The organism is Streptomyces sp. NPDC030838, assembly GCF_055572035.1.
In genome coordinates this window covers 99397-327778 of record NZ_JBVIED010000009.1, presented here as the reverse complement: position 1 = coordinate 327778, position 228382 = coordinate 99397, and the positions used below count along the sequence as shown (strand labels likewise).

Sequence of the window (228382 nt, the reverse complement as noted above, 5' to 3'; positions counted from 1 at the left end):
CGCCCGCGCACCCCAAGGACCAGTTCCACTCTTCCCGGCCTACAAAGAATCTTGAAAGATTCCGTGGGGTCCCGGCGAGGGCCGCACGTACAAGTGGTCGTCTACCGAGTGACCGCCCCGGTGTTTTGCGGGCGCGACGTGGGCGACAACCGGAAGGGGAAAGCGATGCAGGGCGACGACGAGATCGCGGACGGGCAATCCGCGGCCGCTCCCGCCCGGGACCTACAACCTTCCGTTCAGCCCCACGCAAGAAAAGCCCGCCAGCAGGAGATCATCGACCGACGGTTCGCCGACCAGCGGATGGTCCAGCTGCTGGCCGAGGACGGCTTCGCCGGCCCGCGTTACGCGCGGTTCGAGGAGGAACTGGCCCGGTACGGAATCTCGGTGCTGCGCGGCTGGATGTATTCCGGGTACGTGTTCCAGCTCGTCGCTGAGAAGGGTTTCAGTCTCAACCCCGATGAGCGGGAGCTCGCAGAGTTGGTCCGTGACAGCGATCTGCGGGAGGCACTGGCGACGATGACCGTGGCTCGCACGCTGCCCCGGTTCCGCAAGGATGCCCTGGAGGGCGGCGGGTGGAGAGCAGCTGGCGGCGCCACCATAACGACGTACTTCATGGGCGCATGCCTCTACGAATTCCCCAACGAGTACCGCCGACATCGCAGCAGCGAGGAGAGATGGCGCCGCGGCAGGGACCGAAGCGAGGCAACAACTGAGACCAGTACGGACGGTGTCACCACGGTGGTCCTGGGCAAGCTGCGGGTCCTTGACCACCTCAGCGACATCGACGACCCGCGGAAGCGGGCAGCGGTTGCCCTGACCCTCGACGGCTACACGCACCAAGAGATCGCGGAGATCCTGGATACGTCGGTCCGCTCCGTCGAGGGACTGGTTCACCGGTGGAGAACGAAAGCCAAGCAGGCGGAAGAAGGTGACCAGCATGCATAACCAGGATGACGCGGCCGCGCGTCGGCTGGCCCCCACCGACGATCCCGCACTGTTCGCCTTCGAAGAACTGATGGAACAGTCATCCCTGGGCACCGAAGGCGCCCGGCAGCTCCGCGAGCGCACCCCGCGTGCTTGGCGCCCGCACCTGGAGCTCAAGTCGCTCCTGGGGGCGTGGGCGCTGTCCATGTGCTCCTACGAGGAGACAACGGCCGTCGACGAGCATCTCGGCACGTGCGAGGAGTGCGCGGACGAGGCGCTGCGGCTGCGCGACGCGGTCGGCCTGCTGCGGCACCTGGAGGAGCCACCACTCGATCCGATGCTGCGCAACCGGGTTCTGGAGGGCTGCCTCGGCCGGCGGCCCGCGCGGATTCCGGTGCCCGAGTGGGCCGCTCCGTACGATGCCGAGACGGCGCGGCTGGATGCGCTGCTGCAGCACATTGGCGAGTCGCAGTGGCATACGCCAGTGCACCTGCGTTGGTTCGCGAACGACGGGCCGGAGAGCCGTGAGACGACGGTTGCTGGGGTCCTCGAGCATCTGATGGTGGTTGACACGCTGGTGGCGCGCGCGCTGCCCAACATGGATGGCGAGGCGTCCCAGGCGGGGCCGTCGGAGCTGACAGAGGAATACTGGCGTGCTTCACCCCGTCCGTCTGCCGGCGAAGTACGGACACTGTGGCGTGGGCAGACCCAGGCGCTCGTCGGCAGGGTGTCGTTCGCCGACCGTAGGGTGGCCGAGCTGCCAGTGTCGTACGACGGCTTCGACCTGCCGCTGCGCGACGCCATGCTCGACCGCGCCTTCGAGTGCTGGGTGCACGCGGAGGACATCGCGGGCGCCGTGGATTACCCGTACGAGCCGCCCTCCCCACGCCACCTGCATCAGATGATCGACCTGTGGGCGCGGCGCCTCCCGACGGCGCTGGCGGCGCGCCGTCGCGCCGGGCTCGTAAGCCCGCCCAGCCGCCCGGTCGCCGCGGGTGCGCGGGAGCGCAGCGTACGGCTGGAGGTCGAGGGGGCTGGAGGTGGTGAGTGGTTCATCGCCCTCGACTCCCCGAAAGCGGTCGGCTCAGCCGAGCATGAGGTGGCCCACATCGCACTGAACAACCTCGATTTCTGCCAGCTGGTCGCGGGCCATGTCTCCCCCGGAGAAGCAGCGGCGGGCCAGAGTGGCGATCGCGAGGCCATCAAGGAAGTGCTGTTCGCGACGGCATCTCTGAGCCGGATGTAGGTGCTGCGCCACGGACTGCAGAACCACGGCGTCACGGATCACCACCGAAGAAGCCCTGAGCGCCTGACCGCTGCGCGTGAGATCTTCTCCCCCTCCTGACCTTGTCGGGACACTGCATCACCCGCGGGGAGAACTCCCGGCGGGTCTGCGGAAGGAGCCGAAGACGGCCCGCTACGGCCGCGTCGACCTGCTCTGCATCGACGGACTCACCTGCGGCCGTCAGGGCCAACCTGCCACCCGACAAGCGGCCCCTGCCCGGCGCTGATCCGCAAGCCCGGTGCCCTGCCCGGCGCCACCGCCCTCGGCCAGGCCCGGGCCGCCGGCCGGTTCACCCCCATGCACGACGCCTGGACCAAGACCTTTACCGACCCCAGACTCTGCGCGGCCATCGTCGACCGCCTCACCTTCGGTGGCAACATCATCGAGACCGGCACCGACTCCTACCGCCTCGCCACCACCCGAGCCCGAGCCGAACAGCAAGCAGTCGTCTGACTGCCTCATTTTCGAAAAGAGCAGTCGTGAGGTGGCCCAGATGGGGGGTGTCACACGGTGAGGGCGCCCCCGACGAAGGTGCGTTCTGGCGGTGACGCCACGAGTTCGACCATCGTGCCGGCGCGGAGGTCATCGCCGACGACGCGCGTGACCGCGTCGGTGAGCACGGTACCAAGGCGCGCCGTGATCTGGGCAGCGTCGGGGCGGTCGAAGACGCCAGCGCGAACACCCAAGACCACCGAGGCGTTTGTGTCCACGGCCTTGCCACCTTGCGCGAAACGGCCTGCGGGGACTCCGGCCAGGCGGATGGTCACGAGGTCGCGGGCCCATTCGCCATAGACGTCGACAATAGCGTCGGTCAGTGCGGCGACGAGCATGGGTTCGTTGCCGGTCAGCCTGTTCTCTGGAAGGTGGACGGTCAGATGCGGCATAGTGGGCCTCGTTCCCTTTGAATCCAAAGCCTTTGTTTTTAAAAGTATCTGGAAGAGGTCGCTGATGTCCACGGAATCGGACGGTCCAGCCGTCGATGAGGCCGTCCGTACCCTGCTGCTGCTCATGCCACGGCTCGTCGGCCGGGCCAAGCGCCTGCCCATCCCTCCGGCCCTCCAGGGCCTGGACCTGGCACCGCGACATCTCGCGCTGCTGGCCCACCTGGAGTACGACGGTCCCACCAGCATCAACGAGCTGGCCGCCCGGCTGGAGGTGGCCCCGACGACCGTCAGCCTCATGGTCAGCGAGCTGTCACGGCCGGGCGTCCTGCAGCGCACTGCCGATCCCGCCGACCGCCGCCGCCGCATCATCGCCATCGCCCCCGCCTACGCCGCACCAATCAGCGAGTGGCTTTCTGGCAGCGCCTCTGCCTGGGAATGCGTCATGAGCGGTCTCGACCCCGCGGAACGCGCCACAGTCATCACCGCCCTGCACGCCTACGAGGCCGCCCTGGAGCAGACGGCCGACCAGCATCGGAACGCGCAGCCGCGTTAGCGGGCTTGGCGAAGTCGGCATAGCGCGGCCTGCGGCCACAGCCGCTCTCGCTTCTCACCAACATCTTCCCGCCTCAAGATCACTGACCGTTGCCCGAACCACCCGACAAACGTTGCTGCTTTTCGCCAACGAAGCCAGCACGGCAGCCGCCCGGCTCGGACCGGCGACTGCCGCCGCGCGCGTGGTTGGCACCCGCGAGGGCCTCCAGCTCTCCGTGCTGATGACGATGACCACCCCGCCACCCCCCACCGAACCGACGACGCGCAGCAAGGCGCCGACCACCGTCAACCCGGCAACGCGCCCGGACCGCCCAGGCACCATCACCCGGCAGGCGCAGGTGACGGTCACGGCGACGGTCACCGTGGTTGAGGCGCTCAGGCGTCGGGGCTTCGGATCGGGCAGCGGGCGGCTGACCCGTGCCCGGTGCGGAAGCGGGAGAGCCAGGTGCCGCCGGCCTTCTGCTCCTCACGGGGCCACGCTATGCCTGCGGGCCGTCCTGCCAGCCATCCGCGTCGGTGTAGCGCGAATCAGGGACTTGCAACACCAGTCGAGGGGGTGGGGGCGTCCCTTCACGCCGGATTTCCGGGACAACGGGCCTCTGTTCGAGTTCAGCCTGGTCCGTAACCGAGATGGAGCGCAGCCAGTCGCGGCAGATGTCGGCGCATCTGCCGAGCATCGCCGAAGTCGAACGGCTCGCCCATGCCCTCGTTGTCCTCCTCTTCGGTCGAGGTACAAGCGCCGGCGTAGGCCTCCCATGCCTCCCAGAAGGCATCCGAGTCACCGGTCAGTCGCTCATATGCCCTGGACGCGACGAAGTTGAAGTAGTCGAAGATTACGTCCTGGTCTCCGGCAGCTGCTGCGGTACGTACAGCAGGGTGATCGGCGAGGGCGTCTGGGCAGGCAGCTGCCCGTTCGTACCACTCACGTCCGAGCGCCACCAGACCCGCCGTGAAGTCGCTGAACCGGTCATCGGAGCAGCCCCCGCCGATAAGAAAGGCGGCTGCCCATACGTCCCAGCGGTAGACCGCGTCGCGCAGACGGGAAAAGCAATGCTCGAAGGCGAGGACCTCTTCCGCGGGTACGGCCGATAGATGATCGACGACGGCGACGCCGAGCGGCTTGTCACTGTCCTTCGCGGTGTCGACCACGCGCCAGAACGCTTCGGTGTCCATGGCGGGCAGTCTGCCAGGGCGCTACGACAGCCTCCTTTGCACGGGCCTGGAGGCTAAAACTCAAGCTGAGCGCCGCTTCAATCATGGGCATCCCCGGTGACCCACCGTATGGCGCAAGAAGAGGAACTGCGCAGCATCACAGTCGGTCTCTCGGCGGCAGCTCAGAGGCCTGTCCCAGGAAGGTTCTAAGGCGGTCCCGCGTGGCGTGCGAACGGTACGCAGGACCGCCAGGCCCCGCCGTCTTGTCCGAGCTGGGCAATCCGCACCGTATCTGCCACGCATAAAAGACGCATGTTCTCCGCTACGGACGGGTGACCACCGTTCACCACGACGCGCCCGTCACCACCTGGTGCCGGGTTTCCGAGGAACTCGGGGGCCTGCTCGCCACGCACGCCACCCGGACCACCGTCACCTACCTCAGCCCGGCCCAGCCCCGGACCTCGCCTGAACCGTAGGCATGAACGGCCTGTCCCCGCGGGAATACCGGAACAGCGCGCCCATGAACGGGCGTATGGGGGGTGGCCAGTTGGATGGGGAGGGAGCGGACTCATGCGGGCGACCGTGCTAGACGTGGTACGGGAAGTCGTCGAGCGACACGCGCCGGACGAACGGCAGTTGGTCGAGGACCTTGCGGTCCTGGACTACGGCCTGGTGGTACGGCGGATGCGGCAGGCGTCCTCCGGCCGACGCGGCGACCCCCTGGGCTTCGGCCTCGACGACATCGCGACCATGGTCACGCCCTTGGTGCTGATGGTGGTCGACGAGGCATGCCGGGCCGCCGTGGCGGACGCGACCGGCCGGCTGATGAACCGGGCCACCTCGGCCCTCGGGCGGTTACGCCCCTCCGCCCGCCGCCAGATCACCCCGCCCGAGGTGCCCGACCTCGACCGGGGCCAACTGGCGTCCGTACGGCGGCGGGTGCGTGAGGAGGCCATCCGGCGCGGCCTCTCCGACGCCGACGCGGACGCCCTCGCCGACAGTGTGGTCGCGCGACTGGCCCTGGCGGGGACGGAGGAGCCGGGGAGTGACGGGAGCGACGGGGCCTCGGGGGCTTCGGGGGACGCGCCGAGCATGCAGCCTGATCAGGCCGATCAGGCCGGTCAACCTGGACAGCCCGGTCCGCCCGGTCCGCCCGGTCAGTCCGGTCAGTCCGGTCAGTCCGATCAACCTGGCCAGCCGGGCAGCGATGACGCTCCCCGGGAGGACGGGGCGGGCCGGTGACCGGGGTCACGGAGGCGGCTACGCCCCGCCCGGCCCCCGTCCCCCCGGCCCCGGACCCGGGCGCGCTGCCCGCCGGAACCACTCTGCGCTTCCTCGTCCTGGTCGTCGCGATGGCGGCGGCCACGGTCGACATGCTTCGCGGCCTCCTGCGGCCGTTCCCCGCCCAGGATGTCGCGTTCCTGTGCGAGTTCGCCGCGGGGTACGACCCGGCGGGCAACGTGACCGAGAACGCGGCGCGGAGCATCGCGCAGGCGGAGGCGATCAAGGAGTGCGCCGAGGGTGCCTCCGTGACGCCGGAGTGGTACGGCCCGGTCGGCAGCCTCGTCGTCCTGCTGGTGGCCGGGGCGCTGTATCTGCTGCTACCGCGCTGGAAGCGGAGGCGGCGCGGGTTGGTGCCGCTGCACGAGCGGGACCCTCGGGGCGAGGTCCGGGCCGACGTCGCCCGGCTGGCGGGGATCGCCGGCGTGCGCGCCCTGCCCGACCTCGTGGTGGACATCGCCGACTTCGACCGCGCCGCGGTGGTCTTCGGCCGGGCCGGCCGGCGCACCCTCTGCCTCTACAACGGCCTGCTGCAAGTCCGCCGCTCCGACCCGGCCGCCTTCGAGGCCGTGGTCCTGCACGAACTGGCCCATCTGCGCCACCGGGACGTGGACATCGCCTACGCCGTGACGGCGCTCTGGCGGGCCTTCCTCGCGCTGGCCGTGATCCCGTACACCCTGCTCGTCGGGGGGAGCCTCGTCGCGGCGCAGTTCTTCGGCTGGTTCATGGCCGCCGACGCCGTCTTCTGGCCCGCCGCCCGCCCGTTCATGCTCAGGGAGATCGGGACGGCGGCGTTCCTGTTCCTGCTGGTCGTCCTTGCCCGCGCCGACACGCTGCGGCACCGGGAGCTGTACGCCGACCTGGGTGCGGTGGCCCTGGGCGCCGACCTCAGGATCTGGCGGGACCGGGCCGAGGGGGCGGCGTCGCGGAAGCGCACGGCGCGGAACGTCTCGGTTCTGTGGGGCAGTCACCCGTCCTGGGAGGAGCGGTGGCGCGTGCTGCGGGATCCGGCGGGCCTGTTCGCTCTGGCGGACGTCCCGTTGTTCCTGCTCGGCGCGGTCACCCTGGTCACCGGGAACACCCTGAGTCTCGCATGGGACGATCGTCCGGCCTCCTGGATCGTCGGGTCCCTCGCGGCGGCCTTGCTGACGGTCTCGGTGTGGCGCGCGGCCCTGTACGCCGTCCACCGGGGCACCTCCGGACCGACGGGCCTGCGGGCGGGGCTCGCGCTCGGACTCGGCCTGGTGTGCGGGGAGTTGCTGTCCGGGTTGACCATCGGTGCCGACTGGCGGCCGGCTCACCTGGAACCGCTGCTCTTTCCGCTCCTCGGCGCCGTGGTCTACGTCTGCTGGGTGGCCCAGTGCGCCCGGCTGCGCCTGCGGGACACCCCGGGCACCTCGCTCGCGTTACGCCGGGCGGTGCTCGTCGCGGCCCTCGCGGGGTCGGTGGTGGCGGCGGCCGGCCTCGGCTGGTGGCTGGGCGAGGGCCAGTTATGGATGAGTGGGGACGTTTACCAGGCGGGCGGTCTGCGGGAGAAACTCCGCGAGGCCATCCCCGGGCCCTGGGACCAGGAGCGGTACGCGACGGCCCTGCCCTGGATCGCCACCGTGCTCATGAGCGCGAGCGTCGCGGGCGCGACACCCGTGATCGCCGCCGGTGGACTGGTGCTGTGGGTGTATCCGGCGGTCCTGCTGCTCAGGCGGCCCCGGGCGACGGGACTGCGGTCCTCGGTCCTCGCGGGGCTTGCCGGGGGTGTGTTCGGTATCGCCGCGGTGGCGGTGGCGATGGCGTACGTCCACTCCTGGCGCCCGCCCCTGCACGAGCGCGAACTCGCGTTCGGGATGGTCTCCCTGTGGTGGCGGTCGGTCGCCCTGTGGACCGGCGTGGCCGTGACGGCGGCCGTCGTCGCCGCGACCGCCCGCACCCACCGGCTGCCCCGCGCCCTGGCCGCCGCGGGAATCGCCCAAGTCGTGGCCATGGCCGGTCAGTTCACGCTCCAGGCCACCGACGGCTGCATCGGCCCGCTGCGCGTCATGGCCGACTCCTGCCACTGGCTGCCCAGCGCTTCCTGGGCGCTGTCCGAGCCGCTGGCCCAGACGCTGACACCGGCGATGTTCGGCGCCGCCCTCGCCGCGACGGCCCTGGCCCAACTGCCCCGCACCGAACGGCCGTCAGCGCCCGCCGCCACCGTACGGGGGTCCTGGCCGACCTGGATCGCCGTGGGCACCGTGGGCACCGTGGCCGCCTTGGCCATCGCCTCCGCCGTCGTCGCCGAGCGGTCCGTGTCGTCGGGCGACGGCGGTACGGCCCTGGCAGTCCCCCACCGGCCCCCGTCTGCCGACACCGACGAGAAGGTGCGCAGCTTCCAGTTGCTGGCCTGGTTCAAGGCGAGTGGCCAGGCCGACATCGTGGCCCTGTCCTCCCGCTACTCGGACCTCGAGGAGTGGTTCAAGGAGTCGACGAACGCCGAGACTGGTGCCTTCGACGGCGACGCCCTGCGCCCCGTGTGCAGCGGCCTCACCCGCGACACGGCCACCGCCCGGCGCCATCTGGGCGTACCCGACCCCGACCTGGGCCGGGAGTGGTCCGTCCTGCTGACCAAGAGCCGGGACGCGGCCCGCGAGTGCACAGCAGTCCTCAGCTCGGAGGCGGACGACGTGGAACGCAACACCGAGATGCTGGAACAGCTCTTCGCCGCCCACGCTCACGCGGTGAAGACGCTGACGCCACTGGTGGACCGGGTCAGTGCCGCGCTGGAACAGTGGCCGCAGTGGAAGGCCGACTGACCGTCATATCACTGGGGCCCGCGTTGTCCGTCCGGTCGGCCTGGCTGGAGAAGTTGTTCAGGAAGACGTCGTACCGGCCGTCGGGGCGCTCGCCGAGGGTGGCGCCGTCCTTCCAGATGCCGTTCTCCTGCCACCACTGGGAGCCGGCCGGGTCACCCTGGTTCTGGTGGATGTTGTGCATGCCGAAGTCGCCTTCGGCGTCGTCGGTGAACGGCTCCCCGAACACGAGGACGCGCCGCCCGGTCTTGAAGGAGCCGAGCTCTTCGGGAAGGTCGCGCCAGGGCGAGCAAGTGCGGTACTTCCACGCGATGGCCTCGAGTGTTCGGCGGTGATCGGCCCACCGCCTCCCACGGACCGGATCGGCCAGGCTGACCATCGCCGGACGCGCCCGGCCTCTCGACGACCTCACCCTGAAGCTCCTGACGGACTGGCTGGACCACCGGCGACGCCGGTGGCCGAGCACCGCCAACCTCCACCTGCTGATCAACAACCAGACCGCCAACACGACCGGCCGGGCCAGCAACCACTGGATCAGTGCTCCGATGCGAGGACAGGACGCTACCTTGGAGCGGCTTCGCGTTGACCGGCAACTCGAAGAAGCCCTGACCCACGGGCCTGACCCACTCCATCTCGCGGAGGTCTTCGGGCTCGACGAGAAGACCGCGATGCGCTACGCGGACTCCGCACGAGCCCTGCTGGAACAGGCCGCCGAGTCGGGGTTCAGCCGAGATACGCGGCAAGGGGGCAATGAGTAGATCCTTATGCGGCTTTACGCGTGGTCAGCACAGTGACGCCGCAGTAAATGCGTACATCTCGCTTCCTGGAAGCCGGAACGGTCCGCCGCAGGTCGCGACGACCACGGCCAGGGCTCCGTCACAGTAAATCCGGTATTTACTACGGTAGTTGGGAATACGTCTCCGCGACCGCCCAACTGTCCGAATGCGGGTCTGCTGTGAGGGCTTGAGGGGAGGAGACTGTCAGTGCGCGACGCCGACCAGGCCTGGCACCAGCATGTTTGCCTGGGTCATGCCCCCAGGTCCTCCGTCACGGGCAGGCACTCGGCGAGCAGGTCGACGACGTCGCGCCAGGCTCGCTGTGCGTGCTGTGGGTGGTAGCCGACGCCGGGGACCACGGGGTGGTCGACCGGCGGGTGGTGGAAGGCGTGCAAGGCTCCGCCGTAGACCGTGAGGCGCCAGTCGACGCCCGCGGCCTGCATCTCAGCGGTGAACGCGTTCCGTTGCGCGGGCGGCATGATCGGGTCTTCCGACCCGACCCCGGCCCACACCGGGCAGCGAATGCGCGCCGCCTCGCCCGGTCGGCCCGTGGTCAGTGCGTTGACTGTCCCGATCGCGCGCAGGTTGACGCCATCGCGCCCGAGTTCCAGCCCGACGGCGCCCCCGGTTCCGCAGCCGACGGCGGCGATCCGGTCGGGGTCGGTCCTCGGTTCGGCGCGCAACACGTCGAGCGCCGCATGGCCGATCCCCCGCATCCGGTCGGGATCAGCGAGCAGTGGCATGCAACGGGCCAGCATCTCCTCGGGGTCACCCAAATAGCGCCCGCCATGAAGGTCGAAGGCCAGCGCTACGTAACCCAGCTCGGCGAGAGCATCGGCCCGGCGGCGCTCGACGTCGCTGAGCCCCATGCCCTCTGGTCCGAGCAACACCGCGGGCCGGCGGTCGACACCGGCCGGGAGCGCGAGGTGCCCGATCATCGTCAAACCGTCGGCCGGGTACTCGACCGTACGCGTCGTAATCGCCGTCATGAGACTGGACTGTAGTGATCGTCGAGCCCGGCCCGGCCGGTGTTCTGCCGCTGGCAGAACAGCGTAGGTGTCCCTCTGAAATACGGGACGGGCCCGGCGCTCAGGACTTCAAGATCATCCCGTTGCCCCTTTGGCGCGCATCTCGGTCACACCCCGAGTCCGGCCCAGCGGGTTGACCACGAACCCGCGGGCCCAACCGCCAGAATCAGGAGATCCACCCGTGCGTTCGCGGTGAACAACCTTCAGTTTCTCTGAACCCACGGACCTCTCCGGCCTCGGGGAACATCGGAACAGCGGTTATCGATGAGATTGATCATGGTGCTGAGCTGAGGGTTCTCGCCGTCCAGCGTGGGCCTTGGCGCTCGACGGCGACGAAAACGGCGCGCTGCTGTTTGGCCTGCCGGTAGGCCGTGTTGAAGGCGTCCGTGCCGGTCGCGTCCGGGACCAGGTCGGCGGGGCAGGGGATCGGCAGCGGTTCCATGAAGCATGTTCCCGTTCGGTGGCAGGCGCTGTGCGTCAAGACCCGGAGCGTGTCCTTCTCGGCTGGGAGGCGTTGGGGTCGGTGACGCGTGCACTGGTACGGACGCCCCCACGTCGGGCCGGTGCAGTCCGCGGCCCCCGATTCCGCGCTCTGGCGTCGGGGTCGCGTCAGCCCTGGTCTCCCCCCTCGGGACCGGGGCTTCGTGCTGCCGGGCGCCTTGCGTGCGCCCCGGCCTGGGGTGGTGGACTGGTGGGGCTGCCGGAGCGGTGGGCCCAACCACGGTGTGCCGGTCCGGCACCCCGGGGCGCGGCGCCGTACGGCGCCGGCGGGCTCCTTGGGGGTGCGGTGCGGGTGGCGGTGGGGGCCGTGCCCGCACCGCGCGGTCAGCGGCCGGGCCAGGGGTAGCGGCGGGCGAGGATCGTCCACTCCTCGTCCGGCCGGCCGGGCACGGCCCGGCCAGCGTGGGCGCGGGCCTGGTCGGCGTCTAGGAGCAGGGCGAACTCGCGGAAGGCGATGTCCATGACCGCGTCGGGGGTGGCCCGCTGGCCTTCGGCTGCGCGGCGGGTGGCGAGCATGGGAGGCGCCGCGGGCCAGGATCTTCTCGCGCTCGGTGTCGTCGAGGGTGTCGTCGTTGAGCGCGGCCAGGACCTGCCGCCACAGCGTCACCGCTCGCTCCCATCCGTGCGCGCGGGCACCGCGGCGACCGGCTCCTCGGTGCCCGCGTCGGTGTCGTCGTCCTCGCCCGGCGCGGGCCGGCGGCCGAAGGCACAGTCCTGCCCGGGAAGGGCACCGAGCATGGGGGCGTCCTTGGCTCGGTGCGGTGCGTAGATCATGCGCTCATGCTCCCCGCCAACTGCCCCGGGATGCTCCCGGCGCTCTGGAGCGCGGCGAAGTCGGCGTGCGCCTGCTCGACGGCCTCCGGGTACGCCTGCCGCTTCTCGTACTCGGCCAGAGCCCGGTAGATGCTCGACAGGCTGGGGCTGTGCCCCTTGCGCTTGCTGGCGGGGATGATCAGGTCGGGCTGGGTCTGCTCGACCGTCTCGCCGTTCGCGCGGCGGCGCAGCACGGTGTGGAGCATGTCGTCGGTAATGACCGGGGGCCGGCCGCGATGCTTGCCCTTGCGGGCCGCGGTGTCGAGTCCCTCCAAGGTGGACTCGCGGATGTTCTCCCGCTCGGTCTCCGCCATCGCGGCGAAGAAGGCGAACAGCAGCCGTCCGTGCCCGGTGGGGTCGTAGATCCCGGCCCCAGGCGCTTCATGCGACTCGAATTAGAGTCAGGCGAGAGCCTTCAGAAATCCCACAGGGGAAGAACCCGGGCCCCGGATCATCCGGTTCAGCCGCGGCGAAGACGCTGACTCGCCCAAGTGTCACAGAATGCCAGCTGCCGACACTTGGGCGAGTCAGCGCAACCCGCCAGCCGACGGGAGCAGGCCGCCGCTGACGGACGGTGCTCAGACCGCATGGACGGCCGACCGCATCAGTGCTGAACGGAGAGGAGGTCGTCCGTGGCGCCGGACGAGGCAGAATCCGGCCCGCTCGCCTCCATGCAACCTTCCAAACATGCCAAAATGCCTATCAGTTGGACTGGGAGACCGACCATCGCAGTATGCTCGAGGCCAAACCCAGGGATCAGGTCAGCCTGAGGTGCTCGCCCCCTGGAAGTCGCTGGTGCCCCAGATGTCGTTACCGTCCTTACGGGCGTAGCCGGCGAAGACGAGCACGTCGTTCTCCTCCATCTGGGACGAGAACCCGCAGTACTGCCAGCCGACGTCGGCGCCGCCGTTGTTGTAGCACCAGAACGTGTCACCCGCCTGCGCGGTCTCTGCCCACGTGTAGATGCCAGCGCCGTCCGCCTTGGTGTCCTTGATCCAGAACTTGTCCCCGTAGTGAGCGAAGCACGCCCTACCGACGGGGTCGCCCGAGTGGCGGATGGTCACGCACCAGGCGTCGTTCGGCGGGGACGACGAGGTGACGGTGGCGGTCTTGGAGTAGCTCGCGGCGTTCGCCGGCGTAGTGGAGAGCACAGCCATACCCAGTGCGGCCACCGGCACCAGGAACAGGGATACCTTACGGTTCATGCGCGTCCTTTCGGATCCGTCGCCTTGGCGCAGTTTTCATCTAGGTGCAGCGCACATTAGGGCCGCAGCGGCCTCAAACAAACCTCGAATCTTCGAGGTTGCTGTGACGGTGGCTGTTCAGGTATTGCGTCCCAGGCCTCAAGGCCGCCCACGACATGCCGTTACTCACAGAACGTTACTGATCGGTGGATATGACACAGCTTCGCAGCGTTCCATGACCCAGGGCGACTACTCACAGTGGAATTCCAACGGGTCGCTGTCACCCACTCGGCGTTCGTCAGATCACCCCGCCCCATGCGGAGAACGACGAGCCAATAAGCCGACAGTCACATGATCCGCCCGACGGGACCTTTCTAATACTCCAGCCGTAGATCGTGATCTCTATGGTGAGGGGCGTCGAGGCGGCAGGTGTCCAGCGTGGATCATCTCGCCCGAGATCGCCCATGCCTTCGCGGGCGTCGGCTCCTTCTCCGTCTACCCGAGTTCACCGCGACGGAGGGCGTCCCTTATCTCGCTGAGCTTCGCGGTCGTTGCCGGGGTCCGCTCCTGTGCTTGTTCAGCGAGTCGGAGGGCATCGTCGATCTCGCTGAGCTTCCTGGAGGACAGGACGGCCGCCCGCTCTATCAGGTCGTCCCGGGACACGGTGGTCAGCCACGTGCACGGGGTGAAGCCTGGACGCGGGAACGCGAGCCGCAGCACGCCTTCGAGCGGCAGCCCTTCACCGGCGCCGACCGTCACTTCGATGCCCAGACCGCTGATGTCGAGGCCCGCCGGAGCGACGACCTGCATCACCTGGAACCCGGACGCGTCGTCTCCTGACAGCAGTACGACCAACCTCCGCTCGTCGAACTGGACCCACCAGACTTCGCCACGTTGCACAAGCCCTCCGATACACAGGACGACAGGACGCTGCGCGACCTGACGCGGTGTGGAGACGGTGCGGCCACCGTTGATCATCGGTGTGTGAAGACAAACGATCATGCGGTGGCCGCAGGTCACAGCGTAGACCCTGCCTGCTGGCAGGAGGCGTTCGAGGGCCTGATGAGCCGGATAGCGGGACGCTTCACACGGGTCGAATCCCGACGCCGGGCACGGAAGTTGGTACTCGGCCTGTTGTCGGACCTGCCGCGCAAGAACTGCTGGACCATCGCCGAGTGGGCCGGGGACAGGACCCCGGACGGCATGCAGCACCTGCTCGGGAGGGCGAAGTGGGATGCCGACCAGGTCCGCGACGAGGTGGGTGACTACGTGGTGGAGCATCTGCACGACGACGAGGCGGTGCTGGTGGTCGACGAGACCGGCGACGTGAAGAAAGGCACCGACACCGTTGGAGTCCAGCGGCAGTACACCGGCACCGCGGGCAGGATCGAGAACGCCCAGGTCGCCGTCTACCTGGTCTACGCCGGCCGCCGCGGGCACGCCGCAGTGGACCGGGAACTCTATGTTCCGCGTTCCTGGACCTCCGATCCCGACCGCTGCCCGACCGCCGGCCTCGGTGACAATACGGAGTTCGCGACCAGGCCGGAGCTGGCCGCTCGCATGGTCACCCGATTCCTCGACGCCGGCCATCGGGCCGCCTGGGTCGCGGGAGACGAGGTCTACCGCGGCAACCCGAGGCTGCGCACCGCGCTGGAGGAACGCGGCACCGGCTACGTCCTCGCGGTGGCCTGCTCGCACGAAGTCACCACAGGCGCCGGGAGGTTTCGCGCCGACATGTTGGCCAGGAAGGTGCCCAAGAGGGCCTGGCAAAAGCTGTCCGCAGGGGCCGGAGCCAAGGGCCACCGCTTCTACGACTGGGCCGTCATCGACCTCACCGATCCCCGGCCCGGGAGCCGGCAGCTGCTGATCCGCCGCAACCGCAGCACCGGCGAACGTGCCTACTACCGCTGCTACTCGCCTGCCGCAGTGCCGCTGACCACCCTGGTGCGCGTCGCTGGATCAAGGGTGGCGGGTCGAGGAGTTTTTCCAGTCCGGCAAGGGCCTGGCGGCCCTGGACGAGCACCAGGTCCGCCGCTACCCGTCCTGGTCCCGCTGGGTCACCCTGGCCATGCTCGCGCATGCCTTCCTCGCTGTCCTCCGCGCGAACGAACACGAGGGTCATCCCTCGCCCGACGAGCTGATACCGCTCACTTGTGACGAGATCCAACGACTGTTCATCACGCTCGTCAACCGGACCGTCTTTGACCCTGTCCACCGACTTCGCTGGTCCGTCTGGCGACGCCGCCACCAGGCCCGAATCCCAGACCAGCCACTACCGGAGTCAAGCCGCTCAAGCATGAAGATCACGATCTACGGCTGGAGTACTAGGACATCGACGCCTTCCTGGCCGACGCCCTGCACGACGGCCCGGTCATCTGCGACCCGCACCGCCCCCGCTACTACGCCCTGGTCCCGGGCAGCGTCACCACCACCTGGCGGGAGGCCGTGAACGAGTGGCGAGCCACCGTCGAGGTCGACTTCCTCGGCTGTGACGCCTGCCTCGGCGTCCCCCCACTGAGCGCCGACGAGACCGGCCTGGCGGTGCCCCCCCACTGGTCCGTCCCCCCGCCGTCCGCAGGCGTCCTCTGTACGCCGCTGAGCGTGGCCCGCCTGATCGCGGCCAGCCGATACAGGCTCGCGCAGTCGGCACTCGACCCCTCGCCAGCCAACCCGTCCCTCACCTCCCGCTCCCGGTGGCGCCGCCGCGCCGTCGCGAGCGGGACAGACGCCGAAGCCCGAGTAGCCGTAGCCGGAAAAACCGGTTCGAGTCCCGTCACTCACCGTCCGGAGGTCACGTCCGCCCCCCGAGCATCTCCCTCAGCAGTGAGGCATCCTGCCGTCGTATGGGACGGCGCATCCCGGGCATTCGGACAGCAGAATATCTTCTCCTCCCCGAGGAGGGACGAACATGCTGGCGATCATCTCCGCGATCCTCTTCTTCATCGCCTTCATCATCGGTGCGGCGGACATCGGGACCAACGACCTCTTCAGCGCCACCAACCTCATGCTGCTCGGCCTCACCCTGCTGGCCCTTCACCTCGCGGGCCTGGGCGCAGGGTGGTCGGCCTTCGGCCGCAGGCGCTGACCGGGCGGCGGCGCCGTCGGACCGCCGAACCTCTACCCGAGCGTGAGCATCGCCTCGGCGACCTCGCCGACCGCCGCATCGGGGATCGCGGTGGCGGCTTCCTCGAGGACGAGCAGTCGTGCCCGGGGGATCTCGCGCGCGATCGCCCCGCCGTTGCCGACGGGGAAGAACCGGTTGCGGCGGCCGTGGACGACGAGGGTGGGGACCTCGATCTCGGGCAGGCGCTCGCGCCAGCGGGGTGTGCAGTCGAGCCTGGAAAACACCATGCCCATCTGGTTGGCCATCTGGACCGGTGGTGCGGTACCGGGCGTGCGGTCCCAAATGCGCGCAGCGATCGCGCGCGCGGCGACAGGGTCGTCGCCGAAGATCTCCGCGCTGCCGGCGGCGAACTCCGCCACCGCCTCGCGGTCGGTCCAATCGGGCATCGGACGCGCGAACAGCCGGCTCATCGTCGCCTGGTCATGGTCGGGGAGGTCATCGTCGGGCGGGCCAGGGGCGACCGCGCGGGTGCCGACCAGGGTGAGCGCCGAGAACGCGCCCGGATGGTCGAGCACGGCCACCTGGGCGACCATCCCGCCGACGCCGATCCCCGCGAGGTGCGCGGGCCCGCCGCCGAGCGCGTCGGCAAGGGCTGCCGCGTCGGCGGCGAGGTCGCGCAGGGTGTAGGCGGGCGCCTGCGGATCCGTCGTCGTCGACGCCCCGCTGTCGCGCAGGTCGTAGCGCACCACACGGCGCCCGCCGGCGGCGAGGCGCTCGCACAGCGCGTCGGGCCAGGAGAGCATCGTCGTCCCGCCCGCGAGCAGGACGAGTGGCGCGTCGTCGTCACCGAACGACTCGATGCCCAAGGCGATCTCATTGGCGTTGACAGTGGTCATCGGATCACCGGCAGACGTCGTAGGTCAGGTGCGTCGCGGTCGATGTCGAGATCACGCTCCGCTGCACCAGCGTGCGCAGCGCTCCGCCGGTGAACAGTGGTGTCCCGGAGCCCAGCACGACGGGCGCGAGGTGCAGCGTCAGCGCGTCGACCAGCCCGGCGTCGAGCGCCGAGCGGATCGTGGCGCCGCCGCCCATGAGGATGACGTCGAGGTCCTTGCCGCTGTCCGACGACGCCGCCTCGGCTCGCTCGCGGGCGGCGGTGACGGCGTCGGGCAGACCGGTGGTGACGAACGTCCAGTCGAGGTCGGTTGTCCGCACCGACTCCGGCGGCGAGCTCGTCACGACGACGAAGGCGGGCTTGCCGACCTCGCCGGCGCCGTAGCCGGACGTGTCGTCCCAGCCTTTCGGCCCGTCGACCACGTCGAAGAGGCGGCGGCCGAGGACGACGGCGCCCGAGCGGGCGGTCGCCTCGCGCAGAACCCGGCGGTCGTCGGGGTCGTCGGAGAAAGCCCACGTGTGCAGGGCCTCGCCGCCGATACCCAGGCCGTTGTCCGGGCCGGGGTCGGGTCCGGTGACGAAGCCGTCGAGAGAGACCGAGATGTCGGCGATGATGCGAGTCATGCCAGGGCAGACTTGATCCGCCGCCCAAACTCATCGCTCACGCACGAAGCGTGTGCTGGACGCGACGGGCGCCGCCCGGTGGCCTGGTGATGGAGGCCAAGAGTGGCGGCTTTCGTGCCCTCCTCTTCGCCCGGCCCGGCGAGGTGATGGTGCAGTCCCGGCAGGGTGCGGACCTGACGCCGGCGTTCCCGGGCATCGCCGCGGCGGCTGCCGGGCTCAACCTGGTCCTGGACGGCGAGCTGGTCGTGCCCGCCCACGGGCGGCTGGACTACGGGGAGCTTTGCGGTGGCCCGCCTCTGTCAACCCCAACCTGCTGGTCAGCCAGAAGACCGCGGTCGACCCGAGCACCCGGCCGTCATCATCGGCCTTCTGAGCCGGGGGCCTTCCCCGCGGGCTGACACTGAGCCGTCTGCGCCAGGACCGCATCCTCAACGAGGTGGCCGAAAGGGCCGATCCACTCCGACTGATGCGCTTGTTCGGCATCACCGAGCAGAGGCCATGCGCTACGTCACCGCCGCCCACCCCGAGCGCACAGCCAAGCTGCCCAAGTGAACTCAGATGTCAGGGCCCTCTTCGGCTCGCGGCCGGGTGGCACCGCAGCGACCACCTGCCCCCCGTAGGGGCAGGTGGCTACGCCTACAAGGGATCAGCGTGGCCCCCGATGTTGATCCGCGCCGTCAGGCCCAGCCCGGCACCAGCACCGCGTTCTGTCCCCCGAAGCCGAAGGACGACGACATGGCCGTCTCCATCGTGCTGACCTGGCGCGGCTGCCGCTGGACGACGTCGACTTCGTATCCGGGGTCCTGACTGGTCAGATTGGCCGTGGGCGGAAGGCTCCGGTGCTCCGGGGCGAGCACCGTCACCGCCGCCTCGACGGCCCCGGCCGCGCCCAGACTGTGCCCGAGGACGCCTTTTGGTGCGGTGATGGGTGGCGGTGCTCCGTCGAACAGCCGTAGCAGCGCCCGCGCTTCGGCGGCGTCCCCGGCCCGATTGGCGGTGCCGTGCGCCATTGACATGGTCCACGTCGGCGGGTGAGCACCCGGCGTCGGCAAGAGCGGCGCGCATGGCCTGCTCCGCCCCCGCCCCCTCCGGGTGTGGTGTGACCGGGTGGTGGGCGTCGGCGCTGGCGCCATGGCCGAGCAGCCGGGCCCGGTTGTGCGCCCCGCGCCGTGCGGCGTGCTCCGGCGCTTCCAGGACGAGCACGGCGGCGGCCTCGGACAGGACCAGCCCGTCGCGCCCGGTGTCGAAGGGGCGGCATGCCTCTTCGGGACATCCGGTGTGGCGTGAGAGGGCCTGCATCTGCGCGAAGCAGGTGGCCGTCATCCTGGACAGGCCCGACTCGCTGCCGCCGGCGAGGACGACGTCGCAGGTGCCGGCGGCCACGAGGTCGCGGGCCAGACCCAGAGCGGTGGCGCCGGAGGCACAGGCGGTGGAGACGGTGAAGTTGGGACCCCGGGCGCCGAGGTCGAGGGCGACCTGGGCCCCCCGGCCGCCATGTTGGGGACGCTGCGCGGCAGGGCCATGGGGGAGACGTGGGTGGGCCGGCCCTCGCCGAGGCGGGTGAACTCCCGGAGGTAGGTGTGGAGGTTGTTGCTTCCCACGCCCAGGACCACGCCGACGCGGGTGCAGTCCCAGGTGTCGGGATCGAGCTTGGCATCGGTCACGGCATGGCGAGCGGCGACGACGGCCATCTGGGCAAACCGGTCCAGCCGCCGGGCAAGGGGTCGCCCCAGCTTGGCGAACGCGTCGAAGTCGGGCACGCGGCAGCCGATGTCGACGGGAAGTCCGACCAGCTCCGGGTCCCGCCGGGCCAGGCCCCGTTCAGCGAGCCAAGGTGCCGCCCGGCAACGACAGTCCCGCGGGCGCCCGGGGCTCCAGACGTCATTTCTGGGGGTCGTGGCGTTCCTCGCCGGTCCGAGGGTGCTCCGCGGGGATCAGATGCGCCTGATGGGTTCCGGTGTCGATGAGGATCTGTGCGGCCTGGGTGGCGTTGTCGGCCCGGACGGCCCTGGCCATCGCGGCACGGGCGGCGTCGGGTGTCGCGTGGGGCGGGACCACAAGAAGGGAGAAGTAGTCCCGGTCGCCCCGAGTGATCAGGACGGTGTCGTCACCGACCGGGAAGGAGTCGATATGGACGACCCGGTCGTCAATGACCAGGCGCGTGGGAAGTTCGTCCCATGCGGTGGCGTCAAGGCCGACACGCGTGATGGGGCCGAGGTGCCCGGCCAGCACGTGGATGAGGTCGGGCAGCTCGGCGCCGATGTCGCGGGACCGTGGCCACCACGCGCCGTCGAGGTTGCCTTCCCGGGCTTGTGTCGTCTCCAGCCTCAGAAGAACCGTCCCGGGTTTCGCGGCCCGATGGATCGCGTCGGGCAGGAGCCCGGGCGTCCGAGGGATGTCGGATTCGGTCATGGTGCGTCCGCCTGTCTGCGGGATTCGGTTTCGCCGCCGAACGCGGCACCTCCTCCTCTCACCGTATGTCGTGCGCTGCCGCACCGGCTGCGCGCCGGCGGTGCCGGACTCGTTGCCTCTCGGTGAAATGCCTGCTCACGAGCGCGTCCCGGGGCCTGGGAGCGGCGTAGAGTGAAAGGACCGGGAGTACTTCGCACACCGGCCACCATGTCGGTGCCGTTCCCGGTGAACGACAACGCCGGCCTCCCGGACGAGGCCCGGGGACAGGTCCGCGTGATGACCGTGACCATCGAACCTACGATCATCAAAGAGCAGCTGGCTTCGGCGTCGGCCCGGTTGTCCCTGGCCCCGACCGGCCCGGTTCCAGGTCTCCTGGACGGTGCCTGGTGGCCCCGCTCCCGTGATCTCCTCCAGGAGATACCCACGCTCACGGACGTGCTGGACGCGTGCTGGGGCCGGATCACCCGCGTCACCGTGAACCCGGCCCACTGGCCCGTCATCCCCCGTAAGGTCCCCGTCACGGGGCACACGGTGCATGTCGGCTGGTTCGCCGACGAGCAGGACCCGAACAAAGTGATCCTCCTCTCCTACACGGTGGGCCGCCTGGACCTGCTGGTGATCCCTCCGGAGACGGAGCCGTCCGCCGCTGCCCGGCTGATGGCAGCGGCAGCCGTTCCGGAAGGCATCCGCACCGCCAGCGGTCTGATGGCCCATGAGGCCATGGCCCACGACGCGGCAGACACTCGGAACCGGGAAGAGGAATGGGAGACCGACGGCGGAGCCGCGACCGGGATCCTGGATTCCGCCGTGAAGAGGTGAGGACGTGGAGGCAGCCGTCACCGTCGGCGTGATCATTTTTGTGATCATCGTGGGAATGGTCCTGATCCACCGGCTCAACGCGCAGCATACGCAAAGGATCAGGGCGTTCCGCTACAGCGATGCCCTTCCGGGAGTCGGTCGGCGGAACCGGAGGAGTCCACGTGCGGCCGCACCGCTCAAGGCTCCTCCTGCCGACGCCACACGCCGCGAGGATCGCGAGGGGAACGGCTGAGACACAGACCCGCTTCCAGCTCGGGGCGGGCATGGGCGACGTCACACCCACCGTCACGTCGCCCGGTGTACGTCGTCCTGAAGGAGCAAGGGGTCACCATGAAGTCACCGGAACTGCCGTCGGCCGGGCACGCGGAGGTTCGTATCGTCGCTGCGGACCCGGAGGCGGCTCGCCATGTCGCGGAGATTATCCGCCGTTGCTTCGCCGCCACGGAAGCACGCAGCTACCCCGCAGGCGCTGACGGCGGAACACGCCTCCACCTCACCGTGGACACCACGCGCATGACGGAGCCGGTGCGCTCCTGGCTGTCGACCAGCCAGTCCTCCCGGGATGATCAAACACATCCGGACGAAATCTGAGGAGACTGCCCTCAGCGAGGGAAAGAGGGTTCCGCCCCAGACCTACGGATTTCCGGCCGTGCCGGCACGAGAGGCAGGCGGCCATGGCGACACTGCACGAGCGGCGGCACTACCGCGAGGCGATCATGAAGACCCTGTACGAGGCCATCGAGGGCAATCGTCTCCTCGGCCTCACGGGGGCACGGCTGCGTGAGGAGCTTTCCATGCCCGAGGAGGACCTGGCCGCCGCCTGCACGTACCTGGCGGCCGAGGGCCTGGTCCAGGTCGACTGGGCGAGAGGAAACACCCCCGCGATGGTCACACTGACGCACAAGGGCATCCGGGTTATGGAATCCGAGGAGGAGGACGGTGACTGACACGGCTCAGGCCGCCCTCAGGCTCCGGTCGGTCACATGACGGCCATGTCCACCCATATGACCGAAATGGCCTCCCGGGCATACGCTGGTGAGTGGGCCGGTGCACTCTCACGTGCAACGACCCGGAAGGGCGGCCCCGGTGTGTACACGCCGGGGCCGTTGCGTCACCGGCACATGCCACGGGGAGCGGATGTGATCCACTCGGCCGATCTCCACGAGTGACGCAGCTGCGATGTCGGGGACCCGAACGGCCGGGAGATGACCGCGCCGCCCGTGTGGACGGCGCACAACAACTGGCCCGCCGCTGACGCCAGGAGGCTGACGTGGTGCTGTTTCTTTTGCTGCTCGTCGTGGCGGCTGCGCTCGGCGTCATCGGGGCGCTCGGCAGCGACACGCTCCACCTGCCGATCATCGGGGTGATGGTGCTCATCGCCGACCTGGTCTTCCTCAGAACGCGAAGGGGGCGCGGCCGCAGGTCCCGCGTCCGGTAGGGCAGTCCGATCGGCCACCCGAACAGCCCTTCCGTTTGGAAGGGGCACGACAGGCCGCTTTACCCCTCGGAACGATGGTGACCGAAGATGACAGATACGGGACTGCGGAACCGGCCCGAGTCCCCGCGCGCGGGATCGTTGGGCGAGCGCGGTAGGAAAAGTGCGGGGGTTTCGCACGGAAGCGATCCGGGGTCGCGGGGCCGTACAACGATCGCCGACGGTGTGGTGGCGAAGATCGCCGGGATGGCGGCCCGGGATGTGCCGGGCGTCCATGCGATGGGCGGTGGGTTCGCCCGTGGCATGGGGGCCATGCGTGAACGTATGCCCGGTGCCGGCGGGAAGTCCGTCACCAGCGGGGTGAAAGTCGAGGTCGGCGAGGTACAGACCGCGGTCGACCTGGAGATCGTCGTCGAGTACGGCGTCTCCATCATCGAGGTCGCGGGCGACGTAAGGGAGAACGTGATCGCCGCCATCGAGCGGATGACCGGTCTGGAAGTCGTCGAGGTCAACATCGCGGTCGGCGATGTGCATGTGTCCGGCGAGGACGAGGAACAACCGGAGCGGCGGCTGGAGTAATCGCTTGCCGCAGCCAAGCCGAGCAAGGAGCCCGCGATGGGGATGGCCGCGGTTGGCCTGTTCATCGGGGATGGCGCTGTTTCGCCGGACACTTCGCCGGCTCCGGCGCGTTCTTGCTGGTGGAGGTCCTGCCATCCTGGGGACGGATCGCTCATCCATCAACCCCCGCCACTGGCCATTCTTTCCGGCAAGATCTTCGTCAACGGCCATGCAGTGAAGGTCGGTTGGTTCATGTCGGAGCAGGAGCCGGCCCGAATCCTGATGCTGTCCTTCATAGCGGCGCCGACACCTCCTGGTGCTGCGCCGCGGAAGTTCCGCCCATGGCCATCGGCTCGTTGACCGGGAATGGTGCTTGACGCTGATGATCGGCGTGTGCTGGAGGCACGGGTACGGGCTGATACCACGCCGCAGCGCGATGCCCGCCAGGCTCACATAGTCCTGCTCGCGGCCGGTGGCTGTCCGGCCTGGCGGATAGCGGAGATCGTCCGGGTAGATGTCTCGACGGTGGTGCGATGGCGGGACCGGTTCGCCCGGGAGGGAATGGCCGGACTGAAAGACCGGCCCCGCTCGGGCCGGCCGCCGGTCTATGGGCTGCAGGTGAGGCTGCGGGTCGTGGCGGCGGCCACCAGCACGCCGCCGCACCCCTATGACGGCTGGTCGCATCGGCTGATCGCCGATCATCTGGCGGACACGGGCATCTCCGCCTCCAGGTCGGACGCATCCTGGCCGAGCTGCAGCTCAAGCCGCACCGGGTCCGAGGCTGGCTGACCCGGCCCGCCGACCCGCAGTTCTTCGCCAAGGCGGCCGAGGTATGCGCCCTCTACCGCAACTGCCCGCCGGGCTCAATGGTGCTGTCAGTGGACGAGAAGACCGCGATGGCCGCCCGCTCGCGCAAGCAGCCCGGCCGGCCGCCGGGCCCGGGACGGGTGCGGCGGCGGGAGTTCGAGTACATCCGCCACGGCATCGTCTCGGTCACCGTCGCGCTGGACGTGCACACCAGTCAGGTGGTCATGGAGGAGCTGAAGCGCAACGACTCCGCGCACTTCATCCGGTTCCTGGCCCGGCTTCAGCGGTGCATTCCAGCCGGGCTGATGATCCATCTGATCCTGGACAACGGCTCCTCGCACACCTCCAAGGCCACCCTGGCCTGGCTGAAGCGGCACCCGCGGATCGTGCCGCACTACACCCCCAAGCACGCCTCCTGGCTGAACCAGGTGGAGATCTTCTTCTCCCTGCTGGCCCGCGCCGTACTGCGTCACGGCGACTTCTCCTCCCGCACCGACCTGCTTGAGAAGGTCAGCGACTTCGCCATCGCCCACAACGAGACGGCTTGTCCGTTCCGTTGGAACTACGACGGTCGACCCCGCCAGACCGGGGACGAGCCCGCCGCCGCGAAGGAAGAGTGCCATGCCCGCTGACTCCGTTCCGTCCTGCAGATCAAGGTCACCCTGGCCGACATCCACCCGCCGATCTGGCGGCGGCTGCAGGTCCCGGCCGACCTCAAACTCGCCCGTCTGCACCTGGCGATCCAGACCGCGATGGGCTGGGAGAACTACCACATGCACCTCTTCACCACCCCGGCCGGCGACTACGGGCTACGCGACAGCGAACCCGGTCACCGCGACGAGCGGAAGGCCCCGCTGGATACGGTCGCTCCCACCGCCGGCGACACGATCAGCTACACCTATGACTTCGGCGACGACTGGGTCCACCACATCGAGGTGGAGAAGGTCCTGTCCACCGCGCCAGGTACCACCTACCGCGCTGCCTGACCGGCCGTCGAGCCTGCCCACCCGAGGACCGCGGCGGCCCTTGGGGCTACGTGGACTACATCGCCGCGATCACCGACCCCCAGCACGAGCAGCACGAAGAACTCCTCGACTGGATCGGCGGCACCTTCGATCCCGACCACCTCGACATCAACGCCATCAACAAGCACCTCACCGTCCGAGAGCCATCGGCGGAACTTGTGCGGTGCAGCAACTAGGGTACGGCGTATGAGCCAGACTCCCGTCGACCCCGTCGCGCACAACCGCCTCGCCTGGGACCGCGAGGTGGAGAAGGGCAACGAGTGGTCACGCCCGGTCGGCCCCGAGGTGATCGCGAAGGCGCGGGCCGGCCAGTGGTCCATCGTCCTGATCGGGTACGAGCCGGTCGACCCGACCTGGTTCCCGCCGGAGATCGCCGGTCGCGACGTGCTCTGCCTCGCCTCCGGCGGCGGGCAGCAGGGTCCGGTGCTGGCCGCGGCGGGCGCGCGGGTGACCGTCTTCGACAACTCGCCCCGCCAGCTGGCGCAGGACGAGATGGTCGCGGCGCGGGAGGGGCTCGTCCTACGCACCGTGCTCGGCGACGCGCGCGACCTGAGCCCGTTCCCGGACGCCTCGTTCGACCTTGTCGTCCACCCGGTCTCCAACCTGTTCATCCCGGAGCTGGCGCCGGTCTGGCGCGAGTGCCACCGCGTGCTGCGCCCCGGCGGGACGCTGCTGTCCGGCTTCCTCAACCCGGACGTCTACCTCTTCGACGCCGAGTCCTTGGAGGCGCGCGGCGAGCTGGTGGTGCGCCACCGCCTGCCCTACAGCGACCTCACTCACCTGGAGCCTGCCGAGCGGGAACGGCTGTGGGGCCTCGATGCGCCGGTGGAGTACAGCCACACGCTCACCGAGCAGATCGGCGGGCAGATCGCGGCGGGCTTCGCCATCACCGGCTTCGCCGAGGCGCCGCACCACTCGGAGGCCACCGCCGGCTGGCTCTCCGGCTACTTCGCCACGAAAGCGGTCAAGGCTGGCGCCGGTCACTGACCCTCCACCGGCCGGGCCAGGTCAGCAGTGAGGCCGGCGGGCGGCTGGGTCAGGTGGGCAACGACCCTGCTGATACACAAACCGGGAACACCCTGGCCTCGGCAACCCCGCGTCGCTCATCGTGCTGGCAACCGTGGGGCACCTGCACCACGCATGACCGCCTCGACATCGACGCCATCAACAAACACCTCACCGCCCGATAGCCATCGGCGGAACTTGTGCGGTGCAGCACTAGGGCGTGTATCGAGTCGTGATCAATCTGCGGGATTTGCCTTCGCGGCGGGGCCTGATCCGTAGTTCGTTTTGCGTGACGCGAGTGCAACTGACAGATGCGGAGTGGGATTTCATCGGCCCGTACCTACCGATCGGCGAGTACGGGCCGTACCCCGAGCGGCTGCGGCAGCAGTTCGAGGGTGTGATCTGACGGTTCAGGACAGGCGGGCAGTGGCGGGAGATGCCGCAGGAGTTCGGTGCCTGGTCGACCGTTTCCAACCGCTTCCGGCAGTGGCGTGACGCGGGTGTTCGAGGCCCTGATGGAAGGGCTGATCGCGGAGGCTACGAGGCGGGGCGAGGTGGACCTGTCGCTGGTCAGCATCGACTCCACCACCGCGCGGGCCCACCACGACGCCGCCGGGATGCACCTGGACCAGGACGTCATCACCGCGCTCGAGGAGGCTGCCGCCGAGGAAGGGAAGGTCGGGTCAAAGGGGGCAGCCGCGAAGAACAAAGCGGGCAGGACGCCGAAGCCGATCCCGAGCGGGACGAGCGACGACGCATCCGGCGTCGGCAAAAGCGCCGACTGAAGGCCGCCCTCCTCGGACGTTCCAGGGGCGGGCAGACCAGCAAGGTCCACCTCGCCGTCGACCGCAAGTGCCGCCCGCTGGCGTTCGTCCTGACCGCTGGACAAGCCGCTGACAGCCCGCAGTTCATCCCAGTGCTGGGAAGGATCCGCGTCCGCGGTCCTGTCGGCCGGCCCCGCACCCGGCCGGACGCGGTCGCCGGGGACAAGACCTACTCGTCCCGCGGCAACCGGGCCCACCTGCGCAAACGCCATATCAAGGCAGTCATCCGGGAGAAGTCGGACCAGGCCGCCAACCGGAAGAGGAGGGGCTCCAGGGGCGGCCGGCCCGTCAGCCACGACGCCGACCTCTATAAGGAGAGGAACGTGGTCGAGCGCCTGCTCAACAAGCTCAAGTCCTGGCGGGGCATCGCCACCCGATACGACAAGGCCCCGGACAGCTACCTCGCCGGACTGCACCTGCGCGCCTCGATGATCTGGATCAAAGACCTCACCCGAGGCACCCCTTGATCACAGCCCTGTCGCGCCCTAAGGGCGGACGTAAGGCCGAGTCATGACCTCCATGTTGTGACCGTCCGGGTCGTCGAAGTAAGCGCCGCGACCACCGAACAGACGGTTGATCTGGCCGGGTTCGGTGTGGCTGGGGTCGGCGTAGTAGGTGACCCCGACCACCTCCAGACGGGTGATAACGGCGTCGAACTGCTCGTCAGGGACGAGGAAGGCGTAGTGCTGCGACTGGATCGGCTCGTCCCTCTTCTCGTAGTAGTCGAGCGTCACGCCGTTGCCAAGGTCGACGGGCAGGAACGGCCCAAACGGGGCGCCGACCTTCAAGCCCAGGACCGCGGCGAGGAACTCGGCAGACAGGTGCCGGTCGCTTGCGTAGATGGCAATGTGGTTCAGCTGGACGCCGGCCGCCGACAGCTCGGATTCTTGCGGGTACTGCTGGTCATAGGACATCAGTGGTGTGTCTCCGGTCTTGGGATCCGCTGGAATGGGGCGCCGCATGCGGGCGCCGGGAGCTAAGACGCGGAGAAGGGGGCGGGCCTCTTGCCCGCCTCGTGCTCACGCCGAGGCCGGGAACCTCACTCGTGCGTGGCCCATGGCCGACCCGGCAGTCACCCGACCGAGCTTAGTGACCTTCACAGGCGGGGGCAACATCGTTTCTTGGCCGTGCCCGGTCGCGGATCGAGCCGCCGTTGCGTCATGGCGGGTCGTCGCGGGTCTGCTGATCACGACTCGCTACGCGCCCTAGAAGAGCTGGCCAAGGACCCCCTGCCAGGTACTGACAGCCTGAGCGAGTTGGGACGACGTGCCGGCGGCGGTGGTGATCGCGGCCATGGCCGCTCTGCCGCGGCTGAGTGCGCGGGGCCCGTCCGGTGCGGCCGCCGCGTCGGCGACGTCGGCGACGTTGTCGAGGAGCTGGGCGCGCAGGTCCTCAGCGAGCTCAGGATCCTGCTCGATGGCCTCAGCCAGCGCACGGATGGCGTCCGCGGCGTCGGTCTGCCCGCGGTCGGCGACGGCCTGGATAGTCGCGCCGAGGCTGGTGACCGTGTCGGCTACGGAGACGTGGCTGTTGTGCACTTCTCCGATCGCGCCGATGTTGCGTGCGTGGATGGTGATCGGGTCGCGTCGCTTGCCTTGCCCGGAGTCCTCCGCGTACTTGGGCATGAGCTCCAGCACCTCCGCAAGGTAGTTGACCGCGATCGCAATATAGGCTGCATAGATCCGCGGATGAATCCTGACGGCAATCTCCCGATACATCGCTGATAAGACGCGATCGCTGCCGTTGACCGTCCCGCCGACCAGGAGTTCCGCATGCTTGATCCCCACTGGGGCGCGAGGAACATTGAGATTGAATTTCCCTCGTCCCGAAAGCGCAACGTTGAATCGGGTGAGGACGTCAGTTGTCAGGAATCCGCTGAAAGAATCCGCGAAGTTATCGTACAACGCGCATCCTGGCGGGAAATGGTTACTACCGCGCGCCAATGGGACCGACCCGGGCCAGCCGCCGTCCTTGGCCGCCTGGTACTGCTTGACGCCCTCGTCTATGAGCGTGGTGAGCCGCTCGGCGACCGTCTCCGCCACCGCATCCTCGCGGAGTCGGGCGAACGTGGGCGGATGCTGTGCAGGAAGCAAGGGTAGAGCTGGAGTTGACCTCGTCAGGCGGTCCGCTAGCGCGAGGAGACTCTCGTGGAGTTCACCGAGGATTGGCCTTAGCTCTCTCTCCGATGCGTCCCACAGCGTCCTGTTCGTCCGGCCCCCACCGGGCTTGTATCCCTTCCCTTTTCCCGCGTTCGCCCTCTCGAACCGATCCGTCGCCTCAATCGCCGGTCGGAGCGCTTCGCGGATGCCGAAGAAGTTCCCCCCGGTATCACCACGGAAGAACCCCTCGAGGATGCCCTCAGCAGCCTGGGCCCAGGAGCCGTACGAGTGGGGAGCTGCACCAATGCGGTTAATGAGGTCTGCCGCTTCCCTCGTCGATCTTCGCAGTCTTCCCCCTTCCAGGAGCAGGGATACGGCGTCTGCGTGGGTGCGCGCCTGCTTGGCGATTTGTGATCCAAGTTCCGAGACTGCCTCCCTGAGCTCCTGGCGTGCGGCGTCGGGATCGGGTAACCGAGTGTGGCCCATGTGGTCATCATGGCCCCGCGAAGCCTGACACGGCAACGAGCCCTGGGCGTCGGCAAACGATCGTTTGACGACATGCATCGCACGCGTCCAATGAACCCGGACATTCCGGGACTCCGGTCCGGCACCGATCCAATCGGATGACGGAGCAGCTGGGCTTCGCGTGGGAAATGCCGGATGCCTGCCCGTCGTCGCACGCGGGGCTTGTGCGGAACGAGAGGCAGCAGGTGGGGCCGGTCTCTTCCTCGCCGACGCGGCCGTCGCAGGCCTTCGCCGCTTCGATCTCTGCAGCGATCGCGGCGACCATGTCCTCGGGGAGGGGCTCGCTGGCCGCCTCATCCGGTCGCTCCCATAGTTCCTGGGCATCCATAACAGAAGTCATATTTCAGGGCGTTTAGTCGGGATTGCAACGAAACGGTGTTGGCTCGTGGACAGGGCGCACCACTCATACAAGAGCTCGGCGTTGCGTAGGACGGGCCGAGGCGTGCGCTTCGTTTGGCGTACGCCCGGCCGGCTGTGTCAGCGGAGTCGGGGGTGTGCTCGGCGTCGGGCCTGGTGGGTCGTGGGGTTGTCTGGGCTGATGAGGTGGTGAGCGGGTATCACGCTGGCGGGTCCGATGGCCGTATGAGAGTTGATCTGGCAGTGGCGGCCGATGGCGACACCGGGGCCGATGGTGATGGCGGTGCCGGTCTGTGTGTGGTCCCCGATGACAGCGCCGAAGCGTGGTGTGCGGCAGCGGTAGAGGCCGTCGGGCAGGCGGAGGATCACATCGCGGTCGGGGCGGGTCATGTCGCGGGTGAGGTGGATCGCGGCGACGGGGACGTTCGCTGAGAGGTGGACGCTGGTCCCGAGCAGGGTGCGGTTGATGCCGATGCGGTGCCCCAGCACGCTCCGCGGGCCGATGTAGGCGTTGGTGACCTCGCAGTTGAAGCCGACTGAGGCGTCCGCGCCGATGACGGTGTGGCCGCGGACGGTGGTGAACTCCCAGACCTTGGCTCCGGGCCCGATGATCACGTCGTCGCCGATGATCGCCGTGGGATGGATCCGGGCGGTCGGATGGATGCGATGCTCGACCTGGGCGAGGGCCTGTGCGTGCAGGTCGGTCCAGTGGGCCAACCACCAGGCCAAGTCGCGCAGGTCGAGGTCGGCGTATGCGGTGCCCGCCAGGTCGGCGTCGGCGGGTGCGCTGAGGTAGTCCCCCAAGCGCAGGAGTCGGACGTCGGGCATGGGTGTTCCTCCTGAACGGTGTGGCCGGGACGGGAGCTGGGGATCGCTAGGCTGCGGCCGTCGGAAAGTCGATGGGAGTTCACCTGTGAGTCACCCGCGTTTGGGAGTTGCCGTCCTGACCATGGGCAACCGGCCGGCCGAGCTGGCGGCGCTGCTGGAGTCGGTGGCCCGGCAGGATCTGCCCGCGGCACGGGTGGTGGTGGTCGGCAACGGCACGCCGCTCCCGGAGCTGCCGGCCGGGGTGGACGGGGTGGAACTCGAGGAGAACCTGGGGGTCTCCGGCGGGCGGAACGCGGCGATCGAGCATCTGCGCTCGTGCGGCGACGTCGATGTGGTGGTCGACCTGGACGACGACGGGCTGCTGGTCGACACGGACGTCTTCACGAAGGTGGCCGCGATGTACGCGGCGGACGACCGGCTGGGGGTCGTGTCGTTCCGGATCGCGGACGAGCACGGCCACACCCAGCGCCGGCATGTGCCGAGGCTGCGAGCGAAGGACCCGATGCGCGGCGGGGAGGTGACGACCTTCCTGGGCGGTGGGCACGCGCTGTCGATGTCCATGCTGAATCAGGTGGGCGACTGGCCGCAGGAGTTCTTCTTCGCGCATGAGGAGACCGATCTGGCGTGGCGGGCCCTGGATGCGGGCTGGCGGGTGGTGTACGAGCCGTCGCTGCTGCTGCAGCACCCCAGGACGTCCCCGGCCCGGCACGCGGTGTACTACCGGATGACGGCCCGCAACCGGGTGTGGCTGGCCAAGCGGCATCTGCCCGCGCTGCTGGTCCCCGCCTATCTGGGGGTGTGGACCGTTCTGACGCTGCTGCGGACCCGGTCGCGTGACGGGCTGCGGGCCTGGACGGGCGGCTTCTGGGAGGGCGTGCGCACGTCCGCCGGGCGCCGTCTGCCGATGCGGTGGGCGACCGTGGCCCGCATGACCCGTCTGGGCCGTCCCCCGGTGATCTAGACCGGCTTGGCCGCGGCGTCTTCGCGCAGCCACTGCGGGAGGGCGGCGGGGGTTGCGCGCAGCCAGCGCACGTACCGGGCGATGCCGTCCTCCAGCGAGATACCGGGCCGCCATCCCAGCACCCGCTCCATATGGGTGGTGCTGGCGCAGCCGCCGAGCGGGTCGCCGGGCGGCATCGGCGTCTCCCGCACGGGGGTGCCGGGGTAGTGGCCGGCGATGAGGTCGGCCACGCGGCGGATGGTGGTGGGCCGGCCGGTGCCGATGTTCACGATCTCGCCGTCGGCGGCCGGGCAGGCCAGAGCGTGCAGGGTGCCGTCGGCGATGTCGTCGACGTGGACCAGGTCCCGCACCTGGTGGCCGCCGCCGTTGAGTTGCAGGGGCAGGCCGAGCGCGGCCCGTGCCGCGAACCAGGCCACCACCCACGAGTGACTGCCCGGCTTGATGACCTGTGGTTCACCGTAGACGGAGAAGTAGCGCACCACCGTGTGGGAGGTGCCCACCGCGCCGAGCTGGAGCGCGGTCTGCACTTCTCCGAACGCCTTGGTGTTCGTATACGGACAGCGGGCGCAGCGGGGCGTGTTCGGCGAAGCGGGGAACGGTGCGGCCGTAGACGGCCTGCAGCAGTTCGCGGACCGTGCGGTGTTCGTCGTCGGGCCGGGCCCAGTCGTCGGGGTCGCCGTTGCCGTACACGGAGGCGGAGGAGACGAACACCAGGCGCTGCAGCCGGTTTGAGGCCGCCGCCGCGGTGAGCACGGTCTGGGTGCCGGTGATGTTGTGGTCGATGGCGTCCTGCGGCTGCCGGGTGCAGGCTGCGACATCCGCGAGGGCGGCCGCGTGGATGACGTAGTCGGCTCGGCGCATCACCCGCTGCACGAGGCCGGCGTCGCGCACGTCGCCGGTGATCACCTCTGGGCTGTCGGCGTCGATGCCGAACAGGGAGCGGTAGACGCTGGGCGGATAGGCGTCCAGGGAGCACAGCGCGAAGGGTGTGGCGCCAAGAGCCCGCAGGCCACGCACTATTCGTGAACCGATCAGACCGGCCCCGCCGGTGACGAGGACCGTCGCTCCGTGCAGGCGCGGCAGAGCAGAGGGCGGCGAGGACGGGGAAGCAGGCTGTGGATGCTGATGGCTCATGTGCGTGCCCCTTCGTGCCAGAACGCGGACCGGGAGACGGCTGCGCAGCCTGCTGTCGACGATGAGCGCACGCGGCGGGCAACAGCAGAGGTCCCCCAGGGGTCCCGTTCTGGCCACTTCGTCGCGGACCGTTGCCGGACGGTGACACGATGGCGGAGTGGATGACCGGGCTCCTCACCCCCTGGCCCTCGCCCGCCGGGCCCGCGGCATGTCGCAGAAGACCCTGGCGGCCCGGGTGCGGGCCGCTGCCGCCCGCCGCGGCCTGCGCTCGGGCACGGACACCTCCCGCGCGCGCAAAATGGGAGCGCGGAGTCCGCCCGGACGACGACTCCCAGATCTACATCGCCGAAGCCTTCGGCCTGCCCGCCGACATCGTCGACGGCCCGTGGCCCGGCTGGCTGCCCCTGACCGACACCGGCGTCGTCCCCTTCGGCCCCCACGCCACCGTGCCCGCCCTGAGAGAGGCCCTGCGACCCGTGGACCGCCGCACCTTCCTCACCATCTCCGCCACCGCCCTGACCGCACTCACCGCCGACTGGGCCACCGCCCACATCCCGCCCGCCTTAGCCCTCACACCACCGGACCCGGTCGACGGCGACCTGGTCGGCACCCTCCAGGCCGCCACCCAGCACCTCACCTCAGCCGACCCCCGCCACCACGCCCACACCACCCGCCTCCTCCACGCCCACCTGACCACCGTCACCGATCTCCTCGACAACGGCCGCCACTCCCCACCCACACGCGGCCGCCTGCACACCCTCGCAGCAGACATCGCCCAGACCCTCGCCTGGCGCCGCTTCGACACCGGCGACCACACCCACGCCGCCCAGTACTGGATCGCCGCCCTCCACAACAGCCGCGCCACCGGCGACACCGACCGCGGCGCCGGCCTCATCAGCGACCTCGCCTACCAAGCCGCCTGGCAGAACAACCACGCCCTCGCCCAGGACCTCCTCACCCACGCACTCACCCGCGCCACCCACCCAGCCGCCCGCAGCCTCCTCCAACTCCGCCTGGCCCGCACCCACGCCGCCCGCCAAGAGCAGCGCCCCGCACTGCGCGCTCTCGCGGCAGCCGAGAAGCATCTGAGCCAAGCCCGCGACGACCGGCCCGCCTGGTGCGCGTGGCTGTCCGACGCCGACCTCGCCGTGGACACCGGCCAGGCCCTCCTCGACCTCGGCGACACCACCCGGGCCCACCAGCTCATCACCGACGGCGAACGCCTGCTGCCCGCGGCCCGGGACAAAACCCGCAGCGTCTTCCTCGCCTACCGGGCCGCCAGTTACCTCGACCTCAAAGAGCCCGAACCCGCCGCGGCCGCCGCCACCCAGTCGCTTCTGCTGGCACGCCGCACCGGAGCACCCCGCTGCGTCCGCCTCGTCGACGACCTCCTCCCCCGCTTCCACTCCTTCCCGACCGCCCCAGGCGTGCCGGAACTCCTGCACCTTGCCGCCGCTTGGCACCGAGCATCTGCCTGAAGCCAGGCGCACCGGGGGTTGCTCCGGCTTCGGGGAACAACGGAACAGTCATTAGCGCTAAGCAGTTGATCTTGAGCGGCCCCGGGGATCAATGGAACCGTCGTTGGCGCTGAGATTGATCAAGACCGTCGCCGGTCCTTGACGCGCCTAGGATGGCGAGAGTGAGGGCACGAACCAGTGACATCGAGAAGGCGGCCGGTGTGCTGCGCGCCGGGGGCCTGGTGGCCCTCCCGACCGAGACCGTCTACGGACTGGGCGCCAACGCCGAGGACCCCGCCGCCATCTCGCGTATCTTCCAGGTCAAGGGGCGCCCGCCCTCGCACCCGCTGATCGTCCACATCGGCGGCGCGGAGCACCTGGACGACTGGGTCCAGGAGGTACCCGCGACGGCCCGCCTGCTGGCCGAACGCTTCTGGCCGGGGCCACTCACGATGGTCCTGCGGCGCGGTCGCCGGGTGCCCCTGGAAGCGACCGGTGGCTTGGAGACGGTGGCCGTGCGTGTGCCCGACCACCCCGTGGCACTCGCGCTGCTGTCGGCCTTCGGTGGCGGTGTCACGGCCCCGTCCGCCAACCGCTTCGGCTCGGTGAGCCCCACGACCGCGGACGACGTCCGTGCCGAGCTCGGCGACGCCGTCGACTTCGTGCTGGACGGCGGCCCCTGTGAGGTCGGTGTCGAGTCGACCATCGTCGACGCCACCGGCGAGATCCCGACCATCCTGCGGCCCGGCGGGGTGACGCGCGAGGACCTCGAAGCGGTGCTGGGGCGCCCGCTCGCGGTCCCCTCGACCAGCCCCATCCGGGTGCCGGGCCAGCATCCGTCGCACTACGCGCCTCGTGCTCGGGTCGTCCTGGTCGAGCCGGAGAAGGTCGTCGCCGAGGCGGAGCTGGCACAGGAACTGGGGCACCGGGTCGGCGTCTTTCTTCCTGCCGCCTTCGCCGACGCTGAGGTGAAGGCGCACGCGGTGGTGCAGGTCCCCGGTTCGATGGCCGCCTACGCGCGCGGGCTGTACGGGTTCCTGCGCGAGCTCGACCGGCAAGGGTGCGACCTCATCGTCGCATCACTGCCGGCGGAGGAGGGGCTGGGACTGGCGATCGCCAACCGGCTCCGCCGCGCCGCGGGGCCCCGGACCACCGTGTGACCAGCGCCGACGCCGCGCCCTTACCGCTCCCGGGTGCGAGGGCCGGGCGGATTCGCGGCGGATTCGGCTGAGCTTCCGCCGGTCTGGCAGGCCGGGCACAGCTCGTGCCGCCCGTCGTCGGTGACGACCGTTCCCCATCCCGGCACACCTCGCAGCCCGCGGCCCGCGCCAGGTCGGCGCGGGGGGGGTGCTGGGCACGTGGTCGGCTCCGTTAGCCATCGGGCGGTGCCCTTCGGGGGGTGATCGAGCGGTGAACCCGGTGGGTTTCCCCCTCCACGTATACGGGCCTCCTCCGACCCGGGCAAATCACGTAGGGGCAGCCACGGGCGGGATGGTCAGGACGCGGCAGGGACCGCCGCATCGAGGCCGCGAGAGGCGACGAGCTGTGCACTGCCGTCGGCCAGCCGGTAGGACAGCCCCACCACACCGAGGCGGCCGGCGGCCACCCGCTCGGCCAGGACGCGGGAGCGTTCGAGCAGCAGGTCCACGGTGTGCTCGATGTGCTCGGCCAGGATCTCGTCGGCCTGGTCGCGTCCGGCGGCGCGGGCTGCCAGCACGCTCGGGGTCACCCGTTCGACAACGTCACGGACGAAGCCGCCGGGCACCCTGCCACCGTCGGCTGCGGCGCGGGCGGCTGCGATGGCCCCGCACGAGTCGTGGCCGAGCACGACGACGAGCGGGGCGTCGAGCACGCTCACGCCGTACTCGACGGAACCGAGGACCTCTGCACCGGCGACATGTCCCGCGGTGCGCACCACGAACAGGTCGCCCAGGCCGCGGTCGAAGATGATCTCGGCGGCCAGCCGGGAGTCGGAGCACCCGAACAGCACCGCGAAGGGCTGCTGGGACGGTGCGATCTCGGTGCGGCGTATGGCGTCCTGGTTCGGGTGCTCGGGGGTGCCTGAGACGAAGCGCTGGTTACCGGCCATGAGCAGGTCGAAGGCGTCGCGGGGCGTCGGGCTTTGGATCTCGGTCATGGCGGCAGCCTACGAGTCGGCACCAGCCGTCGCACCGCCTGGGCCCGCCGGAGCTCACCAGGTCGGGCCCCACCGACGGCCTTGCATCACCTGCAGGCGCCGGGCGAGGGCGGCCTTGGTACGGAACCGTAGCGCGCGACGGTGCTGCCCCTCTGGATGCGCGTAGCGGATGGGTTTGCCGAGGCTGCGGGCGTATGCGATCTCGCTGCGGGTGCTGACGCCGATGCAGCCGTTGGCTGACGACGAGGACTTCGTCAGCGAGGGCGATCTTGCTGACATGCAGCGCGTCGTCGTCGCCGGGCAGGCCGACTCGCCCGCAGCCGCCAGAGCTTTGCCGCCCTGGGCCAGAACGAGTCGGGGCCCCTGGCTCTTCCCTGGCGGCCGGGCCGGCCAGCACATGAGCGCCAGCCATGCCTCAAGGTTCTTTGGCTCCACGAGGAGAACAAGGCGACGCGGGCCTGGCTGATGGTGTACTCGCCGTATGGCCCCCTAAACACACCAAGGCCCGTACTTCCCGCGCGGTGTGCGTCGCGGGAAGTACGGGCCTTGGTGTCAGGCCGCCCAGGTTGCGGGCGCGCCGAGGTCGGGGTTGGGGAGGCTGGCGGTGGCCGCCGGTGCGGCGGGGTGCCGCATGGAGCCCGCCCAACGGCCCTCACCGGCCCCGGCGGCTCACCGGCAGCGCGGTCAGCAGCGTTCGTAGCTGCCCCCGCCCGCCAGGTGGTCGTCGTAGATCCACCCGTAGTAGCGGCGCTCGTTGACGCTCTTGAAGGACACGTACGTCCAGGTGTGGCCGTAGTCGTTCGACACGTAGCAGTCGATGTCGACGAAGTACCCGCCCTGAAGCGTGATGACAGGGGCGCACTCGCCGTAGGGCCCCTTGCGGATGGGCGCCGTCCTGCCGTCGTCCTTGACCTCGTCGTAGCTCTCGAACGTGCCCTCGTTCTGCCACCCGCTGCAGGTGACGGCGGACGTGGAGGCGGACGCGGGCGCGACGGCAAGGCCGGCGCCGAGAACGGCGGCCGCGGTGGCACCGAGAACGGAACGTCGCCATCTCATTTGTTTTCCCCTCGTTTCCCCTGGTCGGGTGTGGTCTTGAACCGGCCTAACCGGCCTGCGGACGACGTGTCGCTACGTGTCGTCCGTGACCCACGTGCTGCACACCGCGGCGGGCATGGTGCAGACGCGCAGGGTGATCTTGCTGTTCTCGCGCATGTCGTAGTTGCAGGTCGTTCCCCCCGTGGCGGCGCCCACCGAGCACTCACCCTCGCGGCCGTAGTTCGTGTACCACTCCACGTAGCTGTAGGAGCCCTCGTAGTGCTCCACCCAGACCTTGTCCCCGTAGCTGATGAACCCGCCCTCGGCGTAGCCGTTGTAGACGATCGAGTCGGCGTGCGCGGGAACGGCCGTCGCCAGAACGGCGGCGCTCGCTCCCGCGACCGCGGTCATGAGCGTGCGCCCTCGCCAGTCCCTCATGTTCACTTCCTCCCTCCGGAATTGCCTCGTGCTCCGCCCCTGTGATGGCCGGACGGACAGACCGTCGACCGCCGGCAACAGCCGGCAGGTCATGACTCAGCGGCACTGGACCCAGAGTTGGTAACCCCCGCTCACCCTGGGGCACATCCAGCTCGTACGCCCCGGGACCTCTGGCGCGGCGCCGGCCGCCTCACGGCTGCCCGGTCGCCGTGAGAGAAGATGCTCCGTTCGCCGGACGAGTACAAGATCCGCCGCTTGTCCCGGACAGGGCCCGGGCTGTCCGGCCTGGTCAGGTCCTTGTCCGGGTTTCTGTCCGGACACCGGATGGGCGGCGTGAGCCACCCGAACCACCCCGTCGCTCAGAAGCGGGTCGAGTGGCCACGGATCAGGCGTCAGAGCGAGGACGACTCCCGAAGATTGATCACGACTCGATGCGTGCCCTAACTGGGGCCGGATGAAGTCGCCTTGCGGGGCCGGCCGTCGCTCGCCGGGCGTCGACGCACAGGTGAACGCGATCTGTCGCCGACCCCCGGGCGGATGGCGCCCCGCCCAGCTCACCAGGTCTTACCGGCCTGCTCCCGGATCGTGCGGTTGATCCGGTTGAAGAAGTTGGTCATCGCGACCTCCAGGATGATCGCGGACAGCTGCTCCTCACTGAAGTGGTCGGCGACGGCGTCCCAGATCTCGTCGGTCACCCCCGCCGCACCGTCCTGAATCCGGGTGGCGGCCTCGGTCAGCGCAAGCGCCGCCCGCTCCTCATCGGTGAAGAAGGGCGTCTCGCGCCACGCGACCACGTTGTGCAGCCGCTCCTCCGTCTCACCGGCCTTCTTCGCCGCCTCGATCGAGGCGTAGACGCACGGGCTGCAGCCGTTGATCTGGCTGGCCCGCAGGTGGACCAGCGACAGCAGGCGCTGGTCCACGCCCCCGGCGGCAATCGCCTTGTAGAGGTGCTGGATCGCAGTGCCCAGGTCCGGGTTCATCGCGCCCTTCATACGTGCTTCCATCGGCTGTGCTCCTTCATCGGTTACCTGCGCCCGTCCGGGCCCGTCATCCCCATGACGGAGCGAAACCGAGGAAGGTAACAACATGTCCGACACCAGCCCGACGCACCCGATGGCCGAGGCGTTCGAGGCCCAGCGCGACCGGCTGCGCGCGGTCGCCCACCGCATGCTCGGATCGCATGCCGACGCCGAAGACGTGGTCCAGGAGGCATGGCTGCGGCTCTCCCGCCAGGACACCGCGACCATCCACAACCTCGCCGGCTGGCTGACCACGGTGGTCGGCCGGATCAGCCTCGACGTCCTGCGATCGCGTCAGTCCCACCCTCAGGCGTCCTACGACGACCGGCTGCCCGAGCTTGTAGTGACGGTCGACGACGGTCCTGAACCGGAGGACGACGTGGTGCTCGCCGACTCGGTCGGGCTCGCGCTCCTCGTTGTCCTGGAGTCGCTCGGGCCGAGTGAGCGGCTGGCGTTCGTGCTGCACGATCTGTTCGCGGTGCCGTTCGACGAGATCGGCCAGATCCTCGGCAAGTCCACCAACGCCACCAAGATGCTCGCGAGCCGCGCCCGCAGGAAGGTGCAGGCGAGGGAATCGCCGACGGCCGTCGGACGGGAGCAGCGAGAGGTGGTCCAAGCCTTCCTGGCGGCAGCTCGCCGCGGCGACTTCGAAGGGCTGCTGCGCGTGCTCGACCCCGAGGTGAGGCTGACCGTCGACACCCCCGACGGCGTGATCATCACCCTGGGCGCCACCCAGGTCGCCGCCGGCGCGCAGCTGTCCGCCGACGCAGCCGCGCGGGGGCGGGCGGTTCTTGTCAACGGCCTTCCCGGTATCGTGTCGTGGCGCGAGGACGGCTCCCCGCTCTCGGTCATCGCATTCACCGTCGTCGACGGCCGGATCGCCAGCATCGCTGTCGTCGTCGACCCGGCAAGGCTCGCGTCGATGGACCTGCCGGATCCTCGGTGAGTCACTGCTGAGGCAGTCGCCTTGACGGGGTTGCCCCTCGCCGACCTCGCAAGATCAGCGATAGAGCCCGCTTCATTCCTTGTCCGCGACGACTACTGCTGGTCCGAGGACCCGGCTAAGAGGTCGTTGCATTTGGTGGCATCGGTAGCCTGCAGCCATGGAGTTTATGGCCGAGACGGTGTGCCGGGTCTGCGGACTGGACGTGGGCGATGTGCGCTTCGATGAGTTCGGCTGCTCGCTCCACGTCGTCTGTGACTGTTGCGGGACAGAGTCGGGATATGGCGACGAGAAGGTGAACCAGGTACGTCATCTGCGCCGAAGCTGGCTCGACCGTGGGGCTCAATGGCACCGGCCGAAGTCTCGGCCTCTCACCTGGCCCCTGCACCAGCAGCTGGCTGGCATACCGTCGCAGTGGCTCTGACTCAGGCCTGGCTTCGTAGGTGAAAACGGACACCGTCTGTATCCGAGTTTGGGACACCACTTGTCGATCACAGAGCCCCGAAAATGTCGGTGAGAAGTAACACCACTGCGAAGTGGACGGAGCCGGCTTATTCGGCGGGTTCGGCGATCAGCGCCGTACCGATCTTGCGGAAGCCGAGTCGGGCGTAGACCCGCGCAACGTCGTCGTCACTTGCCGACAGGAAGACGGTTGCCGCACCCCGCGATCGGGCGTCGGCCACCAGTGCCGCGGTGACCGCGAGTGCGAGACCGCGACGGCGAGCTGCGGGGAGTGTTCCGACGCCGACGATCTCGCTGACTCCTGCGAGTGGTTGGTGTTGGCCTGCGGACAGCGCTGATCCATGCTCGACAGCTGCGGCGACCGCCGTCAGACCTGCCCGGATACGCACGATCGTGCGTTCCACCGATCCGTCGGCGACGCGGGCGTCGATCGCTTCCGCCAGTTGTGGTGCTCCCGCGTGACCAACGTGGGTTCCAGGCTCGGCGAAGGCGAGGTGAGGAACGGCCAGGGCGCTGGGCAGTATCGGATCGTCCGCACCTACGATTCGCACGGATATGTTGCCGGACAACTCCTCCAATGGAGTTGCGGGAGTACCGGGATCGAGCGCCATCAGCGGATGTTCGTGGACCACGAGTCCCGACTCCTCGACTGCTGCCCGCAGCGTGGGCGTGATCTCCGCGACCCATTCGAAACTCTCCGGGATCCCCAGCTCCCGCTGGCGGGCACGGACCTTCTGCACGTCGGTGGCCTCCAGCGGTCCGCTCCATCCCCGTGCGGGACGTGCGTAGAACGGCCAGCCCTGGCCCTCCCGCACGAACAGGGTCAGCGGCCCGTGGTCCTCAACTCGGGCGCCGTGGCGCGGGACCGCGTCGTAGTACTCCTCGAGCCGGTCCAGCAATGCCCGCTCAGGATGATCGTCAAAATCAGCAGAAGTCACGCTGGGCATCCAAGCAACAGGGCACCAGCGACGCCACTTCATTTCAAACCGTCTGCGGGGGTTCTCGGCCGGATACCGCTGCCGAGATCGTTAACCGGTGGCGTCCTGAGCAGCGGCCCGGGCCTGGGTAAGAGCCAGGCGGTAGGATTCGGTGCCGGTCCGGATGAGGTTGCCGCCGAAGGTGAGCCGGTCGACGATGGCCGCGCAGAGCCGGGGGTCGGTGAAGGCTTTGGTCCAGCCGCTGAAACTCTCGTTCGAGGCAATGGCGACGCTGTTCTTCTCCTCGCGCTCGGTCAGCACTTGGAACAGCAGCTCAGCGCCCCTGCGGTCCAGCTCCATATAGCCCAGCTCGTCGATGCAGAGAAGATCGACTCGGCCGTAGCAGGCGATGGTCTTGGTCAGCACCTTCTCGTCCGCAGCCTCGACCAGCTCGTTGACGAGTTTGGTGGCGAGTGTGTAGCGGACCCGGTAGCCGGCCATCGCGGCTTCGGTGCCCAGCGCGATCAGCAGGTGCGACTTTCACTCGATGGTCATCACCGTGCCCACCGCCGACGACGACCAGGCGCTGTACTCCTTCATCCTTGAGCGCGCCGACGAGGACTGGGCGGCCACCATGGACAACCCCACCATGGACGGCGACGCCATCGCCCGCTTCCGCCGAATCTCGAACTCCAACAAGCTTGCGGTCACGGGCGCTACCGCGTACGTCCTGGACCTCTTGAAGCAAGGCGACGTCGAGCAGGCCGCTCTTGCCTGGGACCACCTGACTGCCGCGCGCGAGGAGTGGAGGGAACACCCCGACTACCTCCCTGTCTGGGAGAACGCACAGCGCGCGGAGATTCGCCAGCGGCTCGGGAGCTGACTCGGTGAAGGACGAAGAGGTGGAGGTCGTCGACGCAGAGCTGGTGGACGACCTCCATCTGCCCGCACTCCACCAGGCCGCCGCCGTGCCCGCGCGGCCCGCCATCGACCGGCACACCAACCTCCGCCCTGGAGCACTCCCCACTCTCCAACGCCCCCAGTACTCCGAGCGGGACTTCTATGTCTCCGAAGAGACCGCCCGCCGCATGGACGAGGTCTCGGCGCTGAGGAACACCGACCGCAACTACCGCTCCCAACGCGGCATGTTCCAGCGCTGGTGCAACGAGATGGGCCGCGTTGCCCTCCCCTGCACCACCGCCACCTACGTCGAGTACATCGCCAGCCTCATCGCCCGCGGCTACTCCCCGAACACCATCAAGGCCCACAAGTCCGCGATCCGCTCCTGGCAACCCGAAGACGCCAAGCCCGGCACCGCCGTGGTCAACGGAATGATCAAGGAGTACGCCAAGGAGTGGAGCAAGCGGAACCAGGTGAAGAAGGCGCCGGCCATCACCGACGCGATGTTCCGGGCCATGGTCGCCTCCTGCGACACCCGCCACCCCATCGGTATCCGCGACCGCTGCGCCCTTGTCCTACATCTTCGCCCAGGTCGACGTCGAAGACGACGGCGTGGCCGTCTGGGTCGCCAATGTCCAAGAACGATCAGGAGGCCCGCGGCGAGGAGTCGTTCATCCCGGCCGTACCCGACGACCTCCTGATCTGCCCGGTCGATGCCACACGCGCGTGGTGCAACATGCTCCACCGGCTCGGCGTCCGCGAAGGAGCTTTCTTCCGCGCCCTCACCTCCGCTGGCACTCTTCAGAACCGGGGTGGATGCGGCTGCTTATCGGCAAGCGCGTCATGCCGAGCGCCAGGACCAAGCCCACTCCCGCCAGGACGCGGACCGCCAGGCCCGGCTGGTCGCATGGCACCGCTGGGGCGGTCACCGCCGGCATGGGCGGCGGCACGAGGGCCGAGCTGCGCCCGGAGTCGGTGAGGAGCCCCGCCTGCGTCAGCTGCTCGACGGTGGCGGTGACGATTCGCTCGACGTCGCCGGGAACGCCCTCCGCCCGCATCTGCTTGATCAGCTCCGGCACGGTGCCGGACAGGGTCGCCGACCAGATCCGCTCCGTGGCCGTGTTCATCCACTGCCATGTGCCGTCGGCCGTGTTCAGTGCGACCACGGCGCCGTCGCCGAGGCTGGCCCGGTGGACGCCGGGCGGTACGAGCAGCGTCACCAGACACCTCCCTCCGGGACGAGCTGGGCCATCGTGCGGGCGAGCCACCAGGAGATGATGAAGAACGCCTCCAGCGCGGGCAGCGGCGGCCGGCCGACGCCCGCGGTCGCCGCGTCCAGCGCCGTGTGCACAGCCGCGGCGTCGATCAGCCCGCAGGAGACGAGCACCCGCCGGATCACCACCTGGATCATGCAGAGCCCGGAGAGCCTGACCGACAGCCAGCGCGATCAGCTTGACCGCATTCTGGATGCCTGCCCCGACCTGGCCACCGCCCGTGACCTCGCCCACGAGTTCAGCACTATCGCCCGCGAACGCCGAGGCCATAACCCCACCCGCTGGATGACCCGCGCCCTCGACCAGGGGCCACAGCCGCTCCAGGGCTTCGCCGCCTTCCTCCAAAACGACTGGGACGCCGTCGTCAACGGCCTCACGCTGTCCAGGAGCTCCGGCGCCGTCGAAGGCCAGGTCACACGCATCAAGCTCATCAAACGCCGGTCAAACGGGCGAGCATCCTTCGCTCTCCTACGCACGCTGGTCCTCGCCCAGCCGCCGTGAGCGTCAGAACGGCGGAACGCACTCGCGATCGTCGACCGCCTCGGTTACCGGAGGGCCTGCGGGCGGCCAGGCGCCGGGAATGACTTCAACTGCACGTTGGACATCAGCCGCCGCCCTGCCGGTGACAACCAGATCCATCCCCTCCAAGCCGGGCTCCAGGCAGAGCAGCAAGCCAGCGGCAGAGAACCAGCGAACGGGCGGTCCCATGGGCTCGAACCACGCCGGATACGGCGGCAAAGCAACCTGCGCGAACTGCTCCTCCAGACAGGCAACCGCCTCGGGCGTTGCCTGACAGGTCCGGCCCTCGGTCCAATTGGCCGTGGCGGCTTCGCTCAGGACGGTTTCCACACAGGCCAGCGACAAGCGGTCGAGGAAGTCGAGTCGGCCGGAACCGGGCACGCGATCACCGAATAGGGCGACCGGCGGATCCTCACGGGAAAGATCGGCCAGGGCCACACCCCACCCGGCGCAACCCTGGTTCTCGCTGCGGAACACCAGCAGTTCGCCGGAAGGGTCGAGCAGCAGCTCGTCCGGCTCCAGCAACGGATTCTGCTGCGCAACCAGGTCACGCCGTCGACCGAACAACGCATACGCCTCCCTGAGAGCCACCGGCAGACGCAACCCGAGACGCTCCTCAGCTCGCTGCACATCAGCCGATGTGAACCCGTCAGTCGGCGACACCGGGGTGGACCAGGCAGCAGCAAAGCCTTGGATGAATGCCCATGCATCCGCCCGATCCGGGCATCGGCCAGCCAGTGCCCCAGCTATGTCGAACCTGTCAGCCATGGCGCTGACCCTACGCGGCGGCCCTCGGCGCCGGACGGCACGGTGACCGTCACGAAATGTCCGCCACAGCCTTAAAAGCGGCCGGAGTCGCTCCTCGCCTCGCTTGGTTGGTCCTTGAAGCGAGTGGGGAGGGTGGGGAGCGAAGAAAAGGTCTTGATCGCATGCGGTTAGGCTCGGGCCATGACCGGTAATTGGCGGATGGACCGGATCGGGGCTGCTCTGCGGGGCGAGAATCCGACCGTGCTGCGGCGGCTTGAGTCTGGCTTCGCGGTGATCGGCGACATTCAGTTCCTGCCCGGGTACTCAGTTCTCCTCGCGGACGAGCCGGGTGTTCAACGGCTGTCTGACCTGCCGAGGGCCAAGCGGCTGGCGTTTCTGTCCGACATGGACAAACTCGGAGAAGCGGTTGAGCGGGCCTGTCGGCGGCTGGACCCCGATTTCCGCCGGGTCAACCTGGAGATCCTCGGCAACACGGACCCGTACCTGCATGCCCATGTCTGGCCGCGGTTCGAGTGGGAGCCGGCCGAGCTGGTGGGCAAGCCGGTGTGGCTGTATCCGCGTGATCGGTGGAGTGACGAGCAGTTCAAGCTCGGCCCGCAGCACGATGTGCTGCGGGATGCCATCGGCAGCGAACTGGACCGGTTGCGTTCGATGGCCTGACGGTGTGGGCCCGCCGGCCGTCAGGTCGGCGGGCCCGGTGATCAGTGACGGTCAGTGGGCCTCACGGGTCCTTCGCAGCGGAACAACGTGCACCCTTGCCCCCGCCGCGCTCGTTCCCCCCAACCACTTGGCAGCGCCAGGAGGCCGAGAGCAGCAAGTCGGCCTTAAGCGGGGCGCGGTCACGGCCCCAGAACAAGCCCTACCTTGGCGAGGCGCTGCGCCCGCGGCGCGTACCGCCGTGACCACGGCAGGGGCGGGCGGCCTACTGTGTGAGGCGTACTGCCAGCCATCCGACCGGCAAGGAGCAGCAGGCCGTGAACGTCGAGATTGACCCGCTTGTACGCGACACCGCCTCCCGGTTAGGGGCCGGCGTTCCCTACGCGCTGAAGGTCCTGGCTGGCCAGCTGGCCGACGACCCGGACATGGGCCGACCCTCGAATCTGCCCGGCATCCTCACCGTGACGGTCGACGGTGACCTGTTCGAGGACTGCCCCGACCTGTCCGTCGGCTACATCCGCGAGCCGGACCGGATCGAGATCCGGTACGTGAACCCGAGTTTCGATGAACTCGTCGCCGCTCTCGGTCTCGACTTCGGTGAGCCAGGCGTCGGCCAGTGGCGCGCCGATGGCACCCAAGTGCGCTCCGTCGGTGGCGGGATAGGCGGCGGTGAGGATGTCGTCGATCGCGGCCGGCTGGCGGGCGTCGGGCGGGGCGGTGATCCCGTAGCCGCGGTGGTGGGCATGAAGGCAGCTCGAACGGCCACGGACACGCCCATCCACAGGTTCGCCGGCCACTGGAGCTGGTCGGCGACTTGCCGCAGACGTCGCGTCCGCTTCGTCAGCACCTGGTAGGTGTGCTGCGGGGTCTCAGCGATCACGTCGAAGACGCGGCGCACGTAGAGTCAGCCACTCAGCGCTGAGCCGCATCAACAGCCCATTTGGAGGGGCTGCCCGGCACGCTGACAGCGCTTGTGGTTCTTCATGCGGCCGATCACGTGCTCGACGCGCCCGGATCTTGCGGTGGGCGGCGTTGTCCTCTTGCCCAACCGACGCCCACGTCAGCCGCTGCGCACGGTCTCGGCCTCCGTGGTCGACGGACACAGCACCCGCGGGGCCGACAGGATGACCACGGCATCAGGCCCGGCGTGGCCCGCGCGGTGCCATGGGGACGGGCCGGAGCCCCGCAGGGGTTCCGGCCCGCCCTGTCTTCCCAGGAGGGTGCCGCGTCAGGCGTCAGCGGAAGCGGACCCGCACGCTGTCGCGTGCCGTCTCGGTGCCGCGTTCCACCAGACGTACGACGATGGTGCGGTGGCCGACGCCGTAGGAGGACGTGGTCAGCCGCAACGACCAGTGGGCAAGACCCTCGGCGGGACGCCAGGCGGCCGGGTCCAGGGGAGCGTTGCGGCTGACGACCTGCCACTCGACGCGGGCGTCCGCGACGACCCGGAAGCTCGTCCGTGTGGCCTGTGACGGGGTGCCGTCCCGCATCGCGCGGGCGTACAGCACGTGGTCGCCCACGGCGAGACGCCCGGCATCGACACGCCAGGTGCCGGTGGCCTCGTCAAGCTCCGCGGAGAGGGGGGAGGCGAAGTCGGTGTCGTCCACGGACACCTGCACCCGGCGGGTTTCCGGACGGCCGCCGATCCCCTCGGGGTCGGTGCCGGCGTCGGGGAAGGTGAACCGGCCGCCGGCCACGATCGTCTCCCCCTCGCGAACTTCGCCGCCGTCCGAGGGTGCCTCGATCGTGGCACCGGAGTCGACGCCGGAGGGCGGCAGCGCTGCCGGATCGACCGTGAGCCTCGTGGCGTGGTCGCCCTCATATCCCACCGCGAGCAACGCGGTGGTATCGGAGAGCAGTTGGAGGGTCAGCTGCTCCCCGGTGAAGGCGTGCCGGGCGGTCTCGAACTCGAGGGTGATTTTCGTCCAGATGCCGGTGACCGGCTGGGTCGTGGCCTTGCCGCGGCCGATCTCCCGGTCGGTGGCGAGCAGGACGACGGACGGGCCCACCAGGGCCGCCGGGGCCCGGGTCCGCACATACAGCTCGGCCCGCACCCGCGATCCCGCGGCCAGCGGTCCGTCCAGGGTGTCGGTCGACGGGTGAGCGGCCGTCGGCAAATACGGCGCCACGGAGGACAGGGTGTCGCCGACAGCGCAGCCGTCCGCGTCGCCCGCCCGGTCCGTGCGGTCCATGGTCCGCTCGCCCGCACAGTCGGGCCCCTGGTGCAGGTAGTAGCTGAACGACCTTTCCGAGGACGGAGCTTGGTGCTCACCCGCCTGCTGGGCGGCGAGGGTCCTGCGCAGGACGCCCAGCGTGCCGTCGAGCGTCGCCACGTCGTCGAGGCCCGCCGAGACGCCGCTCGGCAGCGGGGCGGGGTCCTCGGTTCCGTCCCCGTCCCGGTCGTAACCGCCCCAGATGCTGTCCCGTATGGCCCGGTCGGCGGCGAAGAAGTCGTCTTCGACGGGGCGTTCGGGCAGCAGGGCCCGGCCGAGCAGGACGTCCGTGGCACGGCGCGCGGTCTCGGGGGTGGCGGCGCCGTACCCCTCGAAGAGGACGTTGCCGGCCGTGTGCGGTGAGGCGAGCGGCCAGCCCGCGGACGGCAGGCTGTCCTCGCCGAGCGGGAAGGCGTTCTTCAGGACGGCCTCGCGCAGCTCACCCCGGGTGAGCCTGCCGTCCTTCAGGTACACGCTCTCGTCTAGCGCGGCGCCCTCGGCGACGACCTGGCCGCTCTTCTGCCCGGCCCGTCCGTCACCGATCGCCTCGCGCACCCGCTGCAGCGTCGTACCGAAAACACCGGCCGTGTACGGCGTCGCGGCCGAGGTGCCGCTGAACTGGTCCTGGCACAGCACACCGGTGTGGCAGGCCGAGGGCAGGCTTCCGATGCCCCAGGACGACAGGTGCACGGGGATGCCGTCGCCGACGACGGCCCTCTGGTCGTCGCGGCGCAGCGCGCCCACGGTGATGTTCCAGTCGGGTCCGGTCTGGTCCGAGTGCCAGGTGCTGACGGGCACGTCGAAGGCGTTGCCGACGCCGTTGCCCGCGGCGAAGAGGACGGTCTGGCCGCGCTCGACGGCCTCCTTGGTGACTTCCTCGCCGCTGAGCACGGGGCCGACGGGGGCGCCTCCCACGTACCCGAAGGAGTGCGAGGTGATGTCGGCCCAGGGGTACCTGGTGGCCACGGTCTCGTCGAGTCCCTCGACCATCACCAGCAGGCAGGTGGGGCAGTAGCCGTAGCGGTTGCCGGCCGAGACGGAGGCGGAGCCGGTGCCGTGGCCGTGGTCGTCGAGGACCGGATGCGCGCCGTCGACGCTCGACGAGTACGCCCCGATGATCTTCGTGCCGGGGATCCAGTGGAGTTGCCCGCCCTTGACCCGCTCGCCGGTCCACAGGTCCTTGTCCTCCTCGGGCAGATAACCCTTGCCGAGGGTGACGGGGATCGCGGGGGCGGAGGCCGGGTAGCCAGGGATGTATTCGGAGGGGTGCCGGGTGAAGTTCTTCGTCAGCGCCAGTACGTCCGGGTCGGGGTAGGTGCGGGCGGAGAACTCCAGGTGGTACGGGTTGATGCCGGTGTCGGCGATGCCGATGACGGTGACCGGCGGAGCCGCGTCCAGCCGGTCGGCAGCGCCGACGAGCACGGAGGTGGTCTCGCGCCGTTCCAGGCCCCGGGCGTCGGTCGCCTTGAGGGTGACGAGGTGCCGGCCGTCGGGCAGTTCCGGGGTGACGGTGGTGCCCGTACCGTCGTCGAAGCGGCCGTCACCGTCCAGGTCCCAGGCCGCCTCCACGGGGTCCGCGCCGCCGGTGGCCGTGCCGCTGAGCCGTTGCTCGGCGCCCGTCTCGAACTTGTACGGGCCCCCGGCCCTCACCTCGGGCCGCGGGTCGGCGGTGACCTTGCGGGCGACGACCCGCGCGGTCACGTCGGCCGCGACAGTGGCCCATTTGACGGCTACGACCTTCCAACTGCCCTCGACCGGCTCGGCCACGGACGTCTTCTCCGGATGCCCGGCCGATTCCGACTGCGCCACCACCTTCCCTGACGGGTCGGTGACGCGCAGGTCGTAGTCCTGCTCCGGCGTCGTCCAGGACAGGGTGACGTCCAGGGAGCGTACGCCGGACGGCACCTCGAAGGGGAATTCGACGCTCTGGTCGGCGGGGAAGACGCCGGGCGTCGGATCGTTCCTCGTCTCGTCGAGCAGTCCGCTGCTCGTCTCCTCGCCCACGACAGCCTTGACGGTGTCACTGGTGACGGAGCCCGCGGCATCGGTGACGGTGAGCCGGATGTCGTACGTGCCCGGGGCCAGCCCTGTCGTGTCGAAGGCGGGGCTCGCCGAGTCCGCCCCGGTGAGCGTGCCGTGCTCGGCGGTCCAGGCCCAGGTGTAGGGAGCGGTACCGCCGAAGGCGCTGCCCAGGAGCAGCGCCTTGTCACCTGCGACGACGAAGGGGCTGTCTCCCGCGTCGGCGTGCAGCGGCGTGGGATCGGCGGGCGGTTGCGGGGCACCGATACGGGCGGTGCCTGCCACGTCCACCATGCCGCTCACCGGCTGCCTGACCGTGCCGTCGCCGGTGACCGGCTGGCCGCCGACGGAGGAAACCGTGACGTCCGGGCCCTCCGCCGCACTGGCGGCCGTGAGAGGCGGCAGCGAGAGGGACAGGGCGAGTGAGGTGACGGCGGCCAGGCGCCGCAAGCGTATGCGGCCGCGTCTCATCAGCTCCGGCTCCACTTCTGCGCGCAGGTCTTCAGGTCGGCCTTGACGCGCTGGCCGCGGTCGACGACGACGGGCACGCGTTGCAGGACCTGCCCGTCCTTCTCACAGGTGAGTGTCCAGTTCTCGACGAGTCCGCTGACGTCCTCGGTGGTGACGTCGTAGAGGGAGGCGGTGAGCTCCCAGCTCGGCGCGGCGGAAGCCCAGTTCTCCACACGCAGCACGTAGTCGCCCTGCGCGGGCGAGTCGAGCAGCACGCGCTCCTTCTCACCGACGGAACCGGTGGACCTCCCGACCTCGGTCAGGCTGCCGTCCGCGTTCCTGCGCAGCACGTACAGGTCGAGATCGTCCGGCGTGGGCCAGTCGAGCCTCACCTCCAGGAGATCGGCGGCCCGGTCGACGGTGAACTCCCGCTCTGTGGGCTGCGCGGGCAACGTCGTGCCGGTGGAGGTCTCCCGCTTCAGCGGCTCGGAGCCGATCACCCGGATCTGACGCGCCTTGACGACGGGCCGGGTGGAGGGATTGACGTGCCAGGTGAAGCCACCGTCCGCCCCGACGGTCATCGTCGTATCCAGGGTGTCCGCGACGACGCCGGCCCAGGTGGGCGTGGCGAAGGTCTTCTTCAGCCGCAGCGTTGCTCCGGCGGGCGCCTTGCCGATGATGACCGAGTGCGCCCCCGGGTCGACGGCGTTCTCCAGCGCGAGCAGGAACGCCTCGCGGTTGCCCTTGCCCGCGTACGCGCCCGCGCCGAGGTATTCGTCGACGACCTCCGGGAACGGCGGGTGGAACTCATCGGGCCCGATCTCGAAGGTGTAGCCGTAGCCGCCGGTCGCGTTGTACGACCAGTCCTCGGTCGTTCCGGTCGTGTCGTACAGCTGCCAGCTGTGCTGGCTGGCGTAGCCGTTCTGCGCGGCCATCCGGTCACCGAGTTCCTTCATCGCGGCCTCGTCCGGCGGGTCGCCGAGGGGCAGCCCGTCGGGACCGGTGGTGTCGGGCGCGACGCCGTTCGGCCGCAGCACCAGATTCGAGAAGGTGTGATTGGTGATGAGCCCGGTGACCTGCCGCCCGCTGATCAGCTCGCGGACGTTCCGCGTCTCCGGCTCGGAGAAGGGCGCTGCTCCGCGGTAGGTGGCCTGCACCGGCTCGGCCGCCGCGCCCGGACCGCCCCAGAAGCCGCCGTAGTTGCGGTTGAGGTCGACGCCCGCGCCGAAGCCGCCGGGGCTGCTCGCCAGGGCACACTCTTTCGCGAGCGGGGCCAGGCCGTCGGCCATGCGGCAGTTCTTGCGCTTGTACGCGTTCCCGGGTGTGGCCAGGATGGACCCGGTGCCGCCCTCGTCGAGACTGCGCAAGTCGACCAACTGCCCGTCGTGGAACGACTTCTCGAAGCCGTCGACGTTGACCACCGGCACGACGAGCACCCGTGCCTTCTTCAGCAGAGAGGTGATGCGCTCGTCTCTGCCGTAGCCGCGTACCAGGTCGAAGGCGAACTCCATGGCGTGCTCGCCGGAGGGCCATTCACGGGCGTGGTGCAGCCCCATCATCAGGAAGACGGGCCGGCCGTCCTCGGGGGCGTCCACGGTATGCGCGATCTCCACCGCGTACACGGGCTTGCCCTCGAGGCTCTTGTGCGGAAGCGTGAACTTCCTGACGAGCCCGGCGTGTTCCTCGGCGAGGCGGTCCATGTCGGCGTTGTAGTCGGCGAGCCCGCGGTAGCCGTCCCGCCCGGAGGGCAGTGGGGAGGTCGCGGTGGTGGCGGCGTAGGCCCGGTTCGCCGCGTTGACGTCGGACTCGCGTCGCACGAGGTCCGGTATTCGAACGTCCCACTCGAAACCTGCACCCGCCAGCGCGAGGGCGTCGTCCGCACGGTGCAGGACGACCTCGACATAGTCGTGTCCAGCGTGCTCGGTCAGGTCGAGACCGAGCGCGACGAGGCGGTCCTTGTCGGCGCGCGTGGGAGTGCTCACTGTCGCCAGCTGCGGGCGGAAGCCCTCCGCCGCCGCCGCGGCCGGTGCGGGCGCGGTGGGCGCCGCCCCACCACCGACCACGGCAGCGGTCACCACCACGGCGCAGGAGATCAGTCTGTTTCTGCGAGATCGATGGGATGCGCCAACCACATGAACTCCTACTCGCCAGGAGACACGCCGGGTGTCCCGGACGCGCCTGGTGGGCGGCCGGTTCACCGGGCGTGGCCCGATCATGTGGGGGTGGCGGACAGAACCTACCCCTCCGGATACAGCCCGTACACAGGTTCGCGTGAACAGAAAGCCGGGATCTCGGCGCGCCGAGCGCGGCGGTCGCGACTGCACCCGGCTGACGGTTGACGGTCCGACCACGTTGCGGGTCGACTAGGGCCTGTCCGATGGGTCAGGCCCTAGTTGCGGGTGCCGGTCGGCGGGTGTCTCCTGAAGTTGCGAGAGGCTGTCCACACGGCTCCTGTGCAGTGCCGCGAGAACATACAGGACAGGTGGGGGCTCCAGTTACTGTGCGTATCCGATCAGTGACCGACTCAAAGTCGATCACGGTGATGAATGACAACGGAAGTCCAGGGCAGACGGATTTCCAGATCGAGCTCACCGAACAGGTGAGATGATGGCCATGAACATCACGGTGACACAGACCAACCCACTCTCCCTGACAATCCCGCACGTCGTGAACAATCCCGTGATCAAACCGGCGATGCAGGGTGATTTCCTCGAAGAGATACAACTGACCGCGACAATTCATGAATTCCTGTTCAAGGTCACCAAGGACAACCACGTGTTCTGGGTGGGTGTCGCGGTACCGTTCGGCACCACCGACTTCTCCCGGATCCAGGTCTTCTTCCACCCGACAGTCGTCCAGGGGCCACCGCCGGATCCCCCCGTCGTCCATGCCAAGGATGCTGACTACCCCACCTTCACCGGCGGCTGGGCCGGCAGCCTGCAGCGGTACATCGCGCTCCAGGGCGGCCAGTTGGCGTCCGTCCGGCGCGTTCCGCTGCTGGTCCCGTTCACGACCATGGCCGCACTTGGCGCCGACCGTGCGCAGAACATGTTCGCCATCGACCCAGTCGCGACCCTCAGCAATATCACGAAGGCTATTCAGGACTCGTTCGTCCCGTTCCTCCCGCCGCCGAACCTTACGGACGTCGGCGTCACCTCGTTCAGCTCCGGCATCAAGGCCATGCGGAAGTTCATCGACGCGATGAAACCCTCGGGGCTCATACGCGAAGTCATCGACTTCGACAGCCCCTTCATCCTCACCGAACCCGCGGAGCTGACCCCCTCCCCCGGCGCGGTGTCCAGCTGTTACACCCAGCGGTTCCGGCAAAACCCGCCAGCAGGCTACCGGTTCCTGCCGGCCAACAGCTTCTCGCAAGTGCCGAGCTTCCCCAAACCCAATGCAGGCGAGCACGCGCACGCCTGTATCGGCTTCATGATGTACCACACCGCCATGATCACCAGCAGCATCACCGCGTAGTCGGATACCCCGATACCCCACTAGGGCGTGTCCGAGGGGGCAACCACTTTGCATAGCTATTGATCCGGGACGCCGTGGAGAACCGGGCCACGTCCGAATTCACCATCCCCCGTCCACGGGACACAGCTGCTGAGGTTCTCCCCCCACCCCTATGGGCCGTCCGAGCCGCTTATGCCTCGGCGCTCTCCATGACCGTCGGGTTCATCCGGCTCCACGCGATCTGGGTGCTGGGTATTCCCCTCTGGGCGGACAAGCAAAAGTTCCGGGAGTGGTACGCGGTTGGCGGCGGGCCATGCCTTTTCGTACTCAGCGGCCTGGCCCTGCTGGCGGGCAGCCTGGCGTTGAGCTTGGTCCGGCCGTGGGGTCTGGAGTTCCCGAGCTGGGCCGGGCGCAGAGTTCCGCGCCGGACGCTGACCGCCACAGCCTTCGCGGTCTCGGCCTTCCTCCTCCTGTGCACCGTCTGGGCCGCTGCGCAGACGATCAACGACTTCAACGACGACGGCGTTTTCATCCCCTGGATCGTCGTCTACGGAATCCCGCAGTTCGTGTGGGGCAACGGCCCATCCATCGCCGCACACTCCTACCGCCACTGCACATCACCTGGGCACTAAGTTCTGCCCGGGGAGTCATGAGCGTAGCCAGAGGCGAAGGGCTGCGACGGTCACCGTGATCGTGCGCTCGACTTCGTTGCGACGCTTGTAGATCGCCCTTCGAAGTCTGTGGGTCGGCCGCCCGCGCTGCCACGGCGTCGGCGGTTGGCCCGCTGGTCCTTGCGCTCGGGAATGGTGTGCCTGATCTGCCGACGCCGCAGGTACCTACGATTCTGGCGGGACGAGTACGGCCGGACGCGGGACACGGATGCGTTCGAGGACCGGGATCAGTTGTGGAGCGTCACCCCACTGGCCTGGTGTGATGACGAACGCGAGCGGACGACGGCCGCCTTCACCTGCCAGATGGATCTTGCAGGTCAGCCCACCACGGGAGCGGCCCAGAGCCTCATCCGAACGATGCTGAACAGGCTGGCCGCGTCTCCCCGGGATACGCGGCTCACAGGCACGGGCACCGGCGGCGTGCTGATGGGCGCGGCAGGAAGTCGAGTCCACGCTGACCATGCTCCAGTCGATCCGCCCTTCAGCGTCGGCATCGGCCTGGACAGCCCGCAGGATCCTCTCCCATGCGCCGTCCGCTGACCACCTGCGATGCCTGTCATGCACGGTCTTCCAATTCCCGAATCGTGCTGGCAAATCGCGCGACGGGACCCCGGTTCGCTGCCGGAAGAGAATGCCGTTAATCACCCCGATGGTTCTTCCAACGCCCGCCGCGTCCCACGTTCTTCGGCAAGTGCCGCTCTAGCCGAGCCCGCTCCCGCTCCCGCTCCCGCTCCCGCTCCCGCTCCCGCTCCGACAGATCACCCCGCTCCACACCGGCTGAAACGACCTGCTCACCGGTTTGGTCACCCGACCCATCGGACACTGCTCGGTCAACTTGGCCAGCCGGACCTCGAGTTGCTTCCCCTCCCCCGGAACGAGCCGCACCCAACTCGATTTCCGTGGACGGCGCTTCCAAGGCGGCACCTTCACCCGGTACGAGGAGGCGGTGCGGGCCGAACAGGAAGCCACCGAGAGGAATGTCCGCAACGCGGAGCAGGAACCGAAGCGGGAGAGGCTGGGGACGCAGCAGGCCCGCGAGCGCGCCGAACGCCGGCAGAGCAACGCCCCCGCCATCTGAAGAACGCGGGTCTGCCCCGGATCTTCGCCGGCTACACGAAGAATCACCCTGAACCTGCCGGACATCCATGCGCCCGCCGGACGCAACCTGTCCCAGGGCGAGCAACTCCGCGTCCGCCTCGGGGACAAGGACGTCTTCGCCGACCAAGGCGTCGACCTGACGATCCGGGGCCCGGAGCGCATCGCTCCGACCGATCCCAACGGTGCCGGCAGCACTCTGCTGCGCCTGCTGGGCGGCGACCTGACACCACACGGCGGCGAGATCAAGCGGGCTGACGTCCGTTCGCCTACCTCTCGCAGCGCCTCGACCTGCTGGACCCGGGCCGTACGGTCGCCGAGAACTTCGCCAGCCACGCCCCGCAGCGGCCGGAGCCGAGCGGATGAACCTGCTCGTCCGCTTCCTCTTCCGGCCGGCCGGACGCTGAACGCTGAACGCCGAGTGAATGGCGATCTCTCGGGCAGCGTGCAAGCCTTGTACAAGGGACCGGGAAGTCCGCCGGAACCCGGAAGTCCGCGGGAAACCGGAACCGCGGGACGGACTCCCCATGGGAGGTCAGAGCCATGGCGGCCGTCGAACCCAAGGTTGTCCACGGGATGCTGGTGCTGGGGGAGGAAACCCCGTATCTGTCGCACCTGCCCATGTTCATGTTCCCTCATGACGTTCAGGCCCTGCTCGAAGTCACCTTCGACAACGAGGCACATGACGCGCACCAGGTCTACGTCGAGGATCGCCGGACGACCGGGACGGACGTCTACACGCTGAGCCCGGAACGGTTCCGCCTCTCGGATCTCGCCGGTGCCGGGGGACAGCCCGGGCTCACCTCGTTCACCGGGACCCTGTTCCGCGGCCACTTCGAGCGCGGCGGCACCGAGATCGTCAACCCGATCACGGTGACGGTCCGACGCCTCGTCCATTTCCGGCGCTTCGATCACCACGCCGAGCGCCCTCCGGCGCTCACCTACGTGGCCTTCGGCAAGGGCAGTGAGCTGTTCCTCGCGCACCTGATCAACCTGCCCCCGGACTTCGACCAGGCCATCGCGGTCCGGCAGTTCCGCACCGTGTCGGGCGTTCCACTCACCGACGATCTGCTGGGCAAGGCCCCACAGCTCAAGATAGTCGGGAGGTCCGACCGCGCGGAAGACAGACTGCGGGAGGGCGAGCAGGTGGCTGCGAGCTTTCTGGATGGCGGATCAGGCGGCGTCGACCTGCGGTTCTCGATGGGGCGGGAGTTCTACGAGGAGGAGGGGGAGCTGGCCGCAGGCCACGCCGTCCATGACCACTGATCGTTTCCGGGAGGGGGCACGGCCGCCGGCCGGTGAGTTGCGGCATACCGGCCACGATGCGACTCTGGAATGTGTAGACGGTGACGGCGACCCCAAAGGGCACGCCCATTCGAAGGGCCCGTACCTGGAAGGCCCCCCCCGCAGAGCGTACGCACATCTCTCGTCTCTCGCCCTCTTCCGGCACGGCGTTCGAAGGGGCGGCACACGCACAGTCGGCTGCCGGTGCCCCTGGGAGATGACCCATCATGGCGACCGAATTCTTCACCGAGGTCGTTGACGACTCCAACACCGCTCATGGGCAGGTGTCCCTGGTCGTCGATACGAGTGACACGCCCTGGCTCGCATACACCACGCCGTCCGGCGACGTCATGCTGGCCAGGAGGGGCGAGACGGAGTGGCAGCACGAGCGGCTGCCCACGGAACCGGCGGCGCTCGACGCCTACCGGATCGGTCTCGGGATCGACAGCGCGCTCAACCCGCATGTCGCCTACCAGAGCAGGGCCACCGATCACCTGATCTACGGGGTGAAGGGGGCCCAGTGGAGTTTCGAGGAGGTTCCCACCTCCGCCGGGCTCTTCCCCGACCGAATCCGGTTTGCCTCCATGACGGTCAATCTGGGTGTCTTCAGCGAGCCCCCGTTCAAGAACAGGCCGCACTTCGCCTACCAGTCCGGCCTCTCGCTCTGGCACGCGACCAAGGCACCACCGAAGACGGATCCGAGCAAGCCTCCGACGTGGAGGAAGAACGTCCATATGGTCGATTCGACGAATACGGCGGAGAAGGGGTGGTTCCCGGCGCTGACCTTCGATCGCCGTGACGAGACATTGCGGATCGCCTACTGCGACGACCTCACGCCGGCAGGGCAGCCCGACAGGAGACTGCGTGTGGCGACGATGATTCCGGGAACCGACTTCCCCGGTCAGCCGGACAGTTGGAGCGTTCAGGTCCTGCACGGCGGGCAGGTCTCCGCGGAGTGTCCGGCGATGGAGCACTCCATCACCGGGGAGAGCGTCGTCTCGTACTTCGAGAGCCGCGGGCGCACCCTCAACGTCTGTATCTTCGGCAACTTTCCCGAGTCGCCGGCTATCGAGGTGGTCACCGCCGACGTGGACGGCGACAGCCGGCACTCGGCCTGCGGCGTGGGACCGCCGGCGCAGATCTGTGTCGTTCATGGCTCCGGCGGCCGGCTGAGGTTCGCGAGGCGTACCGGCATCGGAACCTTCGACATCGAGGACGTGGAGGCCGGCGGCGCTTGGAGCGACCTGCGGTTCGACAGTGTGGGAACCGCCCATGTCGCGCACATCGCGGCGGGAACGCTGCGGTACGGCGTGGCGGACACGAGCAGCTGACGGCATGACATGCCTGACACCTGACGACATGGTTCCAGCGCGGGCACGCGGAGGGGCCGCCAGGGTGGACCGGTGCCGGGCGGTCCGCCTTGAAGCGGGTGATGACCTGTGGCAGCGCAGACCTTTCTGATCGTGCGGAGCGACGACTTCGTGGTCCTCGCCGTACGGTGGTCGGGGTTCGAGATCCGTGGTCAGGGGCCCTCCGCGCTTCCGCTGCTGGTGGCGTCGGACGACCGGGCGACCGTGACCGTGGGTCTTCCGCCGCAGGCGGTCCTGGAGCAGACGACGGTCTCCGGCTTCGACACGGCCGGTCTCGTGCACAGCGACTCGCGTCTGGCCGGCTCCGGGGAGCTGGAGTTCAGGGTTCCGGCGGGAACCGTGATCGAGTTGAGCGCGGCGGGGATCCTCGAGGCGCTCGCCGACCGCGCCCGTCTCGAGCCGACCTCGGGCATCGAGATGCCCTGGGGACTCACCGTCGTTCCGCTGGCCCGGACGCCGGGCGCCGAGGTGGTGGCCGAGCACACGGACCAGCCTGTCGTCGCCGCATCAGGCACGGTCGCTCTGTGGTCCATGATGCTGCGGGCGAGTGACGCGACACCGGGCGACGCCGGCCTGACGATCCGGCCCACACTCGTCACGGAGAAGAGCGGCATCCTCGCCGGTGGCCTCTTCCAGCCGCCTCCGCTGGAGGTGTGGCGGCAGAGCATCGTGACGTCCAGCCAGACCTTCTCGCTGCCGCGGGCCACCCGTTTCGAACTGACCGCACTGGGCGGCTCGCTCTCGGCCGCCGCGAAGTGGCCGACCGACTCGTGGTCCCACGAGATGGTTCTCGGACGTGACCAGAAGGTGGATGTCGCCACGCAGGGAACCCTGTGGCCCTTCGGCTTCGGCGCGGTCTACCAGGACTACACCACGCGGCAGTTCCTTCCCGTGAACAATCCCCAGGCACTCGGCTGCGTCGCGGGACTCCTGAGGAGACGGACTCTGGTGATCAGCCAGCCGCTCCTCACCGGGACCCGCACGCCGACCTTCCCGTTCGACCAGGTGGAGATCCTCGGGCGGGAATTCCCCCTCAGCACTGCGGCGGAACCGCAGGACCCGCACATGTTCATTCCCGGAGGACCCCTGACCCCCGTGCAGTTCCCGGTCCGCTGCCGCTCCGGGAACACGGACATCGAGTTCGTCCTGCCGCTGATCTTCTTCAGCGGCCCCAATCCGGCTCCCTCCCCGGCCGTGCTGGCCCAGTGGCAGCCCCATGCCACGGCCCGCATACCGGGCACCAGCCTCGACATGGTCGGCGCGGGCACCAGGCCCGGAGACGTCCTGGAGGTGCACACGCTCACGTTCGGCGCCCGGAACGACGGCGCGGGCCCGCATCCGGACGTCGTGAAGTTCGATGCCGTACTGCCCGCCCTGCGGGCCCTGCTCCCCGGAACAACGCTGGATCAGCCGCAGACCTTGCGGTACGCGCCTCAACTGCGCGGTCTGTCTGGGCCGTTGACGGAGACCGAGCGTGCTGCCGCCGTCCCCGACGTCCCCTTCCACTTCGAGGCACCGTCCGGTGTCCCGGTCAGCTTCGCCAAGAACGCCGACCGCTCGGGAGGCCTGGTGGCGCCCCGGTTCAACGCCGACGGGGTCTCCCGCGAACTCGGGCCCGTGCCGACCGGCGTGCTGCCGGGCGCCCCGGATTTCGAGGCCGCGCTGAACAAGGCGTTCAACGGCGCCACCCTGTTCGGCTTCCCCCTCGCCTCCCTCATCGAAGCCGCGCTCCAGCCGAAACCGCCCAGCATCGTTCAGACGCGGGTGAACGACGTGCTGGTCACGGAGATGAGGTGGGAGCGGGTGCGGCTGAAGGCGCACAGCGCCTTCCGGGCCAGGGAGACCGGGCCGCCGCCCGAACTGGACCTGTTCGCCGGCTACGCGCCGGCCACCCCGGGCACCGGCACGCCCGGCGCACTGGAGCCCATGACCACCTGTGCCTTGAGGAACTTCGCCCTGGCCCTCCCGCCGCCGCCGCTGCCGCTGCTGCTGAAGCTGTCCTTCGACGCAGTGACGTTCACCCGCACCGCCGGCCGCACACCGGCCGTCGCCGTCGACGGACTGAAGATCAAGTTCGCGGGTCCGCTGAAGCTGCTGCAGGAGCTGCAGTCGCAACTGGAGAAGCTCATCGGGGTGCGCGGACCGACCAGCGGTGTGTCGACGACGGGCGTCACCGTCGGCTACGAGGTCGGCATTCCGAAGGCCGCGGCGGGCCTGTTCGTGCTGCAGAACGTGACCGGGCGGGTGCGGGTGACCGTTCCCTTCGTCGAGAAGCCGGTGACCGTGGCGCTCGGGTTCGCCAGCCGTGAGCACCCCTTCGCCCTCTCGGTCGCCGCCTTCGGCGGCGGCGGGTACGCCGACGTCGAGATCGCGGGTGACAACGAACCGAGACTGGAGATCTCCCTGCAGTTCGGCGCGATGCTGGCCGTCGACTTCGTGGTCGCCAAGGCCGAGGTGCACGCCCTGGGAGGGGTGCGCTTCCAGCGCCGGCCGGACGGTCATGTGGAGCTGGAGGCGTTCATCCGGATCGGCGGCAGCGTGGAGCTGCTCGGCCTGGTGACCGTCGCCGTCGAGCTGCGGGTCTCGCTCACCTACCTGGACGACCCGCCGAGGCTCTTCGGCCGTGCGACCGTCGTGATCGAACTGGACCTGACGCTGTACTCGGAGACGGTGACCGTCGACAGCGGAACCTTCGAACTCATCGGGGGCAGCGCTCCCGCCCGGGGCCTGCGGGGCCTCACGGTCGCCGAACGTGACGACGCGGGCTTCGAGGCGTGGCAACGATACCGGAAGGCGTTCGCGTCATGAGTGACATGCTGTGGATCCCGGTGCCGGGCGGCTTCGAGGACGGCGGCCGGCTGCTGCGCGTGCTTGTCGTGCCACGACTCGACGGCGGGACTCCGGCCGGACACGGGATGGCCCAGTGGCCGCCCGCTGCCCTCACCGTGGGCACCGTACGGGTCGAACTGTTCGCCCCGGGCTCGGCCCCGCCGGCGCCCCCCGCCAGGCAGCTCGACCTCGCACCCCGCCTGCACGCCCAACCCGGCGTCTGGCAACGCCTCGTGGCAGACCTGCCCGTGGAGAGCGCCGGCAGCCGGCCGCCCGGGCAGGCCGACGACCCGCTCACCGTGCACGCCACCTCCAAGGACGCGGACGAGGTGGCGCGCACCTTCCGCGATGCGTCCAGGGCCGAGGTCAGCTCCCAACTCGGCGCAAAATCACCGGACTTCGCCGACAAGGCGCGTGACGCACTCGAACGTGGCCACTGGCTCCGCCCGGACGAGCCGACCCCCGGCACCACCACTCCCGGCCCGCCGCCGGACCGGCCGGGCTTCGGCCGGACCCTGTCGCTGCTGCGTGAACACCCCGCGGTGCTGCGGGCATTGGGCCTGATCTTCGAGCTCCCGCTCGGTCCGGGCGGCGTCGGCGACCCGTCGGCGGGAACGGTGCGGGTGCTGTGGCCCGGCCGCCCCGCCGCACTGCCGGAGATCGTGTCCCCCCGCACGGCGTTCGGCGGCGACTTCCGTCCGGCCACCACTGACCGGGTGGACGGGGGCATGGTCACCCTCGACCAACGGGACCGGAGCGGGAGCCCGCGCTGGCAGGTCGCGACCGTGGACGTGGACGTGGCCGCCCAGCGCATGCGCGAAGCCGCCCGCGCGCTCGCCGCGCGCCCCGACGAGCCGCCCGCCCTGCCCGCCCTGCGCTCGGACGGGCTGCAACTGGTGCTGCGCGGCAGGGGCGAGGACATGACGGAACGGCGCGAGAGAGGAGCGCGCAACCGAGGCGCGGAGCCGGACGTGCTCACCGCTGACGACCTGGTCCTCGGCTACCGCGTCGACGTCCTGCCCGAACTCGGCGGGGACGAATGGTTCTCGCTGCACCGGCGCAGGGCCACCTACCGGGCCCACGAGCGACTCCCCGACGGTGCCCTGTCCGACGACTTCACCGTCATCGGCACGGACGGGGAAGCGGGTCCGCCCGAGGAGGGCCACCTCAAGGCCAACGCCGCGATCCACGACCGCAGCGGCCTGCACGCCGACGAGATCGTGGCCGGCTGGCGAGGCTGGAGCCTGGCCGTGCCCCGACCGTCGTTCGACGGTACGCCCCCGCCGTCACCGCCCCCGGCACCCGGCATGAACCTCAGCATGTCCTTCGAGGCGGAGGAGGGCACGCTGCCCCGGCTGCGCTTCGGACGCCACTACTCCCTGCGGGCACGGGTGGCGGACGTCGCGGGCGGCGGGCTCGCGCCCGACGACCCGGCGGCCGACCGGCACACGACGGCCCCCGAGTTCTACGGACGCTACGAGCCGTTGTGCGCCCCCGAGATCTCGTACCCCGAGGGGACGGACCCGGCCCGCCCCGCCCCCGGGGAGTCGGTCGAACACGTGGTCATGCGCAGCGACCCCCTGATGGGACTCGACGTCCAGGAATTCGCAGCGCAGACGAACCACGCCCTCAACGACGAGCGGATGCTGCGCCCACCCGGCAGCACCCTCGCCGTCGCCGAGCAGCACGGGATGCTCGACCTCGGCACGCCCGATGCGGACCGTGTGACCTGGGAATGGGTCGGCCGCGCACTCGCCGCCGGGGACCCGGAGACGCCCGAAGGCGCCCGGCTGCTGCCCGACCCGGCCGCGGGCGGGATCGTGGCGGCGCGTACCGACCCGGGCGCCCCCATGCCGACGAGGGCCTGGGACGAGGAGTGGCCCGACCTCGCGGCCAAGACGCTACGGCTGACGACCCCGTCCGCCGGACGCCCCGTAGTGGGCTGGGAGGGCGAGCGGCTGGTGGTCCGCCTCGCACCGGCGGAACGGATCACGCTCGACCTGTCGACGTTCCCCCGCGAGGACATCGTCGACGACTTCGCCCTGCACGTCGCCGACCCCCCGGAGAACTCGGTGAAGGCCCTCCGCCAGGGCCGCCACCCGATGGTCACGCCCGCCCGCACCCTCACCCTGGTGCACGCCGTCCAGCACCCGCTCAGGCCTCCGGACACCGCCCTGACCGTCGTCCGCGACCCGAACTCGACGGTCGCTGGCTTCGTGCCGCAGTCCGACGTGTACGACCCGAGGAGCACGGCCCAACTGGAGGTCACCGCGAGCTGGCCGGACCAGTTGGACGACGAGCCGCACCAGGTCACCGACGTGCCCGTCGACACCCTCGCCGTCGCCGAGGACGGACCGGCACGCCCGCCGACCCTGTTCCGGCAGGAGTTCGGCGACACCCGCCACCGCACGGTGACCTACACGCTCCGGGCCGTCAGCCGCTTCCGCGACTACTTCCGCGACTCCGGGAGCCCCGACGACTTCGTCGTGACGAGACAACTGCCACCGGTCGTCGTGCGCAGCACCGCCCGCCCCGCACCCCCGGTGGTCCTCTTCACCCGTCCCGCGTTCCAGTGGAAGCGGACCGGGGACCTCGACGCGGTCACCCATGTACTCGTCCACGAGCGTCTCGGCAACCGCGTACGGGTGGCCCTTGCGCGGCCGTGGCACAGCACGGGCGCCGGTGAACTGCTGGCCGTGGTCGTACGCCCGGACGAGGAGGCCACCACGGAGGCGCTCGCACCCTTCGTCACCCAGGCGGGTCTCGACCCCCTCTATCCCTCCAAGGGCATCCGCATGGGCGCGCCGTTCGCCCGCCACATCACCGGCGCCGCCGGACCGGAGCAGCGACTGCGGCTCGACGAGGCCGGCAGGGACGTGGTGGTCGTACCGCACCAGCCGGAGTACCACCCCGACAGTGAGTGCTGGCTGTGCGACGTGGCCTTCACCGGGGCGGACAACACGTCCTTCAACTGCTCCCTCGTACGGCTCGCCGTCGCCCGGTACCAGCCGGACAGCCTCGACGGCCTCTCGCTGTCCCCGGTGGTAGGCACCGATCTGGTGCCCCTCCTCCCCGATCGGACGCTGCGCGTGACGCGCAAGGCCGACCGCGAGTACGAGGTCAAGCTGACCGGAACCGTCTCACCCGCCCCCGCCGTCAACAGGGTGGACATGATCCTGGAGCGCTGCACCCAGCCGGGCGGCGTCCCCGCCGACAAGGTGGACCTCGTCGGATTCGAGACGGTGACCGGCGTACCGGCTTGGCAGCGCCAGGGCTTTCCGCGCTCGCCGGAACCCAAGCGTGTCGGTCTCTCGCCCATCCTCAAGGAGTGGAAGTCGGAGTACTTCCTACCGCCGGACGCCGGCCCGTTCCGGGTACGGGTCCGCGAGGTGGAGTTCCTCCCCAACAAGGAACCCCGTCCCGGGGCGTTCCTGAAGTCGGGGACACCGGGGGAGGTAACGGAACGGACCGTGTTCACGGACACGGTGCTGTTGCCGGGGCCGTGATGCCGTTGTTCGTCATCGGTCAGCTCGGTCAGCTGGCGTCACCGGTCAGCCGGCAAGGAACTCCCACCCGAATTCCTCCATGAACCCGTCGTGCATCATGTCGCCGAGCGACGGTACGCCCCAGCCCATCAGTTTCTTGGACTCAATGAGGCTCAGGCCGGTGCCGGCGATGGAATTCGCCCCGGCGACCGCGGCGGCATGCGCCGACGCCCAGGCCTCCAGGGTCCCGTTCGCCGCCGCTGCGGCGGTGGCGAAGGAGGAGGCGAGGGTGCCACGCGCCGGCAGACTGTCGCTGAGTGTGGCGATGGCCGGCGCGTTCGCACGGGTGAGGAAGGCGTCGTCGATCCCGCTGCGGATCACACGGGCGAGCACCAGGGCGGTGAGTGCCGCCTGTCTCGGCTTCAGGTTGATCAGTCCGGCGGCGGGTACGTCGGCGCGGAGCTTGCCACCGTCGCGGGGTGTGCCACCGGGCTCGGTGACCTCGTAGGTGGTGATGTCGACGGCCGGGTTGGCGGCCCTGACCGCGTTGAGCATGCGCCAGGTGTTGCGGGGCGACGCGGTGGGCGGTACGGAGACGCCGGGCGGATTGGGCGGCGGTGCCGTGCCGCTCGGCAGCGGCGGTTCGTCTCCCCAGTACAGGGCGTCGAAGAAGATGAGTCGCTTGATGCTGCCGAGGTTGATGAACGCATTGTTGACCGTGCCGTTGACGCCCCGATAACCGGTGCTGTACCCGGCGACGGTGTCGATGGTCACCGTGCCCGTGAAGGTGGGCAGGGCAGCGGTGAGCAGCTCTCGGACCATGCTGTTGGTGATGCCGACTCCCCAGGCCTGGTTGGAGGTGCTCGAGTCGGCCTCGACTCCCGGTACGTAGACGAGGAGACGGTCCGAGCGGCCCTCGAAATAGGTGCGCAGGCCGTGGCGGTTGTACTCGTCGAACGCGCCGAACAGGAGAGACGCCTTGAGGTTCGCACCGGGTGTCAGACCGTGCACCAGCGCGGCCGGCGGAACGAAGAGCAGGTACTCGTGTTGCTTCCCCCGGTTGGAGGCCAGCATGTGGCTTTCCGGCTGTGGCCGCGGTACGGCCACCGTGGTTGAAGGGTCGAGCGGATTGCGCAGGTTCTTGACCACCGTCAGCGGTTGTGTGAAGGGGCTGGTGAATCTGCTGAAGTGCACGCCGCGCGGATGGGAGACCAAGGTGATCGGTGCCCACTCGTCCTTGAAGAACGCGTCCACGCGGGTGTCTCGCGGTGACGGCATGGTCGGCTCCCTGGTACGACCTGATCAGCCAGGTGCTCCTCCACCCCTCGGGAGAGGCCGCTGAGGATGGGGAATCAAGAGGACTCTGCGCGCTTCCACCAATTCCAGTGTGGCGCGCAAGGCTTGTGAGGGGCAACCGGAGGCGCTCTGTGGCGCATTCGGGTCAAATGCCCGCTCTGGCAGGCGTCGTGGTCTGCTCACTCGGTTCGTTCGCCGTGCAGAGCCTGACCGAGCGCCGAAAGCGGCCGATCACGCATCTGGATGCCCCTCGGTGACCTGGGCCTGGGGCCGGGCGGCGCGGTGCTGCCCGAGGACCCGCAGAAGCGGCTACGCGAGTACCAGTGGGAGGCCGCCCGGGAGGAAGCGGAGCGGCGCCGGGAGAGCGAAGCCCGCTCCACGCCCGCCGGGTCCGCGAGTCCCGCGAACGTGCGGCGCGGGCGTACCAGGACGCACCACCGCCTGCGCCCCGGCTGCCGATGCCGGCGGGCGGCCGACACGTGCCGGCGCGCCGACCACGAGAGCGCGCTGACCGCCTTTGCCGCGCGGGAATCGGCCGAGCGGATCCGGGACGAACGCCGCCCCAGCGCCCACCGCCGGCTCGTGGTCGATAAGAGGCCGAGGCCGAGGCGGAAGCCGTCCACGACACCGTGCTGCGCAGTTCCCGCGGACACCAGACCGCCCAGGCCGCCGCCGACGCCAGCCGCCGCACCGCCGAGTACCTGCTGCGCCAGACGGTCAGCCAGTTACAGGCCGTTCGTGCCCGAGCGGCGGCCGGTCGGCCTGCCAGGCGGTGACGGTGAGCAGCTGGCGAGGCGTCAGTTCACGGCATTGACCTGGTCGTCGATTCCACTGGCGTGGGGGTCCGAGCGGGTGCCAACCGCCACGAGCCTGGCTGGCGGCGAGGACGCGCGGCGAGAGCCGGCCGCACGTACGCTCCGGGTCGTCTCTCAAGCATCACCGTCTGGGTAACGCCGAATACACCAGTGTTCAATCATTTGGGTGTGGGCGACCTGTCGGCCTTTCGTCAGGGCCGCCTGCGGGTGCGCCCGCCCGTGAGTGGCGGTATATTACAAGTACTTGATTCATTGAGATGGCCGAGATCCGCCGCCGTCCCGTGAGCGCTCTCGGTCTTTCGACGTATCGAATCCGAGCACCCCGCCGGATCCATCCATGGGAGCGGATCATGACGCGAGCGGTCGAGGAACTACGGCAGATTCCGTTCGACATCCTCATCGGATCGCCTCTCAAGGCAGCGATCGAAGCACAGGGTCTGGCCGCTAAGACCACTATCGACTTCATCGAAAAGGTCGGGTTCATCCCGCCGGATCCGGACGCGGATCCCTTCTTCGTCGACGAGACGAAGGACGCCACCGGCGGAACCGTCCGTAATGTGACATTCAAGTACACCAAGCGTGACCAGGACGGAGTGGACCGGGAGATCGAGGTCACCGTCCCCATCCTCTCCATCGTCCCCATCCCGTATCTGCGGATCGACGAGATGACGATCGACTTCACCGCCAAGCTGACGGACGCCGTCGAGAGCACGGTGAAAAGCGGATTCAAGCTCGATTCCGAAGTGAAGGGGACCTACAAGGCCTTCTGGTCTCCGATCCGTCTGGACTTCCGTACTGCCGTCTCGTACCAGAACTCGCGGGAGGCGGCATCCCGCTACGCCCGCGAGTACCAGATGAAGGTGAATGTGCGGGCGATACAGGACGATGTGCCGGCCGGGCTGGAGCGCATCCTCGACCTGCTGGAGCAGAGCATCCGAGAAGAGCCCGTACCCGTAGCGCCGCCGCCATGACGCGTCCAGTGACCGAGGACGTCTCACTCGCCGCCGTCGTGCTGGGGCTACTCGACGACATCTGCCTGCGCCTGCCACGAGATGTCGCCGAGAACGCGCAGGGAGCAGAGCTCCACCCCGTGTGGCTGAGGCTCTCCGTGCCGTACACATCGACTACCGGTCCCCTGCCCGACCCGGACGCGCCGCTGACAGTGCGTCAGGCTCGGACCTTTCTCGCCGCTCATGACCGGCCCGTCCGGCTCGACACGGCCTCGCTGCTCGCCGTGCCCACGGATGCCCGCAGCCGGCTCGACCTACAGATCGCCCTGACCGCAGACGAAAGGACCCGCTGATGGCCGACCTCACCGATGTGTTGGGGGCCATACTCCGGGACATCGCCCGGGCCAGGGTGGTCAGCGACCTGTTCTCCCGCGACATCAGCAAGGAGTACGCTGCCGATCCCGTCCTGGGGGCCTTTCCGGTACCTCGTGCGGACATACGGCAGGCGTCGGTGGGGCTCGCCTTCGCAGTCGCAGCCGTCACCCCCAAGGCGGCACGACGCGAGGACGTGGTCGAGTCCCTCCCCAGAACCCTCGGCGCCGCCTTCGTCGAGAGGCTCCTCGGTGACCTGGTCGAGCCCGCGGGCCTCGACGGGGATGCCGTTCAGGCCGCTCTCGTGGAGGCGGTGGGTGCGGCTGTCAGTGGCGATCCGGAGGCTTTGGAGCAAGCACTGGGTGGGAACCCTGGACCTCTGACACAGCGCTTGACCAAGGCGGCGGCAGAGGTCCTGCTCGCGGATGAGGATGTGCGCCAGGCGCTGACCAGAGAGCGGTCACTCACCGAGGTGCGGGAGAAGATCGCTGCTGCCGCCACCGAATGCGCCGCCGGGCTCGGTACGGCTGCCGCGACGGTCTCGGCACGCGGGACCGCAGGCGCCGTCGACGTGTCCGTCACCCTGCGTGAACTGCTGGACGCGCCCGAGACGGTGCTCTCCCGGATCGAGCTCATCACGGAGATCCGCAACTACACATGGGTCGACGTCGGCGACGGGGAGCGGTCCGACCGCCGATTGCAGCCGGAGTGACCAGCCCCGGCACTCGACTGATGGCGGAGGTGCCTTATGGCCGATGGAAGAGGGAATCTGCGGGCGCTGCCGCTCGACGAGCTCATCGGAGCGGCGCTGTCCGCGGTGGTCCGCGCGGACACCCACGCCGCCCGCGCCACTTTGGACTTCATCGAACAGGTCGGGTTCGTGCGCTCGCCCGATGACGCCACCGCCGGCCGGCTGCGCATGGCCACGTTCGGCTACCGGAAGCGTAACGAGAACGGTGAACTGGCCGACTTCACTGCGCACATACCCGTTCTCTCCCTGCTGGCGATCCCGGCCATGGAAGTCGAGGACGCCCGGATCGCCTTCCGGGCCGCCATCGTCGAGACGGCGGCGAAAGGCAAGCAGCCGCTGGTCCCGCCCGACACAGGCTCGACGCCGCTGGTCGACCTGCTCCGCAGCCGGCAGATCGATCTGGTCGCGCGCCCCGCGTCGACCACCGGGCCGCACGGCCGCGAAGTGCGTGGCCCCTACCACCTGGACGTACAGCTGACGCTGAAGCAGGCGGACATCGGCGTGGGGCTGGAGAAGATCCTCAGCCTCATGGACCAGGCCATCGACGACACGACGGCCGACAAGCCGCCGAGGGGGTAGTGCCATGCCGAGATCGCACGGGTCGGCCCGCAGACGTCAACGGGGACACGTTCCTCCGCACGCCCGCAGTATTGCTGGTCACCCCCGTTCGCCCCGCCCGCCCGGCGAGGAGACTGCGCCTGCCGAGGTGCACGACACCATGGCGCGCTCGCTCGCGGCGACGTGCGAGGGCCTGGACCGGCTGCGCGGAGCGCTCTACGCGTCGGGATTCGCGGAGGCGGTGGATCCGTACCGGCGCATGCGCCAGGTTCTTCTCCAGCAGCGGAAGTGGGCGCTGGCGCACGACTGTCGCGACCTCGAACCGTACTGGCAGAACCTGGGAGCGACAGCACGCGCGATCCGCGGTGTGCTGACCGAGTTCAGCGCGGCGCTCGATGGTCTCGACCGTATCGACGAGATGGGCGGAGACGGGTCGTGACGTCCTTTCTGCTGTTCAACTTCGGTACGTTCCACGAAACGAACCGATTCAAAAAACGGGCGTTGGACGGAGCCCTGGTCGGCCAGGACCTGATGGACACCTTCCCGCCCCACGGACTCCTGGGGTCGGATGGCCTACGCCGCTCTAAGGCCGCGGGGGCGACCACGACCTCGTTCCACGGCCTGACGCTGGACACTTGGAAGAGCAGCATCGGTACCGGAGCAGCGCGCAGAAAATACTCGGACGCCTTCCAGGCGTGGATGCGTGACGTAGTGGGCGGTGCGCCGGACGTCGTATACCTCGCCGGGCATCAGAGCGGGCAGCGCATGTGGTGGCAGGACGAGGATCCGAACTGGGTAGCCGACTTCACGGACCTCGGTAAGGTCAGTTTTCAGGAGTACAACCATGCGGCAGACACCCGCTCCGAACAGGTGAGTGTCGACACGGCGCCCTTCAAGAAGCAGTGCAAGCTCGTCTTCGGTTTCGGCTGCAACATCTGCGCGGGCGGCAATCTGAGCCACTATCAAGAGTACTTCCACAACGGCTCGAAGAAGCCAGTGTTCCTCGGCTGGAACGGGAATATACGCATCCCGAGAACGGATTGGCCTTCGATCAACAAGGCGTTCTTCGACGCCTTGGACGCTCACGCGTCGGCCAAGGGCTCCGGCGCACCGGCCACTGACCGGATCGACTGGTTCTACGGCTCGAAACAGGCCGAGCTGATCAGCGCATGGGGGACGGCAGTGGCGTCCTATCGCGGCCACACTCAGAAGCGGCTCTGGGAGACCGCTCGTGCCGTCGCGAGCAACGGCGATGTGTTCAAGTTCAGCTTCGACAAGAAGACCAAAACGGTGGTGCCCATACCCGAGTGATATTCAGGGAGCTTTCGGTCAGGTCGAGAACCGTGGTGGTCGATGCCTTCCGAAAGCCCTGAAGAAGCGGGCGCATCGGCCGGCTGCCGGGGACTACGGTCGTGGCGTCGATCTTCAGCGCGGCCTGGGAACGTGGACCGGGGTGCGGCCCACCCTGACCGCCGGGACCTTCCTGCTGCTCGCCCCGCTTGTGGTCCTCGCCTGCTCCCCGCTGCGCATTACGGCTGTCCCGCATCGGCAGAGCCTCCGCGTTGGTGCCCGGAACGAACCCGGCCAGTGGGAGATGGCAGGCTTGTGGGGTGCTGATTGAGGGATATGACGGCGGCCCGCTGGTTGCCGGGGAGCCACTGGTGGCCCGTCCGGGCCTTTGGTCGAACCACTTGTGGGGCCCGTGTTGTCGTGATGCGGGTGCTGAGCCGGAGTGGTTCGGCGATGACGGGGCTGATGTCGATGCCATGTCCGAGGTGCTCATGGATCCCGAGCGGTGGCCGGTGTTCCGGGTGCCGGTTGAGGGCGGGTACGGGGTCGTGGTGGTCTACCGCAACCTTGTCGGCGACTACGGAGTCGACTACCTGCTCACCCATCCGAGCTGGAGCAGTGCCCAGCAAATTGCCAGCTGGGAAGGGGACTTGGTGGGTGGCACACTGACGTGGCGTGAACTAATCCGCATCGTCGACAGTCCGAGCCCCGTAGCTGAGGGGATCGAGGACCCAGCTGCCCGCCTCCTGCTGTTGCTTCCCCTGCTTACCGAGCATGCCCTACCGGACGAGGCAACGGCGACGCTCAGCGCCGCTCTGATTGCGGTAGGAGCTCCGCAGGACACCGCCCCGATCACGGCACAGCATCTGCTCGAGCACTCAGCGGGGAGCGCATGGCACGACCCCACGTGGGGCTCGCCGCTCAGTGGCAGCTCAGGCCCTCCCAGCCCTACTGGAAGCGGAGTCCTGGCGCGCCTGGGTATCACCTGACGGCAGACGATCCGTTCCTCCTCGCTTCACACGCTTCAAGAGCCGGCCCGTCTGGACTGACGGGTCCGCCGAGACCGACCATGCCCAGGGCAGTGGAGCCGAGTGGAATGATCACGGTGTGGCCGGTGTGATCACGGCGTCGGAAACGTCCTGGACAGCACCGTTCTCGGGACCCGCGTGTTGGCGCACCAACCTGACGCTTCGACAGCTCGCCCCGCTGTTCGGGATCTCCAAGTCGGCAGCCGGCCGCATCATCGGCCGCCTCGGGCCGCGTCTCGCGCTCCAGCCGCGCAAGCGGTTCCGCAAGGGCACGGTCCTCACCGTGGATGGCACCCTGGTGCCCAAGCGCGACCACAGCATCGCCGAGCAGTCCAAGAACCACCGGTACTCCACCAACCACCAGGTCGTCATCGATGCCGACAGCCGCCTCGTCGTCGCTATCGGGAAGCCGCCGCCCGGCAACCGCAACGACTGCAAGGCGTGGGAGGAATCGGGCGCGAAGGCTGCCGTCGGGAAGACCACCACGATCGCCGACGGCGGCTACCGGGGCACGGGCCTGGTCATCCCACACCGTCGCCACCGCGGCCAAGCGGAACTCCCGGCCTGGAAAAAGGCACACAATCGCTCGCACCGGCAGGTCCGTGCCCACGTCGAGCACGTCTTCGCCCGGATGAAGGGCTTTCCCAGAGATCAAACGGGCGATGCCGCGCGACCGGGCTTGACGCTCAGGCCACGACAGCAACAGCGAGTCAGCGCTCTGAGACCCTGATCACCTGGGCCGCCATCACCCTCATGACCCGCCGCCTGGCTCGGAAGGGGGGGCCACCCCCAGCTGGCCAAGGAAACCCGCATCGGCCACGAGTGCCTGACAGGCGTGGTCACCGTTCCCTGGCCAAGCGGATCCCCGCAGTTCGTGCCTCCGTCTGCTCTCTAGGCGGAGGCGGCGGCCACGAAGAACGGGATGGCGATGAGGAGGCGGTCGGCCTCGGCGCGTCGGCGCTGTTCGGCGAGCCACTCATCGGCCTGGTCACGGCCGACGGCGCCGCTCGTGCAGGCCGGCTCCGCGAGCCTGGTGAGCAGCGACAGCATCGCGGGATCGGTGAACACGCTGGTGTGCACCTCGACGGTGACGTCGTTGAAGCCGCCGTCCAGGAGCAGGTTGCGGTACTGGCGGCCGGCGCGGGGCGTGCCCAGGAGGTCGGCGCGGGCGTGCACGATCGTGCGGGTGAGCGCCGCGTCATCAGAGTCGACCATGATGGTGTCCCAGTCCTGCCCTACCAGGACGATCCTGCCGCCCGGGCAGAGGACGCGCCGCGCTTCCGCCACCGCGCGCCCCGGCTCCTGAAGTACGTGGAAGACCTTGTCGGCACGGTAGCCGCGCACGCTTCCGTCGGCGAACGGCAGATCCTCCGCCCCCGCCTCCCAGAACTCGGCCCCCGACCACCGTTCCCGGGCCGCGGCCAGCATCCACGGATCGGGATCCACGCCCACCGCGTGGACACCACGCTCGGCCAGCTCGGCGACGGCGCGTCCGGCACCGCAGCCGACGTCCACGACAGTCGAGCTCGGGACGAGAGACAGCAGTTCGTAGGAGCGGGCCCGCAGCAGGCTGGCGCTCGGCATCTGGTCCGCCGCGTCGAGGACGGCGAGCAGGGCCTCGGTGTCGCGGTGCTTTTCCACCGCTTCCTGGTTCTTGGACATGGACGCCAGGCTGCGACTTAATGTCAACATGAAGTCAAGCGGAGACAACGGCGCGAGCACGATGAGCATCGGCGTTCTTGCGGCACGGTTCGGTCTCGCCACTCACGTCCTGCGGCATTGGGAGTCGATGGGCCTGCTGCACCCCGTACGGGACGCAGGCGGACGCCGCCGCTACGGCGCGGACGACCTCACCCGCGTGGCGACGATCCTCATATTCAAGGAGGCCGGCCTCAGCCTGGACACCATCAGGAGCCTGTCTGGCACCGTCGAGCGCGCTACCCGGCACGAGATCCTGCGTGCTGAGGCCGAAGAGCTCCGATCGAGAATTGCCGCGGCCCGGGCCTCATTGGAGCTCATCGAAGGCGGCCTGAACTGCGAGTACGACGACGTCACCCAGTGCCCGAACTACCGGCGGCTCATCGCTGAGCAGGTCGGCTCTCACATGCCGGCGCACGGGCGAGCGCGAGGCGGAAAGCCGCCTGCTTCGCGGGGCGATCGAGCACGACCCGGCCCGGGCCGGGCGAGGAGCGTACAGGACTGACCGACGACGAGTCGCAGCCGCCTGAGTTCACTCATGACAGTAACTACGGCACTGACACTCGCCGAGGATCAGAAATCTTCGTTGTCAGCCCGCCCGGGGCCGGCCGATCGCCTCGTGGGACGGGATCCCCCTTTTCGCGCCCCGGCCGCGTGCTGGTGAGCCCGCACGGGTCGTGGAGTCCACGCACACGATCGTCCAGTCCACGGCACCGACGGCGTCGGAATGCTGCTGGACGTGGGCCAGGAGCTGGTCCCAGGTGCCGTCGGCCGACCAGCGGCGGAAGCGCTCGTACACCGTCTTCCACGGCCCGCAACGTCCGGGCAGGTCCCGCCAGGCCGCCCCGGTGGACAGCTTCCACAAGATCCCGTTGACCACCTGACGGCGATCCCGCACAGCCTGCCCATCCGCGGCGGCGCCAGCAGCGGCCCGATCGCGCCGGTCCGCTCGTGCTCGGCATACAGCAGCCGCGCGAGGTTCATCTCGACGGCGGGTTCGCCCGGGTGCGGGAGCGCGACGGCGTCGCGGGCCAGGGAGACGGCTTCGACGAGCAGGCCGGGGTCGTGGGCCAGTTGGTAGAGCTTGTGGAGGTTCATGGCCAGGTTGGTCAGGTAGACGACCCGGACGACTTCGCCTACAAGCCGCTGCACAGCCGCTGGCACACCGTCCTGCAGGGCGGACTCGCCCCGGAGACCATCGGCGACGTCATCACCCGGCTCGGCGCGTGGGGCGAGCTGTCCTTCCGGCCCACCGGGCACTCCGCCCGCCGCGCCGGACACGACCGCAACACGATCAGCGCGCGCAGGGCGGCTGGGCCGCCAACAGCAAGGCGATGGGGGGCTACTTCCGGGGACACCTGCACGCTGGTGTCCGTCGAGGACTGGTGTGGCGGTCAGATCCTGGCCCCGGTGGACACCGGCATCATCGAGTCGGTTACCTGTGCAAGTTCAGCGATTCCGTGAGCAATTCCAGGGGTTATGAGCACCGGATGAGCGCTTCTGGGTGATCACGAACACTAGTCACGGCCGGTAGTTGCCAGGCGAGCGTGTCCGACGGCTCTCCCCCGCGCTGTCCCGCCAGGTCGCGATCAGGGCCAGCACCCCAAGTACGATCAGTCCTGGCGCGCCGGATACGGGATAGAGAATCTGCAGCGGCACACCGATGGCGAGCAGATACCAGCCCAGCTGTGCCGGGAGCCTGCCGGTGTCACGGACGATGCGCCCGCTTAGGGTGCCCAGGGCGAGGAGGCCGAACCCAGCGAGGAAGAACCACATCTCGTACTCGCGCTGCGGTTTTCCGGGGACAGCGTTCCAGAATCCGTCACGGGCGATGTCGCCGAAGGTGCTGGAGGCGATCAAAGCGACCGCGAAGTGCACTGCTGTCAGTCCGATCACCAGTCGGGGAATCAACCGGGTCATTGTCAACTTCCTCGATTCTTACGGCCTTTGAGTTTCCTGATGGCGTGGCGCCGGTCTTTTCGGGGAGGTCCCGGGTGCAGATGGCGAGGTAAGCCGTCAGCCCTCGAGCGTTAGACCCAGCGGGGAGTACAGCGCCAGGTCCCAGCGGGTGAAATCGGTCGGCCGACGGATCGGACGGGAGGGGACCAGACCTGCCACACCTCGCAGCAGCACACAGGCAACGCCCCCATATGCCGTGGCGTACCAAACGATGAGGCCCACCTGCGGAACCAACTCTGCCTGAGCCGCGGGTGCATGGGCTGCCGCCCCGGGCGCAGCCGCTACCACGGCCGTCAACTCCGGGGTGAGCAGATCAGCTTCGGCGACCCGACGACTGTGCGAGCGAAGCCGGCACGGTCGGCCAGCGGCCAGGGAGAGAAGGTCCAGATCCCGTGCAGCACCCCGGCCACACCGAAGCCGATCGCGGCCGTCCCACCAGCGAGTTTCGTCAGCGTCACGCTGCCTCCCCCCAATCCGTCCATACACCCCTGTATGGACGACCATACAGTACTGTACGGGCATGGCGAGAAGGCACCTCACACCCCAGGACTGGTCGACCGCCGCGCTGCATGCGATGGCACACGGCGGAGTCGCCGCTGTGTCGGTCAACGCACTCGCGGGCGAGCTGGGGACGACCCGGGGCAGCTTTTACTGGCACTTCAAGGATCGCGATGCACTGTTGACGGCCGCGCTGGAAGTGTGGGAAGAGGACAACACCACTGCCCTGATCTCAGAGTTGGCCGACATCACCGACCCCCGGCAGCGACTGACGGTCCTGTTCACCACCGCGCTGGGGCCGCAGGACATCAACGGCCTGGAGCCCGCGATCGTCGCCCACGCCGATCACCCCGCCGTCGCCCCGATCCTGCGCCGGGTCACCGACCGGCGGATCGCCTACCTCACCGACCTCTACACCGACCTGGGCCTGCCCCCCGCCCCAGCCCGGCGTCAGGCGGTCGCAACGTACGCCGCTTACCTCGGATGGCTCGAACTGCGCCGTTCTGCCAGCGACATCGTGCCCGAAGTCGCCACCACCGGCACCACCGCCACCGCCGCGCTGGAGCACCTGATCACCGAGCTAGCCCGATCCGGCGGGCACCAGGCGAAGCCAGAGTAGAGGACTCCACCACCCCCATACAGCCAGGCCGGTCACCCGTCCGGATCCTCCGTCTGCCGTCCGCTGTGGCTGACCGCCTTCACCGACGTGATCACCGGCGATGCCGCGATGGCAAAGACTGTTCGTGATCAGCCAACGTGACCTGCGCTCATTGAGCGCGGATTTCGGTGTTTCCGCAGCAAACAGTGCTCACGGATTCGCGGACCCTACAACCGGTGTAGCATCCGCGATTCGGTGAGCACTGCCGGCAGATCGCCGGGTGTCGTCAGCTTTCGCAGTTGATGGCGGTGTCGTTGCCCGGTCCGCCGTCGCAGGCGTCCGTTCCGGCGCCGCCGTCGAGGAAGTCGTTGTTGGGACCGCCCCGGAGGGTATCGCCCCCGCCGCCGCCGAAGATCCGGTCCACGCCGCCCACGGTGTTGATCGGGCCGTCGGGGCCGACGTTGTCGCCGGTGAGCGTATCGTTGCCGCCGCGCCCGGAGATGACGTCGTTCCCAGCGGTCAGCCCGGTGGGGTCGCCGACGCCACTGTCGCCGATGATCTCGATCTCGTCACCGCTTCCACCGGTGATCCGGTCGTTGCCGGAGCCGGTCGCGGTGCCTTGGGAGGCCGAGTGGTCTCCGACGGCGAGGAGGGCGCCGTCCAAGCCCAGGTCGATGATGTCGTCTCCGCCCCTGCCGCTGGCGTTCCCGGCGAAGGAAACACTGTCACCCGTCACGTCACCGAACTGGCCGGGGCCTTCCAGGAGCACGTCATCCCCGGCACCGTCGGCCGTGAAGAAGCCGAGCGAGTCACCGATGAGGCCGTCGTCACCGTCACCGCCGTGAAGACGGTCGTTCGCTCCACCGGTCACGTTGTCGCCTCGGCTGTCGCCGAGCATGGTGTCGTTGCCGGTCCCGCCGTATCCGGTGTCCGGAGACGCCCCTGTGGCCGTGCCCTGGACTGCCCAGTTGTCCCCCGTGATGCCGTCGTCGCCCGGGCCGCCGAGCAGCCGGTCGCTTCCGGTGGGAGCCGTCGCGTTTCCCGTCGGAGCGAAGGTGTCGCCGGTCAGGCCGTCGTCGCCGTCGCCGCCGTCGACCGCATCGTTGCCGGGGCCTCCGATGAGGCGGTCGTTTCCGTCCAGGCCGCAGATCAGGTCGTTTCCGCCCCTGCCGTCGAGCGTGTCCGCTCCTGAGGTGCCGATGATCACGTCCGACCCGGCGGTTCCGGTGGTGCTTCCGGGCTGCGTCGCCGGGCGGCCGAAGCACGTCGGCTGCGCAGCGCTCGCCCCCGCAGCTCCGAGAAAGACCATGGCAGCCGCCGCGAAGACGCTCGCCGAGACCGCCAGCGCGGTGCGTCTTCGCGGCCGCGTCCCCGACCGGCCCCGGCCCTCGCCGTCGTGCACCCATTGCTCCCTCATCGTCGTCACCCATCGATCCCTTGTCGGCCGGACTGTTGCTACGACTCATTACCGGACTGACAAGGCGATCCGTGGGCGCGGCGGCGACTCCGCCCGAAGGGACCACCGGCCTCACCCGATGCAGCGCCCCCGACGGGGGTCCCGTCGCTGGTCCCCCGGCAATGCCGGTTCGCTCGTACTCAACCATCTGAGCCAGTGCTCACCGATCGCGGATTCCGGCGATTCCGGCGATTCCGCAGGACGCGCTGCCAGCGAAGCCGCGGATCCCACAACCAGGGGGCCGGCAACAGCGGCTCCAGCACGGACCACTGCTCGTCAGAAAGATCCCCTCGCCCCACACCGAGTACTACGGCGCCGTCAGCGAAAACGGCGACCGCATCGACGACCCCTCCGAGGACGCGCTGTTCATGCTGATCAGCGGCCTCAACGACTCCGACAACACTTCGTGGTCATCCAACCCGAGGAAGACGACCCCGTGTGGTTCGGCTCAGTGGCCGTCCTGGACGGAAGCGGCTACGAGATCGTCAGCCGCGACACCATCCGCGACGAGCACGACGTCACCACCTCGACCAGCATCAACGACATCGCCCGCGACATCACCATCTGGTTGGCCACCCGCACCTTCCCCGGACAGCCAACCAGCCGGATCACCGACTTCCAAGGCACGGCCTAGGCGTCCGGTACAGCTCCCGGCACGCCGGTGCGCCCCGGCCTGGACGTGCGGGGCACGCCACCTGACTGCGTATCAGCCAGCTGCGGGCTTCCTGGCCCGCCCCGAACGGCGGGACGTCGTCCACGGCGACGTCCAGGCGCAGCCGGGCGAAGCGCACTGGGTGCCGCCACGCGCCCCGTTCCAGCGCCGTGTCCACCAGGATCTCCGCCACCGGCACCGGCTCGACCAAGACCACGTCCAGCGGCGTCCGCGACCCCCAAGAGGTGGTGAACCGCACGCCCTCCCACGGATGCCGGGGCGCCGCCGGCGTCAGCCGCTCGGCCAGGTCGCGCGCGGTGTCGGGCCGTGGAGGCGTGGTCCGGCCGACCGGTCGTAGCGTGCCCGCCTCGTCGAAGCGGCCCAGTACGAGCGTCTGCGGCCGCTGCACGGTGCCGGTGATCGCGCCGATCACCGCCTCGGTGGTGTCGCGGCGGTTCGGCGCACCTTGTAGAGCGCGCGGGCACCCGGCAGGTACCGCTGCCCGGTGCCCCAGATCACGAGGTCTCCGCACAGCCCCTCGTGATCTACCCACCCGACGCGGAGGACTGCCAGGTGGGGGGCGAACAGCGAGATCCTCGGCCGTGCGTACTGTCTCCCAGACGTCGCCGCGTTCCTGCGCCGAGCAGGCCTGGACGAGGCGGACGAGGGCCTGGGTGCGCTTCTCCGGCCTGATGGAGTGGCGCGGCGCAGCCCGGACCTCTCCATGACGGTGGCGAAGGCACCGGGCCTCGCCGCTCCCACGGGAGGCCTCTCGGGCCAGGCTGATCACAGGCGTTACCCGACGCCCAGTCACCGCCACGAAACCGTTGTGGACAGTGGCTCCAGTCTCAGAGCGAGCTCAATCGGAGGGCGGGACCGGGGACCGCAGGCCGAGCCACTGCTCAGCGTCCCAGGCCCGGAACCGCTCTACTTCGGTGAACCCCAGCTTCGCCGCGAGGCGCATCGAGCCGACGTTGGCGGTCTGGGTGGCGAGCACCACCGGCTCACCGGGGCGGACGCTTTCGAACCAGTCAAGTGCCGCCGCGCACGATTCGGCGGCATACCCGAATCCCCACGCCCGTGGCAGGAACAGGTAGCCGAGTTCGGCCTTCCCCGCGGCAGCCGGGCGATGGTGCTCCGGCGCTCTCCTGAGCAGGATCTGGCCGATCATCGCCCCGTCGAGATCCACGACGAAGCTCCCGGGCCACCGCTCGGGCACCTCGGGCAACTCGCGCTCAAGCTCGTCACGCGGGCGGGGTCCACCGAGGTAGGTGTGCACATCTGGCGACGCCAGCAGCTCGATGAACGCCACACGGTCCCGGGCCTCGGGCTCACGGAGCACGAGCCTCTCGGTCCTGATCGGTGCAGGCGGCCAGGCAACGGGTCCGAGATCAGTCATGTCGGCCAGCCAATCAGCAGGCTCAGCAGTGATCAAGACCCGGCAGTCTGAATTGAGGTTGCGTAGGCGCAGGCTTGGTTGGACCTTGCTCCACCCTCTCTTCGTCAACCTTCCTGGATCCGGGCGTGCACATGCATGTCGTGCCAGCCGTCGGCATGGAGCAGTGCCCGACGCCGTACGCCTTCCAGGGGCGAAGCCGGTCTTCTCAGCGATGCGGCAGGATGCGACGTTCGCCGTGGAGTGGCCGAGTTCGAGTCGGTTGAAGCCGACCTCTTCCAGTGCCCAGCTCGTCACTCGAGCCACTGCCCGGGAACAGACGCCCTTGCCGCGGGCCCCGGGGCAGTCCAGTAGGAGACTTCTGCTTGGCCGCCGACCATGATGATCGACTGGAGGGAGATCCGTCCGAGGAGCCTGTCGTCGCCGACACCGACCACGGCCCAGTGGCAGGCGGTCACGCTCTCCCAGGCGCCGCGCCACTGCTCGATCCACTCTCCGGCTTCCTCTTCGGAGTCCGCCCTGCGCAGGTGCCAGTGCTGGATTCTCGGGTCCTGGAACACGCACGCGACAGCGGCTGCGCTAGTAGGCAACCAGGGCCGCAGCAGCACGTCGCCGTCGATGGGCAGCGTCGGCTGAGTAGAGGTGTTGAGCTTGCCTGGAGGCATGACGGCGGTGACCAGCAGTGCTGTGCATCGCGATGCAGTGCACTCCGGCACGATGCGATGCACCTGCGAGGGCAGTGCGGACATCGTCGGTGCGCACCGCCGCATCGGGTCACTCATCGGCTGGCTTCTCGACCCTGGTGCGGCCCGGGCTGAGGGCGGTACCCCCGCTGGTCGTCCTCGCGCACCGGGTGTGGTCCCACCGCGTCCGCGGTCGGTGATGGGCCGATCACCGCAGAACCTTGGAGGCCATCGCATGGAAGTACCGGACCTGCTCGCCCTGGCGGGACCTGCCCGACGAGCTCGGCTCGTTCCAGACCGCCCACAAAAGGCTGATCAGATGGGCCGTGGACGGCACCTGGGAACGCATCCTCGCCACGGTCCTGGCAGCGGCCGAGGGCACTGACGACATCGGCTGGACCGTATCGGTGGACTCCACCGTCTGCAGAGCCCACCAGCACGCCGCCGGAGCCAGGAAAAGGGGGCTCCAGGCGGGGCCGAACCCGGCGACCACGCGCTCGGACGCTCTCGCGGCGGCCTGAGCACGAAGGTTCATCTCGCCAGCGACAGCCATGCACGGCCTTTGGCTCTTCGCGTCACCGCTGGCCAGGCGGGCGACGCCCCGGCCTTCGAGACCGTCATGGCTGGCATCCGTGTTCCGCGAAGCGGACCCGGAAGACCCAGGACCCGACCGGATGCCGTCCTGGCAGACCGCGCGTACTCGTTCCGCGCGATCCGAAATCACCTCCGTCGACGCGGAATCCGCGCTGTCATCCCCCCAGCCGTCCGACCAGATCCGCCACGGCCTGCGGCGAGGCCGTGCCGGCGGTCGCCCACCCGCTTTCGGCGCCGAGGCGTACAAGCGGCGCAACGCGGTCGAGCAATGCATCAACCGGCTCAAGCAGTGGCGCGGGCTGGCCATGCGAACGGACAAGCTCGCCATCGCCTACCAGGCCTCACTCCACCTCGCCGCCATCCTCATCTGGGCACGGCGATAGCCACTCAGCGATCGACCACCCAACGTGCGTTCGTCGGCCAGGATCCCGTGCCAACGATCTGCTTCACGAGCCTGAATGCCTCACGAATGGGGACGGTGTCCTCATCCCGGTACTCGTCGTCCTGGCCATTGAAGAGGACGAACCCGGCGCTCGCCCCCTGAGCCCCGGGGTCCACCGCATGCTCGCCGGGATCGCCCTCCTCTTCGAGCAGCATCACCATCGCACGCTCGGTATTCGTCACGAAGGCCAGCAACCGTCCGGACGAACTGGTCAGCCACGTCTCAAGCTGGCCGCTGTCGATCCTCGACCGAAGGGCCTCCAGCACCATCTCGGACGACACAGAGACAGGGCTGTCGTCATTGATCACCCAGGACTCGATCACGAGCACGACGATCTCACGGACGGATCCAAGAGACACCTAGGCCACCTTGCCCTCGCCGACCAGCTCCGTCCCGCTCCACCGCCGCGTCCAGCCATCCCCCAGCCGCAGATGGCCCCGCAGCGCAGCATCGCCGTCGTACGCAGCGACCAACTGCTCCAGCCCGCACCGATCCGACCGGATCACAGCCCTCGCCGAAGTGCTCACACACCCAGGGCAGCACCTCCGCTGTACCGGCGGAGCGGAACACCGGACTTGACCGCAACCAGACGCCCCGGTGATCACTCGGCGACGTGACGTTGCGGGGTGGTCAGCCAAAGGGAAGAAGCACCACCCAAGGTCGGGCAGTTCCCGGGATGCCAGGATGTCTTTCACCCAGCCCCTCGACCGTTCAGCCGACGTGGTGAGCCCGTGGCGCTGTCAGCCAGCACGGACGGACCTGGCACACGGCTTGTCAGGCTGTGCCTTGGTGTATCCCTTCCTTGCTCTTTGGCCTCAGCCAGCTTCAGCTGAGAACCGCAGCCTTCTTCAACTGGCGTCGGCGCTACGTTGATTGCGCGTCCTTGCCGGTGGGCCGTGTGCTGGGGGACGGTGAGCGAACCACTTCAGGTGATGGGGGACCACACACCTCTCAGCTCCTCTCGCACGACGTACCGGCGACTCGCGGATCCACCGCGTGCGCGTCGCGACAGCTCGCGATGGTCGCGGTCGCTGTCGAGAGGAGGTGGCCGATGTGCCGATCCCCGGAGCCGGACGACCCAGGCACGGACGCGGAGGGCGATGAGCACTCCTCAGCCGGGCTTGGAACGCCCAGGAGGTGGCATCCGCGGGATGGGAGCTCGTGGTGGACTGGATTGCGAGCTGTGCTTCTCGTAGTGGACACAGTGGCGGTCCTGAAGCAGCACGAGGCCCTCGCCCAATGGGCGAGGGCTCTCATCGCGGTTGGTGACATGATCGTCGACGCCGGCAAGCACGAGCGGTCATGAAACCAGGGGGGCCTGATCGTCGAAGGCGGTCAGGCCCTCTGCAACCAGGAGAACATGGACCGCGGACCCCAACCAAGGGTCGCTCTCCTAATTGCACCCAACACCGCGTCACAAAAGCAGGTTTCGTGTCATGCTCGCGGTCTGTCCGAAGAGGAGCCGTGTCATGGGGAAGGTAGAGGGTCAGTGCCGGGAGTGCGGTGGACCTCTGCCACCCGCTTCGGATACCGGTCGGCCACGCCAGTATTGCTCCGGCGTCTGCAGATCGGCCGCTCGGCGGTCCCGTAAACGGCAGAAGGAGTCTGAGAGCACCGCCGCTTCGCGACAGTGCTCGACGGACATCGCCGGCCGCCGATGCGACCGGAACGCACGGCACACCGTGACGGTGCAGGGCACCGAAAGCCAGGTCTGCGCCGAGTGCCTCGACATGACCATCTCGTTCCTGATCAAGAGCGGCGTGCCCGCATCGTCAGTGGAGGTTCGCCTCCTGCCCGACGAAGTGGACGAGCGCGAGGTTGACGACGGGCCGATGGCGGTGGCCCCGGCGCCGACCACCGCCGTCCGCCGGGCACGCATTCTCCTCATCGAAGATGATCCGCACGTCGCCCAGGCTATGACGGGAGTCCTGACCGCGCACCGCTACACCGTCAGCCATGAGGCATCTGGGTCTGCCGGCCTGCGTACGGCATATGCCCAACGGCCTGACTTGATACTGCTGGATCTCGGGCTCCCGGACATGGACGGCTACGAGATCCTGACCCGGCTTCGGGCCGTCAGCGACGTACCCGTCATCGTTGTGACAGCGCGTGATGACGTCCGGTCACGCCTGCAGGGCCTGAACCAGGGAGCGGACGATTACCTCGTGAAGCCCTACCACATTGCCGAACTCCTGGCTCGCATGGAGAGAGTGCTACACCGACGCACATCACCGGAACAGTGGGCGGAAGGCGTCTACGACGACGGCTTGGTACGGATCGACTCCCACACCTTCGAGATCAGCGTGGCCGATGTCCCGCTGAAACTGACGCCGACAGAGTTCCGCGTACTCGACCTGCTCGTGCGCAACGCGGGCGTCGTCCAGTCATTTCGCAAACTGCTCGCACGAGCTTGGGACGACCCCAACGGGCGGGACACCGAAAAGGTCAAGTTCACCATTTCACGCCTCCGAAGGAAACTGGACTCCACCGCTGCCGGCAGCGCATCGATCGTGTCGGCCCGAGGTATCGGCTACCTCTACCGAGCACCAGGGCCATCAACGGCGGACATCCCTGCACCACCCGGCTCTCCATCATCCCGGCCAGGCTACGGACACGCGGGCAATGTGCTCAGCATCCTGCAATCGCGGAACCCCGACAGTGACAGTGACAGTGACAAGACGGTCCTGATTCTGGGCGCCCTGCGCATCGAGCTGCTCACCCGGCAGGTCAGCCTGGGCGGCTCGGCCGTCGAACTCTCCCGCAAAGAGTTCGATCTACTCGCCCTGCTCGCCCAGCAACCAGGCGTCGTCATCCGTCGGGAACAGATCATCAGCGAGTGCTGGCCCACCGGTTGGCACGGGACCGAACGCGTCCTGGAGATATACGTCGCGTCCCTGCGCGCCAAGCTGGGCATGCCGGCCCTGATCGAGACCGTGCGTGGTGTCGGCTACCGTCTCGTCGCCCCGCCCGCATAGGAGAAGCGGTCGTTCCCTGGATCCCCCACACCACAGCAGTTCCCTCGGACGATGCGGACATATCCGCTCCGTCACCGTCCTATTGCAACGCAGCGTTGTCGCACCGAGCGCTTGAGTTGGCATGTCTGCTTCACCATCAGGCTCGCGGGATCGGAGGGTGAGCACTTCGCGCTGGCCTGCAGATCGCCGACGACAACGTGGTCAACGCCGCACCCAGCGCCTCGCTGTCGGTGCCCTGCACCCAGCGCAGCAGCTCCAGGCCGGTCATGGCCGCGAGGTCGGTGGTGGTCACCATCGTTGTCCTGGGTCGTTCGTCGGTGGGGTCTTGCTCGGGGTGTGCTGCGGGGTCAGCCCAGCGGGTTGATCGTGTCGCGCAGGGCGGTCAGGATCGGTGCGTACATGCGGGCCTTGATGGTGCCGAGGGTGTCGCCGGCCTTGGTCACCTGCGCCTGGGCGATCTCCAGGGCGGTGGCGCGTACGGCATCCGCGTGGACTGCGCGGTCGACGATGCCGGCTTCCTCCGCCCCCGTGCCTCCCTAGCGGCGGCCGGAGATCATGGTCTCCTGAGCGGTCTGCGGCGTCAGCCGGGCCTGGATGAGGCGGCCGTGCCAGGGGCGAAGGGGATGTTGATGTCCACTTCGGGCAGGCACCAGCCGCGGTCGGCGCGCATCACCCGGAAGTCGTGTGCGAGGGGCAGCATCGCGCTGGCCGCGAAGGCGTGTCCTTGCACGGCGGCCACGGTGATCATGGGCAGGGACAGCAGGCGCGCGTACAGCTGCTGGACGGAGATGATGTAGTCCCGGTGCTGCTCGGCGTGGGCGGACAGCCACTCCAGGTCCAGGCCGTTGGAGTAGAACTGGCCCGTGGCGGCGGTCACGACGGTCCGCGGGCCGTCGGCCTTCTTCACCGCCTCCAGCGCGGCATCGACGGCGGCGATCCAGTCGGGGTGGAAGCGGTTCTCGTCGTCGCCGAGGTCGAGGACGAAGACGTTGTCCTAGCGGTTGAGATGGGGCATGGCGGCTCCTTGAAGGTGCGGCTAGGCAGCACATACGAGGGTTACGGTCGGTTGCTCAGGGGCATGGACGAGTAGGTCGTGGATGTCCGCGGCGACGACGAGGGCGGCGAGCCTGCGGCTGCGGTTCTCGGGCAGGCCGTGCCGCCGGACCAGGGCCGTGAACGCCTCCTGCCAGCCGGCGAAGACCACGCCCGCGGACTGGGCCAGGTGCGGGGCCACGTCGTTGGTCTCCACGGCAACCGCCACGATCGGGCAGCCGGCCCGGAAACGGCCGCCCACGAGCTGGTCGCGCCACACCGTGAAGTACTTGTCGATGCCCTCCACCGGGTCGTCGGTCCACATGGCGGCGTCGATCACGCCGGCCATGAGGTTCCCGGCCGGCTTCACCGCCTCCTCGATCAGCTGCGTCCCCCCGCCGGGGAAGTGGTGGTAGACCGAGCCGCGCGGTGCGCCGCTGTGGGCGAGCACCCAGTCGATGCTGGTCGCGCTCGCGAGGTGACCCGCTCCCTGCCCTCGATGGCGCTGTTCGGCATGGCCTGCGCCGCCTCGGCGCGATCGCCCCGCGCCTCGCCGGCCTCACGGCACTGCTGATCCGCCGGCGCAGGGGCACACGCCGACCGGCCCGCACCGGTCTCCACCATGATCAGGAGCCTCGCGGCACGTGGCTCAGCGCACTCGCCTCGCCCCGCACCGGCTGTGTGGTATTGACATCGCCACCGTCGAGGCGGCGGCGCTCGTCACGCTACGCACTTCATCCCCGACATCCACCAGCAGACGCGATCCGCCCACGCCCAGAAACGCGACTCCCACCGCCATCGAGTCACACTGGCAGCAGGCGGAAACCGCGCAGGTGCCTTCCGTGGACCCCTCGGCACATTGGCTCCCCTGCAGGACCGCCTACCCCGGCCCGCGGGAGAAGGCCATGAACGGTTCGGTACGGATGGGACGCGTTCTCGGGGTGCCGCTGCGCATGCACTGGAGCGTGCCCCTGCTCGTGATGCTTTTCGGCTACAGCCTGGGAAGTCAGACGCTCCCCGCGAGGATCCCCGATCAGTCGAACGCCACCTACACCGTCGCCGGCCTGGCCGGGGCACTGCTGCTCATCGGGAGTCTGCTGGCTCACGAGGCCGCCCACGCGCTCGCGGCGCGCAGGAAGGGAATCCCGGTCCAGAGCATCACGCTGTGGGCCCTGGGCGGCATGACCGACATGAGCAGGCCACGTGGCGCCGGCGCTGCCTTCTGGGTGGCCGTGAGCGGGCCGCTCGCCAGTGGGGTCGTCGGCGGGGTGGCGCTCGGGGCGGGCCTCGGGCTCGACGCACTGACGGGCTGGGCCGTGCCCGCGGCCGTCCTGGTCTGGCTGGGATGGGTGAACTTCGTCCTCGCCGTGTTCAACCTGCTCCCGGCCGCGCCGCTCGACGGAGGACGCGTGGTGCAGGCGGTGATGTGGTGGCGTACCGGAGACCAGGACCGCGCCGAACGAGCGTCCGCACGGGCCGGACAGGCCCTCGGCGTCCTGCTGATCGTCCTCGGGTGGATCGCCCTCGTCCGCGGAATCCTGAGCGGTCTGTGGCTGTCCCTCATCGGCTTCTTCGTCATGGTGGTGGCCAGCGCGGAACACCAGCGCGCCAGGTTGGTCCCGGCGTTGCGCGGCATGCGGGCGGCGGATGCCATGTCGAGTCCGGTGGAAGCGTGTCACGACTGGCTGACCGTGCAGGGATGCATCGACGACGTGGTCCCGCGCGCCCGCCACTCCACACTGGTCCTGACCGACTTCGAGGGAAGCCCCAGCGGCCTGCTTCACCTCCCCCGGCTCGCGAGGGTTCCGGCACAGCAGCGGGAGACACTCCGCCTGCGTGATGTGGCGACTCCCGCGTCCCGGTGTACCACCTGTGCCCCGGACGACCTCCTGGAAGACGTACTCGAAAAGATCTCCCCCGCACAGGGCCTGCCCATCCTCGTCACGGACGGGCAGCACCTCGTCGGCATCATCACCGCTCGCGACATCTCACGGATCGTCGAACGCCACGCACTCCGCGGCATGGGGAGCCAATGACTCTCCCAGGAGCCGGAGCGGTTCCCGGCTAGCGATGGTGCACGCCCAGGTGGCGCAGACGCCGACGCGTGGCTCTGCGCAGCCACCGCAGGGGATGCACCGGAACGTCGTCGAGCGGGGACGGTTCACGTCGAGTGGCGAGCGGCGCATAGGGAAGGGGCTCGCGGCGGCCGTCGACCTCCCATAGGCAGAGAGGGACCACCCCACCCCTTTTCGACTGGCCGATGTAGACGGAGAAGGGTCGCGGTGGCTCGCCGGGCAACTCGGCGGCCAGCACGGTGACCTCCCTGTGGTGGCCGTGCCGAGATGCGACCACTTTGCCGTCGACCAGGAGTTCCACGGTGCCGGACGGCCGGCCCGTCTGAACCGTGACCGAATGCCCGTCCCGGTCGAGGTGGAAACGGTGGCTGCGGGCCATGAGGCACCTCCCGGGCCAGTCACCCAGATGCACTACTTCGAGTGTAGGTAGCCAATGCTCCTGGAGTGTCCTGACGATCAGCGGTGCGGGCGGCCTGTGCGCTGCCGAGAGGTCTCGCGGCGTTACAGGCGGATGACGACCAGAGCGATGTCATCGCGGGCGCCGCTGGTGACGCCGAGGCGGTCCAGCAGTGACTCCGCCAGTTGGCCGGGGGCGAGGGTGGTGTCCTGGGCGAGGGCTGAGGTCAGTCGGGCCAGGCTGGCATCGATGTCCTCGTCGTGGCGTTCGATGAGCCCGTCGGTGTAGAGCACGAGGGTGTCACCTGGGGTGTAGGGCAGGCCAGCCTGGGGGCGGGGGACGTGGTAGGGCCGGGCACCGAGCGGCGGATCGGTGGCCTGGTCCAGCAGCTCGCAGGTCCCGTCGGAGTGGAGCAGGACCGGGGGCAGGTGCCCGGCGCTGCTGTAGATGATCAGCTTGCTGCGGGTGTCGATGAGTACCTTGACCGCGGTCGCGGCCGTCGCGCCTTCGAGGGAGCGGGCGTACAGACCGAGGACTTCCAGGGCCTGGGCGGGGCTGGGGATGGCCCGGATGGCTGCGCTCAGGGCACTGCGGAGCATGCCCATGACGGCCGCGGCCTGCAGGCCGTGGCCGACGACGTCCCCGACCGCCGCGGTGTAGCGGTCCGGTGGGAGGTCGACGATGTCGTACCAGTCGCCGCACACGTTGAGTGATTTCGTCGCGGGCAGGTACCGCACGGCGATGTTGTCGTAGTGCTGGTCCAGGTCGGGGGCCTGGAGCATGGCTTCCTGCAGGGTGACGGCCACCTGGCGTTCGCGGGCGTGGGCCTCGCGCAGTTCCTGGTTCAGCCGGTGCAGCTCGCGGGCCCGCACATACAGCTCGGCTGCCATGCCCTTTTCCCGTTCGGTGAACTCCTCGGTGAGTTCGCGCGCCCGGCGTGAGTGGACGAAGGCGGTGACGTCCTCGGAGCGTTGGACGATCCACTGCACCTCGCCGTCCGGTCCGGGGATCGGGGTGTGGATGTCGGACCACCACCGCTCCTCGAAACCGCTCAGATGGTCAGGGGCGGGAATGTCATACCTCTGCAGCACCAGGGTGTCCGGGGCGCCGGTCTCCAGCACACGGCGCAGCGACGCCTTGAGGTTGCGTTCTACGTCGGCAGGCAAGCCGGGGTTCTCCGGCAGGGCATCGAAGAAGTACCTCCCGACCAGCTCTTCCCTGCTCCGCCGGGTGGCCTCCATGTATGCCCGGTTCGCGTAGCGGATCACCAGGTCCGTGTCCAGAACCAGGTACGGGCTCGGTGTGGCGTCGAAGAAGGCCGTGAAGTTGATGTCCGCTGCCATGGCGCGCTCTCTTCGGTCTCCGAGCGCGATTGCCCTCTACTCCAATCTACGAGCGGTCCAGCGACCGGGCGGTGTGGGAGCAGAAGCCGGATGCCGCGAGACGCCAACCCGGACGGCTGACGGATCTCATCCTCTACAGTCCCGGTGTGTCGAGTACCCCGGTGCGGCTGTTGCGGTTGTTGTCCCTGCTGTCCACGCGGCCGTCGTGAACGAACCGTGAGCTGGCCGAACGCATGGGGGTCAATGAGCGCACCGTGCGTCGGGACGTGGCCCGGCTGCGAGACCTCGGGTACGGGATCGAATCCGATCCGGGGCCGTGGGGCGGTTACCGCATGGCCCCGGGCAGCAGCGTCCCGCCGTTGAACCTGGACGACGACGAAGCTCTGGCTGTGGCGGTCGCGCTGCGGGAGACGGCCCTGCGCGGAGTGCTCGGCAGCGACCAGGCGGCACTGTCCGCGTTGTTCAAGCTTCAGCGGATCCTGCCGCGTCGGGTGGCCGATCGGCTCAGCGCGTTCGCCGATTCCGTCGTTCACACTCCTCAGGGGCCGGGCGATCCGGTGTCGACCGAAGTACTGCTGCAGCTGGCCGATGCCTGCCGTCACCGCCACCGCCTGCATCTCGTGTACTGCGACAGCGCGGGGCGTCGCACCAGCCGCGCGGCTGATCCCTACCGGCTTGTCCGTACCCGTAACCGCTGGTACCTGGTCGCGCTCGACGTCGAGCGCGGGCAGTGGCGGACTTTCCGAGCAGACCGTGTGGTGGAAGCGCGGCCCACCGGACAGCCGGTCCGGATCGAGAATCCACCGGATGCCGCGCGCATGGTCGCCGACATGCTGACCAGTCACTACCCGCTCTACGCGACCGTGGTGCTGCTGGTGCCTCTGGCGGAGGCGCAGCGGGCTCGTCCCGCCCGGATCGGGCATCCACGAGAGCACCGGGCCGGCTGCCACCCGCGTCACCCTCGGCGGCAGCGACCTGGACGAACTCGCCACCCGCCTCCTCGCACTGGCCGTCCCGCTCACCGTGGTCGCGCCCGACGAACTGCGCACCGTGCTGCGCACACGCCTCCGCGCCCAGCTCGACGCCCTCACCCCGGATGGCTCGACGCGTCGACAAGGCGGCCGGCACGCGGAGTAGTACGGGGAAGCTGTCGACCGACGTACGCGCCGCCGTACGGCTACATCTCATGGCTGACCAGGACAGGTTCTGACCTGGTTGGCTCCTAGGGTGAACTGCGCGCCCGGGGCCCACCTGGGCGAGAGAGCCGAGGTGTACGTCGTGGGGTGGGACGCGGCCGGGGTGATCGACGAGGTCGGCGAGGGGGTGCGGCCCGAGCTGGCTGTGGGCACTGAGGTGGCCGCCATTCTCAACCCGTACCTTGTTGGGCGGGGAGTGCAGGCGGAGTACGTGGTGGTCCCTGAGGAGTCGGTGGTGCGGGCGCCGAAGGGGGCCGACCTGACGGCGGCGTCGACTTTGCTGATGAATGCGCTGACCGCACGGACGGGCCTGGACGCGCTCCGACTGGCGCCGGGCGCGACGGTCGCGGTGACCGGCGCGGCGGGTGCGGTCGGCGGGTACGCCGTGGAACTGGCCAGGGCCGAGGGGCTGACGGTGGTCGCTGACGCGGCCGAGAAGGACCGGGATCTCGTCGCCGGCTTTGGCGTCGATCATGTACTTCCGCGCGGCGACGGCTTCGTCGGACGGGTCCGCGAGCTGTTTCCCGGCCGCGTGGACGGAGTCATCGACGCGGCGGGGATGGACGAGGCGGTGGCGCCGGCCGTGCGCGACGGTGGGGGCATCGTGACCTTCCGGGGGTTCTCCGGCGGTACCGACCGCGGCGTGCGCTGGAACCCTGTGTGGGTTTCCGACCGGCTTCACGACACGGCCGCTCTGGAGGAGCTTCGCGACCAGGCCGAGTCGGGCGTCCTCAGTCTTCGCGTTGCCGCGACTTTCCCCTTCGGGCAGGCGGCCGAGGCGCACCGCCTCCTGGAATCCGGTGGTGTGCGTGGGCGTCTCGTCCTGCATTTCTGAGCGAGGAATCCGACACCACCCGTAGGTTCGCCTGCCGCCCCCCCATCCCGGACGCCCTGACCGCGCTCGCCCCTGCGCTAGGGCGTGTTGCGGAAGTGCCGACCGCGATGCACAACGATGTCTGATTGCCGCCAGCAAGATACCCCTGTGGTGATCATGCTGGCGGCATGACGATGTCATCCACTACGGAGTCAGCAACAGTCCTCGCTGGCATGTATGCGGCTGAGGCGGAGTACCTGGCGGCAGGAGGCCCCGGCGAGGCTTCCTTCGACCTGCTCGCCCCCTTCTTCGCGCCGGATGTCGAGCTGCACCAAGCAGATGCTCTGCCCTATGGAGGCACTTGGCGTGGGCACAACGGCATGGAGCAGTTCTTCCTCCTGATGGGGCAGGTGTGGGAGTCGTTCGACATGGTGGAGCAGGAGTTTCTTGCCACCGGTGAGACTGCGGTCGTGCTCACACAGGTCCGTGCTCGCGCTCGTGCGACCGGCCGTGAACTCAGCTTCCCGATTCTGCAAGCGATCACGGTCAAGGACGGGCGCATCACCGAGGTCCGTCCGTTCTACTGGGACACGCGGGCCATCGCCGACGCCTGCGCCGTGCCAACACCGGCAGTCTGAGGCCGACAGCAAAGTGACTGGTCACAGCCACTCGTTGAGGACTGCGACCAGCACGGTCGCCTCGTAGCGGACGGCGAGTTTGTCGTACCTGGTGGCGACAGCGCGGAAGCGCTTGAGTCGATTGATACCGCACTCGACGGCGTGCCGCTGTTTGTAGTCGGTCATGTCGAACCTCGGCGGCCGACCGCCGAGGGAACCAAGGTTCCGCCGGTTTCGGACCCGGTCCGCAGGAACCGGGATCGTCGCCTTGATGCCGCGTCTGCGCAGGTAGGCGCGATTCTTGCGGGAGTCGTATGCCTTGTCGGCGCGGACTCGGTCCAGTCGCTTGCGTGGCCGTCCCAAGCCGATCCGGGGAGCTCGGATCGCTTCCAGGATCGGCTCGAACTGCGGCGAATCACCTCGCTGACCGGCTGTGATGACCACGGACAGCGGCTTCTGCCCCTGCTCGACAGCTAGGTGAATCTTGCTGGTCAGGCCGCCGCGCGATCGTCCAAGCCCATGGTCGGCCGGCTCGACGGCGATCCCGCCTGGCGGCTCCTTCTGGAGGTCCCCCTTTTCGACGCCCCGGCGGCGTGCTGATGAGCCCGGCTGACCGTCGAGTCGATGTTCACGTCCCAGGTGATCAGGCCCTTCGCGTCCGCCTCCGCCTGGAGCTGGGTAACGATCCGGGCCCAGGTGCCGTCCCGCTGCCAACGCCGGAAGAGGTCGTAGACGCGATCCCACGGGCCGTATCTGTCGGGCACGTCCCGCCACGGAGCACCAGTCCGGGTCCGCCACCGTATGCCGTCTATCAGCTGCCGCCGCGTCCACACTCTCGGGCGGCCCGGCTTGATGCCCTGCGGCAGCAGCGGCTCAAGACGGGCCCATTGGCGGTTTGTCAGATCTCCACGTCCCACGAGACGTGATCATCAACGAACAAGATCCACTTTCCCCTAGGCCCCCATCCCCCGACAGCACCGTCGGTTGGCCGAGTAACGGCCTGTGCGGCGGTGGGGGCTTCTGCCAGTCCCCCCCCACAGCCGGGACTCCCAGGTCACCGCCGCTTCCCGTTGCATGGTCAGTGCCCCCAAGCACACTGAACCAAAGGATCACAATGAAGATCGCTGTTCTGGGAACAGGCATGGCGGCTGGACGGCGATCATGGTCGCCTCCTTGGCGGTCACGCTCGCCGGCCTGGTCTTCTGGGCCGTCACCTGCCGGAGCCGCCTCGTGGACGCCAGGCCTCTGGAGGACCGCCCCGTGCCGCACGTCGAAGAATCGAAAGCATCGCGCTGAAGAGCGTTTTGTCCTTGCGGGGAGGGTGTGAGTCGCCCGTTCATGCCACCATCGACCGCGACAGCGTCGACTGGCAGCTCACCACCGCGCTGAACCACCTCATGTGACGGAAGAGACCGCATGCCATCCGCCGACGAGCTCATCGGCCGCCACACCGTTGAGAGCCTCCTGCACGCCATTCAGACCGCTGCTCCGGACGCCGAGCTCGGGTCACTGCGCGCAGCGCCACGGCAGATCGCCCCGCTGTCCCTCAGGGAACGCGCCGACCTGCTGCGGGACGCTCTGCTCACGGACCTGCCCGGCGACTACGCCGCTCTCGCCCGGACCGTACGCTCCGCCCGGGACCACGCCCCGCACTTCACCGGATGGCTGATCTGGCCGGTCACCAGTGCTCTCGCCACCCGCGCGGTCCAGGAAGGCAGCGCCGCCTCTTTCGACGATGCGATGGCGCTGCTCGCCGACCTCACCGGGCGTCTCACCTCGGAGTTCGCCATCAGGACACTGCTGCGGCACGACCTCGACCGGGCCCTCGGCATCATCGGCGACTGGACCGGCTCGGCCGACGCCGACGTGCGCAGGCTCGCCTCAGAAGGCACTCGCCCCTACCTTCCCTGGTCGGTGCGAGTGCCGGACCTCATGGCTCGCCCCGGAGCAACCGTGCCCATCCTGGACGCCCTCTATCGGGACGAGAGCGAACACGTACGCCGCTCGGTCGCCAACCATCTCAACGACCTCAGCCGTGACCACCCCGACCTCGTCATCGGCACAGCCCGCCGCTGGCTGGACGACCCCGACGCGGCCACTGAGCGGCTCGTGCGCCACGGGCTGCGCACGCTCGTCAAGCGTGGCCACCCCGGAGCGCTGGCACTGCTGGGCTTCGCTCCCGCGATGCTGGAGGTCGACGGACCTCATCTGGAGAGGAACACCGTTCCCTTCGGCGGCAGCCTCCGTTTCACCGCCTCGATCCGCAACACCGGTGACGCCCAGGCGCGGCTCACGATCGACTACATCGTGCACCACCGCAAGGCCAACGGCGGCCAGAACGGCAAGACCTTCAAACTCACCACCCGCACGCTCGCGCCGGGCGAACGGATCCAGGTGACGCGAGAGCACTCGTTCCGGCCGATCACGACCCGCCGCTACTACCCCGGAGAGCACGCGATCTCCCTGCAGATCAACGGAGTCGAGTCAGCCCGCGCCGGCTTCGAACTGGCCGACGCGGACACACCTTGACCGGTTCCGGCACGTACTGCGGGAGTCCCTGCCGTGAGGGGTACTGACAGGGACTCCCACCGGCCATCCTGTCTCCCTGCGCTGGAATCATGGACAACCGGGCCGAAGTCCGCATTCCTGAAGTCCCGCCGCGACAAGATCACGCCTGAGCAGGCGGGTCTGCCGGTGTACGGGCAGCGTCGGGTGCCCGGGCTGCGCCGCGGCGAGGTCGCGATGCTGGCCGGAGTGAGCGTCGAGTACTACACGCGTCTGGAACGCGGCAACCTCGGCGGGGTCTCCGACAGCGTCCTGGACGCGCTCGCCCAGACCCTGCGGCTCGACGACACCGAGCGCGATCACCTGCACGCCCTGGCCCGCGCGGCCACCGCCGGGCCGACCCGCGTCCGGCGCCGGCCCAAGAAGGCCACCGTGCGGCCCAGCGTGCTGCGCATCATCGAGGGCCTGCACGACCAGCCGGCGTACGTACGCAACAACTGCATGGACATCCTGGCGGCCAATCCGCTCGCCCGCGCCCTGCACTGCCAGGCCTTCGAGCATGAGCCGGTCAACCCCTGCCGATTCGTCTTCCTCGACCCTCGGGCGACCCGGTTCTACCGGGACTGGGAGCGCGTGGCCCACGACGGAGTGGGGGTGCTGCGCGTGGAGGCCGCCAAGAATCCCTACGACCGCGAGCTGCAAAACCTGATCGGTGAGCTGTCCACCCGCAGTGACGCCTTCCGCACCCTGTGGGGCGCGCACGACGTGCACGTCTACACCGAGGGAACCAAGCGGTTCCGGCATCCGGTGGTGGGCGATCTGGAACTGGTCCACGAGAGTCTTGACCTGCCCGGCGACCCGGGTCTGTCCATCACCGTCTACAACGCCGATCCCGGTACGCCCTCCGCCGACGCGTTGCAACTCCCCGCCAGCTGGGCAGCCACCCAGAACCAGGCCAAGGCCACCGCCCAGTCCGACGCCGAGCGTTGACACCAGGTCCGGGCCCTTCTCCGGGCTTCCGCCCCAGCGACGCCGCTCGCGTCGCCATCGCCGCCCACAACGCGTGACGCGGCCGGCGGCTCATGCCTTCGTCAGTGCTCACGCACGGCCCCGGCTCGAGGGGGTCCCTGCCATTACCCCTCACAAGCGTGACTGTCTGCGGGGCGCGGCCGCTGGTTTCGTGGACTTCGGCAGGCCCGATGGGCTCTGCCGCGCCTCCCATCGGCGCGCGTGCCGCCCGCCGGACGCCTCCCGGTGGCTGGGGCACGGGCTGCCCCTTTTCAGCGCAACTTCCGCACGGCGCGGGACAAGCGCAGGGCTGACACCGGCAAGGAAGCTCCCGCGGTCCCCGCCCGACACCCAGCCCTGACATGCGTACTCGACGCATACGTACTCGACCCTTGGAGACCATCATGGAACGCCGTCTGCTCGGCCGGACCGGCCTCTCCGTCAGCAAGATGTGCCTCGGCGCGATGATGTTCGGCCCGTGGGGCAACCCCGACCACGATGAGGCCACCCGGATCATCCATCGCGCCCTGGACGCCGGCATCACCTTCATCGACACCGCCGACGTCTACTCCCAGGGCGAGTCCGAGGAGATCGTCGGACAGGCGATCAAGAGCCGCCGGGACGACATCGTCCTGGCCACCAAGTTCCACCACCCGATGGGCGACGACCCCAACCAGCGCGGCAACTCCCGGCGCTGGATCATGCGCGCCGTCGAGGACTCGCTACGCCGGCTGGGAACCGACTACATCGACCTCTACCAGGTGCACCGGCCCTCCCCCGACACCGACATCGAAGAGACCCTGAGCGCCCTGTCGGACCTGGTCCGCCAGGGGAAGGTCCGCTACCTCGGATCCTCCACCTTCCCCGGCAGCCAGATCGTCGAGGCCCAGTGGGCCGCCCACGACCGGCACCTGGAGCGGTTCGTGTGCGAGCAGGCGCCGTACTCCATGCTCGTGCGGGGCATCGAGGCCGACGTGCTGCCCACCGCCGCCCGGCACGGCATGGGAGTGATCACCTACAGCCCGCTCGCAGGCGGCTGGCTCTCCGGCCGCTGGCGCCAGGACACCGGCCTGCCTACCCCCTCCCCGGCCCGGCAGCGGCTGGCCGACCGCTTCGACATGTCCCTGCCGGTCAACCAGCGCAAGCTGGAGGCGACCGAAGCCCTCGCCCAAGTGGCCGAGGACAACGGGATGACGCTGATCGAGATGGCCATCGCGTTCGCCCTCAACCATCCCACGGTCACCTCGGCCATCATCGGCCCGCGCACCCTGGCCCACCTGGACACGCAACTGCCCGCGGCCGACGTGGTCCTGGACCCGACGGTCCTGGACCGCATCGACGAGATCGTCACCCCCGGCACGGTCATCAACCCGGCCGACACCAGCTTCATCAACCCCGCCCTGGAGCCGGCGGCCGCCGACGCTGACCGGACACCCGTAAGCCATCAACCATCGACCATCACCCATCAACCGAAAAGAGCGATCATGCGGTACCGCAAACTCGGCAGCTCGGACCTGGAGGTCTCCGAGATCTCCCTCGGTTCCTGGCTGACCTACGCCGGCGGCATCGAGGCCGACGCGACCCGCGCCTGCACCGAGGCAGCGTTCGACGCGGGCATCAACTTCTTCGACACCGCCAACGTCTACGGGCAGGGAGCCGCCGAGATGGCCTGGGGCGAGGTCCTCTCCGCTCACCCCCGCGACTCCTACATCCTGGCCACCAAGGTCTACTTCCCGATGTCGGACGACCCGGCCGACCAGGGCCTGTCCCCCGCTTAGATCGCCAAGCAGATCGACGCCTCCCTCACCCGCCTGAAGACCGACTACGTCGACCTGTACCAGGCGCACCGCTTCGACCCCACCGTGCCGATCGAGGACACCATCGAGGCGTTCCGGAAGGTCGTCGAGCAGGGCAAGGCCCGCTACCTCGGATTCAGCGAGTGGACCCCCGAGCAGATCCAGGCCGCGATCGACAGCGCCGGCCCCGAGCTGTTCGTCTCCTCCCAGCCGCAATACTCAATGCTGTGGCAGGCCCCCGAGGCCGAGGTCTTCGGCCTGTGCGCGGCCAACGGCATCTCGCAGATCGTCTGGTCGCCGCTGGCCCAGGGCGTCCTGACCGGGAAGTACAAGCCCGGGCAGCCGGTCCCCGAGGGCAGCCGGTTCGCCTCCGCCGACATGGCGGTCTCGAAGGACCTCGTCTACAACGACGCCACTCTGGAGGCGGTCCAGCGTCTCGTCCCCATCGCCGAGGAGGCCGGGATGAGCATGTCCACCCTGGCGCTCGCCTGGATCCTGCGCCGCGGCGAGGTCGCCTCCGCGATCACCGGAGCTTCCCGCCCCGAACAGGTCCACGCCAACGCCGCCGCCTCCGGCGTGAAGCTCTCCGACGACCTGCTGACCGCGATCGACCAGGCCCTCGGCGACGTCCCCGTCACCGAACCCACCCTCGCCCCCGCCGCCCAGCCCGGGATCAGGCACCGCTGACCGCGCCCACGATCAGCACAGCCGACAGAAGCAGAAAGCCCAGCTCATGACCGCACAGATCCCCCAGGTCACCCTGAACAACGGTGTGCAGATGCCGATCCTCGGCTTCGGCGTGTACGCGATCGCACCCGAGCACACCGAACAGGCCGTCACCGACGCACTGGCCGCCGGGTACCGCCACATCGACACCGCCGCCGGCTACGAGAACGAGGAAGCCGTCGGCCGCGCCATCGCCAAGAGCGGCATCCCCCGCGACGAGCTGTTCATCACCACCAAGCTGTGGGTCCAGGACGCCGGCGAGGACAGCGCCAAGCGCGCGTTCGAGAGGTCCCTGCGCCGACTCGGCCTCGACCACCTCGACCTGTATCTCATCCACCAGCCGTTCGGGGACTACTACGGCGCTTGGCGGGCCATGCAGGACCTCAACCGCCAGGGCGCCGCCCGTGCCATCGGGGTCTCGAACTTCCACCCAGACCGGCTCGTCGATCTGATCGACCACAACGAGATCACCCCCGCGGTCAACCAGATCGAGACCCACCCGTACTTCCAGCGCACGGCCGACCAGGAGCTCATGCGCAAGCGCGGCGTGCAGATCGAATCCTGGGGGCCTCTCGCCCCAGGGCCGGGACGATCTGTTCACCAACCCGGTACTGAGCGAGATCGCCACCGGGCACGGCAAGACCGTCGCCCAGGTGGTCCTGCGCTGGCTCGTCCAGCGCGGCATCGCGGTCATCCCCAAGTCCGTCCGCCCCGAGCGTATGGCCGAGAACATCGACGTCTTCGACTTCCAGCTCACCGAGGCCGAGATGACCCGCATCGCCACGCTCGACACCGGCGCCAGCAGCATCTTCGATCACCGTGACCCCGAGTCCGTCGGCTGGCTGGGCAATGTACGTTTCGACACCTGACGCCGTGCCGCGCAAGTGATCCCCGAGGTCGACTGGGACCAGCTGCGCGCCGTGGAGAAGGGCCGGTGCTCGCCTTTCGCGAGGCGGGCCTGGGGCATGCTGCTCCGGTACCGGCCTTCGGGCGGGGCAGCAGCTCAAGCAGCTCGCTTTCCGGGCTGCCCGAAGGCCGTTCAGCACCCCTTACCGAGTCGTGATCGTCGCGCAGGGAGCGCCTTTGCGTGACAAACGGCGAGTTGGGCGGGCGGTTCGGCTGTGATGGATCGAAGCTGAAGGTGTGAGCATCAGCAGCAAGCGTCCGGTAAGCGTTGATCAGGTCTTTGCGGCGTTGGTTGCTCTGGGGGCTGCGCCGGTGGCGGATCCGGAGGTGCGGCCCGAGGGGCTGCGGGAAGGGGACCGTCTGCATCTGCTGGGCCGCTTGCTCGCGAAGGTCGAGCTGGAGATCACCGCCGCGACGCGTCTGCCCGCAGAGGATGAGATCGAGGACGTCCTCGGCACGCTGCTCGGCTGGTCGGAACAGGTAGGCCCTGACCCCGGCCTTGCGGCCAGCGTCCTGACGAACAGGTTGCAGCGCACTGCCCTGCAGGTCTCGGAGCCCGAGACGGAGGAACCGACACCAGGCCGAGAGGCATCCTTCGCCGCCGCGATGACGGCGGTGTATGCGCTCAGCGCCCACCTGCACGCGCAACGTGGTGATGCGGAGGGAACTCGACGGGCTCTGGGCGGGGCGGAGGAAGCCGTGATTGACACCCTGCAGGGCATGCATGACCTGCGTGTGGTTATCGGTGACGTGACCGGGCGGGAGGACGAAGGGGGCTGATCCGCTCAGTCGGCCGCGTTTGGCACGGCCGATAGATCATGTACGGAGCAGACGACCATGTCCCCGTCGAATCGCCGTGTCGCCGACCACCGGTGGTCAGCTGCAACAGTTGCAGCCGGGGCGGCAACCGCAGGTGTCGGCCTGGGAGCCAACGGCTGGTGTCGCTGCCGTGGTCGTGGGGACCGCGCAGCAGCCCTTGCCCTGCCAGGCGTCTCGGCCCTCCTTGACGGCAACGGCAGCGATGATGAGGGCGGCGATCGGGTCGGCCCACGACCAGCCGACGGTGGCGTTGAGGACCAGGCCGACCAGGAGCACGGCCGACAGGTAGGTGCACAGCAACGTCTGCTTGGAGTCAGCGACCACGCTCGCGGAGCCGAGTTCGCGGCCGGCGCGACGCTGGGCGGCGGACAGGACCGGCATGACCGCCAGGGAGAGGGCGGCGAGGACGATGCCGGGGATGGAGCGTTCGGCCTCGCCGGTTCCGGTCAGCGCGCGAACGGCGTCGACGGCGATGTAGGTGGCGAGGGCGAAGAACGAGATCGCGATGATCCGCAGGGTGTGCTGCTCGCGCGCCTCCCGTACGGCGTGGTCGGCTGCGGAGAACTGCCAGGCGACCGCGGCGGCGGAGGAGACTTCGATGATGGAGTCGAGCCCGAAGCCGATCAGGGCGGTGGAGGAGGCGATCGTGCCGGCGGTGATCGCGACGATCGCCTCGACGACGTTGTAGGCGATGGTCGCGGCGACCAGCAGCCGTATCCGCCGGGTGAGCGTGTCGCGGCGGGTGGGGCTCGGCCCGAGGGATATCGCGGTCATCAACAGCACCCCTTGATGTCGGCGTCGGGGCAGGTGCGGTCGGTCTCCACGGCGACCACGGCGGTGCGCAGGTCGTCCAGTGCGTGTCCGAGGCGGTCGTCGGCGAGTTCGTAGCGGGTGCGGCGCCCGTCCGGCACGGCGACGACCAGGCCGCAGTCGCGCAGGCAGGCCAGGTGGTTCGACAGCCGGGTCCGGGAGACGCCGATCATCTCGGCGAGGTCCGACGGGTAGGCGGGTGCCTTCCGCAGGGCCAGCAGCAGCTGGCAGCGAATGGGATCTGCGAGAGCGCGGCCGAAGCGGGCGAGCACTTCGACTTCGGGGGCGATGGTCAGCACCCTCTGAGAGTACAAAGGAACCTGAATTCATGAAAGCGTGAATCATCGACTTCCTGGTCAACGCGGAGACGGGAGGTCCTCTCGGGATGCGCGGGAGCGACGTAGTGCATGGCGGTCTTCTCGCCGACACGGCGTACCGGTCGGGATCGAGACCGCTCCAGTCGCGTTCGACGTTGAACAGCGCCGGCTGTCCGGCTCGCCACGGTCCTGTGAGCGCCGCCCGCGACGCCGGCCTTGCTCGTCGGCGCGCTGGGCGCCAGTTCGGCGGCGGTGACCAAGCGGTTCCTGGCCCCGATGGCGGTAGCCGGGGTGTGGACGCGTGCCGGGCCCGCGAGTTCGGGATCGAAGTGGGCGGTGCCTGGTGGTGGGGTCGGTTGCGGGAACTCTCGGAACGGGTGGGACTATCCGTCGAGGTACCGGTGTCTGCTGTCGGCCGGTGAGATGAAGAGTTGACCGTCGCGGACCTGCCACTCAGTCGTCCCATCGACTTCATGGCTGGCAAGGAACAGACCCTGGACGAGGTCTCCGTCGTCGTCGGAAGCGGGGATCCGAGCGATCTCTCTGATCTGGTCGACGAACCAGTCCAGGGCCGACTCACGGATGTCGGCGCCGTAGAAGATGTAGTGGGTCCAGTTGACGTGCCGGCGGGGTGAGCCCCATCCGTTGGTGTACTGACGGTCTTCGTGGGACGAGATGATCTCTTGGACGGCGACCAGTTGGGTCTCGTCGCACTCCAGCCATCCTCTGATCGACACGTAAACGCCCATTGGCGTGTCCTCTCTCTTGCAGTCGGTTCTGCCGTGACCGCCTTCGGCTGACGTGACGTCGGCCGCGTAGCCGCCCCCAGTCTCCGTCCTTCTCGTGCCGGCGGATCGGTTTCCCGCACCTGCCAAGATCCACCCGGAGCCGATACGATCGAGCACCGGCGAGACTCGGGGGAGGCCGCGTGTCGGGACAAGTCGTTGCACGGCGTAACACCTTGCTGGTGGCCGCTGCGACCGGTGTGGTCGCCGGACTGGGACTCACCGGCGACATCATCTTCGACGTCTTCGAAGGCCGCACCGCCTGGGCTGTCTGCGGCGGCGCGGCCCTGATCGCGGCCGGCCTGGGCGCGTACGGGACACTCGGAGCCCACCGCGCCGAGGAGTCGGCGCCTGCCCAGGAGGCGGCGCCCCAGGCGCTGCCGCCCCGCGAACTTCCCCTCAGGGAAACGCTGGCGGGCGACACCACTGCCCTGGATGGACTGCTCGCCTTTCTCCGAGACGTGCCCGCGCCCGGCAATCGCACGCTCCCGTCGAGCGGCGCCGAGAGCCAGTCGAAGCTCGTCGTCGTCCACGGTCAGCCCGGCGTGGGCAAGACGGCCCTGGCGCTCAACGCCGCGCACGAGGTGAAGGACGCCTACCCGGACGGCCAGATCTACCTCGACCTGCACGGTGACAAGGCGACTCCGAGAAGCAGCGCGGACGCTCTCGGCCACATGCTCCGCAGTCTGCATGTGGCGCGGGAGGACATGCCGGACTCCGTCGACGACCGGGCGGCGATGTTCCGGACGCTCACCGCCGACCAGAGACTGCTCGTCCTCCTGGACAACGCGCACAGTACGGACCAGATCGAGCCTCTGTTGCCCACCGGTGCCGGGTGCTCGGTACTGATCACCTCCCGGCGGGCGCTCTCCCTCAACAGCGTCACCCAGCGGGAGCCCGTCCCGGTACATCTGCCGGACGACCGCAACGCACTCGCCGTCCTCTCCCACTACGCGGGGCAGGAACGCGTTGCCGCCGAGATGGCGGCGGCCATGGACATCGTCCGCTTCTGCGGCAACCTCCCGCTGGCCCTGCGGCTGGTCGGCTGCAAGCTGAGGCAGCGCTCCGGTCCCAGTCTCGCCCGCATGCGCTCGCTCCTGGAGGACGAGAGAAGCCGTCTGGACCACCTGAAGTTCGAGAACCGCAGCCTGACCGCCTGCCTCATGTTCAGCTTCCAGGGCCTCACCCCGACCACTCGCTCCTCCTTCGCTCTGCTGGCCTCCCTGCCCGCAGGCCGGTTGACGGACTGGCACTTCGTCCGGCTGGCGGCCACCCGCGGGGCCGGCCTCGCGGCTGGCGACGAACTGGTCGACATCGCGATGATGGAGACGCTGGACGGGGAGGGGGGCGGCGACTCCGAAAGCAGCTACCGCATTCACGACCTGATCCGTGTCTTCGCCGCCCGCCAGTACGAGGAGCTGCCGCCGGAGGAACGGAACGCTCTGGAGGAACGCCTGGTCCGGGCCTACCGGGACGCCGTTGTCCACTGGGCGGCCCAGCGCGCCCCGGAACTGCGCGCCGAGGTCGATCCCGAGCGCGTGCCGGACCTCCGTGACTCTCCGACGCCGGCCGCAGAGTGGGTCGCCGAAGAGCAGGACCGTCTCCTCTGGGCGATCGACCGTGCGCGAAACCTCGGGCTGAACACGGTGGCGGCGGAGATCGGGGAGGCGTTGTCGTACTTCTTCGACGACATCGCTCTGGCCCCGAACTCCGCCGACTGGCTCTTCAACGCTCCCGGGGAGACGCGGTCGCGGGTGCTGGCCAGTCTCCGCAGGGCGCGGGCGAGGGCCGCCCTGGCCGAAGGCAACCCGGACAGGGTGCTTTCGCTCCTGGCCGCGGACAGCGACGACGCGGTGGAGAGCTCCGAGGACCGGGCCGCATCGGCTCGGGACGCGATGGTCGTCGCCCGGGCGCACTCCGTGAAGGGCGACTACCGCACTGCCCTCGACCGCATGACGAGCGCGGTGGACCGGCTCCGCGCGGCTGGCGACTCCTGGCACACCCTCGGTTCCCTCGAACTGCTGGGCGAGCTGCAGCGCTGGCGCGGCAGACCGGAGTTGGCCGAGCGGAGCCAGCGGGAGGCTTTGCGCATCGCCGAAGAGGCAGGCGACCTGAGGGCTCGGGCACGTGTGCGGCGCACCTTGGCCGAGACACTGGGCTATCTGCGCCGCCCGGCGGAGGCGGCCCCGCTGCTCGAGTCGGCCAGGGACGACTTCAGGCTCCTCGGCGACCGCCGCTGGGAAGGCGCCACCGAGTACGCTCTCGGCAAGATCTACCGGCTCCTCGGAGAGCGCCGGAAGGCACTCGACTGCTACAGCAGGGCGGAGGGCATCTTCGGCCCGATGGGCGAGCGGCTGTGGGTCGGCCGGGTGTACAACGCCCGCATCCGCGTCCTCGCCGGCATGGGGCAGCTCGATGACGCCGCCGCCACCGCCCGCGAGGCGATCGCGTTGTTCGAGCAGCTCGGCAACGAGATGTGGGTGGCGCACACCCAGCGGGACGTCGGCTGGCTGCATCTGCGTGCCGGACGTCCCCAGGACGCCGAGGCACCGCTCACTCACGCCGTGGAAGCCTGCGCCGCAGCCGGAGATGCCTACGCGGGCGCCATGGCACGTCACCTGCGCGGCGTGGCCTACCGTGAACTCGGCCGGTACCCGGAGGCCCATGCCGACTTCGAGGCCGCGCTTGAGGTCTACAGGGCCGGTTCGTACGAATGGAACGAGGCAGCGGTCGCCCACGACGTGATCCGCACGCTCCGAGCGGAAGGCCGCGCCGAGGAGGCCGACGTCATGGAACGGGACATCTCCGCCGCCAACCCGATCTTCGACCGTATGCACGGCCGGGACGGGGCGGTCGCGGTGCCGGACGAGGACTGAACCAGCCGGAGATTGACCTGCTGGTCTTACCGCGCGGCCATGGCGCGTGGGCCGGCCGTATGCGGTGCGCCCGTTCGCGGACATACGGCTGCGGAGCCGACGCAAGTCCGGTCACAGGTAGGGGGATTCGGCCCGCCGCTCTATACTCCCTGTGCTCTACCGGTGGGCCGGACGTGTAGACACGGGGGAAGCATGGCGGAGGCTGCGGACACGTCACTCGCGATGGACGTCCTGGCGGTGGTCGGCCCAGCGCTGGTGCTGCGAGCAGCAACGATCCCTCTGCTGACGCGTGCTCAGCGCGCCGTGCGAAGGCAGGCATCGGCGGACCCGTCCACGCCGCCACGGACTGTGCCGGCAGCGGCCGCGGGAGAGCTGGCCCTGGGAGTCACAGGCGGTATCGGCCTGTGGATGCTGATGAATCTGGACTCCTTCCATCGGCATCACTTCCTGCTGCACCCGGTCGTCCTGGACGATGGGACCTTCCTGTCGGAGTACTACAACTTGTCCCTGGCGATGGCGTGGACCCTGTACGTCGTCACCGTCGTCCTGGCAGCGGTGGGCTGGCCGCTGCTCTGGTTCCGGACGCAGCGCACCCTGCTGACCACCGGTGTGTCCGCGAGGTCGTGGACCTCGTCACGCGAGGGGCGGTTCCGGCTGGGTGGCCTCGTGGCTCTCCGAGGCGCACTGGGACTCTTCCTGCCGGCAGGTCTGGTGCTGGCGGCCGTCGCGTGCCAGGTCGTCGCGTACCTGGTGAGCCGGAAGTACGAGACCGGGGCCGGGGTTCCGGCGGACGGCGCTCCAGCCCCTGTCGCGCAGGCCGTCGCCGACGTGCCGACGGCGGGGCCCGGGTCCGCGACTCCCGCCCCGCATGTCGGTCCGCTCGCCCAGACTCCGCAGCCGGCCCAGCCCGACTCGTATGCGCCGACCCGGCCCGACACGGTCGCCGGCGGCGTGCCACCCATCGCCCACCGGCAACTGCGCCTGGGCGAGCCGCGGACAATCGGCGGCTACCAACTGCTGGGCCGCATCGGCGCCGGCGGGATTGGCACGGTCTACCTCGCCCGGCGGGAGGGGGCGGCGACGCAGGTCGCGCTGAAGACCATCCATCCCGAACTCCTCGGCAACGCGGATCTGTTGCGCCGATTCCAGCGTGAGTCGGAGGTGCTGTCCATGGTCTCCGGCGCCTACACGGCCCGCGTCCTCGACTCCGGCGTCGACGCGGGACGGCCGTACCTGGTCATGGAGTTGCTGGACGGGCGGCCCCTCGACGTACATCTGAAGGAGCAGGGGCCGATTCGCGCCCCCGACGCGCTGCGAGCGCTGGCGCTCGCGCTGGCCGTGGCACTGGCGGGGGTTCACCGGCTTGGCCTGGTCCACCGCGACCTCAAGCCCGCCAACATCATGCTGACCACGGCCGGCCCGCGCCTGCTCGACTTCGGCATCGCGGATCTGGTCGACGGCACCAGGCTCACCCGCACCGGCGCCGGACCGGGGACCCTGACGTACATGGCGCCGGAACAGTTCGGGGAGGAACGCGTCGGTCCGGCCGCCGACGTGTGGGCCTGGGCCTGCTGCGTGGTCTGCGCCGCGCACGGCACCAGCCCGTTCGCCGCGACCGGTCCCGGCGCGGTGATCCGCCGGATCGTGGACACCGGCCCCGAGCCGGCCGCGCTGGCGGCGGTGCACGCCCTCGCCCCGGAGCTCGCGGCCGCGGTCGAACAGGCACTCACCACCGACCCGGCGGGCCGCCCGGCGGACGGCGCGGCCCTGGTGGACCTGCTCACGTCCCAGGGACGCCCGCGTCACGAGCCGGCACAGCCGGACGCCGTCCGCGAGGAGATCACCCGGGGCTGGCGCACCCTGACCCTCTGACGGCCCCGCATCACGCGAGTGGCCTCCGGAGTAGCCTCCGTACTCGGTACTCGAAGACCCGCCCCTTCGCCATGACGACGGTGCGGTCGGCCACTCCTGCGTGCCGGCTCACGAGTCCGTGATGCCGTTGTGAAGCGCCGGCGCAGCGGGGTGGGCATCCGTATCGGTCGGCCGGTGAGCGGCGTGGGCCGGACGAACCGAGGCGAAGGCCGTCGCGAGCTGGTCGACCAGGGGCGCTGCGCAGGGGTGGGGGTCGCGACGTGGTGTGATCGTGTGGATGCCGCGGGTCGGGGGATCGACGAGGCCCACTGTGGTGACGTCGGTTCGCAGTGCGCGCGTCAGCACCCCGGGTATCAGCGCGATGGCGTGGCCGGTTGCGACCAGGGCCAGCTTGCCGGGCAGATCGGCCGCGGTGAGGTCGATGCGGGCGCTGACTCCGGCGCGGGCGGCGTGCTGGCGCAGGAGCACCGCCGAGCCGTCGTTGTCCTCGACCCAGGTCTGGTCGGCCAACGTCCGCATGTGCACCGGCCCGCGCCCGACCTGTGGATGGTCCACGGGCAGGGCGACGACCATGTCGTCCAGCCCGAGGAACCGGCGTTCGACCCGCGGATCATGGGGCAGCCCTGGCGGTGCGTCGGTGACGACGGCGATGTCGAGATCGCCGGCGATCACACGGTGGTGCAGTTCGGCGCTCAGGCCGGGGAGCAGGCTCCACCGGGTGGATCCGACCTCCTTCAGCACGGCCCGGATGGCCTCGGGGACGATCCCTGCGGCAAGAGAGGGTGTCGCGCCGACGGTCAGCGGCCGGTTGAACGCCCCGTCGCCGGCCTCGCGGGCCGCGCGAACGGCCCGGTCGGCCTCGTTGAGCGTGGCCAGAGCGTGGTGCCGGAACACCTCGCCGGCAGGCGTCGGACGGACACCGCGCGCATGGCGCTCCACCAGAGGCACGCCAAGCTGCCGCTCCAGCCCGGCGATCTGCCGGGAGACGGCCGACTGCGTGTGATGGAGCTCCGCGGCCGCAGCCGACAGCGACCCGAGCCGGCACACGGTCACGAAGGTTCGCCACACCGTCAGATCCATGGCGCCAGTATGCCCATCCGGTATGCGAGTTCCGCAGGGCTGTCCTGCGAAATCTGCGCTTGTCGCAGTCATCGCGCTGCACCACTCTGGCGTGCATGACCACACCGCACACGATCGCCGTCCTCGGCCTGGGGCGCATGGGCGACGCGATCGCGACACGACTGGCCGCCCAGGGCTGGGACGTCGTCGGCTGGACACGCTCCGGGCGCACGTCAGGCGCCGTCCCAACGACCGGCGATCCGAACGACGCCGTGGCGAAGGCCGATCTCGTGCTCCTGGCGTTGTTCGACGGCCCGGCCTGCCGGCAGGTCCTGGACGACGTCCGTGACGCGCTGCGAACGGACGCGATCGTGCTGAACACCAGCACCATCGCCCCCGCCGAAGCGTCGGAGCTGGCCCGGCGACTCGGCCCGTCCTACGTCCACGCGCCCGTGCTCGGCTCTGTACCCGCTGTCGCCGCCGGCGCCCTGCAGATTCTCGCCGCCGCCGACCAGGACGCGCTTGATCGAGTCCGCCCGGTTCTGGAGTCTCTGGGCACCGTGCGGCGTGTTGATGACGCCTCCACCGCCGCCGCGCTCAAGCTGATCGCCAACCACAGCCTCGTCGGCGCCGTACTCGCGCTGCGCGACTCACTACGGCAAGCCGACGCCCTCGACTTGCCTCGTGAACAAGTGCTGGACGTCCTCGAACTCGGCCAGCTCGGCGGGCTCGTGGCCCGCAAACGCTCCTTCCTCGCCGAGCAGCCGGGCGCTGTCACGGGCGACTTCACCATCGGTGCGCTGGCCAAGGACATGGCTCTGCTGGCCGCCGCGTCCGGCACTCCCTTGCGCAGCGCGGCCGGCCTGGCCGACACCCCTGCCGCCCCTGAGGCCGACATCGCCGTTGCCGCCACGGTCCCCGCCGTGGAGGACGCCGTACTCGAACCACTCCGCGCCTACATCCGCGGACACGCCACCGGCGACCCCACCCACTTCCGCGACGCGTTCCTGCCCACCGCTCACATCGAGGGGATCCGGGACGGCGTATTCGTCTCGTGGCGCCTGGACGAGTACTGCGCTCTCTTCCACGGCCGGCCGGCCCCGGACGAACCGACTCGCTCCCGCCGCATCGACGCCATCGACGTCCACGGCACCGTGGCGACCGCCACCATGACGCTCTACCACGGGCCGGACACGTTCACCGACGTCTTCCTGATCGTCCACGCCGACGACGGCTGGCGCATCGCCAACAAGGCTTATCACCGGCACCCTTGAGAGGGCGTCCCGGTCAGTCACGCGATCACGCGCAGCCGTCGTGATCGGCCTCGATCCAGTCGCCAGGGCGCGCCAGGCCGAAACGTCCGTTCGCCAGGGGGTTGACCGGTCATCATTCCCCATGACGGGAACTGCCCAGGGCAACGGATCAAGCAACGCTGGGAGGGCGCAACGTGGTGGTGGATGCCGGCATGCAGCAGGAGCGCGTCGCGGGGCGGGTGTGGACGGTGCGCCTGGACCCCTACGGCCGTCCCTCCGCCGGAACGGTCAGGGTCTCCTGCTCCCGACCGACCTGCCCCGAGCAGCGCTTTCCCGGCGGCGCCGCTGCGGGGCGCAAGGCCGCGGTCGAGCACGTCAACCTGCACCTGGCCCGCATCCGCGCGGGCGGCGGACCGTGCGGCGAGGCGTGGTGCGCCTGCCGCGCCGCCGACTGCGCGTGGCACACCTCCGATCCTGACCCCGTCGCCAGAGCGCGCGGCGGGGCGCGGCCGGCGGCTGGGTCGGTGCGGTGCGGCGGTCCGGTGGTCCTGACGGTGTACGCGGACCGTGCCGGAAGGGTGTGGAGAATCGCGGAGATGTGCGCACGCTGCGCCGCCGCCACTCCCGACTGCCGTGTCCTGGACACCGCTCCACCCCCGGCTCGCACCGCTCCGGCCGGGTCGGACCAGGCGGCTGGGAAGCCGGCCGCGGACCGGGAAACCGCAGCCGGCACGGACAGGCATGGCGTGGCGGCGATGTTCTCCGACCACCGCCCCTCCCCCGCAGCCGAGGCCTCGTCTGCAGCGGCCGCAGCACCGGCGGCAGTCCCCCGTGCCCGCGCCGCCGCCACACCGGCAGGGACGTCCCGGCGAGCGAAGCGGTTCGGGAAGATCGCGCAGCGGATCGTGCCACACGACCTCGAGCCCGACGTCCTGCGGATGGAACTCATCGAGCTCGGTGACGCGTTCCGCGCCTACCAGCAGCGCCCCGAGCCCGACCTCGCCCTTCTCGCCGAGCTCCACGAGCGCAAGGCCCGCGCCTTCCGCTTGTGGGCCGACGTCAGCGGCGACAGCTCCCTGCGCCACGAGGCACAGCGCGCCGAGAAGGCCGCGCAGACCACCCGCGAGATGCACGCCAACCGCACCGGCCAACCCATCGGGGACACAGCGGGCGGCGACCAGCCGGTGGTGGAACGGCTGCTGACTCGGCAACAGGCCGTGCACGCCCGTGCCGTACTGGACTACGTGGCCGGCCACGCACCGCACCCGGAGGCCGAGGTGCGCCTGGCGGTACTCATGCTCACCCTGCGGGCCGCGCGCGCCGGCACCGGGAACGTCACTGGCCAGGACATCACCAGCTGGCTCCCAGGCGATGCCGAGCGAGTGCTGGAACGGCTGGTCGCGGCCGACTGGCTGCGCCTGCCCGGCACCGTCGCCGACTTGATGGCCTCCCGTTCCGAGGACCCCACCGCGGTCACCGTCCCCGCGTTGCTGCCCGACCAGCCCCGCCCGTTCACCTTCGGCAAGACCACCCGCGCGCGGATCTCCGGCTGGGCCCAGAAAGTCGTAGGCGACCGGAAGATCCGTAAGAAGAAGCTGGGCGCAGCCACCCGCCTCCTGGCCCTGCACACCGCTGCCCACACCCGCCCCGACGGCCGCCTCGGACACGCCGAAGACGGCGGCCTCCACCTGGACCAGGCCGCCGCATTCTGCGCCCTGCCACCCGACCAAGTCGCCGAGCACGCCGAACTGCTGATCACCGCCGACTGGCTCGCCGAAGCCGACACCGCCGGAGGAAAGCTGCGCGGACAGCTCACCGAGCGCGTCCTTCCGCTGGGAGGGCTGCTGTAAGCGCGCTGGGCCTGACCGGTGGCGCGCTCGTCGGCGATGCCGTGCCACCCGGCAGGTCCGGCGCGCGGAGCCGACACTCTCCCGTCCGGGCGCCTGGAGTCTTGCAGGCCCGCCGTGGTTTCGGGACGCTTCAGCCACGCAGAGGCTGCTCGCGTCTCATCGCATCGGCCAACTGCCGGCGGGCCACATACAGCGCCGCGTCCAACTGGCGGGTGCCCGTGACCACACACAGTGTGTATGCGACGTCCTCAAGCTGGCGTCTGGTCTGCGCACTGCCACCGGACGCCAAGCCCCGCCTCAGCGTCTCGCAGCGCTCGACGAGATCCCGCAGAAGTGAAGGATGCGCCCTCAACATGGCGGCCGCCTCCGTCCTCCCCCGTTCGGACTACCCATCCACGGTCGCAGCCGTCGGCGCCGGCCGCACCCGGAAGCCGAGCGGTCCGCCGAGTCACGCTTCCAGGAGGCGGCCGGGAGCCAGATTGCGCCTTTGTGAATCACCGGTTCGCCGCGCACCCGGCGCATGGGCACTGGGCGGCTGCACCGCTGGGAGAACGGTGCAGCCAGGCGGGCGGTCCCGCAGGCTGCGCCGACGCCGTCGAGGAACCGGGCCCCGCGCACCGCCCGTCCGGACGATCACCTGCGGGCGCATCCGGTTGCCGGCCGGCCGGCGCGAGCCTGTGTCATCGCTCAGGCCGGCGTGACGTTCTCGGCCTGCGGTCCCTTCGGCCCCTGCGTGACGTCGAAGCGGACCTTCTGGCCCTCCTGCAGCTCCCGGTAGCCGCCGCCGGCAATGGCCGAATAATGGACGAACACGTCAGGCCCGCCGCCGTCCTGCTCGATGAAGCCGAAGCCCTTTTCCGCGTTGAACCACTTCACCGTGCCGGTGGCCATGTCGGTCTCCCTCATCCATGATCGGGCGGCGCAGCACTGTGCCACGCGGCCGTAGGTTGGATCATCGTGGACCACTCGGGCGCTGGAAAGGAGAAACGCCCAAGGACGGTCCACGCGCGGTCGAGGACGCCGCCGAGTGGGTCGCCGGGGCGGGTGAGCCGTCGGCGTCCGTGTCGGTCTGTCAGGTGCTCGCTCGGCCGGTCACCGGACGGCAGGCTGGAGCTGTGTGCGCCGCGGAGCGGGCATTTCGGGTACGGCGAAGTCGCGGGCGGCGGTGAGCCTGGTGCTGAGCCTCAGTGGTGTCCCCCGGTGCTGTCGGCCAGTACGGTGGCGGGCGGATCGGCCACGTCATGGAGGGTGGGCCGCTTGGGGGCGGCGGGGACCATCAGAGGCGTGCCGGTCTCCGGGTCGTCGATGATCCGGCAGGGCAGTCCGAAGACGTCCTCGACCAGCTCGGCGGTCATGACGGCCGTCGGGGGTCCCTCGGCGGCGATCGTGCCACCCGGCCGCATGACGATGAGGTGAGTGGCGTACCGGCAAGCCTGGTTGAGGTCGTGGAGGACGGCGACGACGGTGTGTCCCCTGCGGGCGTGCAGGGCCGCGCACAGGTCCAGCACCTCGACCTGGTGGGCGATGTCCAGGTAGGTCGTGGGTTCGTCGAGCAGCAGGATCGAGGTCTGCTGCGCCAGCACCATGGAGAGCCAGACGCGCTGGCGCTGGCCGCCGGAGAGGTCGTCGACGGGACGGTCGGCGAGTTCCAGCACGCCGGTCTGGCGCATCGCCTCGGTCACGGCCGCCTCGTCCTCGGCGGACCACTGCTTGAGCAGTCGCTGGTGCGGGTAGCGGCCTCGGGCCACCAGGTCGCCGACCGTGATGCCGCCCGGCGCGGTGGACGACTGCGGGAGGAGGCCGAGCCGGCGCGCGACCTCGCGGGAGCGGTAGGAGGCGATGGCGGCGCCGTCCAGGTACACCTGTCCGGCTTGCGGTGTGAGCATCCGCGCCAGCGCCTTGAGCAGGGTCGACTTGCCGCAGGCGTTCGGTCCGATGATCACCGTGAAGGAGCGGTCGGGGATGTCGACACCGAGGTCCGTGGTGACGGTCCGCCGGTCGTAGGCGAGCGTCAGGTTCTCGGCCCGCAGCCGGGACGTCCGGGTGGTCTCTTCGGTCATGCGCGGCTCTTTCGCGACTCGGTGACGAGCAGCCAGATGAGGTACAGCCCGCCGATGGTGCCGGTCGCCGTGCCCACCGGGAGGAGGGCGGGGGCGAACAGGCGCTGTACGGCGAGGTCGCTCAGGATCAGCAGCACGGCTCCCATGAGCGCCGACGACATGAGGGCCGGGCCGGACGACCGGGTCAGCCTGCGGGCGAGTTGAGGGGCGGCGAGGGCGACGAACAGGATGGGGCCGGTCACCGCGGTGGCGAAGGCGGCGAGGGCGACGCTGGTGACGAGGAGGACGGCGCGGGTGCGTCGCACGTCGACGCCGAGGGCCATGGCGGTGTCGTCGCCCATCTCCACCATGGAGAGCCGCCGGGCGAGGACGAAGGCGAGGGGAAGCAGGACCGCGACGGCGAGCAGGATGACGTACGCGTGGACCCACAGCCGATTGCCCAGGCTGCCCAGCAGCCACGACTGGGCCTCCAGGGCCTCCTGCCAGCTCGCCCGGGTGATCAGGTACGAGTTGACGGCGAGCAGCAGGGCACTGACGCCGATGCCGATGACGACGAGCCGGAATCCGTGCAGCCCCCGGCCCACCATGAGCAGGTACACGGTGGCGGCGGTGGCGAGGCCGCCGGCCAGTGCTCCGAGCGCGATCTGGGTCATGCTGCCGTTCAGGACGACGATGACCAGAAGAGCGCCGGTGGCGGACCCGTTGGTGAAGCCGATGATGTCGGGGCTGCCCAGCGAGTTGCCGGTCAGGCTCTGCAGGATCGCGCCGCTGACCGCGAGGGCGGCGCCGACGCACAGCGCGGTCAGCAGCCGGGGCATGCGCAGGGTGTTGACGATGAAGTCGGCGGCCTGGGAGCCCTGGCCGGTCAGCGCCTGGAGGACCTCGCCGACCGACAGAGCGAAGTCGCCGGTGGTGAGGGTGATGCCCATGACCACCACGAGGGAGACGAGCAGGACCGCCGTGACGGCCAGGGCGCGGCCCTGGACCCTGAGGGACAGAGATCGGGTGCGCAGCACCACGCCCGTGACGACTCGGGGATCAGTGGTGTCCGGGCCGGCGGCGGGCCCCGCGTCCCTGATGGCACTCACAGCATGACCAGCTTTCGGCGACGGCACAGCGCGATGAACAAGGGCGCGCCGAGGAACGCGGTGACGATGCCGACCTGGATCTCGCCCGGCGCGCCGAGCACGCGGCCCAGGACATCGGCTCCGATGAGCAGCACCGGCGCGAGCACCGTCGAGTAGGCCAGCACCCATCGTTGGTCGGCGCCGACCACGAACCGGGCGACGTGTGGGACGACCAGGCCCACGAAGCCGATGGGCCCGGCGGCGGCGGTGGCCGCGCCGCACAGCAGCATGACGGCGCCGGCGCCCAGGGCGCGGGTCCGGCCGACGTTCACGCCGAGGGCTCGTCCGACCTGGTCTCCCATGGCGAGGGCGTTCAGCGAGGGCGCGAGCGCCAGGGCGATGACCAGTCCCACCGCCACGAAGGGCAGGACGATGAGGACGATGTCCATGGTGCGGCCCGCCAGGGCGCCCACCGTCCAGAAGCGGAACTGGTCGAAGGCCCGGGGTTTGAGCAGCAGCACGGCCGAGTTGAAGGCGAACAGCACCGCGGTGACGGCCGCTCCCGCGACGACGAGCCGGTCCGGCGTGGCCACCTTCCGCCCGGAGGAGCCGAGGACGTAGACGACGGCGGAGGCGATGGCGGCGCCCGCGAAGGCGAACCACACGTAGCCGAGCGCCGTGCCGATCCCCAGGAAGCCCATGGCGAGGACGACGCCGGTGGAGGCGCCCAGGCTCACGCCGAGCAGTCCCGGGTCGGCGAGCGGGTTGCGCGTCAGGGCCTGCATCAGGGCGCCGGACAGGCCGAGCGCCATGCCCACGAGAAGTCCGAGGAGCGTGCGCGGGATCCGGTACTCGTGGACGATGACCGAGGTCTCCGACCCGTCGGGCCGCCACAGCACGTCCCAGGTGGAGCCGAACGGGATGCCTCTGGTGCCGACCCAGACTCCGAGCAGCCCGACCAGAAGCAGGGCCGCCAATGCCAGGAGCAGTCCCAGGCCCCGCAGTGCGGACGCCGTCCAGCGTGCTCGGGGCGCGTTCCTGGCCGGTTCTTTCCTCTCCGGCGCCGCCGTCTGGCTCTCGACCGACAAAGACAACCCCCTGGCCCCTGGCGGCAGTTCGCGTGTCCGGAAGAAGATGTGAGACGCGGCCGGCAGCTGCGACTTAGGTGAGGCTAACCGCACACGGATACCGGGTCAACGTACGAGAGGCAGTGCATGCTCGACGGACCACCGACGGGGGGCCGCGTCCTCCGCGCAGTGATCAGGGGCCAGCGTCGCCGGATCGCCACGGCGTCGTTGCTGGGGATGGCGCATCAGGGCTGCGAGGCCCTGGTGCCCGTCCTGATCGGCGTGATCATCGACGAGGCGGTGGCCACCGGTTCCTCGGCCGCCCTCCTGCGCCGGTTGCTGGTCCTCGCGGTTCTCTTCTTCGTCCTGTCGACCTGCTACCGGACGGCCGCCAGAATCACCGACGGGGCGGGCGAGCACGCCGCGCACCGAATCCGGCTCGATCTGGGTGCCAGAGTGCTCGATCCCCGGGGCGGTGCGGACCGCGGACGGCTGCCCGGCGAACTGACCGCCGTCGCCACCGGCGACGCCGCCCGGGTGGGTGCGGTCGCGGCGGCCGTGCCGTACGCGATGTCGGCGCTCGCCGGACTCACCGTCAGCGCCGTGGCGCTGCTCCGGGTCTCCGTGCCGCTCGGCCTGCTCGTGCTGCTCGGCGTGCCGCCCCTGCTGTGGCTCGGCCACCGGATCAGCCGCCCGCTGGAGCAGCGCAGCGAAGTGGAACAGGAGCGAGCCGCCCAGGCCTCCGGTGTCGCCGCCGACCTCGTCGCCGGCCTGCGCGTACTGAAGGGCATGGGGGCGGAGCGGGCAGCCGTGGCCCGCTACCGGCTCACCAGCCGGGAGTCGCTGGACGCCGCGCTGCGCGCCGCCCGCAGCAGGGCCTGGCACGACGGTGCCATCCTCGCGCTGACGGGCATCTTCATCGCGGTCATCGGTCTCGTGGGCGCGCATCTGGCGATCCGCGGATCCGTCAGTGTGGGCGACCTCGTCGCCGCCGTCGGCCTCGCCCAGTACCTGCTCGGCCCGTTCCAACTGCTCACCTACGTCAACGGCGAGCTGGCGCAGGGACGGGCGTCGGCCGGCCGGATCGCCGAGGTGCTCGGCTCCTCGCCCGCCGTGACGGCCGGGCCGGCCGATCTCCCACACCCGGTCGCGGGACGGCTCAGGCTCCACGGGGTCACCTACGGTGCCCTGCGCCATGTCGACCTGGACATCGCCCCGGGGACCGTGATCGGGATCGCCACGAAGGATCCGGCCGCTGCGAACGATCTGCTGCTCTGTCTGGGCCGTGAGGTCGACCCGGAGGAAGGCGTCGTCGAACTCGACGGGGTTCCGCTGACCGAACTGGACCCGGAGGCCGCCCGCCGGGCCGTCCTGGTCGCTCCCCACGACGCCGCCCTGTTCGAGAGCAGCCTGCTGGAGAACGTCCGGGCCGGAACCGACCGTTCCGCGAAGGCCGTCGAACGCGCCCTCGCCGCCGCGACGGCGGACGAGGTCGCGCGGGCGCTGCCGGACGGCGTCCACACCGTGCTCGCCGAACGCGGCCGGTCGCTGTCCGGCGGGCAGCGCCAGCGGGTCGCGCTCGCCCGGGCGCTGGCGGCCGATCCTCCCGTGCTGGTCGTCCACGACCCGACGACCGCCGTCGACTCGGTCACCGAGTCGCGGATCGCCGCACGGCTCAGGCAGCTGCGGCACGGCCGTACGACCGTCCTCGTGACCACGAGCCCCGCCCTGCTCGCCGGGACCGACCGGGTGGTGGTCCTGGAAGCGGGCACGGTGACCGCCGAGGGGTCCCACGCGGCGCTGATCGCCGGCGACGAGGCGTACCGCGCGGCGGTGCTGGCATGAGCGACCCCGACGTGAACCGGAACCCAGAGCGGAGCAGCATGAGCGAGCGTGCCCTCCTCCCCACCGCCACCGGAGCGCAGACCTTCGCCGCCCTCAGGGCACTTGTGCGCGGGCACCGGCTGCTGGCGGTCTCGTCGGTCACCGTGCTCGTCATCGGCACGGGCATCGGTCTGCTGACCGCCCCTCTGCTGGGCCGTATCGTCGACCTGGTCGTGGAACAGCGGGGTCCGGGCGCGCTGACCGTACCGACGGTGCTGCTGCTCGCCGTGGCCATGGCCCGCGGCGTCGCCACGGCGATCGGCACCTCCTTGGTCGCCCGCCTCGGCGAGACCGTTCTCGCGAACCTGCGCGAGCGGTTCGTCGCGCGGGCGCTGCGCCTGCCGCTGGAACGCGTCGAGCGGGCCGGCTCGGGCGACCTCACCTCCCGGGTGACCGGCGACGTCACCATCATCGGGAAGGCGGTGCGCCAGGCCCTGCCCGAGTTCGCCGGCGCGCTGCTCACCATCGCGCTGACCCTGGTCGGCCTGGCCGTCCTGGACTGGCGTTTCCTGCTCGCCGTGCTGCTGGCCGTGCCCGTCCACGTCCTCACCGTCCGCTGGTACATCCCGCGTGCCAACCGGGTGTACGCCGAACACCGGGTGGCGTCCGGCGCGTTGCAGCACCAGCTTCTCGACAGTGTGGGCGGCGTCCGCACCGTGCGCGCCTTCCGCCTGAACGGCAGCCACGCGGACCTGCTGGAACAGCGGTCCGGGGACGCCCGCGACCTCGCGCTGCGCGGCTTCCGACTGATCTCGGGCTTCTTCTCCCGGCTCAACGCGGCCGAGTTCATCGGCCTGACCGCCGTCCTGGTGACGGGCTTCCTGTTGGTGGACAACCGTTCGGTGAGCATCGGTACGGCGACCGCGGCCGCGCTGTACTTCCACAGCCTCTTCAATCCGGTCAACGCGGCGCTGTTCCTCATCGACGAGGCGCAGTCGGCGGGTGCGAGCCTCGCCCGCCTGGTGGGCGTCGCCGATCTGCCCACCGAGGCCGAGTCCCCGGCGGGAGGGCGGGCCGTACCGGTGGACGGTTCGATCAAGGTCTCCGCGCTCGGCCACGAGTACGTCGACGGCCACCCGGTTCTGACGGACGTCGACCTGGAGGTGCGCAGCGGGGAGCGGGTGGCGCTGGTCGGGGCCAGCGGAGCCGGCAAGACCACTCTGGCCAAGCTCGTCGCGGGCGTCCACCAGCCGCGCGGCGGATCCATATCCCTCGGCGGGGTGGACACCCGGGAACTGGGCCCCGCGGGGGTACGGCGCATGGTCACGCTGATCAGCCAGGAGGTGCACGTCTTCGCCGGCCCGCTCGCCGAGGACCTGCGGCTGGCCCGCCCGGAGGCCACGGACGAGGATCTGCGGGCGGCGCTGGCCCGCGTGGGTGCCCTGGACTGGGTCGAGGCGCTGCCCGACGGGCCGGCCACGGTGGTCGGCGAGGGCGGGCACCGGCTCACGGTGACGCAGGCCCAGCACCTGGCCCTGGCCCGCCTCGTCCTCGCCGATCCGCCGATCGCCCTGCTGGACGAGGCCACCGCCGACGCCGGCAGCGCGGGCGCCCGCGTGCTGGAGACCGCCGCCCTGCGGGCCCTGGAGGGCCGTACGGGTCTGATGGTGGCGCACCGGCTCCCCCAGGCCGCCACCGCGGACCGTGTCGTCGTCCTCGACCAGGGCCGCGTCGTCGAGACGGGCACGCACGACGAACTCGTCGCGGCGGGCGGCCACTACGCCGCGCTGTGGGCGGCCTGGTCGGACAGCCGCCGAACAGGTCCGGGTTCCCCGGACGAACCTTAGGGGTGTCGGCGTCAGCTCTGCTGGGCGATCAGGCTCGCGGGCCGCAGGTCGGTCCAGTGGGACTCGACGTATGCCAGGCACGCCTCGCGGGTGTCCTCGCCGAAGACGGTCCGCCACCCGGCCGGTATCCCGGCGAAGGACGGCCACAGCGAGTGCTGGTTCTCGTCGTTGACCAGGACCACGAAACGGCCCTGCGGGTCCTCGAACGGGTTGGTGGTCATGCGTCGTCACTCCTCGTGGACAGGGCGGTGAACAGCTCCGAGAGCGGCTGCTCCGGGTCTGCCGCGACGGTACGGAGAAGTCGCTGGAGTTCGCCGGCGAGTCGCCGGGCCTCGGCGCTGCCGAGGACGTCGGAGGCGTGGATCAGCTCGCAGTGCACGGGTCCCGCGCCGCGCGGCTCGTAGAAGCCGAGGGTCAGCTCCGCTGGCGCCGAGCCGGTCGGGATGGCGTGGAACGAGCCGATGCCGCCTTCCAGTTGCTCGATGTCGGCCTGTTCGTGGTGGACCACCATGACCTGCGGCCCCTCCGGCGGCAGCCCGGTGGCTCGGACCACCGCCTCGAAGGGGACGTCCTGCCGGTCCAGGGCGGCGAGCGTCGCCTCCCGTACCCGGGCCAGCAGCTGCGCGAACGTCGGGTCGCCCGCCGTGTCGGTGCGCAGCACGACGGTGTTGAGGAAACAGCCGACCAGGTCGGTCAGTCGCTCGTCGGCGCGGCCGGCGACCATCGTGCCGATGGGCAGGTCGGTGCCCGCGCCGTGCGCGCTGAGCAGGGCCGCCAGCGCCGAGTGCAGGACCATGAACATGCTGGTGCCCGTCCTCCGGGCCAGGTCGTCGACGGCGGCGTGCAGCTGCTCGTCCAGGGTGAAGTCCACATGGCCGACCTCGCGGGAGCGCCGCGGGCCGTCCGTCGGGAGGGCCAGCCGCCGTGGTACGTCCCTCAGCGTCTGCCGCCAGTAGGCCAGCTGCTGTCCGCCCCGGCTGTCCGGGTCGTCGAGGTCGCCAAGGACGTCACGCATCCAGTGGGTGTAGTCCGTGTACGTGACCGGCAGGGGTTCCCACCGGGGTGCGTGCCCGGCGAGCCGGGCGGTGTAGGCCGTGGTGAGGTCGCGGAACAGGGGCACCACCGACCATTCGTCCACCGCCAGGTAGTGCGTGGTGAGCAGCAGGGCCCGAGCGCCGTCCGGCGCGGTGAGCAGGTGGGCCCGCAGCGGGGGTTCCGTGGCCGGTTCCGGGGACTGGGCGGCCAGTTCCGCCAGCCGGGCGTCGAGATCGTCGCAGTCCTCCAGGGTGAGGGCCGGGGGCTCGGCCGGGCGCCGGAGCAGCAGGCCGTCCCGCTCGTCGAACGCCGTACGCAAGGGCTCGTGACGCCTCACCACATCGGCGAGCCCGGCCGCCAGCGCGTCCGCGTCCAGCCCGTCCGGCGAGCGGAGCACGAGCGCGTGGTCGAAGCCGGGGTTGCGGCGGTACGACGTCCACTGCCATCCCTGGGCGGGGGCGGCCACCGGGGGCTCGTCGCGGTCGCCGGCGGGACGCAGCGCCGGACGGGCGGCGACCGCTCCCTCCAGCGTGGCCGCGATGCCGGCGACCGTCGGCGCGTCGAAGACGTCCCGGATGCTCAGCTCGACACCGAACTCGGCGCGTATGCGCCCCAGGAGTCGCATCGAGGCCATGGAGTGGCCGCCGAGGGCGAAGAAGTTGTCGTGCACGCCGACGCCGTCCAGCTTCAGGACCTCGCAGAACAGCTCGGCGAGCCGGGCCTGTGTGCCGGTGGCCGGGCGGGCGTCGCCGGTCATGGCCGACCAGTCCGGTGCGGGCAGCGCCTTCCGGTCGAGCTTGCCGTTGGGCGTGAGCGGCAGCGGGCCGTCGAGCGGCACGATCAGGGACGGGACCATGTACTCGGGCAACAGCCCGGCCACATGGGCCCGCAGCTCCTGCGGAGTCGGCTCCCCCGCCTCGGACACGACGTAGCCGACCAGGCGGACGATGTCGCCGACGCGATCGGGCAGCACGGTCGCCTGGGCCACCGAGGGGTGCCCGGTGAGCGCCGCCTCGATCTCGCCCAGCTCGATCCGGAAGCCCCGGACCTTCACCTGTGTGTCGACGCGGCCGAGGAAGTCCAGGTTGCCGTCCGCGCGCCAGCGGGCGCGGTCGCCGGTGCGGTACATGCGGCTGCCGGGCGGGCCGTACGGGTCGGCGACGAACCGCTCGGACGTCAGTCCGGCCTTGCCGAGGTAACCGCGCGCGAGGCCGCGTCCGGAGACGTACAGCTCCCCCGCCACACCCGGCGGCACCGGGCGCAGATGCTCGTCGAGGACGTAGCAGCGGGTGTTGGGGTCGGGTCGGCCGATGGGCACCCGGCCGACGGGCCGTCCGCCGTGCTCCCGCGAGGGCCACAGCGTGGAGTTGACCGTCGCCTCGGTGAGTCCGTAAGCGCAGATGAGGTGGGCGGTGGTGCCGAACCGTTCGAACAGGTCCGGCGGCACCGTCTCGGTACCGACGAGGACGGTGGAGCCCTCCGGCAGCTCGCAGCCGGGCGGCAGCGCCGACACGAGGGACGGCGGCAGGATCATGTGGGTGATCCGCTGGTCCGCGAGGAAGTCGGTGAGCGCCGGTCCGGCCACCCGGGCCTCGTCGGTGATGAGCACCAGCCGTCCGCCGTGGCACAGGGCCATCGACAGCTCGAACGCGAACACGTCGAAGCCGATCGACGCGAACTGCAGTACGTGGCTGTCGCGTCGCAGACCCATGCGGTCGACGGCGGTGGCGACGAGGCTGGAGATGCCCTCGTGCGGCACGACCACGCCCTTGGGGCGGCCGGTGGAACCGGACGTGTAGATCACGTACGCGGCCTGGTCCAGGACGACCGGCCCGCCGCCCACCGCGGTCTCGGGCAGCGCGTCCAGCTCGGCCGCCGTCTCGGGAGCGTCGAGCAGCACGACGGGCACCCCGGGCACGTCCGGGATCTTCCCCGCGACCGGCTCGGTGCCGAGCACGAGGGCCGCCCGTGAGTCCTCGATCATGTACCGGAGGCGGTCGGCCGGGTGGGCCAGGTCGAGCGGGAGGAAGGCCGCGCCCAGTTTCAGCACGGCGAGCACGCCGGCGACCATGTCGACGGAGCGGGGCACGGCCACCCCCACCACGCTCTCGGCGCCCACGCCCCGCGCGGCGAGGAACCGGGCGATGCGGTTGGCGCGGGCGTCGAGCCGGTCGTACGTCACCGAGCGGGACCGGTCGACGACGGCGACCGCGTCCGGCTGTTCGGCGACGTGCCGCGCGAACAGGGCCGGCAGCGACGACTCCTCGACCACTCGGGCGGTGGTGTTGAAGCCCTCCAGGACCAGTCGCCGTTCTTCGGCGGTGAGGATCTCGGCCTGCGAGACAGGCCGCTCGGGGTCGGTGACGAGCGCCGTCACGAGTCGGCGGAGCCGGTCGCCCAGCCGTTCGACGGTTGCCCGGTCGAACAGTTCGGTGGCGAACTCCAGACGGCAGCTCAGCGACTCCTTGTCCGCGGACATGTGCTCGGTGAAGCTGAACACCAGGTCGAACTTGGCGGAGCGGATGCGGAAGGGCACCCACTCCGTCTGGAGTCCGGGCAGTTCCAGCTCGTCTCCGGTGCGGGCGTGGTAGCCGACCATCACCTGGAAGAGCGGGTTGCGGGACAGCGACCGCGTCGGGTTCAGCCTCTCGACGACGGCCTCGAACGGCACGTCGGCGTGGGAGAAGGCGGCCAGATCGGTCTCCCGGACCCGGGCCAGCAGTTCCGTGAAGCTCGGGTCGCCGCCGAGGTCGGTGCGCAGCACGAGCGTGTTGACGAAGAAGCCGACCAGGTCGTCCAGTGCCTCGTCGCCGCGTCCGGCGATGGGCGCGCCGAGCGGGATGTCGGTGCCGGCGCCCATGCGGTGCAGCAGGGCGGCGACGGCCGCGTGGACCACCATGAACATGCTGGCGCCGGTCTCCCTGGCCAGCCGCTTCAGCCCCGCGTGGATCTCGGGGTCGAACGCGATGTCCAGTTCCGCACCGGAGAACGCCGGCCGGGCCGGGCGCGGCCGGTCCGTGGGCAGTTCCAGCTCCTCGGGGGCGCCGTCCAGCGTCGTACGCCAGTACTCCAGCTGGCGGGCGGCCAGGCTGCCCGGGTCGGTGGGGTCGCCGAGCAGCCGCTGCTGCCACAGGGCGTAGTCGGCGTACTGGACGGGCAGCGGCTCCCAGTCGGGGGCCTTGCCGGTGTCGCGGCGGGCCGCGTAGGCGGTGGCCAGGTCCCGGAGGAAGGGGCGGTCCGACCATTCGTCGGTGGTGATGTGGTGCAGCAGGAGAATGACGATGTGGTCCTCGGGCCCCGACTCGACGACGGTCGCCCGCAGGGGCGGTTCGGTGGCGAGGTCGAACGGCCGGTTGACGGCCGCGTCGACCAGGTCGGCTACCTGGTCCTCGGTGGCGCGGACGTGCTCCACCACGGGCCGCGCCTCCTCGGCGGGCAGGACCCGCTGGTACGCCTGTCCGTCGCGTTCGGCGAAGACCGTGCGCAGGGCCTCGTGACGGGCGGTCACATCGGCCAGCGCCAGGCCCCAGGCGTCCACGTCGAGAGCCCCGCGCAGCCGCATGACCAGCGGGAAGTTGTACGCGGCCGAGGTGCATTCGATCTGCTGGATGACCCACAGCCGCTGCTGGGCGTGGGACAGCGGCAGTTCGGCGGGCCGCTCGCCGGCCGTCAGCGCCGGGCGGGCGGCCTCGCCGGAGCGGTCCACGCGCTCGACGAGCTCGGCGACGGTGGGCGCCTCGAACAGGTCCCGGATCGCCAGCTCGGTGCGCAGGGCTGTGCGGGCTCGGCTGACCAGTCGGGTGGCGAGCAGTGAGTGACCGCCCAGGTCGAAGAAGTCGCTGTCGATGCCGACGCCGCCCTCGGGCAGGCCGAGCACCTCGGCGAAGAGCGCGCACAGTGTCTCCTCCCGCGGGGTGCGGGGTGCGCGGCTGGTGCCCGTGGCGCCGAAGTCGGGGGCGGGGAGGGCCTTGACGTCGAGTTTGCCGTTGACGGTGAGCGGCAGGGTGTCCACGGCGACGAGCGCGGACGGCACCATGTAGTCGGGCAGAACGGCCTTGAGGTGGTCGCGCAGACGCCGCTCCAGCGACTCACCGTGGCCTTCTTCCGCCACGAAGTAGCCGACCAGGCGCTTCGTCCCGGCGTTCTCCGCCACGACGACCGCCGCGTGTGCGACCTCCGGGTGCGTGGACAGGGCCGTGGATATCTCGCCCAGCTCGACGCGGTAGCCGCGGATCTTCACCTGGTCGTCCGTGCGGCCGAGGAAGTCCAGCAGGCCGTCGGGCCGGTGCCGTACGAGGTCGCCCGTGCGGTACATGCGCTCGCCGGGCTCGCCGAACGGATCCGCGACGAACCGCTCGGCGGTCAGGCCGGGCCGGTCGTGGTAGCCGCGTGCCAGGCCGGTGCCGGCGATGTACAGCTCGCCGGGGCAGCCCGGCGGGACCGGCCGGAGCATGGTGTCCAGCACGTAGGCGCGGGTGTTGCGGATGGGCCGGCCGACCGTGGGCGTCGAGCTGTCGAGGGTGGAGCCGCCCAGCGTGTTGATCGTGTACTCGGTGGGCCCGTACAGGTTGTAGCCGTAGGTGCCCTCGGTGTCGCGCAGCCTGCCCCACACCGTGTCGGAGACGGCCTCGCCGCCGAGCAGGACGAGGGCGGGCCGGTGCTTCCCGGCCGCCTCGTCGTGGTCGAGCAGGCCCTCCTCGACGAGGAGTTGGGCGTACGTGGGGGTCACGTTGACCACGTCGACGCGGTGCCGGTCGCAGTAGGCGACCAGGGCCTCGGCGTCCCGGCGCAGTTCCTCGTCGCAGACGTGGACCTCGTGTCCCTCGACGAGCCAGAGCAGCTCCTCCCAGGACATGTCGAAGGCGAAGGACACGGTGTGGGCGATGCGCAGCCGCCGTCCGCCGGCCGAGGCGATCGCCGGGTCGAAGATCTCCCGCTGGTGGTTGAGCTGCATGTTGGTCAGGCCCCGGTAGGGGGTGACGACGCCCTTGGGCCTGCCGGTCGAGCCGGAGGTGTAGATGACGTACGCCGGGTACTCCAGGCGGTCGGGAACGTCGCGGGCGAACGCGGGCCGCTCGGCGTCCGTGATCTCCCCGGCGGGCAGGGCGGCCAGTTCGGCGGCCACCGTCTCGTCGTCCAGGAGGAGTTCGGGCGCCGCGGGGCCGGTCCCGCCGCGGAGGGTCGGGGCTACGGCGGTCATGGACACCAGGCACAGGGGTCCGGTGTCCTCGATCATCAGCCGCAGCCGGTCGGCGGGGTGGTCGAGGTCCAGCGGCAGGTAGGCGGCGCCGGTGCGCAGGACGGCGAACAGGGCGGCCACCATCTCGATGGACCGGGGCAGCGCGAGCGCCACGACTTTCTCGGGTCCGGCGCCCCGGGCGAGCAGCAGCCGGGCGAGTCGGTTGATCTGGGAGTCCAGTTCGGCGTACGTCAGGGCACGCTCGCCGAAGACCAGCGCCACGGCGTCCGGGGTGCGGGCGACCTGGGCGGCGAGCAGGTCCGCGATGGTCTCGTTCGGTACCGGTTCCCGGCTTGCCGCCCACTGTGACGTCAGCGCCGCCCGTTCCCCGGGCAGCAGCAGGCCGAGGGCGCCGACTCGGGCGGTGAGGTCGCCGACGATCCGCTCCACGAGGGCACCGAAGCGGTCGAGCGTGGCCGCGGCCTGCTCGTCGTCGATCAGGTCCGGACGGTACTCCAGCTTGACCTGGACGGTTTCGGCCGGGTTGACGATGAGCGTCATCGGGTAGTGGGTGGCGTCCACGCTTCCCACGCCCGTGATGCCGTGCCGCTCGGTGAGCCTCCGGAAGGCACCTTCGTCGGCGAAGTTCTGGAGGACGTACAGGGTGTCGAAGAGGGTGGAGTGCCCTGCCGCGCGCTGGAGTTCGGCGAGGCCCAGGTACTCGTGGTCCATCAGGGCGACCCGCTCCGACTGGACGCGGCGCAGCACGTCGCCGACCGTCTCGGCCGGGTCGAGGGTGATCCGCTGGGGCACGGTGTTGAGGAACATGCCGATCGTTGTGTCGACGCCCGGTACGTCCGTGGGGCGCCCGGCGACGGTGGCGCCGAACACCACGTCGGCGCGACCGACCGTGGCGGACAGGACGAGCGCCCACGCGGCGGACAGCACCGTGTTGACCGTCAGGCCGTGCTCGCGGGCCGACGACCGCAGACGGTCGCTCAGCGCACGGCTCAGGTCGAGGGTGCGGCGGCGTGGGATGGTCGGCTCGCCGCCGCGCTCGCGGGCGACGAGGGTGGGCTCGTCGAGCCCGGCGAGGGCCCGCCGCCAGGTCTCCCGGGCCGTGTCGAAGTCCTGCTCGGCCAGCCAGCTCAGGTAGTCCCGGTAGCTGCCTGGGACGGGCATGCCGCTGTCGTCGCCGGCCGTCGCGTACAGCTCCAGCAGCTCGTCGAGGAAGAGGGACTGGGACCAGCCGTCCCAGGCGACCAGGTGGTGGCTGAGCATGAGCCGGTCGGTGGTGTCGGTGAGCCGGATCAGCGTGAGCCGGAACAGCGGGGGCGCGGCCAGGTCGAACCGTCGCCGCCGGTCGGCGTCGGACATCTCGGTGAGCCTGGCCCGCCGCTCGGGTTCGGTCAGGCCGGTCAGGTCGACCTCGGTGAGCGGTACGGGCAGGTCGTCGGCCCGGCACACGAACTGGACCGGCTGGGGCAGGCCGTCGCCGGTGATCCCGGCGCACAGGCTCGGATGGCGGCGCAGGAGGGTCGCGCAGGCGGCGCGGAGGCGGTCGGCGTCGAGCCGGTGGTCGAAGTCGAAGGTGTCCTGCGCGGTGTAGACGTCGAGGGCCGAGGTGTCGTAGCCGGCGTGGAAGTGGATGCCCTCCTGGAGTGGCGACAGCGGCCAGATGTCGGCGAGCGGTGCCGGGGCGGCCTCCTCGACGAGGTCGATGTGGGCCTGGGTGAGGCGCACCAGTGGTACGTCCGTCGGCGCGCGGGACGGCAGGGCGCCCGGTGTGCCCGTGCGGGCGATCAGCTCGCGCAGCGCGTCCGTCCAGCCGCGGGCGAGGGCCTGCACGTCCTCGGCCGTGAGCACGTCGCCCTCCGGCCAGGTCCAGGTCGCGCGCAGCTCGGGGCCCTGCGGGGTGTCCGCGCAGACGGCGTTGACCTGAAGGGGGTACGGCATGGCCAGGTCGGCGTCGGGTTCGACGCGCAGGGCGTCGGACTCGACGGCGGGAGCCCAGTCGCGGGTCTGTCCGGCGGGGAGCCGACCGAAGTAGTTGAACAGCACCTGGGCGGTGGCGAGTTGGGCGAACACCGGGGCGAGCTGCGGGTTGAGGTGGCGCAGCATGCCGTATCCGACGCCGGAGTCCGGTGCGGACCGGACGGACTCCTTGACCTGCCTGAGCGCCTCGAGCGGATCGCCGACGGCGGGCAGACGGACGGGGTGCAGGCCGGTGAACCAGCCGACGGTGCGCGACAGATCGGCGTCGGTGCCGGTGCGGCCGTGCCGCTCCAGGTCGACCAGCAGGTCGCCGTCCGTGGGTGTGCCGGTGTCCGCGCGCCGGCGCGTGACGGCCAGCCGCAGCGCGGTGAGCAGGACCTCGGTGACGTCGGCGGTGGCGAGCAGCGCCCGGGTCTCCTCGGTGGGCAGGGTGACGAGGTGTTCCCGTGCGGTGCCGGCCGTTCCGGTCCGGGTCGCCCCCGGCACCAGGTCGGCGCCGGGCGCCAGCGTCTCGGCCCAGTGGGGCAGTTCCGCCTGACGCCGCGGCGAGGTGGCCTGCTCGGCGACGTCCCGGGCGAACCGGCGCAGGGAGGTGGGCACCGGCTCCAGGGCGGGCTTCTCACCGCGTACGACGGCGTCCCAGGCGGTGGCGAGGTCACCGAGGAGGACGCGCCAGGACACCCCGTCGACGACCAGGTGGTGGACGACCAGCAGCAGTCTTCCGGGCCGCTCCGGACCGGCGTCGAACCACACCGCCTGGACCATGACGCCGCTGTCGGGGTCGAGGCGGCCGGCCGCCGCGTCGGACTCCGCTCCGATGGCCGCACGGAGAGCGGCGTCGTCGAGGTTCCGTATGTCGACGCGGCGCAGCAGCGTGGCGGCGTCGACCGAGCCCGGGGTGGTCGTCCGCGCGGACCAGAGAGCCGGGATCGCCGGACCGAGGTCCGTGCGGGTGAGCACGAGCCGCAGCCCGTCGTGATGGTCGAGCACCGCCTGGAGGACCCGGATCAGCCGCCCGGCGTCGGCCCCGGCGGGCGCCTGGAGCAGCATCGACAGGTTGAAGCGGCTGACCGTGCCGCCGTCCTCGCGGAGCTGGTGGACGATCGGGAGCAGCGGCACGTCACCGACGCCGTCGGAGTCCGCGACCAGCGCCGGGGCCGCGTCCCGCGCGCCGCCGAGGGCGGCCGCCAGGGCGGCCGGGGTGCGGCGCTCGAAGACATCGCGGGGGCTGATGGCCAGTCCGGCCCTGCGGGCGCGGCCGGCGACGGCCATGGACAGGATGCTGTCGCCGCCCAGGGCGAAGAAGTCCTCGTCCGCGTCGACCTCGTCGATGCCGAGGACGTCGGCGAAGACGGCGCAGAGCTGCCGCTCGTGGCCCTCCCGTGCGGTGCGGCTCGCGCGGCTGCGGATCTCAGGCGCGGGCAGGGCGGTGTGGTCGACCTTCCCTCCGGGGGTGAGCGGCAGGGCGTCCAGCCGTACGAAGTGGGTGGGCACCATCGGCGCGGGCAGCACTCCGCTCACCGCACGGCGTACGGCCTCCACGTCCAGGTCTCGCGTACCGGCGGCCGGGACGAGGTAGGCCACCAGCTGCTTGGCTCCCCGCTCGTCGTCGCGGGCCACGACCACGACGTCGCCGACGGCCGACTGCTCGCGCAGCCGGGCCTCTATCTCGCCGAGTTCCACCCGGTTACCCCTGATCTTGACCTGGTGGTCGGTGCGCCCGAGGTAGGTGAGCACCCCGTCTCCACCGAACTGGACCATGTCTCCGGTGCGGTACATCCGCTCGCCCGGACCACCGAACGGATCTGCGACGAACCGTTCCGCCGTCAGCGCGGGGCGCCCGTGATAGCCGCGGGCCGGCTGCGCGCCCGCGATGTAGAGCTCGCCCGGTTCGCCCGCCGCGACCGGACGGAGGTGGCGGTCGAGGACGTAGAGGCGGGTGTTCCAGACCGGTCGCCCGATGGGGACCGTGCGGGCCCCCTCGGGTTCGGCGCCCGCTTCCCAGCTGGTGACCTGGATGACGGCCTCGGTGGGGCCGTACACGTTGAACAGCGGAACGCCGGTGCGCTCCCGCCAGCGCCGGGCGAGGGATGCCGGCAGGGCCTCGCCGCCGCTGAAGGCCCGGCGCAGGGTCGCCCACCACTCCCCCGCGTCGTCCTCCGCGAGCAGCGCGCCGTAGAGGGAGGGGACGAGGTCGATGCCGGTGACCCGCTCGCGGCGGACCAGCTCGATCAGGTAGGCCGGGTCCCGGTGCCCGTCCGGGCGGGCGATCACCACGGAGCCGCCGGTGAGCAGGGGGGCGAACAGTTCCAGCACGGAGGGGTCGAAGCCGGTGGAGTACTGGTGCAGGACGCGCTCGTCGGGCCCGTATCCGAACTGCTCGACGGTCCAGGCCAGTTGGGCCACGACGGCGCGATGGGGCACGACCACGCCCTTGGGCCGGCCGGTGGAGCCGGAGGTGTACATCACGTAGGCGGCGCTGTCGGGGTGGAGTGGCACGGCCACGGGGGTGTCCGGCGCGGGGGTCTCCGCGGGTCCGAGCACGACGTGGGTGACATCGTCGAGTTCGGGGAGCCGCGCCACCGACTCCTCCGTGACCACGATCGTCCGCGCGCCGGAGTCGGCCAGCAAGTACCGCACCCGGTCCGCCGGGTGGTCGACGTCCACCGGCAGGTAGGCCGCGCCCGCCTTGAGCACGCCCAGCAGGGCGACCGGCGTCTCGGCGGAGCGGGGCACGGCGACGGCGACGACGGACTCGGGCGTCACTCCCTGCCCCAGCAGCCGGTGCGCCAGCGCCTCGGCGCGTGCGTCGAGTTCGGCGTACGTCGTCTGCCCCGCCTCGTGCACCAGCGCGATCGCATCGGGGGTCCGGCGGGCCTGCCGGGCGACGGCCGCGTGCACGGTGTCGGCGGGCAGCTCTCGCTCTGGCCCGGTCAGCCGGTCGCGGGCGGCACGCTGCTCGTCGGCCGGGACCATGGCCAGCCGCGCGACCGGACGCCGCGGATCGGCGACGAACTGGTGGAGCACGGCGAGCAGCCGGTCGGCGAACCGGCGGGCCGCGGCGGCGTCCAGGCGGGCCGGGTCGTGGTCGAGGCGCAGCCGAAGCCGCTCCCCAGGCAGGACGGTGAGCGCCAGCGGGTAGTGGACGGCGTCACGGATGGCCGAGCCCGTGACGCGGACGCGTCCCGTCGGGTCGGACGGCTCGCCCGCGTCGGGCAGGTTCTCGATGACGACCAGTGCCTCGAACAGGTCGCCGTGCCCCAGGGCGCGCTGGATGTCCGAGAGCCCCACGTGCTGGTGGTCCAGCAGTTCCGCCTGCTCCTCCTGGAACCGCGCGAGAACGTCCACGAGGGACTGCTCGGGACGCCACCGCAGCCGCGCCGGGAGCGTGTTGATCAGGAGACCGACCAGGGTTTCGACACCGCCGACAGGGGCGTGTCGTCCGGAGACGGTGGTGCCGAAGACCACGTCGTGGGCGCCGACGACATCGCCGAGCAGCAGCCCGAAACCGCCCTGGACCACGCTGCTCAGGGTCAGCCCGAGCTCCCGGGCCCGTGTGGTGAGCGCGGTGGTGTCCGTCTCGGGCAGCTCCACGGTGATCGTGTCCGAGCGTCGTTCCGCCGGTCCGCGTACGGGCAGCCGGGAGGGCCCGTCGTAGCCGGTGAGGGCGTCGCGCCAGGCCTCCAGCGCGCCGTCCCGGTCACAGGTGGCGAGCCAGCCCGCGTACGCGCGGTACGTCAGGTCTTGTTCAGGCCTCTCGGCCTCTGTGCCGTGCCGGTATCCGTTCAGCAGTTCCCGCATGAGGAGCGAGACCGACCAGCCGTCCACGACGATGTGATGCAGCGTCAGCACGAGCTGGGACCGCTCCGCGCCGTGCCGGATGAGCGCGGCCCGCAACAGGGGCGGGACGGCGAGATCGAATCCGGCCGCCCTCTCCTCCTCCGCCACGCTCTCGGCGGCGCGGGACCGCTGCTCGGCATCCAGGCCGGACAGGTCGGCGTAGCGCCAGGGCAGCTCGGCGCGCTCGCCGATCAGCTGCACGATCCTGCCGTCCGGGAGCTGGTGGAAGGCGGCGCGCAGCAGTGGGTGCCGGTCGAGAAGCCTCTGGGCGGCGGACCGCAGGGCCTCGGGGTCGACGTCACCGGAGAGTTCGACGGTGTCCTGAACGGCGTAGCCGTCGGCGCCCTTCTCGTCGACGGCGGCGTGGAAGAGGAAGCCCTCCTGGAGAGGTGCGGCCGGCACGGCGTCGACGAGGTCGGGGACGGCGGCGAGACACTCGGCGCGGTCGGTCTCGCCGAGGGGGACGAGGAAGTACGGGGCGGGCAGGGCCTGGTCGGCGGCCGGCGCGTCTCCGGCGAGGCGGGCCAGTGCGGCGACCGTACGATGCCGGAACACGTCGCGCGGGGTGATGGTGAGACCGGCGTCGCGGGCACGGTTGACGAGCTGGATGGCCACGATGCTGTCGCCGCCCAGCTCGAAGAAGCTGTCGTGGACGCCCACGGACGGCAGGCCGAGCACGTCGGCGAACAGACCGGCCAGCGCGGCCTCCGCGGGCGTGGTGGGCGAGTCGTCGCCGCCCATCGCCGTCCAGCGGGGCACCGGCAGGGCGCGGCGGTCGAGCTTGCCGTTCGGCGTCAGGGGCAGCGGGCCGTCGAGGCGTACGAGGGCGGACGGGACCATGTGGTCGGGCAGGGTCTCCGCCATGCGGGTCCGGGCCTCGGCCACCGAGGCGTCGGCGTCCGCACCGGGCTCGGCCACGAGGTAGGCCACGAGCCGTTTCACGCGCCGGTGGTCCTCGCGGACGAGAACGGCGGCCTGGGCGATGCCGGGGCAGGCCATGAAGGCGCTCTCGATCTCGCCGGGTTCGACGCGGTGGCCCCGGATCTTGATCTGGCCGTCCGCGCGGCCGAGGAACTCCAGGTTGCCGTCGCCGCCCCAGCGCACCCGGTCGCCGGTCCGGTACATACGGGCACCCGGTTCGGCGGCGAACGGATCGGCGACGAAGCGTTCCGCGGTGAGCCCCGGTCTGCCCAGGTAGCCGCGGGCGAGGCCGCGCCCGGCGACGTACAGCTCGCCCTCGGCGCCGACCGGCACCGGGCGCAGAGCGGAGTCGAGGACGTAGGCGCGGGTGTTGGGGTCGGGTCGGCCGATCGGTGCGGGGCCGGGCCGGTCCGGGTCGGCGAGCCACAGGGTGGAGTTGACGGTCGCCTCGGTGAGTCCGTAAGCGACGACCACTTGGAGCCGTCCGGACCAGCGTGCGATCAGCTCGCCGGGTACCGCCTCGGTGCCGACGATCAGCACGGCGCCGTCGGGCAGCTCGCATTCCTGCGGCAGTGCCGAGACGAGCGACGGCGGCAGGATCATATGGGTGGCGCGGTGGCGCGTGATGTAGTCGGTGAGGGCGGGCCCGGCGACGCGGCGCTCGGTGGGAACGACGATGATCCGGCCGCCGACGCACAGCGACATGATCAGATCCCAGACCGTGACGTCGAAGCCGACGGACGCGAACTGCACGACGCGGCTGTCGGCGGTGATGCCGATCCGGTCGGTGGCGGTGGCGACGAGGCTGCCGACGCCGTCGTGCGAGACCACGACGCCTTTGGGGCGACCGGTGGAGCCGGAGGTGTAGATGACGTACGCGGCCTGATCGAGGGGGACCGGGAGTCCGAGATCGGACGAGTCATGGGCGCCGCACTCGGCGGTCACGCTCGGCTCGTCGAGCAGCAGCTGCTCGACGCCGGGCACGGCCGGCAGCTCGGCGGACAGTTCACGCGTGGTCACGACCACGCGAGCGCCGGCGTCGGCCAGCATGTAGGCGATGCGGTCCCGCGGGTGATCGGCGTCCAGCGGCAGATACGCGGCGCCCGCCTTCATCACGGCCAGCAGACAGCTCACGAGCTCCGGTGAGCGGGGCAGCGCGACGGCCACGATGTCCTCAGCGCCGACGCCTCGGGAGGCGAGCAGCCGGGCGAGGCGGTTCGCGGTGGCGTTCAGCTCGGCGTACGACAACTCCTGGTCCTCGTACACCAGGGCGACGGCGTCCGGCCTGCGCCGCACCTGCTCTTCGAAGGCGGCGGGCCAGGATGTCTCCGGGACCGCGCGGGGTGCCACCCCGAACTCGCCGAGCAGCCGGGCGTGTTCCTCGCCGGAGGTCAGCTCCGTGTGCGCGAGGGGGCGGGAGAGGTCGTCGGCGAAGGCGTGGAGCAGGCGGAGGAAGCGCTGCTCGTGCTCCCCCAGTGTCCGCTCGTCGCATACGTCGGCGTCCGCGTCGAGGAGGATGCGGAGGCCGTGTCCGGCCTGGAGGTCGCCGATGGTGATCGCCAGGTCGCTGACCGGGCCGAGCCACAGCGGGACGAGGTCGGTGTCGAGCCCGTCGAAGCGGATCCCTTCGGCGCGCGGCAGGACGTTGACCGTGGGGCCGACGAGCTCCCGCACGCCGTCGACCACCCCGAGGTCCCGGGCAAGGTCCTCGGCACGGTAGCGGCTGTGGGCGACGGTCTCGGAGATCGCCGTACGGACGGTGGCCACGAGCTCGGCGCCGGTCATGTCGGGGCGCACGGTCAGGCGCAGCGGGAGGATGTTGGAGACCATGCCGGGGATGTCCCGGGTGCCGGGGTCCTGCCGGGTGGTGACGGGCAGGCCGAGGACGAGGTCCTGTTCGCCGGTGACGCGGTGCAGGTAGGCGGCGACGGCCGCGACGAGGAGGCGGGACGGCCTGACGCCGGCGTCCTGCGCGGCGGTGCGCAGCCGGGCGACGGCGGGTGCGGGAAGCTCCGTCGTGCGGCGGACGCGCCGCCTCATCGGCGCGGTGGCGCGCTCGACGAGGCGGACCGGCTCGGGCCGGTCGGCCATCCGCTCCTGCCAGTAGGCGCGGTCCCGCGTGTACTGCTGCGAGGCGCGGTACGCGATGTCCGCGTCGACCAGCCGGGACAGCGACCAGTCGGGGGCCGGGATCTGCTCGTCGGCCGTGTAGAGGTCGCCGGCGCGGCGGTTGATCCGGGCGATCCCCACACCGTCGATGAGGATGTGGTGATAGCGCTGGTACCACCAGACCTGGTCGTCCGCGAGCCGGAGCAGGGCGTGCGCGAAGAGCGGGCCGGCCGCGAGTTCGGCGGGGCGGTCGCGGTCGGCCTCCATCCACCGGTGCGCCGCCTCCCGCGGGTCCGCCTCGCCGCGCACGTCGACGACGGGAACGTCGTGGGGGAAACGGGTGGGCACCTGGCGAGGCGCGCCGTTCTCGGCGACGACCCGGACGTGCAGGCTCTCGGCTTCCTCGGTGGTCCGCCGTACGGCGGCCGTCAGGCGGTCCAGGTCGATGTCACCGCGCAGGCGCAGGACGAACGAGACGTTGTAGGCCGAGCCGTCCGGCTCGATCTGCTGGGCAAGCCAGACGCCGGACTGCCCGCCGGTGAGAGGTGATCCAGAAGGGGCTGTCCGGTCCGACTCGGCGTCAAACATCGTTGAGTGGGGCCCTTCCCTGGTGAAACGTCAGCGAGGGATCGTCGGAGTGCGGGACGCTCCCGCCCGGTGGAGCTCCACCACCGGGCGGGAGCCGGTGGGCGATGCCCGGGCGGGCCTACTCGATGGCCTCCAGCTTCGGCACGACCTGGTCGATGGCGTACGGGATCGACAGGACCGTGTTGAAGGAGAGCGCGGCGCCGATGTCCGGGCTGTCGTACGGCAGGAAGAGGTCCCGCTTCTCCTGGTGGACCTTGGTCTTCCGGTACAGCGGGTCGGCCTTCAGGGCCTTCTCCGTCTCGGGGGTGCCCAGCCACACGGTCCGGTCGGCCTCCATGACGTCGAGGCGCTCGACGCTGAGGTCGGCGATGGTCTGCTTGCCCAGAGCCTTTCGGAACGTCTCGGAGGTGGTGAAGCCCATCTCCGTGAGGAAGACGACCTTGGGGTCGTTGGGCGAGAAGGCGGCGAACTTGCCCGGCTCGTAGGGCTCGCCGACGGCGACGGTCTTGCCCTTCCACTCCGGGTGCTCGTCACGGACGGCCTTGAAGCGGGCGTCGATGTCGTCGATCAGCTTCTCGGTCTCGTCCTCTTTGCCCAGCGCCTTGCCGATCTGCCGGGTCATGTCCTGCCAGGGCGCCTGGTAGTCCTCGTGGCCCTTCGGCTGGGCGACGACCTTGGTGAACTGGGAGAGGGTGTCGTACTGCTCCTTCTTCATGCCCGAGTACTGGGCGATGACCAGGTCGGGCTTCAGCGCGGCGATCTTCTCGATGTTGTACTCGTCGCGCTCACCGACGATCTCGGGTGGCGTGGATCCCCACTTGTCCTTGGTCCACGGCCACTTGCCGTACGGCTGCTCCTTGAACCAGTCCACCGCGCCGACCGGCTTGAGGCCGAGGGCCAGTACGGCGTCCTGGTCGGACAGGCCGAGGGTGACGATCCGCTTCGGTTCCCTGTCGATCGTCGTGCTGCCGTACTTGTGGTCGACGGTCACCGGGAAGACGGCGGACTCCGCGCCGGCGCCGTCCGAGGGCTTGGTCCCGGTGTCCTCGGAGCCGCCCCCACAGGCGGTCAGGGCGAGCGCGGCGACGGCGGCGACGGCCACGCGAGGGAGTTGTCTGACGAGCCGCGTCAGCGCGGGGCGTGTACCAGTGGACACGGTTGTTCCTTTCACGGGGTTGCACGGTGCGTGCCGCTTCCGCCGTGTACGACGGCGCGAGCGGCGGGCGGGGCTGAGTGGGGGGCGGCGCGGTGGGTTCCTGCTCTAGTGGGCGGGGGTGCCGATTCCGTCGGCGACAGGCCGCGCCTCGTCGGAGACGGACTTGAGGCCTCGGGCGAGGATCGAGTCCAGGATCTCGCCGACGCGGACGGCGGTGTTGGAGAGCAGGGAGGACGTGATGCCGTGGGTGTGCTCGGTCCCGCCCTGCAGGTAGATGCCGCAGCGCAGCTCCGGGTCGGTCGCCACCCGGTAGTCGCGCTCGACTCGGGCGCGCCCCTCGTCGTCGCGATGGCAGTGCTCCGCGACCTCGCCGAGGAGACCGAAGGGGTCGACAGGGCGGTAGCCGGTGGCGAAGACCACGACGTCGGCGTCCAGGCAGGTCTCCTCGTCCGTGATCTGGGACCTGACGGTGGCGCGGACCTTGTCGGGTGTCTCGACGACCTCGGTGAGCCGGGACACATTGAGGAAGCGCAGGCGCTCGGTGCCGAGGACCTTCTCCTGGTACATCCGGCGATAGAGATCGTCGATCAGGTCGATGTCCACCACGGAGTAGTTGGTGTTGCCGTGGTAGTCCATCAGTCCGCGCTTGACGTTCTCCGGCGCGGTGAAGAACTCGTCGACCGCGGCCGGGTCGAAGATCCGGTTGGCGAAGCCGCTGTCGTCGGCGGGGCTGTAGCCGTAGCGGGAGAAGACGGCGCAGACCTCGGCCTCGGGGAAGCGGCGGTGCAGGTAGGCGACGTTCTCGGCGGCGCTCTGCCCCGCGCCCACCACGATGAAACGGGAGGGGTCAGTGCCCTCCAGGCCGTCGACCTTGGCCAGCAGTTCGGAGTTGTGCCAGACGCGGTGGCCGCGCTCCACGCCCTCCGGCAGTCGGGGCCGCAGCCCGGTGCCGATGACGAGGTTGCGCGCCCGGTGGACGACCAGCTCGGTCCCGGACCGCGCGGTCACGTCCAGGTACTCGACGATTCCGTCGCGGACGACCGGGGTGACGGCGACGACCTCGTGGCCGTAGGAGACCATGTCGTCGACCTTGGCCGCGGCCCATTCGAAGTAGTCGTGGAACTCCGCCCGCAGCGGGAACAGATTCTTGTGGTTGATGAAGTCGATCAGCCGTCCTTTGCTCTTCAGGTAGCAGAGGAAGCTGTACTCACTCGCCGGGTTGCGAAGCGTCACCAGGTCTTTGAGAAAGGACACTTGCATCGTCGCATCGTCGATCAGCATGCCGCGGTGCCAGCCGAAGCGCGGCTGCCGCTCGAAGAAGTGAGCGGTGATCGCCTCCTGCCTGCCGACGCCGGCGTTGTACTCGCTGAGCGCGATCGCCATGGCCACGTTGGAGGGTCCGAAGCCGATGCCTATGAGGTCGTGGATCAGTGGGTCCTCGTCAGCAGGAAGAGCCTGTGACATGTCACTCCCATCCGTGCGGTGCGCCCGGGCTGTCAGGCGTGGGGTAGCCGTGAGGAGTTACGAGGGGAGGGCGCACCGAGGGAACGGCGAACCCGCAAACTTAGGAGAGGCTAAGCTCATCTTGTGCGCCTGTCGACGGACAAAACGGGCAGCCGGGGGCGCGAAGGGCGCCAACTCGGCCTCACATACACACCGTTGCACTCTTAGGTAAGCCTTGCTTTACTGACGCCGCCAACTCCCTGCCCTGAGGAGGAACCCCATGCGGGTTGTCATGTTCGGCTATCAGACCTGGGGGCACCGGACCCTGCAGGCCCTCCTGGATTCCGAGCACGACGTGGTGATGGTCGTGACGCACCCGAAGAGCGAGCACGTCTACGAGAAGATCTGGAGCGACTCCGTCGCCGATCTCGCCGAGGAGCACGGCGTCCCCGTCACCATCCGCAACCGCCCCGACGACGAGGAGCTGTTCGAGCGGCTCAAGGAGGCCGACCCGGACATCATCGTCGCCAACAACTGGCGGACCTGGATCCCGCCGCACATCTTCAGCCTGCCCCGCCACGGCACGCTGAACGTCCACGACTCCCTGCTGCCGAAATACGCCGGCTTCTCCCCGCTGATCTGGGCCCTCATCAACGGCGAATCCGAAGTCGGCGTCACCGCCCACATGATGGACGAGGAACTCGACGCCGGCGACATCGTCCTCCAGCGGGCGGTCACCGTGGAGCCGACCGACACGGCCACCGACCTGTTCCACAAGACCGTCGACCTCATCGCCCCGGTCACCACGGGCGCCCTGGACCTGATCGCCTCGGGCAAGGCCGAGTTCACCAAGCAGGACCGCTCCCAGGCCAGCTTCTTCCACAAGCGGTCCATCGAGGACAGCCGCATCGACTGGAACTGGCCCGCAGAGAACCTGGAACGCCTGGTCCGCGCCCAGTCCGCCCCCTACCCGAGCGCCTTCACCTTCCACAAGGGCAAGCGACTGGAGGTCCTCTCCGCCGTCGTCTCCCAGGGCCGCTACGGCGGCACACCCGGCCGTATCTTCTACCGCGAGGGCGACGGCGTGGTGATCGTCGCCGGCGCCGACGCCCGCACGGGGCGCAACCACGGCCTGGCCATCACGCGCGTACGGACGGAGGACGGCCGTGAGCTGCCCGCGACCGAGTACTTCACGTCGATGGGCGGCTACCTGACGAGCCGTCCCTGACGGCTAACTGGTTGATGCCGTGGTGTCCGGAGTGGAGTGCGGCAGCGACTGGAGGCGGGAGTTCCTGCGGCTGTAGAGCAGGTAGACGGTCAAGGAGAGGGCGAGCCAGCCGCCGAAGAGAAGGTAGGTGTCGAGGGGGAGTTCGTAGATCAGGTAGCCGCAGGCGAGCAGGGAGAGGATCGGGACGGCCGGGTAGCCGGGGACGCGGAAGCCCCGGTCGAGGTGCGGGGCCGTGCGGCGCAGGATCAGTACGCCGAGGGACACCACGGCGAAGGCCGCGAGCGTACCCATGCTGGTGAGATCGGCGAGCAGGTCGAGCGGGAAGACCGCTGCCATGACCGCCACGAAGCCGCCGGTCAGCACGGTGGAGAACACCGGTGTGCCGCTGCGCGGGCTCACGCGGTGGAAGGCGGCGGGCAGCATGCCGTCGCGGCCCATGGTGTAGAGGATGCGGCTCTGTCCGTACAGGACGACGAGGGTGACGCTGACGATGGACAGCACCGCACCCGCGGACAGGAGCACGGCGGGCCACTGGGCTCCCGTGATGTCGCCGAGAATGACGGACAGGCCCGCCTCCTGTCCGGCGAAGGCCGTCCAGGGCTGGGCGCCGACCCCGACCACGGCGACGAGGATGTAGAGGGTGGTAACCACGGCCAGGGCCCCCACGATGGCGAGCGGCAGAGTGCGCCTGGGGTCGCGGACTTCGTCGCCGGCAGTGGAGACCGCGTCCAGGCCGATGAACGCGAAGAAGACGGTGGCCGCGGCCGTGCCGACTCCTGCGACTCCCATGGGCGCGAACGGCTGCAGGTTGCCGGAGTCGAAGCCGGTGACACCCACGACCACGAACAGCACGAGCACACCGAGCTTGAGCAGCACCATCACCGTGTTGACGACGGCGGACTCCTTGGCGCCCCGGACGAGCAGCAGGCAGCACAGGGCCACGAGGACGACCCCCGGCAGATTGATCACTCCGCCCGATCCGGGCGGGGCGGAGATCGCCTCCGGCATCCGGAAGCCGAAGAGCCGTTCGGTGAAGTCGTTGAGGTACTGCCCCCAGCTCACGGCGATCGCCGCGCCGGAGACGGCGTACTCCAGCAGCAGGCACCAGCCCACGGCCCAGGCCGCGAACTCGCCGAGGGTGGCGTACGCGTACGAGTACGAGGAGCCGGACACCGGCACGGCCGAGGCGAGTTCGGCGTAACAGAGCGCGGTGAGCGCCGCGGCCACCGCCGCCACGGCGAAGGACACGATCACCGCCGGACCTGCCTCGGGCACCGCGGTGCCGAGCAGGAAGAAGATGCCGGTGCCGATGGTGGCGCCGATCCCGATCATGGTGAGCTGGAAGGGGCCGACGGTGCGGCGCAGGCCTTGGTCGCCCGGGTCCGTCGTGAAGGTGTGCAGGGGCTTGCGTCTGAGCAGCTGCTGACGCAGCGTCGGCTGAACGGTCATCTGTCGTCTCCTGGGTGAGGGCCGGGACAAGGGCTCAAGGGAGGTCGCGTCGTCGCAGGTCGCCGTAGGTCTCCCGGCGCACCACAGCCCGTGCCTCGCCGTCCCGGCAGAAGACGACGGGCGGCCGCAGCGCGCCGTTGTAGTTGTTGCCGAGGGAGAAGCAGTACGCGCCGGTGACCGGCACCGCGATCAGGTCGCCGGGCCGGGGGTCGGGCAGTGGTACGCCCGTGCTGACCGCGTCGCCGGACTCGCAGTGCCGGCCGACGAGGTGGCAGGGTTCACCGCCGCCCACGCGGGTGGCGACGGCGGCCTCGAAGCGCTGTCCGTACAGGGCGACTTCGAGGTTGTCGCCCATGCCGCCGTCGACGGCGACGAACACCGGCTCGCCGTGCTTGACGGTGACGACCCGGTAGAGCGTCACGCCGGCCTCGGCCACCATGGACCGGCCGGGCTCGATGATGATCTCCGCGTCGGAGGGCAGGACCCTGCGCGCCGCTCCGACCAGCGCGTCCAGGTACTCCTCGACGCTCGGCGGGTGGTCGTCGTAGGTGTAGCGGGCACCGAGGCCACCGCCGAGGTCGTAGACGGCGAAGGCGCCGAGTTCCGCCACCGCCTCGACGGATCGGGCGAACGGCTCGGTGTCGAGGATCTGGGATCCGATGTGGACGTGGACGCCGTCGAGCCGCAGTCGGCTGCTTCCGCGCAGTCGGGCGATTGCCTGCCGTGCCTGGGGCAGAGGCAGGCCGAACTTCGAGCCCTCCTGCCCGGTCGCGACGGCGGCATGGGTGTCGGGGCGGATTCCGGGCGTGACCCGGACCAGGACGGCCTGCTCGCCGGAAGCCGGAACGATCCGTTCCAGGCGGTCGATGTCATCGGCGTTGTCGATGACGATCAGTCCGGCACCGGCCTCGACGGCCATGCGCAGTTCGCCGTCGGTCTTGGCGTTGCCGTGGACCACGAGCGAAGCCGGGTCGACACCTCCGGCCAGGGCGAGGGACAGCTCACCGCCGCTCGCGACATCGATGCTCAGCCCCTCCTCGGCCAGCAGCCGGTACACGGCCGTGCAGGGGAAGGCCTTGGACGCGAACGCCACCCGGGACTTGGGCCAGCGGGCGGCGAGCCCGTCCGCGTACCGGCGGGCGCGGGCGCGCAGTGCCGCCTCGTCGACGACGAGCGCCGGGGTGCCGAAACGCTCCGCCAGGTCGGTGGCCGAACAGCCGCCGATCACCAGCGCGCCGTCCGGACCCAGCTCCGTGCCTGGTGGGAACAGGCCGAGCAGCGCTTCCTGCGACGCCGGGGCGATCGCTTGCGGGGCTGTCGGCGCGACCGGGACGGCCATGGGCTTCCTCCATGCGGTGTGGGAGCGACGTGCGATCCGGCGTACGTGCCATGGCAGCGGCCGGTCCCCTTATGTTCGGGGCCGCCCGCCCTCGGGGCTTTGTCGAGATCGTCTACGCTTCGGCCATGACTTCGTCGGCATCGCCAAGCGGGGACACCGGAGACGGCACGGTGGAGGAGCTCTTCGCCCTCGCCGACGCCATCGCCGCGGTCGTCGGCGGCTCCGTGGCCATCGAGGACCTGGACGCCCGGGTGCTCGCCTACTCCACGCTGTCCAGCCAGCGCATCGACGAGCTGCGCCGCCAGGGCATCCTCAACCGGCGCGTGCCCGAACAGCCCGGTCCGCAGACCGCGCGGCAGCAGCGCCAGTACCGGGAGGTGCTCGCCGCGCCCGGCGTCGTGTCACTGCCGGGGCTGGCCGAGGACGAGCTGCCGCGCGCCGCCGTGGCCATCCGCGCCGGGGACCTGCCGCTCGGCACGATCTGGGCCATCGCCGACCACTCGCAGCTCGACGAGGCGGGCGAACGGGCGCTGCTCGACGGTGCGCGGACCGCGGCCCTGCACATGCTGCGCCGCCGCAGCGCCGCCGCCCTGGAGCTGCACGCGCGCGACCAGGCGCTGCGCGCCGGCCTGGACGGCACGGCGCAGGCCAGGGACACGGCGTACCGGCTCGGCCTGCCGCCGGGCGGGCGGCTGGTCCTGCTCGGCTTCGCCCCCGTCGCGTGCTCCACGGAGGCGGGCACGCTGTTGACCCGCATGGGCTCCGATCTCGGCCGGCACTGGGCGGCGGTCCACCCGTCGGCCGCCGTCGCGACCGGGCCGCGCGCCGTCTACACCCTGTTGCCGGGAGCGGACCCCGAGTCCGCCCGGCGGCTCGCCGCACAGGCACTCGCCGCGGTCACTCGTCCGCGCACGGCCCCGCTGCGCGCCGCCGTCGGCCGACCCGCGGCCGACCCGGCGGAGCTGCCGCGGCTGCGCGCGGAGGTGGACGACGTGCTGCGGGTGACCACGGCCGAGACCTCGGCACCGGCCGTCGCGGCACTGACCGACGTCCACGCCCAGGTGCTCCTCGCCCACGTGGCCGACGCACTCGACCGGCGGCCACAGCTACGCCACCCCGGAGTCGAGGCGATGCTCACCCACGATCGCGACCAGCACACGCAGTACGCCGCCTCGGTGGCGGCCTGGCTGGATGCCGTCGGCAACGTCGGTGAGGCGGCGCGGCGCCTCGCCGTGCACCCGAACACGCTCAAGTACCGGCTGCGGCGCACGCGCGAGCTGTTCGGCCTCGATCTGGACGATCCGGATGACCGCCTGTCCTGCTGGCTGCAGCTGCGGATCGGCGTCCGCTCCGTGGCAGACGGCGAAGAGTCGTCGGGCACCGGAAGGGGCGCGGAATGAAGGAGGCGCGATCCGGCCGGATACGCGTTCCGTATGGGAGCGACGCCGGGCGGACTGGTCTGGCTCTCAGCTGCGGTCAGGGGTCGTCCTCGGTCCATTGGTCCAGCAGGACGTCGCCCAGGTAGCCGCTGGGTTCGGCGGGTCCGCCGTGCAAGGACTGTTCCGTCCAGATGACCTTGCCGGCGGGGGTGTAGCGGGTGCCCCAGCGTTCGGCGTACTGGGCGACGAGGAACAGACCGCGGCCGCCCTCGTCGGTGGTCGCTGCCCGGCGCAGGTGCGGGGAGGTGCTGGAGCCGTCGGAGACCTCGCAGATCAGGGTGCGGTCGCGCAGCAGGCGGACGGTGATGGGCTCGGCGCCGTAGCGGATGGCGTTGGTGATCAGCTCGCTGAGAATGAGCTCGGTGGCGAACCCGATGTCCTGCAGACCCCAGTCCTCCAGGCGGCGGGCGCAGGCGCTGCGGACCCGGGACACCGCCGACGGGTCGCGCGGCACGTCCCACTCGGCCACCCGCGTGGAATCGAGCCGGCGAGTGCGGGCCACCAGCAAGGCGATGTCATCGGTGGGACGGGCGGGCAGCATCGCTTCGATCACGGCCGCGCAGGTGGCCTCCGGGGTGAGGTCGGGGCCGGCCAGAGCGCGGTGCAGGGCCTCAAGGCCGGCTTCCAGGTCCCGGGTGCGGTCCTCGACCAGCCCGTCGGTGAAGAGCACCAGCCGGGAACCCTCGGGCAAGATCAGTTCGGCGCTCTCGAACGGCAGGCCGGCGCCCAGGCCCAGCGGCGGAGAGACCGGCAGCTGGGGGAATTCCACAGACCCGTCGGGATGGACCACCGCCGGTCCCAGGTGGCCGGCGGTGGCGGCGACCAAGCGCCCGTCGACCGGGTTGTAGATGGCATACAAGCAGGTGGCTCCGGTGATGCCCTGTCCGTCCCCGGCTGCGGCGGACTCGTCGTCGTCGATGTGAGCCACCAGTTCGTCCAGACGGCTCAGCAGGTCATCGGGAGGCATGTCCAAGGTGGCGAAATTGTGCACGGCGGTGCGCAGCCGGCCCATGGTGGCTGCGGCGTGCAGCCCGTGGCCGACGACATCTCCGACCACCAGCGCCACACGGGCGCCGGACAGCGGGATGACATCGAACCAGTCGCCGCCCACTCCGGCCTGTGCCGGCAGGTAACGGTAGGCGGTCTCCAGCGCGTTCTGCTCCGGCAGTCCGCGGGGCAGGAGGCTGCGCTGCAGGGTGACGGCCAGGGTGTGCTCGCGGGTGTAGCGGCGGGCGTTGTCGATGCACACAGCCGCCCGGGCGGCCAGTTCCCGGGCGACGGACAGGTCCTCCTCGTCGAACGGTGGTGAGGCGTTCGCGCGCCAGAAGTCCGCCACGCCCAGGAGCACGCCCCGCGCCCGCAGCGGGACCACGACGAGGGAGTGGATGCCGTGGTCCACGACCCGCTGGGCACGCTCGGGGTCGTGGGCCCGCCAGCCTTCCGATGCGCTCAGGTCCGGCTCCAGGACCGCCCCGCCGCTGATCACCCCGTCGGCGACGGGGCTGGTGGGAACGAACCGGATCAGCTCACCGACGGGGTACAGCGCCTGGGCCCCTTCCAGGCCGAAGGAGGCGGTCCGGCGCATCTCGGTGCCCGCCCGGGGCGGCTCCTCGCCGTACAGCACCGAGTCCAGCAGCTCCACGGTGACGACGTCGGCGAATCTGGGGACGGCCACCTGCGCCAGCTCCTCGCAGGTGCGCGTCACGTCCAGCGTGGTCCCGATCCGCACCCCCGCGTCGTACAGCAGCCTCAGCCGCTCCCGTGCCACCTCCGCGCGCCCGGTCACCGCGGCCAGCTCCGTCGTGTCCCGCAGCGTCACGACCCAGCCGGCCTGCCCCCCATACGGGGCGGTGGGCCGCTTGTTCACCGCCAGCAGACGGTCCCCGGCCAGGTGTACCGCGTCCGCGACCGGTTCACTGGACGACAGCAACCGCGCCGTCTGCTCATCCAGGTCCAGGTCGCCCACCTGCCGCTGCTCCGCGTCCGCCGGCAGGTCCAACAGCCGCCGCGCCTCGTCGTTCGCCAGCAGTAGCCGTCCATCGGCACGGATGATCAACACTCCTTCACGCACCGCGTGGAAAACCGCGTCGTGGTGCTCGTACATGCGTGTCATCTCGGCCGGAGCCAGACCGTGCGTCTGCCGACGCAGCCGCCGGGCCACCAGCGCCGTCCCCAGTGTGGACGCCACGAGTGCGGCCCCGCCGGTGCCGAGGATGATCGGCAGCTGCTGCTCGACCAGGCTCGAGACGTTCTGCACCGTGATCCCGGAGGACACGAGGCCCACTACCGAACCGTCGGCGTCCTTCACCGGGGCCACGGCCTGGATGGCTGTTCCGGTGCCCCCGGGCACGGGCGGTCCGCCCGCCCGCTCGACAATGGTGCGGCCTTCGAGCGACGGTTCGATGGTGCCGACGAACTTCTTCCCGATCTCGCGGGGATCGGGATACGTCAGACGAATCCCCTCGGTGTCCAGGACGACAACGAAGTCCACGCCCGCCCGCTTCCGGGCTGCTTCGGCGCGTGGCTGAAGCACTCTCGTGGGATCCGCGCTCTTCAGAGCCTCGGCCGTGCCAGGGGCGTTCGCGAACGTCTCGGCCGCGGTCACCGACTGGCGCTCCGCCTCTCGCGTACTGTCGCGCGCCACCTGGGCTGCCAGGGCAGCCACTCCGGCCACGACCAGCAGCAACACGATCACGACTTGTAGTACGAAGACCTGCCCGGCCGCGCTGCGCACGTTGAGCAGGAGACGCAGCGCCGAACCGAAGCCGACCCTCGACTCCGTCGCCGAACTCCCGGTGTGACGTCGATCAGACGGACGGCGTCCCACGGGCGGACGGTGCAGCGATTTCCGATGCCGCCGGAACAGTTCCCTCATGCGCCATTCGTAACACTGCATTCCGTCCCGGGCCGAGCCACATCCCGTGTCCGCCGGCCGCCTTCCACGATGAGGTGGAGCTCGGCGGGGTTGGTAGCTCGGACGGGTGCAACCCGATGCCGACGCCGTAGCGGCGGACCGCGCCGGCGCCGGCCGTCTCGTACGCCCCCTGGCGCGACGTCCTGCGTGGGCGACTGTCGGATCCGCTCCGCCGGGACCGGCGGTATGTACGCCGGGGTCCGCAGAGCAGCTGATTGAAGCACCACCGTCGTCCCGGCTTCCCAGTGCGCCACGGCCTGGGCGATGGCCGGATCCACCCGGCGCGGCGGCGCGGCCTGGCGGTGCGCGGCAAGCGTGCGGCGACAGCCGTCTGAGGCGGTCTCCAGGGTGCGGACTGGCACAGGGGGCGCGGCCGAGTTGCGGGTCCGGGTCGGCGGCCGAGCAGCGCCTGTACCTGTCTTCGCCGCGCCCAGGGCTGCGCGGCTTCACGGCCCGGGACGGCGGGCCGCGACTGGTCCTGCGGGCCGGACGCAGGACGTACGGGGGATGGCTTCGGAAGGAAGCCACGGTCGTTGTCCGGAAAATCAGGCCACGTTCGCGAGCTTCTGGCGCACGACGATCGCGTTGAGCTGCACGGCGAACGGTGCGGTGTCGGCGAGGCCCAGGTCCCCCACGCGATTCTTGTCAAAGCCCACGGTGACGTCGGTGCAGAAGGCGACGGCGTACAGGTACGCGCCGGCTTCCTCGTCCTGGAGAGCGAAGAACAGATCGCGGTAGTAGCTGGTGTGGTCTGGCTGCTCCTCGTAGTACGCCAGCCCCGGTTCGCCATCCTGCGCGGCGAGACCGGTGAAGGCATCCACGAGGTCGCGCTCGATGGTGTCCCAGAACGACGCCTGAGCCGCCTCTGACGGGAGCGCCTGGCGGACCGCCTCCTTGAGGGAGAGCACCATGACCAGGATTGGCGCCTCCTCCTGGAGCTTCCAACCGCGGATCACCTTGATGATGTCGCTGTCGGGGAGCATGGCGGCGGCATCGCGAATGTGAGCGAAGTCGTAATTGACGGTGGCGGGTGCGATCGCCTCCTGGAAGGCACGCGTGAGGGCCTCCGCTTGGGCCTGATGTGCCTCTTCCACCACGGTGACGGTCCTGAAGCAGGCTGCCAACTCGTCCTCCTTAAACATTTTGTTGCACTGGCGAGGCGCCAGTATGCCGTGGGGTGCGCCAGACCGTTCCGCCGGGTCGCGCAACCGGCGGACCGGTCCAGGCACGCATTCGGCAGCCTTGAGACAGGCGGCGCGGGCGGCGTGGGGGCTCGCGGCTCGTACCGGAGACCGTCTTCGTGAGCTTCGGCTTCTCCCGCGGGTGGGACAGGAGGGCTGCCGCTTAACGGATCTTCGCGTGATCCCGTTGTGCCAGCGGCGCCAGCCGCGCACGCAGGGCCTGCTGTCCGCAGGCCAGCCGACGCCAGCGGTGACCGGCCAGAACGCGCGAGAGGTGGCGCAGGGTGCGGCTGGACAGATCGATAGCGGACGGGTAGACAAGCACACCAGCTCTCGGCGGGTAACGGTGATCTTGGTCGTGAACCCATCTACCAGGAGCTTTCTTCACGCCCGCCACTAGGGTCCCCGATCCGACCGCCCGGCAGGTTGGAAGAGGCTCACTGATCCGCGTTGCTCAGCCGACCGGTCCCGTCGCCATGAGCGGCCCGTACCGCCGGTTCGAGCAGCGACAACGTCCGCTGCTGCGCATCGAGGGCGACGCGGATGCCGACTGGCATCGGCAGATTCGGGCCGACATGTCCGAATTCGACGTTGCCCAGGACTGGGATGTCACGGTCGCCGAGGACGTCGAGGACGATCTCGGGCAGGGTCGGGGACGCGTCGGGCGAGTCGAGTCCGTCGATCGCGTGCGGAACGCCCACGACCATGCTGGAGATTCGACGAGGCAAGCGGCCCACAGGCAGCCGCCATCTCGGGTGAGCCGGCTGCACGAGCACCGCACCGTCGCCGAGGCGAGCCACGCTCGGGGGCACGACCTGGCGCGTGTCGACCCCACAGGCGAGGTCGCCGACACGGGCCGGTCCGGCCGCCGAGCAGGCACAGGGCAAGGCGAGGACTGCACGTGGAGCCGACGATCAGGCCCAGCGCATCAGCCCTCGACCAGCCGCGACAACACCAGCGCCGAAGCACCGGCCAGCAGGCTGATCACCCAGACGGCAACCAGCGGCTGCCGCCCCTTGACCAGAGCCCGCACCGTCGCGACGATCTCAACAGCCGCGGCCAGCACACCGAGCGAGCCGACGATGGCCGCGGTCCAGTACGCCCAGGCATGCTCGCCGAAGAGGCGCAGCAGCATCAGAGCGAGACCAAGAAACAACACAGGCCAGGTGTTGTTGCTCAACGACGGCTCGGCAGGCACGTTCCGTCCGTCTCTTGTCCCCGCTCCGACCGGTTCGGTCTCCGGCATCGTTCCCGCTCCCCCGTCCGCACATGATCAACATCTGGCGTCCGAAGAGACGTCAAACCTCGTTGAGAGGTTGCCCGACGGTCGAAGAGTCCGATGGCGGCAAGACCGCCAGCCCCACGAACACACCCGCGAGGGTCGGCCCTTGAGTCACCGCCGATCCCCTGGTGGAGTCCGGGCTCCGACGCCACCGGGCTGGACAGCTAATTGGCCGTCCGGGAGCCGGATCGTCCGGTCTCCATTGCGGCTACAGCCCGAACTGGCTCATCACCACCCGTACACAGATCGCAAGGCCTGCCCGTGGCTCCTCACAGCGCAGCGCCCGGGCGCCACCGCGGAATGATGGAGAGAACCGTACCCTTGCGGCATGCGCATGCGCCCCACTCTGAGCTGGACCCCTCCCGAGGACCTGCCGCCGGGCACCACGGATCTGGAGCCGGTCGCCGATGCGCTGAGCAGCGGCGGTGTACTGGTGCTCAGCGGGGCGGGTATTTCCACGGAGTCGGGCATCCCCGACTACCGGGGCGAGGGCGGGAGCCTGAGCCGGCACACCCCGATGACCTACCAGGACTTCACCACCAGCGCCCAGGCCCGGCGCCGGTACTGGGCGCGCAGCCACCTCGGCTGGCGCACCTTCGGTCGCGCCCGGCCCAACGCCGGGCACCGGGCCGTGGCAGCGTTCGGGCGGCACGGCCTGCTCTCCGGTGTGATCACCCAGAACGTCGACGGCCTGCACCAGGCCGCCGGCAGCGAGGAGGTCGTGGAGCTCCACGGAAGCCTGGGCCGGGTCGTCTGCCTGTCCTGCGGTGCCCTCAGCCCACGCCGCGAACTCGCGCGGCGGCTGGAGGAGGCCAACGCGGGTTTCGAGCCGGTGGCCGCAGGAATCAATCCGGACGGTGACGCCGACCTCACCGACGAGCAGGTCGGGGACTTCCGCGTGGTGCCCTGTACGGTCTGCGGCGGCATCCTCAAACCGGACGTGGTCTTCTTCGGCGAGAACGTTCCGCCGCGGCGGGTCGAACACTGCCGCACACTGGTCCATGAGGCGTCCTCGCTGCTGGTCCTCGGCTCCTCACTGACGGTGATGTCCGGACTCCGGTTCGTCCGCCAGGCGGCCCAGGCGGGGAAGCCGGTGCTGATCGTCAACCGGGACCCGACCCGAGGCGACCGGCACGCTCTCGCCCGGGTCGCGCTCCCGCTGGGAAAAGCCCTCACCACCGTGGGCGAGCGGCTGGGCATCCCCGTCGGCCACCGGACGGCAGTCTGAGTAGATGGCGCAGTGGGGCGTCACTGGGGTGAAACGCGGCGGCCCTCGGCGCTCCCAAGGGCGGACATCGAGCGTGCGGTACGACAACACCACACGCTGACGCGGCCGCAGGTACCGAGCCACGTTGTGCCGACGCACCGTCCAGTACGCCGGCTCCGCTCACTACAAAAAGCCGCCCCCTCCCCGACAACGCCCCGCGGCGTAGCCGCAACCAGTGACCACCGGGGACGTGTTGGGTGATACGAGGGTCACCCGGCCGACATCTTGTGTCATCTGCCAGTACGACCGCCAGACAGGGCGGGAGCAGACTTCCTGCCACGGCCGCGACCCGGCGAGCCTCGGAATCCTGAGGTCCGGCATGGCCACGTACAGGACGACGCACTGAAGGGGGCAGCACGTGAGCGTGCAGCAGTACGACAAGATCGGCGAGGCATTCGAGGGGTTCAAGTCCCTGCCACTGATTCGTTACGGGGAGGTGCCGAGCTTCCTGGCCATGGTCGGGGACGTGAGCGGCAAGTCGGTTATCGACCTGGCGTGCGGCACCGGTTTCTACAGCAGGGAGTTCAAGCGGCGCGGCGCCACGGACGTCTTCGGTGTCGACATCTCCGGCGAGATGATCGCCGCCGCGCGGGAGATCGAGCAGCGTGAGCCGCTGGGTGTGCGCTACGAGGTCGGTGACGTGGCCGAGCTGCGGCCTCTCGACCGGCGCTTCGACATCGCGCTGGCAGTGCAGTGCCTCAACTACGCCGAGGACATCGCGACGATGGAGCGGATGTGCCGCAACATCCACCGGAGCCTGGTGCCCGGTGGAGAGTTCTTCGTGTTCTGCCAGAACCCCGACTACCAGTTCGACTGTCCGTCCCTGGACAAGTACGGGTTCCGTTGCGAGCCGACCGGCGAGGAAATCGAGATAGGTCCGCGGGTGCGGGTCACGGCTCTCCTCGAACCGCAGCCGATCAGCATCGTCGGCGCGGCCCCGCGCCGCGAGGTCTACGAGGAGTGTCTGCGGGCGGCCGGGTTCAGTGAGGCGGAGTGGGTTCCGCTTCAGGTGTCGGAGGACGGCATCCGTGAGTTCGGCGAGGCCTTCTGGGCGGACCTCCTCGCGAAGCCGCCGCTGGAGATGCTGCGCTGCCGTGCCTGACCGGCCGGCTGGCCGGACCTCGAGGACGGTTCCGCCCTGGGGTGTAGCCCTCGGGAGGGCACGAGACTCGCTGGAGCGGGCCGGGCGGCCAGGACGATGCCGTCGGCGGTGGCCGGCCGACCGGTGTCCTGAGTCAGGCTGGATCGCCGCCTGGGATGGCCTCCCGTCCATGACCAGCGCAGCCTGATGCAGTATCCCTGGCCGACGATCCGCCGCTGGACAGGCGTTGGCGGATCGTCGGCCGGCGCGTGCCGGCGTTCAGTCGACCTTGGAACGGCAACGCGCCGCGCGTCATCGACGGCCGCCTTGTCTGGGAGTGAGGGTCACATCCACGGGCGCGGCACCTTCCGCCCGCCGGCCCTCGACGGACGACCTCGCAGAGGTCGGCCCCGCGCCTGCGGCACGGCGGGGACGCCTCATGCCACAGCGGTCAGGCGCCCTTGATCGTCGTGGTGACGGGGGTGCCCGTCTCGACCGTGCGGCTGACCGTGCAGAGACGATCGTGGGATGTCCTGACCGCGCGGGGAAGAATCGTGCGAGCGCGCTCCGCACCCTCGCCGTCCGGGAAGGCGACATTGAACGTGACCTGGAGATTGGTCATGCGGTTGCCCCCTTCGTCACTGATCTTGTCGCCCGTTACCGTGACCGAGAATTCGACGGGCTCGGCGTGGCGGCTGGTGGCGACGTCGACGTCCGCGGCCGTGCAGCCCCCGATCGCGGCGAGCAGGAGTTCGACCGGGGTGAAATCGGTGTTCCGGCCGTCATCGGAGGCGGTGCCGAAGTGGATGGTGCCGCCGCGGGCGTTGGTGGCGACGAAGTGGCCGGTGCTGGTTCGCTCGACGACAACGGAACGCTTGGAGTCTTCGCTCATGCGCCCGACAGTACTGCCAGAGATCGGTGTGATCACGGGCGTGGACGCACTCGTGTTTGTGCTCCGTCGTGCGCATCGGTGCTGGGGCCGCCCTTAGCACGTTGGTCAGCCCGACTGCCAGCCCTCGGCGGCCAGGAAACTGGTCGATCCGAGGGATGAGTTGTGCCCGTCCCAGAGGTCTGTCGTTCCTGGAGTGAGCCCGGACCGTCCCGGCTCACGGTTATCGAGGAGGGCACCGCCATGGGCAAGGTCGTCGCCATCGAACATCTCACACTCGACGGAGTGATGCAGGCCCCCGGGCACCCCGACGAAGACCGTTGGGACGACTTCGCGTACGGCGGCTGGGCGAACGCACGCCAGGATCCCGCGATGCAGGAGGCGATGGGCGCACACATGTCGAGCGCGTGGTCCCTGCTGGCCGGGCGGACGACGTACGAACGCTTCGCGGACTACTGGCCCCGGCAGGAGCCCAACCCGTTCACCGAGGCGCTCAACCGTGTCCGCAAGTACGTGGTGTCAACCACGCTGACGGAGCCTCCGGCCTGGCAGAACACCGTCCTCCTCAAGGGCGACGCCGTAAGCGCGGTGTCGAGGCTGAAAGGCGAGGTGGAGGAGAACCTGGTGGTGTTCGGCAGCGGGGTACTGGTCCGGTCGCTGCTGCCGCACCGCCTTGTCGACAAGCTCGTCCTGTTGATCCATCCGCTGACTCTGGGCTCGGGCCGCCGGTTGTTCGCGGACTCCGGATCGAATCCGGCCAGCTTCCGACTGGCCGACAGCGCAACGACCGCCACCGGCGTCATCATCGCCGTGTACGAGCCTGCCGAACAGTGATCAACACATCGCTGTACCGGCACGGCGGGGACACGTCGTGCCGCCTGCTGCGGTCGGCGGCCGGGGAGGGTGCGCCGCGGGCGGCCCACCCTCCCCCGGGAAACGGTCAGCCGGTGGGCAGGCCCAGCCCGTAGTAGGTGACGTGGTAACCGTCCACGTACTCGGCCTCGCCGCCGACGATCAGGTCGGTTGGTTCGTTCACCCCCACCGCCCTGGCCGTGGCCACGAGCATCTCCGCGAGTGCACGGCCCTTGGGTTCGCCGGGCCCGCCTCCGTCCACGCGCCACACAGGGTCGTCGTCGCTGTAGATCGACGCCGTGTTCGGGTGCTCGGCGACCGTGCCCCAGCCGAGTGCGGCCGGATCGGCGTCATCCGGGGCGAAGAAGCCGATCGCCAGCCGGTCGCCGCACGTCACGTCGAACAGGATGGGTGCGCCGCGGTCGGTGCGCCCGTAGAACGGCATACCGATCCTGATGCCGAGGGCGGTGGTCTCGGCGGGCAGCGCTCCCAGGAAGTCGCCCAGCGACCGGGTGACCGTCTCCCAGCTACGGGCGGTCCAGCCGCCGGGGAAGCCGAGGCCGACGTTGGCCTGGTCGCGATTGCTGCCGAAGTAGCCGCTGATCGAGTTCTCCTCGCCGACGCCCTGACGCCAGAACCAGTTCTCCGCCGGGCCGGTGGGCTGCAGGACCAGCTCCGGCCCTGACTTTCCGGCGCGCAGTTCCAGGGTGTCCGGCCTGCCGCGCCAGCGCACGAAAGGCGCGCCCCACAGCGGCCCGCTGTCGTAGAAGGGGCCCAGGTCGCCGTGCGAACCCATGATGGACGGTTTGCCCAGCGCGGCGGTCACCGCCTCCCTGGCGGCGCGGAAGGCGGCGGCCTGCGCCGCGGCGTCCGGTGCGGCAGTCGCCACGGGGACCGCGAGTTCCACGTACGACTCGCCGCCGACGTAAGGCTTTTCGAACTCGCCGACCGGGCGGAGACGGGCGTCTCCCGAGGACCGACCGGTGCTCAGGACGGGATCGGACGGCGTCCCGTTCCAGGCCCAGCCGAACTCGGCTGCCAAGGCCGCGACCCCGTCCGGCGTCCAGCCGCCCGTGTCCGCCGCGACGAGTCGCCGGGCGAGATCAGCGATGGATTCCTCTTCGATGCTTCCCCGTTGTCCGTTCATGCGATCATGGTGCCGCATCCTGGGTCGGACCGGTTTGGGGGGTGCACGGAGGCGAGCGCAGCCGGGTCGAACGCTCCGCGTGGCTGCAGCAACGTCAGGAAAATGGGCGGTCGGGCCTCCACACTCTCTCAGCTGGTGTGAAGGATCCGAAAGCGATCGGGTTCCGCCGGATCTCGATCAACGACCTGGACCGGCGTCCCAGTCCATTGCCAGACGCTGATGCCTGGCCTGCGGGAGAACTGGATCTGCCCGCGGGTGCCTTCGACTGCGACACGCGGCCAGGATTCGGCAATACGCGACCGTTCCGAGCCGTGAGAACGCAGCACATTTGCGAGGACGGTGACCGTGTCGTAGCCCTCGAAGGCGACGAAGGAGGGCGCTTTGGCCAACCGCTCGCGGAGGGCCGTATCGACTCGTGCACCGAGTGGGCTGAGGCGCTCGGGCAGGTAGCGCAGGAACGGGATCGCGGCGCCGTCGTCGGCCAGCGCCGTCGCCCATTCGGCGAACTCCGGTTGCCCGGCCGGAGCACCGATCATGATCTCGGCGAGGCGCTGTTCGCGGCGGACGGACTTGACGATCGACACTGCCGGCTCCGGGAAGCCGACGAGGAGAAGGAGGGCTGTCGCGCGATGGTCGACGAGTGCGTCGCACAGGGCCGTGGGGGCGAGCGCGCCCATGTCGAGTTCGATGACGGTGCCGCCGCGTGGAGCGAGGTTGTCCCGCAGAACGCGGGTCCCGGATGCCCAGTAGATACTCGGCTGGGTTGCGACGGCGATGCGGCTGTGGCCCGCGCTGAGGAGGAAGTCTGCGTAGATCTGCCAGCCGTGGGACTGCGGCGGGCAGAGGCGCGCGACCCATTCCGTCGGCTGTTCGGTGAGCGTGTCGAGCACCGCTGACGAACAGAGGAACGGCAGGCCGAGGGTGTCGGCCCTGGCGGCAGCGGCGCGAGCGACGACGCTGTGATACTCCCCCGCCAAGGCAGCCACGCCCAGGCGAGCCAGTTCGTCTACGGCCGCCGCGGCCCTCTGCGGATCAGCCGCGGTGTCTCGGACCACCAGCTCGAGTGGTCTTCCGACGATCCCGCCGGCGTCATTGACTTCGCGAACGGCCAGCTCGAGTCCCGCGAGCAAGTGTTGGCCCGCCTCGACCCACCCGGGCCGAGTCAACGGGACGAGAGCGCCGATCTGGACGGGTGATGCGTCAGTCCGCACCGCACCAGGGCGCGAGGTTGGCGTACTCATGCGTTGGCGTCTCCGGTGTGACGTTTTGGGCAATCACCTAGGCAAGTCAAGATCATCTGGAGGGGCAGCTTATCCACCGTCTCGCGCTCGGTCAGCACCTGGAAGAGGAGGTCGAACTTCCGGCTTCCACGAACCCCGGACGGCACCGGTTCACCTGACTGGTGGCTCGACCATCAGCACGACGCGATCAGCCTCGACGTCGAAGTCGATCTCCTCCGCCGCATACCGAGTATTGGAACGCCCAACCCTGCTCCACTACGAGATCGAGAACCGACTGCCAGTCGTTTACCGAGGCGCCTCAGGCACCCAGGCGTCCGGCAGCGATCCCATATCCGCCGGGTCGAAGAACCACCTGACGTCATCCCACAGCAGATCGGCCACCGCCCCATCCCGCCTCCCCGCTGCCCCTTCACCGACCGATTTTCCTTCACCACCAAGGCAACTCCTCCGCCGCCCGTAGGCCCTCTTCCTCGCGGCCGAGGACGCGGCACACCTAGGCCGTTTCCTTCGGATCACGCCGCGGACCCGGCGTGATCCGGGATTTTCGGCGGTTCCGGACGGTGTCAAGTCCCGAGATCCCGGTGCGTGACCCCGCGGGGGCGGCTCCGGCCTACTGGAAGCGAGGACGGGGCGCCACGGGGCGCCCCTCACGACCAGTGGGAGGCAGAACCATGACGCGCAAGACCCGGAGGAACACCGTCCGCCTGAGCATCGCGGCGATCGTGGCGTCGGCCGCGGCGGCCACGGGAGGTCTGGGCCTCACCGCCACGACGGCGACGGCGGCCCCCACGGCCGGGGTCAGCACGGCCCTGGTCGCGGACGACCCGGTCGAGGACACCGGGCCCGGCGGGGAGACCGACCCGGACGGGGACGTCGACACCGACGTGACCGTCCGTCCCGAGACGATCCTCGAGGACGGCATCAAGGGGCCCGAACCGGAGGACCCCGACTGGGTCGACACGGACGCGACCGTCACCGTGGACAGGATCCTCGAGGACGGCATCAACTCCCCTGAAGGGGACAGCAACCCCGACGGCGAATTCGACCCCGACTACGGCACGCCTTAGAACGGTGCCGAGTCTGACCCGGTGAAGACATGCCCCGACGGCCACGCGTCGTCGCCCGCTCCGTGGACCTCCTGGTGGGCAAGGTTACGTTCAGCGGAAGAAAATGGCTCGACTTCAACGTATCCCGTCATCGGATCGTTGGTTTGGTGTGTCGTTGACTGACGCCCAGTGGCCCCGCATTGAGCCGTTGCTGCCGGATCGGACGCCGAAGCGGGGCGGGCGGTGGCGCGATCACCGGCAGGTGATCGACGCGATCGCCTTCAAATACCGCACCGGGACGCCGTGGATGGACCTGCCCGAGCACTTCGGATCGTGGAAGGGCGCCCATAACCGGCTGCGGAAGAGGGCCGCGGACGGCACCTGGGAGAAGGTCTTCACCGCCCTGCTCGCCCAGGCCGACGCCGAAGGCGACCTCGGGTGGGTCGTCGCGGTCGACTCCACGATCGTGCGGGCACATCAGCACGCCGCCGGGGCCCGTGAAAAGGGGCTCCGGCGGGCAAGCCGGCCGACCATGCCCTCGGCCGGTCCCGCGGCGGACTGACCACGAAGATCCATCTCGCGGCCGACGGCCAATGCCGGCCACTCGCGTTCGTCCTCACGCCCGGCCAGGCCGGTGACGCACCCGCGTTCGGCCAGGTGATGGACCGATTACGGGTGCCCAGGCCGACGGGACGGCCCAGAACGACACCGGAGCTGGTCCTGGCCGACAAGGCCTACTCCTCCCGCGCGATCCGCTCTCACCTGCGGCGGCGCGGCATCCGGGCGGTGATCCCACAGCCCGCGGACCAGGCCGCCAACCGCAAACGACTCGGCCGCCGTGGTGGCCGTCCGCCGGCCTTTGACCGCGAGGCTTACAAGCAGCGGAACACGGTCGAGCGGTGCATCAACAGGCTCAAGCAGTGGCGCGGCCTGGCCACCCGCTACGACAAGACCGCCACCATCTACCTCGCCGGACTCCACCTCGCCGCCATCTTCATCTGGTCAGCGAGGTGATCCGAAGGAAACGGCCTAGCTGCGTCCCACCAGGTGACGGAATGCGGGTCCTGGAGTCAGCGGGCCGGGCATCGGTGCGCGTCCTGTCCTGTCGCAGCGAACCTTGAGCAGTCTCACCGAAGGTTGATCGTGCCCGCTTGAGCCGAAAAGAATAGACTACTCGCAACTGATCCATTACAACTCGTAACGGGAATCCAAGTAGTCCTACATTTGCCCAGGCGATTCGCGGAACCTTTGGAGGAGACCGGCATGACGACAGGCAAGGTGACCTGGTTCGACGCCGAGAAGAACGAAGGCACCATCACCCCGGACGGCGGCGTAGGGGAAGTCCACATCGAACCCGAGCTCGTACGGAGCGCCGGGCTGCAACTGAAGGAGGGCGATCGAGTCTCGTTCACCGCTGAAACGGACGGCACCGGAAGGATGTTTGCGGTGGAAATGGCCGTCGAGAAGTAGCTGCCCGACACGATTGTCAGCCCGCCGACCCCATCACGATCGCCTCGACGATCACGTTGGGGCCGGCCTGGGCCTGCGCGCTCGCTTACCTCTCGCAGTGGGCAGTCGGCCGACCGGGCACTACCGCCCTGCCGACCACCGCGATCGCCCAAAGACCGATGAGGCTGCTCAAACTTCGCTGCGACAGGACACGTCCGGCGGCTTTCGCGCCAGGCGGATTACGAGTGGCAAGTTGGCCGGATCCGTGCGGCGTGAGACGGAAGCGAGGCGAGTGCAGGTCACACAATCGAAACCCAGTTGTTCTGCGTGCTGCAGAACCACAGTTTGGCAAAGCTGGGCTCATTCGGATTCGTGATGACTGTGACCAGGAGGTCTCCTGGCTCGCCAGCTACGTTGGGTTGGCCAGTATCCGTGGACGTTACGGAGATGGGTCGGAGATGGAGTTGCGGCGTTCCTAGGGTCGCAAATGCTCCGCCGCGCCCGGTGACTGCGATGCCGGAGAATCCGACCACGCCGACGTCTCGGATGAGCGCGGCATCCGCCATCGCCGACCCACCAGGCACGCCTACGACACCAGGGCCACCGCCGGGAACGGCGGTAGCCGGATTGGGTCTTAGCTTTGTGCGTCTGCTGCCGCCGCGTCCCACGACTCCAGCACCCGGAAACGGAGGGCCTACGACTACGGTGGTGCTACCGGCATCTCCGACGGGGACCGTGTGCGAAAGTTCGTGACCGCCTTGACCGAACACACCGACTCGAGCCGCCTCGTCCCAGGCCGGTACATCTGCTCCGCCGGCCGCTCCGATAACCCCGCCGCCATTGGGTTGCCGGATATTGATATCTGAGGGAGCGAGCGGTTCTACCATGTGCTCCCCTCCCTGACCGAGGATCCCGGTTGCCGGGCGGCAGTGGACGTCGGACCCAATCTGATGGCCACGTCCTCCCAGCCCAGAAACACCGACCCCGGATACTTCGTCTTTCCCCTCACCCCCTTCTCCCCTCACCACCGGCCCGCTCTTGATCCCTCCCTTCCCGAGCACGCCAGAACCGCCGCTCCCGCCCCCGTTCCCGATCACCCCGGCGCCAGCACGCAAACCCGTGCCGGCTATTGCGTCGTGGTCTCCCTTTGGTATCAAGTCAGGCGAGAGGGCTGGCTCGACCACGAAGAACTCATTGCCGACGTACTCCTGCTGATTGTCTTTTCTCTTACCTCGAAGGTACGTTGTACGGCGCACCGAGTTTTGGTCACCGAGATCAAGTGCTTCGCGACAACTCGGCCACGACAAGGACTTCGAGGTCGGTGACGCGTTTGTTCTTCCAGACCTTGTCGGCCAGGCTCACCAGCAGGTCCTCGATCCTGACATCCGAGGAGCCCCACGACCCATGGCTCGTGGCGAACCGGTCCAGCTCACCGCTCACCCCCTGAGCGAGGAGCAGCTCGCGCCCGGCCACCTCGTGCTCCGAACCGGGGCCGGACAGCTCACAGACATGCGTGGTCTCGCCGATGTCGTGCGTGGCGGCCCCGAACAGCACGGCCTCCCGGTCGAAGACCAACAAGGGACACCGCCGCCCGACCCAGTCCCGGCCACTCCGGGACAGGCAGCCGCCGGACCAAGGGAACGGCGAGGCCCCAACAGTTCGGAAGCAGTAGTCCCCGACCTCGTGCGCTCTCACGGCCAGGGCGGGGAACCGCGGGAGCAGTCGCTACCGACCTGACTGCCCGTCAGCGCCCCATAAAGGCGGTGAGCCCCCTGGGTGACCGCTCCCCCGTCACACCCGCCGCGGCCGCATTGCAGGGGGCGGCCGCGGCAGACGTGGTCAGCGCGCTGCACCGGGCGTTGCACACGACTCCGCGTGTGTACAACACCGATGGTCACAGGCCCGGGTCATGTCATGGCACCGGGCACTAACCCTGCCCGGCCCCGCTGATGAGGATCTGGGAGGGCGCGGCGAAGGATACTCGTCGCCCCACATGGTCCGGAGTTCAACGGAGTGGGGCGGCTTCAGTGAGCAGCATTCGATCGGTCAGTGGCGTCTGGGTGCATGAGATGCAAACGCACGTGTGTGATCGCGCCGGGCTGGGTCGGCGGAGCTTCTAGGATCTGCGGCATGGCAACACGACTCGTTCAGATCAACATGAAGGCCAAGGACGACTCCGTGCTCGGCCGGTTCTGGGCGGAGGCGCTCGGTTGGGGTGTCGACAGCGAGGGACCCGGCGTGACCAACCTCGAACCCGTGGGCTTCGCCTACCCCGACCCCTCGGCCGTCTGCATCGACATCGTCGCCCGCCCGGAACCCAAAACGGTCAAGAACCGCGTGCACCTTGATCTGGCCACCACCTCGACTGCCCATCATGCGGAGTTGGTCGCGCGCTTGACAGATCTCGGCGGAGTTCTGCGTCCTGGAGCCCCGTCCGATCTACCGGGACACCGGGCCGATCGCCGCGGTGGTGGTCGACTGCACCGACCCACGCGCGATGGCCCGCTTCTGGGGCGAGGCGATGGACTGGACGGTGCACGAGGTCACCGACGACCACGCGACCATGCGCTCCGCGAAAGGCGTCGGCCCCTACCTGGAGTTCCTCCGCACCCCCGACACCAAGAGCGGGTGGAACCGCGTCCATCTCGACGTCTGCCCCTACCCCGATGACGACTTGGCCGCAGAGGCAGCCCGACTGCGCGCCCTGGGCGCCACCGACCCTGATTTCGATCAGTCCGCAATCTCCTGGACGGTTCTGGCCGACCCGGAAGGCAACGAGTTCTGCCTCCTCTCCCCTCGCTGACCTCGAGCAACAACCTCCGGCTGATTCCGGGGCAGCGGCGAAGACCGCGTGGCGCCGACCCATACCGCCGGAGACGGGGAAGGCGTCCCCGATGAGGCGGTGTGCGTCCGCGGCCCACGCATGCCCAGGACAGGACGGCGCCCGATCCCCTGGCCGACAACCGCAGCCTGTCTGCCGCCGGAGCCCTCGACGGCAGGCGCTGCAGCCGCACCGCGAACGCGGAGCGTTGTCGTTGACGTAGGCTCGGCGGTGGGGCCGACGCCTGCGGCGGTGGCAGGATCAGCCCGCAGCCGACGCCGCGAGGACAGCGCGTCCAGCCAGGGTCCAGCTGGTGAGGGGCGCCGGCACGCGGCGCAACCAGCAGTGGCACGTCGGATGACACCACCGCCCAGGACTCAGAGGGCTTCAACGCGGCCGGGCTTGGCGTTCCTTGATCGACTCGGCGCGTTTGACCGTCTTGCCGACGCCGTGATGCCTGGCCCGGTGGATCGAATCTGCGGAGGAAAGGCTGCCACCAGTGCTCCACCTCCGCCGGTGTGGCGGAGGTGGCCGAGCACCACGACCAGACCGGTTTCGGGTCACGGTCCGCCCGGCAGGCGCTCGACCTTCAGACGGATCAACGTGCCGTGCGGGATGGGCAGTTCCTCTTGCGCGTGGCCTGCCAGGTCGGAGTGTTTGACGGTCTCGCGGGAGCGGCCGCATTCCACCGGGGGGTGAGTCCACGACCCATACATCGTCGCTCCACACCGAGGTGGTGGCGGCCAGGACTCGTTCTCGTCTCCGCAGGCACCCCTTGGACCACACCACCAGGAGGAACCAGTGTCATACCCGCAAGCGCTCACCCCCGAGGAGAGACTCGCCGACGCGAAGAAGCAGCTGAGCCTCCCGCGTATCGTCGTGATCTGCGGCTCCACCCGTTTCATGACCGAGATGACCGAGGCCGATCTGCGGGAGACCAAGGCCGGGAAGATTGTCGTCAAACCGGGTTGCGACATGAAGTCGCCGCACGAACTTTGGTCCGATCCTGTCGAGGCCGAGGCGCTGAAGGTTCGACTCGACGATCTGCACCGGGCGAAGATCCGGCTCGCTGATGAGGTGCTCGTAGTCGGCGACTACATCGGAGACAGCACGCGAGCCGAAATCGCCTACGCCCGGTCGCTGGGCAGGCCCGTGCGGTTCACGCACCCCGAAGTCGACCCTGAGGCCTGACCGCCCGCTGTCACCTCGACAACCAGGGTCGGCAGCCCACCGCCTGACTGTCTTGCGGTGGCTTCGGCCGCCGCCCACCCCACACCACCCGCAGGCATCCCTTGGAATTGATCATCTAGACCGCGGCCTCCCGTGCCGGTTCCTGGGTGGCGGCGCGGCGTGTCTCGTGCCGGGCGACCCGGGGCTCGGCGAGCAGGACCGCCACGGCACAGGCTCCGAGCAGGCCGCCGACGAGCACCGTGCCCCGTACGCCGGGGCCGGTGGTCAGCAGGAAACCGCCGAGGAAGGAGCCACCCGCGATACCGACGTTGAAGACCGCGGAGCCGGTGGCCGAGGCCAACTCGGTGCTGCCGGGCGCCACATGGAGGATCCTGTTCTGCAACGCCGTGGTCATCGATGACATGGCGAATCCCAGCAGGGCGATCAGGCAGACGGCCACGAAAGCCGTGCCGCCGAACACGTACAGGCCGAACATCGTCGCCGTCAGCAGGGCCACGGCCAGCACCAGCGTGCCGCGGGGCCGGTGGTCCACCACGGCGCCGGCCAGGACGGTACCCGCGATGCCCGCGATGCCCGAGGCCAGCAGCAGCGGGGCCACGGCCGCCTGGGAGAAACCGGTCACCTCTGTGAGGAAGACGGTGATGTAGGTGTACCCGGCGAAGACACCGCAGATCACCAGGGCGGTCGCCGCCATCAGCACCAGGAACCGGCGGCGGCTGGGTTCGGCGCCGGTCGTGGCGTGGCCCTCCTCCCCGGCCATGGACGGCAGCAGCGTGACGACCGCGAGCAGGGCGAGGAAGCCGAAGCCGCTCATCACCAGGAAGGGCACTCGCCAGCCGGTCTGCTGGCCCAGCCAGGTGCCGGCCGGGACACCCACCACACCGGCCAGCGAGAGACCGGAGAACAGCCCGGCGATCACCCGTCCGCGTACCTCGGGAGAAAAGAGACCGGCGGCGGTCGCCGCGACAATCGACCAGAACACCGAGTGGGTGAGCGCGACGGTGATCCGGGCCGCGAACAGGACCCAGTAGCCGGGGGTGGCGGCGGAGACGAGGTTCGCCACCACGAACAGGATCAGCAGCCAGGCGAGCAGAGCCCGTCGTGGCACCCTGCGGACCAGATGGGTCAGGGGAACCGAGGCGACCGCCACCACGATGCCGTACCCGGTCACCAGCCGGCCGGCCTCGGTCTCGGAGACCCCCAGATCCTCCGCGATCAACGGGAGCAGACCGACGGGCAGCGTCTCGACAGTACTGAGCGAGAACAGCGCCAGTGCCAGGGCCCCCACGACGACCACCGCGGCCGAGGTGCGTATCGGGGGTTTGCTTCCAGCCTCCGGCACTGTCCTGTCCTTCCCGTTCCGGTGGAGCCGGTGACCGGACGGCCGAGGTAGCGGGCGCCGGGCCGGGCGACGTCATTGAATACGCCTCCCGCTTTCCCACGCAAGGGAATTGCTGTAACCGGCCCGTAAACTGCGGCCGGATGCTGGTTTTGGGCCGGAGTGCAGAGTCAGTCGAAATCTTTCGAAGGTTGAGATCGGCCTGCGGAACCCTGTTTTTTGGGTGCCTGCACGCCTCTCAACGGACCATCTCTGCGTACGGTGGACGACACACCAGGCGGAAACCACGAGCAAAGACAGGCGGACCGATATCGCCTTTCTCGGCTGCGGCTATGCGGCTGATTCGCCCATGCCCCTGCCTTCTCGTTCTGCGGCCCCCCGACGGAATGCGGAGCAAGCGGAAACGGATCCTCCCAGCTCACCAACCTCAGCCTCGCCGAGATCAGACGCTTGATCACCCGACCAACCGACCGTCGACCCACCCCGATCGGCCACATCCTGCACTCGTCGACATGGCGCCACAGACGCCAACGCCAGGCCCGCATTACTGGCTCTAACAAAGCCTCTGGACGTGTCGGTGGGTGATCAGGCAGACGCGAGGCCGAGGAAGGCTTCGTGGATGTCGTCGCGTCGTTCCCAGCGGATCCGCAGGCGGCGGAAGCCGTGCAGCCAGGAGATCGTCCGTTCCACGACCCAGCGGAAGGTGCCCAGGCCGGTGCCGTGCTGCTGACCCCGTTCGGCGATCGCGGGCCGGATCCCGCGCTGCCGCAGGATCCGGCGGTACTTGTCGTGGTCGTAGCCACGGTCCGCGAAGAGCATGTCGGGCCGCCGGCGTGGCCGGCCGACGACTCCCGCGACTGCTGGGGTCTTGTCCAGCAGGGGCAGGAGTTGTGTGACGTCATTGCGGTTTCCGCCGGTCAGTGACACCGCGAGTGGGATGCCCTGGCCGTCGGTGATGATGTGGTGCTTGCTGCCCGGGCGCGCGCGGTCGACCGGGCTTGGGCCGCTTTTGGGCCCCTGCGTGCGGCCCGGACGTGGGAGGAGTCGATCACCGCCCGGGACCAGTCCAGCTGGTTCTTCGACCGCAGCTTGTTCAGCAGCAGCTGGTGAAGCTGGTCCCACACGCCGGCCTCGTTCCAGGCCGCCAGGCGGCGCCAGCAGGTCATGCCCGAACCGAAGCCCAGCTCCTGGGGCAGGTACTCCCACTGGATGCCGGTGTGCAGGACGAACAGGATGCCGCACAGGGCCTGCCGGTCGGGGACTCGAGGCCGCCTTCCACCTGTTTCGGCGGTGGCTCGGGCAGCAACGGCTCGATGAGCGGCCACAGTTCGTCCGACACGATCCACGGCCGCGACTGACGCTTCCCCATGGCATGGTGTCGCCGCTGGCGCCTGCACCATGGAGGCGGCGTGGGCTGCCTTTGAGGAGTTCGTGCAGGTACCGGTCGAGGGGATCGCGGGTCCTGAGGACGACGGGGACGGCGTCATCGTTGAGTGGGGCGTCTGGGACTGGACCGGGAATCGGCCTGCGGTGTCACTTGGGCGACTGCTGGCCGTCAACGAGGACGGCGACCGGAATGATCCGTACTGGCAGCCCCAGTACTGGAAGGTGGAGTTCCAGGCGTGCTTCGCCGAGGACCCCGCCTGGGCAGACCTACACATCAGCGGTGGCGGAGACAGCGGCTTCGATCACGCTGCCGTCGGCGGGACCAGAGCAGAAGCGCTCGCGGAGACACGCCGTTTCATCGATCAGGACCCGCTCCTCAGCGTGATGTGGCGGTCCGCGCCGATCGACATCGAAGTCACGCTCGACCGGGCAGGCTAGACCGCCTGCGTGTCACCTATCTGACCAGATGAAGATCCCTGCGACGTGGAGTCCGGCGAGGTAGATGGTGGCGGTCTTGTCGTATCGGGTGGCCAGGCCGCGCCACTGCTTGAGCTTGTTTGATGCAGCGCTCGACTGTGTTGCGTTGTTTGTAGGCGTCGCGGTCGAAGGCCGGTGGTCTGCCGCCGTGGCTGCCGAGGCGTTTGCGGTTGGCGGCCTGGTCGGCGGGCTGTGAAATCACCGCCCGGATACCGCGTCGGCGGAGATGGGTCCGGATCGCGCGGGACGAGTAGGCCTTGTCGGCCAGGATCACGTCCGGTGTGGTCCTGGGCCGGCCGATGGGCCGCGGCACCCGCAGGCGGGCCATGACCTCGGGGAACGCGGGTGCGTCACCGGCCTGGCCAGGCGTGATGACGAACGCGAGTGGGCAGCAGCGGCTGTCCGCGGCGAGGTGGATCTTGGTGGTCAGTCCGCCGCGGGACCGGCCGGGGGCATGGCCGTCCGGCTCGCCGGCCGGTGCCCCTTTTGACGGGCCCCGGCGGCGTGCTGATGAGCCCGGACGATGGTGGAGTCGACCGCGACGACCCAGTCCAAGTCGCCTTCGGCGTCAGCCTGGGCGAGCAGGGCGGTGAAGACTTTCTCCCAGGTGCCGTCGGCGGCCCACTTCCGCAGGCGATTGTGGGCGCCCTTCCAAGACCCAAAGTGCTCGGGCAGGTCCATCCACGGCGTCCCGGTGCGGTACTTGAAGGCAATCGCGTCGATCACCTGTCGGTGATCCCGCCACCGCCCGCCCCGCTTCGGCGTCCGGTCCGGCAGCAACGGCTCGATGCGTGCCCACTGGGCGTCAGTCAACGGCACACATCAACCAACGATCAGATGATCCGTTAGGAAACGCCCTAGGGGGCATCTTGCCGATCATGCCGGCGCCTGACCCGTCCGAGCGGCGATCAATCGTTTCCCCTGTGGGTCGTACGGATGACGGTGCCCAACACACCCGGTGTTCCGGACGGCGTTCCTCCCGCTGCTGGTCCACTGGCGGCCCCGGGCGCGCTCCCCGGTACGGGCCCGCCCCGGCCTGCCGGCGGTGTGCGCTCTTCCCCGTCCCCCGGAAGGACACGCGCGATGACCGCCACCACGAAGCGCCCCCGGATCGCCGCCCTGCTCGACCGCGATCCCCAGACCTTGTTCGCCGCCCGGACCGAGGAGTCGGTCGCGGACATCGAGGAGCTGCGCCAGGTGCGCCTGGCCGAGCGGATGGCCGCCCGGCGCGACGTCAACGTCCTGGCCCCGGTCCTCTACAACGCAGTCGGTCGCCAGGCCGCCGGCGCCGAGCTGACGGACCTGGAGCGCGACCTTCTAGCCTCGGCCGGCGCCATCGGTGCCGACTCAGCCGCGCTCGCGGCGCAGGCCGCCGCCTACGGGGCGGCGGCGCCGGACCGCCTGGCGCTCTACTTCCCGGCCGCCGTCAGCGGTCTCGGCGCCGGCCGGGGCCTGTCCTACGGCGACCTGTTCGACCACCTGAACACGGTCCTCGACCGGTCGGAAGCCGCCGCCGACGGCAGCGCCGATGGTACGGCGCCGCTGCTGGGCGGCCTGGTGACCGCCGGCGCCTCCCGCTCCGGCGGGCCGCTGACGCTCCACCCCGCCGGCTCCGTGGACTGGGAGAAGTGGGTCAAGGAGGCCAGGAAGGCGTTCAGCGGGTACTGGATCCTGGCGGACGGCTTCTTCTGCCGTGAGGAGTCCGACGAGGCGTCCGCGTCCGACGAGGTGTACTGGATCTACAGCGCCACCGGCGGCAAGAAGACCGGCTACAACATCACCAGCACCTACGAGGACGTGGACTCCGGTGAGAGGCACACCCTCAAGGGCGCCGACCGGGTCATCTGGCACGGCGACGAGCCGACGGACGTGATCGTCACCATCGAGGCGTGGGAGGAGGACTTCGGGAAGAACGCGGTCCGCTCCAAGATCGGCAAGTTCCTGGAGGAGTGGGGCCAGAAGATGCTGGAGAAACTCGAGAAGGAGCTGCCGAAGGACCCCGACGAGGCCCGCTCCCAGGCCATCCGGAAGCTGTTCTACGCCTGCGTGGCGCTGCTCGGGAAGGTCATCGGGGATCTCGACGACGACCTGATCCAGCGCCAGCTGTTCCCCGACGTCTGGACGAAGATGTACCTCTCGGTCGCCAAGCCCGACCCCGGCCCCGACGACCATGTCGCCTTCAACTTCCGCAGCCCGGGCAACGGCGAGCACGACCTCTTCACCTACACGCAGCACATCCCGAAGCCTGCGGCCGGGGCCGGGCCCGAGGCCCGGCCCGGTGGCGCCCGGAGCCAGGCCGTGTCCTAGGAGGTCTCGCCGATCATTTGTCAAGCCAAATGAGGGTGCTGGCGAGGGTGATCGCGGCGAGGTAGCGGTCGGGGCGTTTGTCGTGGCGGGTGGCGATGCCGCGCCATTGCTTGAGGCGGTGGAAGCAGCGTTCGACGACGTTGCGGCGCCGGTAGGCGGCCTTGTCGAACCCGCATTGATCCCGCCAGCGGCCACGAGCCCGGCCCACGGGCGGCAGCAACGGCGCGATCACCGCCCACGCAGCGTCAGAAATCTCCCCATCCCTCACCACCGGACCAACGATCCGATGATCGGAAAGACACCCCCTAGGCCGCGGAGCCTTCGGGGCTCGGGGTGCGAGTGAGCAGGTCGGCGACCCGGGCGATCATCTGGCTCTCCTCGCCGTCGCGGGCGGTCGTCGGGTGGTACGCGAGCACAAAGCGACGTTGCTGGTCACGAGTGGAGAACGCGGCGTTCTTGTAGCCGTACGTCTCGCCGGTCTTGCCCCAGAAGGTGACGCCGTTGACGGTGGCCTGCTGCAGTCCGGCGCTGTAGCGGGCCGGAGAGCCGTCCAGCATCCGCACGTCGTTCGGCGGCAGGGTGAACATCAGCTGAAGCAGCTCGGGCGGGAGCAACTCGCCGGAGAACAGCGCGGCGAGCATCCGGTCGATGTCTCCCGTGGTGGAGATCATGTCGCCCTCGCCCCGGCTGGAGGACTGGTCGTACGTGGTGATGTCCCGCAGGCTGCCGTCGGCCATCTTCAGGTAGCCGTGCACGTGCCGGCCGTGGATGTGCGGGTCGTCGCCCGGCACGACGGTGCGCGTCAGGCCCAGCGGGCGCAGGATGCGGGCCGCGACGGCCTCCCCGTACGGGCGGCCGGTCACCTTCTCGACGATCAGTGCGGCCAGCGCGTAGTTGATGCCGCGGTACTCCTGCCGGGTGCCCGGGGCGAACTTCAGCGGTCCGTGCGTCGCCGTCGCCACCCACTCCTGCGGCGTCCAGTGGTCGAAGCGGTGGCGGAAGACGTCCTCGGCGGTTTTCGGGTCGGGGATGCCGACGTGGTCGGGCAGTCCGCTGGTGTGGTTCAGCAGGTGCGCCACGGTGACATCCGCGAACCGGGCCGGCAGCAGCTCCGGCAGGACGCGCCGCACCGACGCGTCCAGGCCGACCCTGTCCTCCGCCACCAGCTGCAGCACCACCGTGGCGACGAAGACCTTGGTGATGCTGCCGATCCGGACCTTGTCATGCGCCGTCACCGGCCGCTGCGTCCGGATGTCGGCCACACCCGAGGTGCCGCGCCAGTGGCCGGCCGTGCCGCCGACTCGCAGTTGGGCGGCGGTCGACGGAGGGTGCTTCAGGTCGTCGATCGCCGCCTGCAGAGCGGCGGGGTCCAGCGGCGGGAGCGGCGCGGGTAAGGCGGTGGCGCGGTGCGCGGGCAGCACCGCGGTTGCGGCCAGCGCGGCCGTCCCCGACAAGGCGACGCCCACAAAGGTCCTTCGTGACATGCGCGTTGAAGTCATGCCTTTCAGGCTGTCAGCGGGCACATCCCCGAGCATCGGGGTTCGCCCCGGAGTGATCCCCGATCACACCCTGACCCGTCCCGCACACGGATGACCTCGCCGACGCTCCAGGAAGCTCTCGCGGTCACCGCTTCGGTCAACGCACCACTCGTCTGCGGGACGCGGTACAGGGCGCCGGGACGCGTCGGTGCGAGGCTTGCCGCGGCCGGGACAGGTGAGGTCGTGGCGGCGTTGTCGGCAGCTGCCGGGCGGGGGTTTGACATGGCCCCGCAGTGGGGCCAGGCCGTTGGTGTGTGGCGGAACTCGCCCCCGTGTGATCGAGGGTCCCCCTAGGAACGGCTCGTTCCGATTGCAGACGTGAGGACCTCAACTTAGCGTCAAGTGTCGGATTTATCCGACACGCACCCCCTACGCCAACACAGCCCTTGTGTTGGCCTTCCCATGGCATCGAACGGAGCATTCATGTCGGTGATGAGCGGTACTCAACCCCTCCAGCAGTACGGCCAGCAGGCCGGCGGTCAGCAGCTGGGCGGCCCGCAGCAGATCGCCCAGATGGTCCAGCAGTCCATCCAGCAGGCGTGTCAGCAGACGGCCCAGCAGGTCGCGCAGCAGGTGCAGCAGACGTTCCAGCAGATCCAGCAGATCCAGCAGCAGCTGCAGCACCGGCCTGAACTGGCTCAGCAGGCGCACCCGTACATGGCTCTCGCGCTGCACCGCGCGCTGGCCGGGGCCGTTCGCCACGCCGTGGAGCAGTCCGTGCAGCAGGCGCTGCCCAACACGATCGTGACGCTGCTCCAGCAGAGCCAGCAGGGCATGCAGGGCCAGCAGGGCATCCAGGGGCAGCAGGGCATGCAGGGCCAGCAGCCGTGGGGTGGCGGGTACAGCCCGCAGTCGTTCCCGCAGTACCAGCAGCCCGGCTTCGGGTTCGGCCAGATGGGTGGTCAGCCCTTCGGTATGGGCTGACATCCGGCGGCGCGCGATGCGGTGTGCCCGGGAGCGGTTCCCGGGCACACCGCATCACCGTGGAAGCGCGAGCCGGCCCTCGGATCAGGAGCACAAGGACGACGTAGGCGTGGTGAAAGTGGACGTAATGGTCAAGGACAGGCCCCGAAACAACAGCGAGAGCGGGTCCAAGGGTGCAGGCACCGACGGATCGGCACCCGAGGGCGGCGAAGAGGCACCGCGCAAGAAGACTGCGCCGTCGCCGGTCGCGGTGCAGCCGCGCCGGGAGCGGTACCTGGTGACACCGCTGCCACGGCATCTGCTCCCCCCAGGAGTGCCCGAACTGAGCATGGACGCGGTGTGTGACCAACTGGAGCGCATGCCCGAGGTCACCCTTACGCGCAGGCTCCGTCCGTCGGAGAAACTGCGGTCGGCCGGGCTGGCCGCCTCCTGCCCGGAGATCGCGGTGGTCGAGGCGCCCGAGGCCCAGCTACCGGCGATGCGGACGCTACACGTACACATCGAACCGGACCTGCCGCTGTCCGGCACCGGACCCGCCGCCGCTCCGACCGCGGGAGTCCTGCCGCTGCGCGATCCCGGGCTGATCATGCCACTGGAGCGACCTGTGGAGATCTCGCTGCGCGTCTGCGGCCCAGAGGGAGAACCGCTGGCCGGCGCCGGCGTGTTCCTGATCGGATCGTCATGGCCGGGCCACGGCGTCACCGCGGGCGACGGGACCGTCACCGTCACGCTGCCCACGGAAACCGTGAGCTCCATTCAGTCCCTGTACGTCCGGCCCACAGGCGATTACACCGACCGCTGGATCAACCGTCCGGACCTGTCGATGAGCGAGGAGAACCTGGTCACCCTGACGCCCTTGGCCAAGGTGTACCCGGGCCTGGAAGAGAGACAGGGGTACGGCTGGGGCCAGCAGGCCATGCGTCTGGACCGGCTGCCTCCCACGTTCCGCGCCTTCGGGATCAAGATCGCGGTCATCGGCTCGGGCGTCGCCGCCGAGCACCCCGACCTGAAGCAGCGAGTGCGCTCCGGGATCGACCTCGTCTGCGGTACGAAGGAAGGCTGGGCCTCTGACCCGGTCGGCACGGGTACCCATGCGGCGGGCGTCATTGCCGGGGCGGACACCGGCAAGGGGGTCATCGGCACTGCGGTCGACGCCGAGATCGAGGTCTGTCAGGTACTGCCCGGCGGCTGCTTCAGCGATCTGATCGCAGCCCTGGACCATTGCATCGAGCAAGAGGTCGATGTCGCGCACATCGCCGTGGCGACGCCGTATCCGTCGGCGCTGGTCTCGCGCAAACTGGCCGACGCCAACATGGCGGGTATCGCCTGCGTCGCCCCGGCGGGCGACACCGGCGGACCGGTCTGCTTCCCCGGCTCGCTGCCGACCGTGTTCACCGTGGGTGCCCTCGGAGTCTTCGGATCCTTCCCGCCCGACACCTCCCAAGCCACCCATGTCGGTCCGCAGCTGACACCGGAAGGGCTGTTCGCCGCGCCGTTCAGCTGCTATGGCCCAGGGGTCGACGCCGCCGCCCCCGGCGTGGCGGTGCTGTCATGCTCTTCGCACGGCGGATACACGGCCCTCGACGGGACCGGTACGGCCTCGGCCCACGTCGCCGGGCTCGCCGCCCTCGTCCTCGCCCACCACGAGGACTTCCACGGCCAGCTGCTGCCCCGCGGACCCGGCCGGGTACGACACCTGTTCGAGATCATCGCCGCCAGCTGCCGCCCACTGGCCGCACCGGGCAGCATGGAGGCCGCCCGCGTCGGGCGCGGCCTGCCCGACGCCCTCACCGCCCTCTGCCTGGCCCCGGGAGTGCAACTCGCTCCGGCCATGACCCCCTTCACCTCGACTCTCACCGGTTGAGGCCCTTCGCAGCAAGAGGTCCTCCGAACGGCACCCCGAGACGAGAGGAGGGGTGCCGTTCGGCGGCGTAGCCTCGTATGGGAGCCACATCCCGTCACGAGTCGGCCGTCGTGGCCGGCACCAGGGCCGGGGTCGGCGCCGCGGCCGACATGCCGGCCCAAGAGACCACTGGGAGTCGGCGATGACGCAGGCAGAAGGACGTAGACCAATCGTGGCCGGCGTCGACCCCGAGCCGGGGAAACGCACGGCGCTCGCCTGGGCCGCCGACGAGGCAGCCCGACGCCACCTGCCACTGCTGCTGGTGCTCGCGCAGAACGTGCCGACCCCCGGGTACCGGCCGACGGGCGGTCGGCCGTCCTGGGAGCAGTGGAACGAGGCACTGCATGTGACGGGGAATCGCTTGCTGGAAGACGCGGTGGCCTTCGTGGAGTCGCGGCATCCGCAGGTGCTGGTATCCGGGCTGCTGGCGGAGGGCCATCCGGCGTGGGTACTGCGCGAGCAGGCACAGAACGCCACGGAGGTCGTGATCGGTTCCTGGCATCTGAGTGCTGTCCAGGAGCTTTTCACCTCCGCCTCGGTCGCCCTGCCGCTCATCGCCCACGCGCCCTGCCCGGTCGTGGTCGTACGGGAGTCGGAACACGTCACTCAGGAGAAGCCGTACTTCGTGCTGGGGGCCGACGGCAGCCCTCAGTCCGCTGCCGCCGTCGACTTCGCGTTCGAGGAGGCCGCCCTGCGCGGCGCCGCCCTACGGGCCTTGTACGTGTGGCAGCCTCCGCGGCTCGGAGCCCTGGACGAGGACGCGGCCGTCGAGGAGTGCCGCAGGCTTCTGTCGGAGGCGGTTGCCGGGCGTGCTGCCGCCTACCCGGAGGTGGAACTGCACCACGAGGTGGTGCGAGGCCACCCGGTACAGGTACTCACCAAGATGTCCGAACACGCCCTAGGGCTGGTCGTCGGCACACGCGGGCACGGCGGCTTCACCGGCATGCTGCTGGGCTCCGTCAGCCAGGGCGTATTGCACCACGCATACTGCCCGGTCATCGCTGTCCCGCACGCGCACGACCAGTGACCTGCGGTTCACTGGCAGAGGCCGCAGCTTGTACAAGTCGTTGTCCACCGGCTCGGGCGGGATGCAGGAGGCCCTCCGGGTTGCGGCCTTCACCCGAGGTGCCATCGTGGAAACAGGGCTTTGCTCGGTGACCGATTTCCGAGGGTTGAGCCATGGAAGACGAGCAAGCGCACGTCGAGTACAGCGATGACCAGTTCGACCTGGACATCCGCGTCAAGATGACGACGCGGGAAGTCGACAGGTTCGTCATCGAGGACACCCACAGCTGCGCCAGTACTTGCGGCGATGAATGCACGAACAGTTGTGCCAGCACCTGTGCGGGCAGTTGCCCCGCGCTCGACACGCCCAACGAGACCGAAACCTGTGAGACCTGCGGGTCCTGCACCTCGGAGTGCGACCGCAGTTTCTACGAGGATCACTACGTCCTGGAAGTCAGTCAGGTCCGGGCCGACGGGGTCACCCGCAGGGTCGCCGGTGAGCATGTCATCCGCCGCGTCGTCGAGCACGCCCCGCGGGAAGGCTGATGGCCCCGCCCGCACCCGCCTGGCAGCCGGTCATCGGCGATCCGCGGGCTGCCGCCTCGGTGCGCGCCATCTGCGTGGACGTGCTCTCGCGGCTGCGTGACCCCGGCAAAGTCGAGGGAGCGAGCCGGACGGCGCCGCTCCAGGGACGTCCTCGGTGGACGGCCCACAGCACCGCACAAGGTACGTGTGGCCTCGCCCTCGCCTTCGGCCATCTCGACCGGTGCCTGCCCGGCGCGGGCTGGGACCTCGTGGCCCACCGTCACCTCAGCCGCGCCGTCGACGGCACCGCGTCGCACCCCGTGGGCACCCTGGGACTCTTCGCCGGCCTCACCGGAGTGGCGTTCACCACCTCGTACCTGGCTCACGGCGGACAGCGGTACCGCACCCTGCTCGGCGGCATCGACGACAGCCTGTACACCCGGATTCCCGGACGACTTCCCGCCGTCAGCGGGGAAGGCCTCGCCGTCGGCACGTTCGACCTCGTGTCGGGGTGGACCGGCGTGGCCGCGTATCTCCACTCCCGGCCGACCGGCCCAGCCCGGGACCTCGCTCTCAGCACCGTGCTCGCCTGGCTCGTGGACCTGTGCCGTGCCGTCGACGGGGTCCCCGCCTGGCACACCCCCCATGCCCTCATCACGGACGAGAGCATGCGCGATCGGTACCGGAGCGCGGTCGCCAACTGCGGTCTCGCGCACGGCATCACCGGCCCCCTCGCCATGCTCGCCCTTGCCCACGCCGACGGCCCGATCGGCGCGGGGCACACCGAGGCGATCCGCCGCACGGCGTCCTGGCTCGCCTCACAGCAGGTCGACGACGCCCGGGGAGCGGCATATCCGGCGGTCGTCCCGATCGGTGAGGACTCCGCCGCCCCGTCGGCGGCCCGCGACGCCTGGTGCTACGGCAGCCCCGGTGTCGCGCGCGCCCTCTGGCTCGCCGGCACCGCCCTCGGCGACCGTGACCTGACCCGTACGGCCGTCGCGGCCATGCGGGCCGTACTGCGGCGACCCGTCGCCCAGCGGCGCGTCGACTCGCCCGGGTTCTGCCACGGCATCGCCGGGCTTCTGCAGGTCACCCTGCGATTCGCCGTCGACACCGGAGACGAGGAGATCAGCGACGGCGCGCGTCGCCTGGTCGACCAGCTGCTGGGCGAGTACCAGCCGCAGGCGCCTTTCGGCTATCGCAGTGTCGAGCCCGACGGCGCCCGCGAGGACCGGTCCGGCCTCCTCGAAGGCGCCGCAGGGGTCGCCCTCACCCTTCTCGCCGCCGTCACCCCGGAACCACCCGCCTGGGACCGGTTCTTCCTGCTGTCATGAGCGCCGACGCCTCCCTTGGTCCCGGCACTCGGCGGCGAGCCGCCCTCCGGGCCTCGGGGCTCTACCGCTGTCTCGACCACTTCGTGATCCGCGCCCCGATCCTCCCCGTCACGGACTACCCCGCGGCCGAGGACCTCAGGCGCGCGCCCGCGACCGCTCGCGTCCGGGACAACGAGCACGCGCGGCGTGCCGTCGTCGTGTCCTCTCTGCCCCTCGCCACCTCATTGCTGAAGCCCGCACGCACCGAACGCGACCGGCGGCGCCTCGAGTCGAGCATCCTGCGCTACCTCATTCGCCTCAGCACCCGGCCCACTCCCTTCGGGCTGAACGCCGGCGTCGCCCTGGGACGGTGGGGCCCGGTCACCGACGTCCGCCTCGCCGACCAGCCTCCCGACGTCCACGCCCGTGTCGACATGCACGCCCTCGTGCACTTCGTCACCGCCCTCGAATCGCGGACCGAGATCCGGGAGGCGACCACGGTCATCGCCAATCCGGCCGTGCTGCACCGCGCCGGCCGGATCACGTTGAGCGGTGTCGAAGCGGTCCTCGGGGCGAACGGCGGCGAGAACGTCACCCTCCGCGCCACCGGCGCCGTCACTCGCGCCCTCGCCCTCGCCCACGCACCCATCGCCTACGCCGACCTCGCCGCCGACCTCCTCGAAGCCGTCCCCGGAGCCACTCCCGACAAGGTCCACGACCTGCTGTACCGGCTGTGGCGGCACGCGTTCCTCCTGACGGACCTCCGCCCACCGCTGACCCACGTCGACCCCGCGGGACATGTCCTCGACCACCTCAGCCGGATACCGGCGGCCGTCACCGCCGCTGCGGACCTCGGCGAACTGCTGGCCGCGATCCAGGACTGGGAGAGGCAGCCGGCCGGCACCGGCGCCGCCGCGTTCCCGGCGCTCGCCGACCACGCACGCCGCGTCACGGGCTTCGAAACGGCCACACCGCTCCAGGTCGACACGGTTCTGCCCATGGCGTCCTGCGAGGTGTCCCGAACAGTGGCCGACGAAGCGGTCCGCGCGGCCGAACTGCTGCTGCGGCTCACCCCGTTCCCCTTCGGCCTCCCGCAGATCAGCGCGTATCGGCGCGCGTTCGAGGTCCGCTACGGCACCGACCGCGACGTGTCCGTCCTCGAACTCCTCGATCCCGTCACAGGCCTCGGCTCACCGTCCCTCCTCCCTCCGGTCATTCCCGCCAAGGCCGCCCGGTCCGACACCCTGCTCCGCCTCGCCACCGGTGCCCTTCACGACCACCTCACCAGCATCGACCTCGACCAGGACACCATCGACCGACTCGCACTCTGGGACGCGGCCCCCGAGCGGCTCCCCGCGTCGCTCGACCTCTACGCCATGGTCTCTGCCCCGTCACCCGCCGCCATCGACGCCGGCGACTTCCACCTGGTCGTGGGCCCCAACGTCGGTGCCGGAGCAGCCGGACGCAACCTCGGCCGCTTCGCGGGCATGCTCACCGATGCCGTTCCCGCCCTCGGCGACATCGCCGACGCCGAACAAGCCGTTGAAGCCGGCCGCGTGCTGGCCGAACTGGTGTACCTCCCCGAGAAGACCCGCTCGGCGAACGTCGTCGTCCGGCCCGCGATCCGCGACCATGAGGTCGGCATTCGCACCAGCGCGGAGGACGGACCTGCCCGCTACATCCCTCTCGACCGGCTCGCGGTCCGCGTCACGAACGGCAGGTTCGCACTGATCTGGGACGACGGCACGGGGGAACTCCGCGAGGTCAGCGTCTGCTCAGGGCACATGCTCAACCACAGCCGGGCGCCCGCCGTCTGCCGTTTCCTCGCCGAGGTGAGCCGCGACGGCACCGCCCAGATCGTCGGCTTCGACTGGGGCCCGGCCCGCGACTTCCCCTACCTGCCCCGCGTCACCTCCGGCCCGGTCATCCTGAGCCTGGCCCAGTGGCGCATCGACCAGGCCACGGCGCACGAGATGGCCGGGCGGCCGGACCGGTTCCCGGCCGGGTTCGACGCCTGGCGCCGCCGGTGGCGGCTGCCCCGCTACACGTACCTCACGAGCAGCGACACGGCCGCGGACCACCGGCTCCTCATCGACACCACCGCGCATTCCCACACCAACGAGATAAGGCGAGCCCTGAACCGTCTGCCGCCCGGCGGCAGCGTGGTCCTCCAGGAGGCCGTTCCCGGCCTCGACGACGCCTGGGTCAGCGGGCCGAACGGCCGCCACACCGTCGAACTCGTAGTGTCCATGGCCCGCAACTCCCCCGTTCCGCGCTCCGTTCCACCCGGCAGAGCCGGCGCCCGGGTGGCGAGGGCGGACCGGCTGCGCCCCCCGGGCAGCGACTGGACCTTCGTCAAGCTCTACGGCGACCGGCAGGAGGAGGAATCCCTGCTCGTCGGCGGCGTCCGCGAGCTCATGCGCTCGCTGGACCACCATGCCGACCGACGCGTCTTCCTGCGCTACGCGGACCCCGAACCCCACCTGCGGCTACGCCTGCGCGGCAACCCCTCCGTGCTCATCCCCGCACTCAGCGACTGGGCCGGCACCCTCCTCGCCGACGGCCACATCTCCCGGTTCACCTTCGACGTCTACGATCGTGAGATCGAACGCTACGGCGGGCTCATCGGGATGGACGTCGCCGAACAGCTGTACTCCGCCGACAGCTCCGCCGTTGTCGACCTGCTCTCCCTCGACCACACCGGTAAGTCTCAGCTCGACAGGACCGGCCTGGCTCTGCTCTCCCTTGACGACCTGTTGACCGGGCTCGGTCTGAGTGAAGCCGAGAGGCTCCGCTTCTACCACCGGCAGGCTTCCCAGCAGCGGCTCGCGGGCGCGGAGTACCGCACCCGCAAGGCGGAATTCTGTGACCTGCTGCGCAGACCACCGCCTCGTCTCATCGGCGACGTCCTCACCCGGCGTCGTCCTCACCTGGCAGACGTCGCCGCCCGGCTCGCCGATCTGAATCGCCGCCGACAACTCGGCAAGACGCTGCCCGAGCTGTGCCACAGCTACGTACACCTGCACTGCAACCGCCTCCTGGGCACGGACCGTGCTGCCGAGGACACGGCGTTGGAACTGCTCTACCGCACCCGCCACAGCCTGGCGTCAGGAGCCTGAACCCCGATCGCCGTGGCTCAGTCGACTGGCCAGGTGTGCGCCGGAGCGTTCAGGTGCATGTAGTCGATGTACTGCTGGGTCATCCGCCGCAGCGCCTCGTGCCGGCCCACGTGGGCCATGTCGTGGATGTGGTGGAACATCTCCGACTGCCACAACGCGCCGTTGCGGCCGCTGACGCATCGCTGCTCGATGATGCCCAGCAGCGGCTCTCGCCATGCCGCGTCCATGCCGGCCTGCTCGAGTCCCCGATGTGCCAGCGGCAGCAGGCGACGCAGCACCAGCTCCGTCACCGGGACCTCCCCCATGCCCGGCCAGTAGAGCTGGGCATCGATGCCGTGCCGTGCCGCGGTGTGCAGGTTGTCCTCCGCGACCGAGAAGGACATGCGGGACCAGATGGGCCGGTCCTCGTCGACCAGGGCACGGGTGAGGCCGTAGTAGAAGGCGCCGTTCGAGAGCACGTCCGCCACCGTGGGGCCGGCGGGCAGCACCCGGTTCTCCACGCGCAGGTGGGGCACGCCGTCGACGACGGCGTAGACAGGGCGGTTCCAGCGGTAGATCGTCCCGTTGTGGAGCGTCAGCTCGGCCAGTCCGGGGATGTCGCCGCGGTCGAGCGTCTCCTGCGGGTTCTCGTCGTCGCACAGCGGAAGCAGTGCCGGGAAGTACCGTACGTTCTCCTCGAAGAGGTCGAAGACGGTGGTGATCCACCGCTCGCCGAACCACACCCGAGGCCGCACTCCCTGCACCTTGATCTCGTCCGGGCGGGTGTCGGTGGCCTGCTCGAACAGCGGAAGGCGCGTCTCGCGCCACAGTTCCTTGCCGAACAGGAACGGAGAGTTCGCGGCCAGGGCCACCTGCACCCCCGCGATGGCCTGTGCCGCGTTCCAGTAGGGAGCGAACTCGTCCGGCGACACCTGGAGGTGGAACTGGGTACTGGTGCAGGCCGCCTCCGGCGTGATCGTGTCCGCGTAGGTCTCCAGCCGCTCGATCCCGTCCACCGAGATCAGCAGATCCTCGCCCCGGGCGGAGAAGATCTGCTCGTTCAGCAGGTGATACCGCGGATTCTCGGACAGCGAGGCCAGACCGACGTCCTTCAGCTGGAGGGTCGGCAGGATGCCGACCATGACGAGATGCGCGCCGATCGCCGCGGCCTTCTCCTCGGCGTGGTTGAGCGCGTCCCGGATCTCCTGCTCCCAGGAGTCGGGGCCGCCCGCGGTCAGCCGCCGCGGCGCGATGTTGATCTCCAGATTGAACCGGCCCAGCTCGCTCGACCAGGCGGGATCGGCGATCGCCTCCAGGACGTCCGAGCTGCGCATGGCGGGCTCGCCGGCGGTGTCCACGAGGTTCAGTTCGATCTCCAGACCGACCTGCGGCCGCTCGAAGTCGAACCGCGACTCCCGCAGCATCCGCGCGAGCACGTCGAGGCACACATGCATCTTGTGCCGGAACTGGCGACGGTCCTCACGAGTGAACGTGATCGCCGGGACGTCGCGTCCCATACGGCCCTCCCGAGTCTCCTCGGCACGGATCCCTACCTTCAGCGTCCCACTCCCCCGGCGGCCGAACCACCGAGGCGAATGGCGGTGCCGCAGTACTGGTCCTTGATCACGACGAGCCTGCCGGACCGGTGCTCGGCCGGTCGCGGTCAGTGCGGGAAGCGGCGGGGCGGGCGGGTCACGGTGGCCTCGCGGAACTCGGCGATGCGGGAGTGGACTTGGCGTATCAGGTGGGTCTCCTCGATCAGGTCCAGGTAGAGGCATCGGGCTGCCAGGCCCGGGAGATCGAAAGCGAAGTACAGGGACATCAGCGGGTTCACGAACAACTCGCTGCCTCGAGTGCGGTCAGTGAACCGGACGTCGCCGAACGAGCCGCGCACGGCCGCCGCGATGGAGCCGTTGACGATGCTCGGATGCTCCGGGGTGTGGTGCTGGGCGTGCGCCACCGCGTCGAGATACAGCGCGCCTTCCCGGGTGGCGCGAGGTATCGAGAACACACCGAGGTAGGCGCCGTCGCGCTCCAGCGCGGCGATGTTCTCCAGGACCTGCACGTGGTTCACGCCATGGTGGGCGTCCACGCCGAAGCCGACCGACACGACGAGCCGGTGCGGCAGTCCGGCCAGCACGGCCACGCTGGTCAGGTCCTCCTCCGGGGTGCCGAGACCGGCTTCGTCACCGCGCAGCAGGATGTCCGTGCCGCCGTCTTCCGGTGGCCCTCTCTCTGATCCACCAGAGCAAGGAGGTGCATCTCGCGAACCTCTCCTTCAGCGCACTCGCCGGTCTCTCCCTCCGACGACTGGGCCGCGCCGGACCTGGCCGTCATCACTCGCCTACCGAGCACTGATCGACCTGCACGGCATCGAGGTGCTGGTCGGTCCGCTCGCAAACCGGGGTGCGCCCGCTGCGCGCCGACATGGAGGGACGTCATGATCGGCATTGTGCAGGCGACGGCCGCCGGCCGTCTCCGGATTTCCACCGCGGCGACGCAACCGGAAGGCGGTCGCCAGCACGCCGCGCTCAACGCGCCAGGGCAGCCCTCCCCAGGTAGAATCCCAGAATTTGGTACGACATTTCATAGCAATCTTCTTCGCAGGAAGAGGGCCACTGACCTGGCCGGAGTGATCGATGTCCCGCAGGCACCCGACCGACGACGGTGACGAGCTGCTCGCCAGGCTCGGAGCGCTGACGGCGCAGGCCCGGGAGCGCGCGGAGCTCCAGCGGTCGCGGGTGGAGCTGGCCGTCGCCCTCCAGCAGGGCATGCTCCCCGCCAGCCTGCCGACGGTCCGCCGGTTCCACCTGGCCGTCGAGTACCAGCCCGCGCACCACGGTCTCAGCGTGGGGGGAGACTGGTACGACGCGTTCACGATGCCCGACGGCTGCATCGGGCTGTCCATCGGCGACGTACAGGGGCACAACATCGAGGCGGCCGCCTTCATGGGGCAGGTACGGGTCGGCCTGCGCGCCCTCGCCTCCGTCACGAGCGAGCCGGGGGAACTCCTCGCCCGGACCAACGACCTGCTGCTCGCGCTCGGTACCGATCTCTTCGCCACGTGCACGTTCGTCCGTCTCGACCCGTCGACCGGAGTGCTGGAGAGTGCGCGGGCCGGACACATACCGTCCGTCTGGGCCACGGCGGACGGCCGGTCCGGCCTCGCCGACGACGCGGGTGGACCGCCCCTCGGTGTGCTTCCCGAAATGGAGTATCCGGTGACCGAGCACCGCCTGTCGGCGGGTGACGTCTTCGTCCTGGTCACCGACGGGGTGGTGGAGGGACCGGCGCTGAGTCTGGACGAGGGCCTCGACCAAGTGGTGCGGCTCGCGGGCGTCGCCGCCGTCGCCGGCCTGGAGGCGACCTCACTGGCCACCGCGGTGATCAAGGGCGCCGAGCGGGTGGGGCACGCGGACGACGCCGCCGTCCTCGTGGTCGGCCGCGACAAGCACGCCCCTCACCCCTAGCACGCTGCCGCCTGGCCGAACGGTCGGTAGCGGTGTGTGATGGCAGCTGTGGTGCGTACCCCGGATCGGCGCCGAGCTGTCGTCTACGGCCTCCAGACGCTGGCCGTCGCCGCCTGCTACTACGCGGCGGGACGGCTCGGTCTGCTGCGCCAGCTCACGGTCGGGGACGCGGTGTTCACGCCCATCTGGCCGCCCACCGGCGTCGCGGTGGCCGCCCTGTTCATCTTCGGCCTGCGCTGCTGGCCGGGTATCGCACTCGGCGCGTTCTTCGTCGTTCTGTCCCTCACCTCGTCGGTGAGGCCTTCCCTGTTCGGCAACGTCGCCGGGAACACCGCCGCCCCCGTCTGCGCCTACCTCATGCTGCGCAAGGTGGGCTTCCGGACCGGTCTGAGCCGGTTACGGGACGGCGTCGCCCTGGTCTTCCTGGGGGCGCTGGCCGCGATGCTGATCAGTTCCACGGTGGGCGTCGGCCTCCTGGTCCTCACGGGCAAACTCGACCTGGACGGCTTCTGGCCGGTCTGGCTGGCGTGGTGGGTGGGCGACGCGATGGGGGTACTGCTCGTCACCCCGGCCCTGCTCCTGCTGAGCGGGGCGCACCCGCCGCCCGACCCGGCGCGCTGGAAGGAGGCCCTGCTCCTGGTCGCCGCGGCCTGCGTCATCGTCCCGCTCGCCACGCACAGCCGGCTGAGCCTGCTCTACCTCATCTACCCCCTGCTGATCTGGGCCGCCCTGCGCTTCCAGCTGGCGGGCAGCGTGCTGTGCGCTCTGTCCGCCTCCGTCCTGGCCACCGTCGCGGCCACCGACGGCAGCGGCCCGTTCGCGGAGCTGACGCGCATCGAGGTGATGATCAAACTCCAGGTCTTCAACGGGTCCATGGCGCTGACCGCCCTGCTGCTGTCGGCCGTGATCACCGAGCAGCACAACACCCGGCGCTCGGTGGAGCTGGCCTGCCAGGAGCTGGTCGAGGTCCTCGAACACCTCACCGCGGGGGAGGCCCCGCCCCGGCGCGAGCCGACGGACGGCGACGGCGCACCGCGCGACCGCGACGGTCCGTGACGACCGGGGCGGACCGCGGAGCTGGGACCGATTGAGGGATTGGCGTTCGCCGAGCATGGGCAGGGAGCCCAGCAGAACGTGGCATGAGCACGCCCACCTTCCCCCACAGGAGGCCGACCTTGCACGCACGCACGTTCGCCCCCATCCTCGCAGCCACCCTCGCAGCGGGTCTGGTCACCATAGGCCAGGCCCACGCCGCGCCGACGGACGCCGGTGCGCAGGCCCTCGCGGCCCGCGTCGTCACGTACGACGCCAGTGCGTCGGCGGAGTTCAGGGCCGCCGTCGATCGAGGCGCGGCCATATGGAACGAGAGCGTGGACAGCGTGGAGCTGCGCCCCGCCGCAGCCGGGCAGCGCGCCAACATCCGGATCCTCGCCGACAACGGCTGGCCCAGGGCCCTGACGACCTCGCTCGGCAACGGAACCGTCTACATCGGCCGACAGGCCGTCACCCAGGGCTACGACACGGTCCGGATCTCGGCACACGAACTCGGCCACATCCTCGGCCTGCCCGACCGCAAGCCCGGCCCCTGCACCAGCCTGATGTCGGGTTCCAGCGCCGGCGTGTCGTGCACGAACCCGTACCCCGACGCGGGCGAGAAGGCGGAGGTCGAGGACAACTTCGGTCTCGCGCTCGCGCAGCCGGCAGGCGTCCCGCGCGCCAAGGTGCCGGTGGGCTGACCCACCGGGGCGTGGGGGCGGGCCGTCCGTTCCCACGCGCCCGCGTACGCGCCGCGCCGCGGCGTCATCGCCTGGCGCCGAAGTTCTGCGTCCACCAAGGTCCGCCCGCGCCCTCGTGGAAGCCCACGCCGATGTCCTTGAACGAGCAGTTGAGGATGTTGGCGCGGTGGCCGGGGCTGTTCATCCAGGAGTCCATCACCGCCTCCGGGGTCTGCTGGCCCCGGGCGATGTTCTCGCCGTACGTGGACCACTCGTATCCCGCGGCGGTGGTGCGCTGCCCGGGATCGGCGCCGTCCGGGTTGGTGTGGTCGAAGAAGTCGCGGGCGGCCATGTCTTGCGAGTGGCCCTGTGCCGCCTGGTTCAGCTGCGGGTCCTCGGTGAGCGGTCCACAGCCGGCGGCGGCCCGTTGCTCGTTCACCAAGGCGACCACCTGTCCGACGGTTCCCGTCGGGGCCGCCTGCGCCTGTGGGGTGCCGGACACACTGGGAGCCGGCCGAGCAGCCGACGGCCGGGAGGGTGTCGCCGGTTTCCTCGTGGAGCGAGGACTCGTCGAAGGGCTCGCCTTCTTCGACGGCGACGCGGACGGCGACGGAGTCGGGGATGCCGAGGCGGAGGTCTCGGCGGCACTGGGGGTCACGAGGTCCACCGGACGGCCGTCGGCGGTTCGCGCGGCGGTCACATCCTCGGTCCCGGTGCCGGTCCCGCCGCCGGTGCCCGAGTCCGCGTCGAAGTACCACAGGCCGCCACCCACCACGCAGGCCGCCACGACGGCGCCTCCGACGGCCCGACGCCGGTTGCGCCGACGTCGACGCTCCTGGCTGCGGGAGGCCGCCCGGCCGGGCACGGCACGGTGCCCGGATCCCCGGCCCGATCCGCCGTGGCCCCTGGAGCCACCCAGCCGGGACGTGGCGGCGACGGCGGCCATCCCGCCGGAGCCGGCCAGGACCCGCTCCGCCAGCGCGGGCGCCGCGGCGACCAGCGCCAGGCCGGCCAGCAGGCCTTCCGCGGGCATCAACCCGCGCCACAAGCCCGAGCAGCGCGCGCACCCCCGGGCATGCCGGGCTATTCGCTTGCGCCACAGCGCCGAGGGCCGACCGTCCCAGGAGGCCAGCACTCCCGCCAGTTCGTCACATCGCGGGCGCGCGTCGAGGGCCCGTACCACCACGCGTGCCGCCTCCAGCTGTGCCTTCATGCGTTGCACCCGGACAGCCGTGTGCTGAGGCGAGAGCTCCATGGCGGCGGCGACCTCGGACCGCGTCAGCTCACCGGCGCACTCCAGCCACCAGAGCGACAGCAGCCCCCGGTCGTCGGGCTCCAGCCAGCGGGTCGCGCGTGCGGTCTCCTGGCGTTGTCCGGACAGTTGCAGTTGGACAATGGTCAGGTCCACGAAGTCGGCGCCGGGGTCGGCGAGGTCCTCGGCCTCCTCCACGGCGCCCGGGGCCGACTGCCGGTCATGCCAGTGCGCCCGGACCTGGTTCATCGCGATGGCCACGAGCCAGGAGCGGAAGTTCTCGGGAGCGCGCAGACCACCCAGCGCGTCGAGGGCGCGCAGCATGGTGTCCTGCACCACGTCGTCGACGTCCACGGAACCGTTCAGAGCCCGTCCCACGATGTTGTAGACCAGTGGGAGGTAGGCGCTGACCAGGGCGTCCTGGGCCTCCGGATCGCCACTTCGGGCAGCGGTCACCAGTGCCGCCGACTCCCTCGTCCGCTCTGTACTCATCACAAACTTCCTCGTCCTCGACGCCGAACGGTGCTGTCCGTCGACATGGGAGATCAGCCGATGAGTCTCTAATAACAATTCTTCGGACGCGCGTTCCCCCGTGTGTTCCCCGAGAGACTCACGGCGTCGAACGCTCAGCGCAAGGGGGAACGTCACATCACGTGTTCCGTGGCCGTCGGATCAAGTCGGCCCTCGTTCGCGCCGGTTCTGATACGCACTCCGCGAACAAGCAGCGAGTGAGTCACTGGTGGAGGGCCGAGCCGAACCGCGCTCCCGCCACGGGGGCGGCGAGCGTACGCGGCCCGAAGGACACGGCCGCGTCCTGCACGACGCCGGAGCCTGAGGCGGGGAAGACCCACACGGCTCCCGTGCCGCCGTTCTCCCGGGGCGCCGAGACCGCGATGTGGCCCGCCACCACGGCGACAGCGCTGCCGAAGGCATCGCCGTTCTCCGCCGTACCGGGTACGCCGGCCGTGTGCTGACTGACGGCGGTGGCGCCGCGGCCGGTCAGGCCCGTCGCGCTTCCTCGCAGGACGGCGAAGCCGCCGGCGTCACTACGGCCGTCCAGATCCTCGCCGGGGACACCGGTGACCACGTCCGCGTATCCGTCGCCGGTGACGTCACCGACGCGGACGTCCGTGCCGAAGCGGTCGCCGCTCTCGCCGGTACCGGGGACACCGGGCGTGCCCTGGCTCAGGAACGCGGCCCTGGACGCGAGGCCGTCCGCGGTGCCCCGTACGACACCCACGAGACCGCCGCCGCCCGCGGTGGGGCGTCCGAAGACGATGTCCTGACGGCCGTCGCCGTCGACGTCGCCGAGCCCGATGCTCTCCGCCGCGACCGTGTCCTCGGAGGCGATGACGGGTCCCGCCTCCAGCCCGTTGCCGCTGCCCTTCAGCAGGCGCAGCCGTACCGCCGCCCCCGAACTGCCGGTGCCGCTCGAAGGGGTGCTCACCACGAGATCGGTGATGCCGTCGCCGTCCACGTCGCCCGCCTGCAGAGCACGGACACCGCGGACGCCGGCGCCGGGGGTGACGAGGGGCGTCGTGCGGGCTGCCTCGCCGGACCGGCTGACGGGGCCGTATCGCATCCGGTCAGCGCTCGCGAGGTCCAGGTGTCCGTCGCCGTCGAAGTCGCCGGCTTCGGTCCGGGTCCGGCCGGAGCCGAGCGAGGCGCCGGTGGCGAGACCGCCGACGCCTCCCCACAGCACGGTCTGCATGCCGGCGTCGCGGGCGTCGCCGATGTCCTCGCCCGACGCGGTGACCACCAGGTCGGTGAAGCCGTCGGCGTCCAGGTCCGCCGCCTCCAGCGCGTCGCCGAAGCGGTCGCCGGTCTCGGCGGTGCCGGGGACGCCGTATCGGTTCTGGGTGACGATCTGGCGTTTGACGCCGTTGGGGCCTTCGCCCGCCATGCCGTAGACGACCGCGACGTAGCCGGCGTCGGCCCTGCCGTCGACGACGCCTCCGGGTGCGGCGATGGCCACGTCGGCGTGTCCGTCGCCGTCGAAGTCGGCTCTCGCGGACGCCACGGAGCCGGGCGCCGGAGCATTCGGGTGGAAGCCGTCACCGTAGGCCGCGGCGGGGATCGCGCTCGGCACCACGATGACGGCGGAGAGCACGGCGACGGCAGCGGCATGACGCGTCCTGAGGTACACGGCCACCTCCTTGGGTCGACGAGGAGCCGGCCGTTCCTCACACCTGCCCGGCCATCGAACTAGACCCGCACCGAGCGGGAAGGGTTGTACGGCCCCGGAACGCGTTCGTCGTCCTCCGGGATGGAGGGGGTCCGCGAGCGGAAGGTGCGGCGGTAGGTGTCCGGGGGTACGCCGACCGTGCGGTTGAAGTGCCGGCGCAGCGTCGTGGCGGTCCCCATGCCGGTGGCCGCCGCGATGGTGTCGATGCTGTCGTCGGTGGTCTCCAGCAACTCCTGGGCGTGGCGGATCCGCTGGGTCAGCAGCCATTGCAGCGGGGTGGTGCCGGTCACCGACCTGAAGTGGCGGCCCAGGTTGCGTGAGCTCATCCGCGCTTGGCGGGCCAGGTCCTCCACGGTCAGCGGCTGGTCCAGCCGTTCGAGCACCCAGGGGAACAGGTCGGCGAGCGGGTGGCTGGCCGGGGCGGGCACCGGGGTGGTGACGTACTGGGCCTGGCCGCCGTCCCGGTGCGGCGGCACGACCAGGCGGCGGGCGACCGCGTTCGCGACGGACGAGCCGCGGTCGAGGCGGACGAGGTGCAGGCACAGGTCCATGGCGGCGGCCTTGCCGGCGGAGGTCAGCACGCTGCCGTCGTCCACGTAGAGGACGTCCGGGTCCACTTCCACTTGCGGGTAGCGGGCGGCCAGGGCCCGGGTGTGCGCCCAGTGCGTGGTCGCCCGCCGCCCGTCCAGCAGGCCTGCGGCGGCCAGCACGAACGCGCCCGTGCAGAGGGAGGCCACGCGTGCGCCTGCCGCGTGGGCCGCGCGCACCGCTTCGACCAGCTCGGCGGGTGGATCCTGGTCGATGTCGGCCCAGCCGGGGACGATCACGGTGTCGGCGTGCGGGAGTTGGTCGAGGCCGTGGTCGGGCTCCAGCCGGAACCGTCCGGCTCGCACGGCGCCCGGCCCGCACAGGACGACGTCGTACCAGGGGCCTGCCACGGCGTCCGGGGCGGAGCCGAAGACCTCGCACGCCAAGGCCAGCTCGAAGTGGAGCATTCCGTCCGTGACGGCCAGTGCGACAGTGTTCACGTCCGGAATTGTATGGGTCATGTCGTTCCGGACACTCGTGTGGGAGGACCGCCCCTGGTCAGGATGTTCTCCAACGGATCACGGCAGATCGACGGCAGGTCAGCCGCAGGCCAATGGCAGATGAACGGCAGATCAGCGGCAGATGAGCGGCAGAGCAGTGGCAGATCATTGGAGCGAAGGGCGAACCCATGGGATCGGAGCTCACGGTGGCGGTGTTCGGCGCGTACGGGCACACCGGGCGCTTTGTGGTGGCAGAGCTGCGGCAGCGCGGGTACGTCCCGGTTCTCTGCGGGCGCGACGCCGACAAGCTGAACGCGCTGGCGACTTCGGAACCCGGGCTGGAGGCCCGCCCGGCCTCCGTCGGCGACCCGGCCTCGCTCGACCGCGCACTGGCCGGCACGGCCGCCGTGGTCAACTGCGCCGGGCCCTTCGCCACGACGGCCGCCCCGGTGATCGAGGCGGCCCTGCGCGCCGGGATCCCGTATGTGGATGTGGCGGCGGAGATCGAGGCCAACGTCGACACGTTCACGCACTTCACCGACCGCGCCCGCGCGGAGGGAGCGGTGATCGTCCCTGCGATGGCCTTCTACGGCGGCCTCGGCGACCTGCTGGCCACCGCCGCGATGGACGACTGGACGACGGCCGACGAGGCCCACATCGCCTATGGGCTGAGCAGTTGGCACCCCACCCCCGGGACACGCGCCGCAGGTGCGGTCTCGCGGCAGCGGCGCGACGGCCGACGCGTCCGCTACAGCAACGGCCGGCTGGAGTACGTCCACGACGAACCCCCGACCCTCCAGTGGCCCTTCCCCGACCCGATGGGTCCCAGAACCGTCATCGGGGAGTTCACGATGGCCGACGTCGTCACCATTCCCAGCCACCTGTCCATCCCCGACGTGCGCACCTACATGACGGTCGAGGCCGCCAGGGACGTGACGGCCCCGGACACACCGACGCCGACCGCGGCCGACGAGCACGGACGGTCCGCCCAGACCTTCCTCGTCGACGTCGTGGTGCGCTCCGGCGGCAGTGAACGGCGTGCTGTGGCCAGGGGCCAGGACATCTACGCGGTCACCGCGCCGCTCGTGGTCGAAGCGGTCGACCGCATCCTCACGGGGCGCACCAGGACGGTCGGTGTCGCCTCCGCCGGCCAGATCTTCGACGCCCCGGACTTCCTCAACCGGCTGTCCTCGCACATCTCCCTGGAACACCTCTTCCGGCCTGCTCAGACGACCGATGCCCTGAAGGGGTCAGTGGGGATGATCTCCGCCTCGTCGAAGAGCTGCTCCAGTGCCTCGTGCCCGTGACGTCTGCGGAACTCGATCTCGGCGGTGGTCACCGGCAGGGTCCACAGGAGGCGGGCGTGTCCCCCAGGCAGCGGACAGTGTTCGAGGTCGGGGCCGTGGAGATAGGGGAGGCTGATCAGCAGGTGGTCGCAGTCGGAACCCGGCACCCACGGCTCGCCGATCGGGAAGCTGTGCTCCAGGTCGAGTTGGTGGCCTCCGCAGTGGTAGTAGGCGATCATCGCCATGAGCTCGACGAACCGCTGGTCGCGAACGTGCGCGGTCATGACGAACTCGAGTCCGTGACCGTCCTTCTCCATCAGGGCCCAGCACCCGACGGTCACATAGGCCCAGCCACCGCCACGAGGACCGGGCCCCACCACGAGAACGCGCAGACCGGGCACCACCTCTCGCCGTCCGGGCCCGAGGTCGTAGTCCACGGCCTCCACGGCATGCCCTGCGAAGAACGCCCGAACGTGTGACTCCACGGCCTCCGCGGCCGACAGCCTCCTGTCACTCATCGCGCGATCATCTCAGATCGCCGTTGACCGCCTCTGACGTGCGTCCGGGGGCGGCGGCTTCCAGGTCCCCGCCGACGATGCCGTAGGCGGGGACGTCGCCGGTTTACCCCTGGGGCTCCTGACGACCGGCCTCGTGCAGGAGGTGAGGACCGTTGTTGCGGACGTCGTTGACGGCCGTGGACACGGGCCTGGCGTCGAGGTGACCGCCGGCGGGCGGGTCGAGAAGGGCGCGCAGCCGCTCGGGGTCCTCGTGGCGGGGGTCGAGCCAGGCGTCGTAGTGCTCGGGGATGAGCGCGAGCGGCATGCGGGGGTGGACGCGCCCGGCGGCGTCGGTGGCTTCGGTGGTGATGATGGTGCAGGTCATCAGCCAGGCGGCCGGGTCTCTGTCGTGCTTGACCTCCGGGTCGCGCCAGTACTCGTACAGCCCGGCGAGCGCCATCACCTGGTCGTCCTCGGAGTGGATGAAGTAGGGCTGCTTGCGGATCTTGCCCGTGGCGGGGTCCTTGACCTGCTGCCACTCGTAGAAGCCGTCGGCCGGCAGCAGGCAGCGGCGCTTGGCGAACGCGCGGCGGAAGGCGGGTTTGTCGTGGACGGTCTCCATCCGGGCGTTGATCAGCCGTGCGCCGATCTTCACGTCCCTGGCCCACGACGGCACCAGCCCCCACCGCAGCGGCCGCAGCTCCCGCACGACCTCCGCCGCACGGGGCTCCTCGCGCGGGGATCGCTCGAGTACGGCCCACACGTCGTCGGTCGGGGCCACGTTCCAGTTGGGTGCGAGCGTCTCCTCGGCATTCCAGTCGGTGACCCGGAAGAGCTGGGCCAGGTCCTCGGGACTGCGGGTGGATGCGTATCGGCCGCACATACGGCCACTCTCCCACCGCTCGGGCCACCTGCCGACGAGCTGCCTTTCGTGTCGAGGGGGCGCCGGGTCGTAGACGCTCGCCACTCATCGCTCGCCGTCTCCGTCGGTCGTCCAGCGACCCAGGGACATCTCCGCGGTGATGCCGGGCCCGAATCCGGCGAGCAGCCCGCGCGCCCGGTCCGGGGCCCCGCCCTCGTCGAACAGCCGGCGGAGCGCGTCCAGCACGACGGCGCTGGCGATGTTGCCGTACTCGGTGAGCGTGGCCCGGCTGAACCGGAAGGCGTGCGGGTCGACCTCCAGGAACGTGCTCAGGTCGTCCAGGATGCGCGGGCCGCCCGCGTGGACGATGTAGAAGTCGAGGTCGGACGCGTCCCAGCCGTGCTGGTGGGCGAGTTGCCGGAGCGCGGGGGCGAGCGGCTCCATCGTCGTCGGCACCCGCTTGTCCAGCAGGAAGTGGAAGCCGGTGGACCGGACGGCGTAACTGATCCACTCCTCGGTCTTCGGGATCAGGTACGAGCCGTTGCGCTCCAGCCGGATCCCCGTGCCGCCCCGGCCGCGGACCACGGTCGCGGCGATGCCGTCCCCGAACAGGCCGTTGGACAGCAGGGAGCCGACGCCGTGGTCGGTGGGCTGGTAGCACAGCGAGCAGAACTCGCAGGCGACGATGAGGGCGTTGGCGTCCGGGTAGGCCGTGCAGAAGTCGTGGGCCCGGTTGATGGCCGCGCCGCCGGCCGCGCAGCCCAGCTGAGCGATGGGTAGCTGGCGAGTGCAGAGGTCGAAGTCCATCTCGTTGATCAGCCATGCCGTGAGCGAGGGCATCATGAAGCCCGTGCAGGACACGTAGATGATCACGTCGATGTCGGTGGTCAGCAGCTCCGCCTCGTCCAGTGCCTGCTGGACCACCGCGGGAACCCGGGCCTTGGCCTCTGCCTCGTAGATCTTGTTCCGTTCCTCGAAGCCCGGGTGTTTCAGTGTGTCCTCGATGGGCTGCACGATGCGTCGGGTGCGCACGCCCGTGTTCTCGATCAACCGCAGTGCCAGGGGCAACTGCGGATGGTCGGCATGACGGGTGCGTGCCAGTTCCAGCGTCTCCTCCATGGTGATCACGTGCTCAGGGACAGACACCGAGGGTCTGCACAACGTGGCCATGAACCACACCTGCTTTCGCCGATGAGCAGTTGGCTCTCCCACCATCACCCGGCAGGGTGACGGCCACTCGGTGGACTACTCCATTCGGGGTGCTGGCTGCCGGCGGCACCCCCGGGCCCCGTTGTCAGTGCCCTGCTCTACAGTTCCCGTCACTTGATCATTGCAGGTGGTGCGGGAGGCACACATGGGGTGGGTGTCGGCCGGCGGCTATGAAGTCGCCCTCGACGACGGCAAGGTGGTGTGCCGGAACGCGGCCGGGCGGCGGCTGAAATCCGTGCCGTCCAAGATCGCCGACGATCCGGCGGTGGTGGGGCTGCGCCAGCTCGCCGAATGGCTGGAGCGGCACGAACGGCAGTGCCTGGCCGACGTGGAGCGGTGGATGGTGCGCTCGCTGCCGGTGCCGTTCGCCGTCCTGGCGCGGGTGTGGCCGGACCCGGCCTGGCAGGCGGCCCTGCGCGACCTGGTGGTCACGGGGGCGGACGGCATGGTGGCCGGGTTCCTGCGGGACGCCGACCCCGAGCGCGGCCTCGGCCTGGTCGATCTCGACGGTGACACGGTCCGGCTCGCCCCTGAGCTGGTGCGTCTGCCGCATCCCGTGCTTCTCGACGACCTGGAGGAGCTGCGGGAGTTCGCCGTCGAACTCGGCGTCGAGCAGCGCGCCCAGCAGCTCTTCCGCGAGGTGTGGCGGCGGCCGGCGGCGCTCGACGCCGAGGCGACCTCCGTCGAGGAGTACGCGGGCGGCGCCTTCAAGGAACTGCGGTTCCTGCACGGCAGGGCGACTCAGCTCGGCTACCGCGTGCGCGGCGGTCACGCCGTGTGCTCCGTGCTGGAGGAGGGCCGCGGTGTCGAGGCCCGCGTGTGGGTCGGCGACTACGACGGCTACGAGGAGACGGAGACCGGTCCTCTGGTCTTCACCGACCCGGCCGGCCGGGTCCTGAAGCTCGGTCAGGTGGGGCCGGTGGCCTGGTCGGAGGGCATGCGCATGGCGGCCGCGCTGTACGCCGGGCGCGACATCGAGGACGAGGAGCGTGCGGCGTGACGACATACGACGCGACCACCCACGACGACGTGACGACCTACGACGGGTTCACGTACGACGAGACCACGTCCGCCGCGCTGCTCGACGCCGGCGCCGTCCTGCCCCTGGGCACCACGGACCGCGAGGACGCCGACGTGCTCACCGTCCGGACGTACACGCATCCGGCGCTGGACGAGCGGACGATCGTACGGCTGGTGCCGGGCACGCTCGGTGAGGCGGAGGACCTCGCGCTGGACTTCCTCGGACTGGTCCGGGAGCCGGAGACACGCGAGGTCGGGCAGGTGCGCCGGGAAACCCTCGGATTCCCGGCGTGGGCGCTGGTCAACGACCCGGCGAACGGGCACCACGCGCTGGCGCTGGTGAAGGACGTGGAGCGGCTCGCCCGGCAGGCCAAGTCCCGTCCGGGCACCGCGAAGGAGGGCTTCGAGGCGCTCGGCGAGCGGCTCGGCCGGGCTGTGCCGCACTTCCTGCCCACCTTCTACGAGCAGGCCGCGCGCGTCTTCCTCCAGCATGAGAACACCACCTACGCCGCCGCCTTCTTCGGCAAGGCCCGCGACGCGGAGCGGGTGCACGCGCTGACCGTGGACGAGGACCGGCAGCGCGCCGTGTTCCTGGAGTTCGCCTTCGCCGGGGCACTGACGGTCAAGGCCCTCAAGGAGCATGTGAAGGCCCTCGCGGCACGGCTCACCCCGGCCGAGGCCTGGGCGCAGTTCCGGCAGCTGACCGTGGAGCGCTGCGCGGCCGGCATGCCGCCGTACGCGTCGCTGCCCCAGGACGCGCGCGCCCTGATCAAGGCGGCGGGCCTGAACCGGGTCACCGAGGAGTGCGCCCTGGTCGCGGACCTGCTGGCGTCCCCGGCGGCGGTCCGGGCCCCCGCGTCCTTCTGGAACACCTACCGGGCGACGCTCGTCGTCCTGGCCGAGCGGGAGCCCGCCGTGCGGGGGCGGCTGCTGGAGATCATGCCGGCCGGGCTGGGTCGTTCCACCGAGGACGACGAGTTCTGGCTGGGGCTGCTCGCGGACACCGGCGCCGACCGGCTGCTGACGGGCGAGACCGAGGCGGCGGAGGAGGTCGACGCGGCGGACTGGCTCGGTCGATGGGCCCTGCACCGCAAGCACGGCGGCACGAGCAGCGGCCGCTCGCCGGCCACCCTCGCGCTGGTGGAGCGCATGGCTCCGCGCCTGCGCGCCCAGGGCCGCCCGGTGGACCTCTTCACGGGCCGCTGGCGCGCAGGCGCCGACCTGGATCTGCTCGACCTGTGCGTGGCGGAGGGCATACCGCTGGCATTGCCCGGAGCCGGCAAGGACGTCTTCCTCCCCCTCGACCAGTGGCTTCAGGACACCAGGCCCGGGCGACGGGACCTGACGGCCATCGCGGCCGACCCGCGCTGCCGGCGCCTGCTCTACGCCGCCGTCGGCGACCTGGGGGGCCACCGCATCGGCCCCACGCTGCTGGAGGGACTGGTCGAACATCCCGTGCTCGCCGACGTGCTGCGCGAGTGGCTGGACGACGCGGCCGGCGAGCTGGCGGACGCGGCGGGTCTGCCCGCCGCGCGCACGGCGCTGGAGCGACTGCGTCCGTTCCGCGCGGTGGCCGCCCGGATCAGCCCGCAGGCCGTCGCCCGGGTCGCCGCGCTGGACGTCGCGCCGCTGCTCGGCCGCACCCTGCGCGCGGGTATCCCGGACGAACTGGGCTGGCCCGCCCTCGACGAGGCGCTGCGGCGGCTGGACGCGGAGACCCGCCGCGACCGCGACGACACGCTCGCCGTCCACGAGGCCTGGCCGGCGCTCATCCTCGCCCGCCGGCACAAGGCGATCGTCGTGGGGCCGGAGGACATCCTGCTGGAACACGACCTGCGGCTGCCGGTGGACCTGGACCGCTGGCAGCGTCCGTCGTTCCGTTACACGGACGGCGAGCTGCTGGTGATGTGGCGGCACGACGGCAAGCAGTACGGCTACTGGTCGGCCCGCCCGTCCGAGGTGTTCACGCTCGGCGGCGAGAAGCTCCCGCACTGGTACGGCAGCGGCGACGCGGGCGAGACCTCGATCCCGCTCCCGGGTGGTGGGCGCGCCACCGGTGGGCGCGCCCTGCACGCCGGCGACACGGTCCTGCCGCCCGGCCGCCGCATCCTCGGTGACGGCACCTCGTACTGGCGCCAGGGCCGGCAGGGACGGCAGCAGGTGTGGCTCGAGTACGACCCGGCCACCGGCACGCACGCGCGTGCCTCGCTGCCCGCGTTCCTGCGGTCCGGCATCCGCGAGGGCGCCACCCTGCTCCAGCAGCACTGCGGGGTGCTGCCCCTGCAGCCCGGCCTGGAGCACAGCCCGTTCGGCACGGACGGCACGGTTCTCGGCCGCTGGGTGCGCACCGAGCGCGAGGGCGACGAGGCCCGTACCACCGTCGGCACGCCGGACGGCCGGACCGTCACCCTGCCGACGGCACACGGCCGGCTGCCGGGCGTTCCGCTCGGCGCGCTGCGGCTGCCCGGCGGCGCGGAGCCCGTCGTCGTCGCGCAGTACCGTCAGATCGCCCTGTACGCCACGGCTGACGACGGCACCGGTATGCGGGAGCTGGGCCGGGTGACGCCGCTGGAGCGCGGCGGTGAGTTCGCCGCCGGGACGCGGCTCGTTCCTCCGGTCGACTTCTGGCATGCGCTGCGGCCGCGCGACGAGGGCGCGTCGGCGCTCCTGCGGGCGCTGAGTGACGCGCAGGCGGACGAGTTGCTGCGCGCCGGGGCCCGGGCGCTGGTGGAGCGTCAGGCGAAGCTCGCGGCGGCGGCCGAGCAGGCGAAGACCACGGACGCGGCGGCCGGGGCCGGGAACACGACGGCCGGGGCCGGCAACACCGCCGGGGCCACCACAGGGCAGCCCGCCGTGCCGACCGTCGACGAGGTCCTGCGGGAGACCGTCTCGCGTTGCCTGCCCGCGCTCACCGAGCCCCAGCTGCTCACCGGTGTCGCGGGCCTCGCGCGCGGAGTGCTGCGCCTGGCGGAGTCGATCGCCACGTTCGTGGCGCCCCCGGTGGAGCGGCCGAAGGCGGACCGCAAGCGCGCCGAGGGCATGTTCGCCGACTACCGCCCCGACGACGGCGACGACCAGACGCTGCGCGAGGCCGTGGCCGGCCTCGCCGAGCTGCAGGGCTGGTGGGGCAGCGAGCAGCGCTGGACCGCGCTGCGTCAGATCCGCGCCGTGAACCACGTCCTGTCCGGGAAGCCGGCCGACGGCAAGCGCCTGCCCGAGTCCGCCCGGCTCGCCGGGCCCGCCGACGGGTGGCGCAGCGACGAGTTCACCATTCCCGGCATCGGCCTGCTGTGGCCGTCCGTGCTGAAGGTGCTGCGCCCGCTCGCCTACCGTGCGGCCTCGGCGACCGTGACGGAGACGCATCGGGAGGCCCTGCTGCTGCTGTTCGAGGCGGTCGCGGAGGGGCCCATGGCCGCGTCCGGGGGCGCGCTGCGCAAGGTCGTGTTGAGCGAGCCGCACGGCAAGCAGGAGCGGGCCGGCCAGGTGCTGCGCAGGCAGGGCCGTACCGTCGTCGTCCTCGGCTGCCAGAGTGTCGATCACCGCAACGGGCGCGTGAACTGGCTTGCCCTGGACCACGATCCGGCCGGTGTGTTCGGCGCGGTCGCGCACTTCACGCTGGAGCGGGAGACCGCGTACCCGCCGGTGTTCCCGGCCGACGCGCTGACCGCGGTGGCCGGCCTGGTCCGGGACAAGGGGCCCGCGCCCTGGCAGCCGGGCGCGCCCGCAGCGCTGACCGCCGCGACGCGGGACGGGCTGGGGCCCGTGCAGGCGGCCCTGCTGCTCGCGGGGAGGCCGTCCCAGCTCACGGACGAGGTGATCGCCGCGACCGGACTGAAGCCGCGGCAGAAGCAGCTCGGCGACGCGCTGCTGGGCTCGCTGGGCTCCGGTGACCGGGCGGCGCTCATCGGCGCGCTGCTGCCCGAGAACCCCGCCGACCTGTGGACGGCCGGACCGGACACGGCCGCGGCGGGGCGGGTGTGGGCCGAGCGGCTCGACGGCGTCGTCCGCCTGCCCGAGGACCTGGCCGGGGAGCAGTCCCTGGCGGGCCTGCCCACAAGTGCCGCCGAGGAGGTGCTCAACCCGCACCGCACCCCCTGGATCAGCCGCACCACGGTGCAGCGGCCCGGCAAGGACGGCGAGCTCGTGCCGGACGATCCGAAGGCGCTGCCCGGGCGGTACGACCTGTCGCGTGCCGTGGCCGCCCTGGCCGGGCTCGCCTATGCCCTGCCGTACGGGCACCCTCTGCGCGCCGTCCTGCCGGAGGCGCTGGCCGCACTGCGCCGCCGTGTCGCGGACCCGGGTCTGCTGCTCGACCTGGACCTGGCGTGGACGGAGAAGGGCTCGTCGGCCGCCGTGGAGCTGCGCAAGGCGTACGGGATGCCGGCCACTGGGGGCGCGGACGCGGACGGTCTGACCGCCGTGGGCGAGGCGCTGGTGCTGCGCCCCTGGTACGGCGACCAGGAAACCGTCCTGGTCCGCGCGGGTGCTCTCACGCGGGCGGACGACCCGGTGTTCGGGCTGGTCGAGGGACTGGTCGGGCCCGGGCGGGGCCACGGTATGCGGGCGCTGCGCAGGATCCTGGGCGAGGATCTCGCCCGTGCGCTCGCGGCCGGAACGGATTCCGAGGGACCCACCGGGTACGCGCAGGATCCGGCCGTCAGCGTGCCCGGGCTGGTCGCCGAGGTCGCCGAGGCCCACGGTCTGGGCGAGGACGCGGCGGCGCTCTATCTGCAGCTGCTGGCCCTGCCCGACCCGACGGACCGCAACTGCGCCCGCTGGACGGGCTGGAAGCCCGCCCGTATGAAGAAGGCCCGCACCGAACTGGCGGCCACCGACCTGGTCGTCGAGGCCAAGCGGGCGCGCGCCGGGCGCACCCTGTTCCTGCCGTGCGGCTGGCTCGACCTGAAGTCGCCCGCGCTCCCGGTGGAGGTCTGGAAGCAGGGCCTCTACCCGGTCGGCACGTACTCCCGCGCGGTGCCGCTGATACCGGTGCCGGAGCTGTTCACGCGCGCGTGGGACCGCGTCCGCACCGGCGACGCCCCGGCCTACGAGGAACTGACCACCCGCGCCACCCGCAAGGGCCGCCGCCGATGACCACCGTCCACCCGCGTCCGGAAGAACTCGCGCCGATGACCACCACCCTCTCCCCCGCCCCGGCCCGCCAGATCGTCCCGCCCGAGGACCGGTACGCGACCGAACTGGCCTTCCTCGCCGCGTACGACGACGGGCCGCGGCCGCCCGCGTGGCGGCTCACTCCGCGCGCGGTCGTCACCTTCGTCATGGGCAGCGACGGGCAGGCCCTGAAGCTGCCCGACGGCGCCGAGGTGCCCGACGGGGTGCCGCGCCGCCTGGTGATCGAGGGCAAGTTCGTCGGCGACCGGTCGCTGGTCGAGCGGTGCGTGGTGACGCTCGCCGGGGAGCGCGGTCTGCTGCTCGTCGGCGAGCCCGGCACGGCCAAGTCGATGCTGTCGGAGCTGCTGTCCGCCGCCGTGTGCGGCACCAGCGGCCTGGTGGTGCAGGGCACGGCCGGCACGACCGAGGACCAGCTCAAGTACGGCTGGAACTACGCCCTGTTGCTGGCGCAAGGGCCGAGCAAGCAGGCGCTGGTGCCCTCCCCCGTCCTGACGGCCATGTCCCAGGGCGCCATCGCCCGCGTCGAGGAGGTCACCCGCTGCCTTCCCGAAGTGCAGGACTCCCTGGTGTCGTTGCTCTCCGAGCGGCGGATCGCGGTGCCCGAACTGGCGGGGACCGAGGACGCCCTGGCGCACGCGGCGCCCGGTTTCAACCTCATCGCCACCGCCAACCTCCGCGACAAGGGCGTCTCCGAGATGTCCGCGGCCCTCAAGCGCCGGTTCAACTTCGAGACGGTCGGCCCCATCGGGGACCTCGACGCGGAGATGGCGCTGGTGCGCAGCCAGGCGCGGGCGTCCGTGGCGCGCGCCGGGGCGCCGTTCCAGGTCGACGACGCCGTCCTGGAGGCCCTGGTCACCGCCTTCCGGGACCTGCGCGAGGGCCGGTCGGCGGAGGGCTGGGAGGTGGAGCGGCCGTCCACGGTGATGAGCACCGCGGAAGCCGTGTCCGTCGCCGGGGCGCTCGCGCTCGCGGCGGCGTACTTCCCGGGCGACCGTGACGTGCTCGGGCTGCTGCCGGGGCATCTGCTGGGCGTGGTCCGCAAGGACGACCCCGCGGACGCCGCCCGGCTGCGCGGCTACTGGGACGGTCCCGTGCGGCGCCGCGCCGAGCAGGGTTCCGCCACCTGGCGCACCCTGTGGGACCTGCGTACGGTCCTGGAGGGCTGACGGCCGTGTCCCTGACCCACGGAGCCGCCCCCGGCCCGGCCGACTCTCCGGTGTCCGCCGAGGAGGCGCTGGCGGCGCTCACCGCCCCGTCCGCGCCCTGTCTCATCGGCGTACGGCACCACGCGCCCTCGCTGGCCGCCGCCGTGCCGGCGCTGCTGGACGAGGCGAAGCCGGACGTGCTGCTCGTCGAACTGCCCGCCGAGATGCAGGAGTGGCTGCCGTGGCTGGGGCACGAGGAGACGCGCGCCCCGGTCGCCCTCGCCGCCGCACCGGGCGACGGGAGCGGCGGCGCGGGGCCGGCGTTCTATCCGTTCGCCGACTTCTCCCCCGAACTGGCCGCCGTGCGCTGGGCCGCCCGGCATGGCGTGCCGGTGGTCGCCTGCGACCTGCCGCTCGCCGACCGCGCGTGGGGCGAGGGACGGCGGGCCGCGGGGCGGCAGGGCGGCCCAGGGCTCGGCACCGCGCTGCGGGCCCGGCTGACGGGGCGTCCCGGGGACGACCTGTGGGACCGGCTCGTCGAGGCCACCGCCCCCGGCTCCCCGCCCGAGGCACTGCGCAGGGCGGCCCTGCTCACCGGGTGGGCGCTGCGCGAGGACGCGGTCGCCTCGGGCGGTGTGCCGGAGCTGGACCTGCGGCGCGAGCGGTGGATGCGGGAGCGGCTGGCCGAGGCGACCGCGCGGGGAGAGCGGGCGGCCGTGGTGGTCGGCGCGTTCCACGCCCCCGCGCTCGTACGGCAGGACGCCGGGGACGAGACCGAAGGTGAGGGCGCCACCCCGGGCACCGGCACGGAGGTGGACGGAGCCCTCGCCGACGCGCGGCGGCCCGTCTGGACGACCTCACTGATCCCGTACACCTACGCCCTTCTCGACGAGCGGTCCGGCTACCCGGCGGGCATACGGGATCCGGAGTGGCAGGACATGGTGCTGCGCGCGGCCGGCGATCCGGCGGCGCTGGAGGAGGTGCTGACGCGGGCCGCCGTGCGCATCTGCGCCGAGCTGCGAAGCCTGGGTCACCCTTCGGGACCCGCCGACGCGCGCGAGATCAGCCGGCTCGCCTCGGACCTCGCCCGGCTGCGCGGTCTGCCGGCGGCGGGCCGCGGTGAACTGGTCGAAGCCGTGCAGACGGTGCTCGCGCAGGGCGAGCCGTACGGGCGGGGGCGGGCCGTGGCGCGGGCGATGGAGCGGGTGCTCGTCGGCACGCGCGGTGGGCGCCCCGCCCCGCAGGCGCCGCGCAGCGGCCTCGCCCCCGCGGTCGAGGCCGAGGTGGCGCGGCTGGGCCTGCCCGGTCCGGAGACGGGCGGCTCCAGCACCTCGCGGGACCTGCGGCTGGATCCGCTGCGGTCCGACCTCGACCGCCGCCGGGAACTGCTGCTGCGCCGGCTGGCGGTGTGCGGGGTGCCGTACGGGGAGGCCAAGGAGGTCGTCGGTGCGGGCGGCACGGAGGCTCTGACCTCCCGCTGGGAGGTGCGCTGGACACCGGCCACGGCGGCCATGCTGACCGCGGCCGGCGTGCGCGGGGTCACCGCCGCGCAGGCCGCCGAAGGTGTCCTGCGCGAGCGGCGGCGCGCGGAGCGGGACGAGGGCGGGCCGACGGCCGCGCAGTCTCTCGAGGGGCTGGCACAGGCGGCGGAGTGCGGTCTGCCGGTGCTCGCCGACGAGCGGCTGGAGGATGTCGCCGGTGTCCTGCCCCAGGCGGGTACGCTGCCGGAACTCCTGGCCGGTCTGGCCCTGCTGGACCGGCTGCGGGCCGGTCACGTCCCCGGGCTCCGCGCCGAGGCGGACCGTGTGGCGCGGGCGGCCGCCGTCGCGGAGCTGCTCACGGCCGCTGCAGTGCGGCAGGTGGACGGTCTGACCGGGTCCGAGGACCCCGCCGACGCCCATGCCCTGCTCGAACTCGCCCATCGCGCCGACGTGTTGGGCGGCATCCGGCTCGCCGACGCCCTGGCCCGCCTGGCCGCCGACGGCTCCCCGTTGATGCGCGGTGCCGCCGGGGCCGTCCGCGTCCTGCTGGGGCAGGAGGACGCGCGGGTCTTCGGCGACCGTGTGGCCTCCTGGGTCGACGGGGCCACCGACCCCGACTCCCGCGCCGCGCTCACCGCCCGGCTCAGCGGGCTGCTGACCGCCGCGGGTCCGCTGCTGGAGGCGGCGGCGCCCGCGCTGGAGCCGCTGCTCACCCGGGTGTCCGAGCTGCCCGACCGGGCGTTTCTCGACCGGCTCCCCGCGCTGCGCGGCGGCTTCGACACCCTCAGCCCCGCCGCCCGCGGCCGGCTCCTGGCCGCCGTCGAGGAGCGCTTCGAGACCGCGCGGGTCGCGGACACGGACGGTGTCGACCCGGCCTCGCTCGCCCTGTGGACCCAGGCGGACTTCGCGGCCCGCGAGACACTGCGGTCGCTGGGGCTGCTGTCTCACGATGTCGCCGCGGAGCCCACTCCGGGCGTGACGGCGACGGGCGGCACGGCGGCGAGCGGCACGGCGGTGGGCGGCACGGCGACGAGCGCCGTGGAGGCCACGGCCCCCGGTGCCGAGGATCACCGCCTCGCCCCCGCCGACCGCTGGCGTCTCCTCCTCGGCCGCCGCACGGACCAACTGCCCTCGTTTGCCGCACCGTTGGCGACCGCGCTGGACGAGCTGTACGGCAGCGGGCGCGGCGAAGGCAGCCGCGGGGACCTGACGGGCCGGGGCACCGGCGGCGGACGGGAGGCGCCGTACCCCGGCGTGCGGGAGTGGTCCGAAGACCTGGCCGCGCTGTTCGGGCCGGGCATCCGGGAAGAAGTGCTGGCCGCGGCCGCCGCGTCGGGCCGCGAGGACGTCCTCGCCGAACTGGACGCGGACAGTGTGCGCCCCTCGGTGGACCTGCTGCGCACCGTGCTGCGGCACGCGGGCGGACTGCCCGAGGCCCGGCTGGCCGCGCTGCGCCCGCTCGTACGGCGGCTGGTCGACGCGCTGACCCGCCAACTGGCCACCCGCCTGCGCCCCGCCCTGCACGGCACGGCCCTGCCACGGCCCAGCAGACGGCCCGGCGGCGGCCTGGACCTGCCCCGCACGCTGCGGGCCAACCTGGCGACCGCGCGGCGCGCCCCGGACGGCACGGTGCGGGTGATCCCCGAGCGGCCGGTCTTCCGTAGCCGGGCACGCCGGACCGCCGACTGGCGGCTGATCCTGGTCACCGACGTGTCGGGGTCCATGGAGGCGTCCACGGTGTGGGCCGCGCTGACCGCCTCGGTGCTGGCCGGGGTGCCGACGCTCTCCACCCACTTCCTGGCGTTCTCCACGGAGGTCGTCGACCTCACCGGGCACGTGGACGACCCCCTGTCGCTGCTGCTCGAGGTCAGCGTGGGCGGGGGTACGCACATCGCGGCCGGTCTGCGGCACGCGCGTGAGCTGGTCACCGTGCCGTCGCGCACCCTCGTCGTGGTCGTCAGCGACTTCGAGGAGGGCTACCCGCTGGGCGGTCTGCTCGCCGAGGTGCGCGCGCTCGTCTCGGCCGGCTGTCATGTCCTGGGCTGCGCCAGCCTCGACGACACCGGCCGGCCCCGCTACTCCACGGGCGTCGCCGGTCAGCTCGTGGCCGCGGGCATGCCCGTCGCCGCCCTCAGCCCGCTCGAACTCGCCCGCTGGGTAGGGGAGAAGATCGCATGAGTCCGGACCTGCCTCCGGTCGCCCCGTCCGTCACCGCCGAACTCGTCGAAGCGCTCTCGCCCCGCCTGCGCAAGCGGCTGGACGCGGGCATCGCCAAGCTCGCGGCCCGTCCGGTCGTCCGTGAGGGCGACACCGTACGGATCGCCGTCGACGACGAGACCGACGTCGTCCTGCGGGCACCCGGCGGGACGGTGACCAGCGCGGACGCCATCCGCTGCGGATGTCTGCTCGCGCCGGACTGCCTGCACCGCGCGGCGGCGGCCTCCGCGGCGCCGGTCGCCGACGACACCGCGGCCCCGGCTCCTGCCGAGGCCGCGGAAGAGACGGGGACGACGGAGGAGCCGAGCGCGAGGCCGCAGCCCGGAGAGACGGGACGCGCGGAAGCCGCCGGCGACACCACCGCGACCGCTACGGCCGAACAGGGCGCCGCCGCCCGTGCGGTGTACACCGCGGCGGCCGCCGTGCTGGCAGCCGGAACGGACGGTGCCGGCGCCGTGCTCCAGGCGGAGCTTCTGCGCGCCGCGCACACCGCCCGTCTCGCCGGTCTGCCCCGGGCCTCCGCCACGGCGATCTCCGTCGTGAACGGGGTGCGCGCGGCCCGCTCCGCGGACCCCGGGTACCGTCTCGCCGACCTCGTCGGCGCGCTGGTCGGCACGCTGGGCGTCGCTCACCGCATCCCGCGTGCCACCGGCTCGGACCTGGCCGAACTGCGCGGCACGGTACGGCAGCCGTACCGCCCGGACGGCTCCCTGCGGCTGTACGGGCTGTTCTCCGAACCCGTGCTGACGGCGACCGGCTACGCGGGCGCGGTGACCTGGACCGCCGACGCCGACGGACGTCTGTACACGGTGTCGGACGTGGCACCCGGCGGGCCCGCGCGGGCGACCGGCGCCGCCGACCGGGCCGTACGGATCGGCGACACGGCCCTGACCCACCGTGAACTGTCGCGCGCGGGCCTGGCCGTGTCCGGTGCGACCGTCTCGCCGACGGGCCGGCTCGGCGCGGGGGCCGCGGTACGGGCGGTCCGCGCGTCAGGCGCTGCCTGGCACGACGAGCCGCTGGACCGGCTGTGGGCGGTACCCGCCGCCGAGCAGGTGACCCAGGCCCTGAACGGCGGGCGGGACCTGCTGTTCCTCGAGGTGACCCTCAGGGGCTCGGTGCGGGAGACCACGGGCGACTGTCTGCTGGCCGACTGCGCGGGCGTGCCCCTGCGGCTGATGCCGGCCCACGACGATCCGTCGCTCCCCTACCGCGACAACCTGCGCCTGCTCGCCGCCGCCCAGGGCAGCAGACTGCGGATCGTCGCCCGGCTGGCCCCCGGACCACTCCCCCGGGCCCTGCTGCTCGCCGCCGAGCACCCCACCGACCCCGCGGCCCGGGTGGACCTGGGCCTGGATCGCCTCCAGCACGCGGACCTGCCCACGGATGCTCCCCCGGCGCCGGCCGTGGTCCTCCCCGCCGGGGACGAGGCCCCGCTGTACCTGCTGCGCCGCCGCGTCCACCAGGCGGTGACCGGAGGCCGCCGTGTCCTGGCCTTCTCCGCCTCCTCCCGCAGCGAGTCGGGGGACGGTGCCCGCCTGCGCCGTCTGGGGCTCGCCACGGCGGGCGATCTCCTCGACGCCCTCCACTCCGCCGCCGCGGACCGCTCCCGCGACGCCTTCGGCCGCCTCCTCCCGACCGACACCGACCCGTTCGCCCGTGCCTGGCTGGCCGCCGCCGTCTACACCGACACGGTCGAAAAGGCACTGTGCGCGAGCGCGTGGGGCGCGACCGCGGCCGCGGTGTCTTCTCCGGGCCGCACGGCATGATGCCCGCCTGCGGCCCGGAGAGGGCCGCCGATGCGAAGCCGGGCCGGCTCGCACTCGGCGCCCTGGGGTGTGGGTGTCATTCGCCCGGGCGGGAGGCCAGGTGGTGCCGCCCGGGCCCCGACGTCACGCAGCGATCAGCAGGTTCGCCCGGTGTAGAACGCGCCGTCGATCTTGCCTGCGGCGCCGAGCCAAGTGCGGCCGGGCGCCACGCATCGCTCGTAGTTGGGGCCCCAGACCTCGACCTCGATGACGACGCGGGAGCCGTCACCGGTGCAGTGGTTGTAGTAGGCGTCGGACCCGGTCTCGTAGAACCCGCAGGGGTCCGCGGCAGCGCTGGAGGCGGTGGCCACCGGCAGGCCGAGACCGAGGACGATGCCGCTGAGGGCGCCTACCAGGGAACGACGAAGCGTCATCGAGCTTCTCCTTGTCGAGGTTCGCGTGCCGGGCGGTCCGGCGGTGCAGTGGAAAGCGTCGCGGAACCCACGAAGAAGGGCTGTTGATCTCACTCGGAAGGGAAGCCAAACCAGCACTTCGAGTGGTCGTTCGTGTGGTGAGGGCGGCGGCGCAGGAGACCGCGGTCAGCAGGGCGAAGAGGCGGGTGTAGCCGTCGAGGGATGTGGCGAGGGCGGCGCCGGCCAGTGGGGCGAGGGCGGCGGCGATGGCCGAGGGAGCCGCGAGCAGTGCGGACAGACGGCCGTAGTGGGTGGTTCCCCAGCGGTCGGTGACGGCTGTCGCTTGCAGCAGGGTGAGGTTGCCGCGGACCATGCCGGCCGTGACCGATACGGCGGCCAGCAGCGCGTACGGGCCGGGGATGGCCGTGAAGGCCGCGGTCGTGAGGCCGCCGAGTCCGATCAGGAGCGTTGTGCGGGTGGTCACTGAGGTGTGGCGGGCGAGGGCGGCGTACAGGGTGCGGCCGAGAGTCTGTCCGGCGCCGCCGAGGCCGAGGGCCCATGCCGCCTGGCTGGTGGTGTAGCCGCGCTCGAGGAGGAGGGGGACGAGGGCGATGACGACGGCGTGCATGGCGAACGCCGAGAGTGTGAACGCGGAGGCCAGCAGCCAGAAGGGCCTGCTGCGCGCGGCCGTGGCGGGCTGGGCGGCCGGGGGCGCGGCCACGGGCGGGGCGGCCGCCGGCCAGGGCGCGCGCAGTGCCAGGGCGTGTGCGGGGATCGTGATCAGGGCGAGGACGGCGGCGAGTGTGAAGTAGGTGGCGCGCCAGGTGAGGTGGGCCGCGAGCAGGGCGGTCAGCGGTGCGAAGACGGTGGAGGCCAGCCCGCCGGCGAGGGTGACGGTGGTGAGTGCGCGGACGTGGTCGGGGGCCCACCAGCGGGTCAGCGCGGCGAAGGCGGGCTGGTAGAAGGTGGCGGCCATCGCGAGGCCGGCCAGTGCCCAACCGGTGTAGAAGACCGGCAGGTTGGGTGCTGCGGCGACCAGGGTCAGGCTCGTGGCGCCGAGGACGGAGCCGGCGGTCATGACCCCGCGCGGGCCGCGTTCGTCGAGCACGCGGCCGATGCGGATCCCGGCGAGCGCGGAGACGACCAGGGCCAGGGAGAACGCTGCGGTGGTGGCGCTGGTGGTCCATCCCGTCGCTGTGGTGATCCGCGGGTTGAGGACGGGGAAGGCGTAGTAGACGATGCCCCAGCCGGTGATCTGCGTGAGGCAGAGGGCGGGCAGGGCGGCGCGGGGCCGCGACCGGTCCCCGGTTCCGGTCGCGGCCCCGCCGCCTCGGGTGTGGAGCGTGGTCACGAGCCGCAGCAGCCCCCGGCCGCCGTCTCTTCGCCGACGGCCGCCGTGGCGGGTGCGCCGAGCTGGATCAGCTGCGGTGCCGGGGCGCAGCAGCCGCCCGCGGTCTGGTCGGCCTCGGGTGCGTCGAACAGTCCGGCCCCGCCGCACACACCGGTCTCCGGGAGGGTGAGTTCGACGCGGTCAGCGGAGTCGAGGTCGCCGGCGATCGCGGCGGCGACGGAGCGGACCTGCTCGTAGCCGGTCATCGCCAGGAACGTCGGGGCGCGGCCGTAGGACTTCATGCCGACGAGGTAGATGCCCGGCTCGGGGTGGGCGAGTTCGCGGTGGCCGTGGGGGTAGACCGTGCCGCAGGAGTGCTGGTTGGGGTCGATCAGCGGGGCGAGCTCGACCGGGGCCTGGAGCCGTTCGTCCAGGCCGAGGCGGATCTCGGACAGGAACGACAGGTCGGGGCGGAACCCGGTGAGCACGATCACCTCGTCCACCGGGTCCAGGCGGCGGCCGTCCTCGGCGATGAGGACCAGGCGGCCGTCGGCGTGGCGCTCGATCGCCTCGGTGCGGAAGCCGGTGACCGCGTCCGCGTAGCCCTGGTCGACCGCGGCCTTGGCGGCCAGCCCGAGAGCGCCGCGGGCGGGGAGCTCGTCGGCGGCGCCCCCGCCGAAGGTGGAGCCGGAGATGCCGCGGCGCAGGATCCACACCGCCTTCGTTCCGGCTCCGTCGCCGGACTTCGCCACGTCGGCGAGGGAGGCGAGCGCGGTGAAGGCGGAGGCGCCGGAGCCGATGACGGCGGTGCGCTTGCCGGCGTACCGGGCGCGTACGGCCGGGTTCCTCAGGTCCGGGACGCGGTACGTGATCCGGTCGGCCCCCGCGCGCTCGCCCAGGGCGGGCAGACCGCTGCCGCCGGCGGGGCTGGGGGTGGTCCAGGTGCCGGAAGCGTCGATGACCGCGCGGGCGAGCACCCGCTCCTCGCGGCCGTCGGCGGTCTCCAGGTGGACGACGAAGGGCTGGGCCTCGCGGTCGGCGTCCACGATCCGGTCCCGTCCCGCGCGGGAGACACCGGTCACCCGGGTGCCGGTGCGGACGCGCTCGCCGAGGACGTCGGCCAGCGGCTCCAGGTACCGCTCGGCCCAGTCCGCGCCCGACGGGTAGGTCGCCCGGTCGGGGGTCGTCCAGCCGGTGGGCGCGAGGAGCTTCTCGGCGGCCGGGTCGACCACTTCGCCCCAGGGGGAGAACAGCCTGACGTGTGCCCACTCGCGCACCGCCGCGCCGACGGCCGGGCCCGCTTCCAGGACCAGGGGTTCGATGCCGCGCTCGACGAGGTGGGCGGCGGCGGCCAGGCCGATGGGGCCGGCTCCGATCACGACGACGGGCAGCTCGGTGGTGGCAGGCGCGTTCACGGCGACTCCTCGCTTGTTTTGACGTTTGTCGATGTCTTGTGTGATCAGCATGGCACTTGCTTCGACGAGCGTCAACATAGACACGTATCGAATTCAGGCGGGCGGCCACCGCAGTGCGGTCACACCGTGATCGGCACCTCCATAACCGGAGATCGGCGCCCTCTTCGAGAAGCTGGCCCAGCCCTGACGCGTACGTCCGCAGTCGGCAGACGGAGTTTCCGGAAGTGCGGGGTGCCTCGGCTGTCACAAGACTGACTGCTGCCCTGTCTTCTTGGCGTGCGGCCAGACGCACCGGGTCCGGCGGGAGTCGCCGACACCCGTGGGAAGCGGGATCAGCGAACGGAGACAGTGATGAAGATCGTGGTTATCGGCGGTACGGGGCTCATCGGCTCGCAGGTGGTGGCGTTGGCGCGCGAGGGTGGTCACGAGGCTGTGGCGGCCGCCCCCTCGACGGGCGTCGACACCCTCACCGGCGAGGGTCTGGCGCAGGCTCTCAAGGGCGCGGATGTGGTCGTGGACGTGTCGAACTCCCCGTCATTCGAGACGGAGGCGGCGCTGGACTTCTTCACGCGCTCCGGGCGGAACCTGATCGAGGCCGAGAAGGAGGCGGGTGTCCGCCACCACGTCGCGCTCTCCATCGTGGGCGTCGACCAGGTGCCCGACTACGGCTACTACCGGGCCAAGGTCGCCCAGGAAGAGGCTGTGCGCGGCGGGGGTGTCCCGTACAGCATCGTGCGGGCCACCCAGTTCTTCGAGTTCATCGCTCCGGTGATGAACATGTCCACCGAGGGCTCGGAGGTGCGGCTGCCGTCCACGCGCCTGCGTCCGATCGCCTCCGCCGACGTCGCCTCCGCCGTCGCCGAGGCGGCCCAGGGTGAGCCGTCGTACGGCGTGCGGAACATCGCGGGCCCGGAGGTGCACCGGCTCGACCGCCTCGGCGAGATCACCCTGGCGGTGCGGCCGGACGGCCGCTCGGTCGTCACCGACGAGGCGGCCGGCCTGTTCGCGGGCATGCCCGACGTACTCGTCGGCGACGACACGGCGCACATCGCGTCCACGCGCTACGAGAACTGGCTCAAGCGGCACTGACCGAGCATCCGCTACGGCCGGACGGTGAGCCTGCGTGCGGACCGCTCGTAGGCCTTCAGTTTGTCGGGCGCCAGCACCCAGTAGAGCCCGTCGATACCGTCCGGCCCCACGGTGACGCTCACCAGGGCAACGGCCACCCCGTCCATGGCGATCAGCAGGCTGGGCCGGCCGTTGGCCTCGACCAGGCCGTACTCGGCGCCGGGGAAGAACTTCTTGGCGAAGGCGCTGATCCGGGCCACGCGTTCGGCTCCCACGACCGCCAGCCGGGCCACACCGCGCATGCCGTTGCCGTCCGCGTAGGCGACGACGTCGGCCGACAGCACGTTCTCCAGCGCGGCGACGTCACCGTGCCGCGCGGCGGCGAGGAAGGCCTCGAGGAGGCGCCGGTGCTGTGCCGTGTCGACGGGGTCACGGCGCTCGGCGGACAGGCGTTTGCGGGCCCGGCTGACGATCTGCCGCGTGTTGGCCTGGCTCAGCTGCAAGATGCTCGCGATCTCGTCGTACGCGTACTCGAACGCTTCACGCAGGACGTAGGCCGCCCGCTCCACGGGGTTCAGCTTCTGCAGGACCAGCAGTACGGCCAGTTCCAGGGCCTCGCCGCGCTCCGCGCCGACCTGCGGGTCCACGCTGGTGTCCACGGGCTCCGGCAGCCACGGGCCCACGTAGGCCTCACGGCGCACCCGCGCCGACTGGGCCACGTTGATCGCCAGCCGTGTGGTGATCTTCGCCAGGAACGCCCCCTGGTCCAGCACCGCGCCGCGGTCGGCGCCCTGCCAGCGCACCCATACGTCCTGCACCACGTCCTCGGCCTCCGACACGCTGCCCAGGACGCGGTAGGCGATCCCGAACAGCCGCGGCCGCAGCCGCTGGAACGCGTCCGCCGCTTCGGTCAGCGAGTCGTGGGTGAGCGGCTGGTGCTCGTCCATGGTGCCGATGCCTCCGCGAGTCGACCGTCGGGCTGGGTGCCTTCGGCGCGAGGACGGCCCGCCGCTGTGATCCTACGGCGGCCGCGCACCGCCTGTCGGGTCAGCCGTGGCCCGGCGATCAGAGGCTGGTGAGCAGGCCGTCGAGTGGGGCGGGTGTGCGGTCGGGGTCGAGGGCCTCGACGAGGACGCGGCCGTAGCGGATCTTGCGCCCTTTCTTCGTGCCCAGGAAGCGCCGCAACTGCTGCTGTGACGTGCGGCCCTGCTGTGCGGGCTGGCGCAGGAAGGTCTGCAGGGCGCGCAGGTCGCCCTCCGCCCGGACGAGCTCCTCCACCCGTGTCACGCCCAGCGCGCGGATCAGCTCGTCCTCCAGGTCCGCCGCGCAGACGAAGAACCGTTCCTCTGCCGCACTGGTCCCCTCCAAGGCGCGGGCGTAGTAGCGACGCTCCCCCTCGTCGCACAGTCCCGTGAGGCGCAGGCCCAGGCCGGGCGGGCCGAGGAGACGGGCGAAGCGGCCGACGCTCATCGCACCGCCCATCGGCAGGACGCAGACTCCTTCGGCCGCGAGGTTCCGGCCGCGGCTCTCGGCCAGCGCGCCGACCGCTGCCGCGTCGCTCAGCCCTTCGACCAGGACGACTGCCCGGACGGACAGCCGCGCGGCCAGCTCGCGCGCGGGGTCGCCGGGACCACCGGCCGCCCACGCGGTGACCGCGTCCCGGAACGCCCCTATGTCCGCCATGCGACGAGTCTCCGCCCTTTCCGGCCCTCACGGTAGGGGATTTCCGCCGGAGCACGGGGGGGCCGACAGGGCCGACACCATGCTCCGGCCGGACTAGCGCACCCCGCCGGCCTCCGTCGCCGGTACCGGCCGCCGCAGCAGGTAGACGCCCGCGCTCGACACCAGGACGGCCATACACGCGATGAACACCAGCCCGGCCCCCTCGAGACCGATCGGCCCCGCCAGGACGCCGACACCGATGACCGGCACCGAGATGCCTCCGTAGGCCACCACGAACAGCGCCGAGATCACGGCCGCCCGCCGGTCCGCGTCGGACGCCTCGGCCACCGCGGACAGCGCTCCGCGGAACGACAGTCCCTGCCCGGCGCCGCCGACGATCGCGCTCAGCACCACCAGCGGCAGCAGATCCCACCGCAGCGCACCGGCCAGCAGCGCCAGCCCGGCGAGGAGCGCGGCGCAGCCCACGGGCAGCGACCGGCCCACGCCGATCCGGCCGACGGCCAGCTGACCGGCGGTCGAGGCGAAGAAGGCCAGCGCGACGACCAGCCCGCTCACCGCGTGGTTGTGCACGTTCAGGGACTGGGCGAGGAAGGACGGGCTGACCGACGTGAACACCCCGAACAGCGCGAACCCCACGAAGGAGGCGACCGCCGCGGGCCCGAAGACCGCGCGCACCCGCGGGGGCAGACCAGGCCGCTGCGGCCGTACGGCGCTCAGCGGCCGCCGCTCCCGCACGGTCTCGGCGAGCCGCAGCAACACGGCCACCGAGCAGGCCGTCAGCACGAGATGGACCGCGAACGGCAGATACAGCGGCCAGTCGGCGTACTGCGCGAGCACCCCGGCCAGCAACGGACCACAGCCCAGCCCGCCCATGTTGGCGGCGGTCGCCACGAACGTCGCCCGCGAGGCACCCCCGCGCGGCGCCAGCTCCATCACGTACGCCGTGGCGGCCCCGGTGAACAGGCCTGCGGACAGCCCCGACAGCAAGCGCCCCGCGTACAGCCAGCCCAGCGCGGTCGCGCAGAGGAAGCAGACGGCGCTCGCGGCCGCGAACCCCAGGCCCCACAACAGCACCGGACGCCTGCCCACGGCGTCCGAGGCGTTGCCCGCCAGCAGCAGCACCCCGATGACTCCGACGGCGTAGACCGCGTAGACGACGGTGACCGTGAGTTCGGAGAATCCGAACTTCTCCTGGTAGAGGCCGTAGAGGGGGGTCGGCAGGGTGGTGCCGGCCATGCATACGGCGAACACCGCCCCGCTGAGCAGGCATGGGCGCCAGCCTCGAAGATCACCGTCCATGTCGCCGACGGTAACCTCGCCCGCCGCGGCTCGCGGCCTGGCGCGCCGCCCGTACGCCAGCACCGGTGAACCGAAATGAGGTGACGTATTTCAGTCACGACTCTGTTGCGTGGCTGAAACCAGTGCAATGCTGTGACCAGCGGTGATCCTCGGCGAAGGGCCGCCGCTCCGGCCCTGCCCGTTGCCCCGGGACGGGCCGCGCGCCGTCCCTCCCGGCCTCCCCACGGGAGGGCCGACGCCTGCCCGCATCCCCGCGGGACCGGGGCGCGGCGCGGTCAGGCGGCGAGTTCGCCGGACGCGGCCTTGATCAGGCCGGTCAGCCAGGCCTGGTGGCCGTTGAGCATCGGATCGGGGACCTGACGGGCCAGTTCCGCGGCGATCCGCCCGATCTGCGTCTCCTGCGTCAGGACACGGACCCGGCCCCCGGGCAGGTCCTCGACCAGCCAGGCGTGCAGCACCTCCAGCCGCTGCTCGGGCGTACCGTCCTGCTCGGCGGTCCAGGACAAGCGGCCCGGGACCCGCTCCGCCGGAGCCTGGAACTCCACGACGCGCGCGTGCTGGGTGCGCACGGACGGGAAGCCGACCGGGTCGAAGCCGAAGACGACACCGTCCTTCAGCACGGGGCCGCCGCCTTCCGGGAAGGAGATGCCGGTGATGTTGCCGTTGTACGACTCCCAGGTGGAGGTGTCGGTCAGACAGCGCCACACCCGGGCGGCGGTGACGCCCCGGACGATGACCTCGTTGGAGACGAAGTTGTCACCGGTGCCGGGCAGATACCTCTCGGGCCAGTTGATCGCGTTCTGCGTGGTCATGCGGGGGTGTCCTTCCGTGAGCCGCCCCCGACGAGGCGACACCCCGACGGTAGGCACGGCCGCCGTCGGAGGACCGCGAACGGACCCGGACTCCCCCAACGGCACCCCAATGGACGCACCGCGCAGCCCTCCTGCGGACCCGCTCTCATGCCGCGTTGGGCACCGGGTCGAGGTGGCTCAGCCTGACCGGGAACGCGTCCGGCATACGGCGCCAGCCCTCGCCCATGAAGTGGACGGAGCACCACGAACCGTCGACGAAGCCGATCTCGTGGTTGCCGCCCGCCACATCGCTGCGGTCACGGATCCAGATCACGTTGCGCAGGTCTGTGGACCACCCGGCCTCGACGGCACCGTGCGCGCCCGTGAGGGAGCGGGCGCAGGACACGTAGGCGAGTTGGAGGCGGTGGCTGGTCACCTGCATCACCACGTGCGTGCCGTTCCTGGTCCGGGGCACGACGGCTCGCGCCAGGTGGCCGGCCATGCTGTTCCAGCCGCCGTGGAACGGCTTGCCCGGCTTCTTGGCCTCCCGCCAGAAGAGGGCCTCGAAGAGTGCCTCGAACGGGTTCCACGTGATGGACATGAGGCGTGCGGCCCCGTACACCGGGAGCATGCACCAGCTCCACAGCGTCCGGCGCTCCGAGCGCAGAGCGCGTGGCCGACGGAAGTAGCCGGGCACGGGTGCCCAACCCGCCAGTCCGACGTGGTGTTCGCCCCGAAGCAGCTCTCCGGCAGGCACCACGGCCCTCGCCCGCACAACCGACTGCCGGTTCCGATCCGTTCGACTCACCCGAGACTTCCCTCACTGCCTTGCCCGTGTCCAGCGACGTCCGCATCATCGCCCATGACCTCGGGCTTCCTTCCTCCGGGGCCCAATCGGCGCCGCGCTCGCGGCCGGTGAGTTCGTCAGCCACCGCGGCGGGGGTGTCAGTGGGTGTCCTTATGCTCCTCGCCATGAACGTCGAGGATCTTCAGTGGCAAGCGCGGGCCTACGGAGGGATTCCGCCACGGACGGCGGACCTTCTCATCGAACTCGGGCATCTGGAACTCGTGGTGCGGGCGGCGGGCGAGCGGGGCGAGTGGTTCTGCGCGGAGGCGGCGGTCCGCGAGTTGTGTGCGGCGGGGAACCACGAGCGGGCGTGGTCGGTCATCGAGCCGTTCGGCGCGACCGGCTGGAAGCCGGCCGTGCGCGTGGCCGCCGAGGTCCGCCTGCACATGGGGCGGGTCGAGGAGGCATTGGCCCTGGTCCGCCCGGACGAGCCGGTGGCGGAGGGCCGGGAGTGGCGGGACTACGCCCTGATGCTGGCGAGGGCGGGGCGGGTGGACGAGGCGATCGGGGTCCTCGCCCCTCACTTGGAGGACTGGTGGCTGCAGTCGACCCTGGTCGAGATGACCGAGGGACAGGGTCGTGACGAGCGTGTCCTGGAGCTGGTCGCTCCGCTGGCGGAGAGCGCACGGCGGGCCAGGGCGGAGGGCACGTCCTGCCCTGCCGGTGAGCAGGCCGTGGACCTTCAGGCCCAGGTCCTGGAGCGTGCCGGTCGCGCCGACGAGGCGATCCGCGTGCTCGAGGCGGACCTCGCCGCCCGCCGGTACTTCGCCCAGAACACCATCGAGCTCTACGCAGCGCTGCTCGCGCGGCACGGTCGGATGGAGGAGCTGCGCGCGCTGGGTACCGGACAGCACGCGGCCGCCGCGCTGAAGCACTACACGAAGGCGCTCGAGGATCTCGGCCGCGAAGGGGAGGCCGAGACCGTCCTGCGGGAGATCATCGAGGCCACCGACAACCCCAACCATCGCAGTACCCTCGTGGATCTCCTGGCCCGGCAGGGCAGGATCGACGAGGCCGTCGAGGTCGGACGGCCCACCTTCGAGTACTACGACTGCGGCAATCACCTCGAGTGGGCCATGGACCTGCTGGTCGAGGACGGACGGCCCGAGCAGGCACTGCGACTTCTGGACGAGCGCAGCGCGGAGTACGTCAAGGAGCACACGCACTCGGTCCGGTCCAAGCGGCTGTGGCTGCTGGCGGAGACCGGACGCCATGAGGAGGCCATCGCGGAGGCCATGGCGCTGCCGGCGGAGGAGTACTGGGACAGGGACACGACGGTGGCGTGGCTGCTGGAGGAGGCCGGCCGCGTGGAGGAGGCCATCGCCCTGCTCCGGTCCTCCGCGGAATCCCGGGCGCCCGTGGAGCTGGCACAGCTCCTGATCAGGCAGGGCCGGCCCGCCGAGGCCATCTCGACCCTCCCCTCCATAGCCGCCCAACGCGAGCGGGATGCCCGCGCCCGGCACCACACGGAGCCCAACCTCTTCGGCTAACCGTCTGATCTGACGCTCCGGAAGGTGGGGAGGAAGCTGAGCGTCATACCGGCCGCCCCGATCCACAAGGTGGCTTTCGCTCCCCACACAGAGCCCCCGGCTCCGCCCAGGAGACCGCCCAGGGGAATGCCGCCCCAGGAGACGAATCGTGCCGTCGCGCTCACCCGGCCCAGAAGTCGATCCGGGGTGAGGGTCTGCTGCAAGCTTGATTGAGCCACGACCCGGACGACTCCGCCCAGTGAAAGAGCCGCGAGTCCGATGGCGGCCGGGTACACGCTCCAACCCGGTCGCGCCAACGGCATCAGGACGGTCAACGGACAGGTCACCAGCGACGCGAGCCAGATGACCGGACCTTGCCCGACGCGCTTCGAAATCGTCGTTGCCGAGAGTGCGCCCAGCAGGGCACCGCAGCCCATCGCCGACAGAATCAGGCCGATACCGAAGGGCTGGAGGCCGATCTCCCGCTCCAGGAAGACCAGCAACATGGATTGATACATGGCCAGGAAGAGGTTGAATATCGCGTCTCCCAGCATGATGGCCCGCAGCATGGGCTGCTGGGCGACGAACTTCAGTCCCTCCTTGATCTCTTGACCCAGCCGAGGGCTCGCACTCGGCTCCGGCTTCCTTTCGGGTTTGCGGATGGTGAGCGCGAGCAGCCCTGACACGGCCATGCCGGCCGAACTCACCACCAGCGTTGCGGGAGCTCCCACCAGCCCGATCAACGGCCCCGCCATCGACGGCCCGCTGATACTGGTCACCGAGCGTATTGCGGACAGCTTCGAGTTTCCTTCCACCAGGTTGCCGCGCCCCACCAAGTGCGGGAGATAGCTGACGTACGCGACATCGAAGAAGACAGTCAGCACTCCATGGCCGAGGGCAACCGCGTAGAGCCACGAGATGGTGAGGAGGTCTCCCCACCACGCCACCGGTATCGTCAAGAGGAGCAGCGCGCGAACGAGATCAGTCCTGATCATCACCGAGCGCTTCCGCATACGGTCCACCCACGCGCCCGCCGGTAGCCCGACCAGCAGCGACCCTGCCGTGGTCATGGCGGCCAGCAATCCGACCTGGAACTCGTCCGCGTTCAATGCGGCGATGGCCACCAACGGCAATGTCAGAAAGACGATACGGTCGCCCAGCTGACCGAGCGCGGTCGCGGCGAACAGGCGCCGGAAGTCCGGATCACGCAAGAGTCCGGACTGGGAGAGTAGTGACATTCGGGTCCCTGCCGTCGGTGTTGGCATGTCGATCTGATGACGTGAGCGGCTGGGGACGGTCGACTCCGAACTCGTAGACCACTTCCCGGCGCACATCCGGAATGACCATGTCGGCGGTTTCCACCGGGCGTCCGTCCGTGTCGTAGATGGTCCGCTCGATCTGCAGCACGAGGTCCCCCACGCTGATCCCCAGCAGGTTCGCCTGTGCCTGGGTGGCACGAGCCGGGCGGGGCACTTCGACCACGGTCTCGATGGCCACGCCGATGGAGCGCATGCGTTCGACCACGCCCTTCCCGGCCAGTGGGCCCCTCTCGGGCAGCACGATGGGCGTTCCGTCCGTGATGGCCATCGGCTCCCACGACTGGGAGAGTTGAACGGGTTGCCCGTCGGCGAGGAACTCGTAATGCGTGGTGACGCAGAGGTCTCCGGGGCTGATCGCCAGCCGCTCGGCGATCGGCTCGGGGGCGGGGACGCGCACCTGGCTGTGCGCATCCCAGGCGTCGGCCCTGCCCCGCTCCCTCATGTCGGAGCCAGGGCCGGAGGCACCGCGGCGTTCGCGATGCCGCGAGCGGACCAGACGCAGGCGCTCGCGCGGCACGCGGACGTAGGTACCCGAGCCGGCGCGTCCTTCGAGGAGTCCCTCGATGATCAGGCGGTCCATGGCCCTTTGCATGACGTTGCGCCCGACCCCGTACTCCTCGGCGAGCCGTGCCCGAGAGGGCAGGCGCTCCCCTGTCGCCCACTCTCCCTGGAGAATCCGTGCGCGCAGCGCATCGGCCACGGCAAGGTACGGGGCCTCTCGGGGCATGGGCGGTCCTCCGGCTGGTGTGCTGCGCGGCTGGTTGAGGGAACGTCGGCAAGCTACTTCACCGGGTGAGATCTACTGGAGTAGAAATACGCTCGGCGCCTCTGCCGATGCCCGAGCCGAGCGGGCCGAGCGGTGCGGCGGTTTCCAGCCGTGCCGAAAACGGACTTGCGACAGCGGGCGCTTAGCGGTCGGAGACTCGTCCGGATCCCGAGCGAACAAGGCGCTCTTCACAAGCCGCTGGCCGCTATTTACAGTCGGCGAGAGCGATGACCGAAAGTCAGGGTTCGTGCACGCGCCCGTCGCTGCCCGGCGGGTGTCGATGAAACCGAGGTGACGCATGGTCGACTTCCAGCTCAGCCAGCAAGAGATCGAGCAGTTCCACCGCGACGGTTACATCGGTCCGTTCGACCTGTACAAGCCCGAGGAGATGGAGGAGAATCTCCGGGCTCTGCGGCCCAGGCTCCTGAACACCAAGCGGGCGATCTACGGCCAGGGAAAGGGAATTTCGGGAGTCACCAATCTCGCCAACTACGACCGGCACCTGGACGTCGACTTCCTGGCGGAGCACATCACCCGGCCGGAGATCGTCCATCGGGTGTCCAGCATCCTGGGCCCGGATGTCCTGTGCTGGCGTACCGAGTTCTTCCCGAAGTATCCGGGAGACGAGGGAACCGACTGGCATCAGGCCGACAACTTCTCCAATGTGGCCGGATCCAAGCATCCGCAGATCGTCTGGCCGGAGGACTCCGAGTTCGGCGGCACGATCACGGTCTGGTGCGCATTCACCGAGGCCAGCGTGGACATGGGCTGCCTCCAGTTCATACCGGGCTCGCACAGGACCATGAACTACGACGAGTCCAAGGTCATGGAGTACAACGCCGACTCCATCGGAAAGGTGGAGAAAGGCGGCGTGCGACGGGGCTTTTTCGGCTACGACTACCGCCAGTTGCAGAAGGATCCGAACTGGAGCCCCGACGAGTCGAAGGCGCAGTCCATGGTCATGCGCCAGGGCCAGTTCATCATTTTCTGGTCGACGCTCATGCACGCCTCGCACCCGCACGCCGGACTCACCGACGACATGCGCCTGGGCTATGCCGCGCGATATCTGCCGACCCAGGTGCAGGTCTACCCGTACTCCGACGCGCTCTCCGAGTTCGGCGGCGAGGCGAGCCTGGAGAAGTTCGGGTGTGTGCTGGTCTCCGGGCAGGACGAGTACAAGCACAATCGGTTCGTCGACCACACGGTCAACGGCACGCCGTTCCGGATCGCCGGCTGAGCGGGCCGGCGTCGATGCCCCCGTCGTTACGGCCTCCGGTCCCGTCCGGTGCCGCGCCAGCCGGCGCCGACCGCACCGACCGCACGGACACAGCCGACCACACGAACTCAGCGGACCGCACGAACAGCGCCGCTGACACCTTCGGCACACCCCGCACCACCCGGCTCCCCCCGATCACCGGATCCACCACCGCCCTGGCCGTCCACCGCGCCGTCAATCGCACCACCGTCGCCTACCCGAGTGACCGCAGCGTCCCCGAGCTGTTCGAGGCCTGCGTCGCCCGGTGGCCCGACGCGCCTGCGGTCGTCCACGGTGGGCGCACCCTGAGCTACCGCGAGCTGGACCGGCGAGCGAACGGCCTCGCCACGCATCTCACGGAGCAGGGCCTGAAGCCCGGGGCCGTCGTCGGCGTCTGCGTGGCCCGTTCCCCCGAGCTGATCGTCACGCTGCTGGCGGTGCTCAAGTGCGGGGGTGCCTACCTGCCCGTCGACGCCGCCTGGCCCGACGAGCGGCTGCACCAGCTGTTCGCCAGCGCCGAGTGCTCCTGGATGGTGACCGACCGGGAGCCCGAGATGAGTCGCCGGCTGAGCGCCTGCCGTGTGGTGGCGGTGAGCGCCGATCGGCCGGCCGGCCGCGACACGGGCCCTCGGGCGGCCGTGCGGGCCGACTCCCTCGCGTACGTCAACTTCACCTCGGGCTCCACGGGACGGCCCAAGGGCGTCGCCATCCGGCACCGCAGCATCGCCCGCCTGGTGTTCGCCGCGCGCTACGCGCCGCTCGACCGCACGAGCCGGCTGCTGCAGCTGGCCCCGGTGACGTTCGACGCGGCCACGTTCGAGATCTGGGGCGCCCTGCTCCACGGCGGCACCTGCGTGCTGTACCCGCACGGGTTCGTGCGCCTGTCGCAGCTCGGGCATGAGCTGCGTCGGCACCGGGTGACCGTCCTGTTTCTCACGACGGCGCTGTTCAACACCCTGATGGACGAGGCGCCCGAGGCGCTGGCCGGTGTGGGCACCGTCCTCACCGGCGGTGAGCTGCACTCCGTACGTCATCTCGCGGCCGCGCTGGAACGCTTCGGCCCCGGACGGCTGGTGCACGTCTACGGGCCCACGGAGGCCACCACCTTCGCCACCTACCACCCCGTCGACCACATCAGCGAGGACTCCGCGGTGGTCCCGATCGGGCGCCCGATCCAGAACACCCGGCTGTACGTCATCGACGGCACCACCCTGTGCGAACCGGGCGCCGTCGGCGAGATCTGTCTCGCGGGCGACGGGCTCGCCGCCGGCTACCTCGGCATGCCGGAGCCGACTGCCGAGAAGTTCGTCGACGTGGTGGTGGACTCCGTGCCCGAGCGGCTCTACCGCACCGGAGACAACGGCTACCTCCTGCCCGACGGCTCCCTGGTCTTCCACGGCCGGGAGGACGACCAGGTCAAGATCAACGGCTTTCGTATCGAACTCGGCGAGATCACGCACCAGCTCGACCGGCATCCGGCGGTGCGGCGTAGCTACGTCACCGTGACCACCCGCGGTGAGAAGGCGCTGGTGGGCTTCGTCGTCACCGACGGGTCCGTCCCGGAGACGGAGCTGCGCGACCATCTGCGCGCTCGGCTGCCCGGCTACATGGTGCCGCACCGTATCCACGCCTGCGACGACCTGCCCCTGACGGCCACGGGCAAGACCGACCGTCACGCTCTGCTCGCCACCCATGAAGCGGCGGCGCCACGGCCGTGCTGACGCCTCACCACGACACCCCACAGGAGAGGACGATGACTTCCCAGGAATCCACGGCTCCGGAGCCCGGCGCCGCCCCCGAGCTCACCAGCACCGAGAAGGTGCTCGCCGACATCTGGCGCAGTCTTTTCGGCGTAGACGAGGTGAGCGCGCACGACAACTTCTTCGAGCTCGGCGGCAACTCCCTCACCGCCATCCGGTTTCTGGCGCGGGTCGAGGAACAGTTCGCGGAAGACGTCCTGCCGCCCGAGACCCTGTACGACGATCCCCGCCTCTCCAGCCTCGCCAAGGCCATCGACGAGGCGATGGCGTAGGCCTGTGCGGCTCTTCGCGCCCTTCAGCGACGACAGTACGGGCAGCGGTGCCGGCAGCGGCGGGGAGGATGCCGTCGACATACGGCTGTACTGCTTCCCGTACGCCGGGGGCGGCACTCAGGTCTTCCGCGGCTGGCAGTCCCGGCTCACCTCGCGCGTCCCGGTCGTCGGTGTACGGCTGCCGGGCCGCGAACAGCGTTTCCGTGAACCGGCCCACACCTCGTGGGCCGGTGCGCTGGGGGAACTCACCGCCGCTTTCACGCCGCTGACCGAGCGGGGGCCGTACGCCTTCTTCGGACACAGTCTGGGGGCCCGACTGGCGTACGAGCTGGCGCACCGGCTGGCCGACGGCGGCTGTCGCCCTCCCGACCTGCTCGTCGTCTCGGCCTGCCGGGGCCCCGGCAGGCCGCCGCGCCACCCGGACATGCACTCCATGGACGGACCGACTCTGCGGGCCCGGCTGCGCGAGATGAACGGGGTGCCACCGGAGGTCCAGGACAACCAGGCGCTGATGGATCTGCTGGAACCGATGCTCCGCTCCGATCTGCGGCTGGCCGAGACCTGGCAGCCCTCTCCCGGCCGCCTCCCGGTCCCGGTCCTCGCCCTGTGCGGTGCCTACGACGACGTGGACCCGTACGAGGACATGCTCGACTGGCAGCACCACACCACGAAGGGGTTCGCCATCCACTCGTTCCCAGCCGGCCACTTCTTCCTGCTGGAGCAGGAATCCGCCGTCGTCGACGCCATCGCCGACCGGCTGCGGGGAGGCGGCCGATGATCACGGACCTGGCGGTGTCGTCCGCCCGATCGCCGTACCTCACCTCCGAGCACGACGCCTTCCGGCACTCCGTGCGCGCCTTCCTCCAACGGGAGATCGCCCCCTACGCGGCGGAGTGGGAACGCCGGCGGACCATGCCCCGCTCTGCCTGGCAGGCCCTGGGGGCGGAAGGACTCCTCGGCCTGAACCATCCGGTGTCGGCGGGCGGTTCGGGCAAGGACTTCTTCCACTCGGTGGTCTTCCTGGAGGAGCTGGGCCGACTGGGCTTCGGAGGGGTGCGTTTCGGCGTCGCCCTGCACTCGTACATGGCGACGAGCTACCTCGCCGTCGACGGCTCGGCCGAGCTGCGGGAGCGGTTCCTGCGCCCTGCCGTGGCCGGCGAGCTGGTCGCCGCCCTGGCGATCACCGAGCCTCAGGCGGGCTCCGACCTGTCACGGCTGGCCTCGACCGCGCGTGAGGAGGGCGACGATCTCGTCGTCGACGGCGAGAAACGCTTCGTCGTCAACGGAGGCTTCGCCGACTTCTTCGTGACCGCCGTGAGGATCGGATCGTCCACTGGCCGGTCGGTCCACCAGGACCTGAACCTGCTGGTCGTCGAGCGGGACCGGGCAGGGGTGAGCGTGCGCCCCAACGACTGCGCGGCGTGGCGGGCCTCGGCCGTGGCGGACGTCGGTCTGCGCGCTGTGCGCGTCCCCCGGGCCAACCTGATCGGCCGGCGCAACAGCGGCTTCCTGCAGATCATGAAGAACATGCAGCTGGAGCGGCTGGCCGCGGGGATCACGGCCGTCGGCGCCGCGGAGGAGTGCCTGGAGGCCACCTGGCGGCATCTGAAGCGGCGCGAGGCCTTCGAGTCGACCCTCAGCGGCAAGCAGGCCGTCCGGCACCGGATGGCCGACCTGCTCACCGAGCTGGAGGCGACCCGCCAGCTCGTCCATCACGCGGCCTGGAGCTACGCCCGGGACCCGCTGTCGATCACCGCCTGCTCGATGGCGAAGCTCAAGGCGACCGAGCTGTCCCGGACCGTCGCCGAGGAGTGCCAGCGCCTGTACGGCGCGGAGGGCTTCTCCGAGGACGCTCCCGTGGCCCGCGCCGTTCAGGACGCGCGCGCCGCCACCATCGCCGCCGGGGCGAGCGAGGTCATGCGCGACATCATCGCGCAGGGGGGATACGAGGAGTCGCGTTGAGCCCGGAGGAGACGGGCTCTTCGTCGAAGAGGTACTTCTCGATCGTGTCGTTGTAGGTGCGCAGGGCGAACTCCTGCGTGCCCAGGCAGTATTCCTCGTTGGCTCCGGACGCCAGGCCCCGCTGGATCTCGCGGTATATCTCCAGGTCCTCGTACTGCACCTGATAGGTCAGCTTCCTGTTCTCCTCCCAGCGCTCGGCATCCGCACCGCTCGCCGAACCGGGAGGCACGAGGAGACGGAGCTTCACCAAGGTCTTGGCCGGGCCGAGCGGGTGCGACGTGATCCAGAGGAAATGGTCGGACTGATGCAGGACCGTCTCGTTGGGAAAGACCGTGTGGATGACGTTGGCGACCGACAGCAGCCGTCGCTCACTGCGTTCCGTCTCCGCGATGAAGTTGATGGAACGCTTCGGGAGGATGGAACGCAGGTGCGGTCCGAACGAGTCGAAGAAGAAGGTGTTGGTTTCGAAGAGCGGATTGGCGCTCTTCGCGTGGAGGAAAGGGAAATGGTATCCCTCGAGCGTTCCCTCGACGACGAGCTTCCAGTTGATGTCCCACTCGTGACTCTCGGCGCCGTATATCTCGAAGGCGGCCAGATTCAGCTCGTCGATGTCGCGCCGGAAGTCCCCGAGGAATTCGTCGAGGTCCTTCACCTGTGACCGGTCCTCCGGCATGAGCCACACGAATCCGTACGCCTCGACGGAGGGACACGACCGCAGGTTCCTCTTGCCTCGCTCGATCCCGGGGAAGCAGTGCGCGCTCGGGATGGCGCTCAGGGTTCCGTCCAGGTCGTAGCGCCAGGCGTGATATCCGCAGGTGAAGTGGCGGCGCTGCCCGGACGCGTCCGGTTCCACCCGCGCACCGCGGTGGCGGCAGGCGTTGAGGAGGACTCGGGCCACACCGTCGTCGTCGCGGGTGACGATCAGCGGCCGCCCGAAGTGCTCGAGCGTGACGAAGCTGCCCGGCTCCGGAATCTCGGAGGTGTGGACGAGCATGGAGGGGAGGCGCGTGAAGATGCGTTCGATCTCCGCCTGGTACCAATCAGGCGACCGGTAACGCTCCACGCCGACCCGGGTGTCGTGGTCGGTGAGTTGCTTGCGCTTGTTGCGGAGGTGCTCCAAGGCCCGGTCGAGCAGGCGGAGTTCCTCGTTGCGATCCATGCGGCGCGCTCCCTCGAAGCGACCCTCACCTCAACCGGCCATGGTTCTTTCCAGCCTGCCATGATGAACGAGGAACAAGACTGACAGACCGGTGAAGTCCCTGACAGAGGGAATTTCGGCCAGAAGGAGACGGGGGTGGCCGACCTGAGGCGCCTCAGGATTGGCCCGTGAGAAGCGGGGGGAATGCTGAACGTCGTACTCCACTTGGGAAAGGCGGGTTTCGTGGCAGGTAACGCAGACCTGAACGCCGATTTCGAGAAGCTCCAGAGGAACCTCGTCTCTCCTCTCGACGGCGGGGGCCGACCGCGGGTCGTCGTGGTGCTCCCCAGCTTCACCCTGGACCAGGCGGGGATGGCCAAGATCCCGGGAATCATGCACTACGAGGAGCGGCTGCTGTCCTTTCTGCACCTGCTGCGCGACCCGGACCGGCACCTCGTCTACGTCACCAGCATGCCGATGCCGGACATCGCGGTGGAGTACGCGCTCGGCCTGGTGCGCGCTCTCCCGACCGGGCACGCCCGCCGGCGGCTCACTCTGATCGACTGCGCGGACCCCGGCCCGGAGCCGCTGACGCGGAAGATCCTGCGCCGCCCCGATGTGATCGAGCGGCTGAAGCGGTCCCTCACCGACCCGAAGGACGCCTGCGTCCTCGCCTTCAACGGCACACCGTTCGAGAGGGAGCTCGCCGTCCGGCTCGGTGTGCCGTTGTTCGCCTGCGATCCGGCGCTGGCCTCCCTGGGCTCCAAGAGCGGGGCGCGGCGGGTGTTCGCGGAGGCGGGCGTGCCGGCGCCGACCGGAGTGGAGGACCTGCGGGACGAGGACGACCTCGTCAAGGCCCTGGCCGAACTGCACGCTTCCCGGCCCGCTTCGGGGCGCGCCCTCATCAAGCTGAACGAGAGCTTCGGGGCGGGCGGCAACGCTCTCTTCGACTTCCGGGGGGCGCCCGAGTCGGGCGGCGTCGAGGCCTGGATCCGCCGTGTGCTGCCCGGACGCGTCGAGTTCGCCACTCCACCCGACACCTGGGACAACTACGCCGCCAAGTTCTCCGAGATGGGCGGCGTGGTGGAGGAGTTCGTCACGGGGACCGAGGTCAGGTCGCCGTCGGCCCAGGTAGCGGTCTCCCCCACGGGCGACGTCCGGGTGCTGTCCACCCAGGACCAGTTCTTCGTGGGTGCCGCCCGGCAGACCTACGCGGGCGCCACCGCTCCCGCCCTCGCGGACTACCGTCACGACCTGCACGACCTCGCGTCGCGGACGGGTCGGACGCTGGCCGCCAAGGGCATGGTCGGTATCGCGAGCGTCGACTTCGTCTCGGCACGCGAGGCGGGCGGCGGCTGGCGGCACCACGCCCTGGAGATCAACCTCCGCATGGGCGGGGGAACGGCACCGCTGAACTTCCTGGAGGGCGTCGCGGAGGCGAGGCTCGACCCCGCCACCGGCAGCTATCTCACTCCCGACGAGGTGCCGCTGTGCTACGTCGCCACGGACCGGCTGCAGCACGAGCGGTACCGGACCCTGACGCCGGAACAGGTCCTCGATCTCGTGTCCCGCGAAGGTCTCCTCTACTCCGAACGGGACCGTCGCGGTGCCGTCTTCCACATGCTGGGCGCGCTGCCGGAGTTCGGGAAACTGGGCGCCGTGGTCATCGACCGCAGCCACACCGCCGCCCGGGCGCGGTACCGCGAGGTGGTGGCCGCACTCGACGCGGCGTGCGGAGCGGAGCGTTAGCGCCCAGAGGTCGTCGGGGCCGTAGGACTGGATGCCCGAGACGGCGATGTGGCGTCGGGGGCGCTCCAGCCGGCCAGGAGGGCGAGGGCCTGTGCGGAGGCGGAGCCGGGCTCGGCGGTGTAGACGCACACGGTCTGGCCCGGGTCGGCCGGGAAGGCCAGGGTCTCGTGGTGCAGGGTGAACTCGCCGACCACGGGGTGGTGGAAGTGCTGCGTACCGTGCACGCACTGGGCCACTCGGTGGCTGTCCCACCAGGATCTGAACTCCGGCACCTTCACGACGGCCTCACCGATCATTTCGTTGAGCAGGGCGTCGGGCGCGGGCCAGGTGGTTGGCTGCCAGTACGTCCTGCCGGTGGTTGGCGATGAAGGCCGGTGAGACGCCGCCCAGGATGTCCAGCATCTGATGGACCTCGGGGCGCACACGCTGCACGGGCTGCGCCCGGCGGCGGCGCGGGCGGGTGGTGCGGATCCGGGCGAGGTCGAAGAGGTGGGCGCGTTCGTCGTCGTCCAGGCGCAGGGCGTGGGCCACGCCGTCCAGGACGGCCTCGGAGACGTTGGGGTGGCGGCCCTGTTCGAGGCGGGTGTTAGCAGTCCGTGCTCACACCGGCCAGGTGGGCGACCTCCTCGCGGCGCAGGCCCGGCACCCGGCGAGCGCCGCCGCCCGGGGTCACGCCCGCCTCGGCAGGGCTCAGGCGGGCCCGGCGGGTGCGCAGGAAGTCTCCCAGTTCGGCGTTCTACTCCATTCCTCCAGTATTCGCGCGGGGCGGGGCGGTCGCCTGGGCCCAGGGTGGCCCAGCCGGACCCAGGCTCGGCTGGGCCACTTGTGCGGTCCGGCCCGCCCTTCCCGCGGCGTGAACCTGGAACAACGCGGTCATGGCCTAGCCGGGCCGTCTCCTGCCCAGCACCGCACTCGCTCGCCACTGTCCTCCGGAGCACTCCCCCATGCCATTGATCATCCACATCCTCGGGTTCGGAACCTTCGCTCAGGGCACCTCGGAGTTCATGCTCGCCGGGCTGCTGCCCTCCGTCGCCGGCGATCTGGATGTCTCCCTGTCCGGCGCGGGGCTGCTGGTCTCGGCCTTCGCGATCGGCATGGTCGTCGGCGCGCCGCTGCTGACACTGGCCACGCTGAGGCTGCCCCGCCGTGCGGCGCTGGTCGGCTTCCAGGCGGTGTTCGTCGCCGGGCACGCGGCCGCCGCGCTCGTGCCGCACTTCGGCTTTCTGCTGGTGATGCGCGTGGTCACGGGCATGGCGTACGCCGGGTTCTGGGCGCTGGCCTCGGTCGCCGCGGTCTCGCTCGTCACCGCCGACCGGCGCGGGAAGGCGATGTCCGTGGTCGTGTCGCCCTGGACCCGGTCGGCGGCCCGCGCCTGGGCGAACTGATCCGGTCCGTGCGCCGCCACGGCACGGTCGTCTCCCTCGGCTTCACCGGCAGGACGGCCCCGGTCGACGTACTGGACCTCCTCGTCGGCGAACGGTTCGTGACCGGTTACGGGGTGCACGGCGACTCCGACGAGGAGATCACCAAGGCCCTGGACGACATCGGCCGGCTGACGGCCGAAGGGCGGCTGCGCCCGGTCATCGACAGCACGTTCGCTCTCGACGACTTCGAAGCCGGCTACGCACGCCTCGCCTCACGCGAAGCCGTCGGCTCCATCGTCCTCGAACTCTGACGCCGAGGCCGGTCGGGCCGCCGGTCTCGTCGTGGTCACCCTGCCGTTCCACGCCTACGGCAGGGTTCATCTCTCCTTCCACACAAGCGCGGTGAGCACGGCCGACACGATCGTGACGGGCGTGTCCTGGGTGTTGAGCAGCCTCACCCGCATTCCCCGCCCCGCCCCGATGCGCTTCACCAGGGGCAGCACGCCGAACGTGTCCCCGGCGGTGCCGACCAGCTCGTGGATCGGGTGGTCCTGCACCAGTTCGCCGTCCTCGTACTCCGACATGCGGGCCTGTACAGTCCTCCCGGGCTCCAGGCCGGTGACGCGCAGGCTCAGGGAGCCGGAGAAGCGGCAGGCGCCGCGGGCCCACACGCTGCCGCCGTCGGCGTGGTCGCCGGTCTCGTCGCTCCACTCCCGGGGGAACTCGATCGAGTCCCAGCCGCCGGGGTTGAGGCGGTAGGGGTCGGCGATGCCGAGGTTGACGTACTGGGGCATGGGGTCCTCCTGTGAGGTGCCTCGGGCGGCGTTGAGGATCGCGGTCATGGGGAAGGCCCCGGGGTCGCCGTGGAGGTTCTCCGGGACGTGCTGGTGCCCGCAGTGCCCGCCGAAGCTGTTCCAGGCGCTGTGGGACATCCGCACGCCGTTGCCGGCGCCGTACGAGCCGGGGTAGGCCTTGAAGGTCAGTCCGGAGGTGAGTGCCACGCCGTGCTGCTCGTGCGCCCACCGGGCGAACGCCCCGAGATCGCGGACCGCCCAGTCCGGCAGCTGCGGCATGTACAGGTGGGGTGTCGATCCCCATCTCCTGTGCGTGGACGGGTCGCAGGTACCGACCACCTCGACCTGGCACACGTTGAGTGTGTTCGTCTCCACGCCGCCGGAAGTGTTGACCAGGGCGCGGCTGGACACGTCGAAGTCGAAGTGCTGGTACCAGACCAGTCTCTTCGCCGTGAAGTCCGGTTTCGCCGTGAAGTTCGGGGCCGAGGCCCCGCCGCCGTACGACGGCAGCGACGTGCCCTCCGTGGAGTGCCAGACGATCGTGTTCGTCCTCATCGCCGAGCCCGGGTAGTCGTCCTGGTACCAGTACGCCGTCGAGGCCCCCGGGTACTTCTGCGGGCCGGCGCTCATAACGCGTGCTCCGTCGGCCGGTTGAGGACGACACGGCGTGGGGTGGTGTGCAAGGTGGGCCTCCGATGAGGTAGTGGGCCGGCCACGCAAGAAAGCGCTGATGACTGCGATACCTGGGGGAAGCCGGTGACGTACAGGCGGATTCCGGTCTCTCGGTGTGCGCCGGTGGAACGCGCCCCGCGCCACGTGAGCCTGCCGGCCGCCGACAGGGTCGCGTAGCATGCGGAACGTGCGTTGATCTTCAGGGCAGTGGCTCGTGGCCGCTGCGGACGGAATGACCGCCTCTCCCGTCGGCAGGACCGGGAGAGCGGTTCGGCGTATGCACCGTCAATCAGGCTGGAGACCGACACGTGTCCGCACCACACCCGCTGACCTACGAGGCGTTCATCGCCCGTGCCGCCGCCGACCCGGACGTCCTGGGGCTGGTCCTCAAGGGCTCCCACGCTCACGAGGGCATGTCCACCCGGTACTCCGATCACGATGTGTACGTCATCCTCGGCGACCGAGCGGCCACCGACCTGGCAGGCCTCGATGGTTGTCGTTCCGCCGAGTTGGATCTCGTCGTCGTGACGGTGGAGGAGTTCCGTCGGCTCGGCGGCTGGGAACGCTATGCCCTCGCCCGGTCCTGTGTCCTGCTCGACCGGCTCGACGGGGGGATCGCCGAGATGGTTGCGGCCAAGGGACGGCTCGACGCCGATGATGCATCGCGCGCGGCGGCGGGTTGGCTGGACGCCTACGCCAACTCGCTGTATCGGTCGGTGAAGAACGCACGCGACGGCCACCCGCTCGCAGCTCGCCTGGACGCGGCCGACAGCATCGGCTTCCTGCTGGAGCTGTTGTTCGCCCTTGAGGGTCGTCCGCGTCCCTACAACAAGTACCTGGCTTGGGAACTGGAGAGGTTTCCGCTTCGGGGCTGGGAGACGCGAGAGCTCCTGGCCGCCGTCGGGAGGATCGCGGAGACCGGTGACGTGGACGTGCAGCGGCGGCTGTTCGCCCGAGTCGAGACCGTTGCGCGAGAGGCCGGCCATGGGCTCACGCTGGATGCCTGGGGTGAGGATCTTCGGTTGATGCGTCCCCTCCGGCATAACCGGCCCGTAGTACTCTGCCTGAAGTGGTTGACACGTAGTACTACAGGCGGAGTGGTTCCATGGTGAGACGGAACGACCAACGGCGCGCCGTCCTCGTCGACGCCGCGATCGAGGTGCTGGCCAGGGAAGGCGCGCGCGGCCTGACGTTCCGGGCGGTGGACGGCGAGGCCGGCGTGCCCGTCGGCACCGCGTCCAACTACTTCGCCAGCCGCGACGACCTGCTCACCCAGGCCGGCGCCCGGGTCTATGAGCGGCTCCAGCCCGACGAGGCCACCATCGCCCGCCACCAGGCGGCCGGCCGCGACCGGGAGACCTACGTGCAGCTCATGCGCGAACTCGTCGGCCGCGTCTCCTCGTTCCGCACCGGCTACCTCGCGCTGCTCGAGCTCCGCCTCGAGGCGACCCGCCGCCCCGAACTGCGCAAGGTCCTCACCGAGCGGGTCCGGGCCGACGTCGACGCCAACGTCGCCTACCACGAGGCCTCCGGCCTCCCCGGCGACGCCATGGCCGTCAAGCTGCTCATGCTGACGCTGAACTGGCTGATCGTGGAGCAGCTCACGCTGCCGGACGTCTTCACGGAGGCGGAGCGCGAGCAGCTGGTGACGGCCGCGGTCGAGCGCGTCGTGGCGGCGGAGTAGCCCGCTGCTCGCTACGACGCGGAGAAGTCCACGTCCGCCGCGGGCAGCACCCGGATCCCGCGCCCGGGGAAGTCGAGGTTCCGGAAGATCTCGTTGTGGTGCCTGATCGACTGGTCCGGCGACGCGTACTCGCCGGTGTCGGGCCGGACGGACGTGGTGTGTCCGTCGGCCACCAGCACCAGGTCGTACTGGTGGCTCAGCGCCTGCCGAGCCGTGGTGTCCACGCAGATCTCGGTCGCGAACCCGGTGACGACCACCTCGGTGACCCCGAGTGCCTTCAGGGTCTTGTCGAGATCGGTGTCCAGGAAGCCGTCCGCGGTGGTCTTGCGGACGACCGGCTCCCGCGCGCCGGGCGTGAGTTCGGGCACGATCCGCCAGTCCTCCGTACCGGCCTTCAGCTCGTCGCCCTGATGCTGGATCGTCACCACCGGTACGCCCGCGGCGAGGGCACGTGCGCGGAGCCCGCTGATCGCGGCGACGGTCTCGGCGGGCCGGTGGGCGATCGCGACCAGTGCGTTCTGCATGTCGATGACGAGGAGTGCGGAGGTCCGGAGCATGGGCTCACCGTAGTCCGCCCCGGAGCCGTGCCAGGTCGGAGGGGCGGACCTGGATGACGAGCAAGGCGATCACCGCGGCGATCCCGGTGAAGATCGCGGCCATGACGAAGGCGGCGGAGACTCCCGAGGTGAGGATCTCGTCGGCCCAGGGCGCCAGGAGCTGCCCGGTGCGTTCGAAGCGCAGCCGCTCCTCGGGAGTCGCCTGGGCCAGGAACGCCGGGATCTGCTTGTCGGCCTCGTTGTCGCTCGCCGTACCGAACATGGTGACGAGGATGGACAGTCCGAGAGAGCCGCCCACCTGCTGGGTGGTGTTGAGGAGCCCGGAAGCGGCCCCCGTCTCATGGCTGGCCACGTTCGACAGTGCCATCAAGGTCAGCGACACGAACTCCATGCCCATACCGAGGCTGAAGACCAGGATCGGGCCGAGAACGCTGCCCGCGTAGGTGGAGTGGACGTCGGTCAGGGTCAGCCAGGCGAGGCCGGTGGCGGCCAGGATCGCCCCCGTCACCATGAAGGGCTTGGGCCCGTATCTCGGCAGGAGCCGGGACGCGAGCCCGGCGCCCACCGCGATGACCGCGCTGACCGGGAGGAAGGCCAGTCCGGCCTGGAGCGGGCTGAAGTCCAGCACGTTCTGGACGAAGAGCGTGAGGAAGAAGAACATGCCGAAGATCGCGGCGGCGAGGCTCAGCATCATGCCGTAGGTGCCCGCCCGGTTACGGTCCGCGAACATGTGCAGGGGCGTGATCGGCTGCCGGGAGCGCCGCTC

The 228382-nt window shown here is 70.4% G+C and carries 183 protein-coding genes and 32 pseudogenes (1 of these 215 cut by a window edge); 108 read left to right on the top strand and 107 right to left on the bottom strand.

Annotation, left to right across the window (positions count from 1 at the left end; translation table 11 throughout):
- Positions 1-165: 165 nt before the first annotated feature.
- From ACZ42A_RS24225 to ACZ42A_RS24215, 3 genes and pseudogenes are all read left to right on the top strand, one after another.
- Positions 166-945, top strand: coding sequence for an RNA polymerase sigma factor (locus ACZ42A_RS24225; RefSeq protein WP_468529324.1), 780 nt, complete (start codon positions 166-168; stop codon positions 943-945).
- Complete coding sequence (locus ACZ42A_RS24220) at positions 938-2170, top strand: maleylpyruvate isomerase N-terminal domain-containing protein (protein WP_468529323.1); 1233 nt, start codon at positions 938-940, stop codon at positions 2168-2170. Before ACZ42A_RS24225 ends, ACZ42A_RS24220 begins: the two co-directional genes overlap by 8 nt.
- A gap of 345 nt (positions 2171-2515) precedes the next feature.
- Positions 2516-2662: pseudogene (locus ACZ42A_RS24215) on the top strand (ATP-binding protein); the annotation flags it as partial.
- 50 nt (positions 2663-2712) lie between these two features.
- Here the strand turns inward: ACZ42A_RS24215 and ACZ42A_RS24210 are convergent.
- The gene (locus ACZ42A_RS24210; RefSeq protein ID WP_468529322.1) at positions 2713-3165 is read right to left on the bottom strand and encodes a tautomerase family protein; all 453 of its coding nucleotides are present in this window, start codon (positions 3163-3165) and stop codon (positions 2713-2715) included.
- On the opposite strand from ACZ42A_RS24210, the gene ACZ42A_RS24205 reads away from it, so the two are divergent.
- Entirely contained in the window at positions 3158-3646 is a 489-nt protein-coding gene (locus ACZ42A_RS24205) for a MarR family winged helix-turn-helix transcriptional regulator (protein WP_468529321.1), read from the top strand. The genes ACZ42A_RS24210 and ACZ42A_RS24205 overlap by 8 nt on opposite strands.
- Before the next feature lie 608 nt (positions 3647-4254).
- Here the strand turns inward: ACZ42A_RS24205 and ACZ42A_RS24200 are convergent.
- Positions 4255-4818 (bottom strand): DUF4240 domain-containing protein, encoded by a 564-nt coding sequence (locus ACZ42A_RS24200; RefSeq protein ID WP_468529320.1) that lies wholly within the window; start codon positions 4816-4818, stop codon positions 4255-4257.
- Positions 4819-5129: 311 nt separating this feature from the next.
- Here ACZ42A_RS24200 and ACZ42A_RS24195 point away from each other — a divergent pair, with 311 nt between their 5' ends.
- From ACZ42A_RS24195 to ACZ42A_RS24185, 3 genes are all read left to right on the top strand, one after another.
- Entirely contained in the window at positions 5130-5273 is a 144-nt protein-coding gene (locus tag ACZ42A_RS24195; RefSeq protein ID WP_468529319.1) for a hypothetical protein, read from the top strand.
- 94 nt (positions 5274-5367) lie between these two features.
- Complete coding sequence (locus ACZ42A_RS24190) at positions 5368-6039, top strand: hypothetical protein (RefSeq protein ID WP_468529318.1); 672 nt, start codon at positions 5368-5370, stop codon at positions 6037-6039.
- Positions 6036-8864 (top strand): M48 family metalloprotease, encoded by a 2829-nt coding sequence (locus ACZ42A_RS24185; RefSeq protein ID WP_468529317.1) that lies wholly within the window; start codon positions 6036-6038, stop codon positions 8862-8864. The genes ACZ42A_RS24190 and ACZ42A_RS24185 overlap by 4 nt, the downstream gene beginning before the upstream one ends.
- On the opposite strand, the gene ACZ42A_RS24180 is transcribed toward ACZ42A_RS24185, so the two are convergent.
- From ACZ42A_RS24180 to ACZ42A_RS24145, 8 genes are all read right to left on the bottom strand, one after another.
- Positions 8821-9240, bottom strand: coding sequence for a DUF2278 family protein (locus ACZ42A_RS24180; protein WP_468529346.1), 420 nt, complete (start codon positions 9238-9240; stop codon positions 8821-8823). The two genes, ACZ42A_RS24185 and ACZ42A_RS24180, sit on opposite strands and share 44 nt — an antisense overlap.
- A 648-nt stretch (positions 9241-9888) precedes the next feature.
- Positions 9889-10626, bottom strand: coding sequence for a dienelactone hydrolase family protein (locus ACZ42A_RS24175; RefSeq protein WP_468529316.1), 738 nt, complete (start codon positions 10624-10626; stop codon positions 9889-9891).
- A 313-nt stretch (positions 10627-10939) separates the two neighbouring features.
- Positions 10940-11107: a hypothetical protein gene (locus ACZ42A_RS24170; protein WP_468529315.1), complete on the bottom strand. Its 168-nt coding sequence runs from the start codon at positions 11105-11107 to the stop codon at positions 10940-10942.
- A gap of 383 nt (positions 11108-11490) precedes the next feature.
- Entirely contained in the window at positions 11491-11682 is a 192-nt protein-coding gene (locus ACZ42A_RS24165) for a hypothetical protein (protein ID WP_468529314.1), read from the bottom strand.
- A gap of 87 nt (positions 11683-11769) precedes the next feature.
- Complete coding sequence (locus tag ACZ42A_RS24160; RefSeq protein WP_468529313.1) at positions 11770-11940, bottom strand: hypothetical protein; 171 nt, start codon at positions 11938-11940, stop codon at positions 11770-11772.
- Positions 11937-12293 (bottom strand): hypothetical protein, encoded by a 357-nt coding sequence (locus ACZ42A_RS24155; RefSeq protein ID WP_468529312.1) that lies wholly within the window; start codon positions 12291-12293, stop codon positions 11937-11939. Before ACZ42A_RS24155 ends, ACZ42A_RS24160 begins: the two co-directional genes overlap by 4 nt.
- Positions 12294-12740: 447 nt before the next feature.
- A complete protein-coding gene (locus ACZ42A_RS24150) occupies positions 12741-13184 on the bottom strand; it encodes a hypothetical protein (protein WP_468529311.1) in 444 nt (147 codons plus the stop codon).
- A gap of 474 nt (positions 13185-13658) precedes the next feature.
- The gene (locus ACZ42A_RS24145; protein ID WP_031080431.1) at positions 13659-14063 is read right to left on the bottom strand and encodes a type II toxin-antitoxin system PemK/MazF family toxin; all 405 of its coding nucleotides are present in this window, start codon (positions 14061-14063) and stop codon (positions 13659-13661) included.
- Between the two features lie 162 nt (positions 14064-14225).
- On the opposite strand from ACZ42A_RS24145, the pseudogene ACZ42A_RS24140 reads away from it, so the two are divergent.
- Both ACZ42A_RS24140 and ACZ42A_RS24135 read left to right on the top strand, forming a co-directional pair.
- Positions 14226-15463: pseudogene (locus tag ACZ42A_RS24140) on the top strand (IS701 family transposase).
- A 608-nt stretch (positions 15464-16071) separates the two neighbouring features.
- The gene (locus ACZ42A_RS24135) at positions 16072-16248 is read left to right on the top strand and encodes a hypothetical protein (RefSeq protein ID WP_468529310.1); all 177 of its coding nucleotides are present in this window, start codon (positions 16072-16074) and stop codon (positions 16246-16248) included.
- A 32-nt stretch (positions 16249-16280) separates the two neighbouring features.
- Here the strand turns inward: ACZ42A_RS24135 and ACZ42A_RS24130 are convergent, their stop codons facing one another.
- The 6 genes and pseudogenes from ACZ42A_RS24130 to ACZ42A_RS24105 all read right to left on the bottom strand — a co-directional run bounded on the left by ACZ42A_RS24130 (position 16281) and on the right by ACZ42A_RS24105 (position 20157).
- Positions 16281-17123 (bottom strand): alpha/beta fold hydrolase, encoded by an 843-nt coding sequence (locus ACZ42A_RS24130; protein WP_468529309.1) that lies wholly within the window; start codon positions 17121-17123, stop codon positions 16281-16283.
- 4 nt (positions 17124-17127) lie between these two features.
- Positions 17128-17745, bottom strand: a complete 618-nt coding sequence (locus tag ACZ42A_RS24125) for a dihydrofolate reductase family protein (RefSeq protein WP_468529308.1) — start codon at positions 17743-17745, stop codon at positions 17128-17130.
- A 677-nt stretch (positions 17746-18422) separates the two neighbouring features.
- Positions 18423-18878 carry a hypothetical protein gene (locus tag ACZ42A_RS24120; RefSeq protein WP_468529307.1) on the bottom strand — a complete coding sequence of 152 codons (456 nt, stop codon included), beginning with the start codon at positions 18876-18878 and terminating at the stop codon, positions 18423-18425.
- Positions 18859-19173, bottom strand: a pseudogene (locus ACZ42A_RS24115) (beta-ketoacyl synthase N-terminal-like domain-containing protein); the annotation flags it as partial. The gene ACZ42A_RS24120 and the pseudogene ACZ42A_RS24115, both read right to left, overlap by 20 nt.
- Complete coding sequence (locus ACZ42A_RS24110) at positions 19065-19505, bottom strand: beta-ketoacyl synthase N-terminal-like domain-containing protein (protein WP_468529306.1); 441 nt, start codon at positions 19503-19505, stop codon at positions 19065-19067. The gene ACZ42A_RS24110 and the pseudogene ACZ42A_RS24115, both read right to left, overlap by 109 nt.
- A gap of 121 nt (positions 19506-19626) precedes the next feature.
- Complete coding sequence (locus tag ACZ42A_RS24105; RefSeq protein WP_468529305.1) at positions 19627-20157, bottom strand: DUF5994 family protein; 531 nt, start codon at positions 20155-20157, stop codon at positions 19627-19629.
- Positions 20158-20364: 207 nt separating this feature from the next.
- Between ACZ42A_RS24105 and ACZ42A_RS24100 the strand changes: the two genes are divergently transcribed.
- The 11 genes and pseudogenes from ACZ42A_RS24100 to ACZ42A_RS24050 all read left to right on the top strand — a co-directional run bounded on the left by ACZ42A_RS24100 (position 20365) and on the right by ACZ42A_RS24050 (position 27097).
- Complete coding sequence (locus ACZ42A_RS24100) at positions 20365-20976, top strand: DUF5994 family protein (RefSeq protein ID WP_468529304.1); 612 nt, start codon at positions 20365-20367, stop codon at positions 20974-20976.
- Between the two features lie 4 nt (positions 20977-20980).
- Positions 20981-21208 carry a hypothetical protein gene (locus tag ACZ42A_RS24095; protein WP_468529303.1) on the top strand — a complete coding sequence of 76 codons (228 nt, stop codon included), beginning with the start codon at positions 20981-20983 and terminating at the stop codon, positions 21206-21208.
- Positions 21209-21306: 98 nt separating this feature from the next.
- The gene (locus ACZ42A_RS24090) at positions 21307-21567 is read left to right on the top strand and encodes a hypothetical protein (protein ID WP_468529345.1); all 261 of its coding nucleotides are present in this window, start codon (positions 21307-21309) and stop codon (positions 21565-21567) included.
- Between the two features lie 83 nt (positions 21568-21650).
- On the top strand, positions 21651-21923 hold the full coding sequence (locus ACZ42A_RS24085) for a hypothetical protein (RefSeq protein WP_468529302.1): 273 nt from the start codon (positions 21651-21653) through the stop codon (positions 21921-21923).
- Positions 21924-22246: 323 nt separating this feature from the next.
- The gene (locus ACZ42A_RS24080) at positions 22247-22414 is read left to right on the top strand and encodes a hypothetical protein (RefSeq protein ID WP_468529301.1); all 168 of its coding nucleotides are present in this window, start codon (positions 22247-22249) and stop codon (positions 22412-22414) included.
- A gap of 87 nt (positions 22415-22501) precedes the next feature.
- On the top strand, positions 22502-22990 hold the full coding sequence (locus ACZ42A_RS24075) for an Asp23/Gls24 family envelope stress response protein (protein WP_468529300.1): 489 nt from the start codon (positions 22502-22504) through the stop codon (positions 22988-22990).
- 372 nt (positions 22991-23362) lie between these two features.
- On the top strand, positions 23363-23758 hold the full coding sequence (locus ACZ42A_RS24070) for a helix-turn-helix domain-containing protein (protein WP_468529299.1): 396 nt from the start codon (positions 23363-23365) through the stop codon (positions 23756-23758).
- Complete coding sequence (locus ACZ42A_RS24065; protein ID WP_468529344.1) at positions 23644-24408, top strand: IS630 family transposase; 765 nt, start codon at positions 23644-23646, stop codon at positions 24406-24408. Before ACZ42A_RS24070 ends, ACZ42A_RS24065 begins: the two co-directional genes overlap by 115 nt.
- Before the next feature lie 12 nt (positions 24409-24420).
- Positions 24421-24977: pseudogene (locus ACZ42A_RS24060) on the top strand (plasmid pRiA4b ORF-3 family protein).
- Positions 24978-24987: 10 nt separating this feature from the next.
- The gene (locus ACZ42A_RS24055) at positions 24988-25788 is read left to right on the top strand and encodes a class I SAM-dependent methyltransferase (RefSeq protein WP_468529298.1); all 801 of its coding nucleotides are present in this window, start codon (positions 24988-24990) and stop codon (positions 25786-25788) included.
- A gap of 307 nt (positions 25789-26095) precedes the next feature.
- Positions 26096-27097: pseudogene (locus ACZ42A_RS24050) on the top strand (IS5 family transposase).
- 18 nt (positions 27098-27115) lie between these two features.
- Here ACZ42A_RS24050 and ACZ42A_RS24045 read toward each other — a convergent pair.
- From ACZ42A_RS24045 to ACZ42A_RS24035, 3 genes are all read right to left on the bottom strand, one after another.
- A complete protein-coding gene (locus tag ACZ42A_RS24045; RefSeq protein ID WP_468529297.1) occupies positions 27116-27544 on the bottom strand; it encodes a VOC family protein in 429 nt (142 codons plus the stop codon).
- Between the two features lie 291 nt (positions 27545-27835).
- A complete protein-coding gene (locus tag ACZ42A_RS24040; protein ID WP_468529296.1) occupies positions 27836-29215 on the bottom strand; it encodes a hypothetical protein in 1380 nt (459 codons plus the stop codon).
- 516 nt (positions 29216-29731) lie between these two features.
- Positions 29732-30439, bottom strand: coding sequence for an LbetaH domain-containing protein (locus ACZ42A_RS24035; protein ID WP_468529295.1), 708 nt, complete (start codon positions 30437-30439; stop codon positions 29732-29734).
- A gap of 85 nt (positions 30440-30524) precedes the next feature.
- Here ACZ42A_RS24035 and ACZ42A_RS24030 point away from each other — a divergent pair, with 85 nt between their 5' ends.
- Entirely contained in the window at positions 30525-31400 is an 876-nt protein-coding gene (locus ACZ42A_RS24030; RefSeq protein WP_468529294.1) for a glycosyltransferase family 2 protein, read from the top strand.
- On the opposite strand, the pseudogene ACZ42A_RS24025 reads toward ACZ42A_RS24030, so the two are convergent.
- Both ACZ42A_RS24025 and ACZ42A_RS24020 read right to left on the bottom strand, forming a co-directional pair.
- Positions 31397-31933: pseudogene (locus ACZ42A_RS24025) on the bottom strand (NAD-dependent epimerase/dehydratase family protein); the annotation flags it as partial. The gene ACZ42A_RS24030 and the pseudogene ACZ42A_RS24025 sit on opposite strands and share 4 nt — an antisense overlap.
- Positions 31854-32534, bottom strand: a complete 681-nt coding sequence (locus ACZ42A_RS24020; protein ID WP_468529293.1) for an NAD-dependent epimerase/dehydratase family protein — start codon at positions 32532-32534, stop codon at positions 31854-31856. The pseudogene ACZ42A_RS24025 and the gene ACZ42A_RS24020, both read right to left, overlap by 80 nt.
- 149 nt (positions 32535-32683) lie before the next feature.
- On the opposite strand from ACZ42A_RS24020, the gene ACZ42A_RS24015 reads away from it, so the two are divergent.
- Both ACZ42A_RS24015 and ACZ42A_RS24010 read left to right on the top strand, forming a co-directional pair.
- Entirely contained in the window at positions 32684-34012 is a 1329-nt protein-coding gene (locus tag ACZ42A_RS24015) for an XRE family transcriptional regulator (RefSeq protein ID WP_468529292.1), read from the top strand.
- Between the two features lie 152 nt (positions 34013-34164).
- A complete protein-coding gene (locus ACZ42A_RS24010) occupies positions 34165-35151 on the top strand; it encodes an L-threonylcarbamoyladenylate synthase (protein ID WP_468529291.1) in 987 nt (328 codons plus the stop codon).
- A gap of 335 nt (positions 35152-35486) precedes the next feature.
- Here the strand turns inward: ACZ42A_RS24010 and ACZ42A_RS24005 are convergent, their stop codons facing one another.
- The 5 genes and pseudogenes from ACZ42A_RS24005 to ACZ42A_RS23985 form a co-directional block, all read right to left on the bottom strand.
- A complete protein-coding gene (locus ACZ42A_RS24005; RefSeq protein ID WP_468529290.1) occupies positions 35487-36128 on the bottom strand; it encodes a carbonic anhydrase in 642 nt (213 codons plus the stop codon).
- A 150-nt stretch (positions 36129-36278) separates the two neighbouring features.
- Positions 36279-36417: pseudogene (locus ACZ42A_RS24000) on the bottom strand (RapZ C-terminal domain-containing protein); the annotation flags it as partial.
- Positions 36418-36812: 395 nt separating this feature from the next.
- Positions 36813-37184 (bottom strand): hypothetical protein, encoded by a 372-nt coding sequence (locus ACZ42A_RS23995; RefSeq protein ID WP_468529289.1) that lies wholly within the window; start codon positions 37182-37184, stop codon positions 36813-36815.
- Positions 37185-37256: 72 nt separating this feature from the next.
- Positions 37257-37601, bottom strand: coding sequence for a hypothetical protein (locus ACZ42A_RS23990; protein ID WP_468529288.1), 345 nt, complete (start codon positions 37599-37601; stop codon positions 37257-37259).
- 554 nt (positions 37602-38155) lie between these two features.
- Positions 38156-38605, bottom strand: coding sequence for a carboxymuconolactone decarboxylase family protein (locus ACZ42A_RS23985; protein WP_468529287.1), 450 nt, complete (start codon positions 38603-38605; stop codon positions 38156-38158).
- Between the two features lie 82 nt (positions 38606-38687).
- Between ACZ42A_RS23985 and ACZ42A_RS23980 the strand changes: the two genes are divergently transcribed.
- Positions 38688-39566: a sigma-70 family RNA polymerase sigma factor gene (locus tag ACZ42A_RS23980; RefSeq protein ID WP_468529286.1), complete on the top strand. Its 879-nt coding sequence runs from the start codon at positions 38688-38690 to the stop codon at positions 39564-39566.
- Positions 39567-40114: 548 nt separating this feature from the next.
- Here the strand turns inward: ACZ42A_RS23980 and ACZ42A_RS23975 are convergent.
- Positions 40115-40972 carry a GNAT family N-acetyltransferase gene (locus ACZ42A_RS23975; RefSeq protein WP_468529285.1) on the bottom strand — a complete coding sequence of 286 codons (858 nt, stop codon included), beginning with the start codon at positions 40970-40972 and terminating at the stop codon, positions 40115-40117.
- 81 nt (positions 40973-41053) lie between these two features.
- Positions 41054-41482: pseudogene (locus ACZ42A_RS23970) on the bottom strand (ATP-binding protein); the annotation flags it as partial.
- Positions 41483-41489: 7 nt separating this feature from the next.
- Here ACZ42A_RS23970 and ACZ42A_RS23965 point away from each other — a divergent pair.
- Both ACZ42A_RS23965 and ACZ42A_RS23960 read left to right on the top strand, forming a co-directional pair.
- Positions 41490-41825 carry a hypothetical protein gene (locus ACZ42A_RS23965; RefSeq protein WP_468529284.1) on the top strand — a complete coding sequence of 112 codons (336 nt, stop codon included), beginning with the start codon at positions 41490-41492 and terminating at the stop codon, positions 41823-41825.
- Positions 41826-41829: 4 nt separating this feature from the next.
- Positions 41830-42543: a hypothetical protein gene (locus tag ACZ42A_RS23960; RefSeq protein WP_468529283.1), complete on the top strand. Its 714-nt coding sequence runs from the start codon at positions 41830-41832 to the stop codon at positions 42541-42543.
- Between the two features lie 81 nt (positions 42544-42624).
- Here the strand turns inward: ACZ42A_RS23960 and ACZ42A_RS23955 are convergent, their stop codons facing one another.
- Both ACZ42A_RS23955 and ACZ42A_RS23950 read right to left on the bottom strand, forming a co-directional pair.
- Positions 42625-43062, bottom strand: coding sequence for a hypothetical protein (locus ACZ42A_RS23955; protein WP_468529282.1), 438 nt, complete (start codon positions 43060-43062; stop codon positions 42625-42627).
- Positions 43059-43253, bottom strand: coding sequence for a hypothetical protein (locus ACZ42A_RS23950; RefSeq protein WP_468529281.1), 195 nt, complete (start codon positions 43251-43253; stop codon positions 43059-43061). The genes ACZ42A_RS23955 and ACZ42A_RS23950 overlap by 4 nt, the downstream gene beginning before the upstream one ends.
- On the opposite strand from ACZ42A_RS23950, the gene ACZ42A_RS23945 reads away from it, so the two are divergent.
- On the top strand, positions 43252-43617 hold the full coding sequence (locus tag ACZ42A_RS23945) for a transposase (RefSeq protein ID WP_468529280.1): 366 nt from the start codon (positions 43252-43254) through the stop codon (positions 43615-43617). The genes ACZ42A_RS23950 and ACZ42A_RS23945 overlap by 2 nt on opposite strands.
- A 3-nt stretch (positions 43618-43620) precedes the next feature.
- On the opposite strand, the gene ACZ42A_RS23940 is transcribed toward ACZ42A_RS23945, so the two are convergent.
- On the bottom strand, positions 43621-44403 hold the full coding sequence (locus ACZ42A_RS23940) for an SMI1/KNR4 family protein (protein WP_468529279.1): 783 nt from the start codon (positions 44401-44403) through the stop codon (positions 43621-43623).
- A 180-nt stretch (positions 44404-44583) separates the two neighbouring features.
- Here ACZ42A_RS23940 and ACZ42A_RS23935 point away from each other — a divergent pair, with 180 nt between their 5' ends.
- Positions 44584-45063, top strand: a complete 480-nt coding sequence (locus tag ACZ42A_RS23935) for an HIT family protein (protein ID WP_468529278.1) — start codon at positions 44584-44586, stop codon at positions 45061-45063.
- Positions 45064-45823: 760 nt separating this feature from the next.
- Here the strand turns inward: ACZ42A_RS23935 and ACZ42A_RS23930 are convergent.
- From ACZ42A_RS23930 to ACZ42A_RS23920, 3 genes and pseudogenes are all read right to left on the bottom strand, one after another.
- Positions 45824-45961, bottom strand: a pseudogene (locus ACZ42A_RS23930) (DUF5131 family protein); the annotation flags it as partial.
- A gap of 334 nt (positions 45962-46295) precedes the next feature.
- Positions 46296-49763, bottom strand: a complete 3468-nt coding sequence (locus tag ACZ42A_RS23925) for a S8 family serine peptidase (RefSeq protein WP_468529277.1) — start codon at positions 49761-49763, stop codon at positions 46296-46298.
- Entirely contained in the window at positions 49763-51823 is a 2061-nt protein-coding gene (locus tag ACZ42A_RS23920) for a M14 family metallopeptidase (RefSeq protein WP_468529276.1), read from the bottom strand. The genes ACZ42A_RS23925 and ACZ42A_RS23920 overlap by 1 nt, the downstream gene beginning before the upstream one ends.
- A 532-nt stretch (positions 51824-52355) precedes the next feature.
- Between ACZ42A_RS23920 and ACZ42A_RS23915 the strand changes: the two genes are divergently transcribed.
- Positions 52356-53219 carry a hypothetical protein gene (locus ACZ42A_RS23915; RefSeq protein ID WP_468529275.1) on the top strand — a complete coding sequence of 288 codons (864 nt, stop codon included), beginning with the start codon at positions 52356-52358 and terminating at the stop codon, positions 53217-53219.
- Between the two features lie 188 nt (positions 53220-53407).
- Positions 53408-53830 (top strand): hypothetical protein, encoded by a 423-nt coding sequence (locus ACZ42A_RS23910; RefSeq protein ID WP_468529274.1) that lies wholly within the window; start codon positions 53408-53410, stop codon positions 53828-53830.
- A 15-nt stretch (positions 53831-53845) separates the two neighbouring features.
- Here the strand turns inward: ACZ42A_RS23910 and ACZ42A_RS23905 are convergent.
- Positions 53846-54641 (bottom strand): annotated as a pseudogene (locus tag ACZ42A_RS23905) (IS5 family transposase).
- 114 nt (positions 54642-54755) lie between these two features.
- Here ACZ42A_RS23905 and ACZ42A_RS23900 point away from each other — a divergent pair.
- From ACZ42A_RS23900 to ACZ42A_RS23880, 5 genes and pseudogenes are all read left to right on the top strand, one after another.
- Positions 54756-55362: pseudogene (locus ACZ42A_RS23900) on the top strand (ATP-binding cassette domain-containing protein); the annotation flags it as partial.
- A gap of 145 nt (positions 55363-55507) precedes the next feature.
- Positions 55508-56230 carry a hypothetical protein gene (locus ACZ42A_RS23895; RefSeq protein ID WP_468529273.1) on the top strand — a complete coding sequence of 241 codons (723 nt, stop codon included), beginning with the start codon at positions 55508-55510 and terminating at the stop codon, positions 56228-56230.
- A 302-nt stretch (positions 56231-56532) separates the two neighbouring features.
- The gene (locus tag ACZ42A_RS23890; RefSeq protein ID WP_468529272.1) at positions 56533-57579 is read left to right on the top strand and encodes a hypothetical protein; all 1047 of its coding nucleotides are present in this window, start codon (positions 56533-56535) and stop codon (positions 57577-57579) included.
- A 108-nt stretch (positions 57580-57687) separates the two neighbouring features.
- The gene (locus ACZ42A_RS23885) at positions 57688-60426 is read left to right on the top strand and encodes a hypothetical protein (protein ID WP_468529271.1); all 2739 of its coding nucleotides are present in this window, start codon (positions 57688-57690) and stop codon (positions 60424-60426) included.
- Positions 60423-63953, top strand: coding sequence for a hypothetical protein (locus tag ACZ42A_RS23880; protein ID WP_468529270.1), 3531 nt, complete (start codon positions 60423-60425; stop codon positions 63951-63953). The genes ACZ42A_RS23885 and ACZ42A_RS23880 overlap by 4 nt, the downstream gene beginning before the upstream one ends.
- Before the next feature lie 45 nt (positions 63954-63998).
- On the opposite strand, the gene ACZ42A_RS23875 is transcribed toward ACZ42A_RS23880, so the two are convergent.
- On the bottom strand, positions 63999-65210 hold the full coding sequence (locus ACZ42A_RS23875; protein ID WP_468529269.1) for a hypothetical protein: 1212 nt from the start codon (positions 65208-65210) through the stop codon (positions 63999-64001).
- 1183 nt (positions 65211-66393) lie between these two features.
- Here ACZ42A_RS23875 and ACZ42A_RS23870 point away from each other — a divergent pair.
- From ACZ42A_RS23870 to ACZ42A_RS23835, 8 genes and pseudogenes are all read left to right on the top strand, one after another.
- Positions 66394-67014: a DUF2589 domain-containing protein gene (locus ACZ42A_RS23870; protein ID WP_468529268.1), complete on the top strand. Its 621-nt coding sequence runs from the start codon at positions 66394-66396 to the stop codon at positions 67012-67014.
- Positions 67011-67346 (top strand): hypothetical protein, encoded by a 336-nt coding sequence (locus ACZ42A_RS23865; RefSeq protein WP_468529267.1) that lies wholly within the window; start codon positions 67011-67013, stop codon positions 67344-67346. The genes ACZ42A_RS23870 and ACZ42A_RS23865 overlap by 4 nt, the downstream gene beginning before the upstream one ends.
- The gene (locus tag ACZ42A_RS23860) at positions 67346-68077 is read left to right on the top strand and encodes a hypothetical protein (RefSeq protein WP_468529266.1); all 732 of its coding nucleotides are present in this window, start codon (positions 67346-67348) and stop codon (positions 68075-68077) included. The genes ACZ42A_RS23865 and ACZ42A_RS23860 overlap by 1 nt, the downstream gene beginning before the upstream one ends.
- A 36-nt stretch (positions 68078-68113) precedes the next feature.
- Positions 68114-68695, top strand: coding sequence for a DUF2589 domain-containing protein (locus ACZ42A_RS23855; RefSeq protein ID WP_468529265.1), 582 nt, complete (start codon positions 68114-68116; stop codon positions 68693-68695).
- A gap of 139 nt (positions 68696-68834) precedes the next feature.
- Positions 68835-69113, top strand: coding sequence for a hypothetical protein (locus ACZ42A_RS23850; RefSeq protein WP_468529264.1), 279 nt, complete (start codon positions 68835-68837; stop codon positions 69111-69113).
- A complete protein-coding gene (locus ACZ42A_RS23845; protein WP_468529263.1) occupies positions 69110-69985 on the top strand; it encodes a hypothetical protein in 876 nt (291 codons plus the stop codon). The genes ACZ42A_RS23850 and ACZ42A_RS23845 overlap by 4 nt, the downstream gene beginning before the upstream one ends.
- 299 nt (positions 69986-70284) lie before the next feature.
- Positions 70285-70953 carry a hypothetical protein gene (locus ACZ42A_RS23840; protein ID WP_468529262.1) on the top strand — a complete coding sequence of 223 codons (669 nt, stop codon included), beginning with the start codon at positions 70285-70287 and terminating at the stop codon, positions 70951-70953.
- A gap of 118 nt (positions 70954-71071) precedes the next feature.
- A pseudogene (locus tag ACZ42A_RS23835) lies at positions 71072-71629 on the top strand (transposase); the annotation flags it as partial.
- Between the two features lie 254 nt (positions 71630-71883).
- On the opposite strand, the gene ACZ42A_RS23830 reads toward ACZ42A_RS23835, so the two are convergent.
- A complete protein-coding gene (locus ACZ42A_RS23830) occupies positions 71884-72654 on the bottom strand; it encodes a methyltransferase domain-containing protein (protein WP_468529261.1) in 771 nt (256 codons plus the stop codon).
- A gap of 28 nt (positions 72655-72682) precedes the next feature.
- Here ACZ42A_RS23830 and ACZ42A_RS23825 point away from each other — a divergent pair, with 28 nt between their 5' ends.
- Positions 72683-73195: a MerR family transcriptional regulator gene (locus ACZ42A_RS23825; RefSeq protein ID WP_468529343.1), complete on the top strand. Its 513-nt coding sequence runs from the start codon at positions 72683-72685 to the stop codon at positions 73193-73195.
- A 73-nt stretch (positions 73196-73268) separates the two neighbouring features.
- Here ACZ42A_RS23825 and ACZ42A_RS23820 read toward each other — a convergent pair.
- A pseudogene (locus ACZ42A_RS23820) lies at positions 73269-73674 on the bottom strand (IS5 family transposase); the annotation flags it as partial.
- On the opposite strand from ACZ42A_RS23820, the gene ACZ42A_RS23815 reads away from it, so the two are divergent.
- On the top strand, positions 73642-74154 hold the full coding sequence (locus ACZ42A_RS23815; protein WP_468529347.1) for a hypothetical protein: 513 nt from the start codon (positions 73642-73644) through the stop codon (positions 74152-74154). The pseudogene ACZ42A_RS23820 and the gene ACZ42A_RS23815 sit on opposite strands and share 33 nt — an antisense overlap.
- 57 nt (positions 74155-74211) lie before the next feature.
- Here the strand turns inward: ACZ42A_RS23815 and ACZ42A_RS23810 are convergent, their stop codons facing one another.
- A complete protein-coding gene (locus ACZ42A_RS23810) occupies positions 74212-74610 on the bottom strand; it encodes a DUF6463 family protein (RefSeq protein ID WP_468529260.1) in 399 nt (132 codons plus the stop codon).
- A gap of 332 nt (positions 74611-74942) precedes the next feature.
- Positions 74943-75107 carry a hypothetical protein gene (locus ACZ42A_RS23805; protein WP_468529259.1) on the bottom strand — a complete coding sequence of 55 codons (165 nt, stop codon included), beginning with the start codon at positions 75105-75107 and terminating at the stop codon, positions 74943-74945.
- A gap of 62 nt (positions 75108-75169) precedes the next feature.
- On the opposite strand from ACZ42A_RS23805, the gene ACZ42A_RS23800 reads away from it, so the two are divergent.
- Positions 75170-75766 carry a TetR/AcrR family transcriptional regulator gene (locus tag ACZ42A_RS23800; RefSeq protein WP_468529258.1) on the top strand — a complete coding sequence of 199 codons (597 nt, stop codon included), beginning with the start codon at positions 75170-75172 and terminating at the stop codon, positions 75764-75766.
- A 265-nt stretch (positions 75767-76031) separates the two neighbouring features.
- Here ACZ42A_RS23800 and ACZ42A_RS23795 read toward each other — a convergent pair whose 3' ends face one another.
- A complete protein-coding gene (locus tag ACZ42A_RS23795; protein WP_468529342.1) occupies positions 76032-77162 on the bottom strand; it encodes a calcium-binding protein in 1131 nt (376 codons plus the stop codon).
- A gap of 308 nt (positions 77163-77470) precedes the next feature.
- Between ACZ42A_RS23795 and ACZ42A_RS23790 the strand changes: the two are divergent.
- A pseudogene (locus ACZ42A_RS23790) lies at positions 77471-77835 on the top strand (hypothetical protein).
- Here ACZ42A_RS23790 and ACZ42A_RS23785 read toward each other — a convergent pair.
- From ACZ42A_RS23785 to ACZ42A_RS23775, 3 genes and pseudogenes are all read right to left on the bottom strand, one after another.
- Entirely contained in the window at positions 77810-78286 is a 477-nt protein-coding gene (locus tag ACZ42A_RS23785; RefSeq protein ID WP_468529257.1) for a hypothetical protein, read from the bottom strand. The pseudogene ACZ42A_RS23790 and the gene ACZ42A_RS23785 sit on opposite strands and share 26 nt — an antisense overlap.
- Before the next feature lie 426 nt (positions 78287-78712).
- Positions 78713-79252, bottom strand: coding sequence for a GNAT family N-acetyltransferase (locus ACZ42A_RS23780; RefSeq protein WP_468529341.1), 540 nt, complete (start codon positions 79250-79252; stop codon positions 78713-78715).
- 252 nt (positions 79253-79504) lie between these two features.
- Positions 79505-79914 (bottom strand): annotated as a pseudogene (locus ACZ42A_RS23775) (GNAT family N-acetyltransferase); the annotation flags it as partial.
- Positions 79915-80150: 236 nt separating this feature from the next.
- Between ACZ42A_RS23775 and ACZ42A_RS23770 the strand changes: the two are divergent.
- The 3 genes and pseudogenes from ACZ42A_RS23770 to ACZ42A_RS23760 all read left to right on the top strand — a co-directional run.
- Positions 80151-80453 (top strand): annotated as a pseudogene (locus ACZ42A_RS23770) (transposase); the annotation flags it as partial.
- Positions 80336-80704, top strand: a pseudogene (locus tag ACZ42A_RS23765) (transposase); the annotation flags it as partial. The pseudogenes ACZ42A_RS23770 and ACZ42A_RS23765, both read left to right, overlap by 118 nt.
- Complete coding sequence (locus ACZ42A_RS23760; RefSeq protein WP_468529256.1) at positions 80607-80909, top strand: hypothetical protein; 303 nt, start codon at positions 80607-80609, stop codon at positions 80907-80909. The pseudogene ACZ42A_RS23765 and the gene ACZ42A_RS23760, both read left to right, overlap by 98 nt.
- Before the next feature lie 4 nt (positions 80910-80913).
- Here ACZ42A_RS23760 and ACZ42A_RS23755 read toward each other — a convergent pair whose 3' ends face one another.
- Together ACZ42A_RS23755 and ACZ42A_RS23750 are read right to left on the bottom strand one after the other, a co-directional pair.
- Positions 80914-81327 carry a hypothetical protein gene (locus ACZ42A_RS23755; RefSeq protein ID WP_468529255.1) on the bottom strand — a complete coding sequence of 138 codons (414 nt, stop codon included), beginning with the start codon at positions 81325-81327 and terminating at the stop codon, positions 80914-80916.
- Positions 81328-81495 (bottom strand): hypothetical protein, encoded by a 168-nt coding sequence (locus tag ACZ42A_RS23750; protein ID WP_468529254.1) that lies wholly within the window; start codon positions 81493-81495, stop codon positions 81328-81330. It lies immediately after the preceding gene.
- A gap of 909 nt (positions 81496-82404) precedes the next feature.
- On the opposite strand from ACZ42A_RS23750, the pseudogene ACZ42A_RS23745 reads away from it, so the two are divergent.
- Both ACZ42A_RS23745 and ACZ42A_RS23740 read left to right on the top strand, forming a co-directional pair.
- A pseudogene (locus ACZ42A_RS23745) lies at positions 82405-83493 on the top strand (response regulator transcription factor); the annotation flags it as partial.
- A 165-nt stretch (positions 83494-83658) separates the two neighbouring features.
- A pseudogene (locus ACZ42A_RS23740) lies at positions 83659-83943 on the top strand (winged helix-turn-helix domain-containing protein); the annotation flags it as partial.
- Between the two features lie 136 nt (positions 83944-84079).
- On the opposite strand, the gene ACZ42A_RS23735 reads toward ACZ42A_RS23740, so the two are convergent.
- The 3 genes and pseudogenes from ACZ42A_RS23735 to ACZ42A_RS23725 form a co-directional block, all read right to left on the bottom strand.
- Entirely contained in the window at positions 84080-84238 is a 159-nt protein-coding gene (locus ACZ42A_RS23735) for a hypothetical protein (RefSeq protein ID WP_468529253.1), read from the bottom strand.
- Positions 84239-84290: 52 nt separating this feature from the next.
- Positions 84291-84958 (bottom strand): annotated as a pseudogene (locus tag ACZ42A_RS23730) (enoyl-CoA hydratase-related protein).
- Between the two features lie 21 nt (positions 84959-84979).
- Entirely contained in the window at positions 84980-85426 is a 447-nt protein-coding gene (locus ACZ42A_RS23725) for a TetR/AcrR family transcriptional regulator (RefSeq protein ID WP_468529252.1), read from the bottom strand.
- A 454-nt stretch (positions 85427-85880) separates the two neighbouring features.
- Here ACZ42A_RS23725 and ACZ42A_RS23720 point away from each other — a divergent pair, with 454 nt between their 5' ends.
- Positions 85881-87011: a site-2 protease family protein gene (locus ACZ42A_RS23720; protein WP_468529340.1), complete on the top strand. Its 1131-nt coding sequence runs from the start codon at positions 85881-85883 to the stop codon at positions 87009-87011.
- Positions 87012-87039: 28 nt separating this feature from the next.
- Here ACZ42A_RS23720 and ACZ42A_RS23715 read toward each other — a convergent pair whose 3' ends face one another.
- Positions 87040-87429 carry a hypothetical protein gene (locus ACZ42A_RS23715; RefSeq protein WP_468529251.1) on the bottom strand — a complete coding sequence of 130 codons (390 nt, stop codon included), beginning with the start codon at positions 87427-87429 and terminating at the stop codon, positions 87040-87042.
- Positions 87430-87551: 122 nt separating this feature from the next.
- Positions 87552-88790 (bottom strand): PP2C family protein-serine/threonine phosphatase, encoded by a 1239-nt coding sequence (locus ACZ42A_RS23710; protein ID WP_468529250.1) that lies wholly within the window; start codon positions 88788-88790, stop codon positions 87552-87554.
- Between the two features lie 233 nt (positions 88791-89023).
- On the opposite strand from ACZ42A_RS23710, the pseudogene ACZ42A_RS23705 reads away from it, so the two are divergent.
- The 4 genes and pseudogenes from ACZ42A_RS23705 to ACZ42A_RS23690 form a co-directional block, all read left to right on the top strand.
- Positions 89024-89500: pseudogene (locus tag ACZ42A_RS23705) on the top strand (helix-turn-helix transcriptional regulator); the annotation flags it as partial.
- A 211-nt stretch (positions 89501-89711) separates the two neighbouring features.
- Positions 89712-89927, top strand: coding sequence for a WCX domain-containing protein (locus ACZ42A_RS23700; protein ID WP_468529339.1), 216 nt, complete (start codon positions 89712-89714; stop codon positions 89925-89927).
- Between the two features lie 141 nt (positions 89928-90068).
- On the top strand, positions 90069-90821 hold the full coding sequence (locus tag ACZ42A_RS23695) for a zinc-binding dehydrogenase (protein WP_468529249.1): 753 nt from the start codon (positions 90069-90071) through the stop codon (positions 90819-90821).
- 167 nt (positions 90822-90988) lie between these two features.
- A complete protein-coding gene (locus ACZ42A_RS23690) occupies positions 90989-91438 on the top strand; it encodes a nuclear transport factor 2 family protein (protein WP_468529248.1) in 450 nt (149 codons plus the stop codon).
- Between the two features lie 21 nt (positions 91439-91459).
- Here the strand turns inward: ACZ42A_RS23690 and ACZ42A_RS23685 are convergent.
- Positions 91460-92334 (bottom strand): IS5 family transposase gene (locus tag ACZ42A_RS23685; RefSeq protein WP_468529247.1). Its coding sequence is split into 2 segments (ribosomal slippage): positions 91460-91941 and positions 91941-92334, totalling 876 coding nucleotides; the frame shifts between segments, so codons are not numbered across the junction.
- A 499-nt stretch (positions 92335-92833) separates the two neighbouring features.
- Here ACZ42A_RS23685 and ACZ42A_RS23680 point away from each other — a divergent pair.
- The 6 genes and pseudogenes from ACZ42A_RS23680 (at position 92834) to ACZ42A_RS23655 (ending at position 99138) form a co-directional block, all read left to right on the top strand.
- Positions 92834-93946 (top strand): DNA alkylation repair protein, encoded by a 1113-nt coding sequence (locus ACZ42A_RS23680; RefSeq protein WP_468529246.1) that lies wholly within the window; start codon positions 92834-92836, stop codon positions 93944-93946.
- Positions 93947-94111: 165 nt separating this feature from the next.
- Positions 94112-94912, top strand: a complete 801-nt coding sequence (locus tag ACZ42A_RS23675) for a helix-turn-helix transcriptional regulator (RefSeq protein WP_468529245.1) — start codon at positions 94112-94114, stop codon at positions 94910-94912.
- A 422-nt stretch (positions 94913-95334) separates the two neighbouring features.
- Positions 95335-96342: pseudogene (locus ACZ42A_RS23670) on the top strand (aldo/keto reductase); the annotation flags it as partial.
- Between the two features lie 72 nt (positions 96343-96414).
- Positions 96415-97413: pseudogene (locus ACZ42A_RS23665) on the top strand (aldo/keto reductase family protein).
- A gap of 58 nt (positions 97414-97471) precedes the next feature.
- A pseudogene (locus ACZ42A_RS23660) lies at positions 97472-98321 on the top strand (aldo/keto reductase).
- Between the two features lie 274 nt (positions 98322-98595).
- Positions 98596-99138, top strand: a complete 543-nt coding sequence (locus ACZ42A_RS23655) for a hypothetical protein (protein ID WP_468529244.1) — start codon at positions 98596-98598, stop codon at positions 99136-99138.
- 96 nt (positions 99139-99234) lie between these two features.
- Here the strand turns inward: ACZ42A_RS23655 and ACZ42A_RS23650 are convergent, their stop codons facing one another.
- The 3 genes from ACZ42A_RS23650 to ACZ42A_RS23640 all read right to left on the bottom strand — a co-directional run bounded on the left by ACZ42A_RS23650 (position 99235) and on the right by ACZ42A_RS23640 (position 101209).
- Positions 99235-99951, bottom strand: a complete 717-nt coding sequence (locus tag ACZ42A_RS23650) for a cation efflux transmembrane domain-containing protein (protein WP_468529243.1) — start codon at positions 99949-99951, stop codon at positions 99235-99237.
- A complete protein-coding gene (locus ACZ42A_RS23645; RefSeq protein WP_468529242.1) occupies positions 99951-100286 on the bottom strand; it encodes an ArsR/SmtB family transcription factor in 336 nt (111 codons plus the stop codon). The genes ACZ42A_RS23650 and ACZ42A_RS23645 overlap by 1 nt, the downstream gene beginning before the upstream one ends.
- 401 nt (positions 100287-100687) lie before the next feature.
- A complete protein-coding gene (locus tag ACZ42A_RS23640) occupies positions 100688-101209 on the bottom strand; it encodes a hypothetical protein (RefSeq protein ID WP_468529241.1) in 522 nt (173 codons plus the stop codon).
- A gap of 62 nt (positions 101210-101271) precedes the next feature.
- Here ACZ42A_RS23640 and ACZ42A_RS23635 point away from each other — a divergent pair, with 62 nt between their 5' ends.
- Both ACZ42A_RS23635 and ACZ42A_RS23630 read left to right on the top strand, forming a co-directional pair.
- Positions 101272-103965 (top strand): tetratricopeptide repeat protein, encoded by a 2694-nt coding sequence (locus ACZ42A_RS23635; protein ID WP_468529240.1) that lies wholly within the window; start codon positions 101272-101274, stop codon positions 103963-103965.
- A 408-nt stretch (positions 103966-104373) separates the two neighbouring features.
- Positions 104374-105837, top strand: coding sequence for a serine/threonine-protein kinase (locus ACZ42A_RS23630; RefSeq protein WP_468529239.1), 1464 nt, complete (start codon positions 104374-104376; stop codon positions 105835-105837).
- A 108-nt stretch (positions 105838-105945) separates the two neighbouring features.
- Here ACZ42A_RS23630 and ACZ42A_RS23625 read toward each other — a convergent pair whose 3' ends face one another.
- Positions 105946-106917 (bottom strand): LysR family transcriptional regulator, encoded by a 972-nt coding sequence (locus ACZ42A_RS23625; protein WP_468529238.1) that lies wholly within the window; start codon positions 106915-106917, stop codon positions 105946-105948.
- 95 nt (positions 106918-107012) lie between these two features.
- Here ACZ42A_RS23625 and ACZ42A_RS23620 point away from each other — a divergent pair, with 95 nt between their 5' ends.
- Both ACZ42A_RS23620 and ACZ42A_RS23615 read left to right on the top strand, forming a co-directional pair.
- Positions 107013-108170, top strand: coding sequence for a nuclear transport factor 2 family protein (locus ACZ42A_RS23620; protein ID WP_468529237.1), 1158 nt, complete (start codon positions 107013-107015; stop codon positions 108168-108170).
- A 191-nt stretch (positions 108171-108361) separates the two neighbouring features.
- Positions 108362-109999: a hypothetical protein gene (locus ACZ42A_RS23615; RefSeq protein WP_468529236.1), complete on the top strand. Its 1638-nt coding sequence runs from the start codon at positions 108362-108364 to the stop codon at positions 109997-109999.
- A gap of 130 nt (positions 110000-110129) precedes the next feature.
- Here ACZ42A_RS23615 and ACZ42A_RS23610 read toward each other — a convergent pair whose 3' ends face one another.
- From ACZ42A_RS23610 to ACZ42A_RS23590, 5 genes are all read right to left on the bottom strand, one after another.
- Positions 110130-110354 carry a DUF5133 domain-containing protein gene (locus tag ACZ42A_RS23610; RefSeq protein WP_468529235.1) on the bottom strand — a complete coding sequence of 75 codons (225 nt, stop codon included), beginning with the start codon at positions 110352-110354 and terminating at the stop codon, positions 110130-110132.
- A 332-nt stretch (positions 110355-110686) separates the two neighbouring features.
- Positions 110687-110890, bottom strand: a complete 204-nt coding sequence (locus tag ACZ42A_RS23605) for a cold-shock protein (RefSeq protein ID WP_468529234.1) — start codon at positions 110888-110890, stop codon at positions 110687-110689.
- A 293-nt stretch (positions 110891-111183) separates the two neighbouring features.
- Entirely contained in the window at positions 111184-112059 is an 876-nt protein-coding gene (locus ACZ42A_RS23600; protein ID WP_468529233.1) for an ABC transporter ATP-binding protein, read from the bottom strand.
- Complete coding sequence (locus tag ACZ42A_RS23595; RefSeq protein ID WP_468529232.1) at positions 112056-113147, bottom strand: FecCD family ABC transporter permease; 1092 nt, start codon at positions 113145-113147, stop codon at positions 112056-112058. Before ACZ42A_RS23595 ends, ACZ42A_RS23600 begins: the two co-directional genes overlap by 4 nt.
- On the bottom strand, positions 113144-114220 hold the full coding sequence (locus tag ACZ42A_RS23590) for a FecCD family ABC transporter permease (RefSeq protein ID WP_468529231.1): 1077 nt from the start codon (positions 114218-114220) through the stop codon (positions 113144-113146). Before ACZ42A_RS23590 ends, ACZ42A_RS23595 begins: the two co-directional genes overlap by 4 nt.
- Positions 114221-114340: 120 nt before the next feature.
- Here ACZ42A_RS23590 and ACZ42A_RS23585 point away from each other — a divergent pair, with 120 nt between their 5' ends.
- Complete coding sequence (locus ACZ42A_RS23585) at positions 114341-116038, top strand: ABC transporter ATP-binding protein (protein WP_468529230.1); 1698 nt, start codon at positions 114341-114343, stop codon at positions 116036-116038.
- Positions 116035-117864, top strand: coding sequence for an ABC transporter ATP-binding protein (locus ACZ42A_RS23580; RefSeq protein WP_468529229.1), 1830 nt, complete (start codon positions 116035-116037; stop codon positions 117862-117864). The genes ACZ42A_RS23585 and ACZ42A_RS23580 overlap by 4 nt, the downstream gene beginning before the upstream one ends.
- Positions 117865-117875: 11 nt before the next feature.
- Here the strand turns inward: ACZ42A_RS23580 and ACZ42A_RS23575 are convergent, their stop codons facing one another.
- The 4 genes from ACZ42A_RS23575 to ACZ42A_RS23560 all read right to left on the bottom strand — a co-directional run bounded on the left by ACZ42A_RS23575 (position 117876) and on the right by ACZ42A_RS23560 (position 136151).
- The gene (locus tag ACZ42A_RS23575; RefSeq protein WP_468529228.1) at positions 117876-118085 is read right to left on the bottom strand and encodes an MbtH family protein; all 210 of its coding nucleotides are present in this window, start codon (positions 118083-118085) and stop codon (positions 117876-117878) included.
- Entirely contained in the window at positions 118082-133531 is a 15450-nt protein-coding gene (locus ACZ42A_RS23570) for an amino acid adenylation domain-containing protein (protein WP_468529227.1), read from the bottom strand. Before ACZ42A_RS23570 ends, ACZ42A_RS23575 begins: the two co-directional genes overlap by 4 nt.
- Positions 133532-133649: 118 nt before the next feature.
- Complete coding sequence (locus tag ACZ42A_RS23565) at positions 133650-134687, bottom strand: iron-siderophore ABC transporter substrate-binding protein (protein WP_468529226.1); 1038 nt, start codon at positions 134685-134687, stop codon at positions 133650-133652.
- 105 nt (positions 134688-134792) lie between these two features.
- Positions 134793-136151, bottom strand: a complete 1359-nt coding sequence (locus ACZ42A_RS23560; protein ID WP_468529225.1) for a lysine N(6)-hydroxylase/L-ornithine N(5)-oxygenase family protein — start codon at positions 136149-136151, stop codon at positions 134793-134795.
- Positions 136152-136410: 259 nt separating this feature from the next.
- Here ACZ42A_RS23560 and ACZ42A_RS23555 point away from each other — a divergent pair, with 259 nt between their 5' ends.
- On the top strand, positions 136411-137358 hold the full coding sequence (locus tag ACZ42A_RS23555) for a methionyl-tRNA formyltransferase (RefSeq protein ID WP_468529224.1): 948 nt from the start codon (positions 136411-136413) through the stop codon (positions 137356-137358).
- A gap of 3 nt (positions 137359-137361) precedes the next feature.
- Here the strand turns inward: ACZ42A_RS23555 and ACZ42A_RS23550 are convergent, their stop codons facing one another.
- Together ACZ42A_RS23550 and lysA are read right to left on the bottom strand one after the other, a co-directional pair.
- Complete coding sequence (locus tag ACZ42A_RS23550; protein WP_468529223.1) at positions 137362-138807, bottom strand: APC family permease; 1446 nt, start codon at positions 138805-138807, stop codon at positions 137362-137364.
- A 34-nt stretch (positions 138808-138841) separates the two neighbouring features.
- Positions 138842-140146 (bottom strand): diaminopimelate decarboxylase, encoded by a 1305-nt coding sequence (lysA, locus tag ACZ42A_RS23545; protein ID WP_468529222.1) that lies wholly within the window; start codon positions 140144-140146, stop codon positions 138842-138844.
- A gap of 125 nt (positions 140147-140271) precedes the next feature.
- Between lysA and ACZ42A_RS23540 the strand changes: the two genes are divergently transcribed.
- A complete protein-coding gene (locus ACZ42A_RS23540) occupies positions 140272-141546 on the top strand; it encodes a PucR family transcriptional regulator (protein ID WP_468529221.1) in 1275 nt (424 codons plus the stop codon).
- A gap of 76 nt (positions 141547-141622) precedes the next feature.
- Here ACZ42A_RS23540 and ACZ42A_RS23535 read toward each other — a convergent pair whose 3' ends face one another.
- From ACZ42A_RS23535 to ACZ42A_RS23515, 5 genes and pseudogenes are all read right to left on the bottom strand, one after another.
- The gene (locus ACZ42A_RS23535) at positions 141623-144328 is read right to left on the bottom strand and encodes a SpoIIE family protein phosphatase (protein WP_468529338.1); all 2706 of its coding nucleotides are present in this window, start codon (positions 144326-144328) and stop codon (positions 141623-141625) included.
- 716 nt (positions 144329-145044) lie between these two features.
- Positions 145045-145623, bottom strand: coding sequence for a Type-2Aa cytolytic delta-endotoxin (locus tag ACZ42A_RS23530; protein ID WP_468529220.1), 579 nt, complete (start codon positions 145621-145623; stop codon positions 145045-145047).
- Positions 145624-145888: 265 nt separating this feature from the next.
- A pseudogene (locus ACZ42A_RS23525) lies at positions 145889-146005 on the bottom strand (IS5/IS1182 family transposase); the annotation flags it as partial.
- A gap of 112 nt (positions 146006-146117) precedes the next feature.
- On the bottom strand, positions 146118-146387 hold the full coding sequence (locus ACZ42A_RS23520) for a hypothetical protein (protein WP_468529219.1): 270 nt from the start codon (positions 146385-146387) through the stop codon (positions 146118-146120).
- 221 nt (positions 146388-146608) lie between these two features.
- Positions 146609-146926 (bottom strand): hypothetical protein, encoded by a 318-nt coding sequence (locus ACZ42A_RS23515; RefSeq protein ID WP_468529218.1) that lies wholly within the window; start codon positions 146924-146926, stop codon positions 146609-146611.
- A gap of 364 nt (positions 146927-147290) precedes the next feature.
- Between ACZ42A_RS23515 and ACZ42A_RS23510 the strand changes: the two genes are divergently transcribed.
- Together ACZ42A_RS23510 and ACZ42A_RS23505 are read left to right on the top strand one after the other, a co-directional pair.
- Positions 147291-148190, top strand: a complete 900-nt coding sequence (locus ACZ42A_RS23510) for an NAD-dependent protein deacetylase (RefSeq protein WP_468529217.1) — start codon at positions 147291-147293, stop codon at positions 148188-148190.
- A gap of 397 nt (positions 148191-148587) precedes the next feature.
- Positions 148588-149331 (top strand): class I SAM-dependent methyltransferase, encoded by a 744-nt coding sequence (locus ACZ42A_RS23505; RefSeq protein ID WP_468529216.1) that lies wholly within the window; start codon positions 148588-148590, stop codon positions 149329-149331.
- 430 nt (positions 149332-149761) lie between these two features.
- Here ACZ42A_RS23505 and ACZ42A_RS23500 read toward each other — a convergent pair whose 3' ends face one another.
- Positions 149762-150202, bottom strand: a complete 441-nt coding sequence (locus ACZ42A_RS23500) for an OsmC family protein (RefSeq protein WP_468529337.1) — start codon at positions 150200-150202, stop codon at positions 149762-149764.
- A gap of 240 nt (positions 150203-150442) precedes the next feature.
- Here ACZ42A_RS23500 and ACZ42A_RS23495 point away from each other — a divergent pair, with 240 nt between their 5' ends.
- On the top strand, positions 150443-151033 hold the full coding sequence (locus tag ACZ42A_RS23495; RefSeq protein WP_468529215.1) for a dihydrofolate reductase family protein: 591 nt from the start codon (positions 150443-150445) through the stop codon (positions 151031-151033).
- Between the two features lie 106 nt (positions 151034-151139).
- Here the strand turns inward: ACZ42A_RS23495 and ACZ42A_RS23490 are convergent, their stop codons facing one another.
- Complete coding sequence (locus ACZ42A_RS23490; RefSeq protein WP_468529214.1) at positions 151140-152198, bottom strand: hypothetical protein; 1059 nt, start codon at positions 152196-152198, stop codon at positions 151140-151142.
- Between the two features lie 128 nt (positions 152199-152326).
- Positions 152327-153439: an ABC transporter substrate-binding protein gene (locus ACZ42A_RS23485; RefSeq protein WP_468529213.1), complete on the bottom strand. Its 1113-nt coding sequence runs from the start codon at positions 153437-153439 to the stop codon at positions 152327-152329.
- 671 nt (positions 153440-154110) lie between these two features.
- Here ACZ42A_RS23485 and ACZ42A_RS23480 point away from each other — a divergent pair.
- The 3 genes from ACZ42A_RS23480 to ACZ42A_RS23470 all read left to right on the top strand — a co-directional run bounded on the left by ACZ42A_RS23480 (position 154111) and on the right by ACZ42A_RS23470 (position 155955).
- Positions 154111-154506: a hypothetical protein gene (locus ACZ42A_RS23480; protein WP_468529212.1), complete on the top strand. Its 396-nt coding sequence runs from the start codon at positions 154111-154113 to the stop codon at positions 154504-154506.
- A 103-nt stretch (positions 154507-154609) separates the two neighbouring features.
- A protein-coding gene (locus tag ACZ42A_RS23475; protein ID WP_468529211.1) for an IS5 family transposase occupies positions 154610-155499 on the top strand; the annotation gives its coding sequence in 2 pieces (ribosomal slippage) (positions 154610-155015 and positions 155015-155499; 891 coding nt in all).
- Between the two features lie 249 nt (positions 155500-155748).
- Positions 155749-155955, top strand: a complete 207-nt coding sequence (locus ACZ42A_RS23470; protein ID WP_468529210.1) for a cold-shock protein — start codon at positions 155749-155751, stop codon at positions 155953-155955.
- Between the two features lie 1254 nt (positions 155956-157209).
- On the opposite strand, the gene ACZ42A_RS23465 is transcribed toward ACZ42A_RS23470, so the two are convergent.
- Positions 157210-157512, bottom strand: coding sequence for an HD domain-containing protein (locus ACZ42A_RS23465; protein ID WP_468529209.1), 303 nt, complete (start codon positions 157510-157512; stop codon positions 157210-157212).
- Positions 157513-158064: 552 nt separating this feature from the next.
- Between ACZ42A_RS23465 and ACZ42A_RS23460 the strand changes: the two are divergent.
- A pseudogene (locus ACZ42A_RS23460) lies at positions 158065-158737 on the top strand (VOC family protein).
- A 487-nt stretch (positions 158738-159224) separates the two neighbouring features.
- Here the strand turns inward: ACZ42A_RS23460 and ACZ42A_RS23455 are convergent.
- Together ACZ42A_RS23455 and ACZ42A_RS23450 are read right to left on the bottom strand one after the other, a co-directional pair.
- Positions 159225-159393: pseudogene (locus ACZ42A_RS23455) on the bottom strand (NF041680 family putative transposase); the annotation flags it as partial.
- A pseudogene (locus ACZ42A_RS23450) lies at positions 159385-159511 on the bottom strand (IS982 family transposase); the annotation flags it as partial. The pseudogenes ACZ42A_RS23450 and ACZ42A_RS23455, both read right to left, overlap by 9 nt.
- A gap of 45 nt (positions 159512-159556) precedes the next feature.
- On the opposite strand from ACZ42A_RS23450, the gene ACZ42A_RS23445 reads away from it, so the two are divergent.
- Positions 159557-159946, top strand: a complete 390-nt coding sequence (locus ACZ42A_RS23445) for a hypothetical protein (protein ID WP_468529208.1) — start codon at positions 159557-159559, stop codon at positions 159944-159946.
- A gap of 115 nt (positions 159947-160061) precedes the next feature.
- Here ACZ42A_RS23445 and ACZ42A_RS23440 read toward each other — a convergent pair whose 3' ends face one another.
- Both ACZ42A_RS23440 and ACZ42A_RS23435 read right to left on the bottom strand, forming a co-directional pair.
- Positions 160062-161288 (bottom strand): MFS transporter, encoded by a 1227-nt coding sequence (locus ACZ42A_RS23440; RefSeq protein ID WP_468529207.1) that lies wholly within the window; start codon positions 161286-161288, stop codon positions 160062-160064.
- Between the two features lie 550 nt (positions 161289-161838).
- Positions 161839-162654, bottom strand: a pseudogene (locus ACZ42A_RS23435) (IS5 family transposase).
- 62 nt (positions 162655-162716) lie between these two features.
- Here ACZ42A_RS23435 and ACZ42A_RS23430 point away from each other — a divergent pair.
- Positions 162717-163109 carry a hypothetical protein gene (locus ACZ42A_RS23430; RefSeq protein ID WP_468529206.1) on the top strand — a complete coding sequence of 131 codons (393 nt, stop codon included), beginning with the start codon at positions 162717-162719 and terminating at the stop codon, positions 163107-163109.
- Positions 163110-163121: 12 nt separating this feature from the next.
- Here the strand turns inward: ACZ42A_RS23430 and ACZ42A_RS23425 are convergent.
- Positions 163122-163967, bottom strand: a pseudogene (locus ACZ42A_RS23425) (IS5 family transposase).
- A gap of 264 nt (positions 163968-164231) precedes the next feature.
- On the opposite strand from ACZ42A_RS23425, the gene ACZ42A_RS23420 reads away from it, so the two are divergent.
- Positions 164232-165455 (top strand): hypothetical protein, encoded by a 1224-nt coding sequence (locus ACZ42A_RS23420; RefSeq protein WP_468529205.1) that lies wholly within the window; start codon positions 164232-164234, stop codon positions 165453-165455.
- A gap of 13 nt (positions 165456-165468) precedes the next feature.
- On the opposite strand, the gene ACZ42A_RS23415 is transcribed toward ACZ42A_RS23420, so the two are convergent.
- Together ACZ42A_RS23415 and ACZ42A_RS23410 are read right to left on the bottom strand one after the other, a co-directional pair.
- Positions 165469-165687 (bottom strand): transposase, encoded by a 219-nt coding sequence (locus ACZ42A_RS23415; protein WP_468529204.1) that lies wholly within the window; start codon positions 165685-165687, stop codon positions 165469-165471.
- A gap of 73 nt (positions 165688-165760) precedes the next feature.
- Entirely contained in the window at positions 165761-166954 is a 1194-nt protein-coding gene (locus tag ACZ42A_RS23410; protein WP_468529203.1) for a serine hydrolase domain-containing protein, read from the bottom strand.
- A gap of 471 nt (positions 166955-167425) precedes the next feature.
- Between ACZ42A_RS23410 and ACZ42A_RS23405 the strand changes: the two genes are divergently transcribed.
- From ACZ42A_RS23405 to ACZ42A_RS23380, 6 genes are all read left to right on the top strand, one after another.
- Complete coding sequence (locus ACZ42A_RS23405) at positions 167426-167917, top strand: hypothetical protein (protein WP_468529202.1); 492 nt, start codon at positions 167426-167428, stop codon at positions 167915-167917.
- 127 nt (positions 167918-168044) lie between these two features.
- A complete protein-coding gene (locus tag ACZ42A_RS23400) occupies positions 168045-169781 on the top strand; it encodes a S8 family serine peptidase (protein WP_468529201.1) in 1737 nt (578 codons plus the stop codon).
- A gap of 181 nt (positions 169782-169962) precedes the next feature.
- On the top strand, positions 169963-170847 hold the full coding sequence (locus tag ACZ42A_RS23395; RefSeq protein WP_468529200.1) for a universal stress protein: 885 nt from the start codon (positions 169963-169965) through the stop codon (positions 170845-170847).
- Between the two features lie 152 nt (positions 170848-170999).
- Complete coding sequence (locus ACZ42A_RS23390) at positions 171000-171371, top strand: hypothetical protein (protein ID WP_468529199.1); 372 nt, start codon at positions 171000-171002, stop codon at positions 171369-171371.
- Positions 171371-172684 (top strand): lanthionine synthetase C family protein, encoded by a 1314-nt coding sequence (locus ACZ42A_RS23385; protein WP_468529198.1) that lies wholly within the window; start codon positions 171371-171373, stop codon positions 172682-172684. The genes ACZ42A_RS23390 and ACZ42A_RS23385 overlap by 1 nt, the downstream gene beginning before the upstream one ends.
- Positions 172681-175782, top strand: a complete 3102-nt coding sequence (locus tag ACZ42A_RS23380; RefSeq protein ID WP_468529197.1) for a lantibiotic dehydratase — start codon at positions 172681-172683, stop codon at positions 175780-175782. The genes ACZ42A_RS23385 and ACZ42A_RS23380 overlap by 4 nt, the downstream gene beginning before the upstream one ends.
- A 17-nt stretch (positions 175783-175799) precedes the next feature.
- Here the strand turns inward: ACZ42A_RS23380 and ACZ42A_RS23375 are convergent, their stop codons facing one another.
- Positions 175800-177278: a glutamate-cysteine ligase family protein gene (locus ACZ42A_RS23375; RefSeq protein WP_468529196.1), complete on the bottom strand. Its 1479-nt coding sequence runs from the start codon at positions 177276-177278 to the stop codon at positions 175800-175802.
- 146 nt (positions 177279-177424) lie between these two features.
- Positions 177425-177979 (bottom strand): annotated as a pseudogene (locus ACZ42A_RS23370) (DUF1152 domain-containing protein); the annotation flags it as partial.
- A 421-nt stretch (positions 177980-178400) separates the two neighbouring features.
- Between ACZ42A_RS23370 and ACZ42A_RS23365 the strand changes: the two are divergent.
- From ACZ42A_RS23365 to ACZ42A_RS23355, 3 genes are all read left to right on the top strand, one after another.
- Positions 178401-179231: a PP2C family protein-serine/threonine phosphatase gene (locus ACZ42A_RS23365; RefSeq protein WP_468529195.1), complete on the top strand. Its 831-nt coding sequence runs from the start codon at positions 178401-178403 to the stop codon at positions 179229-179231.
- Between the two features lie 39 nt (positions 179232-179270).
- Positions 179271-180287, top strand: coding sequence for an MASE1 domain-containing protein (locus ACZ42A_RS23360; protein ID WP_468529194.1), 1017 nt, complete (start codon positions 179271-179273; stop codon positions 180285-180287).
- Between the two features lie 119 nt (positions 180288-180406).
- Complete coding sequence (locus ACZ42A_RS23355) at positions 180407-180967, top strand: snapalysin family zinc-dependent metalloprotease (protein ID WP_468529193.1); 561 nt, start codon at positions 180407-180409, stop codon at positions 180965-180967.
- Between the two features lie 64 nt (positions 180968-181031).
- Here ACZ42A_RS23355 and ACZ42A_RS23350 read toward each other — a convergent pair whose 3' ends face one another.
- The 3 genes from ACZ42A_RS23350 to ACZ42A_RS23340 form a co-directional block, all read right to left on the bottom strand.
- Entirely contained in the window at positions 181032-182690 is a 1659-nt protein-coding gene (locus tag ACZ42A_RS23350) for a sigma-70 family RNA polymerase sigma factor (protein ID WP_468529192.1), read from the bottom strand.
- Positions 182691-182931: 241 nt separating this feature from the next.
- Complete coding sequence (locus tag ACZ42A_RS23345) at positions 182932-184344, bottom strand: FG-GAP repeat domain-containing protein (RefSeq protein ID WP_468529191.1); 1413 nt, start codon at positions 184342-184344, stop codon at positions 182932-182934.
- 59 nt (positions 184345-184403) lie between these two features.
- Complete coding sequence (locus tag ACZ42A_RS23340; RefSeq protein ID WP_468529190.1) at positions 184404-185411, bottom strand: helix-turn-helix domain-containing protein; 1008 nt, start codon at positions 185409-185411, stop codon at positions 184404-184406.
- 188 nt (positions 185412-185599) lie between these two features.
- Between ACZ42A_RS23340 and ACZ42A_RS23335 the strand changes: the two genes are divergently transcribed.
- A complete protein-coding gene (locus ACZ42A_RS23335) occupies positions 185600-186718 on the top strand; it encodes a saccharopine dehydrogenase family protein (protein WP_468529189.1) in 1119 nt (372 codons plus the stop codon).
- Here ACZ42A_RS23335 and ACZ42A_RS23330 read toward each other — a convergent pair.
- The 3 genes from ACZ42A_RS23330 to ACZ42A_RS23320 all read right to left on the bottom strand — a co-directional run bounded on the left by ACZ42A_RS23330 (position 186637) and on the right by ACZ42A_RS23320 (position 189226).
- Complete coding sequence (locus ACZ42A_RS23330) at positions 186637-187215, bottom strand: suppressor of fused domain protein (RefSeq protein WP_468529188.1); 579 nt, start codon at positions 187213-187215, stop codon at positions 186637-186639. The genes ACZ42A_RS23335 and ACZ42A_RS23330 overlap by 82 nt on opposite strands.
- Positions 187216-187318: 103 nt before the next feature.
- Complete coding sequence (locus tag ACZ42A_RS23325; protein WP_468529187.1) at positions 187319-188077, bottom strand: SOS response-associated peptidase; 759 nt, start codon at positions 188075-188077, stop codon at positions 187319-187321.
- An 84-nt stretch (positions 188078-188161) separates the two neighbouring features.
- Entirely contained in the window at positions 188162-189226 is a 1065-nt protein-coding gene (locus tag ACZ42A_RS23320) for a type III polyketide synthase (protein WP_468529186.1), read from the bottom strand.
- Positions 189227-189410: 184 nt separating this feature from the next.
- Here ACZ42A_RS23320 and ACZ42A_RS23315 point away from each other — a divergent pair, with 184 nt between their 5' ends.
- The 5 genes from ACZ42A_RS23315 to ACZ42A_RS23295 are packed head-to-tail and all read left to right on the top strand — an operon-like array spanning position 189411 to position 202030.
- Complete coding sequence (locus ACZ42A_RS23315) at positions 189411-190265, top strand: DUF4132 domain-containing protein (RefSeq protein WP_468529185.1); 855 nt, start codon at positions 189411-189413, stop codon at positions 190263-190265.
- Positions 190262-195379 (top strand): hypothetical protein, encoded by a 5118-nt coding sequence (locus tag ACZ42A_RS23310; protein ID WP_468529184.1) that lies wholly within the window; start codon positions 190262-190264, stop codon positions 195377-195379. Before ACZ42A_RS23315 ends, ACZ42A_RS23310 begins: the two co-directional genes overlap by 4 nt.
- Before the next feature lie 35 nt (positions 195380-195414).
- Positions 195415-196584 (top strand): ATP-binding protein, encoded by a 1170-nt coding sequence (locus tag ACZ42A_RS23305; protein ID WP_468529336.1) that lies wholly within the window; start codon positions 195415-195417, stop codon positions 196582-196584.
- A 5-nt stretch (positions 196585-196589) separates the two neighbouring features.
- Positions 196590-200222 (top strand): DUF5682 family protein, encoded by a 3633-nt coding sequence (locus tag ACZ42A_RS23300; protein WP_468529183.1) that lies wholly within the window; start codon positions 196590-196592, stop codon positions 200220-200222.
- A complete protein-coding gene (locus tag ACZ42A_RS23295; protein WP_468529182.1) occupies positions 200219-202030 on the top strand; it encodes a hypothetical protein in 1812 nt (603 codons plus the stop codon). The genes ACZ42A_RS23300 and ACZ42A_RS23295 overlap by 4 nt, the downstream gene beginning before the upstream one ends.
- Before the next feature lie 134 nt (positions 202031-202164).
- On the opposite strand, the gene ACZ42A_RS23290 is transcribed toward ACZ42A_RS23295, so the two are convergent.
- The 3 genes and pseudogenes from ACZ42A_RS23290 to ACZ42A_RS23280 all read right to left on the bottom strand — a co-directional run bounded on the left by ACZ42A_RS23290 (position 202165) and on the right by ACZ42A_RS23280 (position 205167).
- Positions 202165-202443: a DUF6355 family natural product biosynthesis protein gene (locus ACZ42A_RS23290; RefSeq protein WP_468529181.1), complete on the bottom strand. Its 279-nt coding sequence runs from the start codon at positions 202441-202443 to the stop codon at positions 202165-202167.
- 112 nt (positions 202444-202555) lie between these two features.
- Positions 202556-203773: pseudogene (locus ACZ42A_RS23285) on the bottom strand (MFS transporter); the annotation flags it as partial.
- Positions 203770-205167: an NAD(P)-binding domain-containing protein gene (locus ACZ42A_RS23280; RefSeq protein WP_468529180.1), complete on the bottom strand. Its 1398-nt coding sequence runs from the start codon at positions 205165-205167 to the stop codon at positions 203770-203772. The pseudogene ACZ42A_RS23285 and the gene ACZ42A_RS23280, both read right to left, overlap by 4 nt.
- A gap of 351 nt (positions 205168-205518) precedes the next feature.
- Between ACZ42A_RS23280 and ACZ42A_RS23275 the strand changes: the two genes are divergently transcribed.
- Entirely contained in the window at positions 205519-206256 is a 738-nt protein-coding gene (locus ACZ42A_RS23275) for an SDR family oxidoreductase (RefSeq protein ID WP_468529179.1), read from the top strand.
- Between the two features lie 11 nt (positions 206257-206267).
- On the opposite strand, the gene ACZ42A_RS23270 is transcribed toward ACZ42A_RS23275, so the two are convergent.
- From ACZ42A_RS23270 to ACZ42A_RS23250, 5 genes are all read right to left on the bottom strand, one after another.
- Positions 206268-207182, bottom strand: a complete 915-nt coding sequence (locus tag ACZ42A_RS23270; protein WP_468529178.1) for an RNA polymerase sigma-70 factor — start codon at positions 207180-207182, stop codon at positions 206268-206270.
- 118 nt (positions 207183-207300) lie between these two features.
- Positions 207301-207918, bottom strand: a complete 618-nt coding sequence (locus ACZ42A_RS23265) for a TOPRIM nucleotidyl transferase/hydrolase domain-containing protein (protein WP_468529177.1) — start codon at positions 207916-207918, stop codon at positions 207301-207303.
- Between the two features lie 93 nt (positions 207919-208011).
- Positions 208012-209217, bottom strand: a complete 1206-nt coding sequence (locus ACZ42A_RS23260; RefSeq protein WP_468529176.1) for an MFS transporter — start codon at positions 209215-209217, stop codon at positions 208012-208014.
- 275 nt (positions 209218-209492) lie between these two features.
- Complete coding sequence (locus tag ACZ42A_RS23255; protein ID WP_468529175.1) at positions 209493-210029, bottom strand: SRPBCC family protein; 537 nt, start codon at positions 210027-210029, stop codon at positions 209493-209495.
- Between the two features lie 145 nt (positions 210030-210174).
- Positions 210175-210609 (bottom strand): hypothetical protein, encoded by a 435-nt coding sequence (locus ACZ42A_RS23250; protein WP_468529174.1) that lies wholly within the window; start codon positions 210607-210609, stop codon positions 210175-210177.
- A gap of 371 nt (positions 210610-210980) precedes the next feature.
- Here ACZ42A_RS23250 and ACZ42A_RS23245 point away from each other — a divergent pair, with 371 nt between their 5' ends.
- Positions 210981-212345, top strand: a complete 1365-nt coding sequence (locus ACZ42A_RS23245) for a tetratricopeptide repeat protein (RefSeq protein ID WP_468529173.1) — start codon at positions 210981-210983, stop codon at positions 212343-212345.
- On the opposite strand, the gene ACZ42A_RS23240 is transcribed toward ACZ42A_RS23245, so the two are convergent.
- The gene (locus tag ACZ42A_RS23240) at positions 212342-213535 is read right to left on the bottom strand and encodes an MFS transporter (protein WP_468529172.1); all 1194 of its coding nucleotides are present in this window, start codon (positions 213533-213535) and stop codon (positions 212342-212344) included. The genes ACZ42A_RS23245 and ACZ42A_RS23240 overlap by 4 nt on opposite strands.
- Positions 213528-214370, bottom strand: coding sequence for a GntR family transcriptional regulator (locus tag ACZ42A_RS23235; RefSeq protein WP_468529171.1), 843 nt, complete (start codon positions 214368-214370; stop codon positions 213528-213530). The genes ACZ42A_RS23240 and ACZ42A_RS23235 overlap by 8 nt, the downstream gene beginning before the upstream one ends.
- Positions 214371-214707: 337 nt before the next feature.
- On the opposite strand from ACZ42A_RS23235, the gene ACZ42A_RS23230 reads away from it, so the two are divergent.
- Genes ACZ42A_RS23230 through ACZ42A_RS23210 form a run of 5 tightly spaced genes read left to right on the top strand, consistent with a single transcriptional unit; the run spans position 214708 to position 219658 of the window.
- Positions 214708-215646, top strand: coding sequence for a chlorinating enzyme (locus ACZ42A_RS23230; protein ID WP_468529170.1), 939 nt, complete (start codon positions 214708-214710; stop codon positions 215644-215646).
- A 14-nt stretch (positions 215647-215660) separates the two neighbouring features.
- A complete protein-coding gene (locus ACZ42A_RS23225) occupies positions 215661-217385 on the top strand; it encodes an amino acid adenylation domain-containing protein (protein WP_468529169.1) in 1725 nt (574 codons plus the stop codon).
- Positions 217386-217417: 32 nt separating this feature from the next.
- Positions 217418-217696, top strand: a complete 279-nt coding sequence (locus ACZ42A_RS23220; RefSeq protein WP_468529168.1) for a phosphopantetheine-binding protein — start codon at positions 217418-217420, stop codon at positions 217694-217696.
- Positions 217697-217700: 4 nt separating this feature from the next.
- Positions 217701-218474: a thioesterase II family protein gene (locus tag ACZ42A_RS23215; protein WP_468529167.1), complete on the top strand. Its 774-nt coding sequence runs from the start codon at positions 217701-217703 to the stop codon at positions 218472-218474.
- Positions 218471-219658: an acyl-CoA dehydrogenase family protein gene (locus tag ACZ42A_RS23210; RefSeq protein ID WP_468529166.1), complete on the top strand. Its 1188-nt coding sequence runs from the start codon at positions 218471-218473 to the stop codon at positions 219656-219658. The genes ACZ42A_RS23215 and ACZ42A_RS23210 overlap by 4 nt, the downstream gene beginning before the upstream one ends.
- Here ACZ42A_RS23210 and ACZ42A_RS23205 read toward each other — a convergent pair.
- Complete coding sequence (locus ACZ42A_RS23205) at positions 219624-220817, bottom strand: aromatic ring-hydroxylating oxygenase subunit alpha (protein ID WP_468529165.1); 1194 nt, start codon at positions 220815-220817, stop codon at positions 219624-219626. The two genes, ACZ42A_RS23210 and ACZ42A_RS23205, sit on opposite strands and share 35 nt — an antisense overlap.
- Positions 220818-221039: 222 nt before the next feature.
- Between ACZ42A_RS23205 and ACZ42A_RS23200 the strand changes: the two genes are divergently transcribed.
- Positions 221040-222545, top strand: a complete 1506-nt coding sequence (locus ACZ42A_RS23200; protein ID WP_468529164.1) for a peptide ligase PGM1-related protein — start codon at positions 221040-221042, stop codon at positions 222543-222545.
- On the opposite strand, the gene ACZ42A_RS23195 is transcribed toward ACZ42A_RS23200, so the two are convergent.
- Together ACZ42A_RS23195 and ACZ42A_RS23190 are read right to left on the bottom strand one after the other, a co-directional pair.
- Positions 222542-222841, bottom strand: a complete 300-nt coding sequence (locus ACZ42A_RS23195; protein ID WP_468529163.1) for an MmyB family transcriptional regulator — start codon at positions 222839-222841, stop codon at positions 222542-222544. The genes ACZ42A_RS23200 and ACZ42A_RS23195 overlap by 4 nt on opposite strands.
- Complete coding sequence (locus tag ACZ42A_RS23190) at positions 222831-223076, bottom strand: MmyB family transcriptional regulator (protein ID WP_468529162.1); 246 nt, start codon at positions 223074-223076, stop codon at positions 222831-222833. Before ACZ42A_RS23190 ends, ACZ42A_RS23195 begins: the two co-directional genes overlap by 11 nt.
- Before the next feature lie 413 nt (positions 223077-223489).
- On the opposite strand from ACZ42A_RS23190, the gene ACZ42A_RS23185 reads away from it, so the two are divergent.
- Positions 223490-223930, top strand: coding sequence for an MFS transporter (locus ACZ42A_RS23185; protein WP_468529161.1), 441 nt, complete (start codon positions 223490-223492; stop codon positions 223928-223930).
- Positions 223931-223938: 8 nt separating this feature from the next.
- Positions 223939-224220, top strand: a complete 282-nt coding sequence (locus tag ACZ42A_RS23180) for a zinc-binding dehydrogenase (protein ID WP_468529160.1) — start codon at positions 223939-223941, stop codon at positions 224218-224220.
- 66 nt (positions 224221-224286) lie between these two features.
- On the opposite strand, the gene ACZ42A_RS23175 is transcribed toward ACZ42A_RS23180, so the two are convergent.
- Positions 224287-225333 (bottom strand): hypothetical protein, encoded by a 1047-nt coding sequence (locus ACZ42A_RS23175; RefSeq protein WP_468529159.1) that lies wholly within the window; start codon positions 225331-225333, stop codon positions 224287-224289.
- Positions 225334-225683: 350 nt separating this feature from the next.
- Between ACZ42A_RS23175 and ACZ42A_RS23170 the strand changes: the two genes are divergently transcribed.
- Positions 225684-226487 (top strand): hypothetical protein, encoded by an 804-nt coding sequence (locus ACZ42A_RS23170; protein WP_468529158.1) that lies wholly within the window; start codon positions 225684-225686, stop codon positions 226485-226487.
- A complete protein-coding gene (locus ACZ42A_RS23165) occupies positions 226481-227059 on the top strand; it encodes a TetR/AcrR family transcriptional regulator (RefSeq protein WP_468529157.1) in 579 nt (192 codons plus the stop codon). Before ACZ42A_RS23170 ends, ACZ42A_RS23165 begins: the two co-directional genes overlap by 7 nt.
- Positions 227060-227070: 11 nt before the next feature.
- Here ACZ42A_RS23165 and ACZ42A_RS23160 read toward each other — a convergent pair whose 3' ends face one another.
- Both ACZ42A_RS23160 and ACZ42A_RS23155 read right to left on the bottom strand, forming a co-directional pair.
- A complete protein-coding gene (locus tag ACZ42A_RS23160) occupies positions 227071-227616 on the bottom strand; it encodes an isochorismatase family protein (RefSeq protein WP_468529156.1) in 546 nt (181 codons plus the stop codon).
- A gap of 4 nt (positions 227617-227620) precedes the next feature.
- On the bottom strand, positions 227621-228382 hold the 3' portion of the coding sequence (locus ACZ42A_RS23155) for an MFS transporter (RefSeq protein WP_468529335.1). Its footprint extends 708 nt past the window's final position; 762 of the gene's 1470 nt are visible here — the last part of the coding sequence; its start codon lies beyond the right edge, outside the window; its stop codon occupies positions 227621-227623.

Bases quoted from the DNA above. Each gene is read 5' to 3' on its own strand.
- ACZ42A_RS23360 (WP_468529194.1), top strand. From the start codon at position 179,271: ATGGCAGCTGTGGTGCGTACCCCGGATCGGCGCCGAGCTGTCGTCTAC.
- ACZ42A_RS24010 (WP_468529291.1), top strand. From the start codon at position 34,165: ATGGCGAGAGTGAGGGCACGAACCAGTGACATCGAGAAGGCGGCCGGT.
- ACZ42A_RS24075 (WP_468529300.1), top strand. From the start codon at position 22,502: ATGACAGATACGGGACTGCGGAACCGGCCCGAGTCCCCGCGCGCGGGA.
- ACZ42A_RS24100 (WP_468529304.1), top strand. From the start codon at position 20,365: ATGTCGGTGCCGTTCCCGGTGAACGACAACGCCGGCCTCCCGGACGAG.
- ACZ42A_RS23910 (WP_468529274.1), top strand. From the start codon at position 53,408: ATGACCGTCGGGTTCATCCGGCTCCACGCGATCTGGGTGCTGGGTATT.
- ACZ42A_RS23880 (WP_468529270.1), top strand. From the start codon at position 60,423: ATGAGTGACATGCTGTGGATCCCGGTGCCGGGCGGCTTCGAGGACGGC.
- ACZ42A_RS23615 (WP_468529236.1), top strand. From the start codon at position 108,362: ATGCAGCAGGAGCGCGTCGCGGGGCGGGTGTGGACGGTGCGCCTGGAC.
- ACZ42A_RS23795 (WP_468529342.1), bottom strand. From the start codon at position 77,162: ATGAGGGAGCAATGGGTGCACGACGGCGAGGGCCGGGGCCGGTCGGGG.
- ACZ42A_RS23610 (WP_468529235.1), bottom strand. From the start codon at position 110,354: ATGTTGAGGGCGCATCCTTCACTTCTGCGGGATCTCGTCGAGCGCTGC.
- ACZ42A_RS23995 (WP_468529289.1), bottom strand. From the start codon at position 37,184: ATGAGATGGCGACGTTCCGTTCTCGGTGCCACCGCGGCCGCCGTTCTC.
- ACZ42A_RS24125 (WP_468529308.1), bottom strand. From the start codon at position 17,745: ATGACTCGCATCATCGCCGACATCTCGGTCTCTCTCGACGGCTTCGTC.
- ACZ42A_RS24155 (WP_468529312.1), bottom strand. From the start codon at position 12,293: ATGGCGGAGACCGAGCGGGAGAACATCCGCGAGTCCACCTTGGAGGGA.
- ACZ42A_RS23400 (WP_468529201.1), top strand. From the start codon at position 168,045: ATGGTCAAGGACAGGCCCCGAAACAACAGCGAGAGCGGGTCCAAGGGT.
- ACZ42A_RS23165 (WP_468529157.1), top strand. From the start codon at position 226,481: ATGGTGAGACGGAACGACCAACGGCGCGCCGTCCTCGTCGACGCCGCG.
- ACZ42A_RS24150 (WP_468529311.1), bottom strand. From the start codon at position 13,184: ATGAACCGTAAGGTATCCCTGTTCCTGGTGCCGGTGGCCGCACTGGGT.
- ACZ42A_RS23865 (WP_468529267.1), top strand. From the start codon at position 67,011: ATGACGCGTCCAGTGACCGAGGACGTCTCACTCGCCGCCGTCGTGCTG.
- ACZ42A_RS24160 (WP_468529313.1), bottom strand. From the start codon at position 11,940: ATGATCTACGCACCGCACCGAGCCAAGGACGCCCCCATGCTCGGTGCC.
- ACZ42A_RS23330 (WP_468529188.1), bottom strand. From the start codon at position 187,215: ATGAGTGACAGGAGGCTGTCGGCCGCGGAGGCCGTGGAGTCACACGTT.
- lysA (WP_468529222.1), bottom strand. From the start codon at position 140,146: ATGGCCGTCCCGGTCGCGCCGACAGCCCCGCAAGCGATCGCCCCGGCG.
- ACZ42A_RS23205 (WP_468529165.1), bottom strand. From the start codon at position 220,817: ATGGATCGCAACGAGGAACTCCGCCTGCTCGACCGGGCCTTGGAGCAC.
- ACZ42A_RS23555 (WP_468529224.1), top strand. From the start codon at position 136,411: ATGCGGGTTGTCATGTTCGGCTATCAGACCTGGGGGCACCGGACCCTG.
- ACZ42A_RS24015 (WP_468529292.1), top strand. From the start codon at position 32,684: ATGGCGGAGTGGATGACCGGGCTCCTCACCCCCTGGCCCTCGCCCGCC.
- ACZ42A_RS23625 (WP_468529238.1), bottom strand. From the start codon at position 106,917: ATGGATCTGACGGTGTGGCGAACCTTCGTGACCGTGTGCCGGCTCGGG.
- ACZ42A_RS24130 (WP_468529309.1), bottom strand. From the start codon at position 17,123: ATGACCACTGTCAACGCCAATGAGATCGCCTTGGGCATCGAGTCGTTC.
- ACZ42A_RS23800 (WP_468529258.1), top strand. From the start codon at position 75,170: ATGGCGAGAAGGCACCTCACACCCCAGGACTGGTCGACCGCCGCGCTG.
- ACZ42A_RS23560 (WP_468529225.1), bottom strand. From the start codon at position 136,151: ATGTCACAGGCTCTTCCTGCTGACGAGGACCCACTGATCCACGACCTC.
- ACZ42A_RS23760 (WP_468529256.1), top strand. From the start codon at position 80,607: ATGCCGTCCTGGCAGACCGCGCGTACTCGTTCCGCGCGATCCGAAATC.
- ACZ42A_RS23320 (WP_468529186.1), bottom strand. From the start codon at position 189,226: ATGGCCACGTTGTGCAGACCCTCGGTGTCTGTCCCTGAGCACGTGATC.
- ACZ42A_RS23895 (WP_468529273.1), top strand. From the start codon at position 55,508: ATGGCGGCCGTCGAACCCAAGGTTGTCCACGGGATGCTGGTGCTGGGG.
- ACZ42A_RS24045 (WP_468529297.1), bottom strand. From the start codon at position 27,544: ATGTCCTATGACCAGCAGTACCCGCAAGAATCCGAGCTGTCGGCGGCC.
- ACZ42A_RS23510 (WP_468529217.1), top strand. From the start codon at position 147,291: ATGCGCATGCGCCCCACTCTGAGCTGGACCCCTCCCGAGGACCTGCCG.
- ACZ42A_RS23325 (WP_468529187.1), bottom strand. From the start codon at position 188,077: ATGTGCGGCCGATACGCATCCACCCGCAGTCCCGAGGACCTGGCCCAG.
- ACZ42A_RS24090 (WP_468529345.1), top strand. From the start codon at position 21,307: ATGAAGTCACCGGAACTGCCGTCGGCCGGGCACGCGGAGGTTCGTATC.
- ACZ42A_RS23520 (WP_468529219.1), bottom strand. From the start codon at position 146,387: ATGGTCGTGGGCGTTCCGCACGCGATCGACGGACTCGACTCGCCCGAC.
- ACZ42A_RS23160 (WP_468529156.1), bottom strand. From the start codon at position 227,616: ATGCTCCGGACCTCCGCACTCCTCGTCATCGACATGCAGAACGCACTG.
- ACZ42A_RS23290 (WP_468529181.1), bottom strand. From the start codon at position 202,443: ATGACGCTTCGTCGTTCCCTGGTAGGCGCCCTCAGCGGCATCGTCCTC.
- ACZ42A_RS23850 (WP_468529264.1), top strand. From the start codon at position 68,835: ATGGCGCGCTCGCTCGCGGCGACGTGCGAGGGCCTGGACCGGCTGCGC.
- ACZ42A_RS23860 (WP_468529266.1), top strand. From the start codon at position 67,346: ATGGCCGACCTCACCGATGTGTTGGGGGCCATACTCCGGGACATCGCC.
- ACZ42A_RS23825 (WP_468529343.1), top strand. From the start codon at position 72,683: ATGAAGTCAAGCGGAGACAACGGCGCGAGCACGATGAGCATCGGCGTT.
- ACZ42A_RS24170 (WP_468529315.1), bottom strand. From the start codon at position 11,107: ATGGAACCGCTGCCGATCCCCTGCCCCGCCGACCTGGTCCCGGACGCG.
- ACZ42A_RS23810 (WP_468529260.1), bottom strand. From the start codon at position 74,610: ATGACCCGGTTGATTCCCCGACTGGTGATCGGACTGACAGCAGTGCAC.
- ACZ42A_RS23950 (WP_468529281.1), bottom strand. From the start codon at position 43,253: ATGATCCAGGTGGTGATCCGGCGGGTGCTCGTCTCCTGCGGGCTGATC.
- ACZ42A_RS23875 (WP_468529269.1), bottom strand. From the start codon at position 65,210: ATGCCGTCACCGCGAGACACCCGCGTGGACGCGTTCTTCAAGGACGAG.
- ACZ42A_RS23350 (WP_468529192.1), bottom strand. From the start codon at position 182,690: ATGAGTACAGAGCGGACGAGGGAGTCGGCGGCACTGGTGACCGCTGCC.
- ACZ42A_RS23575 (WP_468529228.1), bottom strand. From the start codon at position 118,085: ATGACCACCAACCCGTTCGAGGACCCGCAGGGCCGTTTCGTGGTCCTG.
- ACZ42A_RS24225 (WP_468529324.1), top strand. From the start codon at position 166: ATGCAGGGCGACGACGAGATCGCGGACGGGCAATCCGCGGCCGCTCCC.
- ACZ42A_RS23230 (WP_468529170.1), top strand. From the start codon at position 214,708: ATGGTCGACTTCCAGCTCAGCCAGCAAGAGATCGAGCAGTTCCACCGC.
- ACZ42A_RS23385 (WP_468529198.1), top strand. From the start codon at position 171,371: ATGGCCCCGCCCGCACCCGCCTGGCAGCCGGTCATCGGCGATCCGCGG.
- ACZ42A_RS24205 (WP_468529321.1), top strand. From the start codon at position 3,158: ATGTCCACGGAATCGGACGGTCCAGCCGTCGATGAGGCCGTCCGTACC.
- ACZ42A_RS23225 (WP_468529169.1), top strand. From the start codon at position 215,661: ATGCCCCCGTCGTTACGGCCTCCGGTCCCGTCCGGTGCCGCGCCAGCC.
- ACZ42A_RS23210 (WP_468529166.1), top strand. From the start codon at position 218,471: ATGATCACGGACCTGGCGGTGTCGTCCGCCCGATCGCCGTACCTCACC.
- ACZ42A_RS23195 (WP_468529163.1), bottom strand. From the start codon at position 222,841: ATGATCGGTGAGGCCGTCGTGAAGGTGCCGGAGTTCAGATCCTGGTGG.
- ACZ42A_RS24165 (WP_468529314.1), bottom strand. From the start codon at position 11,682: ATGCTCGCCACCCGCCGCGCAGCCGAAGGCCAGCGGGCCACCCCCGAC.
- ACZ42A_RS24020 (WP_468529293.1), bottom strand. From the start codon at position 32,534: ATGAGCCATCAGCATCCACAGCCTGCTTCCCCGTCCTCGCCGCCCTCT.
- ACZ42A_RS23690 (WP_468529248.1), top strand. From the start codon at position 90,989: ATGACGATGTCATCCACTACGGAGTCAGCAACAGTCCTCGCTGGCATG.
- ACZ42A_RS23380 (WP_468529197.1), top strand. From the start codon at position 172,681: ATGAGCGCCGACGCCTCCCTTGGTCCCGGCACTCGGCGGCGAGCCGCC.
- ACZ42A_RS23915 (WP_468529275.1), top strand. From the start codon at position 52,356: ATGAACATCACGGTGACACAGACCAACCCACTCTCCCTGACAATCCCG.
- ACZ42A_RS23720 (WP_468529340.1), top strand. From the start codon at position 85,881: ATGAACGGTTCGGTACGGATGGGACGCGTTCTCGGGGTGCCGCTGCGC.
- ACZ42A_RS23630 (WP_468529239.1), top strand. From the start codon at position 104,374: ATGCTGATGAATCTGGACTCCTTCCATCGGCATCACTTCCTGCTGCAC.
- ACZ42A_RS23980 (WP_468529286.1), top strand. From the start codon at position 38,688: ATGTCCGACACCAGCCCGACGCACCCGATGGCCGAGGCGTTCGAGGCC.
- ACZ42A_RS23220 (WP_468529168.1), top strand. From the start codon at position 217,418: ATGACTTCCCAGGAATCCACGGCTCCGGAGCCCGGCGCCGCCCCCGAG.
- ACZ42A_RS23735 (WP_468529253.1), bottom strand. From the start codon at position 84,238: ATGGTGACCACCACCGACCTCGCGGCCATGACCGGCCTGGAGCTGCTG.
- ACZ42A_RS23495 (WP_468529215.1), top strand. From the start codon at position 150,443: ATGGGCAAGGTCGTCGCCATCGAACATCTCACACTCGACGGAGTGATG.
- ACZ42A_RS23275 (WP_468529179.1), top strand. From the start codon at position 205,519: ATGAAGATCGTGGTTATCGGCGGTACGGGGCTCATCGGCTCGCAGGTG.
- ACZ42A_RS23710 (WP_468529250.1), bottom strand. From the start codon at position 88,790: ATGGCAGCGGACATCAACTTCACGGCCTTCTTCGACGCCACACCGAGC.
- ACZ42A_RS23485 (WP_468529213.1), bottom strand. From the start codon at position 153,439: ATGAGTACGCCAACCTCGCGCCCTGGTGCGGTGCGGACTGACGCATCA.
- ACZ42A_RS23420 (WP_468529205.1), top strand. From the start codon at position 164,232: ATGACCGCCACCACGAAGCGCCCCCGGATCGCCGCCCTGCTCGACCGC.
- ACZ42A_RS23500 (WP_468529337.1), bottom strand. From the start codon at position 150,202: ATGAGCGAAGACTCCAAGCGTTCCGTTGTCGTCGAGCGAACCAGCACC.
- ACZ42A_RS23605 (WP_468529234.1), bottom strand. From the start codon at position 110,890: ATGGCCACCGGCACGGTGAAGTGGTTCAACGCGGAAAAGGGCTTCGGC.
- ACZ42A_RS24175 (WP_468529316.1), bottom strand. From the start codon at position 10,626: ATGACGGCGATTACGACGCGTACGGTCGAGTACCCGGCCGACGGTTTG.
- ACZ42A_RS23295 (WP_468529182.1), top strand. From the start codon at position 200,219: ATGAGTCCGGACCTGCCTCCGGTCGCCCCGTCCGTCACCGCCGAACTC.
- ACZ42A_RS23600 (WP_468529233.1), bottom strand. From the start codon at position 112,059: ATGACCGAAGAGACCACCCGGACGTCCCGGCTGCGGGCCGAGAACCTG.
- ACZ42A_RS23185 (WP_468529161.1), top strand. From the start codon at position 223,490: ATGCCATTGATCATCCACATCCTCGGGTTCGGAACCTTCGCTCAGGGC.
- ACZ42A_RS23580 (WP_468529229.1), top strand. From the start codon at position 116,035: ATGAGCGACCCCGACGTGAACCGGAACCCAGAGCGGAGCAGCATGAGC.
- ACZ42A_RS24190 (WP_468529318.1), top strand. From the start codon at position 5,368: ATGCGGGCGACCGTGCTAGACGTGGTACGGGAAGTCGTCGAGCGACAC.
- ACZ42A_RS23965 (WP_468529284.1), top strand. From the start codon at position 41,490: ATGGTCATCACCGTGCCCACCGCCGACGACGACCAGGCGCTGTACTCC.
- ACZ42A_RS24035 (WP_468529295.1), bottom strand. From the start codon at position 30,439: ATGCCCGACGTCCGACTCCTGCGCTTGGGGGACTACCTCAGCGCACCC.
- ACZ42A_RS23780 (WP_468529341.1), bottom strand. From the start codon at position 79,252: ATGACTGATCTCGGACCCGTTGCCTGGCCGCCTGCACCGATCAGGACC.
- ACZ42A_RS24005 (WP_468529290.1), bottom strand. From the start codon at position 36,128: ATGACCGAGATCCAAAGCCCGACGCCCCGCGACGCCTTCGACCTGCTC.
- ACZ42A_RS23940 (WP_468529279.1), bottom strand. From the start codon at position 44,403: ATGGCTGACAGGTTCGACATAGCTGGGGCACTGGCTGGCCGATGCCCG.
- ACZ42A_RS23365 (WP_468529195.1), top strand. From the start codon at position 178,401: ATGTCCCGCAGGCACCCGACCGACGACGGTGACGAGCTGCTCGCCAGG.
- ACZ42A_RS23985 (WP_468529287.1), bottom strand. From the start codon at position 38,605: ATGGAAGCACGTATGAAGGGCGCGATGAACCCGGACCTGGGCACTGCG.
- ACZ42A_RS23975 (WP_468529285.1), bottom strand. From the start codon at position 40,972: ATGCCCAGCGTGACTTCTGCTGATTTTGACGATCATCCTGAGCGGGCA.
- ACZ42A_RS23830 (WP_468529261.1), bottom strand. From the start codon at position 72,654: ATGTCCAAGAACCAGGAAGCGGTGGAAAAGCACCGCGACACCGAGGCC.
- ACZ42A_RS23410 (WP_468529203.1), bottom strand. From the start codon at position 166,954: ATGACTTCAACGCGCATGTCACGAAGGACCTTTGTGGGCGTCGCCTTG.
- ACZ42A_RS23305 (WP_468529336.1), top strand. From the start codon at position 195,415: ATGACCACCACCCTCTCCCCCGCCCCGGCCCGCCAGATCGTCCCGCCC.
- ACZ42A_RS23315 (WP_468529185.1), top strand. From the start codon at position 189,411: ATGGGGTGGGTGTCGGCCGGCGGCTATGAAGTCGCCCTCGACGACGGC.
- ACZ42A_RS23375 (WP_468529196.1), bottom strand. From the start codon at position 177,278: ATGGGACGCGACGTCCCGGCGATCACGTTCACTCGTGAGGACCGTCGC.
- ACZ42A_RS23570 (WP_468529227.1), bottom strand. From the start codon at position 133,531: ATGTTTGACGCCGAGTCGGACCGGACAGCCCCTTCTGGATCACCTCTC.
- ACZ42A_RS23395 (WP_468529200.1), top strand. From the start codon at position 169,963: ATGACGCAGGCAGAAGGACGTAGACCAATCGTGGCCGGCGTCGACCCC.
- ACZ42A_RS23245 (WP_468529173.1), top strand. From the start codon at position 210,981: ATGAACGTCGAGGATCTTCAGTGGCAAGCGCGGGCCTACGGAGGGATT.
- ACZ42A_RS24120 (WP_468529307.1), bottom strand. From the start codon at position 18,878: ATGGCGCCAGCGCCGACGCCCACCACCCGGTCACACCACACCCGGAGG.
- ACZ42A_RS24055 (WP_468529298.1), top strand. From the start codon at position 24,988: ATGAGCCAGACTCCCGTCGACCCCGTCGCGCACAACCGCCTCGCCTGG.
- ACZ42A_RS24105 (WP_468529305.1), bottom strand. From the start codon at position 20,157: ATGACCGAATCCGACATCCCTCGGACGCCCGGGCTCCTGCCCGACGCG.
- ACZ42A_RS23650 (WP_468529243.1), bottom strand. From the start codon at position 99,951: ATGACCGCGATATCCCTCGGGCCGAGCCCCACCCGCCGCGACACGCTC.
- ACZ42A_RS24180 (WP_468529346.1), bottom strand. From the start codon at position 9,240: ATGGTCAGCCTGGCCGATCCGGTCCGTGGGAGGCGGTGGGCCGATCAC.
- ACZ42A_RS23935 (WP_468529278.1), top strand. From the start codon at position 44,584: ATGACCGGTAATTGGCGGATGGACCGGATCGGGGCTGCTCTGCGGGGC.
- ACZ42A_RS23925 (WP_468529277.1), bottom strand. From the start codon at position 49,763: ATGAGACGCGGCCGCATACGCTTGCGGCGCCTGGCCGCCGTCACCTCA.
- ACZ42A_RS23585 (WP_468529230.1), top strand. From the start codon at position 114,341: ATGCTCGACGGACCACCGACGGGGGGCCGCGTCCTCCGCGCAGTGATC.
- ACZ42A_RS23335 (WP_468529189.1), top strand. From the start codon at position 185,600: ATGGGATCGGAGCTCACGGTGGCGGTGTTCGGCGCGTACGGGCACACC.
- ACZ42A_RS23175 (WP_468529159.1), bottom strand. From the start codon at position 225,333: ATGAGCGCCGGCCCGCAGAAGTACCCGGGGGCCTCGACGGCGTACTGG.
- ACZ42A_RS23270 (WP_468529178.1), bottom strand. From the start codon at position 207,182: ATGGACGAGCACCAGCCGCTCACCCACGACTCGCTGACCGAAGCGGCG.
- ACZ42A_RS24135 (WP_468529310.1), top strand. From the start codon at position 16,072: ATGCTGGCGATCATCTCCGCGATCCTCTTCTTCATCGCCTTCATCATC.
- ACZ42A_RS24085 (WP_468529302.1), top strand. From the start codon at position 21,651: ATGGCGACACTGCACGAGCGGCGGCACTACCGCGAGGCGATCATGAAG.
- ACZ42A_RS23870 (WP_468529268.1), top strand. From the start codon at position 66,394: ATGACGCGAGCGGTCGAGGAACTACGGCAGATTCCGTTCGACATCCTC.
- ACZ42A_RS23405 (WP_468529202.1), top strand. From the start codon at position 167,426: ATGAGCGGTACTCAACCCCTCCAGCAGTACGGCCAGCAGGCCGGCGGT.
- ACZ42A_RS23390 (WP_468529199.1), top strand. From the start codon at position 171,000: ATGGAAGACGAGCAAGCGCACGTCGAGTACAGCGATGACCAGTTCGAC.
- ACZ42A_RS23855 (WP_468529265.1), top strand. From the start codon at position 68,114: ATGGCCGATGGAAGAGGGAATCTGCGGGCGCTGCCGCTCGACGAGCTC.
- ACZ42A_RS24220 (WP_468529323.1), top strand. From the start codon at position 938: ATGCATAACCAGGATGACGCGGCCGCGCGTCGGCTGGCCCCCACCGAC.
- ACZ42A_RS23550 (WP_468529223.1), bottom strand. From the start codon at position 138,807: ATGACCGTTCAGCCGACGCTGCGTCAGCAGCTGCTCAGACGCAAGCCC.
- ACZ42A_RS23480 (WP_468529212.1), top strand. From the start codon at position 154,111: ATGACGCGCAAGACCCGGAGGAACACCGTCCGCCTGAGCATCGCGGCG.
- ACZ42A_RS23255 (WP_468529175.1), bottom strand. From the start codon at position 210,029: ATGACCACGCAGAACGCGATCAACTGGCCCGAGAGGTATCTGCCCGGC.
- ACZ42A_RS23990 (WP_468529288.1), bottom strand. From the start codon at position 37,601: ATGAGGGACTGGCGAGGGCGCACGCTCATGACCGCGGTCGCGGGAGCG.
- ACZ42A_RS23250 (WP_468529174.1), bottom strand. From the start codon at position 210,609: ATGTCCATCACGTGGAACCCGTTCGAGGCACTCTTCGAGGCCCTCTTC.
- ACZ42A_RS23620 (WP_468529237.1), top strand. From the start codon at position 107,013: ATGACCACACCGCACACGATCGCCGTCCTCGGCCTGGGGCGCATGGGC.
- ACZ42A_RS24040 (WP_468529296.1), bottom strand. From the start codon at position 29,215: ATGGGCCACACTCGGTTACCCGATCCCGACGCCGCACGCCAGGAGCTC.
- ACZ42A_RS23715 (WP_468529251.1), bottom strand. From the start codon at position 87,429: ATGGCCCGCAGCCACCGTTTCCACCTCGACCGGGACGGGCATTCGGTC.
- ACZ42A_RS23260 (WP_468529176.1), bottom strand. From the start codon at position 209,217: ATGGACGGTGATCTTCGAGGCTGGCGCCCATGCCTGCTCAGCGGGGCG.
- ACZ42A_RS24200 (WP_468529320.1), bottom strand. From the start codon at position 4,818: ATGGACACCGAAGCGTTCTGGCGCGTGGTCGACACCGCGAAGGACAGT.
- ACZ42A_RS23235 (WP_468529171.1), bottom strand. From the start codon at position 214,370: ATGCCCCGAGAGGCCCCGTACCTTGCCGTGGCCGATGCGCTGCGCGCA.
- ACZ42A_RS23680 (WP_468529246.1), top strand. From the start codon at position 92,834: ATGCCATCCGCCGACGAGCTCATCGGCCGCCACACCGTTGAGAGCCTC.
- ACZ42A_RS23265 (WP_468529177.1), bottom strand. From the start codon at position 207,918: ATGGCGGACATAGGGGCGTTCCGGGACGCGGTCACCGCGTGGGCGGCC.
- ACZ42A_RS23490 (WP_468529214.1), bottom strand. From the start codon at position 152,198: ATGAACGGACAACGGGGAAGCATCGAAGAGGAATCCATCGCTGATCTC.
- ACZ42A_RS23515 (WP_468529218.1), bottom strand. From the start codon at position 146,926: ATGCCGGAGACCGAACCGGTCGGAGCGGGGACAAGAGACGGACGGAAC.
- ACZ42A_RS23540 (WP_468529221.1), top strand. From the start codon at position 140,272: ATGACTTCGTCGGCATCGCCAAGCGGGGACACCGGAGACGGCACGGTG.
- ACZ42A_RS23945 (WP_468529280.1), top strand. From the start codon at position 43,252: ATGCAGAGCCCGGAGAGCCTGACCGACAGCCAGCGCGATCAGCTTGAC.
- ACZ42A_RS23470 (WP_468529210.1), top strand. From the start codon at position 155,749: ATGACGACAGGCAAGGTGACCTGGTTCGACGCCGAGAAGAACGAAGGC.